215 protein-coding genes, 3 tRNA genes, 1 other RNA gene, 3 pseudogenes and 1 riboswitch (1 of these 223 only partly in view) are annotated in these 228,217 nt (G+C 72.4%); of the genes and pseudogenes, 97 read left to right on the top strand and 125 right to left on the bottom strand.

What is annotated here, in order from left to right; translation table 11 throughout:
- Positions 1-42: 42 nt before the first annotated feature.
- Together O7542_RS03530 and O7542_RS03525 are read left to right on the top strand one after the other, a co-directional pair.
- The gene (locus O7542_RS03530; protein WP_281605701.1) at positions 43-990 is read left to right on the top strand and encodes an LLM class flavin-dependent oxidoreductase; all 948 of its coding nucleotides are present in this window, start codon (positions 43-45) and stop codon (positions 988-990) included.
- Between the two features lie 11 nt (positions 991-1,001).
- Positions 1,002-2,012: an aldo/keto reductase gene (locus O7542_RS03525; protein ID WP_104114950.1), complete on the top strand. Its 1,011-nt coding sequence runs from the start codon at positions 1,002-1,004 to the stop codon at positions 2,010-2,012.
- A 29-nt stretch (positions 2,013-2,041) separates the two neighbouring features.
- On the opposite strand, the gene O7542_RS03520 is transcribed toward O7542_RS03525, so the two are convergent.
- The gene (locus tag O7542_RS03520) at positions 2,042-2,590 is read right to left on the bottom strand and encodes a PIN domain-containing protein (protein ID WP_043329330.1); all 549 of its coding nucleotides are present in this window, start codon (positions 2,588-2,590) and stop codon (positions 2,042-2,044) included.
- 11 nt (positions 2,591-2,601) lie between these two features.
- The gene (locus tag O7542_RS03515) at positions 2,602-3,072 is read right to left on the bottom strand and encodes a helix-turn-helix domain-containing protein (RefSeq protein ID WP_043331068.1); all 471 of its coding nucleotides are present in this window, start codon (positions 3,070-3,072) and stop codon (positions 2,602-2,604) included.
- A gap of 124 nt (positions 3,073-3,196) precedes the next feature.
- Between O7542_RS03515 and O7542_RS03510 the strand changes: the two genes are divergently transcribed.
- The gene (locus O7542_RS03510; protein ID WP_281605700.1) at positions 3,197-4,096 is read left to right on the top strand and encodes a TIGR01777 family oxidoreductase; all 900 of its coding nucleotides are present in this window, start codon (positions 3,197-3,199) and stop codon (positions 4,094-4,096) included.
- 28 nt (positions 4,097-4,124) lie between these two features.
- Here O7542_RS03510 and O7542_RS03505 read toward each other — a convergent pair whose 3' ends face one another.
- On the bottom strand, positions 4,125-5,360 hold the full coding sequence (locus O7542_RS03505; RefSeq protein WP_281605699.1) for a PHB depolymerase family esterase: 1,236 nt from the start codon (positions 5,358-5,360) through the stop codon (positions 4,125-4,127).
- A gap of 174 nt (positions 5,361-5,534) precedes the next feature.
- Here O7542_RS03505 and O7542_RS03500 point away from each other — a divergent pair, with 174 nt between their 5' ends.
- The 3 genes from O7542_RS03500 (at position 5,535) to O7542_RS03490 (ending at position 8,456) form a co-directional block, all read left to right on the top strand.
- The gene (locus tag O7542_RS03500; protein WP_281605698.1) at positions 5,535-7,346 is read left to right on the top strand and encodes a DUF2079 domain-containing protein; all 1,812 of its coding nucleotides are present in this window, start codon (positions 5,535-5,537) and stop codon (positions 7,344-7,346) included.
- Positions 7,347-7,416: 70 nt separating this feature from the next.
- Positions 7,417-8,058, top strand: a complete 642-nt coding sequence (gene lipB, locus O7542_RS03495) for a lipoyl(octanoyl) transferase LipB (RefSeq protein WP_043329324.1) — start codon at positions 7,417-7,419, stop codon at positions 8,056-8,058.
- A 5-nt stretch (positions 8,059-8,063) separates the two neighbouring features.
- A complete protein-coding gene (locus O7542_RS03490; RefSeq protein WP_043329322.1) occupies positions 8,064-8,456 on the top strand; it encodes a VOC family protein in 393 nt (130 codons plus the stop codon).
- 536 nt (positions 8,457-8,992) lie between these two features.
- Here the strand turns inward: O7542_RS03490 and aspS are convergent.
- Positions 8,993-10,279 (bottom strand): aspartate--tRNA(Asn) ligase, encoded by a 1,287-nt coding sequence (gene aspS / locus O7542_RS03485; RefSeq protein WP_281605697.1) that lies wholly within the window; start codon positions 10,277-10,279, stop codon positions 8,993-8,995.
- 357 nt (positions 10,280-10,636) lie between these two features.
- Between aspS and lipA the strand changes: the two genes are divergently transcribed.
- Positions 10,637-11,683 carry a lipoyl synthase gene (gene lipA / locus O7542_RS03480; RefSeq protein WP_166456624.1) on the top strand — a complete coding sequence of 349 codons (1,047 nt, stop codon included), beginning with the start codon at positions 10,637-10,639 and terminating at the stop codon, positions 11,681-11,683.
- A 60-nt stretch (positions 11,684-11,743) separates the two neighbouring features.
- Positions 11,744-13,384 (top strand): DUF423 domain-containing protein, encoded by a 1,641-nt coding sequence (locus tag O7542_RS03475; protein WP_281605696.1) that lies wholly within the window; start codon positions 11,744-11,746, stop codon positions 13,382-13,384.
- Here the strand turns inward: O7542_RS03475 and O7542_RS03470 are convergent.
- Positions 13,366-16,287, bottom strand: coding sequence for a helix-turn-helix transcriptional regulator (locus tag O7542_RS03470; protein WP_231915625.1), 2,922 nt, complete (start codon positions 16,285-16,287; stop codon positions 13,366-13,368). The two genes, O7542_RS03475 and O7542_RS03470, sit on opposite strands and share 19 nt — an antisense overlap.
- 113 nt (positions 16,288-16,400) lie before the next feature.
- Positions 16,401-16,571 (bottom strand): hypothetical protein, encoded by a 171-nt coding sequence (locus O7542_RS03465; protein ID WP_166456627.1) that lies wholly within the window; start codon positions 16,569-16,571, stop codon positions 16,401-16,403.
- Positions 16,572-16,786: 215 nt separating this feature from the next.
- On the opposite strand from O7542_RS03465, the gene O7542_RS03460 reads away from it, so the two are divergent.
- On the top strand, positions 16,787-17,476 hold the full coding sequence (locus tag O7542_RS03460) for a DUF4191 domain-containing protein (protein ID WP_043329318.1): 690 nt from the start codon (positions 16,787-16,789) through the stop codon (positions 17,474-17,476).
- A 60-nt stretch (positions 17,477-17,536) separates the two neighbouring features.
- Here O7542_RS03460 and O7542_RS03455 read toward each other — a convergent pair whose 3' ends face one another.
- The gene (locus O7542_RS03455) at positions 17,537-17,914 is read right to left on the bottom strand and encodes an RDD family protein (RefSeq protein WP_219996752.1); all 378 of its coding nucleotides are present in this window, start codon (positions 17,912-17,914) and stop codon (positions 17,537-17,539) included.
- 207 nt (positions 17,915-18,121) lie between these two features.
- On the opposite strand from O7542_RS03455, the gene glnA (O7542_RS03450) reads away from it, so the two are divergent.
- Positions 18,122-19,546, top strand: coding sequence for a type I glutamate--ammonia ligase (gene glnA / locus O7542_RS03450; protein WP_043329312.1), 1,425 nt, complete (start codon positions 18,122-18,124; stop codon positions 19,544-19,546).
- Between the two features lie 58 nt (positions 19,547-19,604).
- On the opposite strand, the gene mptB (O7542_RS03445) is transcribed toward glnA (O7542_RS03450), so the two are convergent.
- Positions 19,605-21,092 (bottom strand): polyprenol phosphomannose-dependent alpha 1,6 mannosyltransferase MptB, encoded by a 1,488-nt coding sequence (gene mptB / locus O7542_RS03445; RefSeq protein ID WP_281605695.1) that lies wholly within the window; start codon positions 21,090-21,092, stop codon positions 19,605-19,607.
- 11 nt (positions 21,093-21,103) lie between these two features.
- Positions 21,104-22,507 (bottom strand): polyprenol phosphomannose-dependent alpha 1,6 mannosyltransferase MptB, encoded by a 1,404-nt coding sequence (gene mptB / locus O7542_RS03440; RefSeq protein ID WP_181373801.1) that lies wholly within the window; start codon positions 22,505-22,507, stop codon positions 21,104-21,106.
- A gap of 45 nt (positions 22,508-22,552) precedes the next feature.
- Between mptB (O7542_RS03440) and O7542_RS03435 the strand changes: the two genes are divergently transcribed.
- Positions 22,553-24,223 carry a hypothetical protein gene (locus O7542_RS03435; RefSeq protein ID WP_281605694.1) on the top strand — a complete coding sequence of 557 codons (1,671 nt, stop codon included), beginning with the start codon at positions 22,553-22,555 and terminating at the stop codon, positions 24,221-24,223.
- Positions 24,224-24,589: 366 nt separating this feature from the next.
- On the opposite strand, the gene O7542_RS03430 is transcribed toward O7542_RS03435, so the two are convergent.
- Positions 24,590-27,613: a bifunctional [glutamine synthetase] adenylyltransferase/[glutamine synthetase]-adenylyl-L-tyrosine phosphorylase gene (locus O7542_RS03430; protein WP_281605693.1), complete on the bottom strand. Its 3,024-nt coding sequence runs from the start codon at positions 27,611-27,613 to the stop codon at positions 24,590-24,592.
- A 2-nt stretch (positions 27,614-27,615) separates the two neighbouring features.
- Entirely contained in the window at positions 27,616-28,383 is a 768-nt protein-coding gene (locus O7542_RS03425) for a type 1 glutamine amidotransferase (RefSeq protein WP_030504183.1), read from the bottom strand.
- A 59-nt stretch (positions 28,384-28,442) separates the two neighbouring features.
- On the opposite strand from O7542_RS03425, the gene O7542_RS03420 reads away from it, so the two are divergent.
- The gene (locus O7542_RS03420; RefSeq protein ID WP_187693103.1) at positions 28,443-29,372 is read left to right on the top strand and encodes an LD-carboxypeptidase; all 930 of its coding nucleotides are present in this window, start codon (positions 28,443-28,445) and stop codon (positions 29,370-29,372) included.
- Between the two features lie 108 nt (positions 29,373-29,480).
- Here O7542_RS03420 and O7542_RS03415 read toward each other — a convergent pair whose 3' ends face one another.
- The gene (locus O7542_RS03415; protein ID WP_281605692.1) at positions 29,481-30,377 is read right to left on the bottom strand and encodes a virginiamycin B lyase; all 897 of its coding nucleotides are present in this window, start codon (positions 30,375-30,377) and stop codon (positions 29,481-29,483) included.
- Positions 30,378-30,558: 181 nt separating this feature from the next.
- Here O7542_RS03415 and O7542_RS03410 point away from each other — a divergent pair, with 181 nt between their 5' ends.
- Positions 30,559-31,050, top strand: a complete 492-nt coding sequence (locus O7542_RS03410; RefSeq protein WP_043329298.1) for a hypothetical protein — start codon at positions 30,559-30,561, stop codon at positions 31,048-31,050.
- Positions 31,051-31,221: 171 nt separating this feature from the next.
- Here O7542_RS03410 and O7542_RS03405 read toward each other — a convergent pair whose 3' ends face one another.
- The 5 genes from O7542_RS03405 to glnA (O7542_RS03385) all read right to left on the bottom strand — a co-directional run bounded on the left by O7542_RS03405 (position 31,222) and on the right by glnA (O7542_RS03385) (position 35,874).
- A complete protein-coding gene (locus O7542_RS03405; protein WP_043329296.1) occupies positions 31,222-32,580 on the bottom strand; it encodes a M28 family peptidase in 1,359 nt (452 codons plus the stop codon).
- A 251-nt stretch (positions 32,581-32,831) separates the two neighbouring features.
- Positions 32,832-33,197 (bottom strand): VOC family protein, encoded by a 366-nt coding sequence (locus tag O7542_RS03400; protein WP_064448280.1) that lies wholly within the window; start codon positions 33,195-33,197, stop codon positions 32,832-32,834.
- 97 nt (positions 33,198-33,294) lie between these two features.
- Complete coding sequence (locus O7542_RS03395) at positions 33,295-33,987, bottom strand: WYL domain-containing protein (protein ID WP_113972568.1); 693 nt, start codon at positions 33,985-33,987, stop codon at positions 33,295-33,297.
- Positions 33,988-34,019: 32 nt separating this feature from the next.
- Positions 34,020-34,445 carry a DUF350 domain-containing protein gene (locus tag O7542_RS03390; RefSeq protein ID WP_043329290.1) on the bottom strand — a complete coding sequence of 142 codons (426 nt, stop codon included), beginning with the start codon at positions 34,443-34,445 and terminating at the stop codon, positions 34,020-34,022.
- 79 nt (positions 34,446-34,524) lie between these two features.
- Positions 34,525-35,874 carry a type I glutamate--ammonia ligase gene (gene glnA / locus O7542_RS03385; protein ID WP_036344036.1) on the bottom strand — a complete coding sequence of 450 codons (1,350 nt, stop codon included), beginning with the start codon at positions 35,872-35,874 and terminating at the stop codon, positions 34,525-34,527.
- Between the two features lie 206 nt (positions 35,875-36,080).
- Here glnA (O7542_RS03385) and O7542_RS03380 point away from each other — a divergent pair, with 206 nt between their 5' ends.
- The gene (locus O7542_RS03380; protein WP_281605691.1) at positions 36,081-37,841 is read left to right on the top strand and encodes an NAD+ synthase; all 1,761 of its coding nucleotides are present in this window, start codon (positions 36,081-36,083) and stop codon (positions 37,839-37,841) included.
- 117 nt (positions 37,842-37,958) lie between these two features.
- Positions 37,959-38,804 (top strand): 3-methyl-2-oxobutanoate hydroxymethyltransferase, encoded by an 846-nt coding sequence (gene panB / locus O7542_RS03375; protein ID WP_281605690.1) that lies wholly within the window; start codon positions 37,959-37,961, stop codon positions 38,802-38,804.
- 95 nt (positions 38,805-38,899) lie between these two features.
- On the opposite strand, the gene npdG is transcribed toward panB, so the two are convergent.
- From npdG to O7542_RS03355, 4 genes are all read right to left on the bottom strand, one after another.
- Positions 38,900-39,598 carry an NADPH-dependent F420 reductase gene (gene npdG / locus O7542_RS03370; RefSeq protein WP_069088968.1) on the bottom strand — a complete coding sequence of 233 codons (699 nt, stop codon included), beginning with the start codon at positions 39,596-39,598 and terminating at the stop codon, positions 38,900-38,902.
- Positions 39,599-39,662: 64 nt separating this feature from the next.
- Complete coding sequence (locus O7542_RS03365; RefSeq protein ID WP_274479136.1) at positions 39,663-41,099, bottom strand: RNB domain-containing ribonuclease; 1,437 nt, start codon at positions 41,097-41,099, stop codon at positions 39,663-39,665.
- 87 nt (positions 41,100-41,186) lie between these two features.
- The gene (locus O7542_RS03360) at positions 41,187-41,957 is read right to left on the bottom strand and encodes a histone (RefSeq protein WP_113972572.1); all 771 of its coding nucleotides are present in this window, start codon (positions 41,955-41,957) and stop codon (positions 41,187-41,189) included.
- Between the two features lie 78 nt (positions 41,958-42,035).
- Positions 42,036-42,239, bottom strand: a complete 204-nt coding sequence (locus tag O7542_RS03355) for a hypothetical protein (RefSeq protein ID WP_018787041.1) — start codon at positions 42,237-42,239, stop codon at positions 42,036-42,038.
- A gap of 178 nt (positions 42,240-42,417) precedes the next feature.
- Between O7542_RS03355 and O7542_RS03350 the strand changes: the two genes are divergently transcribed.
- A complete protein-coding gene (locus O7542_RS03350) occupies positions 42,418-43,194 on the top strand; it encodes a M48 family metallopeptidase (RefSeq protein WP_281605689.1) in 777 nt (258 codons plus the stop codon).
- Between the two features lie 93 nt (positions 43,195-43,287).
- On the opposite strand, the gene O7542_RS03345 is transcribed toward O7542_RS03350, so the two are convergent.
- Together O7542_RS03345 and O7542_RS03340 are read right to left on the bottom strand one after the other, a co-directional pair.
- Positions 43,288-44,034, bottom strand: coding sequence for a hypothetical protein (locus tag O7542_RS03345; RefSeq protein WP_274479139.1), 747 nt, complete (start codon positions 44,032-44,034; stop codon positions 43,288-43,290).
- Entirely contained in the window at positions 44,028-44,339 is a 312-nt protein-coding gene (locus tag O7542_RS03340) for a PadR family transcriptional regulator (protein WP_043329277.1), read from the bottom strand. The genes O7542_RS03345 and O7542_RS03340 overlap by 7 nt, the downstream gene beginning before the upstream one ends.
- A gap of 234 nt (positions 44,340-44,573) precedes the next feature.
- Between O7542_RS03340 and O7542_RS03335 the strand changes: the two genes are divergently transcribed.
- Both O7542_RS03335 and O7542_RS03330 read left to right on the top strand, forming a co-directional pair.
- Positions 44,574-44,945: a hypothetical protein gene (locus tag O7542_RS03335; RefSeq protein ID WP_013287772.1), complete on the top strand. Its 372-nt coding sequence runs from the start codon at positions 44,574-44,576 to the stop codon at positions 44,943-44,945.
- Complete coding sequence (locus tag O7542_RS03330; protein WP_043329275.1) at positions 44,942-45,427, top strand: roadblock/LC7 domain-containing protein; 486 nt, start codon at positions 44,942-44,944, stop codon at positions 45,425-45,427. Before O7542_RS03335 ends, O7542_RS03330 begins: the two co-directional genes overlap by 4 nt.
- Positions 45,428-45,558: 131 nt before the next feature.
- Here O7542_RS03330 and O7542_RS03325 read toward each other — a convergent pair whose 3' ends face one another.
- Positions 45,559-46,515 carry a threonine/serine dehydratase gene (locus tag O7542_RS03325; RefSeq protein ID WP_281605688.1) on the bottom strand — a complete coding sequence of 319 codons (957 nt, stop codon included), beginning with the start codon at positions 46,513-46,515 and terminating at the stop codon, positions 45,559-45,561.
- Between the two features lie 201 nt (positions 46,516-46,716).
- The gene (locus O7542_RS03320; RefSeq protein WP_043329273.1) at positions 46,717-47,112 is read right to left on the bottom strand and encodes a VOC family protein; all 396 of its coding nucleotides are present in this window, start codon (positions 47,110-47,112) and stop codon (positions 46,717-46,719) included.
- Positions 47,113-47,223: 111 nt separating this feature from the next.
- Between O7542_RS03320 and O7542_RS03315 the strand changes: the two genes are divergently transcribed.
- On the top strand, positions 47,224-47,691 hold the full coding sequence (locus O7542_RS03315; protein WP_043329270.1) for a DUF3592 domain-containing protein: 468 nt from the start codon (positions 47,224-47,226) through the stop codon (positions 47,689-47,691).
- A 64-nt stretch (positions 47,692-47,755) separates the two neighbouring features.
- Here O7542_RS03315 and O7542_RS03310 read toward each other — a convergent pair whose 3' ends face one another.
- Together O7542_RS03310 and O7542_RS03305 are read right to left on the bottom strand one after the other, a co-directional pair.
- Positions 47,756-48,190, bottom strand: a complete 435-nt coding sequence (locus O7542_RS03310; protein WP_124779027.1) for a hypothetical protein — start codon at positions 48,188-48,190, stop codon at positions 47,756-47,758.
- Positions 48,191-48,309: 119 nt separating this feature from the next.
- Positions 48,310-48,882 (bottom strand): hypothetical protein, encoded by a 573-nt coding sequence (locus tag O7542_RS03305; RefSeq protein WP_281605687.1) that lies wholly within the window; start codon positions 48,880-48,882, stop codon positions 48,310-48,312.
- A 269-nt stretch (positions 48,883-49,151) separates the two neighbouring features.
- Between O7542_RS03305 and O7542_RS03300 the strand changes: the two genes are divergently transcribed.
- Complete coding sequence (locus O7542_RS03300) at positions 49,152-49,928, top strand: transposase family protein (RefSeq protein WP_281605686.1); 777 nt, start codon at positions 49,152-49,154, stop codon at positions 49,926-49,928.
- 215 nt (positions 49,929-50,143) lie between these two features.
- Here the strand turns inward: O7542_RS03300 and O7542_RS03295 are convergent, their stop codons facing one another.
- The 4 genes from O7542_RS03295 to rnpB form a co-directional block, all read right to left on the bottom strand.
- Positions 50,144-50,692: an LAGLIDADG family homing endonuclease gene (locus O7542_RS03295; protein ID WP_281605685.1), complete on the bottom strand. Its 549-nt coding sequence runs from the start codon at positions 50,690-50,692 to the stop codon at positions 50,144-50,146.
- Between the two features lie 541 nt (positions 50,693-51,233).
- Complete coding sequence (locus O7542_RS03290) at positions 51,234-51,425, bottom strand: tyrosine-type recombinase/integrase (protein ID WP_210869242.1); 192 nt, start codon at positions 51,423-51,425, stop codon at positions 51,234-51,236.
- Between the two features lie 87 nt (positions 51,426-51,512).
- A complete protein-coding gene (locus O7542_RS03285) occupies positions 51,513-52,943 on the bottom strand; it encodes a hypothetical protein (RefSeq protein WP_281605684.1) in 1,431 nt (476 codons plus the stop codon).
- Between the two features lie 608 nt (positions 52,944-53,551).
- Positions 53,552-53,960, bottom strand: an RNA gene (rnpB, locus tag O7542_RS03280) — RNase P RNA component class A.
- A gap of 155 nt (positions 53,961-54,115) precedes the next feature.
- On the opposite strand from rnpB, the gene O7542_RS03275 reads away from it, so the two are divergent.
- Positions 54,116-54,877, top strand: a complete 762-nt coding sequence (locus O7542_RS03275; RefSeq protein WP_064448270.1) for a sulfite exporter TauE/SafE family protein — start codon at positions 54,116-54,118, stop codon at positions 54,875-54,877.
- Between the two features lie 24 nt (positions 54,878-54,901).
- Here the strand turns inward: O7542_RS03275 and O7542_RS03270 are convergent, their stop codons facing one another.
- Positions 54,902-56,125, bottom strand: coding sequence for an MFS transporter (locus tag O7542_RS03270; protein WP_069088950.1), 1,224 nt, complete (start codon positions 56,123-56,125; stop codon positions 54,902-54,904).
- A gap of 56 nt (positions 56,126-56,181) precedes the next feature.
- Here O7542_RS03270 and O7542_RS03265 point away from each other — a divergent pair, with 56 nt between their 5' ends.
- Complete coding sequence (locus O7542_RS03265; RefSeq protein WP_064448268.1) at positions 56,182-56,649, top strand: MarR family transcriptional regulator; 468 nt, start codon at positions 56,182-56,184, stop codon at positions 56,647-56,649.
- A 56-nt stretch (positions 56,650-56,705) separates the two neighbouring features.
- Here O7542_RS03265 and O7542_RS03260 read toward each other — a convergent pair whose 3' ends face one another.
- The 7 genes from O7542_RS03260 to O7542_RS03230 form a co-directional block, all read right to left on the bottom strand.
- Positions 56,706-58,349 (bottom strand): sodium:solute symporter, encoded by a 1,644-nt coding sequence (locus tag O7542_RS03260; protein WP_069088949.1) that lies wholly within the window; start codon positions 58,347-58,349, stop codon positions 56,706-56,708.
- Positions 58,349-58,591, bottom strand: a complete 243-nt coding sequence (locus O7542_RS03255; protein ID WP_030504212.1) for a DUF3311 domain-containing protein — start codon at positions 58,589-58,591, stop codon at positions 58,349-58,351. Before O7542_RS03255 ends, O7542_RS03260 begins: the two co-directional genes overlap by 1 nt.
- Before the next feature lie 126 nt (positions 58,592-58,717).
- Entirely contained in the window at positions 58,718-59,863 is a 1,146-nt protein-coding gene (locus tag O7542_RS03250; protein ID WP_281605683.1) for a bifunctional RNase H/acid phosphatase, read from the bottom strand.
- Between the two features lie 5 nt (positions 59,864-59,868).
- Complete coding sequence (locus O7542_RS03245) at positions 59,869-60,606, bottom strand: C4-type zinc ribbon domain-containing protein (protein WP_064448265.1); 738 nt, start codon at positions 60,604-60,606, stop codon at positions 59,869-59,871.
- A complete protein-coding gene (locus O7542_RS03240) occupies positions 60,596-61,432 on the bottom strand; it encodes a Nif3-like dinuclear metal center hexameric protein (protein WP_113972735.1) in 837 nt (278 codons plus the stop codon). Before O7542_RS03240 ends, O7542_RS03245 begins: the two co-directional genes overlap by 11 nt.
- A gap of 110 nt (positions 61,433-61,542) precedes the next feature.
- Positions 61,543-62,124 (bottom strand): flavoprotein, encoded by a 582-nt coding sequence (locus tag O7542_RS03235; protein ID WP_030504216.1) that lies wholly within the window; start codon positions 62,122-62,124, stop codon positions 61,543-61,545.
- Positions 62,121-63,350, bottom strand: a complete 1,230-nt coding sequence (locus O7542_RS03230) for a helix-turn-helix domain-containing protein (RefSeq protein WP_069088946.1) — start codon at positions 63,348-63,350, stop codon at positions 62,121-62,123. The genes O7542_RS03235 and O7542_RS03230 overlap by 4 nt, the downstream gene beginning before the upstream one ends.
- 217 nt (positions 63,351-63,567) lie before the next feature.
- Here O7542_RS03230 and O7542_RS03225 point away from each other — a divergent pair, with 217 nt between their 5' ends.
- Positions 63,568-64,239: a bifunctional DNA primase/polymerase gene (locus O7542_RS03225; protein ID WP_281605682.1), complete on the top strand. Its 672-nt coding sequence runs from the start codon at positions 63,568-63,570 to the stop codon at positions 64,237-64,239.
- Positions 64,240-64,588: 349 nt separating this feature from the next.
- Here O7542_RS03225 and O7542_RS03220 read toward each other — a convergent pair whose 3' ends face one another.
- The 5 genes from O7542_RS03220 to O7542_RS03200 are packed head-to-tail and all read right to left on the bottom strand — an operon-like array spanning position 64,589 to position 70,838.
- On the bottom strand, positions 64,589-65,326 hold the full coding sequence (locus O7542_RS03220) for an FAD:protein FMN transferase (RefSeq protein WP_281606441.1): 738 nt from the start codon (positions 65,324-65,326) through the stop codon (positions 64,589-64,591).
- Positions 65,327-65,361: 35 nt separating this feature from the next.
- On the bottom strand, positions 65,362-65,958 hold the full coding sequence (locus tag O7542_RS03215; RefSeq protein ID WP_064448262.1) for an FMN-binding protein: 597 nt from the start codon (positions 65,956-65,958) through the stop codon (positions 65,362-65,364).
- A 13-nt stretch (positions 65,959-65,971) separates the two neighbouring features.
- Positions 65,972-67,387 (bottom strand): ferredoxin reductase family protein, encoded by a 1,416-nt coding sequence (locus O7542_RS03210; RefSeq protein WP_281605681.1) that lies wholly within the window; start codon positions 67,385-67,387, stop codon positions 65,972-65,974.
- Entirely contained in the window at positions 67,384-68,757 is a 1,374-nt protein-coding gene (locus tag O7542_RS03205) for a DUF1501 domain-containing protein (RefSeq protein WP_223201459.1), read from the bottom strand. Before O7542_RS03205 ends, O7542_RS03210 begins: the two co-directional genes overlap by 4 nt.
- Positions 68,758-68,771: 14 nt before the next feature.
- Positions 68,772-70,838 (bottom strand): DUF1800 domain-containing protein, encoded by a 2,067-nt coding sequence (locus O7542_RS03200; RefSeq protein WP_166456650.1) that lies wholly within the window; start codon positions 70,836-70,838, stop codon positions 68,772-68,774.
- A gap of 446 nt (positions 70,839-71,284) precedes the next feature.
- Here O7542_RS03200 and O7542_RS03195 point away from each other — a divergent pair, with 446 nt between their 5' ends.
- Positions 71,285-71,542: a DUF3040 domain-containing protein gene (locus O7542_RS03195; protein ID WP_043329246.1), complete on the top strand. Its 258-nt coding sequence runs from the start codon at positions 71,285-71,287 to the stop codon at positions 71,540-71,542.
- A 51-nt stretch (positions 71,543-71,593) separates the two neighbouring features.
- On the opposite strand, the gene O7542_RS03190 is transcribed toward O7542_RS03195, so the two are convergent.
- Positions 71,594-72,538 (bottom strand): SWIM zinc finger family protein, encoded by a 945-nt coding sequence (locus tag O7542_RS03190; protein ID WP_210870291.1) that lies wholly within the window; start codon positions 72,536-72,538, stop codon positions 71,594-71,596.
- The gene (locus tag O7542_RS03185) at positions 72,535-75,876 is read right to left on the bottom strand and encodes a DEAD/DEAH box helicase (protein WP_281605680.1); all 3,342 of its coding nucleotides are present in this window, start codon (positions 75,874-75,876) and stop codon (positions 72,535-72,537) included. Before O7542_RS03185 ends, O7542_RS03190 begins: the two co-directional genes overlap by 4 nt.
- A gap of 81 nt (positions 75,877-75,957) precedes the next feature.
- Here O7542_RS03185 and O7542_RS03180 point away from each other — a divergent pair, with 81 nt between their 5' ends.
- Positions 75,958-76,818, top strand: coding sequence for a carbohydrate kinase family protein (locus tag O7542_RS03180; RefSeq protein ID WP_069088940.1), 861 nt, complete (start codon positions 75,958-75,960; stop codon positions 76,816-76,818).
- A gap of 4 nt (positions 76,819-76,822) precedes the next feature.
- On the opposite strand, the gene O7542_RS03175 is transcribed toward O7542_RS03180, so the two are convergent.
- Complete coding sequence (locus O7542_RS03175; protein ID WP_281605679.1) at positions 76,823-77,344, bottom strand: DinB family protein; 522 nt, start codon at positions 77,342-77,344, stop codon at positions 76,823-76,825.
- Between the two features lie 85 nt (positions 77,345-77,429).
- Between O7542_RS03175 and O7542_RS03170 the strand changes: the two genes are divergently transcribed.
- Positions 77,430-77,636 carry a hypothetical protein gene (locus O7542_RS03170; RefSeq protein WP_064448256.1) on the top strand — a complete coding sequence of 69 codons (207 nt, stop codon included), beginning with the start codon at positions 77,430-77,432 and terminating at the stop codon, positions 77,634-77,636.
- 9 nt (positions 77,637-77,645) lie between these two features.
- On the opposite strand, the gene O7542_RS03165 is transcribed toward O7542_RS03170, so the two are convergent.
- Entirely contained in the window at positions 77,646-78,791 is a 1,146-nt protein-coding gene (locus O7542_RS03165; protein WP_064448255.1) for a polysaccharide pyruvyl transferase family protein, read from the bottom strand.
- 74 nt (positions 78,792-78,865) lie between these two features.
- Positions 78,866-79,444: a TetR/AcrR family transcriptional regulator gene (locus tag O7542_RS03160; RefSeq protein WP_281605678.1), complete on the bottom strand. Its 579-nt coding sequence runs from the start codon at positions 79,442-79,444 to the stop codon at positions 78,866-78,868.
- A gap of 92 nt (positions 79,445-79,536) precedes the next feature.
- Between O7542_RS03160 and O7542_RS03155 the strand changes: the two genes are divergently transcribed.
- Positions 79,537-80,112 (top strand): dihydrofolate reductase family protein, encoded by a 576-nt coding sequence (locus O7542_RS03155; protein ID WP_281605677.1) that lies wholly within the window; start codon positions 79,537-79,539, stop codon positions 80,110-80,112.
- Positions 80,113-80,153: 41 nt separating this feature from the next.
- Entirely contained in the window at positions 80,154-81,086 is a 933-nt protein-coding gene (locus O7542_RS03150; RefSeq protein WP_281605676.1) for a phosphotransferase, read from the top strand.
- A gap of 91 nt (positions 81,087-81,177) precedes the next feature.
- Here O7542_RS03150 and O7542_RS03145 read toward each other — a convergent pair whose 3' ends face one another.
- The 4 genes from O7542_RS03145 to O7542_RS03130 form a co-directional block, all read right to left on the bottom strand.
- Positions 81,178-82,404 carry an ROK family transcriptional regulator gene (locus O7542_RS03145; protein WP_281605675.1) on the bottom strand — a complete coding sequence of 409 codons (1,227 nt, stop codon included), beginning with the start codon at positions 82,402-82,404 and terminating at the stop codon, positions 81,178-81,180.
- Positions 82,405-82,547: 143 nt separating this feature from the next.
- A complete protein-coding gene (locus O7542_RS03140) occupies positions 82,548-83,426 on the bottom strand; it encodes a hypothetical protein (RefSeq protein WP_166456659.1) in 879 nt (292 codons plus the stop codon).
- 14 nt (positions 83,427-83,440) lie between these two features.
- Positions 83,441-85,729: a hypothetical protein gene (locus tag O7542_RS03135; RefSeq protein WP_281605674.1), complete on the bottom strand. Its 2,289-nt coding sequence runs from the start codon at positions 85,727-85,729 to the stop codon at positions 83,441-83,443.
- Positions 85,726-86,526, bottom strand: coding sequence for a hypothetical protein (locus tag O7542_RS03130; RefSeq protein WP_274479149.1), 801 nt, complete (start codon positions 86,524-86,526; stop codon positions 85,726-85,728). The genes O7542_RS03135 and O7542_RS03130 overlap by 4 nt, the downstream gene beginning before the upstream one ends.
- 212 nt (positions 86,527-86,738) lie before the next feature.
- On the opposite strand from O7542_RS03130, the gene O7542_RS03125 reads away from it, so the two are divergent.
- Positions 86,739-87,203 (top strand): hypothetical protein, encoded by a 465-nt coding sequence (locus O7542_RS03125; RefSeq protein WP_274479150.1) that lies wholly within the window; start codon positions 86,739-86,741, stop codon positions 87,201-87,203.
- Positions 87,204-87,404: 201 nt separating this feature from the next.
- Positions 87,405-88,073, top strand: a complete 669-nt coding sequence (locus O7542_RS03120) for a Crp/Fnr family transcriptional regulator (protein WP_281605673.1) — start codon at positions 87,405-87,407, stop codon at positions 88,071-88,073.
- Between the two features lie 81 nt (positions 88,074-88,154).
- On the opposite strand, the gene O7542_RS03115 is transcribed toward O7542_RS03120, so the two are convergent.
- On the bottom strand, positions 88,155-89,024 hold the full coding sequence (locus tag O7542_RS03115) for a universal stress protein (RefSeq protein ID WP_199495990.1): 870 nt from the start codon (positions 89,022-89,024) through the stop codon (positions 88,155-88,157).
- 113 nt (positions 89,025-89,137) lie between these two features.
- On the opposite strand from O7542_RS03115, the gene O7542_RS03110 reads away from it, so the two are divergent.
- Positions 89,138-89,596 carry a MarR family transcriptional regulator gene (locus tag O7542_RS03110; protein WP_113972603.1) on the top strand — a complete coding sequence of 153 codons (459 nt, stop codon included), beginning with the start codon at positions 89,138-89,140 and terminating at the stop codon, positions 89,594-89,596.
- Between the two features lie 74 nt (positions 89,597-89,670).
- Positions 89,671-91,098 (top strand): MFS transporter, encoded by a 1,428-nt coding sequence (locus O7542_RS03105; protein ID WP_113972604.1) that lies wholly within the window; start codon positions 89,671-89,673, stop codon positions 91,096-91,098.
- A 1-nt stretch (position 91,099) separates the two neighbouring features.
- On the opposite strand, the gene O7542_RS03100 is transcribed toward O7542_RS03105, so the two are convergent.
- Together O7542_RS03100 and O7542_RS03095 are read right to left on the bottom strand one after the other, a co-directional pair.
- Positions 91,100-91,897, bottom strand: a complete 798-nt coding sequence (locus O7542_RS03100; RefSeq protein WP_281605672.1) for an alpha/beta fold hydrolase — start codon at positions 91,895-91,897, stop codon at positions 91,100-91,102.
- Between the two features lie 52 nt (positions 91,898-91,949).
- Positions 91,950-92,534 (bottom strand): XRE family transcriptional regulator, encoded by a 585-nt coding sequence (locus tag O7542_RS03095; RefSeq protein ID WP_281605671.1) that lies wholly within the window; start codon positions 92,532-92,534, stop codon positions 91,950-91,952.
- A 79-nt stretch (positions 92,535-92,613) separates the two neighbouring features.
- Here O7542_RS03095 and O7542_RS03090 point away from each other — a divergent pair, with 79 nt between their 5' ends.
- The 4 genes from O7542_RS03090 to O7542_RS03075 all read left to right on the top strand — a co-directional run bounded on the left by O7542_RS03090 (position 92,614) and on the right by O7542_RS03075 (position 98,064).
- Complete coding sequence (locus O7542_RS03090) at positions 92,614-93,594, top strand: NAD(P)/FAD-dependent oxidoreductase (RefSeq protein ID WP_281605670.1); 981 nt, start codon at positions 92,614-92,616, stop codon at positions 93,592-93,594.
- A 58-nt stretch (positions 93,595-93,652) separates the two neighbouring features.
- Positions 93,653-95,500, top strand: coding sequence for a glycoside hydrolase family 15 protein (locus O7542_RS03085; RefSeq protein ID WP_043329230.1), 1,848 nt, complete (start codon positions 93,653-93,655; stop codon positions 95,498-95,500).
- Positions 95,501-95,701: 201 nt separating this feature from the next.
- The gene (locus tag O7542_RS03080) at positions 95,702-97,417 is read left to right on the top strand and encodes an ABC-F family ATP-binding cassette domain-containing protein (RefSeq protein WP_281605669.1); all 1,716 of its coding nucleotides are present in this window, start codon (positions 95,702-95,704) and stop codon (positions 97,415-97,417) included.
- Positions 97,418-97,554: 137 nt separating this feature from the next.
- Entirely contained in the window at positions 97,555-98,064 is a 510-nt protein-coding gene (locus tag O7542_RS03075; protein WP_043329229.1) for a hypothetical protein, read from the top strand.
- Between the two features lie 25 nt (positions 98,065-98,089).
- Here the strand turns inward: O7542_RS03075 and O7542_RS30515 are convergent.
- Together O7542_RS30515 and O7542_RS30510 are read right to left on the bottom strand one after the other, a co-directional pair.
- Positions 98,090-98,308, bottom strand: a pseudogene (locus O7542_RS30515) (hypothetical protein); the annotation flags it as partial.
- Positions 98,305-98,652: pseudogene (locus tag O7542_RS30510) on the bottom strand (hypothetical protein); the annotation flags it as partial. The pseudogenes O7542_RS30515 and O7542_RS30510, both read right to left, overlap by 4 nt.
- A 468-nt stretch (positions 98,653-99,120) precedes the next feature.
- Here O7542_RS30510 and O7542_RS03065 point away from each other — a divergent pair.
- A complete protein-coding gene (locus O7542_RS03065) occupies positions 99,121-99,879 on the top strand; it encodes an XRE family transcriptional regulator (RefSeq protein ID WP_281605668.1) in 759 nt (252 codons plus the stop codon).
- 108 nt (positions 99,880-99,987) lie between these two features.
- Positions 99,988-100,545, top strand: a complete 558-nt coding sequence (locus O7542_RS03060) for a hypothetical protein (protein WP_281605667.1) — start codon at positions 99,988-99,990, stop codon at positions 100,543-100,545.
- Here O7542_RS03060 and O7542_RS03055 read toward each other — a convergent pair.
- Positions 100,465-101,292: a GNAT family N-acetyltransferase gene (locus O7542_RS03055; RefSeq protein ID WP_281605666.1), complete on the bottom strand. Its 828-nt coding sequence runs from the start codon at positions 101,290-101,292 to the stop codon at positions 100,465-100,467. The two genes, O7542_RS03060 and O7542_RS03055, sit on opposite strands and share 81 nt — an antisense overlap.
- Before the next feature lie 74 nt (positions 101,293-101,366).
- On the opposite strand from O7542_RS03055, the gene O7542_RS03050 reads away from it, so the two are divergent.
- The gene (locus tag O7542_RS03050; protein ID WP_281605665.1) at positions 101,367-101,825 is read left to right on the top strand and encodes a hypothetical protein; all 459 of its coding nucleotides are present in this window, start codon (positions 101,367-101,369) and stop codon (positions 101,823-101,825) included.
- A 28-nt stretch (positions 101,826-101,853) separates the two neighbouring features.
- Here the strand turns inward: O7542_RS03050 and O7542_RS03045 are convergent, their stop codons facing one another.
- Positions 101,854-102,072 (bottom strand): hypothetical protein, encoded by a 219-nt coding sequence (locus O7542_RS03045; protein ID WP_174534594.1) that lies wholly within the window; start codon positions 102,070-102,072, stop codon positions 101,854-101,856.
- 121 nt (positions 102,073-102,193) lie between these two features.
- Between O7542_RS03045 and O7542_RS03040 the strand changes: the two genes are divergently transcribed.
- The 6 genes from O7542_RS03040 (at position 102,194) to O7542_RS03020 (ending at position 108,041) form a co-directional block, all read left to right on the top strand.
- Entirely contained in the window at positions 102,194-102,400 is a 207-nt protein-coding gene (locus tag O7542_RS03040; RefSeq protein ID WP_073831958.1) for a hypothetical protein, read from the top strand.
- A gap of 593 nt (positions 102,401-102,993) precedes the next feature.
- On the top strand, positions 102,994-104,061 hold the full coding sequence (locus O7542_RS03035) for a hypothetical protein (protein ID WP_281605664.1): 1,068 nt from the start codon (positions 102,994-102,996) through the stop codon (positions 104,059-104,061).
- 88 nt (positions 104,062-104,149) lie between these two features.
- Positions 104,150-104,902 carry a hypothetical protein gene (locus O7542_RS03030; protein ID WP_281605663.1) on the top strand — a complete coding sequence of 251 codons (753 nt, stop codon included), beginning with the start codon at positions 104,150-104,152 and terminating at the stop codon, positions 104,900-104,902.
- Between the two features lie 1,375 nt (positions 104,903-106,277).
- Positions 106,278-106,727, top strand: coding sequence for an acyltransferase (locus tag O7542_RS30505; protein ID WP_348651587.1), 450 nt, complete (start codon positions 106,278-106,280; stop codon positions 106,725-106,727).
- A gap of 290 nt (positions 106,728-107,017) precedes the next feature.
- Positions 107,018-107,632, top strand: coding sequence for a hypothetical protein (locus O7542_RS03025; RefSeq protein WP_281605662.1), 615 nt, complete (start codon positions 107,018-107,020; stop codon positions 107,630-107,632).
- Between the two features lie 196 nt (positions 107,633-107,828).
- Entirely contained in the window at positions 107,829-108,041 is a 213-nt protein-coding gene (locus O7542_RS03020; RefSeq protein ID WP_281605661.1) for a hypothetical protein, read from the top strand.
- A 7-nt stretch (positions 108,042-108,048) separates the two neighbouring features.
- Here the strand turns inward: O7542_RS03020 and O7542_RS03015 are convergent.
- Positions 108,049-108,522 (bottom strand): annotated as a pseudogene (locus O7542_RS03015) (transposase family protein); the annotation flags it as partial.
- 93 nt (positions 108,523-108,615) lie between these two features.
- Between O7542_RS03015 and O7542_RS03010 the strand changes: the two are divergent.
- Positions 108,616-109,032 carry a hypothetical protein gene (locus O7542_RS03010; protein WP_281605660.1) on the top strand — a complete coding sequence of 139 codons (417 nt, stop codon included), beginning with the start codon at positions 108,616-108,618 and terminating at the stop codon, positions 109,030-109,032.
- On the opposite strand, the gene O7542_RS03005 is transcribed toward O7542_RS03010, so the two are convergent.
- Positions 108,992-109,690 carry a hypothetical protein gene (locus O7542_RS03005; RefSeq protein WP_281605659.1) on the bottom strand — a complete coding sequence of 233 codons (699 nt, stop codon included), beginning with the start codon at positions 109,688-109,690 and terminating at the stop codon, positions 108,992-108,994. The genes O7542_RS03010 and O7542_RS03005 overlap by 41 nt on opposite strands.
- 48 nt (positions 109,691-109,738) lie before the next feature.
- Here O7542_RS03005 and O7542_RS03000 point away from each other — a divergent pair, with 48 nt between their 5' ends.
- Complete coding sequence (locus tag O7542_RS03000; protein WP_241826511.1) at positions 109,739-109,903, top strand: hypothetical protein; 165 nt, start codon at positions 109,739-109,741, stop codon at positions 109,901-109,903.
- A 77-nt stretch (positions 109,904-109,980) separates the two neighbouring features.
- Here O7542_RS03000 and O7542_RS02995 read toward each other — a convergent pair.
- From O7542_RS02995 to O7542_RS02970, 6 genes are all read right to left on the bottom strand, one after another.
- Positions 109,981-110,052 (bottom strand) — tRNA-Val (locus tag O7542_RS02995).
- Between the two features lie 82 nt (positions 110,053-110,134).
- A complete protein-coding gene (locus tag O7542_RS02990; RefSeq protein ID WP_043329219.1) occupies positions 110,135-110,602 on the bottom strand; it encodes a peroxiredoxin in 468 nt (155 codons plus the stop codon).
- An 8-nt stretch (positions 110,603-110,610) separates the two neighbouring features.
- Positions 110,611-111,045, bottom strand: coding sequence for a DUF3052 domain-containing protein (locus O7542_RS02985; protein ID WP_013287823.1), 435 nt, complete (start codon positions 111,043-111,045; stop codon positions 110,611-110,613).
- Between the two features lie 110 nt (positions 111,046-111,155).
- Positions 111,156-114,023, bottom strand: coding sequence for a transketolase C-terminal domain-containing protein (locus O7542_RS02980; protein WP_281605658.1), 2,868 nt, complete (start codon positions 114,021-114,023; stop codon positions 111,156-111,158).
- 51 nt (positions 114,024-114,074) lie between these two features.
- Entirely contained in the window at positions 114,075-114,557 is a 483-nt protein-coding gene (locus O7542_RS02975; RefSeq protein ID WP_064448237.1) for a MarR family transcriptional regulator, read from the bottom strand.
- Between the two features lie 57 nt (positions 114,558-114,614).
- Positions 114,615-115,019 (bottom strand): secondary thiamine-phosphate synthase enzyme YjbQ, encoded by a 405-nt coding sequence (locus O7542_RS02970; protein WP_197494962.1) that lies wholly within the window; start codon positions 115,017-115,019, stop codon positions 114,615-114,617.
- 189 nt (positions 115,020-115,208) lie between these two features.
- On the opposite strand from O7542_RS02970, the gene aceE reads away from it, so the two are divergent.
- Complete coding sequence (aceE, locus tag O7542_RS02965) at positions 115,209-117,953, top strand: pyruvate dehydrogenase (acetyl-transferring), homodimeric type (protein WP_113972615.1); 2,745 nt, start codon at positions 115,209-115,211, stop codon at positions 117,951-117,953.
- 136 nt (positions 117,954-118,089) lie between these two features.
- Here the strand turns inward: aceE and O7542_RS02960 are convergent, their stop codons facing one another.
- Positions 118,090-118,536, bottom strand: coding sequence for an SRPBCC domain-containing protein (locus tag O7542_RS02960; RefSeq protein WP_030503643.1), 447 nt, complete (start codon positions 118,534-118,536; stop codon positions 118,090-118,092).
- 201 nt (positions 118,537-118,737) lie between these two features.
- Between O7542_RS02960 and O7542_RS02955 the strand changes: the two genes are divergently transcribed.
- The 3 genes from O7542_RS02955 (at position 118,738) to gltX (ending at position 122,840) form a co-directional block, all read left to right on the top strand.
- A complete protein-coding gene (locus tag O7542_RS02955; protein WP_064448235.1) occupies positions 118,738-120,051 on the top strand; it encodes a GH1 family beta-glucosidase in 1,314 nt (437 codons plus the stop codon).
- Positions 120,048-121,325 (top strand): MFS transporter, encoded by a 1,278-nt coding sequence (locus O7542_RS02950; RefSeq protein WP_113972616.1) that lies wholly within the window; start codon positions 120,048-120,050, stop codon positions 121,323-121,325. The genes O7542_RS02955 and O7542_RS02950 overlap by 4 nt, the downstream gene beginning before the upstream one ends.
- A gap of 105 nt (positions 121,326-121,430) precedes the next feature.
- A complete protein-coding gene (gene gltX, locus O7542_RS02945; RefSeq protein WP_082931128.1) occupies positions 121,431-122,840 on the top strand; it encodes a glutamate--tRNA ligase in 1,410 nt (469 codons plus the stop codon).
- A gap of 176 nt (positions 122,841-123,016) precedes the next feature.
- On the opposite strand, the gene O7542_RS02940 is transcribed toward gltX, so the two are convergent.
- The gene (locus tag O7542_RS02940; RefSeq protein ID WP_187693107.1) at positions 123,017-123,607 is read right to left on the bottom strand and encodes a copper resistance CopC family protein; all 591 of its coding nucleotides are present in this window, start codon (positions 123,605-123,607) and stop codon (positions 123,017-123,019) included.
- 191 nt (positions 123,608-123,798) lie between these two features.
- Between O7542_RS02940 and O7542_RS02935 the strand changes: the two genes are divergently transcribed.
- Positions 123,799-124,467: a hypothetical protein gene (locus tag O7542_RS02935; RefSeq protein WP_064448232.1), complete on the top strand. Its 669-nt coding sequence runs from the start codon at positions 123,799-123,801 to the stop codon at positions 124,465-124,467.
- Between the two features lie 44 nt (positions 124,468-124,511).
- Here O7542_RS02935 and O7542_RS02930 read toward each other — a convergent pair whose 3' ends face one another.
- Positions 124,512-124,841, bottom strand: coding sequence for a hypothetical protein (locus O7542_RS02930; RefSeq protein ID WP_043329196.1), 330 nt, complete (start codon positions 124,839-124,841; stop codon positions 124,512-124,514).
- Between the two features lie 100 nt (positions 124,842-124,941).
- Here O7542_RS02930 and O7542_RS02925 point away from each other — a divergent pair, with 100 nt between their 5' ends.
- From O7542_RS02925 to fabF, 5 genes are all read left to right on the top strand, one after another.
- Positions 124,942-126,216, top strand: a complete 1,275-nt coding sequence (locus tag O7542_RS02925) for a helix-turn-helix domain-containing protein (RefSeq protein WP_274479170.1) — start codon at positions 124,942-124,944, stop codon at positions 126,214-126,216.
- A 98-nt stretch (positions 126,217-126,314) separates the two neighbouring features.
- The gene (locus tag O7542_RS02920) at positions 126,315-127,481 is read left to right on the top strand and encodes an acyltransferase domain-containing protein (RefSeq protein WP_281605657.1); all 1,167 of its coding nucleotides are present in this window, start codon (positions 126,315-126,317) and stop codon (positions 127,479-127,481) included.
- Positions 127,482-128,426, top strand: a complete 945-nt coding sequence (locus O7542_RS02915; protein ID WP_043329189.1) for a beta-ketoacyl-ACP synthase III — start codon at positions 127,482-127,484, stop codon at positions 128,424-128,426.
- 83 nt (positions 128,427-128,509) lie between these two features.
- A complete protein-coding gene (locus O7542_RS02910; protein ID WP_007072348.1) occupies positions 128,510-128,749 on the top strand; it encodes an acyl carrier protein in 240 nt (79 codons plus the stop codon).
- 2 nt (positions 128,750-128,751) lie between these two features.
- On the top strand, positions 128,752-129,978 hold the full coding sequence (fabF, locus tag O7542_RS02905) for a beta-ketoacyl-ACP synthase II (protein ID WP_281605656.1): 1,227 nt from the start codon (positions 128,752-128,754) through the stop codon (positions 129,976-129,978).
- Positions 129,979-130,066: 88 nt separating this feature from the next.
- Here the strand turns inward: fabF and O7542_RS02900 are convergent, their stop codons facing one another.
- From O7542_RS02900 to O7542_RS02890, 3 genes are read right to left on the bottom strand one after another with little or no spacing between them, the layout of a single operon-like run.
- Positions 130,067-130,285, bottom strand: coding sequence for a hypothetical protein (locus O7542_RS02900; protein WP_104113058.1), 219 nt, complete (start codon positions 130,283-130,285; stop codon positions 130,067-130,069).
- 57 nt (positions 130,286-130,342) lie between these two features.
- Positions 130,343-132,067 (bottom strand): glycoside hydrolase family 3 protein, encoded by a 1,725-nt coding sequence (locus O7542_RS02895; RefSeq protein WP_043329186.1) that lies wholly within the window; start codon positions 132,065-132,067, stop codon positions 130,343-130,345.
- Between the two features lie 33 nt (positions 132,068-132,100).
- Positions 132,101-132,592, bottom strand: coding sequence for a DUF3145 domain-containing protein (locus tag O7542_RS02890; protein WP_013287841.1), 492 nt, complete (start codon positions 132,590-132,592; stop codon positions 132,101-132,103).
- Between the two features lie 331 nt (positions 132,593-132,923).
- On the opposite strand from O7542_RS02890, the gene O7542_RS02885 reads away from it, so the two are divergent.
- From O7542_RS02885 to O7542_RS02865, 5 genes are all read left to right on the top strand, one after another.
- Positions 132,924-133,253 carry a hypothetical protein gene (locus tag O7542_RS02885; protein WP_043329183.1) on the top strand — a complete coding sequence of 110 codons (330 nt, stop codon included), beginning with the start codon at positions 132,924-132,926 and terminating at the stop codon, positions 133,251-133,253.
- 248 nt (positions 133,254-133,501) lie between these two features.
- The gene (locus tag O7542_RS02880; protein ID WP_064448227.1) at positions 133,502-134,407 is read left to right on the top strand and encodes an alpha/beta hydrolase; all 906 of its coding nucleotides are present in this window, start codon (positions 133,502-133,504) and stop codon (positions 134,405-134,407) included.
- A 124-nt stretch (positions 134,408-134,531) separates the two neighbouring features.
- Positions 134,532-136,649 carry an AAA family ATPase gene (locus tag O7542_RS02875; RefSeq protein WP_064448226.1) on the top strand — a complete coding sequence of 706 codons (2,118 nt, stop codon included), beginning with the start codon at positions 134,532-134,534 and terminating at the stop codon, positions 136,647-136,649.
- Positions 136,650-136,743: 94 nt separating this feature from the next.
- Positions 136,744-137,658, top strand: a complete 915-nt coding sequence (locus O7542_RS02870) for a cation diffusion facilitator family transporter (RefSeq protein ID WP_043329179.1) — start codon at positions 136,744-136,746, stop codon at positions 137,656-137,658.
- 143 nt (positions 137,659-137,801) lie between these two features.
- Positions 137,802-137,933: riboswitch (cyclic di-AMP (ydaO/yuaA leader) on the top strand.
- 4 nt (positions 137,934-137,937) lie between these two features.
- Complete coding sequence (locus O7542_RS02865) at positions 137,938-139,014, top strand: hypothetical protein (protein ID WP_281605655.1); 1,077 nt, start codon at positions 137,938-137,940, stop codon at positions 139,012-139,014.
- Here O7542_RS02865 and O7542_RS02860 read toward each other — a convergent pair.
- Positions 139,011-139,547 (bottom strand): SRPBCC family protein, encoded by a 537-nt coding sequence (locus O7542_RS02860; RefSeq protein ID WP_231915621.1) that lies wholly within the window; start codon positions 139,545-139,547, stop codon positions 139,011-139,013. The two genes, O7542_RS02865 and O7542_RS02860, sit on opposite strands and share 4 nt — an antisense overlap.
- Before the next feature lie 41 nt (positions 139,548-139,588).
- A complete protein-coding gene (locus O7542_RS02855) occupies positions 139,589-139,948 on the bottom strand; it encodes an STAS domain-containing protein (protein ID WP_013287849.1) in 360 nt (119 codons plus the stop codon).
- Positions 139,949-140,369: 421 nt separating this feature from the next.
- Here O7542_RS02855 and O7542_RS02850 point away from each other — a divergent pair, with 421 nt between their 5' ends.
- The 4 genes from O7542_RS02850 (at position 140,370) to O7542_RS02835 (ending at position 142,724) form a co-directional block, all read left to right on the top strand.
- Positions 140,370-140,774 (top strand): hypothetical protein, encoded by a 405-nt coding sequence (locus tag O7542_RS02850; RefSeq protein WP_064448225.1) that lies wholly within the window; start codon positions 140,370-140,372, stop codon positions 140,772-140,774.
- Between the two features lie 170 nt (positions 140,775-140,944).
- A complete protein-coding gene (locus tag O7542_RS02845; protein ID WP_064448224.1) occupies positions 140,945-141,619 on the top strand; it encodes a BON domain-containing protein in 675 nt (224 codons plus the stop codon).
- Positions 141,620-141,678: 59 nt separating this feature from the next.
- On the top strand, positions 141,679-142,176 hold the full coding sequence (locus tag O7542_RS02840; protein ID WP_281605654.1) for a redoxin domain-containing protein: 498 nt from the start codon (positions 141,679-141,681) through the stop codon (positions 142,174-142,176).
- Positions 142,173-142,724, top strand: a complete 552-nt coding sequence (locus O7542_RS02835; protein WP_281605653.1) for a thioredoxin domain-containing protein — start codon at positions 142,173-142,175, stop codon at positions 142,722-142,724. The genes O7542_RS02840 and O7542_RS02835 overlap by 4 nt, the downstream gene beginning before the upstream one ends.
- A 1-nt stretch (position 142,725) precedes the next feature.
- Here O7542_RS02835 and O7542_RS02830 read toward each other — a convergent pair whose 3' ends face one another.
- On the bottom strand, positions 142,726-145,497 hold the full coding sequence (locus tag O7542_RS02830; RefSeq protein ID WP_281605652.1) for a LuxR C-terminal-related transcriptional regulator: 2,772 nt from the start codon (positions 145,495-145,497) through the stop codon (positions 142,726-142,728).
- Positions 145,498-145,696: 199 nt separating this feature from the next.
- Between O7542_RS02830 and O7542_RS02825 the strand changes: the two genes are divergently transcribed.
- The 5 genes from O7542_RS02825 (at position 145,697) to serS (ending at position 151,307) form a co-directional block, all read left to right on the top strand.
- Positions 145,697-146,083, top strand: coding sequence for a hypothetical protein (locus O7542_RS02825; protein ID WP_231915630.1), 387 nt, complete (start codon positions 145,697-145,699; stop codon positions 146,081-146,083).
- Positions 146,080-147,216: an alcohol dehydrogenase catalytic domain-containing protein gene (locus O7542_RS02820; protein ID WP_281605651.1), complete on the top strand. Its 1,137-nt coding sequence runs from the start codon at positions 146,080-146,082 to the stop codon at positions 147,214-147,216. The genes O7542_RS02825 and O7542_RS02820 overlap by 4 nt, the downstream gene beginning before the upstream one ends.
- Before the next feature lie 31 nt (positions 147,217-147,247).
- Positions 147,248-148,423: a saccharopine dehydrogenase NADP-binding domain-containing protein gene (locus tag O7542_RS02815; protein ID WP_210888207.1), complete on the top strand. Its 1,176-nt coding sequence runs from the start codon at positions 147,248-147,250 to the stop codon at positions 148,421-148,423.
- A gap of 31 nt (positions 148,424-148,454) precedes the next feature.
- A complete protein-coding gene (locus O7542_RS02810) occupies positions 148,455-149,567 on the top strand; it encodes a MerR family transcriptional regulator (protein WP_281605650.1) in 1,113 nt (370 codons plus the stop codon).
- Positions 149,568-150,023: 456 nt separating this feature from the next.
- A complete protein-coding gene (gene serS / locus O7542_RS02805) occupies positions 150,024-151,307 on the top strand; it encodes a serine--tRNA ligase (protein WP_043329159.1) in 1,284 nt (427 codons plus the stop codon).
- Here the strand turns inward: serS and O7542_RS02800 are convergent.
- Genes O7542_RS02800 through O7542_RS02785 form a run of 4 tightly spaced genes read right to left on the bottom strand, consistent with a single transcriptional unit; the run spans position 151,294 to position 156,059 of the window.
- On the bottom strand, positions 151,294-152,241 hold the full coding sequence (locus O7542_RS02800; RefSeq protein WP_281605649.1) for a cytochrome c biogenesis CcdA family protein: 948 nt from the start codon (positions 152,239-152,241) through the stop codon (positions 151,294-151,296). The two genes, serS and O7542_RS02800, sit on opposite strands and share 14 nt — an antisense overlap.
- The gene (locus O7542_RS02795) at positions 152,238-152,822 is read right to left on the bottom strand and encodes a redoxin family protein (RefSeq protein WP_069088906.1); all 585 of its coding nucleotides are present in this window, start codon (positions 152,820-152,822) and stop codon (positions 152,238-152,240) included. Before O7542_RS02795 ends, O7542_RS02800 begins: the two co-directional genes overlap by 4 nt.
- Before the next feature lie 16 nt (positions 152,823-152,838).
- Positions 152,839-154,308 (bottom strand): NADH-quinone oxidoreductase subunit NuoF family protein, encoded by a 1,470-nt coding sequence (locus tag O7542_RS02790; protein WP_104113021.1) that lies wholly within the window; start codon positions 154,306-154,308, stop codon positions 152,839-152,841.
- Complete coding sequence (locus O7542_RS02785) at positions 154,305-156,059, bottom strand: hypothetical protein (RefSeq protein WP_233607678.1); 1,755 nt, start codon at positions 156,057-156,059, stop codon at positions 154,305-154,307. Before O7542_RS02785 ends, O7542_RS02790 begins: the two co-directional genes overlap by 4 nt.
- Before the next feature lie 238 nt (positions 156,060-156,297).
- Between O7542_RS02785 and O7542_RS02780 the strand changes: the two genes are divergently transcribed.
- The gene (locus tag O7542_RS02780; RefSeq protein WP_281605648.1) at positions 156,298-157,743 is read left to right on the top strand and encodes an alpha-amylase family protein; all 1,446 of its coding nucleotides are present in this window, start codon (positions 156,298-156,300) and stop codon (positions 157,741-157,743) included.
- A 73-nt stretch (positions 157,744-157,816) separates the two neighbouring features.
- Positions 157,817-158,707, top strand: coding sequence for a L,D-transpeptidase (locus O7542_RS02775; RefSeq protein WP_281605647.1), 891 nt, complete (start codon positions 157,817-157,819; stop codon positions 158,705-158,707).
- A 6-nt stretch (positions 158,708-158,713) separates the two neighbouring features.
- Here O7542_RS02775 and O7542_RS02770 read toward each other — a convergent pair whose 3' ends face one another.
- The 5 genes from O7542_RS02770 to O7542_RS02750 all read right to left on the bottom strand — a co-directional run bounded on the left by O7542_RS02770 (position 158,714) and on the right by O7542_RS02750 (position 163,061).
- Entirely contained in the window at positions 158,714-159,334 is a 621-nt protein-coding gene (locus O7542_RS02770) for a response regulator transcription factor (protein WP_064448212.1), read from the bottom strand.
- Positions 159,331-160,488 carry a histidine kinase gene (locus tag O7542_RS02765; protein ID WP_281605646.1) on the bottom strand — a complete coding sequence of 386 codons (1,158 nt, stop codon included), beginning with the start codon at positions 160,486-160,488 and terminating at the stop codon, positions 159,331-159,333. The genes O7542_RS02770 and O7542_RS02765 overlap by 4 nt, the downstream gene beginning before the upstream one ends.
- A 21-nt stretch (positions 160,489-160,509) precedes the next feature.
- On the bottom strand, positions 160,510-161,307 hold the full coding sequence (locus O7542_RS02760; RefSeq protein ID WP_281605645.1) for an ABC transporter permease: 798 nt from the start codon (positions 161,305-161,307) through the stop codon (positions 160,510-160,512).
- A gap of 16 nt (positions 161,308-161,323) precedes the next feature.
- Complete coding sequence (locus tag O7542_RS02755; RefSeq protein WP_043329147.1) at positions 161,324-162,208, bottom strand: ABC transporter ATP-binding protein; 885 nt, start codon at positions 162,206-162,208, stop codon at positions 161,324-161,326.
- Positions 162,209-162,317: 109 nt separating this feature from the next.
- On the bottom strand, positions 162,318-163,061 hold the full coding sequence (locus tag O7542_RS02750) for an SDR family oxidoreductase (protein ID WP_166456689.1): 744 nt from the start codon (positions 163,059-163,061) through the stop codon (positions 162,318-162,320).
- A gap of 137 nt (positions 163,062-163,198) precedes the next feature.
- On the opposite strand from O7542_RS02750, the gene O7542_RS02745 reads away from it, so the two are divergent.
- The 3 genes from O7542_RS02745 to O7542_RS02735 all read left to right on the top strand — a co-directional run bounded on the left by O7542_RS02745 (position 163,199) and on the right by O7542_RS02735 (position 164,748).
- Positions 163,199-164,050 carry an alpha/beta fold hydrolase gene (locus O7542_RS02745; RefSeq protein ID WP_274479186.1) on the top strand — a complete coding sequence of 284 codons (852 nt, stop codon included), beginning with the start codon at positions 163,199-163,201 and terminating at the stop codon, positions 164,048-164,050.
- Between the two features lie 72 nt (positions 164,051-164,122).
- Complete coding sequence (locus O7542_RS02740; RefSeq protein ID WP_043329142.1) at positions 164,123-164,332, top strand: type II toxin-antitoxin system VapB family antitoxin; 210 nt, start codon at positions 164,123-164,125, stop codon at positions 164,330-164,332.
- On the top strand, positions 164,329-164,748 hold the full coding sequence (locus tag O7542_RS02735; protein WP_064448209.1) for a PIN domain nuclease: 420 nt from the start codon (positions 164,329-164,331) through the stop codon (positions 164,746-164,748). Before O7542_RS02740 ends, O7542_RS02735 begins: the two co-directional genes overlap by 4 nt.
- A 13-nt stretch (positions 164,749-164,761) precedes the next feature.
- Here the strand turns inward: O7542_RS02735 and O7542_RS02730 are convergent, their stop codons facing one another.
- From O7542_RS02730 to O7542_RS02715, 4 genes are all read right to left on the bottom strand, one after another.
- Complete coding sequence (locus O7542_RS02730) at positions 164,762-165,172, bottom strand: PIN domain-containing protein (protein WP_043329139.1); 411 nt, start codon at positions 165,170-165,172, stop codon at positions 164,762-164,764.
- A complete protein-coding gene (locus O7542_RS02725; RefSeq protein WP_121685563.1) occupies positions 165,169-165,453 on the bottom strand; it encodes a hypothetical protein in 285 nt (94 codons plus the stop codon). The genes O7542_RS02730 and O7542_RS02725 overlap by 4 nt, the downstream gene beginning before the upstream one ends.
- 65 nt (positions 165,454-165,518) lie before the next feature.
- Positions 165,519-165,773, bottom strand: coding sequence for a hypothetical protein (locus O7542_RS02720; RefSeq protein WP_069088895.1), 255 nt, complete (start codon positions 165,771-165,773; stop codon positions 165,519-165,521).
- The gene (locus O7542_RS02715) at positions 165,770-166,084 is read right to left on the bottom strand and encodes a DivIVA domain-containing protein (RefSeq protein WP_043329134.1); all 315 of its coding nucleotides are present in this window, start codon (positions 166,082-166,084) and stop codon (positions 165,770-165,772) included. The genes O7542_RS02720 and O7542_RS02715 overlap by 4 nt, the downstream gene beginning before the upstream one ends.
- 270 nt (positions 166,085-166,354) lie before the next feature.
- Here O7542_RS02715 and O7542_RS02710 point away from each other — a divergent pair, with 270 nt between their 5' ends.
- Both O7542_RS02710 and O7542_RS02705 read left to right on the top strand, forming a co-directional pair.
- Entirely contained in the window at positions 166,355-167,191 is an 837-nt protein-coding gene (locus tag O7542_RS02710; RefSeq protein ID WP_281605644.1) for a helix-turn-helix transcriptional regulator, read from the top strand.
- A gap of 13 nt (positions 167,192-167,204) precedes the next feature.
- Entirely contained in the window at positions 167,205-167,411 is a 207-nt protein-coding gene (locus tag O7542_RS02705; RefSeq protein ID WP_064448206.1) for a DUF397 domain-containing protein, read from the top strand.
- A gap of 31 nt (positions 167,412-167,442) precedes the next feature.
- Here O7542_RS02705 and O7542_RS02700 read toward each other — a convergent pair whose 3' ends face one another.
- Positions 167,443-168,057, bottom strand: a complete 615-nt coding sequence (locus O7542_RS02700; protein WP_281605643.1) for a DUF6082 family protein — start codon at positions 168,055-168,057, stop codon at positions 167,443-167,445.
- Positions 168,058-168,208: 151 nt separating this feature from the next.
- Here O7542_RS02700 and O7542_RS02695 point away from each other — a divergent pair, with 151 nt between their 5' ends.
- Positions 168,209-169,348 (top strand): site-2 protease family protein, encoded by a 1,140-nt coding sequence (locus O7542_RS02695; RefSeq protein ID WP_281605642.1) that lies wholly within the window; start codon positions 168,209-168,211, stop codon positions 169,346-169,348.
- A gap of 1 nt (position 169,349) precedes the next feature.
- Here the strand turns inward: O7542_RS02695 and O7542_RS02690 are convergent, their stop codons facing one another.
- Positions 169,350-170,576, bottom strand: coding sequence for an FAD-binding protein (locus tag O7542_RS02690; RefSeq protein ID WP_281605641.1), 1,227 nt, complete (start codon positions 170,574-170,576; stop codon positions 169,350-169,352).
- 67 nt (positions 170,577-170,643) lie between these two features.
- Between O7542_RS02690 and O7542_RS02685 the strand changes: the two genes are divergently transcribed.
- Positions 170,644-171,051, top strand: coding sequence for a hypothetical protein (locus O7542_RS02685; protein WP_281605640.1), 408 nt, complete (start codon positions 170,644-170,646; stop codon positions 171,049-171,051).
- Positions 171,052-171,353: 302 nt separating this feature from the next.
- Here O7542_RS02685 and O7542_RS02680 read toward each other — a convergent pair whose 3' ends face one another.
- Positions 171,354-172,283 (bottom strand): LLM class F420-dependent oxidoreductase, encoded by a 930-nt coding sequence (locus O7542_RS02680; RefSeq protein WP_166456698.1) that lies wholly within the window; start codon positions 172,281-172,283, stop codon positions 171,354-171,356.
- A gap of 87 nt (positions 172,284-172,370) precedes the next feature.
- On the opposite strand from O7542_RS02680, the gene O7542_RS02675 reads away from it, so the two are divergent.
- A complete protein-coding gene (locus O7542_RS02675; protein ID WP_104115004.1) occupies positions 172,371-172,679 on the top strand; it encodes a metalloregulator ArsR/SmtB family transcription factor in 309 nt (102 codons plus the stop codon).
- Between the two features lie 3 nt (positions 172,680-172,682).
- Positions 172,683-173,204 (top strand): SRPBCC family protein, encoded by a 522-nt coding sequence (locus O7542_RS02670; protein WP_281605639.1) that lies wholly within the window; start codon positions 172,683-172,685, stop codon positions 173,202-173,204.
- A gap of 9 nt (positions 173,205-173,213) precedes the next feature.
- Here the strand turns inward: O7542_RS02670 and O7542_RS02665 are convergent, their stop codons facing one another.
- Positions 173,214-173,597: a hypothetical protein gene (locus O7542_RS02665; protein ID WP_043329122.1), complete on the bottom strand. Its 384-nt coding sequence runs from the start codon at positions 173,595-173,597 to the stop codon at positions 173,214-173,216.
- Between the two features lie 126 nt (positions 173,598-173,723).
- On the opposite strand from O7542_RS02665, the gene O7542_RS02660 reads away from it, so the two are divergent.
- Complete coding sequence (locus O7542_RS02660) at positions 173,724-174,680, top strand: ATP-binding cassette domain-containing protein (protein WP_113972741.1); 957 nt, start codon at positions 173,724-173,726, stop codon at positions 174,678-174,680.
- Positions 174,677-175,501, top strand: coding sequence for an ABC transporter permease (locus tag O7542_RS02655; RefSeq protein ID WP_064448199.1), 825 nt, complete (start codon positions 174,677-174,679; stop codon positions 175,499-175,501). Before O7542_RS02660 ends, O7542_RS02655 begins: the two co-directional genes overlap by 4 nt.
- 7 nt (positions 175,502-175,508) lie before the next feature.
- On the opposite strand, the gene O7542_RS02650 is transcribed toward O7542_RS02655, so the two are convergent.
- Positions 175,509-178,646 carry a BTAD domain-containing putative transcriptional regulator gene (locus O7542_RS02650; RefSeq protein ID WP_281605638.1) on the bottom strand — a complete coding sequence of 1,046 codons (3,138 nt, stop codon included), beginning with the start codon at positions 178,644-178,646 and terminating at the stop codon, positions 175,509-175,511.
- 59 nt (positions 178,647-178,705) lie between these two features.
- Here O7542_RS02650 and O7542_RS02645 point away from each other — a divergent pair, with 59 nt between their 5' ends.
- Positions 178,706-179,389 carry a hypothetical protein gene (locus O7542_RS02645; RefSeq protein WP_064448198.1) on the top strand — a complete coding sequence of 228 codons (684 nt, stop codon included), beginning with the start codon at positions 178,706-178,708 and terminating at the stop codon, positions 179,387-179,389.
- Positions 179,390-179,404: 15 nt separating this feature from the next.
- Here the strand turns inward: O7542_RS02645 and O7542_RS02640 are convergent, their stop codons facing one another.
- Positions 179,405-180,175, bottom strand: coding sequence for a GNAT family N-acetyltransferase (locus tag O7542_RS02640; RefSeq protein ID WP_281605637.1), 771 nt, complete (start codon positions 180,173-180,175; stop codon positions 179,405-179,407).
- Positions 180,176-180,335: 160 nt separating this feature from the next.
- On the opposite strand from O7542_RS02640, the gene O7542_RS02635 reads away from it, so the two are divergent.
- Together O7542_RS02635 and O7542_RS02630 are read left to right on the top strand one after the other, a co-directional pair.
- On the top strand, positions 180,336-180,803 hold the full coding sequence (locus O7542_RS02635) for an SRPBCC family protein (RefSeq protein WP_281605636.1): 468 nt from the start codon (positions 180,336-180,338) through the stop codon (positions 180,801-180,803).
- Positions 180,804-180,853: 50 nt separating this feature from the next.
- On the top strand, positions 180,854-182,041 hold the full coding sequence (locus O7542_RS02630) for an FUSC family protein (RefSeq protein WP_281605635.1): 1,188 nt from the start codon (positions 180,854-180,856) through the stop codon (positions 182,039-182,041).
- 5 nt (positions 182,042-182,046) lie between these two features.
- On the opposite strand, the gene O7542_RS02625 is transcribed toward O7542_RS02630, so the two are convergent.
- Positions 182,047-182,631: a GNAT family N-acetyltransferase gene (locus O7542_RS02625; protein ID WP_281605634.1), complete on the bottom strand. Its 585-nt coding sequence runs from the start codon at positions 182,629-182,631 to the stop codon at positions 182,047-182,049.
- A 567-nt stretch (positions 182,632-183,198) separates the two neighbouring features.
- Here O7542_RS02625 and O7542_RS02620 point away from each other — a divergent pair.
- A complete protein-coding gene (locus tag O7542_RS02620) occupies positions 183,199-183,990 on the top strand; it encodes an AAC(3) family N-acetyltransferase (RefSeq protein WP_281605633.1) in 792 nt (263 codons plus the stop codon).
- Positions 183,991-184,040: 50 nt separating this feature from the next.
- On the opposite strand, the gene O7542_RS02615 is transcribed toward O7542_RS02620, so the two are convergent.
- The 5 genes from O7542_RS02615 to O7542_RS02595 all read right to left on the bottom strand — a co-directional run bounded on the left by O7542_RS02615 (position 184,041) and on the right by O7542_RS02595 (position 188,991).
- Positions 184,041-185,075, bottom strand: a complete 1,035-nt coding sequence (locus tag O7542_RS02615; protein ID WP_124778941.1) for a hypothetical protein — start codon at positions 185,073-185,075, stop codon at positions 184,041-184,043.
- Positions 185,075-186,139, bottom strand: coding sequence for a serine protease (locus tag O7542_RS02610; protein WP_210888150.1), 1,065 nt, complete (start codon positions 186,137-186,139; stop codon positions 185,075-185,077). The genes O7542_RS02615 and O7542_RS02610 overlap by 1 nt, the downstream gene beginning before the upstream one ends.
- Positions 186,136-186,477: a CU044_2847 family protein gene (locus tag O7542_RS02605; RefSeq protein ID WP_210870026.1), complete on the bottom strand. Its 342-nt coding sequence runs from the start codon at positions 186,475-186,477 to the stop codon at positions 186,136-186,138. Before O7542_RS02605 ends, O7542_RS02610 begins: the two co-directional genes overlap by 4 nt.
- Positions 186,478-186,767: 290 nt before the next feature.
- Entirely contained in the window at positions 186,768-187,163 is a 396-nt protein-coding gene (locus tag O7542_RS02600) for a hypothetical protein (protein ID WP_064448191.1), read from the bottom strand.
- A 907-nt stretch (positions 187,164-188,070) separates the two neighbouring features.
- Entirely contained in the window at positions 188,071-188,991 is a 921-nt protein-coding gene (locus O7542_RS02595) for an RNA polymerase subunit sigma-70 (protein ID WP_281605632.1), read from the bottom strand.
- Positions 188,992-189,135: 144 nt separating this feature from the next.
- On the opposite strand from O7542_RS02595, the gene O7542_RS02590 reads away from it, so the two are divergent.
- Positions 189,136-189,843, top strand: coding sequence for a DUF899 family protein (locus O7542_RS02590; RefSeq protein WP_209962865.1), 708 nt, complete (start codon positions 189,136-189,138; stop codon positions 189,841-189,843).
- 226 nt (positions 189,844-190,069) lie between these two features.
- On the opposite strand, the gene O7542_RS02585 is transcribed toward O7542_RS02590, so the two are convergent.
- On the bottom strand, positions 190,070-190,411 hold the full coding sequence (locus O7542_RS02585; RefSeq protein WP_281606440.1) for a hypothetical protein: 342 nt from the start codon (positions 190,409-190,411) through the stop codon (positions 190,070-190,072).
- 593 nt (positions 190,412-191,004) lie between these two features.
- Here O7542_RS02585 and O7542_RS02580 point away from each other — a divergent pair.
- Positions 191,005-191,544, top strand: a complete 540-nt coding sequence (locus O7542_RS02580) for an ATP-binding protein (RefSeq protein ID WP_069088881.1) — start codon at positions 191,005-191,007, stop codon at positions 191,542-191,544.
- A gap of 302 nt (positions 191,545-191,846) precedes the next feature.
- On the opposite strand, the gene O7542_RS02575 is transcribed toward O7542_RS02580, so the two are convergent.
- From O7542_RS02575 to O7542_RS02560, 4 genes are all read right to left on the bottom strand, one after another.
- Positions 191,847-191,923: transfer RNA gene (locus tag O7542_RS02575), tRNA-Ile, on the bottom strand.
- A gap of 125 nt (positions 191,924-192,048) precedes the next feature.
- Positions 192,049-193,284, bottom strand: coding sequence for an FAD-dependent oxidoreductase (locus tag O7542_RS02570; RefSeq protein ID WP_064448176.1), 1,236 nt, complete (start codon positions 193,282-193,284; stop codon positions 192,049-192,051).
- Positions 193,277-195,412 (bottom strand): MMPL family transporter, encoded by a 2,136-nt coding sequence (locus O7542_RS02565; RefSeq protein WP_113972651.1) that lies wholly within the window; start codon positions 195,410-195,412, stop codon positions 193,277-193,279. The genes O7542_RS02570 and O7542_RS02565 overlap by 8 nt, the downstream gene beginning before the upstream one ends.
- Positions 195,413-195,586: 174 nt before the next feature.
- Positions 195,587-195,659, bottom strand: a tRNA-Asn gene (locus O7542_RS02560).
- Positions 195,660-195,927: 268 nt separating this feature from the next.
- On the opposite strand from O7542_RS02560, the gene O7542_RS02555 reads away from it, so the two are divergent.
- Positions 195,928-196,323 carry a hypothetical protein gene (locus O7542_RS02555; protein WP_030503967.1) on the top strand — a complete coding sequence of 132 codons (396 nt, stop codon included), beginning with the start codon at positions 195,928-195,930 and terminating at the stop codon, positions 196,321-196,323.
- Between the two features lie 96 nt (positions 196,324-196,419).
- A complete protein-coding gene (locus O7542_RS02550) occupies positions 196,420-197,604 on the top strand; it encodes an ROK family transcriptional regulator (RefSeq protein ID WP_281605631.1) in 1,185 nt (394 codons plus the stop codon).
- 109 nt (positions 197,605-197,713) lie between these two features.
- Here the strand turns inward: O7542_RS02550 and O7542_RS02545 are convergent, their stop codons facing one another.
- The 17 genes from O7542_RS02545 to O7542_RS02465 form a co-directional block, all read right to left on the bottom strand.
- The gene (locus O7542_RS02545; RefSeq protein ID WP_281605630.1) at positions 197,714-198,721 is read right to left on the bottom strand and encodes a sugar phosphate isomerase/epimerase family protein; all 1,008 of its coding nucleotides are present in this window, start codon (positions 198,719-198,721) and stop codon (positions 197,714-197,716) included.
- Between the two features lie 174 nt (positions 198,722-198,895).
- Positions 198,896-200,992 (bottom strand): ThuA domain-containing protein, encoded by a 2,097-nt coding sequence (locus O7542_RS02540; RefSeq protein WP_281605629.1) that lies wholly within the window; start codon positions 200,990-200,992, stop codon positions 198,896-198,898.
- A gap of 20 nt (positions 200,993-201,012) precedes the next feature.
- A complete protein-coding gene (locus tag O7542_RS02535) occupies positions 201,013-203,847 on the bottom strand; it encodes an RICIN domain-containing protein (protein ID WP_281605628.1) in 2,835 nt (944 codons plus the stop codon).
- A gap of 222 nt (positions 203,848-204,069) precedes the next feature.
- Entirely contained in the window at positions 204,070-205,137 is a 1,068-nt protein-coding gene (locus tag O7542_RS02530) for a polyprenyl synthetase family protein (protein WP_281605627.1), read from the bottom strand.
- Positions 205,134-206,528 (bottom strand): nucleotide pyrophosphatase/phosphodiesterase family protein, encoded by a 1,395-nt coding sequence (locus O7542_RS02525; RefSeq protein WP_281605626.1) that lies wholly within the window; start codon positions 206,526-206,528, stop codon positions 205,134-205,136. The genes O7542_RS02530 and O7542_RS02525 overlap by 4 nt, the downstream gene beginning before the upstream one ends.
- A 58-nt stretch (positions 206,529-206,586) precedes the next feature.
- Complete coding sequence (eboE, locus tag O7542_RS02520) at positions 206,587-207,774, bottom strand: metabolite traffic protein EboE (RefSeq protein WP_281605625.1); 1,188 nt, start codon at positions 207,772-207,774, stop codon at positions 206,587-206,589.
- Complete coding sequence (locus O7542_RS02515) at positions 207,774-208,625, bottom strand: TatD family hydrolase (protein WP_104115026.1); 852 nt, start codon at positions 208,623-208,625, stop codon at positions 207,774-207,776. The genes eboE and O7542_RS02515 overlap by 1 nt, the downstream gene beginning before the upstream one ends.
- A 1-nt stretch (position 208,626) precedes the next feature.
- Positions 208,627-209,232, bottom strand: a complete 606-nt coding sequence (locus tag O7542_RS02510) for an EboA domain-containing protein (RefSeq protein WP_210887858.1) — start codon at positions 209,230-209,232, stop codon at positions 208,627-208,629.
- 34 nt (positions 209,233-209,266) lie between these two features.
- Positions 209,267-210,142 (bottom strand): sugar phosphate isomerase/epimerase family protein, encoded by an 876-nt coding sequence (locus O7542_RS02505; protein ID WP_281605624.1) that lies wholly within the window; start codon positions 210,140-210,142, stop codon positions 209,267-209,269.
- Positions 210,139-211,047, bottom strand: a complete 909-nt coding sequence (locus O7542_RS02500) for an SCO3242 family prenyltransferase (protein WP_281605623.1) — start codon at positions 211,045-211,047, stop codon at positions 210,139-210,141. The genes O7542_RS02505 and O7542_RS02500 overlap by 4 nt, the downstream gene beginning before the upstream one ends.
- A complete protein-coding gene (locus tag O7542_RS02495) occupies positions 211,044-212,192 on the bottom strand; it encodes an inositol-3-phosphate synthase (RefSeq protein WP_281605622.1) in 1,149 nt (382 codons plus the stop codon). Before O7542_RS02495 ends, O7542_RS02500 begins: the two co-directional genes overlap by 4 nt.
- Before the next feature lie 207 nt (positions 212,193-212,399).
- Positions 212,400-213,605 carry a Gfo/Idh/MocA family oxidoreductase gene (locus tag O7542_RS02490; protein WP_166456717.1) on the bottom strand — a complete coding sequence of 402 codons (1,206 nt, stop codon included), beginning with the start codon at positions 213,603-213,605 and terminating at the stop codon, positions 212,400-212,402.
- Between the two features lie 20 nt (positions 213,606-213,625).
- Entirely contained in the window at positions 213,626-214,678 is a 1,053-nt protein-coding gene (locus tag O7542_RS02485; RefSeq protein WP_043329088.1) for a substrate-binding domain-containing protein, read from the bottom strand.
- Positions 214,679-214,770: 92 nt separating this feature from the next.
- Positions 214,771-215,859, bottom strand: a complete 1,089-nt coding sequence (locus tag O7542_RS02480) for an ABC transporter permease (RefSeq protein ID WP_281605621.1) — start codon at positions 215,857-215,859, stop codon at positions 214,771-214,773.
- Complete coding sequence (locus O7542_RS02475; RefSeq protein ID WP_069088866.1) at positions 215,856-217,424, bottom strand: sugar ABC transporter ATP-binding protein; 1,569 nt, start codon at positions 217,422-217,424, stop codon at positions 215,856-215,858. Before O7542_RS02475 ends, O7542_RS02480 begins: the two co-directional genes overlap by 4 nt.
- On the bottom strand, positions 217,421-218,599 hold the full coding sequence (locus O7542_RS02470; protein ID WP_043329082.1) for an ROK family protein: 1,179 nt from the start codon (positions 218,597-218,599) through the stop codon (positions 217,421-217,423). Before O7542_RS02470 ends, O7542_RS02475 begins: the two co-directional genes overlap by 4 nt.
- 211 nt (positions 218,600-218,810) lie before the next feature.
- On the bottom strand, positions 218,811-219,827 hold the full coding sequence (locus O7542_RS02465; protein WP_043329080.1) for a YihY/virulence factor BrkB family protein: 1,017 nt from the start codon (positions 219,825-219,827) through the stop codon (positions 218,811-218,813).
- A gap of 897 nt (positions 219,828-220,724) precedes the next feature.
- Here O7542_RS02465 and O7542_RS02460 point away from each other — a divergent pair.
- The 5 genes from O7542_RS02460 (at position 220,725) to O7542_RS02440 (ending at position 227,745) form a co-directional block, all read left to right on the top strand.
- Positions 220,725-222,965 (top strand): TRAP transporter fused permease subunit, encoded by a 2,241-nt coding sequence (locus O7542_RS02460; protein WP_281605620.1) that lies wholly within the window; start codon positions 220,725-220,727, stop codon positions 222,963-222,965.
- On the top strand, positions 222,941-223,960 hold the full coding sequence (locus O7542_RS02455) for a TAXI family TRAP transporter solute-binding subunit (protein WP_104115035.1): 1,020 nt from the start codon (positions 222,941-222,943) through the stop codon (positions 223,958-223,960). Before O7542_RS02460 ends, O7542_RS02455 begins: the two co-directional genes overlap by 25 nt.
- Positions 223,961-224,024: 64 nt before the next feature.
- Positions 224,025-226,388 (top strand): nitrate- and nitrite sensing domain-containing protein, encoded by a 2,364-nt coding sequence (locus tag O7542_RS02450; RefSeq protein WP_209962885.1) that lies wholly within the window; start codon positions 224,025-224,027, stop codon positions 226,386-226,388.
- Positions 226,385-226,777 carry a roadblock/LC7 domain-containing protein gene (locus O7542_RS02445; protein WP_030503989.1) on the top strand — a complete coding sequence of 131 codons (393 nt, stop codon included), beginning with the start codon at positions 226,385-226,387 and terminating at the stop codon, positions 226,775-226,777. The genes O7542_RS02450 and O7542_RS02445 overlap by 4 nt, the downstream gene beginning before the upstream one ends.
- Positions 226,774-227,745 (top strand): TAXI family TRAP transporter solute-binding subunit, encoded by a 972-nt coding sequence (locus O7542_RS02440; RefSeq protein ID WP_064448158.1) that lies wholly within the window; start codon positions 226,774-226,776, stop codon positions 227,743-227,745. Before O7542_RS02445 ends, O7542_RS02440 begins: the two co-directional genes overlap by 4 nt.
- 16 nt (positions 227,746-227,761) lie before the next feature.
- Here O7542_RS02440 and O7542_RS02435 read toward each other — a convergent pair whose 3' ends face one another.
- Positions 227,762-228,217, bottom strand: partial view of a GNAT family protein gene (locus O7542_RS02435; protein ID WP_281605619.1) — the 3' portion only. The gene runs 84 nt beyond the window's last position; only the last 456 of its 540 coding nucleotides appear in the window; its start codon lies beyond the right edge, outside the window; its stop codon occupies positions 227,762-227,764.

Genomic DNA, 228,217 nt, shown 5'->3' with positions numbered 1-228,217 from the left:
CGCGGGGTGGCTCGCGGCCCGGCGCGCGCCGATGCTGAGGCGATGGCGACCTTCTCCGTACAGGCCCATCCCACCGACGCGGCGAGCTGGACCGAGCTGGCCCGCACCGTCGAGGCGGCCGGTTTCGACGCGCTGTTCGCCGCCGACCATCCGGGCGACTGCGCGTCGCCGTTCGTCGCGCTGGCCGCCGCGGGAGCCGTGACCAGCACGCTGGGCCTCGGCTCGTACGTCTCCAACGCCGCTGTCCGGGAACCGATCCTGCTCGCCGCCGACGTGGCCACGCTGGACGTGGTCTCCGGCGGGCGGGCCCGGCTCGGGCTCGGCGCCGGCCACACCCCGGCCGAGTGGCGGGCCGTCGGGCGCGAGCGGCCGAACGTCGCCGCCCGGGTCCGCCGCTGCGTCGCGGTGGCCGAGGCGGTACGGGCGCTGCTGGCCGGCGACGAGGTCACTGTGGACACCGAGGAGCTGACCGCGTATGCCGCCCGCCTCAAGGAGCCCCGGCCGGTCCAGGACCGGATCCCGCTGACCGTCGGCACGGCGAACTCGACGCTGCTGCGCTGGGCCGGGAAGCACGCCGACGTGGTCGGTCTGACCGGCTTCGGCCGCACCCTGGCCGACGGCCACCAGCACAGCGTCCGGTGGCGGGCCGACCAGATCGAGGCGCAGCTCGCCCGCGTCGCGGCCGGAGCGGCCGGCCGGGAGACGCCGCCGCTGCTGGAGGCGCTGGTCCAGCACGTCGCGGTCACCGACGACGCCGAGGCGGCCGCCGCCACAACTGCCGCCGAGACCGGGCTCACCCCGGCGGAGGTGCTGGCCACCCCGTTCGTGCTGGCCGGCACGCCCGACGAGATCGTCGCGGCGGTGGCCGGGCACGAGCGCCGCTGGGGCGTCACCCATTTCGCGGTACGCGCCGACGCGGTGGCGCCGCTCGCGCCGCTGCTGCCCCGGCTGGCGGGAAAAGCGCTGGACTTCGAGCACACTCGAAAGTGAACACTGGGCGCATGACGACGACACGACGGCTGGGCCGCAGCGGCATCGAGGTCAGCGCGATCGGCATGGGCTGCTGGGCGATCGGCGGTCCGCTCTGGGACGGCACCCAACCGCTGGGCTGGGGCGAGGTGGACGACGACGAGTCGGTGCGTACCGTCCACCGGGCCCTCGACCTGGGCGCGACGCTGTTCGACACCTCCAGCAACTACGGCGCCGGGCACAGCGAGCGGGTACTCGGGCGCGCGCTGGCGGGCCGCCGGGACCGCGCGGTCATCGCGACCAAGTTCGGCTATCCCACCGACGAGGAGACCCGCCAGGCGCTCGGCGAGGACGCCAGTCCCGAGTACGCGCGGCGCAGCCTGGAGGGTTCGCTGCGCCGGCTCGGCACCGACCACGTCGACCTCTACCAGCTCCACCTGGGCGGTCTGCCGGTGCCACGGGCGCTGGACCTCGTCGGCACGCTGGAGGACCTGGTCGCGGAGGGGAAGATTCGCGCGTACGGCTGGAGCACCGACGACCCCGCCTCGGCGCGCGCCTTCGCCGAGGCGGGACCGCACTGCGCGGCGATCCAGCACGACCAGTCGGTGCTGCGGGACAACGCCGCCATGCTCGCGGTGTGCGCGGAGTTCGACCTGGCGAGCCTCAATCGAGGGCCGCTGGCGATGGGCCTGCTCACCGCGAAGTACCAGGACGCGCCGACCGCCCGGGGCGGCGACGACGTCCGCGGTGTGGCACCGGAGTGGCTGGACTGGTTCACCGGCGGCGTACCGCGCGCCGAGTGGGCGCAGCGGGTGGCCCGGGTCCGTGCGGCGCTGACCGCCGACGGCCGCACGCTCGCCCAGGGCGCGCTGGGCTGGCTGCTCGCCCGCAGCCCGCACACGCTGCCGATCCCCGGCTGCCGGACCGTGGCGCAGGCCGAGGAGAACCTGGGAGCGCTGGCGTACGGGCCGCTGCCGCAGGCCGCGTTCGCCGAGGTGGAACGCCTGCTCGCCGACCTGCGCACCGCCCCGGCCGACGCCTGACCGCTCTGTCCCGCCGCGGGGGGGCCGCCTCAGAGGTGCCGGCGGACCTCCGCGGCGAACCGGGGCAGGCCGGTGCGTCCCAGCAGTACGAGCAGACCCGGTACGGTCGTCGGCTCCCTGCGGTAGGCGGCCGCCTGGCGGTGCAGGACGTCCAGTGTCTGCCCCGGGTAGAGGTCCAGCTGGTCGAGCAGGAAGTCGTCCGGGTGCATCGCCACGATGTCGAAGGACTTGAGCGACGCCTCGGGAAAATCACCGACGTTGAACGTGACCAGCACTTCCGCGTTCGCCCGGACGGCGGCAGCCAGCACGTGCCGGTCCTTGGGATCGTTGGACATGCCGTCGATGAGCGACTCGTACCCGCTGACCATGGCGTCCGGGAACGCCTCGGACATCTGGCCGATCCGGCGGTCGACCCGCTCCTCCGCGATGCCTCGTGCGATCAGGTTGCGTCGCAGCTCGTCAAGGACGTCCCTGGACCAGAGGGGCCGGTAGGCGGCGACCTCGGCCAGCCGCAGCAGGGTGTCGCAGAGATGCGCCGGGTAGAGGACGCAGGTGTCGAGAAAAGCCGGGAACGCCACTCAGGTCACGCTCATCTCGTCCTGCGCGGTGTGGCCGTCGCGTCGTACAGGCCGTCTTCCTCGGCTTCGGCGGTCATCCGGTCGAGCGTCCGGCGGCGTGCCTGCCGGGTCCGCTCCTGGTAGTCGAGAACGTCCCGGAGCATGACTCGCCGGTGACGGCCGCGCATCGTGTGCGGCATCTCGCCCTCGGACAGCAACCGGACCAGCGTGGGCCGGGAGATGTTGAGCAGGTCTGCCGCCTCCTGGGTCGTCAGCATCGTGTTGTGCGGTGCGATGGAGATCGCAAGCCCTTCGGACAGTGCCGTCACCACGTCCCGCAGCACTCCGTACAACTCGTCGGGGATCTCGATCTCGGACCCGTCCGGCCCGACCAGCCTGGCCCGCGCACGACCGCTGGCGCTCCGCAGTTCGTGCACGAACCGGGCCAGCTCAGCCGGGTCGTCCGGAGGAAGGACGGTACGTTCACGCAGCGCGCTGCTCATGACCACAAGGGTATCGCTATTCGAAAAAAACGCAACGCGTTCAGCGCGCGTGACGGGTGGGCGTGACGAGTGAGTGATTTCGCTCCACGCATCCGAATAGCGCCGCGTACTCGAAGATGTGAGCATGCGGATCCTCATGGCCGGCGTGTCCGGCTTCCTCGGCACCCGACTGGTCGACTGCCTCACCGCGGACGGCCACCAGGTCACCCGCCTGGTCCGCCGCCCACCACGCACACCCGCCGAGCGCCAGTGGAACCCGTCCGCCGCGCAACTGGACCCGCAGTGCGTCGCCGAGGCGGACGCGGTGGTGAACCTGGCCGGGGCCGGGGTGGGCGACAAGCGCTGGAACGACGAGTACCGGAAGCTGATCCGGACCAGCCGCGTGGACAGCACCACCACGCTCGCCATCACGATCGCCGGTCTGCCCGCCGCGGACCGGCCCGCGGTGCTGCTGAACTCCTCAGCGGTCGGCTGGTACGGCAACACCGGTGACCGCGCGGTCACCGAGGAGGCGCCGGCCGGTGAGGGGTTCCTCGCCGACGTCTGCCGGGTGTGGGAGGCCGCGACCCGGCCGGCCGAGGACGCGGGCGTACGGGTGGTGCGCCTGCGTACCGGACTGCCGCTGCACCGCGACGGCGGCCTGCTGAAGCCGCAGCTGCTGCCGTTCCGGCTCGGCGTCGGCGGCAAGCTGGGCAACGGGCGGCAGTGGCTGCCGTGGATCTCGATGCGGGACTGGCTGAACGCGGCGAAGTTCCTGCTCGACCGCGACGACGTGGCGGGCCCGGTCAACGTGGTCGGACCGGCGCCGGTCACCAACGCCGAGTTCACCCGGGAACTCGCCCGTCAGCTGCACCGCCCCGCGATCATGCCGATCCCGGCGGTGGCGCTGAAGGTGGTGCTGGGCGGCTTCTCGCAGGAGGCGCTCACCAGCACCCGGGTGCTGCCGGGCGTACTCGACAAGTCCGGCTTTCCCTGGACGCATCCGGACCTGCCGGGCGCGCTGCGCGCCGCCCTCACGGAGTGAGCCCGCGAGGGCGGCGCGGCGTGGCCGTTCAGCAGCCGATCACCCAGTACGCGGGCCCGGTCTGCTTGAGCGTGCTCGTGTAGAAGGTGTTGTAGAGGCCCATCCGCTGCCCGCTGCCCAGCGCGTAGGCGTACCCGCCGGACTGGTAGGCCCGCCCGGCCACCACGTGCGCGTAGTTGCTGGCGGTGACGCAGACCGGCGCGCCGGTCGGCGATGGCGTGGGCGAGGGCGACGCGGTGGGCGTGGGTGACGCGGTCGCCGTCGGGGTCGGGCTCGGCGAGGCGCCGCCACCGCCGAGCCCGAAGAAGACCGCGTCCCGGTACGTCGAACAGATGGTGTCCAGGAAGTACGCCCCGGCGGTGCCGCACTGGTCCGCGCCGGTACCCGGGTCGACGGGGGTGCCGTGGCCCATGCCGGAGACCCGGTAGAGGCGGACCTGGTCGTTGCCGTAGACCTCCAGGCTCGTGCCGGACGGCAGCGTGGACGTGCTGGTCGGGGTGGTCGACAGGCCCAGCACGTTCGTCCACTGGTCCCGGGACTCGGCGGCGTTCGCGGTCGCCACAGTGGTGTCGCTGGTGCCGTGCCAGATCGCCACCCGGGGCCGCTTGCCGGTGTAGCCGGCGTACGCGCCGCGGACCAGGTCGCCCCACTGGGCCGGGGTCTTGTCCACACCCGGGTTCATGCAGCTGAACGCCGTGACGGTGCTGGTCGCGCAGCGGTACGGGATGCCCGCGATGATCGAGCCGCCGGCGAAGACGTCGGGGTAGGCGGCGAGCATGGCCGCGCTCATCGCGCCGCCGGCGGAGAGGCCGCTGACGTACACGCGGGCGCCGTCGGTGCCGTAGGTGGTCCTGGCGTAGTCGACCATCTGCTTGATCGACAGCGCCTCGCCCTGGCCGCGCGCGGTGTCACCGGTCTCGAACCAGTTGAAGCAGGAGTTGGCGTTGTTGCCGCTGGGCTGCTGCGGCGCGATGAGCGTGAACTTCCACTGGTCGGCGTACTTCTGCCAGCCGGAGTTGGCGACGTAGGTCGAGGCGTTCTGCACGCACCCGTGCAGCAGCACCACGGCGGGCGCGCCGGCCGGCAGGCCGTCCGGGCGGTACGCGTACATGGTCAGGTTTCCGGGGTTGGAGCCGAAGCCGGTGACCTGGGTGAGCGAGGCGGCCTGGGCGGGAAGGGCGGCGACCAGCGCGGTGGCCGCGGCCAGCACGACCCCGGCCGCCGCCCCGGCGACGCGGGCGATGAGGGATGAGGAGCGGGGCACGGGAACCTCCCGATCGTGGAATGTGAACTGAGTCACCTCCGGGTTGCCGCGACGTTACGGCTGTGTTTCGTCACACCGGAATGGCCGCCGCTCACACATTCACGACCGCCGAAGTGTGCGGGTGAGTTTCGTGTCCGGGCGGTCTGCCCAGGTCCGGTTGGTAACGTCCGCTGCGTGCCGTCCTCCCCGTTCCTGGCCACCGGGCCGTCGACGACCCGCGTCCGTGACCGGCGGGCCGACCTGCTGGTGACGCTCGCCGCGCTGGCCCTGGCCTTCTGGGTCACCAGCGGCATGTGGCGTGATCCGAACAGCCGTGCCATCACCGTCAACTCCAGCGACCAGGCGCTGTTCGAGTGGCTGCTGGCGTTCGGCGGGCACGCGCTCACCCACGGGGAGAACCCGCTCTACACCACGCTGATCAACGTCCCGGACGGGGTGAACCTCGCGGTGAACACCTCGATCACCGTGTACGCGGCGGTCTTCGCGCCGCTGACGTACCTGATCGGGCCGCCCGCGACGTTCCTGGTGATCCTCACGCTCAACCTCGCCGCCACCGCGGTGGCCTGGTACTGGCTGCTGAGCCGGTACCTGGTGCGCAGCCGGCTGGCCGCCGGTGTGGGGGCGCTGTTCATCGCCTTCTGCCCGGCGATGGTGTCGCACGCCAACGCGCACCTGAACTGGACCGCCGGCTGGCTGGTGCCGCTGCTGATCTGGGGCGTGTTCCGGCTGCGCCGCCCCGGCCGCGCGGTCACCGGCGGGATCGTGCTCGGGCTGCTGGTGGCGGCCGCGTTCTCGATCGCCGCCGAAGGGCTGTTCTTCACCGCGCTGGCGCTCGGCGTGTTCCTCGCCGTCTGGGCGCTGCACCCGGCCCGGTGGCCGGAGGCACGCGCCGCGCTGCCCCGGATGGCGGCCGGGCTCGGAGTCACCGCGCTCGTCGCCGGAGCGCTGCTGGCGTACCCGCTCTGGCTGCACTTCCTCGGGCCGCAGCGGTTCCACGGCACCGGCTTCGATCCGCTGATCCACTCCGAGGACATCGCCGCGTACGGGTCGTACCCGCGCCGGTCGCTGGCCGGCTGGGCCGGGTGGGGCACCTCGCTGGCGCCCAACCCGACGGAGGAGAACTCGTTCTTCGGCGTACCGCTGCTCGTGCTCGGCCTGGCCTGCTTCGCGCTGCTGTGGTGGCGCGCGGACCGGGCGTTCCGGGCCACCCTCGCGGCGCTCGGGGTGACCGCGGTGGTCTTCGCGGTGCTGTCGTGGGGGCCGACGGTGAAGTGGAACGGCCGCCGTTTCGACCAGACGCTGCCGTTCGGGGTGCTGGACAACCTGCCGGTGATCAACGCGGCGCTGCCGTCGAGGCTGGCCCTTGTCGTCGCGCCGGTGATCGGCCTGCTGCTGGCGTACGCGATCGACTCGCTGCGCGCCCGGCCGCCCCGGCACCGCGCCGTCGGCGTGGCCTGGGCGCTCGGGTTCGTCGCCGCGCTGCTGCCGCTGGTGCCGACGCCACTGCTGACCAGCGTCCGCGAGCCGATCCCGGCGTTCATCACCAGTGGCGCCTGGCAGCGCTACGTCCCGCCCGACGGGGTGCTGACCCCGCTGCCGCTGACCGTCGACGTGTACCCGGACGGGCAGCGCTGGCAGGCGTACGCGCTGGCCCACCGGCAAAGTGAGTTCCGCATCCCGGCCGGGTTCTTCCTCGGCCCGGGCGGTCCGGAGGGCCGGGGCCGGATCGGGCCGGTGCCGCGCACCTTCGACTCACTGATGGACCAGGCCGGCCGGACCGGGCTGGTGCCGATCATCACCGACGGCAGCATCCGCGAGTCCCGGGCGGACCTGCGCCACTGGGGCGTGCGGGCGGTGGTGCTGCCGGACCGGGTGCACGGCGCGAAGTACGACGTCGACGAGGACGCGCTGCGGCGTACCGCCACCGCGCTGCTCGGCGAGCCGGAGCGGGTGGAGGACGTCTGGCTGTGGCGGGTGCCGGACTGACCGCCACCTCGGCCCGATGGCGACGAGGCTCACGGGTCCGGTTCCCGGGGGGCGGGACTAGGCTGGACGGGTGAGCGTGACGACTTCCGGGCTGACCGCCGTCCGCGCCGGCCTGCTCGACTACCAGGCCGCCTGGGACGAGCAGCGCCGGCTGCACGAGGCGGTGGTGGCCGGCGAGCAGGGCGACACGGTGCTGCTGCTGGAGCACCCCAGCGTCTACACCGCCGGCAAGCGCACCGAGCCGTGGGACCGCCCGATGGACGGCACCCCGGTGGTGGACGTGGACCGCGGCGGGAAGATCACCTGGCACGGTCCGGGGCAGCTCGTCGGCTACCCGATCGTCCGGCTGCCCGACCCGGTCGACGTGGTCGCGTACGTCCGCCGCACCGAGCAGCTGCTGATCGACGTGTGCGCCGAGTTCGGGCTGGCCGCCGGCCGAGTCGAGGGGCGCTCCGGCGTGTGGGTGCCGGAGGACGACAGGGGCCCGGCCCGCAAGGTGGCCGCCATCGGCATCCGGGTGGCCCGCGGCGTCACGCTGCACGGCTTCTCCGTCAACTGCGACTGCGACCTGGGCTTCTTCGACCGGATCGTGCCCTGCGGCATCCGCGACGCCGGGGTCACCTCGCTGACCGCCGAGCTGGGCCGGCCGATCACCGTCGCCGACGTGCTGCCGGTGGTCGAGCGACACCTGCCGACGCTGACGCAGGTCTGAGCCCCGTGCGGCTCGACCTGGTCACGCTCGTCGTCGCCGAGTACGACCCCGCGATCGCGTTCTTCACCGAGGTGCTCGGGTTCGAGCTGGCCGAGGACAAGCCCTCGCTGACGAACGACGGCCGGCCCAAGCGCTGGGTGGTGGTACGCCCGCCGGGCGGTGGCACCGGCCTGCTGCTGGCCCGCGCCGACGGTGAGCACCAGGCCGGTGCGGTGGGCGACCAGACCCACGGCCGGGTGGGTTTCTTCCTCCAGGTCGACGACTTCGAGGCGGTGTACCGCCGGATGGCCGACGCGGGGGTCGAGTTCGTCCGGCCGCCCCGCACCGAGCCGTACGGCCGGGTCGCGGTCTTCCGCGACATCGCCGGCAACCTCTGGGACCTGCTCGGCCCGGCCTGACCGCCCGGTCCGGCCGATCGGCCCGGCCCGACCGCTCGGCGGCGCGGTGGCCGACCGGTCCGGATCGCCGTCCGCCCAGAACCGCCGCTCGCCCAGCCCCACCCCGCCATCGGTCACGGTGAGTGACAACGCCGCGTCCGCGGCATGTGCCCTCCCGCCGACTTTGCTCTGCAGCCAGATCCGCAACGATCACGCCCGGTCAACCGTTGCGCTCGTGGCTGCAGAGCAAAGGGCGCAGACACCCTTCCCTCCCTCCGGACGGCAGTCGGCCATAACCCCAGCTCAGCGCAATCCGCCGACGCCGAGGGCCTCTCGAGCGCCCCGAAACAACCCTCACCGAGAGTGACTACTAGGCCGAGCGACCTCTCGTCACGCTCAGTGGCAGATCCGAACCGATTCCGGAGGTCGGCGGCGAGACCGCCGGCCCGATGCCGAGCCCGCGCCCGCCATCGGGGTCGGAACCGGGACCGGGACCGGCTAGGAGCGAGCCCGCCGCCGCGGACCGGCACGGAGCAAGCCGCGCGAGGGCGCAGCCGTCAGGGCGCGAGGCGGTGCAGGTCGCGCGGGAAGGCGGTCACCTCCCGGACGTTCGCCGCGCCCGTCAGCCGCGCGACGAACCGCTCCAGCCCGATCGCGAACCCGCCGTGCGGCGGCATGCCGTGCCGGAACGCGTCCACGTACCCGGCGTACGGCTCGACCGGCTCGCCCCGCGCCGCCAGCGCGGCCAGGTAGTCGGCGTGCCGGTGCAGCCGCTGCCCGCCGGTGACCAGCTCCACGCCGCGGAACAGCAGGTCGAAACCGTTCGAGTACGCGGGCCGCGCCGGGTCCGGGTGGGTGTAGAAGGGGCGCTTCGCCATCGGATAGCCGGTGACGAAGAGGAAGTCGCTGCCGTGCTCGCGGAGCGCCCACTCCCCCAGCGCCCGCTCGTGCGCCGGGGCCAGATCGGGTTCGGAAGGCGGCGCGCCGGCGATCGTCAACGCCTCGGTGAAGTGCACCGCTGGGATCTCGGCCGGCACCTCCGGCACCGTCACGCCGAGCGTGGCCAGCGCACCGTCCGCCCGGTCGGCGACTGTCGCCACCATCCCGGCCAGGGTGTCCCGCAGCACCGCCATCACGTCCCGGTGGTCGGCCACGAACCCCAGCTCGACGTCGAGCGACGTGTACTGGGCCAGGTGCCGCGCCGTGTCGTGCGGCTCGGCGCGGAACACCGGCCCGACCTCGTACACCCGCTCGAAGACGCCCACCATGAGCTGCTTGTAGAACTGCGGTGACTGGGCCAGGTAGGCGGGCCGCCCGAACCAGTCCAGCGTGAACACGTTCGCCCCGCTCTCGGTGGACGAGGCGACCACCTTCGGCGTGTGCACCTCGACGAAGCCCTGCCCGTCGAGCGTGGCCCGGAAGCCGGACACGGCCGCCGCCGAGATCCGCAGCGCGGCGGATCGGCTCGGGTGCCGCAGCGCGACCGGCGCGTGGTCGAGCTGGGTGGACAGGCCGGCCGTGAGCACCGGCCGGTACAGGTCGAACGGGGGCGGGACGGCGGGCGGCCCGAGCGGACGTACCGTCGGCTCGACGACCTCGACCCCGGCGGGCGCGGCCGGGTTCGCGACCACCGTGCCGACCACCTCGACGACCGTCTCCTCGGTGAGCGCCTCGACCTGCGCGCGCACGGCGGGCGCGGTGACCACCACCTGGGCGAGCCCGCCGCCGTCGCGGAGGACCAGGAAGGCCACCGACTTGAGCAGCCGGCGGCGGTGGACCCAGCCGGCGAGCCGCACGGTGGCGCCCACATGGGCGGGGAGTTGAGAGGACAGGATGCGTTGCACGACGACTACCTCCTTGACCAATCGCAACGCGATCCCCAGGGAGGTGTGGGCGAGCGGGAACCTCGCGGTGCCACCACACCTTCGCCCCCGCCGGGGCGGGAGCCTCGTTCGTCGCCTTTTCACCGGGGCCGGCCGGGCGGGCTCTACTGGGCGCACAGGCGCTGTTCTTCCCGCAGCTCGGGAGGGTCTTCACGGCCCGGCGCCAGACCGCCTCGCAGCAACCGGCGGCTCTCTCGACTGGCGGATCGGTCCGTTACTCGGCTCCGTCACAGCTCTGCCCGGCACGCTAGCACCGGGCGACTCGCGGTGTGACCGGGATTTTTGGCCCTTCGTGTCCGGTGTCACAGCGATTCCGGGGTGACGGCGGTCGCCCGCCGTTCATCGACCGGCGCCGACCGGCGTACGCTCGGTTTTGTGACGATCGAGCAATCCGCGCCGACGACTGAGCAGCCCGCGCGCCCCGCGACGGTCGCCCCGGAGGGGCGGCGCATGCTGCGGATCGAGGCACGCAACGCCGAGACGCCGATCGAGCGCAAGCCGCCGTGGATCAAGGTCAAGGCCAAGATGGGCCCGGAGTACACCCAGTTGCGCGGGCTCGTCTCGCGCGAAGGGCTGCACACCGTGTGCCAGGAGGCCGGCTGCCCCAACATCTACGAGTGCTGGGAGGACCGGGAGGCCACCTTCCTCATCGGTGGTGACCAGTGCACCCGGCGCTGCGACTTCTGTCAGATCGACACCGGAAAGCCGGCCGAGTTCGACGCCGACGAGCCGCGGCGCGTCGCCGAGTCGGTCGCCGCGATGGGTCTGCGTTACGCGACCATCACCGGTGTCGCCCGCGACGACCTGCCCGACGGTGGCGCCTGGCTCTACGCCGAGACGGTCCGGCAGATCCACGCGCTGCAGTCCGGCTGCGGTGTCGAGCTGCTGATCCCCGACTTCAACGCCGTGCCCGAGCAGCTCGCCGAGGTGTTCGGCTCGCGGCCGGAGGTGCTGGCCCACAACGTGGAGACGGTGCCGCGCATCTTCAAGCGGATCCGCCCGGCGTTCCGCTACGAGCGTTCGCTCGACGTGATCCGCCAGGCCCGCGCCGACGGCCTGGTCACCAAGAGCAACCTCATCCTGGGCATGGGCGAGGAGCGCGCCGAGGTGTCCCAGGCGCTGCGCGACCTGCACGAGGCGGGCTGCGAGCTGATCACCATCACGCAGTACCTGCGCCCCTCCCCCCGGCACCACCCGGTCACCCGCTGGGTCAAGCCGGAGGAGTTCGTCGAGCTGCGCGAGGAGGCCGAGGAGATCGGCTTCGCGGGCGTGATGAGCGGCCCGCTGGTCCGTTCGTCGTACCGCGCGGGCCGCCTCTACCAGCAGGCGCTCGACGCCCGCCGGGAGGTCGTCGCCGCCGGCTGAGGCCGGCCGTCGACCGCGTCACCCGCCGCCGGCCGCCCGCCGGATGCCATGATCACAGGCATGACCGCCGGGGTACGCGAGGAGCCACGCGAGACCGTGCGCTCCCGTACGCCCCGGCGGCTGCCGTTACCGACGCTGCTCGCCGTGCTCGTCGGGTTCGCCGCTGTGGGCTACCGGCTGGCGCTGCTGTTCGCCGACGTGCCACCCACCAACAGCGACGAGGCGACGATGGGGCTGGCCGCCCTGCACATCGCCCGCGGCGACGGCTTCCCGGTGTGGTTCTACGGCCAGGCGTACATGGGCACGCTGGAGGCGTACCTGGCCGCGCCGCTGATCGCGCTGGCCGGACCGTCGGTGCTCGTGCTGCGGCTGCCCACGCTGGCGTTGTACGCGTTGTTCCTGCTGCTGTCCTGGCGGCTGACCCGGCGGCTCGGCGGCGACCGCTGGTACGCCCTGTTGGTCGTCGCCGTGCTGGCGCTCGGCGCGGACCGGGTGGTGAAGAACCAGCTCATCGCCGGTGGCGGCTATCCGGAGCTGAACCCGGCCGGCGCGGCGCTGGCGCTGCTCACCGTCGGGCTCTGCGTGACCGGGGCGGGCGCGCGGCTGCCCCGCTGGGCGGCCTGGGGGCTGATCGCCGGGGTGCTGCTCTGGGTGGACCCGCTGATCCTGCCGTACGTGCTGACGCTCGGCGCGCTGCTGGTGGCGTGGCGGTGGCGGGAACTGGCCGGGCAGGCCGGTGTGGTGCTGGCCGGGGCGCTGCTGCTGGGTATGGCGCCGATGCTGGTGGACAGCCTCCGGCACGGCCGCAACCCGGTGGCCGCCGTGCTGGCGGCCGGTGGTACGGGCGCGTCGGCGGACTGGGCGGACCGGCTGTACGGCGGGCTGGTGCTCGGGCCGCCGCTGGCGATGGGCTTCTGCTCGCCCGGCCGGTGCGCCACCTGGCAGCTCTGGTGGGCGCTCGCGTTCCCGCTGCTGTTGCTGCTCGCCGCGTTCACCGCGTGGCACACCCTGCGACGAACCTGGGGCGGTCCACGCTCGGTGGAGCGGGTGTCGGCCGGGGTGCGGCTGGCGCTGCTCGGCGGCGCGGCCGGGGTCCTCGCCGCCTACGCGGTCAGCAACGCGGCCGGGCGGACGCCGATCGAGAGCAGCCGGTACCTGTCGTGCCTGGCGGTGGCGGCGCCCGCCCTGCTCTGGCCACTGTGGCAGGCCGTCCGCCCACTCGCCGAGGTGGAGTCGATCAAGGCGACCGGCGGGCGGGCGGCCGGGGCTAGGGCCCGGGTGGCGGGTGTCGGGGCGGTGGCGGTGCTCGCAGGTGTGCTCGGGACCGGCGCGGCGACCACAGTGGAGGTGATCCGGGCGGCCCCGGCCGTGCACGCCGAGGCGGACCGGCACCGCTCGCTCGTGGACACGCTCGGCGCGCTCGGCGTCCGGCACGTACGCGGCGGCTACTGGACGTGCAACCGGCTCACCTACGCCACCGGCGAGAACGTGCTCTGCGCCGTGGTCGAGGACGACCTGCGCCCCGGATTCGACCGGCTGCCCGCGTACCGGCGGGAGGTGGCCGCCGACCCGGACGCCGCCTGGGTGGCGCTCGCCGGCTCGCCGCTGGCCGCCCGGCTGGACGCGCGCCTCGGCCCCGAACCGGGCGCGCTCGACGTCGTCACGGTCGCCGGCTGGCGGATCTACCTGCCACGCCGCTGACGCAGGCCCGGTGGCGGGTCGAGCAGACCGAGGCGGTGGGCCAGCGCGGCGGCCTCCACCCGGTTGGTCACGTCCAGCTTGGCGATGATCCGGGACACGTGCACGCTCGCCGTCTTCGGCGAGATGAACAGCCGCTCGGCGATGCGGCTGTTGCTGTGCCCCTCGGCCACCAGCCGCAGCACCTCCCGTTCCCGGCTGGTCAGCAGGTCCGGCCCGGGTCGCCCGGTGCCGCGCAGCCCGACCCGGCGGGCCAGCGTCGCCGCCTGCTCGCCCAGCGGGGTGGCGCCGAGCCGGGCGGCCACCTCGACCGTCTCCCGTACCGCGGCGGCCACGTCGTCCCGCTCGCCCGCCGCGGCGGCCGCCTCGGCCAGCCCGAGCAGCGCCCGGCCCAGCGGGTACGGCTGCCCGGCCGTCCGCCACGCCGCCACCGCCGCCCGCCACTGCGCGAGCGCCCCGGCGGGACCGGTGGGCGCGAGCCCGGCCAGGACGGCGGTGACGTGCGCCGCGTACGCCTGTTCGGCCGGATGCCGGGCGGGCAGCGCGGCGGCCCTGGTGGACACGTCGGCGGCGAGCGTCGCGTCACCGGTCAGCGCGGCGGTACGCGCCACCGCGCCGAGCACCGGCCAGCCCTCGCGCGGCAGGTCGGCCAGGTGCGGGTCGGCCAGGGCGGCGCGCGCCGCGCGTACCGCTTCCAGCTTGTCGTCGGCGGCGAGCGCGGCCTCGACGCGCAGCTCGTGCAGCGGCAGCCGGTGGTTGGGCCACAGGTAGGGGCGGCTGAGGAACGCCAGCGCCCGCCCGACGACCTCGTCGGCGGCGGGGTGGGCGCGGGCCAGGTGCAGCCCGGCGCGCAGTTGCAGCCAGTGCAGCCCGGAGACGCCCGGCGGGTCGATGCGGGCCGCCTCGGCGCAGGTGGCGTCCGCCTCGTCCCAGCGGCCCAGCGCGATCAGCGCCTCGGCCCGGTTCGACAGCAGGTACGCCCCGATCGAGCGGCTGATGCCGACCCGGCGCGCCTCGGTCACCCCGGCCGCGGCCGCCTGCTCGGACTCGTCGTAGCGGCCCAGCTCGTAGAGCACGTCGGAGAGGAAGACCAGCGCGCTGACCAGGGCCCACGAGTCACCGGCGGCACGGGCCCGCGCCTCGACCCGGCGCAGCTCGGCCAGCCCGCGCTCCGGCGTGCCGTCGAGGCGGTGCAGCAGGGCGATCCGGGTGGGCAGCAGCACCAGGTCGGTGCCGACCTCGGACGCGCCGGCCGCGGCTTCGGCGGCCACCGTGGCGGCCTCGCGCGGGTCGACCTTCATCAGGTGCGACGCGATGTCGGCCAGCACGGCGAACCGTTCCGGGCCGTCGGGGGCGCCGGCCGCCAGCCGGTACGCCTCGCGCAGCTCGGCCGCGCCGTCGCTCTTGCCGAGCAGCGCGAACAGCCGGCCCCGGTGGTCGAGCAGGCGGGCGGCGCGCAGCGGTTCGGCGTCGGAGTCGACCTCGGCCAGCGCGGCCCGGGTGAGCGTGAGCGCCCGGCTGAGGTCACCGGCGGTGACCGCGGCGGTGAGCGTGTCCTCCAGTACCCGCAGGTGGTCCATGCCGAGCCGGTCGGCGGCGTCGGGCACCTGCTCCCACAGTTCGAGGACGCGCTCCAGCAGCCGGCTCTGCTCGGCGTACGCGTACCGTTCGGCGGCTGCCTCGGCGGCGACCCGGGCGGCGGTGAGCGCGCGCGGGTGGTCGTGCGCCGCGTACCAGTGGTGGGCGATCTCGGCCGGCGCGCGACCGGCGGCGACCAGGTGGGGTTGGGCCTCGATCGCGGCGGCGTACCGGGCGTGCAGCCGGGCGTGCTCGCCGGGCAGCAGGTCGTCGTGCACCGCCTCGCGGACCAGCGCGTGCCGGAACTCGTAGTCGCCGTCCGGGTCGGCCACCACGAGCTGACCGGCGACGGCGGCGCGCAGCGCGTCCTCCAGTTCGGCCTCGGGCAGGCCGGCCACCTCGGCGAGCAGCTGGTGGGCGAAGCGGGTGCCGCCGGCGGCGGCGATCCGCAGCACCCGCTGGGCCGGCTCGGGCAGCCGGTCGACGCGGGCCAGCAGCAGGTCGCGCAGCGTCTCCGGGATGGTGGCGCAGCCGACCGGGCCACCGGCGGCGGCCAGCTCCTCGATGAAGAACGGGTTGCCCTGGGTGCGTTCGTGCACGTCGTCCACGGTCCGGGCGAACTGCTCGACACCGAGCAGGTCGGCGAGCACGGCGGCGGTGCCGTCGCGGTCGAGGCGGCCCAGCTCGATCCGGTCCACGCCGCGGACCCGGTCCAGCTCGGCGAGGAACGGCCGCAGCGGGTGCCCGCGGTGCAGCTCGTCGGTGCGGTACGTGCAGACCACCAGCAGGCGGGTGGCGCGGGCGGCCCGCACCAGGAAGCCGATCAGGTCGCGGGTGGAGCGGTCGGCCCAGTGCAGGTCCTCGATCACCAGCACCAGCGGGCGTTCCTCGGCGATGCGCCGGAACAGGTCGGCGACCAGGTCGAACAGGTAGCCGCGCGGGGTGTCGGCGAGGGCCGGCCCGGCGGGCGCGGCGACGCCTGCGGGCATCCGGGCCAGCTCCGGCAGCAGCCGGGCGAACTCCGCCTCGTAGCCGGCGAACGCGGCCGGCCCGTCGTGGCGCAGCACGTCGCGCAGCGCGGCCGCGAACGGGGCGAACGGCAGGCCGGCCTCGCCCAGTTCCAGGCACTGGCCGACCAGCAGCCGCGCCCCGGCGGTGTGGACGTGCGTGCCGAACTCCTCCAGCAGCCGGGTCTTGCCGACCCCGGCCTCGCCGCCGACGAGCACGGTCGTCGGGTCGCCGGAGCGTGCCCGGGCCAGCGCGTCGCCGAGCACTGTCAGCTCGGGCCGGCGGCCGACGAGGACGGTGCTGGCGGCGCGTACTGTCACGCCGTCGAGCATGCCACGGCCCCCCGACGGCCTCGCCTGGCCGATCGGGCGGTCGGTGGCCGCCGGCCCGGCCGCCCCCGTGACGGCCGGACCGGCGACGACCGCCGGCGCGGTCACCGGCGGGCGTCGGTGATGCGGGCGTGGTGCTGTCGGCGGCTCAGCCAGCCGCGCGGGTGCCGTCGGGGCAGCGACCGGGCCAGCCGGTCCTGCGCCGCGTCGGCCTGCAGTTCAGAGGCGTGGCTGCGGTGGATGCTGAGGATGAACTCCGCGTCGTTGCCGAACATGTCGGATCTCCCTGTCGTGGGTCTGTCGTCGCTGTCGAGATCCACTTTTCGCGCGAAGGTGCCCCCGGCACATGGGTACGCCGCCTGATCTTTGCCCCCGCCGCCTCCTTACCTGAGGGCCGACGAGGGGCCGCGCGGCCGTAAGGTACTCAGCCCGCTCCGGAAGAGGCGGCCACGGATCAACGTGACGTGCGCCGACCACTAGACTCTGCGGCATGGCAAAGCCCCAGGAGAAGGTCTCGTTCGGCCAGCGGCTGAAGCAGATCGGGATGGTGTTCCGGTTCACCGCCAAGCAGGACAAGTGGTTCGCGCCGCTGACGGCGGCGGCGGTGCTGATCCCGCTCGCGCTCACCGTGGTCGCGGTGATCGCCTGGGGCTGGATCTGGTTGCCGATCGGCATCCTGCTCGCCCTGCTGGCCGTGCTGATCGTGCTCAACCTGCGCTCCAACAAGGCGATGATGAACGCCGCGGAGGGGCAGCCGGGCGCGGCGGCGCAGATCATGGAGAGCATGCGCGGCGACTGGCGGGTCACCCCGGCGGTCAGCTCCACCACGCAGATGGACATGGTGCACCTGGTGGTGGGCCGCCAGGGCGTGATCCTGCTGGCCGAGGGGAACCCGCAGCGTGTGCGTGGCCTGCTCGGCCAGGAGAAGCGCCGGCTGGCGAAGGTGATCGGCACGGCGCCGCTGCACGACTACGTGATCGGGCAGGGCGAGGGTGAGCTGCCGGTCCGCAAGCTGCGGATGACGCTGATGCGGCTGCCCCGCGCCCTGTCCCCGAAGGACGTCAACGCGCTCGACAAGCGGCTCAAGGCGCTGACCGCGCGGCCGCAGATGCCCAAGGGCGCGGTCCCGAAGAACATGCGGCCGCCGCGTGGCGCGTTCCGGCAGACCCGGGGTCGCTGACCTTCGGCGTACGCGAGAAGGAGCCGGTCCCGTGCGGGGCCGGCTCCTTTCTTGTGCGGGTCAGCGGCGCGGCGCGTCGGTGACGACGGCGCCGGCTAGCCGGTCGTGCAGGCCGCGCTTGTGCTCGTCCATGAGCAGGGCCGGCACGACGAGGGCCAGCAGGAGTCCGCGCAGCAGCCCGCGGAGCAGCCCGATCCGGCCGCCGTCGGCCCAGGCGACGCAGCGCAGCCGGGTCAGGTACATGCCGGGGGTCTGGGCGAACAGGCCGATGAAGAAGCCGTACTCCAGGATCAGCACCAGGACCGGCGGCCAGCCGTCGCGGACCGGGTCGGAGAAGGCCCGGGCGACCATCAGGCACAGCACCCAGTCGATGATCAGGGCACCGAAGCGGCGGCCGAGGCTGGGCGGAGTGAAGGCGGGGTCGGCGGCGGGCGGCACCGGTGTGGCGGCGGTATCGGTCACAGCGGCCAGGGTAGCGCCGCCGCAACCCCTGACGAAAAATCCGACATTCGCCACCAGAGCGTGCCGGAGTGACGCTCCGCAAGCGACGTAACACGGCGGAAACAGACGAGACACGGCCGGGCAACCCCCCGGCCATAGCGTCGCCAGTAGTTAGCTACCGGAGTGGACCTGCCAGGAGGACGTGTGTTCGCCAATTCCGAGGAACTCCTGCGATACCTCGCCAACGAGGACGTGAAGTTCGTCGACGTACGTTTCTGTGACCTGCCCGGCGTGATGCAGCACTTCAACCTGCCGGTCGAGTCGTTCGACGACAGCGTGTTCACCGACGGCCTCGCCTTCGACGGCTCCTCGATCCGCGGGTTCCAGGCCATCCACGAGTCCGACATGCTCCTGCTGCCGGACGTCGCCACCGCCTTCATCGACCCGTTCCGCACGCAGAAGACCCTCGCGCTGAACTTCTTCATCCACGACCCGTTCACCCGCGAGGCCTACTCCCGCGACCCCCGCAACGTCGCCAAGAAGGCCGAGGCCTACCTCGCCGCCAGCGGCATCGCCGACACCGCCTACTTCGGCGCCGAAGCCGAGTTCTACATCTTCGACTCCATCCGCCACGAAACCTCCGCCCACCAGTCGTTCTACTACATCGACTCGATCGAGGGCGCCTGGAACAGCGGCCGGATCGAAGAGGGCGGCAACCGCGGCTACAAGACCGCCTACAAGGGCGGCTACTTCCCGGTGCCGCCGGTCGACCACTACGCCGACCTGCGTGACCGGATCGTGCGGCGCCTCGTCGACGGTGGCTTCACCGTCGAGCGGTCGCACCACGAGGTCGGCACCGCCGGCCAGTCGGAGATCAACTACAAGTTCTCCACCCTGCTGCACGCCGCCGACCAGCTCCAGTTGTTCAAGTACATCGTCAAGAACGAGACCTGGGCCGCGGGCAAGACCGCCACGTTCATGCCCAAGCCGCTGTTCGGCGACAACGGTTCCGGCATGCACACCCACCAGAGCCTGTGGCGCGGCGGCGAGCCGCTGTTCTACGACGAGACCGGCTACGCCGGCCTGTCCGACACCGCCCGCTGGTACATCGGCGGCCTCCTGCACCACGCCCCCTCGCTGCTCGCCTTCACCAACCCGACGGTGAACTCCTACCGTCGTCTGGTGCCCGGCTTCGAGGCGCCGGTGAACCTGGTCTACTCGCAGCGCAACCGCTCCGCGTGCACCCGCATCCCGGTCACCGGCAGCAACCCGAAGGCCAAGCGCGTCGAGTTCCGGGTGCCGGACCCGTCCAGCAACCCGTACCTGGCGTTCTCGGCGATGATGATGGCCGGCCTGGACGGCATCAAGAACAAGATCGAGCCGCCGGCGCCGATCGACAAGGACCTGTACGACCTCCCGCCGGAGGAGTGGGGCGACGTCAAGCAGGTCCCGGGCTCGCTGCCGGAGGTGCTCACCGCGCTCGAGGCCGACCACGACTACCTGCTCGACGGCGGCGTGTTCACGCCGGACCTGATCTCGACCTGGGTCGAGTGGAAGCGGGCCAACGAGGTCGACCCGGTGCGCCTGCGCCCGACCCCGCACGAGTTCGCGATGTACTTCGACTGCTGAGCACGCTCGTCAGCACCGGCCGGGCCGGCTCCGCGATGGCGGAGCCGGCCCGGCCGTTTCACGCGGCTCGGCGGCGCAGTGCCGCCCGGACTCCGGCCACCGCGACGACCACCACCAGCACCGTCATCAGCACCGCGCCGGGCGCCTTGGTGAACCGGGCCAGGTTGGTGCCGTCGGGCAGCGTGAGCAGCGAGACCGCCGCGCAGGGGGCCACGAACCACACCTCCCGGGCCAGCGGCACCGCCGCGACCGCGAGCAGCGTCAGCGGCCAGATCGCGTACCAGGGGTGGAAGACCGGTGCGAGCAGCACGGTGGCGGCGAGCGCCAGTCCCGCGCCGAGCAGCGCCACCCGGGGCCGGGCCACTGTCAGCCGGGCCACCCGCTGCCGGCTGTCGTTGAGCCGCCGCAGCGCCGTCCACGCCCGCCACCAGAGCGCGACGAGGGTCCCGGCCAGCAACGCCAGCGCGACCGTCCGGACCACCGGCACGGCCGAGGGCCGCTGCCCGGCCAGTTCGCCGGCGTAGTCGATGACGAACCCGATCGCGGTGGGCGGTGAGGTCCACTGCTGCGAGTCGCCGCTGTGGCCGAGTCCGCCGATCCAGCCCAGCCCGAGGCCGGTGGCGAGTGAGACGACGAGCAGCGTGCCGAGCACCGACGCGGCCAGTTGCCCGCCGTCGCGCAGCAGCGCCCGCCAGGTGTAGCGGCCGAGCACGGCGGCGAGCGCCGCGAACGGCAGCGCCACGACCGCCACCGCCTTCACCGCCACGGCCAGGCCGAGCAGCACCCCGGCGACCAGCAGCGCGCGCGGCTTGCCCGGCAGGCGGACCAGCACCAGCAGGCCGAGCAGGAGCAGGCCGAGCGCGAGCGCGTCGTTGTGCGCGCCCGCCACCAGGTGGATCCCGACCAGCGGGCAGGCGAGCACCAGCCAGGCGGCCCGGCGGGTGGGCACGCCGGCGGCCCGGACCAGGCCGGGCAGGCAGAGCGCGGCCAGCAGCACCCCGGCCACCGCTACCAGCCGCAGCGCCACGACGGTCCCGATCAGGCCGCCGCCCGCGAGGACGGCGAGCCCGGCCAGCAGCACGAAGAACGGCCCGTACGGCGCCGGGGTGTCCCGCCAGATCGGCGACACCGAGTCGGTCCACGGGCAGCCAGCCGCCGCGACCCCCACCCGGTACGGGCTGAGGCCCTGCGTCCACGTCCAGCCCTGGCAGGCGTACGAGTAGACGTCGCGGCTGCCGATCGGCGGCGCGGCGAGCAGCGGCAGCGACCAGAGCCCGGCGGTCACGTACGCCCACCGGCCGGACGGCGCGCCCCACCGCAGCGACCACCAGGCGCCGACCAGCAGCAGCGTCCCGGCCAGCCAGCAGCCGAGCGTCAGCGGCCCGTTCGGGGCCGCCCAGATCGCGGCGAGCGTGCTGCGCGGGGGCGGGCCGGGCAGCGCGCCGCCGAGCCACCCGGCGACGGTGAGCAGCACCGCCCCGGCGAGACCGGCGTAGCGGGCGACGGCGGCGGCGATCGGCCGGACCGGTCCGTCGACCTCGCTCACCGGCACACTCCTCAGTCCGCGGGAACCGGCTGCCGGCCCTTGCGAGCCGACCGTACCAACCAGACGACCACGCCGATCACGAACAGCGTCATCAGCGGCGCACCGGGCATCTTGCTGTACCGGGCCAGCCCGGTTCCGTCGGCGAGCACCAGGAACGACGACACCACGGTGACGATCGAGAACCAGAGCGTGCGGTGCGCGGTGGCGGCCAGCACCGCCAGCGGCCACAGCCAGTACCAGGGGTGGAACAGCGGGGACAGCGCGACGGTGGCGGTGAGCGCCAGCGCGGCGTGCCAGAACGGCTCACCGCGACGCAACGAGCGGAACCACAGCCAGATCAGCACCCCGACCAGCACGACCATGCCGATCGCCCGGGTCACCGGCAGCGCGTCGACGTGCACCCCGAACGGCGCCAGCAGATAGCCGACGGTCTGCCCCACCGCTGTCGGCGGCGACGTCCAGGCCACCACCAGGCTGCCCTGCTCCAGCCCGCTGATGAACCCCAGCCCCAGGCCGGAGACGAGCGTCACCCCGGCCAGCGCCACGAGCGATCCACCGACCACCCACCCGCCGTCGCGGACCAGCGACCTGATCCGGTACGCCCCGACGATGGCGGCGAGCGCGGCGAACGGCATCACGACCAGCGCGGTGACCTTGACGGCGGCTGCCAGTCCGAGCAGCGCCCCACCGGCGAGCAGCGGCCAGGGCCGCCCCGGCCGGGCCGCCACCACTGCCAGCCCGGCCACGAGCAGGCCGATCATCAGCGCGTCGTTGTGCGCGCCGGATATCAGGTGCACGGGCACCAGCGGGCTGGCCAGCGCCAGCCACAGCGCCCGCCGCGGCGGCACCCCGCAGCGGCGGGCCAGCACCGGCAGCGCCCACGCGGTGAGCGCCACCCCGGCCACGGCGAGCAGCCGGAACAGCGCGACCGCGCCGAGCAGCGACCCGGTCGCCTCCACCACCGCACCGGCGAGCAGCACGAACAGCGGCCCGTACGGCGCCGGGGTGTCCCGCCAGATGTAGGAGATGGTGTCCAGCCAGGGGCAGGGCAGCGCCGACACGCCCTGCTCGTAGGGGTTGATCCCGGCCGAGAAACTGGCGCCCTGGCAGGCGTACGCGTACACGTCCCGGCTGCCCAGCGGCGGCGCGACGAGCATCGGCAGCAGCCACAGCGCCACTGTGACCAGCACCCAGCGCGACGACGGCACCCGGTCCCGCAAAGACCACCACGCCCACGCCAGCAGCCCGGTGCCGACCAGCCACAACCCGATGATCAGCGGCCCGTTCGGGCCCTGCCAGATGCTGACCGGGGTGGGACGCAACTCGCCGTCGGGCAGGGCGCCGCCGAGGAACGCGGCCACGGCGAGCAGCACCGAACCCGCCAGGCCGATCCAACGCGAGAGGTGGTGAGGCACGCCCGACATGCTGCCAGTACGGTGGTTCGCGATCAGGAGGTGGGCATGCGGGGCGGTCGGGTGGTGGCGGTGTCCGCCGCGTTCGCGCTCGTCCTCGCCGTGCTCCACCTCACCCTGCCGGTCACCGGCTCGGACCTGTCCGCCCAGGTCGCCCGCGCCGACTTCTTCGCCGCGCACCCGTCCGCCCTGGTCGACCTGCGCTGGTACGGCGGCGTGCACCCGTGGGGCTACAGCCTCGTCTCGCCGCCGCTGATGGCGCTGCTCGGCGTACGCGTCACCGGCGCGCTGGCCCTGCTCGCCTCCGCCACCGCGTTCGCCGCCCTGCTGGTGCGGACCCGGGTGCCCCGACCGCTGCTCGGCAGCCTGGTCGGCGTGGTCACGATCGCCGGCAACCTGGTCTCCGGCCGGGTCACGTACGCCCTCGGCATCGCGTTCGGCCTGGCCGCGCTGCTCGCGCTCACCGTGCCCGCCCGACGTGCTGCCGCCGTCGACGCCTCCGGCACCGGTGCCGGTGCGGCCGGTGCCGCTGCTGGTCCGGCCGGCCCCGGCGCGCCGGCCTCCCCCGTCGGCATCTGGGCGGGCCGGAGCGTCTGGGCGGCCGTCGCCGCCGTTGTCGCCGCGCTGCTCGCCTCCGCGGCCAGCCCGGTGGCCGGGCTGTTCGTCGGGCTCGCCGGCGTCGCGCTGCTGCTGAGCCGCCGGTACGCCGACGGCCTGCTGCTCGCCGTACCCGCGGCCGGACCGCTCGCCGTGACCGGGCTGCTGTTCGGCGAGGGTGGCTGGATGAACATCAGCCGCACCGACACCGTGCACGCCGTGGTGACGAGCCTGCTGGTCGCGGCGCTCGTGACGTACCGGCCGGTGCGGGTGGGCGCGCTGCTGTCCGCGGCCGGGGTGCTGGCGTCGGCGTTGCTGCCCACCCCGGTCGGGCTGAACGCCACCCGCCTGGTGGTGATGTTCGCGCTGCCGCTGCTGGCCGCCGCGGCGACGCCACCGGCGAGGCTGGGCATCCCCCGGTTGCCCCGGACCGCCGGTGCGGCCGGGCTGGCCGCGCTGCTCGCGGTCGTCTGCTGGTGGCAGCCGCCGGTGGTCACCGCCGACCTGCGCAGCGCCGACGATCCGACGGCCGAGCCGGCGTACTACGCGCCGCTGCGCGCGGAACTGGCCCGGCGCGGGCTCACCGGACGGGTGGAGGTGCCGCCGACCCGCAACTACTGGGAGGCGGCCCGGATGGGCGAGGTGCCACTGGCCCGGGGCTGGCTTCGCCAGGCCGACATCGACCGCAATCCGCTGTTCTTCACCACGGTGCCCGGCGCGGACGGCACCGGCATTCCGCTGACCCCCGTCACCTACCGGGACTGGCTGGCCGACAACGCGGTGCAGTACGTGGCAGTGCCCGACGCCGAGTTCTCCTGGGTGGGGCGATCCGAGGCGGAGCTGGTGGAGACGGGCCTGCCGTACCTGACCGAGGTCTGGTCGGACCGGCACTGGAAGCTGTACGCGGTGGCCGAGCCCACCCCGGTCGTCGGCGCGCCGGGTGAGCTGATCAGCCAGGACGGCGCCTCGATCACCTTCCGCGCCCCCGCCCCCGGCCCGATCCCGATCCGGGTCCGCCACGATCGCTGGCTGACCGCCTCAGGCGGCGCCGAAGTCACCCAAGACGGCAAGTGGACAACGGTGACGGTCCCCCGAGAGGGCACCTACACCCTCACAAGCTGATCCCGGCGGAGATCTTGGTACGAAATGGCCCCCATAGGGGCCGTTCCCTACCAAGATCTCTCGGCTTTCCTGAGATTCGGAAAGCATTTCTCGCGTGTCGGGACCAGCAGCGGCAGCGGAGGCGAGGGCGGCCATCGAGGTCCCGGCATCCCGTGGCACCGGGCTGGACCGCCTCGCCCTCTGACCGCCTCCCCGCTGCCGACGACAGGCGACGCAGCTAGGCATTACAGCTAGGGCCGCAAGTGCAAGATCGACGTTGGGACCGGGCGGGGCGAGGTCGAGGGCGGGACGGGGCACGGCCGACGTGAACAAGGCCGAGGGCCGGGCAGGCGCAGCCTAACCAAGAGGCGTGGGCGGGCGCAGGGCCTAGAGGGGGGACTCCAGGATGCGCTGGACGACCGTGCGGGAGTGGCGGCCGGTTCGCAGGTACTCGTCGAGGAACTCGCCCTGGTCCTCGCGCCCCAGCAGCCGCACCACCCCGGCCAGCTCCACCCCGTGCCGGGGCAACTGGTCCCCCGCCCGGCCGCGTACCAGCATCAACGCGTCGCGCACCTCGGCCGCGAGCGTCCAGCCGGCGGCCAGCTCGGCGGCGTCGGTGGCGTCGAGCAGGCCGGCGTCGCGGGCGGCGGTCAGGGCGTCGAGCGTACGGGTGCCGCGCAGCTCGGGGATCCGGCCGGCGTACCGGAGCTGAAGCAGCTGCACGGCCCACTCGACGTCGGCGAGCCCGCCCCGGCCCAGCTTGGTGTGGGTGGCCGGGTCGGCGCCCCGGGGCAGCCGCTCGGTTTCCACCCGCGCCTTGATCCGGCGGATCTCGATGACCTGCTCGCGGGTCAGCCCGTCGGCCGGGTAGCGCACCGGCTCGATCATCGCCTCGAACTCGGCGCCCAGGTCGGCGTCGCCGCAGACGAACCGGGCCCGCAGCAGCGCCTGCGCCTCCCACACCCGCGACCAGCGCGCGTAGTACTGCGCGTACGCGGCGAGGCTGCGTACCAGCGGGCCCTGCCGGCCCTCGGGGCGCAGGTCGGCGTCCACACCGAGCGGCGGGTCGGGGGCGGGCGCGGACAGCAGCCGGCGCAACTCCTCGGCGATGGCCTGCGCCGCCGCGCTCGCGGTGCTCTCGTCCACGCCGGGCGGCGGGTCGTAGACGAACAGCACGTCGGCGTCGGAGAGGTAGTTGGACTCGTACCCCCCGAGCCGGCCCATGCCGATCACCGCGAAGCGCAGGCCGGGCGGTCCGGGGTGGACGGTACGGGCGGCGCGCAGCGCGGCGGCCAGCGTGGCGTCGGTGACGTGGGACAGCGCGGTGCCCACCGCCGTCACGTCGACCACCGTGGGCCGCCGCTCGCCGCCGCCGACCGGGCGCGGGGTGAGCGGCGCGAGTGAGCCGGCGCGGCTGAGCACGTCGGCGGCGGCGATGCGGACCAGTTCCCGGCGGCGCAGCGCACGGACCGCCCGGATCGCCTCGACCGGGTCGTCGTGCCGGGCAGCGGCCGCGGCGAACCCGTCGACGAGCGTCTCGCGCGGGCGCGGGGTCAGTTCGCTGTCCTCGGCGAGCAGCCGCAGCGCCTCCGGCTCGCGGGACAGCATGTCGGCCGCGTACCGGGACGAGGAGAGCACCCGGGCCAGGCGGCGCGCCACCGGGCCGGAGTCGCGCAGCAGGCGCAGGTACCACGGGGTGCTGCCGAGCTTGTCGGACACCTGCCGGTAGTTGAGCAGACCTCGGTCCGGCTCGGGGGCGTCGGCGAACTCGTCCAGCAGCACCGGCAGCAGCGTGCGCTGGATCGCGGCGGTACGGCTGACGCCGCCGGTGAGCGCCTGCAGGTGCCGCAGCGCGCCGGCCGGGTCGGCGAAGCCGAGCACCTCCAGCCGGTGCCGGGCCGCCTCTGGCGTGAGCCGCAGCCCTTCGGCCGGGACCCGGGCGACCGATTCCAGCAGCGGCCGGTAGAGCAGTTTGGCGTGCAGCCGGCGTACCTCGGTGGCGTGGGTGACCCACTCGGCGCGGAACTCCTCGACGGCGCTGCGGCCCGGCGTGGCCGCGTAGCCGAGCGCGGCGGCGAGCCAGCGCAGCGCGGCCGGTTCGGTCGGCACGGTGTGGGTGCGGCGCAGGGCCTGGAGCTGGAGCCGGTGCTCGACGGCGCGCAGGAAGCGGTAGCCGCGCAGCAGCGCCTCCCCGTCGGCGCGGCCCACGTAGCCGCCGGCCACGAGCGCGCGCAGCGCCGGCACGGTGCCCGGCACCCGCAGCGACTCGTCGCCCCGGCCGTGCACGAGCTGGAGCAGCTGGACGGCGAACTCGATGTCGCGCAGCCCGCCCGGACCGCGCTTGATCTCGCGTTCCAGCTCCTTGGGCGGCACGTTGTCGAGGATCTTGCGGCGCATGGACCGGACGTCCTCGACCGCCTCGGGGCGTTCGGCGGCGGTCCAGACGAGCGGGGCTAGCGCCTCGATCCACTCCCGGGCCAGTTCCAGGTCACCGGCGGCCGGGCGGGCCTTGAGCAGCGCCTGGAACTCCCAGGTGCGGGCCCAGCGCTTGTAGTACGCGAGGTGGCTGGCGAGCGTGCGGACCAGCGGGCCCCGGTTGCCCTCGGGACGCAGCGCCGCGTCGACCGGCCAGGCCACCAGCCCGCAGATCTGGATCAGCCGGGTGGCGATCTGGGTGGCGGCGGGCAGGTCGTCGTCGGTGGCGGAGACGAAGATGACGTCGACGTCGGAGACGTAGTTCAGCTCGTCGCCACCGCACTTGCCCATCGCCACCACTGCCAGGCGAGGGCGCGGCGTGCCCTCGGGCAGCTCGTCGGCGGCGATGTCGTAGGCGGCGGCCAGCGTGGCGTCGGCCAGCCCGGACAGCGCCGCCATGGTCTGCTCCAGGCCGCGCCCGCCGGTCAGGTCGGCCGCCGCGATCCGCAACAGCGCGAGACGGTACGCCTGCCGCAGCAGCGGGACCGCGCCGGTCATGGTGGTGAGCCGGGCGGCCACGCTCAGGTCGAGCCGCCCGTCCGCGGTGGGGGCGAGCCCGTCCGGCTCGGTGGCCAGCACCGCCCACTGCCCCGGGTTGGCGACCAGGTGGTCGCCGAGCGCGGAGGAGGCGCCGAGCACCGCGATCAGGCGGCGGCGCAGCCCGGGGTCGGCGGCCAGCGCGTCGCGTACGGCCACCTCGTCGCCGGAGCGCCGCTCGGACTCGACCAGCCGGTGCAGCTGACGCAGCGCCAGGTCCGGGTCGGCGGCGCGGGACAGCGCGGCGAGCAGTTCGGCGGCGCGTTCGTCGGCCGGCTCCTGCGTCTCGGGCCGCCACAGGTCGAGCCCGTCCGGGCCGAGCAGGTCGGCGGCGCGCGTGGCGCCGTCCCCCTCGGCGAATCCGTAGCGGGCCAGGCGCCCGCGGGCCGGCCGGGTCACCGTCAGGCCCCGAGCAGCGGCAGGCTGCGGCGCGGGTTGTCGTCGCCCAGTTCGCCGAGCGCGAGCGCGGCGAACCGGATCGCGAACGGCTGCCACGCCTCCTCGACGTCGGCCATCACCCGGTCGCAGGCGGCCACCACCAGCTCCGGGTCGTAGTCCAGCTCGGCCAGCACCGCCGAGTCGCGGGACCACTCGGCGATCATGGCGGTGTCGCACTCGATGTGGAACTGCAGGCCCCAGGCCCGATCGCCGAGGCGGAACGCCTGGTGCGGGTAGCGGGTGGACGCGGCCAGCAGCGTCGCGCCGTGCGGCAGCTCGGTGATCTCGTCGGCGTGCCACTGGAGCACGTCGGGCATCAGCGGCACGTACCGGAACAGCGGATCGTCCTCGGCGGCGTCGCGCCGGCCCACCAGGGCCGGGCCGATCTCCGGCCCGGACGGGCTGCGCTCGACCAGGCCGGCGTGCGCGGTGGCGAGCAGTTGCGCGCCGAGACAGATCGCGAGCGTGGGCACCCGCTGGCGGACCGCCTTGCGCAGCAGCCCCTCCAGCGCCGGGAACCAGGGCGCGCCGGGGGCGCCGTCGGACCCCGGGTACGCCTGCTGGTCGCCGCCGAGCACCACCAGCGCGGCGTATCCCTCCAGGTCGGCGGGGAGCGCGTCACCGGCGTGCGGACGCAGCACGCGCAGTTCCAGGCCCCCTTCGGTGAGCCACTCCCCCAGGCGGCGGAGGTCGTCGGTCGGGTCGTTCTCGATCACCAGCGCGGTCGCCACGACGTCGAGGCTAACCGGTGCGGCCGACAGGGCACGGTCCGGCAGGCCCTAGGCTCGCGATCGTGCCCGACGACTGCCTGCGCCCACCGGCCCTGCGTCCCGGCGACGCGGTGATGCTGGTGTCCCCGTCCGGACCGACCCGTCCCGAGCGGGTGGCCCGTGGCATCGAACTGCTCACCGGCTGGGGGCTGCGTCCGGTGCCCGCGCCGAACGCGTACGCCCGGCGGGGTTACCTGGCCGGCGACGACGCGCTGCGGGCCGCGGACCTGAACGCGGCGTTCGCCGACCCGGAGATCCGTGGGGTGATCTGCACGCGGGGCGGCTACGGCGCGCAGCGGGTGGTGGACCTGATCGACATGGCGGCGGTACGCCGGGACCCGAAGGTGGTGGCCGGGTTCTCCGACATCACCGCGTTGCAGTTCGCGCTCTGGCGGGGTGCCCGCCTGGCCGGGGTGCACGGCCCGGGGGCGGCGTGGCGGGACGAGCGCACCCCGCTCCGCTCGGCGGAGTCGCTGCACGCCGCGCTGACCAGCGCCGAGCCGGTGACGGTGGCGGCGGTCGAGGCGGAGGAGACGTACCCGGTGCGGGTGCCCGGCCGGGCCGAGGGCCGGCTGATCGGCGGCAACCTGTGCCTGATCACCGCGTCGATCGGCACGCCGGACATGCCGGACCTGACCGGTGCGATCCTGCTGGTCGAGGAGGTGCAGGAGCCGCCGTACAAGATCGACCGGATGCTCACCCACCTGCGTCGCTGCGGCGCGCTGGACGGGATCGCCGGGGTGGCGGTGGGCCAGTTCACCGAGTGCGCGGACGGCTGGGACACCACTGTCGTGGACGTGCTCACCGACCGCCTGGGCGACCTGGGCGTGCCGGTGCTCGGCGGCCTGCCGATCGGCCACGGCCCCGACCAGCTCACCGTCCCGGTGAACACCCCCGCGGTCCTGGACGCCACCACAGGCACCCTGACGGTGACCTCCGCCGTCCGCTGAAGCCGAGCCCCGGCGCCGGCCCGGCCCCGGCCCCGGCCCCGGCCCCGGCCCCGGCGATCATGAAGTTAGCGGCAGTTCAGAGATCCACAACTGCCGCCAACCTCATGATCAACGCGGCGCGGGCGGGGTGAGGTGGGCTACCGCGCCGATCTCCAGGGCTGCCCAGACCGTGCCGTCGGGGGTGACCGTGAGGCCATGGGGCTCCGACGCGGGGGTGGGCAGATCGTGGGCGGTGATGTGGCCGTCGGGGTCGAGGTGGGCGATGCGGTTGGCGCCCCACTCGGTGAACCAGCAGCCGCCGGCCGGGTCGGCGACGATCGCGTGCGGGCGCGCCGCGCGGTCCGGCAGCGGGAACTCGTCGATCCGCCCGTCCGGCGTGATCCGGCCGACCTGCCCGGCGGCGATCTCGACGAACCAGAGCGCGCCGTCGACACCCCGGGTGATGCCGACCGGCCCGGCCGCCTCGGTGGGCAGCGGATGCAGCGTCACCGATCCGTCCAGGTCGATCCGGGCGATCGCGTTCGCCTGGTTGAGCGTGAGCCAGAGCGCGTCGTCCGGCCCGGCCGCGAGCATCGACGGGAAGCCCTTCTCCACCGGCAGCGGGACGGACGTCACCTCCCCGTCGACGCTCACCCGGCCGACCGTGTCGTCGCTCATGCCGGCGTACCAGAGCGCGCCGTCCGCGCCCACCGCCAGCCCGCACGGGCCGCAGCCGGGCGGCAGCGCCACCGAGCCGGTCTCACCGTCGACGGTGATCCGGCCGAGCCGGTCGTCGCCCGAGCGGGTGTACCAGAGTGCGCCGTCGGGGCCGCCGACGATGATCAGCGGTCGGCTGCCGGGTGGGTCGTCGCGGTAGGTCCGCACCTCACCGTCGGGGCCGAGCCGAGCGACGCCGCCGGAGCCGGCCAGCGCCAGCCAGAGCGCGCCGTCGGACCCGACCGTGATCGAGTACGGGCCGGAGCCCGGCCCGGTGAGCGGGATCTCGCGGATGGCAGGCTGTGTCATGGCGTGGCCTTTCGTCGGGTTTCGCCCAGCCTCGCGGGCACTCCGGCACACCGGCAACACGAATAAAACGGGCCTTCCGGACGGGATTGCCAGCCTGCTGACAGGTTCGCCACGGGTTGCCCTCAGTTCCGGGGCTCACTGTCGGTGACGTCATCGCACCACCACCGAACAGGAGAATCGCATGATCCGCACGATGTCGAAGAAGCACCTGCTGGCCGGCCTGGCCGCTGCCGGCGTGCTCGGCGTCGGGATCGCCGCCCCGACGGTGGCGCTCGCCGACGACAAGAACCCGAAGCCGTCCTCGAGCGCCAGCAGCACCGACCAGGGTGACGAACGCCGCCAGAAGCACGCCGACCGGCAGGCCGAGTTCGCCGAGGCGCTCGCCAAGGAGCTGGGCGTGTCGACCGACAAGGTCACCGCGGCGCTGGAGAAGCTGCACGAGCAGCGGCAGGGCGACCGCCCGGAGCGGCCGGAGCGGCCGTCGACCGAGGACCGGCAGGCCGCGCTGAAGGAGCGCCTGGACCAGGCCGTCACCGACGGCAAGCTCACCCAGGAGCAGGCCGACGCGGTGCTCAAGGCCGCCGAGGCGGGCGTGTTCCCGGGTGGCCCCGGCCACGACGGCAAGGGCGGCCCGCACGGCGAGCGCGGCAAGGGCGGCCCGGACGGCAAGTGACCGCACGGCCACGCCGTTTCCCGCCGGCCGGCCCTCCTCGTGACCGGCGCCGGCGAGGCCACCGCCTGACACCAGGCGGGCGGGACAGAGGCGCCGCACCGGGACTCCCCGGTGCGGCGCCGGTCGTCGTCCCCGTGACACCGCAGCCGGCGGCACGGGGACGGCAGTAAATCAGCGAGCGGTCGCGTACGCGGCGCAGCCGATCAGTTCGAGGGAGACCTGGAGTCGCTCGAGGCTGATGTTCTTGGCGATGGTGTCCTCCGGGGTGTGGTACGGCGGCTCCAGCAGCGCCGGGCTCGTCTCACCCCGCCAGGAGAAGTTGGCGCTGGCGATGCCGACCTCCTGGAAGGACTGGTGGTCGCTGGAGCCGCGCTGCGTCACCGGCGACATCCGCGGGTCGTAGCCGAGGCGTACACCGGCGGCGGCCACCTCGTCGGTGGCCCGGTTGGACTGGCCGGTGAAGGACAGCAGCCAGTAGAGGGTGGCCGGGTCCCAGCTCGTGGCGACCATGTCGTTCTGGTACACCGCCAGGAAGCGGTCCCGCTCGGCCTGCGGGAGCTGCCGGACGTGGTGACGCGAGCCGAGCAGGCCCTGCTCCTCCGAGCCCCACAGCGCGAACCGCAGGGTGGCGTCGACCGGGATCGCCTTCATCACCCGGGCCAGTTCGAGGCAGAGCACCGTGCCGGAACCGTCGTCGTTGGCGCCGGGGGCGCCGATGACAGTGTCGTAGTGGGCGCTGACCATGACGACCGGCCCGTTCGCGCCGGACCGCCCGACCCGCTCCGCGATGACGTTGTGGGACGTCAGGTTGCGGTGCGCGACGGTGGAGATCGTGAGCGTGAGCCGCCCGGCCGCGAGCAGGGCACGCAGCCGCTCCTTCTGCGCCTGCGCGACGCCGACCACCGGGATCGGCACCGGCGTGCCCGCCGAGCCCGGCAGGGTCGGCGAGAACGCGCTGCTGCGCCGGGGCGGCACCCCGTCGGCGGCGAGGAACACCACGGCGGCCGCGCCGCGCGCCACAGCGGTGGCGACCAACTGCTCGCGCCGGGCGGCCACGTAGTCGACGAGCACGATCTGGCCGGTGACGCTCGCCGGGTAGTTCTCTTCAGCACCCGCGCCCACGTCCACCACGTCACCCTGGACTGTGGTGTCCAGCGCGGCCTGCGGGGAGGCGCCGGCCTGCCAGTTCAGGTCGGTGGGCAGCCCGGCCGGCGAGGCGAGCTGGGCGAGGAACTTGTCCGCCACCGCGAACGGCTCCAGCCGAACCTGGTAGCCGAGGCGGTCGAGCTGCTTGGCGATGTAGTCGGCGGCACGCCGCTCCGAGGCGGTCCCGCCGATACGCGGCCCGATCTCCTCGCTGAGGACGCGCAGGTGCGCCAGCGCCCGCTCGGCCGAGACCTGGGCGATGATCTTGCGATCGTCCGACGTGAGCGCCGGCTTCCGGCTCGATCCGGGGCGCTTGTCGTCGGCCGCCCAGGCCGGCGCGGGCAGGGCCACGGTGGCGGCGCCACCGAGAGCGATGGTCAGCATGCGGCGTCGGTTCACAGTGGATCCGGTGATGTCCGTGGCGGGGGAAGAGGGGTGGCCGTCGTTGGTCATACGCTTCTCCTGACTGTGCGAGCCGGCCGGCGTTGGCCGTCCGACTCGGAGGATCTTGAACATAACCCGAGGTAGGGGGCGCATCCAAGATCCTCTCCGGCGATCACCGGACCCGACATCGACCGGTCTCTCGCCCGCCGTCGCTCCACGGTGGCCGGCCGCCACGGGTGGACGGACCGGGGTCAGCCGCCGGCCGGCGGGGTGAAGACGCCGAGCAGGTTGCCCGACGGGTCGCGCAACAGGGCCCGCACCAGACCGGCCGGCGTGGTCACCGGCCCCGTCACCACGACGCCGCCGGTCGCCTCGGCCCGGCGGCAGATCTCCGCGACGTCCGCCACCTCGGCGTAGAAGATCGCGTAGTTGCCGGCGTCGGTGCCCCGGATCGCGCCGCCGATCCCCCGCTCACCGCCGGCGGTCGTCTGCCGGTACGACCCGGCCGGGCCGCCCTGCTCCTCGAAACTCCAGCCGAACAGGTCGGCGTAGAACCGCTGCGCCTCGTCCGGGCGGTCGGAGCTGATCTCGAACCAGGTCACGGGCGTGCTGGACATGCTTCCTCCTGAGGTTCGCGCCGGCGGTCGGCCGGCGTCGTCAGGAATCAGCGTGGTGCCGGGACACGACAGCGTCCTGTCGGTGTTTCCACAGGGATCAGACCAGGGTGAGCGGGCGCACCCGGTCGACCGGCACGTCGAGGTCGTCAGCACACCACTCCCGGGTCACCGGCTCGGCGAGCGGGCGCACCGAGCGGATCCGGTCGGTGCGGAAGCAGCGCACACCGTCGCGCAGCCGGCACCAGGCGACCAGATACCAGTGCACCGAGTTGCCCAGGTAGGCCAGCGGCTCCACGTCACGTGCCGAATCGGCGCCGTCGCGGTCGGCGTACCGCAGGCGCAGCACCCGCCCGGCGGCGACCGCGTCGGCGACGACGGCCGGGACGGGCGTGCCCGGCCCGTCGCCGACCAGGTGCACCCGGCCGGCGAGCCGGTGCGCCTCGGCCACCGCGGCCGGTGGCATCACCGCGACCAGCTTGCGCAGCGCGGCGCCGGCCGCCGCGGCGAACGGGGAGCCGCCGAGCCGGTGCAGCGCGACGGCCATCGCCACGGCCTCGGCCGCCGTCAGGTTGACCGGCGGGAGCGTGCGCGCCCGGTCGACGACGTAGCCGCCGGTGCGGCCCGGCTCGGCCCAGATCGGCACGCCCGCGCCCTGCAACGCGGAGATGTCCCGCTCGACGGTGCGGGTGCTGACCTCGAAGCGGCGGGCCAGCCAGCTCGCGCTGCGCGGGCGCGGCGACACCGCCCGCAGCTCCTCGACCAGGGCGTAGAGGCGATCGGTGCGGTTCACCCCCGGACGCTAACCCGGGGGTACGACACCGCTCAGGCGATGCAGGCGCAGACGATCAGCGCGGCGCCGAAGTGGGTGGCGGCGCTGACTTTGGCGGCCGGGTGCGGCTCCTCGGCGGCGATCACGTCGCCCAGCCGGCCCGGGGTGAGCAGGTCCAGCACCAGGAACGCCAGCGCCATCACCAGCAGGCCGACCAGCCCGAAGACCACAGTGGAGGCGAGCCCCTTGGTGAACGAGCTGTAGCTGGTCAGCACGGCGGTGAAGACGATGCCGGCGATGCCGAGCTGGTTCGCGGCGAGCAGCAGCGCGGCGTTGCCGTTGCGGCGTACCCAGATCAGCTCCCGCAGCTTGCCCGGGGTGAGCACATCCACGAGCAGGAATCCGGCGGCCATCAGCGCCACCCCGACGATCCCGAACACGATGCTCTGCCACGCCCCGTCGAGCAGGTCTCCCAGCACCCAACGCCTCCCCGGCTCACCCGCCCGGCCAGGTGCCGGGACGGTGCCGCAGACGATAGCGGCACCGCGCCAGGATGATCTAGAGAGACAGGTAGCGCTGCCGCTCGTACGGGGTGACCTCGCGGCGGTACTGCTCCCACTCGGCCCGCTTGTTGCGCAGGAAGAAGTCGAAGACGTGCTCGCCGAGCACCTCGGCGACCAGTTCGGAGCCGGCCATCACGTCGATCGCCTCGGCCAGGTTCTCCGGCAGCGCCTCGTAGCCCATGGCGCGGCGCTCCGCGCTGCTCAGCGACCAGACGTCGTCCTCGGCGCCCGGCGGCAGCTCGTACCCCTCCTCGATGCCCTTGAGGCCGGCGCCGAGCATCACCGCGAACGCCAGGTAGGGATTGGTCGCGGAGTCCAGCGAGCGGACCTCGACCCGGGCCGAGTTCGGCTTGCCGTACGCGGGCACCCGCACCAGCGCGGACCGGTTCAGGTGACCCCAGCAGACGTACGCGGGGCTCTCGGTGATCCGGTCCGGCAGCGCCTGCGGGAACAGCCGCTTGTACGAGTTGACCCACTGGTTCGTCACCGCGGTGTACTCCCGCGCGTGGGTGAGCAGCCCGGCGATGAACGACTTGGCGACCTTCGACAGCTTCATCGGGTCACCGGCGTCGTGGAACGCGTTGCGCTCCCCCTCGAACAGCGACAGGTGGGTGTGCATGCCGTTGCCGGGCTGGTCGGTGAACGGCTTCGGCATGAAGCTGGCCTGCACGCCGGTGGAGAGCGCGACCTCCTTCACCACGTGCCGGAAGGTCATGATGTTGTCGGCGGTGGTGAGCGCGTCGGCGTAGCGCAGGTCGATCTCCTGCTGGCCGGGGGCGACCTCGTGGTGGCTGTACTCCACCGAGATGCCGATCCGCTCCAGCGCCAGCACCGCCTGGCGGCGGAAGTCCCGCGCGACGGCGTGCGTGGTGTGCTCGAAGTAGCCGCCGGTGTCCACCGGGATCGGCACCGAGCCGTCCTGCGGGCCGTTCTCCAACAGGAAGAACTCGATCTCCGGGTGGGTGTAGAACGTGAAGCCCTTGTCCGCGGCGCGGGAGAGCATGCGGCGCAGCACGTGCCTCGGGTCGGCCCAGGACGGGCTGCCGTCGGGCAGCGAGATGTCGCAGAACATCCGGGCGCTCTCGCCGCTGACGCCGCCCTCGAACGGGAAGACCTGGAACGTCGTCGGGTCCGGCATGGCGACCATGTCCGACTCGAAGACCCGGGCGAAGCCCTCGATCGCGGAGCCGTCGAAACCGATGCCCTCGTCGAAGGCCGCCTCCAGCTCCGCCGGGGCCACCGAGACGCTCTTGAGCGTGCCGAGCACATCGGTGAACCACAGCCGGACGAAACGGATGTCCCGCTCTTCCAGCGTACGGAGGACGAACTCCTGCTGACGGTCCACTTCCACCCCTCGTTACACGTACGTCCGCACCGGCGCCGGGCCGGCTCGGCCTGACCGCCCAGTCTCCACCGGGCTCGTTACGCCGACGTTACGCCCTCCCCGGCCGGCCGTCCCGCCGTGTCCGCCGCGCTGGGACGCGCGGGCCGGCACGCCTGTCTGCCCCAACCGGTCGGATTCGGCCGGGAGGGCTGGGGGAAGATGAGGACATGCCCACCCTGCGTCTCGCTCTGTGCCAGGTCAACCCGACGGTAGGCGACCTCGCCGGCAACGCCGGCCTGGTCCGCGAGTGGACCCGCCAGGCGGCCGGCTCCGGCGCCCAGCTCGTCCTGTTCCCCGAGCTGATGCTGACCGGCTACCCGGTCGAGGACCTGGTCTTCCGCCGCTCGTTCGTGGCCGCGTCCCGGGCCGCGCTGCACCGGCTCGCCGCCGACCTCGCCGCCGACGGCCACGGTGACCTGCCGGTCCTGGTCGGCTACCTGGACGCCGACGGCCCGCCGCAGGTCAGCTCCGACGCGGAGCCGGGCAGGGGCGCCCGCAACGCGGCGGCGCTGCTGCACCGGGGCGAGGTCGTCGCCACCTACTTCAAGCACCACCTGCCCAACTACGGCGTGTTCGACGAGGACCGCTACTTCGTCCCCGGTGACACGCTCACCGTGGTGCGCGTCGGCGGGGTGGACGTGGCGCTGACCATCTGCGAGGACCTGTGGCAGGCCGGCGGGCCGTTCGCGGCGGCGCGGCAGGCCGGCGTCGGGCTGGTGCTGAGCATCAACGGCTCGCCGTACGAGCTGAACAAGGACGACGTGCGGCTGCCGCTGGTGCGCCGGCGCGCCGCCGAGGCCGGGGCCGCCATCGCGTACGTGAACATGGTCGGCGGCCAGGACGAACTGGTCTACGACGGCGACTCGATGATCGTCGCCGCGGACGGCACGCTGCTGGCCCGGGCGCCGCAGTTCGTCGAGCACCTGCTGGTGCACGACCTGGAGCTGCCGGCGGCGGCCGGTGCGCCCGGCGAGGCCGGTGGGCTCAGTGACGGCATGCGGGTGGTCCGCGGCGAGGTGGCGACGATCCCGGCCGCGCCGCCCGGACCGGCTGCGGACGGCGGCATCATCGAGCCGGTCGCCGACGAGGCCGAGGTGTGGCACGCGCTGGTGCTGGGCCTGCGCGACTACGTCGACAAGAACCGCTTCCCGTCGGTGGTGCTCGGCCTGTCCGGCGGCATCGACTCGGCGGTGGCGGCGGCCATCGCCGTGGACGCGGTCGGCCCGGAGCGGGTCGTCGGCGTCTCGATGCCCAGCCAGCACTCCTCCGAGCACTCCCGCACCGACGCGGAGGACCTGGCCAAGCGCACCGGCCTGGACTACCGGGTCGAGCCGATCCAGCCGATGGTGGACACGTTCCTGGCGAACATGTCGCTGTCCGGGGTGGCGGTGGAGAACCTCCAGGCCCGGGTACGCGGCGTGATCCTCATGGCGCTGTCGAACCAGGAGGGCCACCTGGTGCTCACCACCGGCAACAAGAGCGAGCTGGCGGTGGGCTACTCGACGCTGTACGGCGACTCGGTGGGCGGCTACAACCCGGTCAAGGACGTCTGGAAGACGCTGGTGTGGCGGCTGGCGAAGTGGCGCAACGCCGACGCGGCACGGCGCGGGCAGACGCCGCCGATCCCGGAGAACTCGATCGGCAAGCCGCCGTCGGCCGAGCTGAGCCCCGGCCAGCTCGACAGCGACACGCTGCCCGACTACGACGTGCTCGACCCGATCCTCATCGGCTACGTCGACGGCGACCTGGGCCGCGACGGCCTGGTCGAGTCCGGCCACGACCCGGCCGTGGTGGACAAGGTGCTGCGGATGGTGGATACCGCCGAGTACAAGCGGCGGCAGTCCGCGCCGGGCACCAAGATCTCCATGAAGGCGTTCGGGCGGGACCGGCGGCTGCCGATCACCAACCGGTGGCGCGAGGACGGCTGACCGCTCCCGGCCGGGGAGTGACATCCTCCACTCCGATCTGCCCGCGGGCCGTCGCCCGGTGCGACGATCGCGGGGAACCCGGGGACCGCGTGCGCGGCCTCGAGGAAGGAGATTGTCATGGTGGAGTCCACCCCGGCCGAGGTGACGGCGCTCTACGGCGGCCCGGCGACCCGGCGGGTACGCACCCGCGACCTGATCGCCGCCAAGGAGCGCGGCGAGCGCTGGGCGATGCTCACCTCGTACGACCAGTACACCGCCTCGATCTTCGACCAGGCGGGCATCCCGGCGCTGCTGGTCGGCGACTCGGCGGCGAACAACGTGTTCGGCTACGAGACCACGCTGCCGGTGACTGCCGAGGAGCTGCTGCCGCTGGTCCGCGCCGTGGTACGGGCCACGAAGCAGTCGCTGATCGTCGGCGACCTGCCGTTCGGCTCGTACGAGGAGGGCCCGGCGCAGGCGCTGCGCACCGCGGTGCGGTTCATGAAGGAGGGCGGCTGCCACGCGGTGAAGCTGGAGGGCGGACGGCGCTGCGCGGCCCAGATCGAGGCCATCACCGGCGCCGGCATCCCGGTGATGGCGCACATCGGCTTCACCCCGCAGAGCGAGCACACGCTCGGCGGCTACCGGGTGCAGGGCCGGGGCGAGGCGGCCGAGGAGGTGCTCGCCGACGCGCGGGCGGTGGCCGAGGCGGGCGCGTTCGCGGTGGTGCTGGAGATGGTGCCGGGCGAGGTCGCCAAGCGGGTCACCGCCGAGCTGGCCATCCCCACCGTCGGCATCGGGGCCGGCCCGGACACCGACGGGCAGGTGCTGGTCTGGCAGGACATGGCCGGGCTGCGGACCGGCCGGGCGCCCCGCTTCGTGAAGCGCTACGCCGACCTGGCGGGCGCGCTCACCGACGCCACCCGCCGGTTCGCCGACGAGGTACGCGGCGGCGATTTCCCCGCGGCCGAGCACACCTTCTGAGGGTGTAAGGAAGGGCCCCTTCTTAACGCCTGGCGTAGAGGAGGGGCCCCTTCTTAACACGCGCGCGCGGCGCGCGGCGCGCGCCGCGCGGCAGTTCAGAGATCGGTGACGCGGATGCCGGCGTGCGCCTTGTAGCGCTTGTTGATCGCGATCAGGTTGGCGGTGAACGCCTCGATCTGGTGGGCGTTGCGCAGCCGGCCGGCGTAGATGCCCCGCATGCCGGGGATCCGCGCGGCCAGCGCGGCCACCACGCCGGCCACCTCCCGGTCCTCGGTGCAGATCAGCACGTCGAGGTCGATCCGGTCGATCTGCGGGTCGGCCAGCAGCGGCGCGCTGACGTGGTTGAACGCGGCGCACACCCGGGACTCGGGCAGCAGCCCGGCGGCCTGCTGCACCGCGCTGCCCTCTGGTACGTCGAGCGCGTACGGGCCCTGCTTGTCGAAGCCGAGCGGGTTGACGCAGTCCACCACGATCTTGCCGGCCAGCGGCTCGGCGAGCGCGGCGACGGTGACCGCGTGCCCGTCCCACGGCACCGCCACGATCACCACGTCGCTGCGCCGGGCCACGTCCTCGTTGTCGCCGCCGGACACGATGGCGCCGTCGGGCACCCCGGGCAGGGCGGCGATCTCGGCGGCGGCCTGGGAGGCCCGCTCCGCGGTGCGGGAGCCGATCAGCACGCTCTGCCCGGCGCGGGCGAACCGGTAGGCGAGACCTCGTCCCTGGTCGCCGGTGCCACCGATGATGCCGACGGTCAGCCCGGAGACGTCGGGCAGCGTGGTCGCGTCGTAAGCCATGCGCTCATCCTCGCAAAGCGAGGCGGCGTGCGGTGCATCCCGATGCTGTGACAATGGCCGCTGGTCAGGCCCGTTCGAAGGCGACCCGGCGCTGGGCCGGGTCGGCGACGGTGAGGCGTACCCGGACGCGCTCGCCCAGCGGCAGCTCGCCGGTGCAGCGGGCGCGGACCGGCGGCTCGTCCAGCGCGATCGTGCCGCCGGGCGGTCGGCCGGACCGGCCGTTGCCCGCCGGGCGCGGCTCGTCGACGTCGAGCACGGCCGCCTCGAACGTCTCCCCCACCCGGTGCGCGAGCAGCACCGCCTCGGCCAGTTCCACGGCGCCGCGGCTGGCCGCGCCGGCGGTCCGGTCGGTCGTGGCCATCACCTCGGGCAGCTTCGGCAGCGCGGCCCGCACCTGCTCGGGCACCTCCCGGCCCTCGTGCAGCGCCAGGCAGACCTCGGTGGCGTAGCGGTCGGCCAGCCGCCGCAGCGGCGCCGTGACGTGCGCGTACGCGGCCGCCACCCCGCCGTGCTCGGGCTGCTCGGGCAGCTCACCGTCGAACGCGGTGTACGCGGCGCCGCGCATCAGCTCGGCGGCCTGGTCGACGAAGGCGGCCACCCGGGGCTGGGAGGTGTCCAGCCCGTCGAGCACCTGACCGACGGGGGTGCCGTCCGGCCAGGGCACGCCGAGCGGTCCGGCGGCCAGCCGCAGCCGCTCGACCGCCTCCGCGCGGGGACGCGGCATGGTGCGCAGCAGCCCGATCCGGCCGGCCAGCATGATGTCGGCCGCCGCCATCCCGGTCAGCAGCGAGATCTGGGCGTTGTGCTCCTCCATCGGGCCGGGGCCGCGCAGCACCAGCCGCCACCCGTCGCCGTCGGGTTCGACGTCCTGCTCCGGCAGCGGCAGGTTGATCGCGCCCCGGCTCAGGCCACGGGCGGTGAGCAGCGCCCCGATCTCGGGCAGCAGGGCGATCGGCTCGGGCAGCCGGCCGGCGTCGGCGTCGCGCTGCACGCCGCCGTAGTCGAGCTTGGCCCGGCTGCGCACCAGCGCCCGCTCCAGCGTGACCGCGACGGTGGCGCCGTCGGCGTCCAGGTCGACGGTCCAGAGCACCGCGGCCCGGTCGGCGTCGGGCAGCAGGCTGGCCGCCCCTTCGCTGAGCGTGTGCGGGTGCAGCGGCACGTTGCCGTCGGGCAGGTAGACCGTCTGCCCCCGGCGCCACGTCTCGGCCTCCAGGTCACCGCCGAGGCGTACGTGGGTCAGCACGTCCGCGATCGCGTACCGGACGCGGTAGCCGCCGCCGGGACGGCGGGCGAGGTGCATGGCCTGGTCGAGGTCGCGCGAGGTCGCCGGGTCGACGGTGACGAACGGGACGTCGGTCCGGTCGGCGACGGCCGGTGGCGGCGCGGCTGCGGCCGCGTCGGCCTCGCGCTGCGCCGCGGCCGGGAAGCTCTCGGGCAGTCCCAGCTCGCGGCGCAGCGCGCCGAAGTCGATACGGGGCGCCAGTACGCGTCGGATCACCACGTGGTCAATCCTGACAGCGCCCCGCTCGTTCCGCCCTTCGGGGCGAGCGCCGTGTCCGTGCGGCGCCCCGCGGGAGGGCGGCGGGGGTCAGGCGCGGCGGGCCGGCGCCTTCCGGGCGGTGCTCTTGGCGGTGGTGGTCTTGCGGGCGGGCGCCTTCTTGGCCGCCGTGGTCTTCTTCGCCGTGGTGGTGGTCTTGCGCGCGGTGGTGGTCTTGCGCGCGGGCGCCTTCTTCGCCGCCGTCTTGCGCGCCGTGGGGCGGGTCGAGGCGGTGGCCTTCTTCGCCGGAGCCTTCTTCGCCGCTGTGGTCTTCTTGGCGGCGGTGGTCTTCTTCGCCGCCGCGGTGACCTTCCGCGCTCCGGTCGCCTTCGTCGCCGCCGCCGTCTTCTTCGCGGTCGTCTTGCGGGCCGGCGCCTTCTTCGCGGTGGTGCTCTTGCGCGCGGTGACAGTCGACTTCGCCGCCGTGCTCTTCCGGGCGGCGGTGGTCTTCTTCGCGGCCGTCGTCTTCTTCGCCGCGGTGGTCTTCTTCGCCGTCGTCTTCTTCGCGGTGGCCTTCTTGGCGGGCGCGCTCTTGGCGGTGGCCCGGCCGGCCGGCGCCGTCCGGGTACCAGCCTTCTTCGCGGCCGTCTTCTTGGCGGTCGTCCTGGTGGTGGCCTTCGTGGCCGGCGCCCCGCGGACCGCCGACACGACCTTCTTGGCGGCCGCCTTCTTCGCCACCGCCTTCTTCGCCGGCGTCCGTCCGGCGCCGGCGCCCGAGGCGTTCGGCGACGCCTTGGTGACCGTCGTCGACCTGCCCGCGGCGGTCCTCTTCGCGGTCGTCCGTTTCGCGGCCGGGCGGGTGGCCTGCTGTGCTTCGGCCATCTCGGTTCCCTTTCCTGGGGACGTGCTCCCGCCCTCGCGGGAGCACGGATCACCTCGACGCGGGCCCTCCCGCGCCGTCTAGCGGCCCTCCCCGGCCCAACGGGCGTCCTCGGCGTCCCACGCGTCGTTCCGCTCCCGCACCGTCTGCAGGGCGTTGTCCGCGTCGGCGGCTGAGGCGTACGGTCCGAGAACGTGCCGTGCGGGACACACGTCGGCATCGGTCTCGACCCGGTGGTGTCGCGTGCACCAGTAGTAGTGCCCACCACTTCCGTCGTCGCTCATGCGATCACTGTGCACTGGTAACCGCCCGTCCGCCACCGGAACGGCCCAAATAGTCACGCTTCTCCACATTAGACCTGGTCGGGACGGTTGCGGTGGGGAACCGCGCAAGCCCGTCCTCGTCCGAACGGCGGGTACCGCCAGTGGTGCGAACCGGACAGGATCGGCGCTCGTGATCACCATGACGACGGGCACGGGGGCCTGTCCGCGCTGCGGCACGACGCCGGTGTCGCTGGACGGGGCGTTGCCGTGGTGCCCCGGATGCGACTGGAACCTCGACACCTACGACGCGCGCCGCCAGGCGCCCGAGTTCGGCTGGTCGCCTGTCGACCGGCGGACCCACCGGCTCGCCGCGCGGCTCACCCGTCAGCAGTACGCCGCCCTGGTCGCCCGGTCGCTGAAGTCGACCGGGCCGGGGTTCGCCAGCCTCCTCGTCACCGGCATCTCGGTGCTGCTCCTGCTCGGTGTGGCCGGGCTCGCGGTGGCCGGCGTGTGGCTGCTGTTCGCGTACCCCTTCCCGAACCTCGCCGTGGTCGGCGGCGTGGCGCTGATCGCGCTGGCGGTGGCGCTGCGCCCGCGCTTCGGCCGGGTCGACGGCGACCTGGACGTGCTCACCGCGCAGGAGGCGCCGGAGCTGCACGCCCTGGTCCGCGAGGTGGCGTCCGCGGTGGGCGCGCCGATGCCGCACGTGATCGGCGTCGACGGCGGCATCAACGCGTACGCGACAGCGGTCGGGCTGCGCCGGCGGCGCGTGCTCGGCCTCGGGCTGCCGTTGTGGGGTGCCCTGGACGGGCCCGCGCGGGTGGCGCTGTTGGGGCACGAGCTGGGCCATTTCGTCAACGGCGACGTACGGCGCGGGCCGGTCACCCAGCCGGCGCTGACCATGCTGGGCAACGCCGCCGACCTGTTCCGGCCCCGGGGCGGCTCCGACGGCGGCGGGCTGCTGGTACGGCCGTGACGCTCACCGAGGAACGGGCCGCGCGGATCGACGCCGAGCTGGCACGGCACTACGAGCGGGCGGGCCGGGCGCTGAGCTGGAACTCCTGACCCTTCAGGCGAGAGCCGGGACGGGCGCGGCGGCCGCCGCCGGCCGGGCCGCCGCGATCGCGTACGCCAGGACGTAGGGCGTGCACGCCAGGTAGAACATCGGCTCGACGAGCACCCGGTCGGTGATGAGGAACCGTTCCCAGCCGGTCGGCCGGGGCAGCCCGAACGACGAGTCGGTCCAGCAGGTGAACAGCCACAGCGGCGCGGAGATCCGGTCCACCGAGTCCGGCGGCAGGCCGTCCGCCACGGGCGCGCCGGCCGGGATCGAGGTGACCACCGCGAGCACCACCGCCGCGTCGGCCGCCACCAGCGCGCCGAGCAGCCCGGCCAGCCACGCGGCCCGGACCCGGCCCCGGCGTGCCAGCGCCCCGGCGGCCCACAGCGCCGCGACCAGCAGCGCCAGCCAGAGCAGCACCCCGGGCACCTTCTCCCCCACCCGGCTCTCGCCCCGGGCGGCGAGCAGCGCCGACGTGGCGGTCACCGTCGCGGCGATCGGCAGCACCACGCCGAGCGCGGTGGGCAGCGCCCCCACGCGTACGGTCCGGCGCGCGGCCCGGGCGACGACGAGCGCGAGCGCCACGCCGAGCAGCGCGGTGAGCGCCGACCAGGCCGGCAGTTGCGCGGCGGCGCGCATCTCCAGCCACCCGTGCGCCAGGGCCATCGCCGCGGCCGCGGCCACGAGGACCGCGAGGCAGGCCGGCGGCGCGAACAGCAACACCCCGGCGGTACGCGCCACCCGCCGGGTCACCACGCCGGGTCCGCGCCGGCACGTTCGGCGGGTACGAGGGCACGCAGCTCGGCCAGCGCCAGCCGGGCCGAGCGGATGCCCTCCCCGGTGAGGCGGTAGTAGCGGCGGGCCGGGCGGCCGGCGGCGACCGGGTCGACGGCCTCCCAGTCGGCGGTGAGCCAGCCGGCCGCCTGGAGGCGGTGCAGCACCGGGTAGAGCGTCCCGCTGGGCAGGCCGGTGAGCCGCATCAGGTCGAGGCCGTAGCGCGGCGCCTCGGGTTCGGCGAGCAGCGCCGAGAGCACCTTCGCCACCGGGATGGTCAGTCGCACAGCGGCACTCTATCGGAACTCTACATAGCATGGATGCACCGTCTTGCCGGGACGGACGGCGATCGGCGATGGACGGCGTGGTCCCTCCCGCGGGACCGGTGGCCCGTCCGGAGGGCCCGCTCAGGTGGATCACCGGTGGTCCGTGTGCACCTCGCACCTCCATATGCGAGCCTCGACGGACGAATCCGCTGTCGCGCTTCCAGCGGACAGCGGCCCGAGTTGGGGAGAGAAATCGTGGGCAACCTTGACATCGCGCTGAAGAACGCGATGAACATCGACGGCGCGATCGGCGCCGCGCTCGTCGACTACACCAGTGGCATGACCCTCGGCGTCGCCGGTGGCACCGGCGAGATCGACCTGACCGTCGCCGCCGCCGGGAACACCGACGTCGTACGCGCCAAGCTGCGCACCATCGAGATGCTCAAGCTCGACGACGAGATCGAGGACATCCTGATCACGCTCGGCAGCCAGTACCACCTGATCCGCCCGCTGAGCAACCGCACCGGCAAGGGCCTGTTCCTCTACCTGATGGTCAGCAAGAGCCGGGCCAACCTCGCGATGGCGCGGCACCAACTGCGCACGATCGAGGAGAGCCTGGAACTGTGAGCCGGGTGGACGACCTCCCCCGCCGTACGCGCCCCCAGACCGGCACCCTGCCGCCACCACGCGCGCTTCCGCCCTCGCTGGCCGGCAACCCGACCCTGCCGTACCCGGCCATCGCCCAGGAACTGTCCGCGCTGCGGTTGCAGATCCCCGGCGTGCACGGGTGCGTCCTCGGCGGCGTCGACGGCCTGCTCGTCACGCACAACCTGCAGAACGGCGCCGACCCGGACGACCTGGCCGCGCTCGCCGCCACCACGTACGGGCTCGGCCGCCAGGTCGGGCTCCGGCTCGGACAGGGCGACTTCCAGCAGTCCACGGTCCGCAACGCGGGCGGCTACCTCAGCGTGTACGCGATCAACGGCCAGGCCCTGCTCGCCGTGGTCGGCACGGACAGCATCAACGTGGCGCGCCTGCACCTGCACGCCCCGACCACCGCGGCCAAGCTCGCCGAGCTGCTCGACGGGGTCAGTCCGACCACGTCCTGACGTACGCCGGCCGCTCGGTCCCACCCGTCCGAACCGAGCCGGCCGGCGTACCCCAGGTTCGGTAGCTTGTGCGCGGCGGTCGCCCGCTCCGGCGCGGCCGTCCCGTGCTCGGTGGTCCCGTGCCCGGCGGGTCAGACGCCGAAGCGGCCGGCCCACGTCGTCACGTCGGCCACCGTGGCGTTGCCGCCGCAGACCACCAGGCCCAGCCGGGCGTCACCGCCCACCCGCTCGACCACCCGGCGGGCGGCAGGAAGCAGACAACCGGCGGCCGGCTCGGCCCACACCTTGGCGTGCTCGGCCAACTCCAGCGTGCCCCGCACCGCCTCGGCGTCGGAGACCACGAGGACGTCGCTGACCAGCGCGGTCACGTGATCGTAGGTGAGCTGCGAGACGCTGGGCGCGCTGAGCGTGGTGACGATCGACGACAACGGCACCTCGACCGGGCCGCCCTTCGCCAGGGCCTGCGACATCGCCTGCGCGCCCTCGGTCTCCACGCCCCAGACGCGTACCCCCGGCCGGCGCGCCCGCAGCGCCGCCGCCACGCCCGAGATCAGCGCGCCCCCGCCGATGCTGACCAGCACGTCGGTCAGCTCACCGGCATCCTCGGCCAGCTCCAGCCCGACAGTGCCCTGCCCGGCCAGCACGATCGGGTCGTCGAACGGGTGCAGCAGCGTCACACCCTCGTCCCGCAGCCGGTTCATCAGCGCGAACGCGCCGGCCATGTCCTCGGTCAGCCGCACGTCCGCCCCGGCCCCGCGGGCAACCTCGACCGCGCGGGCGGGCGCGTTGCGCGGCATCACCACTGTCGCCGCCACCCCGAGCGCGCCGGCCATCACCGCGACCGCGATGCCGTGGTTGCCGCCGCTGACCGCCACCACCCCGGCCGCCCGTTCGGCGTCGTCGAGCGCGAGCAGCTTCGCCGCCGCGCCCCGGGCCTTGAACGATCCGGTACGTTGCAGCAGCTCCAGCTTGGCGGTCACAGGTACGCCGAGCAGCTCGGTCAGTCCCGGGCTGGGCAGGGTCGGCGTGTGCACCACGACGTCGGCGATCCGATCGGCGGCCGCCTGGATGTCCGCAAGCTCGATCACCACCGCAGCGTGCCACAAGCAACCCGCCGGCTTTCCCCCCGCCCTTGCCCGCTCTCCCCGCCCTCCCCGTCCCCCCACCTCTCGCTCTCCCCGTCGATCTTGGAGTTGTGGTGCCTGCCGAACTTCGCGAAACGGGGCGTTGTGGGCGCCACAACTCCAAGATCGGTGGGAGCCAGGTCGAGCACCTGGGCTCGATCACTGTCACGGGCGGGTGGCGGCCACCTCGGCGTCGCTGCGCAGGATGCAGAACTCGTTGCCCTCCGGGTCGGCGAGCACCACCCAGCCGGTGCCGTCGGTCTCCCGCCGGTCGGCCACCACCGCCGCACCCAGCCCGGTCAGCCGGGCCAGTTCCTCGTCGCGCGTCCCATCGACCGGGCGCAGGTCGAGGTGGATGCGGTTCTTGACCTGCTTCGCGTCCGGCACCTCGATGAACAGCAGGCGGTGCCGCCCGCCCCGCGAGTAGATCATGCACTCCTCGTGGCCCGGCTCGTTCGGGTCGTCCGGGTCCTCGCGGTAGTCCAGAACCGATGCCCACCAGCGGGACAGGGCGTAGGCGTCGGCACAGTCCACGGTGGTGTGGGACACGTAGGAGGTCACACCTGATCATCGCAGAGTGGCACGGGTTGCAGCACTGGCGGCCATGGCGGTTGGCGACGAGCGAGGACGTGCTACAACGCACTCATCCCGAGGATGCTGGGAGGACCGGCAATGGCGAGCCCGTTCGGCCGACGGGAACTCAAGTTGGTCCTGGCGGTTGTCCTGGGCACCCTTCTGGTCGGCGGCGGGATGCTGCTCCACGATCGGCTGAGCACGGCGATCGACGAGCGGGTACTCGCCGGCGCCGAGACGACCGGCCAGGTGGTTCACGTCGAACGGTTCAAGATCAGCCGATCGTTCGCCGCCACGAGGCTGACCGTGGACTACACGTTCGACGGCATACGGCACCGGAAGCGGTTCTCCAGCGAACTCGACGAGAGTGAGTTCCACGTCGGGGACGTACTCGATGTACGCGTCGACCGGACGGATCCGACCAGGGCTGCCACGCCTGACGGGTACGCGACGGAGGATCTTCTCCTGCAGGCGCCGACCGTGCTGGCAGGCCTGGGCCTCGCCGTGATCGCGATCTCGCTCGCGCTGCTCAGAAGAGATCCCCCACCCCACGAATATCCTCGCTGAGCACGGATCCCGATGGGCGGAACCGGAACTACTACCAGCACAAACGCCCCGAAGCACGCTCCCGCTACAGCTCGCCCGCTGCGGCTACCAGGACCACCGGGCCGTGGGTGTCCGACACCCCGACGCCGACACAGATGCTCCGATCTGCAAAGCGCCACACAGCCACATCCGACATGACGCCGAGAAGGAACCCGGGAAGTTCCGGAACGCTCTCTCCCCGCACCATGAGATCCATGTACGGCCGTAGGTCCACGCTCTCGGCTGGTCCCCACAGCCGGCTCAACGCCTCTTCGAGAGAGGCGCAGTCCTGTTCGAAGCGCTCCAGGACCTCAAGAACCTGCACGTTGTCGTCGAACTCTTCGGTGACACTCAGATACAGAGCCAGGAAGTCGTATCCCACCACGGGTAGAGCAGCGGGCCCGGGACTGGGTGGAGGTTGCGTTGCGAGGTCGAGCGTCCGCAGTTCGAGCACACGCCCCACGCAGTCAGCGAGATCCACAGCCGGCACTGTAGGCGAGAACTTCAGGGGCGGTGAGGGGCAGTAGCGGAGTGCGCAGCGGGCACGAGGGGCAGCCGCGCAGAGATCCGCTTCAGCGCTTGGCCTTGGTTCGTTACGCGTCAGCCCACCGTGCCTATGCGTGAACACTTGCTCAGAGCCTCGCGCTCCCAGTCGCTTCCTACGAGAGCGACGGGGTAGCTGACCCTTCTGCCTTGCTTGTCATCGGTCTCGACCGACAACCCTAGCGGCAGCGGCTCTCGCTGGAGGCGTGCGACCGAGCAATCGAACCACAGCTCGACCGCGAGCTGACCGGTGCTGCCAGGCGGTAACAACCGGGGCGATCCGATGCTGTGTATCACGACGCCCGGCCTCTTTGCGTGAACCCGACGAACGGTGATCGGCCCGGGGCCGGCGTTGGCCAACGCCAAATACCCGGACAGTCGGACGGGTCCCGCGGAGGCCGCGCTTCCAGAGTCGGCCGATTGAGGGAAGGCCACGAATGCGACCACGGCGTTCCGCTCCCGCTGATCACGCGAGTCCCGCAGTTGGCTGACACCGAAGCCGCCAAGCACAACGCCGACCACGAAAACGGCGACGAGCCGCAGGGTCATCTTCTGTCTGACCACGAGACGGTCGTGGACGGTGGTACCCGACTCCGCCGACTGGTGATTGTGCTCGTCCAGGTCGATCACTGCATGCTCCGCGACATGGACGTCAGCCTAGGTCTCCTCACGCCAGCAGGTCGCCCGGCCGCAGAGCCGCCCTAGAGCCAAGGCCATCCGCAGACGTCAATCAAGCCCGACAACGACGGACAGACTGACATCGCGGGACCAGTGAGCCATTTTCATCGTGATCAAGGGGCCTGAGCAGGTAGGCAGGGGCGTGTCGATGCTCCAGATAGGACGAAGCTCCCGGTAGGACAGCAGTCGACCAAGACGCACTGCCCAGCACAGGAGCTTCGTTGCTGACCTATCCTGCCAGCATCCCGCTGTCCACGCGTAGCCTGACCCGCCTGACCGAGCTGATCCGTGATCGGCGCCGCACGCTCGGCGGCCGCTGGCGCCGGCTGCCTGCGCAGCAGCAGGCGCTGATGGCTCTGGCCCACCTGCGCAACGGCGACACCCTCACCCGGCTGGCCGCCGGCTTCGCCGTGTCGGTGGCCACCGTATGGCGTTACCTGCGCGAGGCCGTCGACCTGCTCGCCGGCTGCGCCGACGACCTCACCGCGGCGATGCGTCGAGTCACCCGGTTGGCGTACGCGATCCTCGACGGCACGCTGATCCCGATCGACCGGGTCGCCGACCAGCGGCCCTACTACTCCGGCAAGCACAAGCGACACGGCGTGAACGTGCAGGTCCTGGCCGACCCGGCCGGGCGGCTGGTCTGGGCCTCACCCGCCCTGCCCGGCGCCGTCCACGACCTGACCGCCGCCCGCACGCACGGCCTGATCGACGCCCTGACCAGCACCAACGTGCTGACCTTCGCGGACAAGGGCTATCAAGGCGCCCGCGGCGCCATCTGGACCCCGTTCAAACGCCGCCGCACCCGACTGTCCCGCCGGCAGAAGTCCGTCAACCGGCACCACGCCAAGATCCGAGCCCTCGGCGAACGCGCCGTCTCCACGCTCAAGACGTGGAAGATCCTGACCAAACTCCGCTGCTGCCCACGCCGCGCCACCCCAATCGTCCAGGCCATCCTCGTCCTCCAAGCCGCCGAGGACGCCCGCTACCCACGATGAAAATGGCTCAATGACAATCACCAACACCGATCGATATCCGGCATACGCCGAGGTCGCAGCCTTAATCGAAGCTGCGAACTGGTGGGCGACGGACGAGTCGACCTGTACGCCGGATTGTGAAGGGTACACGCACCCTGAGCAGGCGTTTTACCCTCCTGACACCCTCTCAGGGCGTCGCCAGGGCGTCGCGCGCTACCACGACTCTAAAATCGCACTCAGGTTGAAGCCCGGTCGACCGCGCAACGCGTGGACTCAACAGGAATCATCCCCTCGCCAGCCAGGTAGAGCCGGCTCGGAGAATCCACCTCGATGCCAAAGACTGGCCCTGGATCAACCAGAGCGATGCCGACGATCGTTCGAACCCGGGAGTACGGGACGATCAAACCCTTGGCGCCTAGGCGCCCGAGCTTGCGAGGAAGACGAGACACAGCGTCGTCCAGATATGCGGTGAAGTTAATCCTGTGTCGGAGACCAACCCTCCGCCCTTTAAGGACTGCATCTACCGAGCTCATCCGCGGATACAGCCCTAGCGTCCTGATCAGTTGGACCGTGTCTTGCGCTAGACGCGCCGCAGTGAAGCAAATTTCTACCCGGTTCGTCTTCTTTTCGATGTATCCGTCACTGTCCACCAGCCCTTGCAAAACTTCCAGGCGCTGCCGCTTAGAAGCCCGAAAGACTTGTGAAGGGATGTGCTTATTCGCCAACACGCCCAGCTCGCGCAGCGCTCGGATGCCCGTGCCGTAGCCACCTAGGTCGAAGCGCACCCTGAGAGTTCTCCCATGAGTCCTCTGCCGGGAGATGACCCTCGCACCCTCTAGTTCGAGCTGACGCTCAAGGTCAGGAAAGTCATCCTCGGATACGGTGATTCGAGGTCCATCACTGTCACCGTCACCCAGCCAGTAACCAAGAACATACGGCGACAAGGGGAGCGGGCAATGATCGACGCTAAGAGCCGGGGTTGCAAGAGTCCGCCAACGGGCCACACCACCCCGGGACGCCTTCGTCTTTCCTGACGTCAGACGTCGTTCGAAATCGATTCCCGCCGTAAAAACGTCCGCTGTTGTCACTGAACGATCTGCATAGCTGCCTGAAAACTCGCGTAGCGGCCAAACTTGAGCTGCGCTAGCGATAATTGACGTTCCATCACGGAAAGCTAAGCGATATCGCGGCCCACCCTCCGCCATAATGGACGTGCGCCTCACTCTCGCGACACGACCCCTCTCATCGAAGACCTCGTCACCAATTACCAACTCTCTAGCGCTCGCCCACCCAGTCGCAGTTGGGACGATGGCATCGATCGCCACGTTACCTCCACGTATCGCCTCGAAAGAGATTATCGATGGCCTTACGGGTGCGTTCCTCGCTGGCCGGCATCAGGTGCGTGTAGACCCGGAGCGTGAAGCCCGGATCGGCGTGACCGAGGTACGACGCCAGGGCCTTGATGCTCTCCCCCGCGTCGAGCAGCGACGAGGCGTAGAAGTGGCGCAGCGCGTGCATGCCGGTGGCCCGGGTCGGCGTGATGCGTAGATTCGCCTTCGGAACGCCCGCACCCCACAAGAGCGCCGCAAACAGGCAAGAGGAAAGTTACTTAAAAATTAGTTTAGTCAATCCTGAAAAATCCCCGCCGTTGACGGCGCCATATAGGGCCAGAGTAAAGGCACCCATTGCAGCGGCCGCATTGAACGCTTTGGTTGGCCCGTCAACTAGGTCCAATACCGCAACAAGCCGATTCATCGACCAACCTTTCCGGCTTGATGCTGGCAATTCTTCCCCGGCGACTTCCGGCGCAAGTTTTTCTACCGCCAATCCCGCTGCGTGCAAAAGTCCCGGATCTCTAGGTTCGGCAAGACAACTGACTACAAGCTCCAGAGTGCCACGAATTTCCTTTACGGGAACAGCGTCAGGCGTTACGGGGTTAACCAAAGTGCGGCGAATGGCGACATCAAGGCCATCCAATACGCGCGACAATGGATGCGGCACCAACAACTGGCGCAATTCAGGAGCGATGAAAATCGCAGAAGAGCGCATTTGCTGGGCAAGCAATGCCAGACCATGGCGCCAGTGTCCCAATGGATCAGGTATGGGAGAGTACTTACCGTACGACGCCTCACCCTCGTCCTGTTGGGAAGTTTGATCAAGTAATGCCATCAGGGCCCGAGTGGGTTCCATTTGGCGTCGCACTGCTCGGACCTTGCGCCTAACCACGAGGAAGTACGCCACAACGCCAGATGCAACAAAAAAACCAGAAACCAGCAGAGGGAGATCTCCTAAAAGGTCAGCCTTGATTTTATCGAGACTTCTGCTCTCGGTTGAAATAATCAAAAATGATGTAGCGAATAAGTAAGTTAGGAAAAACGGAGCCAAGCGAAGCAGAGAGTAGGAGTAGAGCGCCATTGAAGACTCCAAGAATGACCTATTGCTAATCATCCCACTCGACTTGGAGATTCTTCTTAGCTCCACTGAATGCGGGGACTTGGCGATCTTGCTGGCACCAGAAGCAACGATAGAAAAGCCGTAAATCGCCGCCATAAATACCGTAGTAATGAGGCTAGCCGCCATTCCCTGAACATAGTCTTGCTGATTCGCGGCAGCCGCCATCCGCACGAGCAAATAACCAATTCCACAAGGAACACCAATAGCGATTGTCGCGAGGAATGAACCGATCAAGCCGAGCCAAAAAAAGCGACCAAGGTTGGCCCAAACCGCAACCATTGGAGGGCCTTGGTTAGCCGCTCGCCACGAGTTGGACTTTCGGATAATGGCTCTGTTGAAGCGGTCGATTAGCAAGGATGTACCGCGATGCGCACTAACCCTACCCAAGAGCCAACCGAGGAAAGTTCTAACCACGGGGCGAATTGGGTTAAGGCGGTAGGGCTGCGATGCAAGGAACGGAAGCCGAGGAGATAGTTTTGCGGAAATCGACACGCGAAGCGCCATCATGAAGGAACACGCCCAGCGAATCGTGAGGTATGGAGCAACGAGACTTAGAAAAAGCCCACTCAGCAACCACAACATGGAACGGCTCCTACACCTGATCGGCCCCGTTCAATCTTGCAGAGGCTGTCAAGTCAAGTCGCGTGGCTGCTGAATCGTTCTGTACTAGATCAAGGCACCGCGCTCCGCGCGGTGCGGGGCGGCAAGCCCGGCCGGCGGCAAGCCGCCCCGGCCGCCTACGGCGCCGGGGCGGTGAGCCACCGACAGCCGCCGGGACACCGCCCCCACGGGAAGAAGAACCAGCCTCAGCAAGGCCGTGACGGAAGCCTGCAAGTCGACCTGGCCGTGTGGTCCGGGCTTCCGGCTGCCGCGCCAGTCCAACCCCGGGACTGGCTTGCCACCGAGTCACCGGGTCGCGGCACCAGCTCCACCGCCAGGACGCGACCGACCTTCCCACAGCCGCCGGCTCCGCTCCGAAACCATCGAGCGGCGGCCCCTCAGACGGCCCACAGCGGCACAGCCGGCCTTGCCCGAGAAGAGGTCAACTGAGCCGGCGCTCAGGGCGTCTCCAGGGCGTCAGGGCGTCGTCAGGGCGTCAAACGCCGGCCAAAGTTGACCAAGAACGACCATCGACGCCCGGACATAGAACCAGCTCAGAGCCATGATCACGGCTCTGAGCTGGTGGGCGACGGACGAGTCGACCTGTACGCCGGATTCTGTGCCCGGTACGCCTGTAGGCGCACCGGCGGCGGCCATCCATCTCGGCCTGCCGTTGCCGGCAGGCTCCAGCGGCCTACCCGCAGACATCGGGCGGGCAGCCCTCAAGCGTCTGCGCGGGTCGTCATCTTGCGGTGACGGCCCTTTCTTGGCCTTGCTCCGGGTGGGGTTTACCGAGCCACCCCGGTCACCCGGGGTGCTGGTGGGCTCTTACCCCACCGTTTCACCCTTACCGTCCCGTTACGGGCCGGCGGTCTGTTTTCTGTGGCACTGTCCCGCGGGTCACCCCGGGTTGCCGTTAGCAACCACCCTGCCCTGTGGAGTCCGGACGTTCCTCGGCGACGGGCCGGAGCCCGTCGACGCGACCGCCCGGTCGACTCGTCCGTCGCGCTCTCATCCTAACGACGCACCCGCCGCGCCCATTTCCCGCCCACCACCTCGGGGAGGTGGCGGCATCAACCGGCTCTCGATACAGCCACCTCCCCGAACCGGCGCGATACGCGTTCGCCCGCCCGACCGACTAGCCTCGGGGGACCATGGATCTCTCCGACGCCGCGCTCCTGCTCGCCGCCGGTCTCGCCGCGGGCACAGTCAACGCGGTGGCCGGAGGTGGCTCGCTGATCACGTTCCCGGCGATGATCGCCACCGGTCTGCCGCCGGTGGCGGCGAACGTCTCCAACTCGGTGTCGGTCTTTCCCGGGTACGTGGCGAGCGTGGCCGGCAGCCGGATGGACCTGCCGCGCGGGCGGCAGTTGTGGTCGCTGCTGCCCACCGCCGTGCTCGGCACGATCGCCGGGTGCGCGCTGCTGCTGGCCACCCCGGCTCGGGCGTTCGAGCTGGTGGTGCCGTTCCTGGTGCTCGGCGCTACCGCCGTACTCGCGTTCCAGGGTCCGCTGCGCCGGCTGGTCGGCCATCCGGAACGGCTGGGCGCGCGCCGCCGTACCGTCACGGTGCAGACCATGGTCGCGCTCGGCACTGTGTACGGAGGCTACTTCGGCGCGGCCCTCGGGGTGATGCTGGTGGCCGGGCTGGCGCTGGTGCTGGACGCGACGCTGGCCCGGGTGTCGGCGGTGAAGAACCTGCTCTCGGCCGTGGTGGGGTTGACCACGCTGGTGGTGTTCGCCCTGTTCGGCCCGGTGAACTGGGCGGCGGTCGCGGTGGTTGCGCCGGCCACGCTGTTCGGCGGGTACGCGGGCGCGCGGCTGGCCCGCCGGCTTCCGCAGGTGGTGTTGAAGACGGTGATCGTGGTGTTCGGCACGGCCATCGGGTGCTACCTGCTGTGGCGCGCGTTGACCTGACGCCGCCCGGGCAAGACCGGAGCGTCAGTACGCCTCCCCCACCGGCTCCTCCGGGGCGTGCTCGGCACGGCGGGCGGCCCGGTTCCAGATGACCCGTTCGCCGTAGCCGGCCGCCATCAGGTGACCGAACGCCAGGTAGACCAGCACACCGGCGGCGAGCACCGCGAAGCCGACCCAGAACGGCAGCGCCAGGCCGTGTTCGGCAAGCTTGCCGGAGATGATCGGCGCGGGCGCGGCGGCGCCCCAGCGGACCAGGTTGAATGCCCCCGTGGCGACGCGCCGGTCGGCGGAGCCGAGCCCGAGTGCCAGGTCGGTCAGGTTGGCGTTGGCGAGGCCCATGAACAGGCCGGCGACGACGAGTACGACGAGCGACATGGCGGTGCCGGTGGAGGTGGCAAACGCGACCATGCAGGCCAGCAGGCCGAGCAGGGCGACGCCGACGGTCTGCACCGCGCCGATGCGGTGGGCCAGCCGGTGCCCGATGAGCAGGATGCCGGCGGCGAGGCCGAGGCCCCAGCCGGTGAACGCCAGGCCGAGCGGGATGACGTCGAGGCGCAGGAACAGCGGCGTGTAGCCGAGTACGACGAAGAAGACGAAGTTGTACGCGGCGGTGACCACGCACAGCGTCACGAACGCGGGTTTGCGGTAGGTGGCGAAGATCTGGCCGAGGCGTACCGGCTGTTGCTTGCGTGCCGGTTCGCGCAGCTTGCGGGCGGCGACGCCGAGCGCGAGCACCATGAACACGCCGCAGACGAAGAACGGCAGCCGCCAGCTGACCTCGCCGAGCAGGCCGCCGATGAGCGGGCCGACGGCGAAGCCGAGCCCGAGGGCGGTCTCGAACAGGCCGACCACCCATTCCCTGTCGTTGGCGAGGTTGACCAGCACCACCATGGCGGTGGCGAAGAACATCGCGTTGCCCAGGCCCCAGACGCCCCGCAGCACTGAGAGCTGCACGATGTCGTTGCTGAACGAGGCGAGGATCGCGGCGAGGCCGACGACGGAGACGCCGGTGACGAGCACCGGTTTGAAACCGAACCGCCCGCTGGCCAGCGTCGCCGGGATCATGCCGACGGCCATGACCGCGATGTACGCGGTGAAGAGCAGCTCGACCTGCCAGGCGGTGACGCCGATCGCCTCGCCGATGGCGGGCAGGATCGGGTCGACGACGGCGATGCCGGCAATGGCGAGGAACGCGACGAGCGTGGTGGCGTAGATGGCACTGCGGTTGGGCTCGGATCGGCGATCCACTCCGCAACCTCCCAGATAGCTGTATCGTACAGGTAATTTTCTTGTATCATACAGCTATGAGCGAGGACGTCCACGGCACCGAAGTCACCCTCGGCCGGATCGAAACCGAGGTCGCGTTGCTGATGCGGCTCGGCGAGGCCACCCGCCGGGGCACCGGCACGATGGAGCACCGGCTGCTCGACCGCGCCGCGTACGTGATCCTGCGCCACCTGGACGCGGCCGGCCCGCAGAACGTCTCGGCGCTCGCCGCACGGCTGAGCCTGGACGGCTCCACAGTCACCCGGCAGGTCTCCGCGCTCCAGCGCGACGGCCTGATCTCGCGTACCCCCGACCCGGCCGACGGGCGCGGCACGGTGATCTCCGCGACGGCGGCCGGGCTCCAGCGGATGGCCGCCGTCCGGGCGGCCCGCACCCGGCTGTACGGCGACATCCTCGCCGCCTGGCCCGAGGCGGACCGGGAGACGCTCGCGGACATGTTGCACCGCCTCAACGAGGCGCTCGACGCGCGCACCCGCCGCCGCTGAGGGTGTTAGGAAGGGCCCCTTTCAATGCACGAGGCGTTAATAAGGGGCCCTTCCTTTCATGCCACGGGCTCGCGGGCTGCGTCGGCGGAGGGCGTCACGCGCGGGTCGTCCTCGTCGGCGAAGTAGTCGTCCGGCGTGGTGTGGTCGGGGCCGTCGGCCACCTTCGCGGCGCGCAGCACCAGCGTGAGCAGCGCGGCCACCACCAGGTTCACCAGCACCGCGACGATGCCCACGTAGATGGTCTTCGGCGTGTCGAAGCCGAACTTCTCCAGCGGGAACGCCGACCCGGCGAAGTGCTTCTTGCCGGTCGCCGGGTTGCCGATCTGGTAGAGCATCCACATGCCCAGGCCCATGCCGGCGGCCCAGCCGGCGATCAGCGCGCCCCTGTGGAACCAGCGGGTGTAGAGGCCCAGCGCCACCGCCGGCAGCGTCTGGAGGATGATCACGCCGCCGATGAGCTGCAGGTCGATGGAGAACTGCGGGTCGAGGAAGACGATGCAGGCCACCGCGCCGACCTTCACCACCAGCGAGGTGATCTTCGAGACGTTCGCCTCCTGCGCCGGGGTGGCGTCGCGCTTCAGGTACTCCTTGTAGATGTTGCGGGTGAACAGGTTCGCCGCCGCGATCGACATGATCGCCGCCGGGACCAGCGCGCCGATGCCGATGGCGGCGTACGCCACCCCGGCGAACCAGTCCGGGAACTGCTGGTCGAACAGCAGCGGCACGACTGTGTTGCCGTCGGTGGTGCCCTCCTTCGCGCCCGGCAGCGGCTTCACGTTCGCCGCGATGGCCATGTAGCCGAGTAGCGCGATCAACCCCAGCAGCAGGCTGTACGCGGGCAGCGCGGACATGTTCCGCTTGATCACGTCGCGGTTCCGGCTGGCCAGGACACCGGTGATGCTGTGCGGGTAGAGGAACAGCGCCAGCGCCGAGCCGAACGCCAGCGTCACGTACTGGATCTGGTTGTTCTGGTTGAGCAGGATGCCGTCGCCGGGCGCTGGTGACGCCTGGAACTTCGCGTCGGCGGCGTCGAAGATGGCGCCCCAGCCGCCGAGCTTGTACGGCAGCCAGATCACCGCGACCAGGATCACGATGTAGATCAGCGAGTCCTTGACGAACGCGATCAGCGCCGGCGCGCGCAGCCCCGACTGGTACGTGTACGCGGCCAGGATCGCGAACGCGATGATGATCGGCAGGTGCCGGGCCAGCGCGCTGTCCCCGGTCACGCCCATGGTCTTGAGCACCGCCTCGATGCCCACCAGTTGCAGCGCGATGTACGGCATGGTGGCGACGATGCCGGTGATCGCGACCAGCAGCGCCAGGATCGGCGAGCCGAACCGGTTGCGGACGAAGTCGGCGGGGGTGACGAAGCCGTGCCGGTGTGAGACCGACCAGAGCCGGCACAGCACCAGGAACACCAGCGGGTAGATGACGATCGTGTAGGGCACCGCGAAGAAGCCGGCCGCGCCGGCCCCGAAGATCAGCGCCGGGACGGCGACGAACGTGTACGCGGTGTAGAGGTCACCGCCGACCAGGAACCAGGTGATCCAGCCGCCGAAGCTGCGCCCGCCCAGCCCCCATTCGTCCAGGTGGGCCATGTCGGTCGGTCTGCGCCACCGGGCCGCCACGAAACCCATGGCGCTGACCAGCAGGAACAGAAGCGTGAAGACGATGATCTCGGTGAGGTGGTCCCGCCACATCAGTGGTCACCCCGCTTCTTGGTCATCTGGTAGACCAGCGTGGTGGTGCCGACGCCCAGCAGGATCCAGGCCAGTTGCAGCCAGTAGAACCGCGGGAACCCGAACAGCCGGGGTGAGTCGGCGTTGAACAGCGCCGGGATCAGCGGCACCACGATCGGGATGAAGAGCAACCAGTTCCAGGGACTCTTGTCCTTCGCCCTGGATCGCGCCGTGTCCGGCGCCTCGGATTCCGGTGCGGCCATGTGACACCCTCCGGGCATTCGTAGCGGGCCATGTGACGGCCGGAGGCTACGACCCTGTGACGGGGGTCACGTCCGATCGGGTGATGTCGATGCGCCAAACGGCCGCCGGCATGCGCCGAACGGCCGTCAGGCGTCCGTGAGGTGCGAGGTGTCGTTCACCGAGCGGACCGCGACGCCGCCGTCCGGGTACAGGTCCAGCACCGAGATGCCCGCCGTGTCCAGGTAGAGCCGGTGCAGGAACGCGTCGCCGGCGGCGAGCGCGTCGCGCAGCACCAGCTTGATCGGCGAGACGTGGGAGACCACCACCACCGTCTCCCCCGGGTACGCCGACCGCAGCCGGTCGACGGCCCGCCCGGTCCGCTCGGCGACCGCCACGAACGACTCGCCCTGCGGCGGGGCGACCCGGGTGGAGGCGAGCCAGGCGTCCAGTTCCGCCGCCCAGCGCTCGCGTACCTCGGCGAACGTGTGCCCCTCCCAGACGCCGAAGTCGCACTCGATCAGGTCGTCGTCGGTGCGTACCGGCGGGTTGCCGACCCGCGCGGCGATCGCCTCGGCGGTGGCCGTACACCTCGACAGCGGGGAACTGACCACCGCCGCGACGGACGGCGCCAGCGCGGCCACCCGGGCTGCGGTGGCCCGGGCCTGGGCCCGGCCCCGCTCGGTCAGCGGCACGTCGCCCCGGCCGGAGTAGTGCTTGCGCACGGTGCGCTCGGTCTCGCCGTGCCGGACCAGGATCAGCCGGGTGGCCTCCTCGGTCGGGCGCGGCTCCCAGGAGGCGGGCGTGGTGGCCGGGTCGGTGCCGGTGGCCCGGACGACGGCCGCCTCCCGCGCCTCGGCCGCCGCCTCCGGCGCGGCGCCGGACGCGGCGGCGTCCATCGCCGCGTTGGCGAGCGCGTCGGCGTGCCGGTTGCGCTCCCGGGGGATCCAGGTGAAGCGTACGGCGGTGAACCGGCCGACCAGCCCGGCGGCCTGGGCGGCGAGCGGGCGCAGCCCGGGGTGCTTGATCTGCCAGCGGCCGCACATCTGCTCGACCACCAGCTTGGAGTCCATCCGCGCCTCGACCTCGGCCGCGCCCAGTTCGGCGGCGGCCTCCAGCCCGGCGATCAGGCCCCGGTACTCGGCCACGTTGTTCGTGGCGGTGCCGATCGACTCGGACCGCTCGGCCAGCACCTCGCCGGTCTCCGGGTCCCGGACCACGGCGCCGTAACCGGCCGGGCCCGGGTTGCCCCGGGAGCCGCCGTCGGCCTCGATCACTACCGCGCGCACCGCCACAGCGGCTACAGCCCCGACTCGTTGGTCCGGACCATGATCCGCCGGCAGTCCTCGCAGCGGACCACGTCGTCCGGGTCGGCCTTGCGGATGCGAGCCAGGTCGGCGCCGGACAGGTCCAGCCGGCAGCCGCCGCAGCGGCCCCCGGTCAGCAGCGCGGCGCCCAGCCCGGTGTCCTCACGGATCTTGTCGTAGAGGCCGACCAGGTCCGCCGGGAGGTCACCGGCGAGCGGCTGGCGGGCGGTGCGCTTGAACTCCTCCTCCTTGGCGATCTCGGCCAGGGCCTCGTCGCGGCGCTGCTCGGTCGCGGCGCGGCGCTCGCGGGCCTCGGCGAGCCGGCTCTCGATGCCGTCGAGCACGCCCTGCGCGGTCTCCCGCTGCTCCATCAGCTCCAGCTCGGCGTCCTCCAGGTCGCTCTGCCGGCGGTTCAGCGAGACCAGCTCGTGCTGGAGGGCCTCCAGCTCGCGGGCCGGGCCGCTGCCCGAGGCCAGCCGGGCCTCGTCCTTGCTCTTGCGCGCCCGTACCTGGTCGACGTCCTTCTCGATCCGGGCGATGTCCCGGTCCAGGTCGTCGACCGCCACCTGGGCGCGGACCCGCTCGTCCTCCAGCGCGGACAGCTCACGCGCCAGGGCCTCCAGCTCGGCGCGTTCCGGCAGGCTGCGGCGGCGGTGCGCGAGCTGCGCCAGCGCGGTGTCGATCGCCTGGAGGTCGAGCAGGCGGCGCTGCACCTTCGGGTCAGCCTTCACGTCGGGGCTCCTTGTCGTCCGGCCGGGGCGCGGCGGCGTGCACGGTCCACGGGTCGGTGTCCAGGTCGGACACCACGGTCTCGACGCCCAGCGCGCCGGCCAGGTGGGCGGCCAGGTCGTCCAGCCAGGGTCGCTCCGTCGCCCAGTGGGCGGCGTCCAGCAGCGCCGGGCCGCCCGCGGCGAGGTGTTCCCCGGCCGGGTGGTGACGCAGGTCCGCGGTGAGGAACGCGTCCACCCCGGCCGCGGTCGCCTCGGCGAGGAAGCCGTCCCCCGAGCCGCCGCTGACGGCGAGGGTACGAACCATACGCCCGGGATCCCCGGCGGCGCGAACTCCCCAGGCGGTGAACGGGAGCACGGCGGCGGCCAGCCGGGTCAGCTCGGCGAGCGTCATCGGGCTGGGCAGCTCGCCGATGCGGCCGATGCCCCGGCCGGGCCCGGCGGCGGGCGAGCCGGGGCGGGGCGCGTGCAACGGGCGCAGCCCGGTCAGCCCGAACCGGGCGGCGAGCGCGTCGGACACGCCGGGATCGGCCACGTCGGCGTTCGTGTGCGCCACGTACAGCGCGACGTCCGCCTTGATCAACCGGTGCACGATCCGGCCCTTGTACGTGGTGGCGGCCACCGAGGAGACGCCCCGCAGCAGCAGCGGGTGGTGCGCGACGATCATGTCCGCGCCGGCTTCGAGGGCCTCGTCCACGGTCTCCGGGACCACGTCCACCACGCAGGCGATCCGGTGTACCGGGTGGTCGGGCTCACCCACCACCAGGCCGACCCGGTCCCACTCCTCGGCCCAGGCGGGCGGGTAACGGCGGTCCAGGGCGGCCACCACGTCGGCGACGGTTGTGCTCACGGGCGGCCAGCTTACCGGCGTCCGGGCCGCTACACGCCGACCGCCGTCGGGCGTGGCTCCCGGGCGCGCCGGGAGCCACGCTCACACCGTCAGCCGACCGGGGCGACCGGCCGGTCCGCGCCGCGCAGGGCGGCCAGGCCGGCGTCCCAGGGGAAGGCGTCCGCGCGCCGCTCCCCCGTGCCGGGCGGATGCAGGCGTACGACGTGGTCGCCGAAGACCACCCGGACGCCCCACCCGGCCAGCCGGTCGAGGCTGGCCCGGAACGCCGGGTGCCCGGCCATCGCCTCGTTCGTGTACGGGACGGCAGCGATCGGCACCCCCATCCCCTGCGCCTCGACCAGCAGGCCGAGCGCGAGGGTGTCGGTGATGCCGACCGCCCACTTGTTGATCGTGTTGACCGTCGCCGGGCACACCAGCATGGCGTCCGCCGGTGGCAGCACGTCCAGGTCACCCGGGTTCTTGTAGTGCGTACGGACCGGGTGGCCGGTCTGCCGGGCCAGGGCCGCCCGGTCGACGAACTTCGCGCCGTCGGGCGTGGTGACCACGCAGACCGTCCACTCCTCCCGCTGGGCGAGGTCGACCAGCCGGCCGACGTGACGGGCCAGCGGCGAACCGCAGGCGATGACGTAGAGCACCCGCCGGTGCTCGCTCGCGGTCTCCGGACCGCTCATACTCCGACTCCCATGTGCTCAGCCAACTCCGCGATCGGCTGAGGCGGCGCACCACGTGTGCGACGGAGAATCTCGGACATCAATTCGTGCGCTATCGGCCGGCACCGGATCTCGGACGGCGCGAGCCGGTCGCCGCGCAGCAACATGTCCCCCGCGCTCGCCACGTCGCCGATCTGCGAGTAGCCCCGGGCCAGGTCGAGCAGGTGGTGCGCGCGCCGCTCCGGCAGCAGCGCGTTGAACGCGGGCTCGGACAGCCGCAGGTGCGTCTCCACCGCCCGGCCGCCGTCACCCAGCTCGACGGCCGCGGCGGCGCGGTGCAGCTCCAGGTTGGTCGGGCCGAAGGAGGTCCAGTAGTGGTTGTGGTCGCCGCCGAGCAGCTTGGCCGCCTCGTCGGCGCCGGCGAGCAGGTCGTCCACCGTCGCCGAGTCGCCGATCCGGGCGGCCGCCATCGCGCCCTGCAGCAGCAGCATGCCGTAGACGGAGAGCCGTTCGGGCCGGACGTCGTTGTCGCCGCCGGGCGCGAGCCGGCCGGCGATGCGCACGTTGAGCTCCAGCGCGGGGCGGGGACGGCCCATCGCGACGAGCGCGTTGCAGACCCTCGTGGTGGCGATCCCGGCCAGCAGCGGGTCGTCGGCCCGCTGGGCCACCGCCATCGACCGGTCGGCGGCCAGCCAGGCGAGGTCGCACTCGCCGAGCTTGCGCAGCACCGAGGAGGCGATCTGGTAGACCTGCCCGAGCAGGTGGGCGGCCTCGCGTACCTGCTCGTCGGCGGCGTAGCCGGCGTCCGCCGCCTGGGCGTCGCGCAGCAGCTTCGGCAGCGCGCGGGTGAGCATGCCGTACCGGCCGTACTGGTAGGTCAGCCAGGCGTGGTTGACGGCCTTGCGCATGTCGGCCAGCGGCGGCGGGAAGGGCGCCGCGTCGAAGTAGGCGCTCATCGAGTCGTACCGCTCCAGGGCGGTGCGGATCTCCTCCACCTCGACCTGGTCGATGCAGTTGAGCGCGTCGGTGCGCCGCTCCGGGTCCTTGCCGTGCAGCAGTTGCACGTCGATCTGGAGGATGTCGGCGATCTCGTAGAGGACGGAGAACTTGTCCAGCCGGCGGACGCCACGCTCCACCTTGTCCACCCAGCTCTTGGACTTGCCGAGCCGGTCGGCGAAGACCTGCTGGGACATCTTGCGCCGGCTCCGCCAGTACGCCACCCGCCGGCCTATGGGCAGTTCGTCCATCCCTGCTCCCTCCCCCTCACGGCGCCGGCCGGTCCCCCCACGTCCCCCAGGCTTGCCCCGATCGCACAGGTTGTGCGTCCACCGACCAGCCAGTTCTCGTAGTTTTCGTGCAAGTTGCACCGACCGTTAGTCACCACAACGAGCGTGAGTTTCGGCAGTGACGGCTTTCGACGTGTGGCATGTGGACGGTTTCGCGGGACGAGAGGGGATGTCAGACATGTGGAGGAATGTCCGGCCGCGCGTCGCTAATCTGTCCCCGCTGGAACGGGTCCGCCTGCGCCGCGTCGCGGTGCGGTACGCGCTGCACGGCTGGCCGGTCACGCCCGGCGCCTGCCTGGCCAACAGCCGCTTCGTCTGCGGCCGGGCCGGCTGCCCCACGGTGGGCTGCCACCCCGCCCTGGAGGACTGGGAGCACGCCGCCAGCACCGACCCGGCCCGGGTGGCCACCTGGTGGCGCAGCCGCCCGCACGGCGTCCTGCTGCCCACCGGCCGCGCGTTCGACGTCCTCGAGGTCGCCGCCCACCTGGGCCGGCAGGTGCTGGACGCGGTCGCCACCCATCCCGCCGGGCCCGGCGTACGCGGCCCGGCGCTGGTCACCCCGACCGGCCGCTGGATGTTCCTGGTCCGCCCCGGCGACCCGCTGCGCCCGGAACTGGAGCACTGCTTCCACGTGGTGCGGCACGGGCCCGGCTCGTGGATCCCGGCCCCGCCGACCCGGCTGCCCGAGGGGACGGTGCGCTGGGCGGTCGCCCCGGAGCAGGCCCGCTGGCAACTGCCCGACTCGTACCTGGTGCAGAACGCGCTGATCGCCGCGTTACACGCGGCCGGCGTGACGCTCGGCGCGGACCTGTTCCCCGGCCACCTCCCGTTGCCCCGGCGGGGCCGCTGACCCACCCGTCCGCCCCGGACGGGTGGCCGACAGCGACCTCCCCGGCACCGGAATCGTTGAACCTGGCGAGGGCGCGTGCGCGCCGGAGCGGGGGTTTGAGGATGTCCAGGGACGACGCGGCCCGCCACACCGGCGGCACCGAGCCGGCGCGGCCCCGCCGCCGTGTGCACCCGTGGGCCTTCACCCGTCCCCTGGGCGTCCGCCCCGGCCGCCCCCGCCCGACGGGTTCCCGCCCAGCCATCCTCCACCGCCCCCTCCGCTGACCCCCCTCACCCCTCACCCCCGCCGATGCCGTTGATCAAGGAGTTTGTGTCCTCCAGCGCGGGCTAAACGGACACAAACTCCTTGATCACCGCGCTGGGGTGGGGATGGTGGGGAGGGTTCGGGAGTGGTGTTGGTGGGCTTCGTCCGTTACCACGGCGTGCTGCCAGGGGGACGGCAGGCGGTCGAGCCAGGCGAGGCCCGGCTCACCCATGGCCACCGCGGCTGTCGCGTACGCGTCCGCCACGCCCAGGTCCGGGCCCGCCACCGTGACCGAGCGCAGGCCCTTCGCCGGTACGCCTCGACGCGGGTCGAGCACGTGGTGCCCGCGCTCGTACACGCCGGAGGTGGCGACCGCCAGGTCGGTGCCGGTCAGCACCAGGCAGGTCGCCGCCGCGTCGAACGGATGCCGCACCCCGATCCGCCACGGCTGTCCGGCCGCGTCGTGGCCGCGTACCCGCACGTCGCCGCCCGCGTTCACGCAGTGGTTCGGCGAGCCGGCGGCGACCAGCCGGTCCGAGGCGACCTGCGCCGCCCAGCCCTTGACGTAGCCGGACGGGTCGAGCCGCCCGGTCGCGTACACGTCGAAGAACCCGTCGGTGGCGGTCCACAGGTCGGCGCAGGCCGCCAGCACGGCGCGCAGGTCGGCGGAGGCGTCGGCGGGCCGCAACTCGCCCCGGTCGATCCGGCACACCTCGCTGTCGTCCCGGTACGTGCTGAACCGCGCGTCCACCTCGCGCAGCCAGCCGAACGTGTCCTCGGCCAGCTCGTGCAGGGTCCCCGGGGGCAGGTCGTCGGCCAGGTCCAGGCTGATCGCCGTACCCATGACGTGCTCGACCCGGCGCAGGCCGGAACGAACCGTCACGCCTTGTCCAGCGCGGCCTGCAACGACTGCTTGTACGCGGTGCTGGTGTACGTGGCCCCGGAGACGGTGCTCAGGTTGGCGCTCTGCCGGGCCACCACCTCACCGGACGTGCCGCTGTAGCGGGCCTGCACGTCGTCGCTGCGCTGCCCGGACTGCCCGCCCAGCGGCAGTCCGATCGCCGTCGCGTCGACGACCCGGCTGCCGCTGAGCGTGATCCGCACCTGCAGTGAGCCGTACTCGTAGGTGACCGACGGCCCGGTCACCGTGCGGGTGGTGACCTTCGGCGCGCTGGTGGTGGTCCGCGGCGCGGCGGGTGCGGTGCTGGTACGGGTGCCGCCCCGGCTGGCCGGGCTGCGGTCGGCGGACGCCTTCGGGGTGGGCTTCGCCGAGGCGCGCGACGACGGCGTGGCGCTGCCGGACGCGGCGGCGGTGGGCGACGGCGGCTCGGGCGCGGCCGAGCCGCCCGGGGCGACCGGAGCCAGCGCCACCGGCGCGTCCGGCAGGGTCTGCCCACTGCCCGGCGCGCCCTTGAGCACCACGAGCGCGGTGGTGCCGGCGGCCAGTCCGGTGATCGCGAGGAGCGCGCGACGCATGGTGGTGCCTTTCCTACAGCTCGAACGCGGTCAGGTGGATCTGGCGGCGGGGCACGCCGGCCGCGCGCAGCGCGGCGACCGCCTCGTCGACCAGGCCGCCCGGGCCGCACAGGTAGACGTCGCGCCGGGTCAGGTCGGGCACCAGGCGGCGCAGCCCCTCCGGGTTCATCACCTGGCGGGGGCCGGGGTCGTCACGGCGGCCGACGACGTACCAGACGGAGGTCTGCCGGGCCTGCGCGAGCCAGTCCAGCTCCTGGTGCAGCAGCACGTCGGCCGGGGTGCTCGCGCGGTAGATCAGCGCCGCGCCGGGCGGCAGCTCCTCCAGCATGGCCCGCAGCGGGGCGATGCCGCTGCCGCCGGCGATGAGCAGCGTCCGCTCCCGGGTGCGGTGCGCGGCCGTGAACGTGCCGGAGGGGCCCTGCGCCCAGACCCGGGTGCCCGGCGTCAGGTCGCGCAGCTCGGCGGTGTACCCGCCGACGACCTTCACCGTGATCCGCAGCCACCTGTCGTTGCCGGCGGCGGAGACGGAGAACGGGTGCGACTGCCACCAGCAGCCGGGGTTGAGGAACCGCCAGCGGAAGAACTGCCCGCCGAGCAGGTCGATCTGGTTGAGCCGCTGCCCGGTCAGGTATACCGACACGGTGTCCTGGCTCTCCGCCACGACGTCGGCGACGCGCAGCCGGTGCCGCAGGTTGAACGCCAGCGGCGCGAGCACCCGGCCCCACACCAGCGCGGCCACCACCAGCACGTATCCGGCGATCCAGCCGGTACGCACCAGGCCCGGCTGGTGCAGCTGCGCGCCGTTGCTGAACTGGTGCGCGTAGCCGAGCAGCAGCGTGAGGTAGCTGGCCGCGTGCAGCAGGTGCCACAGCTCGTACGGCAGGCGGCGGCGCACCGCGCGTACCGCGGTGACCGCGACGGTGACCAGCACGCCGGCCGCGGCGAACGCGGTGATCATGTCCTCGTAGTCGGTCAGCAGCACGCCGACCTCGGCGAGCACCGAGTTGCGCTCCTGCCGGGAGTAGCCGACCACCAGCAGCGACATGTGCGTGAGCACCGCCACCAGCAGCGTCGCGCCGAGGTCCCGGTGCAGCCGGGAGATCCGCTCGCCGCCGAGCGCGCGTTCCAGCACGCCGAGCCGGCTCATCATCAGCACCTGGACCAGCAGCAGGTAGCCGGCGATCAGGCCGGTGATCCGGCCGCCCGCGGTGAGCAGGTCGGCGGTGTCGGTGAGCGACCCGGCCGGGGTGTTCAGCCACCACGGCACCACCGCGGCGACCAGACCGAGCCAGAAGAGCGCGGCGAGCGCCCGCCGGGCGCCGGGTCCGCGGCGCGGACGAGCCGGGGGTACGGGAGCAGCCGGACGGCCGCCGTACGGGGCGGAGTGCCCGGTACGACGGCCGGCGGCGCGGGTATCCTGGTACGTCACGCGTAGATCTTGACCGGGGTGAACTTCTGCCGGGGGAAGATCTTGTCCACCTCGGCGTTTGTCAGGCCGAAGCGGCCCTGCGCGACCGATCCGTAGACGTTGAACATGTTGTTGTACTCCGGCACGTCGCCGCTGTCCAACTTGTCCAGCCCGTTCCAGGTGCCGAGCAGCGAGCTGGCCAGCTTGCGGCCGGACAGCACGGTGACCACGCCGCCGTGGCCGTGGTCGGTGCCGCCGCCGTTCGAGGCGACCCGGCGGCCGAACTCGCTGGACACCATGATCGTCACGTCCGCCGCCTGGTCGCCCAGGTCGGTGAAGAACGCGGCCATCGCGGCGGCCAGCTCGTTGAGCCGCCGCCAGAGCTGGCCGCCCTCGCGGGTGCCCTGGTTCTCGTGGGTGTCGTAGCCGCCCATGCCGACGGTGGCCACCCGTACGTTCGCGCCGCCCTTGATGAGCTGGGCGAGCTGCTTGAACGAGTTGCCGACGCCCCGGTACTCGACGCCCTCGGCGGCGGCGTACGGCTTGGCAGCGAGCTTCTGGGCGGTGGCGAGCGCGCCCATGCCCTCGATGACCGCTTCCTCCACCGGGTGGTTGATGCCGGTGAACAGGCCGCGGATCGCCTTCTCGGTGGCCGCGCGGAACTTGTCGTCGCCGTTGAGCCGCAGGTCGCCGACGCTGTTGAGGGAGATCGCGCCGTTCACGCCGACGAGCGAGCGCGGCAGCGTGCTGCCGATGCCGACGCTGCGGAACGCGGTGCCCTTGCCGAGCGCGTCGACCAGGCTGTCCAGCCAGCCCCGGCCGCCGGTCTCGCCGGGCAGGCCGCCCAGGTTGCAGGCGTCGGCGGCCTGGAAGTGGCTGCGGGACAGCCGCGGGTCGGACGCGGCCGGCACGAAGCCGAGCTGACCGGCCTTGAGCCACTTCTCCAGCGGCGCGAACGCGCTGGTCAGCTTGAAGCCGCGGGCCAGCGCCAGCGAGTCCTCGCCGAGCAGCAGGTCCGGGCGGGCCTTGGTGAGCACCGGGTCGCTCGCCGGGGCGACCAGGCTCAGCCCGTCCAGCCCGCCGTAGAGGAAGACGTGGATCAGCGTGCCGGTCTTGGTCGCGGCGAACGACGCCGACGTGGTGACGAACTGGGCCGTCGCCAGCGCGGTCGCGGTGGCCGCGGCGCCCGCGACGAAGGTACGGCGGGTGACGCCCCGGCCGTCCTGCTGTGCCTCCTCGATCTCCTCCAGCCGGCGGTACCGGTCGGCCTCGGCCGCGCTCTCGGCCGCGACGATGTCCGCCTCCGCGCGCAGCAGCGCCTCGGCCGGGTTGTCGGCCAGCCGCCGCAGGTCGGGGCATTCGGGGTGCAGGGGGTACGGGTTCACGGTCATCTCCATCGAATGCCTCACCGGAGGTGGTGCTGGGGGGACGCGAGGATCGTCCGCGCGACAGCGGCGATGGCCCCGTTGAAGGTGGCGTCGACCTTGGCGCTCTCGGCGACCCCGGCCACGGCGAGCACGAGCTTCTTCTCCTTGGCGCTGAGCTTCTGGTGCACCAGCCGCTGGGCCAGCGCGTCCACGTACGCCCCGGCGGTGGTCGGCGGCTTCGCCACCAGCTTCTCCGGCTTGGCGAAGGTGAACTGCTTGCGGTAGCCGGCGATCAGGTCGCCCGCCTCGTTCCAGCCGTCGATCATCGTGCCGGCCGAGGTCCAGGCCAGGTAGACGTCGGCGTAGCCGTCCGGGGTGGGCTTGCCCATCGGGTACTGGCCGAGTTCGCGCATCTTGTCCTGGATCTGCCGCAGGCCCTGCGCGAACGGGGTCCGCCGATTGTCGCCGGAGTAGCCGGGGGCCGCGTCCGGCGAGACGCCGAGCGCCCGGTACGTGGCGACCAGGTACTCCATCGGGCGGCGTACCTTCTGGCCGACCGCGGCCCAGAACTCCGAGGAGCTGAACAGCGTCGCCAGCACCGGGCGGATCTGCCCCTTGTTCGTGGTGTACGCCTTGGCGAGCCGGTCCACCACGGACTTCGGCGGGGTGTCGGAGACGAACCGGGTGGCGAGGTTCTGCGCCACGTACCGGGCGGTCGACGGGTGCGTCGCGATGTAACGGATGTACGAGTCGATGACCTTGTCGGCGGCCACCGGATCGTCGGAGTTGTTGGCGTGGCTGAACCCGAGGATCTTCACCTTGCCGAGGTAGTGCCGCTCGGCGAAGAACTTGTACTTGCCGTCGGCGACACCGCGTCCGGTCTGCAGCAGCGCGGCCTGGCGTACGTCCTTCTCGGTGTAGCCACCGTCGACGCCGACGGAGTACAGCTCCAGGTTCTCCCGGGCCAGGTTCTCGTTGACCGCGTCCTTGCGCGAGTCGACCTGGTTCAGGTAGAGCAGCAGCGCCGGGTGCTTGTTCGCGGCGACGAGCATCTCCGGGTAGCTGCCGAGCGCGTGCTTGCGGATGACGTCCCGGTCGAACGCGTTGCGGTAGTTCTCCCCGCCGTCGAAGTCGGCGGCGACGTGCAGGAAGTCGTTCCAGAAGTCGACCATCACCTCGAACAGCTGCCGGTCCGACCAGATCTGCCGGGCGATGGTGGCGTCCACCGTCTCCCGGGCCGGGTCGACGCCCTTCTCGTTGAGCTGCTCGCGCTGGTCGCGCAGCTGCGTCGGGCTGAGCTTGAGTGACTGCAGCTCGGCCAGCTTCAGCTCCGCCTTGGTCGGGGCGATCTTCTCCGGTTCGAGCTGCTGGCGCAGCCAGTCGTCGATGCCGAGCCGCTTGATGTCGGCGAGCATCTTCGGGGTCGCGCCGAACGTGGTGCGGGTGGCGAGGTGCCGGATCGGATCCTTGGCGAGCACCGTCTTCACAGTCACCTTGGTCGCCTCGGCGGCGGCGGCCGGGCTGCCGTAGAGCCGGCCGCCGGTGGGCGCGTTGCGCTTGAGCGCCTCGCCCGCCCGGGAGCCCATGTAGCTCTCGTTCTGCTCGGTGTAGGTCCGCACGGTGCTGGGCTGCTGGCCGCTCGGCCGCGCCGCGTTGCCGTCGGTGGTGACGGTGCCGGTGGCGTCACCGGCCGCTGCGTCACCGGTGAACAGTCCGCGTACCTGCGGAGACAGCGCGAAGGCGGCGCCACCGGCGACCACCGCGGCCCCACCGAGGGTGGCCAGCGCGCGGCGGCGACCCCGGTTCGGCGGCTCGTCGCCGTCGTCGTCCAGCGTGGGCAGTCCCGGGCCGGGCGGCGGGCCGTACCCGCCGGCGGGCTGGGCGTAGCCGCCCTGCTGGGGGAAGCCGCCCTGCGGCGGGTAGCCACCGGCGGCGGGGGCGAAGCCGTCCGGTCCGACCCACTGCGGGCCCGGCGCGGCGGCGGGGTGAGCGCCGGCGTACGGCGCGGCGTGCGGGTCGCGGTACCCGTCCGGATGGGGGTGCTGGTATCCGTCCCAGCCGCGGTCGTCCCGGGGTCGACGCGGTGGCACGTTCAGGTCGGCCATGTACCTATCCCGTTTTCTTCGAGTGCCGGCACGCCTGCCACCCGGGGGGTCGGGTGGCGCAGGGGCGGCGACGGTTGCCGGAGAAGTTGCCTACGGGAAAGTAGCCAGGCCGTCCCGGCCGCTCAAGGCACGCCGGACGCGCCCGTGAGCGCACTTAAGACGGTGCTCAGGCCCGCCGCGGAGGACCCGGCGGGGCGGCGAGTGCGCGGCGACCTCCGGAGCAGGGCCGATCCGGTCACGCACCGCCCGAACGCGAGGTTTCGCAGCCCGGCGAGGCCGCCGGGGGCGTTCACCGCCTCACCGAAACTTAAGGTACGGATAAGCCTGCGCTGAGAACCTCGTTCCGCCTGTCCGGTCCGGCGAAACAGCAGCAGCGGCGGCGCGTGACCGCCCTCCGATCCGGGTATGCCGCCGAACCGCTGAAGCCGTGAGGGGAAGGCACCGCCATGCTCAGCCAAGAGGATCAGCGCAGGTTCGAACAGATCACCCGCCGTCTGCGGGAGAGCGACCCTCGGTTCTTCGCCCGGTTGGACAGCCGGATAAAGGGACGCCGGGGCCGGTACATGATGCTGCTGACGATCGTGCTGTGGGCCTCGCTACCGGCGATGACAGTACTGGTCGGACGGCTGGCCGGGGCGATCTGCGCGGTGGTGCTGGTCGCCAACGCCGCCGTGATGTGGCGTTTCCGCCGCCGATTGCTGTAGGCGTAAGGAAGGGCCCCTTCTTAACGCCTCCGGTAGAGGAAGGGCCCCTTCTTAACGCGCGCCTTCGGCGCGACCGAACTCCGTGGGCGACGCGCCCTCGGTGCTGCCGAACTCCCGGTACGCCCGGCGCAGCCGCTCGGCCAGGCCAGGCCCGCCGATCGCGGCACCGGGCGACCCGAGCTGGCGCAGCAGCAGCTCCGGGCCGGTGGCGAGCGTGGGCGGCCGGTCCGGCAGCGCCACCGGCGCCAGCCAGAACCGGTCCAGCTCCTCGTCCGGCTCGACCGCCGGCAGCCCGGCCAGGGCCCGCGCCGCGCCGACCACCGGCACACCCGTCGTCGCCGCCGGGTCCGGTCCGGCGCCCGGGACCGATGCCGCGCCCGCGCCGAGCACACCGCCGTCCGCCACGGCGCCGCGCAGCGTACGCAGCCGGTCGAGCAGTTCGGCGCGGGACCGGCCACGCCAGTGCAGCAGGTGGAACGGGTCGGCGTCGAACGCCTCGGCGAGCAGGTAGAACGTGGCCGCCAGGTGTTTGCACGGCACCGCGAAGTCGGGGCAGCCGCAGCTCTGGTCCAGCTCGTCGATCTCGGCCGGGAACAGCGGCGCGCCCGCCTCGGCGAACAGCTCCTCCAGTTCGGCCGGCAGGTCACCGGCGAGCAGCCGGGCGCTGAAGAACGCCTGCCCGGCCAGCTCCGACTCCAGCCGCCGCCACACCTTCTCCGGATACGCGGCCAGCCCGATCCGCACCGGGTAGGGGCGCGGCCGGGAGCCCTGCACCTCGGCGGTGACCTTGCCGGGCGACACGTCCAGCCGGAGCACCTGCCCCCGGCGCGCGTACGCCCGGCCGCGGGTGAGCCGGGAGCCGAGCGCGAACGACTCCAGCACCTCCACGAACCGCCGGGACCACCAGGACTGCCCGATCGCGCCTCTGGTGCTGCGCGCCCGCAGGCCACCCTCGACCCGCAGCGGCGGCCGGTAGTCGTCAAAGCGGGGGCTCACTCGACCACCGCCCCGGACTCCAACGTGAACAGGTCCCGCAGCGTGTCGGTGGACAGCTCGGTGATCCACTGCTCGCCGCTGCCCACCACGGACCGGGCCAGGCTGCGCTTGTCCGCGATCATCGCGGCCACCTTCTCCTCGACGGTGCCGGCGCAGACGAACTTGCGTACCTGCACGCGGCGGCGCTGTCCGATGCGGAACGCCCGGTCGGTGGCCTGGTCCTCGACGGCCGGGTTCCACCACCGGTCCACGTGCACCACGTGGTTGGCGGCGGTCAGCGTGAGACCGGTGCCGCCGGCCTTGAGCGACAGCACGAACAGCGGCGGCCCCTGCGGCGCCTGGAAGCGGGTCACCATGGCGTCCCGGTCGGCCTTGCCGACGCCGCCGTGCAGCAGCAGCACCTCCCGACCGGTACGCGCCGACAGGTGCCCGCGCAGCATGCCGCCGAACTCGGCGTACTGGGTGAACAGCAGCGCCTTCTCCTCCGCGGCGAGCACCTCGTCGACGATCTCGTCGAGGCGTTCCAGCTTGCCGGAGCGGCCGTCCAGCGCGGAGCCGTCGTGCAGCAGCTGGGCGGGGTGGTTGCAGACCTGCTTGAGCCGGGTCATGGTGGCCAGCACCAGCCCGCGTCGTTCGATGCCGTCGCTGGACTCGATCTTCGCCATCATGTCGTCCACCACGGCCTGGTAGAGGGCTGCCTGCTCGGCGGTGAGGTTGCAGACCACCTCCATCTCCAGCTTCTCCGGCAGGTCGGTGATGATCGTCGGGTCGGTCTTGAGGCGGCGCAGCACGAACGGGCCGGTGATCCGGCGCAGCCGCTCGGCGACCTCGGCGTCGCCGTGCCGCTCGATCGGTTCGGCGAAGCGCTTGCGGAACGTCGCGGCCGGGCCGAGCAGCCCCGGATTCGCGAACTGCATGATCGACCAGAGGTCGGCGAGCCGGTTCTCCACCGGCGTACCGGTGACCGCGACCCGGTGCCGCGCGGGCAGTGACCGGACCGCCTCGGCCTGCCGGGTGGCGGCGTTCTTGATCGCCTGCGCCTCGTCCACCACCACCCGGTGCCAGTCGACACCGGCCAGCTCGAACGCGTCCCGGGCAGCCACCGAGTACGTGGTGAGCACCAGGTCCGCCTCGCCCACCGCGGTGGCGAAGCCCTCGCCCCGGGCGCGCTCGGCGCCGTGGTGCACGTGTACGCGCAGGCCGGGTGCGAACTTCGCCGCCTCCCGCTGCCAGTTGCCGACGAGCGACATCGGGCAGACCAGCAGCGTGGGCCCGGCCTCCGGCGGGTCACCGGCGAGCAGCGCGAGCAGTTGGACGGTCTTGCCCAGCCCCATGTCGTCGGCGAGGATGCCGCCGAGCCCGAGCGACTGGAGGAACGCCAGCCAGGCCAGCCCGCGCCGCTGGTACGGCCGCAGCGTCCCGGCGAAACCCGGCGGCGGGTCGGCCGGGGTGAGCCGCCGTTCCGCCTCACCGGCGAGCAGTTCGCCGAGCGCGCCGTCGGCGACCACGTCCAGCACCGGCAGCTCACCGGCACTGTCGTCACCGGACAGTCCCATCCGCAGCAGGTCGGCCACCGTCAGCTCGCCGGAGGAGCGCAGCAGCTTCAGCCCGGCCTCCAGCCGCTGCGGGTCCAGCTCGACCCACCGGCCGCGCAGCCGGACCAGCGGCGACTTCAGGTCGGCCAGCGACGCCAGTTCCTCGGCGGTCAGCGGCTGGTCGCCGAGCGCCAGCTCCCAGCGGTAGTCGACGAGTGCGTCCAGCCCCAGCTTCCCGGCGCTTGTGGCCACCGCTCCCGGCGCGCTCCGGCTGCGCGCCCGCAGCCGCGCGCCGAGCCGCGACGAGGAACGCCGCCACCACGACGGCAGCAGCACCCCGAACCCGGCCGCGTGCAGCACCGGCGCGCCCTCACGCAGGAACCGGTGCGCGCCGTCGGCGTCCAGTTCCATGCCTTCCGGCGCGGCGGTACGCAACGCGGCGTCCACCTCGGGCCACAGCCGGCTGGCCCGGCCCAGCTCGGCCAGGAGCGTCTCCTGCGGCTCCACGCCCCGGGCGGCCAGCGCCGGCGCGGGCCGCTGCCAGATGTGCGCGGCGTCCACCACGAGCCCCGGCTCGTCGGCCGGGTGCAGGCCGAACTCGACCCGCCAGACGGCGTCCTCGACCAGCTCGGCGACCGGGTCGACGTCCGGCTCGACCAGGCGGAACGTGGCCCGTACCGCGCCGCCCGCGGCGTCGCGCTGCCAGGCGTCCAGTTCGTCGCGAAGCGTCGCCAGCGCGTCCGGCTCGGCGGGGAACGCCCGCTCCGGGCCGGTCAGCGCGGCCAGCCAGCGCGGCACCGCGCCGACCGGGCGCATTCCCCGGTGCAGCCGGGTGTCGGCCAGCGCCACCCGGGCGGCGGCGTCGACCAGCGCGTCCAGCGCCTCGGCGACCAGCGCACCGGCCCCGATGTCGCCGGATCGCCCGGCCCACGCGCCGCCCGTCGGTCCGCCCGCCCGGCTGCTGTCCCGGACGGACCCGCTCGGCGAGCGCCCGCCCGGCATGGGCCCGGCGGCGTCCGTCCGCACATCCGCCGACGCCGGGGCGGCGGCCCCGCCAGGGCCTTCGCCCGCACCGACCGACGCCGCTGCCGGGCCCCACGGCTCGGGCCGCCATTCCCGGGCGGCACGGGCCGCCGGTGGCAACGCCGTCGCCAGGTCGCGCGCCCAGCCCGCGTCGGTGCCGGTGAGCAGCGGCCGCCAGAGGGCCCACCCGGTCGCCACGTCGTCCGCCCCGACGGCCCGCAACCGCCGCCCGGCCCTCGCGCCCGAGGCCGCCGGTGACCGCCGCGCCGAGGCACGCCGGCCGGTCGCGGCCGGCCCGCCGTCGGGTCCACCACCACCGGGGTACGCGTCGAGCGCGACGGGCAGCAGCCGGCCGCGTGCGACCAGGTCGGTGGCGAAGTCGGCCAGCTCGCACAGGTGACGCAGGCTCGCCCCGACCGGTCCCGGCGCCGGCGCGCGCAGCAGCTCGTACGCGGCGTCCGGGGCGTACCCCAGGGCCGGGACCCGCCATCCGGCGCGGGTGACCGGGCCGCGGACCGGTTCCCCGACGGTGGCCCGGATCAGTTCCGGCGAGTCCACCGGCGAGCCGGCGCGGGTCGGCAGGTCCAGCAGGACGGAGATCGGCTCGCCCGGCATGCCGTCGAGCGCGGCGGCGAGCGTGGCGTGGTCGGCGGCGAACGGGTGCGGGCGCTCGCGCGGGACGCGGCCGGGCCGGCGGGGCGCGCGCGCCGGGCGCGTGCTGTCCTCGGCCCACAGGGCGAGCCCGCTACCGGGCAGCCACAGCCCGTGGATGACCAGCACTGCTCCCCCTCGCCGACGCCGGGGCCGGAAGACGGCCCGGGGAGTCAGGATAGGCCGCCGGGCGTCGCTATCGTCGGCGCCATGGTCGACCTTCTCGTGCTCGGCGGGCTCGGTGTGGACGTCCGCGTCCAGGTGCCCGCGCTGCCGCCGCCCGTCGCCGACTCGCTGCTGGTGCCGCCGATCGACATGCGGATCGGCAACACCGGCGCCGGGGTGGCGCTGGCCGCGCACGCGCTCGGCCTGCGGGTGGCGCTCGTCGACGTGCTGGGCGCCGACCCGGCAGGTGACGTGGTGCGGGCGGCGCTGGCGCGTACCTCGGTGCGGACCACGCTCGCGGACGCGCCGGCCGGCACCCGCCGCTCGGTGAACCTGGTCGACCCGGCCGGGCGGCGGATGTCGCTGCACGACCCGCGCCCGTGGTCGGGGCCGGCGCCGTTCGCCGACGCGGAGCTGGCCGCGCTCGTGGCCGAAGCGACCCACGTCCACCTGTCGATCATGGATTGGGCCCGGGACTCGCTGCCGGTGCTGCGCGCCGCCACGTCGGTCTCCACCGACCTGCACGACTGGGACGGCGAGAACGACTACCACCGTCCGTTCGCCCGGATCGCGGACCTGGTCTTCGTCAGCGACACCCGGCTCGGCGAGCGGGCCGCGAAGGAGGCGGCCGAGCTGGCGCCGCGCACGGTGCTGGTCACCGGCGGCGCGGCCGGCGCGACGCTGCACACCCCCGGCGCGCCGCCCGCACACGTGCCCGCCGCCACCCCGCCGGGGCCGGTGGTGGACACCAACGGCGCCGGGGACGCGTTCGCGGCCGGGGTGATCGCCGCCCGGCTGCGCGGCGCGGACGTGCTCGACGCGGCCCGGTACGCCGCCCGGGTGGCCGCCGCGGCCTGTACGCACGACGGGATGGAGTATCCGGACGGGCTGCTGCCCCGGGCCTGAGGCGTCAGATCGCGCCGGTCTCGCCGTCGGTCAGCTCGCGCAGGATGTCCGCGTGCCCGGCGTGCCGGGCGGTCTCCTCGATCAGGTGCACCAGCACCCAGCGCAGCGACACCTCGCCGAGCTGCGGGTGCGGCACCACGTGATCGAGGTCGAACCGCGCGGCGACCCGCCGGGATTCCTCGCAGGCCGCCTCGTACGCGGCGGCGAGCGTCTCGACCGTGTCGCCGGGGCGCAGCGCGAAGCTGGCGTCGGCGTCGGCCTGGGAGGTGAGGTAGACGTCGCCCGGCTCGGGGGCGAACAGGCGGCGGAACCAGTTCCCCTCGACCACCGTCAGGTGCTTGAGCAGCCCGGCCAGGGTGGTCAGCGAGGGCACCAGACGCCGGCTGGCGTCGGCGTCGGTCAGGCCGCGCACCTTGCGCAGCACGGTGCTCCGGTGGAAGTCGAGGAACGCGTCGAGGATCGCCCGTTCGCCGCCCGTACGGGCGAGGACCGGACCGAGAGTCGGATCGATCGTCGGGTGCGCCATCCCCGGACCCTAGTACGCACGGTGCCCGGTTCGCTGCCCCGCGTGATCCCCTGCGCGGGCGGGCCGGCCGGGGCAGGATGGGCGCATGGCTTCCACGGTGCAGATCCCCCTGGTGGGCGGCGCGGCCGACGGCGAGACCGTCACCGTCGAGCTGGACAGCAACGGCCGTCCCCCGCTGACCCATCACCACCTCGGGTCCAACGGGCTCGCGGAGGCGCAGATCTACGAGCTGGAGTCGGACGCCCAGCCGGGCCGGGAGTGGGTCTACGCCTGGCGTGGCCCGGCGGTCTGACGACCCGGCTCACACCGCCGGGGTCAGTGACCGGGCCCGGATGCTGTCCAGCACGCTGCGGGTCACCTGCGAGGTGCCGCGCGCCTGCTCGCAGACCTCCGCCACCCGGCGCGCGGTCTCGTCGGCCCGCGCCGCCCGCTCGTCCCACAGCCGGTCCACCTCGGCCAGCAGCGGGCCCTCGACCTCCCGTTCCACGCCGCGCAGCGCCGGCACTCCGAGCCGCTGGGCCAGGTCGAAGACCTTTCCGGCGTACGGCAGCGGCAGGAACGGCGTGCCCATCATGGCCGCGAAGATCAGGAAGTGCAGGCGCATGCCGACCGCGAGGTCGAAGTGGCGCATCAGGCCGAGGATCTGCGCCGGACGGTAGTCGCCGTGCAGGATCCGGCCCCGATCGGCGGCGGTCATGTGCGACAGCACGCCGTGCGAGTGCCGGATGTCGTCGCGTTCCATCGGCACGAACAGCACGTGCGCGTCGATCCGGTGCACCAGGAAGTCACCGATCTGGGCGAGCAGGCGGTGGTAGCCGTCCACGTCGAGCCGTTCGGCCGCCCGGCCCGGCTCGCGCACGCTCAGCCCGACCAGCCGGGAGTTGGCCGGCACGCCCTCCTCACGCAGCCACTGCTCGGGGAACTCCTCCGGTTCCAGCAGGAACGCCGGGTCGGCGGTGACGGTGATGGGATTGATCAGACCGGCCTCCTCCAGCACCATCCGCGACTCCTGGTCCCGGACGGTCACCTCGACCGCCTGCGCGAGCGTCTCGCGCACCATGCCGCTGTCGAGCGTGTCGCTGAGCGGGCCGACACCCACCGCGTACGTGAGCAGCGGCAGCCCGCGTTCCTGGGCGACCCGGACCACCCGCAGGTAGCGCCGGGCCTCCTTGTCGTAGAGGATCCCGCCGCCGCCGAGGATGAGCAGGTCGAGCTGGTTGAGCACCGGGGACGAGTCGACGCGGCTGACGCCCTCCCACGGCACCGCCTCGACCTCGGGGTGGGCCAGCGCGGTGTGCGCGGGGTTGCGGGAGAAGACGATGATCCGGGCGTTCGGCTCGTGTCGGCGCAGATCGTCCAGGAGACCCGTGAGGATCGCCTCGTCGCCGAGGTTGCGACCGCCGTAGGAGCCGAGCACGCCGATGGTCAGTCCGGTGCGTTCCCTCATCCGTTGCTCCTTCCCAGGGGTGTCCGCGCCAGCGTTCCCGCTGGCCGCCCCGGGTTAACGCACGGCGAGGAGACTCAACCGGTGGCGTCGCCGACCAGACGGGAGACGAGGTCGGAGACCACCTGATCGGTGTCGAACCCGGCGTCGATCGAGGTGGTGAGCAGGTCGAGCAGGAGCCCGTCGACGGCGTAGTGCAGCAGCGCCACCTCGTACGCCCCGCCCGGTAGTCCGGCGGCGAGGTGGTGGGCGACGTCGTCGGCGTACCCCTGGCGCAGCACGCCGCCGAGCGCGGACCGCAACTCGGGGCGGCGGGCGGCCTCCAGCCGCAGTTCGAACAGCGCCCGGGTGAGGCCCGGCTCGCGGGTGGTGCGGGCGACGATGTCGCGCAGGTAGTCGGTCATCAGCGCGAGCGACGGCTCGCGGCGGCCGAGGTCGGCCAGCACGGCCGGGTCGGGCGCGATCCGGTCGAAGATCCGTTCGGCCAGGCCGGCGAGCAGCGCCGCGCGGGACGGGAAGTAGTTCGAGGTGGTGCCGGTGGGCACGCCCGCCTCGGCGTCGACCGCCCGGTGGGTCAGCCCGCGCGCGCCGGCGTCGGCGAGCACCCGCAGACCGGCGTCGGCGAGCAGGGTACGGCGTTCCGGGTTCCTGGCCACGCGAACACAGTAGCAACAACCACGACAGGTGTTGTAGATTCGCCACTGAACCACGACAGCCGTCGTGGATCACCTCGGACATCGGAGCCGGTTTGCGCAAGCTCGTGTATTTCGTCGCCAGCACCCTCGACGGCTTCATCGCCGCGCCCGACGGGTCGTTCGACTTCCTCCCGCTGACGCCCGACCTGGCGCCCCACCTGGTGGCCGAGTGGCCCCAGACGCTGCCCACGTTCGCCCACGCCCAGCTCGGCATCGACTCCCCGCCCGCCGGCCGCTTCGACACCGTGCTGATGGGCCGGGCCAGCTACGAGCCCGGCCTGAAGATGGGCGTGACAAGCCCGTACGCCCACCTGAAGCAGTACGTGTTCAGCCGCTCCCTGCCCCCTGCCGACTACCCGGACGTGAACGTCGTCGCCGGTGACCCGGTGGCCATCGTCCGCGAGCTGAAGACACAACCCGGGCGCGACATCTGGCTCTGCGGCGGCGGGCAGCTCGCCGGTCAGCTCCTCGACGAGATCGACGAGCTGGTGGTCAAGCTCAACCCGGTGGTCGTCGGCAGCGGCATCAAGCTCGTCGACAGCGGCTTCGACCCGCGCCGACTCACGCTCACCTCGGCGCGCCCGTTCGACGCCGGCGTGGTCGTCCTGCACTACACGCGCAACGATTAACCCGGTTGCCCCGGACGGCGGGCGGCACGCACCGTGGAACGGTGACGAAGACTCGGCTGCACTGGCACGAACTGCCCGGGCACGTACGCGACGGCGTCGAGGGCGTCCTCGGCGACCGGGTGGTGGCGGCGCACTCGCAGCCGGGCGGCTTCTCCCCCGGCACCGCCGACCGCGTCCGTACCGCAGGCGGTGGCCGGGCCTTCGTCAAGGCGGTCAGCCCGGCGCAGAACGACCGCAGTCCCCACCTGCACCGCGCCGAGGCCCGGATCGCCGCCGCCCTGCCCCCGGACGCGCCCGCGCCCCGGCTGCTCGGCAGCTACGACGACGGCCACTGGATCGCGCTCGTCTTCACCGACGTCGAGGGCCGGCATCCGGCCACGCCGTGGCGTACCGGTGAGCTGACCGCCGTGCTGTCCACGCTGGAGGCGATGGCGGCGACGCTCACCCCGGCGCCCGCCGCCGCCGGAACCACCACCGCCGCCGAACACCTCGCGTACGACTTCGGCGGCTGGCGGCGCCTCGCCGCCGACCCGCCGGCCGACCTCGACCCGTGGGCCCGGTCCCACCTGCCCGAGCTGTGCGCCGCCGCCGACCGGGGCCTGGCCGCGCTCGCCGGTGACACGCTCTGCCACGTCGACGTCCGCGCGGACAACCTGCTGCTCGGCCCGGACGGATCGGTCACCGTGGTCGACTGGCCGTGGGCCTGTCGCGGGCCGGCCTGGCTGGACACCCTGTTCACCGTCGTCAACGTCCAGGTGTACGGCGGACACGACCCGGACGCGCTGCTCGCCGCCCGACCGCTGACCGCGAATGTCGACCCGACCGACCTGACGGGTGTGCTGGCCGGCCTCACGGGGTTCTTCCTGGACGGCGCCCGCCAGCCCCCACCCCCCGGCATCCCCACGGTCCGAGCGTTCCAGCGCCAACAGGGCGAGGCTCTCCTCCCTTGGCTGACCCACCGCCTGACCTCCTGACCGCCCCGCGCGGAGTGCCGCCGTCGATCTTGGAGTTGTGGCGCCTCACAAGGCTCACCAAAGCGACATCCCAGGCGCCACAACTCCAAGATCAGCGAAGCGCCGAGGCGCGGGTGAGGGTGCCGAGGGGGTCGGCGAACAACGGGGTGAAGCCCCGTTCGGCGGCGCCGATCAAGGTGGCGTCGTAGCCGAGCGCGGACACCCGCAGGCGGGCCTTGTCGCGGGAGATGGGCAGCACGTTGGCGGCGATCCGGCTGCGGACGTGGTCGGCGCAGACCGGAAAGACCTCGCTGAGCGTGCCCCCGAAGATCACCACGCCGGGGTTGAACAGATTGATCACGTTCGCCACGCCGATGCCCAGCCAGTCACCGATGTGCCGCACCGCGTCCCGGGCCGCCGGCTCGCCCCGCGCGGCGGCGGCCACCACGGCCCGTACCGCCTCGCGCCCCTTCTCCCCCGCCGGGCGGCCGGCGGCGTCGAGCAGTGCCCGCTCGCCGACCTCGGCCTCCAGGCACCCGCGCGAGCCGCAGCCGCAGGGCCGCCCCTGGTACGGGTTCACGAGCATGTGCCCGACCTCGGAGGCGTACCCGCCGTCGCCGTCGAGCAGCTCACCGCCGACGATGATCCCGCCGCCGACGCCCACGTCACCGTGCAGGTAGACGACGTTCTGCACGCCGACTCCGGCGCCCCGCTGGTGCTCCGCCAGCGCGCCCAGGTGCGCCTCGTTGCCGACCAGGACCGGCAGGCCCAGGTCGAGCCGCCGGGCCAGCTCGGCACCGAACGCCTGGTCGACCCAGCCCATGTCCGGTCCGAAGCGGACCATGCCGTCGCCGGGCCGGATCATCCCGCAGTACGACGCGCCGACGCCCACGCACACCGATCCGGCCGGCGCGGCATGGTGCAGCGCCCGCCCGAAGTCGGCGAGCACCGAGACCACCGAGTCGAGGTCGGCCCCGGCCCGTGGCCGTTCCGCCTCCAGGCGGGCCGACACCACGCCGCCGAGCCCGACGCGGGCGGCCACGAGCCGGTCCACGGCGATGTCGAAGGCGAGCACGTAGAAGGTGTCCGAGGCCGGGCGGACCACAAGCGAGGGTCGCCCCGCCCGTCCGCTGCCGCCGGCCGCCACCTCCCGGACCAGACCGGCCGACGCCAGTTCCGCGGTGAGCGCCATGACCGTGCTGCGGTTGACGCCCATCCACTCGGCCAGCTCGACGCGGGTGACCGGGCCGGCCAGGTGGACGCGCCGGAGCAACGCGCCGAGGTTGGCTCTGCGGCCGTCCCCCTGCGCATGCCGGACCGTGGCCACATCCCTCAACATCGACTACTCCGTCGGCTGGCGGCAGGCTTGTGCCCCCAGGGTAGTTGCCATCTATCGACCGCTGCCAGCGACGACATCGCGACGGCTGGCGCCTTGGCCCGCACTTCCCGCCTTTAGCTCGAGCGGACGGGCTGCCGCTGAGCTCATTGCGACTTGGCGCCGTTCGGGGTCGGGCGATAGGTGGCTGACAGAAGGTCGGGCATATCGGTGAGGACATCGTTGAGCATTTTGATGACTTCGTCAGCTTCGTGCGCCTCCAAGGGCTGCCCGACCCTCCCGCTACGTCGGAGCACCTCGTCCAGGCGGCTGGCGAGAAGGTCGAGCTTTGACTTCTCGTCCGCCGCGATGTAGTGCTCGATGACTTCGGCAAGGTGCTTGTCGGTCAGGTGAGCTGCAGCATGGGCAAGAGGACTGCGGCGCAGCCGGTCTATTACCGCAATCCAGCGTTGAGTCAACTGGTCGGTCCGCTGGGCTCGACGGAGGCGCAGTTCGTGTTCGCCTTCCTCCTGTATCCGCTGCAAGTGGACCGCACGGAGTTGTTGGCGGACCTCCGGGTCGAGGCGGACCCTGACCTCGGGTCGACAGTGGAGCGCAACGCCGCGCCTTTCATAGGTGCGGTGGTTTCTCGAAAGTTCACGGTTCAGGCGGTACTCGAACTCGCCGGCCTGCTGAGGGTAAAAATTCCGTGCAAGCTCAACGCAGTGGCGTTCTACATCCCTTCGCGCAATATCTGCGAATTGCAGTGACCAGGCACCGAGCAGTTCCTCGCTGAGCTGTCTTGCCCGCCAGTTCAGCAGCACATCGATTTCGAAAGTGAAAACGGAGCCACGAGCCGACACGACGATGGGCCGGGACAGTCGGCGACGCTGACTGACACTCTCCGGAACGGGCTCTTGAGCGGACAGCGCTGTTCCGACGAAAGCGCGGCGCGCTGCTGTCCAGAGCCGGATCAGCCACGCCTGAAGTATCCTCCAGCCGCGGGTCGGGGTCTCCGTGAGAGCAGCCGCGTTAGGTGCGTTCATGAGCACTCCTGATCTCAAGCAGCCGACGTAGAAGACGATGACGCACGCGACAGCCAGTACGTAAACCTCGGCCGCACGCTCGGATCCAGGACGAGTTTCCGGAGCATCGTCTGAAAGGCCTCGGCGGTCGGCGCGTAGGCCCGGAAGGATCGAAGCCAGTGGCCCAGTTGGCGCCAGCCGTTCTCGGCATGGTCAGGATCCAACAGGACCAAGCGCCAGAGAGTGACAACGTCTTCCAAAGCGTGCGGCGACACCCCAGCCAGGGAGAGCAGGGGAAACTGGCCCGGGAGAGGGAGCTCCGACATGATCAGTCGGCTGAACGCGCGGCTGGCTGCGAGCTCCAGGGCGCGATCCTCACTCAGCGCCCACCTCTTTAGCAGCACCAATATCGGAGCATGGCCGATGTCTCCGGCAAGGCCTGCAACGGCACCGGTGATCTCATAGCCGAGGTAGCCATGGGCGTTCCGCGCCACGTGCGTCAGTTCTTGCAGCAAGCGGTTGTGGTTCGCGGGCCGGAAGCCCATCGACCAAGCCTTTGCGGCTGTGTCGCGCTCAAATGCGGCGCCGGACCGGGCGAGGGAGGAGATCTCCGCGCTCACGCGGCTGCTGATCCGATGGCCAGCCAGCCTGTCGGGAGGCCCCGAGTCGGCAAGGTTGGCCACGGCCACCAGTGCAGCCGCGGCAGCTCGACGAAGAGGCGGCCTCCGGTCCTTCGCCCAGTTGCCGATCACACTGTCGTAGACTTGCTCGAAGTCGTGACGGGCGAATCCGGCGGCAGCGACCGCCGCGCAGTGTTTGAAATCCTCAGCCGGATGAGCTGCCAGAGCGTTCAGCCACCCGATGAGCGCACTTCGGCTGTTGTCGAATTCGTTCCAAGCGACGTCCAGAAGCGCCCGGACCATGTCCGGCTCGACCTGTGCCTTGCGGGTTGCCAGACCAGATTTGAAACTACCTATTGCCTTTTCCTCACTGTCCCAGTGCTGAGCAAGATCGTCGCCGAGCAGCTCGGGGAAGCTGTATACCAGCGCAGGCCGACCGATTGCGGAATGAGCGAAGAGTCCATCAAGCCCTTCCAACAACAGCCCGGCGGCGTCCGTCACGTGTGCAATCGGATGGCCGGAGAACACTGCATAGGTCACTCGCAGGGCACGGCGGTGCTGGAGGTGGCGATGTTGATAGCTGCTGTCGACAGGTGGCGTCTCCAGGATGGCGCGCGCACGCACACGTCGCCGAATTTCCCCGGACGGAAGCAGCGCAGCTATTTGTTCGTCGCTTTGCGGAAGTCGGGTCGCTATCATCTCCGCCTGCTGCGCGCACTCACGAGGACGATGAAGAAGCGTTACACCACGGCGAACAAATTTTTTCTCCAGCAGACGGCGCGCATAGCGGGTCCCGCACCGCCGGTCACCGCATCTGTCGCTATGGACGCAGCGGCCGTGGAGATTGTAAACGAGATGCCGACGGAACACCGCTATCGGATCGATGCTGAGGTGGTGAAACACCTCCGCGTGATGGAGCGCGCCGCCTGGCGTGTCCAGATCGCGGACCATGATGGCACTTGATTCGCGTTGCTCAAATGTTCGCTCCAAGGCCCGGATGAGCCCGGCGGTGGCGTTGGGGCCGAGCCGGATGATATACCCGTGTCCCTTTTGCAGCAGATCGGGATGATCTCGAACTTGCAAGGGGTCACTGGATTCGGTGAGCATGATCTCTCGAACGTTCTCCCCGCCGTAGCGAGCCGCGAGCACAGCGCAGGCTGTGGTTAATCTCCCGGTGCCGGACGGGCCCGCGAGGCCAACTACCGGGCTCCGATCAAGGCGTTGGGTCAAATCCTTGAAGCATGCAGGCTTGACCAAGGTCGCCACCTTGAGCTTGATCCGGCTGACGGGGTCGATGCTGAGCCGAACGCGGTCGTCCTGCGCCACGTTGATGACGCTTCCGATAACGTGCGCGTAATCGCCATATACCGCTGGCCCATCGTTCCGAACGTCGTCAAAACGAATATGGTTGCCCTGCCCTGGCACCCAGGCTCGAAGCGTCGGGTTGGCCTGGACGAAGTCGGCCGAGTCGCCAGACTCATCGCCCTCCGCTTGGGCGTCCGACCGCCCTTCATCCTCTTTGTTCTCTTCACGTTTCTTGCTGTCTTGCAACTGTGCGCCCGCAGCGCCCTCGTCACCCTCCGGCCCTGCCGCCGCAGTCGGCTTCTTCGAGTCGTCTACCTCCTGACCCACCCCTTCCGGTGGCGCGTCAGGCCCTCCATCAGCGGGTGCCGGCTCGTCCGTAGAGGGACGCTGGGGAATCACGACCCGTCCTCCTCGTCCTCCTCTTCGCGCCACGCCGCATGCGAGCCGTAGGCGCGACCGTTGTCGCCGTACACAGTGGGCCCGTTGTTGGTCACCGTGCCGAAGTCGAACCTGCTCCCACTGGTCCGACCTGCCGGCGGCTGCTTGGCCTTCTCCGCACGACGGCGAGCACCACTGCGACGATCGGCAGGGGGATCCATGGGAGTGCAGTTGACGTTCTCATCCGGCACGAATATCCACGCCTCATCTACGAAGGACTTCACCTCGACGCGCACTCGGCGGAAGCGGTCTGGCCGGATACCGCTGTAGGACTGGGAGACGACGTCGCGGTGGATCGTGTCCGACACGATCAACGCCACTGCGGCGTCAGGGAACGAGCCCAGCGCGTCGCGCAACGGCTCGGCGTTGACGAGCCTGGCGGCCGTTACGACTGCCTTGCCGGCGAAGCCGTTCTCGGCCAGAGCCACCAATCCTTGATGCATGGCGACGCGCATTCGGATACGAGCGTGATCTGAGGCTTGACGGTTGTGGTCACGCAAGACCCGTTCCATGGCCGGGACGAGTTCGGCAACAATCCTCGGCTCCGAGGTCCCAGGCGGAAAGATGGCGAATTCACCGTCTCCTGTCGCCTGGACCGTCCAACCACTCCGATCCAGTCCACAGAGATCCGCGGCTTCGCGCATAATCTTTCGGAAGTTTTTCTGCGCATGGAACTGTCCGACGTCGTCGTTCCTACTGTAGCTCTCCATATCCACGAACATGATCAGCCGCCGCTGCGACTGGACAACCGATGCCATCTCACCCTCCTCGTGCCCCGCCCTGCTTGCGAGACAATGTCACTTATAGCGAGGCGTGACCGTGGGAATGCCATCAAAATACGGGTTTCGGTTATAGGGCTGTTGTCGCATTCACGTCAATCCCTACTTCAAAGGGGCCAGGCGAGGGCAGCCCAGACTTGACTTGCGCCATGAGCACCCCTCAGACTCCAGCTTCCTTCAGCACTTCAGACGTGGAACGCGCGTTGGCAACCGCCCGAATGCATCAAGACTCGATCCAGCATGCCGACGCCAAGATCGCCCGACTGGCCGGCTTGTACGGTGCGCTGGTAAGCCTCACCGCCAGCAGCATGCCCGCACCATCCGACATAACAGCCAATCCAGTTCTCGGCCTGCCCCTCGGCCTGGCCTGTGCTGTCTTCCTGTGCTGCTCGGCCTTGGGCACTCGGCACCTGGCACTCGGCTTCCGGCCGGTGGTGACCGGACCGAAGGGAGCGAACCGGTTCGGCTTCATCGAGCCTCGATCAGCACCACTTGCGCTGGATGCGGGACAGGAAATCACCGAGGCGTGGCAGCTTGTGATGCTGCTCGGTCAGATCGCACGTAGCAAGCATCATCGGGTCCGCTCAGCACTCCCGTGGACCTTCGTTGCAGCCGCCTCTGCAACGGCTTGGCTGATCCTTGCCTCCTTCGTGTAGCTGGGCACCCTGCCGCTTGGACACCTTCTGCAGGCCGACTGCATCGACCACAATGGTTCCTGTGCTGATGCAGCCGCAACCAGGCCGAGCATCGTCATGTCTCACGGCGAACGGGGTGCTGACATGCGACAACACCAGGAACGAGCGCAGACCTCGCCAGAGTGGCCTCCAGGTTCACTCCTCAACTGCTTGGCTCCGTCCGTGCGCGCCGCCTTCCTCTCCATCGGTACAGCCATCGAGGTGGAACCCGGAGACCGCATTCTCCGCGAAGGTGATGAGGGCAGCCATATGCTGCTACTTCGGCACGCATTGACTAAGGTAACCGTCAACCTGGCCGATGGCCGTCAGGCCCTGCTGGCGATCAGGGTTTCGGGCGACGTCGTAGGTGAGATATCAGCGCTGGCCGGCACACCGCGCACCGCTACCGTCACGAGCTGCAGCAACGGGATGATCAACATCATTCATCGACGTGACTGGTACCCCTTCTTGCAGAATCACCCAGAGGCGGCGCTTGCGTTGGCGGGAACCACTGCAGCCCGTTTTCGCTGGGCCAATCAGCGGAGGGTCGAGTTCGCCTCCTACCCGGCGAAGGTTCGACTGGCTCGGGTTCTGGCCGAGCTTTCAGCCGCTCACGGCGAGCCGGTGCCAGGCGGCAGAACTCTTGGAGTGACGCTCACTCAGACCGAGTTGGCAACGCTGAGTGGTGCGGCGGAGCCGACCGTAGAGAAGGCGCTTCGCGAGCTTCGGCAGGCCGGGGCTCTTGAGACGGGGTACCGCCAAATCACCATCCGGGACCTTGCAGCCCTTCGACAGATCGGGCGCTTACCGAACGTACGACAAGAGTGGCGCGCAGGGAGGAGCGAGCGGTAAGCGTACGGCTGGGGTGGAACGCCGCGGGTGCCTCCCCGGCCGGGGAGGCACCCGTGATGCTTCTGTCGTCGCGGCCGACTTCTACTCCGCTTCGCGGACCGGGCTCTGCGGCACCACCATCACCGGCCGGTGCGCGCGGTGCAGGGTGGCCATGGCGACACTGCCGAGCAGGATCTTGCGCATCGCCGTCCGTCCGCGCGAGCCGACCACCACCGCGCTCGCCTTGTGCTCGGTGGCGACGGCGGAGAGCGCCTCGGCCACCGCGCGTCCCTGGGCGCCGCGTCCGGCGCTGACCCGCACGACGGTGACCGAACCGCCGGCCGTCTCCGGGGTGGGCGTCTCCCCCTCGTCGCCGTCGACGGCGACCAGGACGACGTCCCGTTCGGGGAAGAGGCGCCGGGTGGAGTCGAGCGCCGCCTCGGCGCCGGCGGAGGCGTCCCAGCCGACCACCACCGGGCCGGCGGCGAGCGCGTCGTGCTCGTCGGTGAGCAGCGGGTGCGGCACCACCAGGACGGGCCGCGGGCTGTAGTGCACGGCCATGTCCGAGACGCTGCCGAGCACGGCCCGGGCGCCGCCCAGACCGCGCGAGCCGAGCAGCAGCACGTCGGCCTGCTTCTCGTCGGCCAGCTCGGCGAGCCGGAGCCCCTCACCGCCGTAGCTGCGGCACACGAGCGGCTCGGCGTCCCAGCCGGCCGCGCGGGCCAGCATCACGCCGACGGAGGTGAGCCGGTCGGCCTCCCGGCCGCCCTCGCGCTCGATCGCCTCCACGAACGCGTTGATGTTGCGCTTGCCGGTCCAGAGCCGCTTGCGCAGTTCCTCGCTGGCGAACGGAGGCGTCCACAGATGCCCGATCCACGCGTGCGCGCCGGGGAACAGCAACGCGCCCGCCTCGATGGCGGCGCTCGCGGCCGGAGACCCGTCGTAACCCACCATCACTTGCCTGCCGTGCACGTCGCTCACCGCACCGAACCTCTCCTGCCGACGACATCTCACAAGATCGTATCCGCGGTCCGACCGGGTCCGCGCCGGATCATCCGCCACGAACCCATCGGTACGCTGGGCGGATGAGCACCCCGGACCTGTCGTACCTGCTCGACCACACCAGTCACGTGCTGCGCACCCGGGTGGCGGCGGCCCTGGCCGAGATCGGGCTGACCGCGCGGATGCACTGCGTGCTCGCGCACGCGCTGCCCGAGGAGCGTACGCAGATCCAGCTCGCCGAGATGGGCGACATGGACAAGACGACGATGGTGGTGACGGTGGACGCGCTGGAGCAGGCCGGGCTGGCCGAGCGGCGGCCGTCGCGTACCGACCGGCGGGCCCGGATCATCGCGGTCACCGAGGAGGGCGCCCGGGTGGCCGCGCGCAGCCAGGAGATCGTCGACCGGGTGCACGCCGAGGCGCTGGCGAGCCTGCCGGAGGACGAGCGGGCGGTCTTCCTGCGCGCGCTGGAGCGCCTGGCCGCCGGCCACCTGGCCACGCCGGTACAGAGCCCGAAACCGGCCCGCCGAGCTCGCCAATAGTCCCTCAATAGATTGTCCGTAACGGAACTATCCGCTACGGTCCCTCCTGTCGCACCTCTCGACAGGAGGACTCCATGTCCGCTCCCCGCTCGCGGCGGCTCGCCCTCGGCGTGCTCGCCACCAGCGCCCTGATGACCATCCTCGACGGCAGCATCGTCACCGTGGCGATGCCGGCCATCCAGCGCGACCTGCGCTTCTCCCCGGCCGGCCTGAGCTGGGTGGTGAACGCGTACCTGATCGCGTTCGGCAGCCTGCTCCTGCTCGCCGGCCGCCTGGGCGACCTGGTCGGACGCCGGGCGATGTTCCTCGGCGGCACCGCGCTGTTCACCGCCGCCTCGGTGCTGGCCGGGGTGGCGGCGAACAGCGCCACGCTCGTCGCGGCCCGCTTCCTCCAGGGTGTCGGCAGCGCGGCGGCGGTCGCGGTGAGCCTCGGCATCCTGGTCACGCTCTTTCCCGACGCCGCCGAGCGGGGCCGGGCGATCGCCGTGTTCGCCTTCACCGGCGCGGCCGGGGCGGCCATCGGCCAGGTCGCCGGCGGCCTGCTCACCGACGCGCTGGGCTGGCACTGGATCTTCCTGATCAACCTGCCGATCGGCCTGGCCACGATCGCGCTCGCGGTCCGTACGCTGCCCGCCGACCGGGGCCTCGGCCTGGCCGCCGGGGCCGACGTGGCGGGCGCGCTGCTGGTCACCGCCGGACTGGTGCTCGGCATCTACACGGTGGTCACGATCGAGCGGTACGGGGCGACGTCGGCGCGCACGCTCGGCCTCGGCGCGCTCGCCGTCGCGCTGGTCGCCGGGTTCGTCGTCCGGCAGGCGACCGCACGCCGCCCGCTCATGCCGCTGCGGATCCTGCGCTCGCGCGGCGTGGCGGTGGCGAACGTGGTCCAGATCCTCACCGTGGCGTCGACGTTCGCGTTCCAGGTGCTCGTCACGCTCTACCTCCAGCAGGTGCTCGGCTACGACGCCACAGGCACCGGGCTGGCCCTGCTCCCGGCGGCAGTCGTCATCGGCGCGGTGTCGCTGGGCGTCTCCGCCCGGCTCAACGCCCGGTTCGGCGAGCGGGCGGTGCTGCTGGCCGGGCTCGTCCTGCTCGTCGCCATGTTCGTGCTGCTGGCCCGCGTACCGGTGGACGGCCGCTACCTGCCCGACGTGCTCCCGGTGATGCTGCTCGCCGGCGGGTTCGGGCTGGTGCTGCCGGCGCTGACCGCGCTCGGCATGTCCGCCGCCCGCCCCGACGACGCCGGTCTCGCCTCCGGGCTGTTCAACACCACCCAGCAGCTCGGCATGGCGTTCGGCGTAGCGGTGCTGTCCACGCTGGCCGCCGCCCGTACCGCGGACCGCCTCGCGCTCGGCGACGACCGGGCCGCCGCGCTGACCAGCGGATTCCACCTGGCGTTCGCGATCGGCGCGGGGCTGCTCGTGGTCGCCGTCGGGCTCGCGTACGCGCTGCTGCGCCCGCGCACGACGGCGGGCGCGGACGCTCCGGCGCTGGTGGGCTGAGTCAGCCCGGGGCGCGCGCCGGATGGGTGAGGAACGGCAGCACCGCCGCCGGCAGCGCGGGCGAGGTCAGCACGTCGTAGTGGGTCAGCCCGGGCAGCACCGCCAGCCGGGACGCGGGGCGGCCGGTTCCGTCGCCGCCCGCGTCCCGGCGGCCGCCGCCGAGCAGGCCGAAGAACTCCGCCGCGTGGCTCACCGGGATCTCGTCCGCGTCGGCGAAGACCAGCAGCACCGGCATCGGCAGCGCGGCCACCTCGGCGGACCAGTCGTATTCCCGCCGCAGCAGCTCGCCGCCGCGGGCCCAGAGCGCCTGCCAGTCCTGCGGGCGGGGCGCCACCCGCGCGTACCGCTCGTGGAGCGGGGTGCCGCGCATCCGTTGCGCGACGCGCTCGTCGTGGGCGGACATCGCGGCGAGCGTCTCCGGGTACCAGCCGCGCCGCCGGAACGGCGTGGAGACCAGCACCAGGCGCCGGACCAGGTCGGGGTGCTGGATCGCGGTACGCAGGGCCACCCCGCCGCCGAGGGAGTAACCGAGCACGTCGGCCCGGGGCAGGCCGAGGTGCCGCAGCAGCCCGGCGACGTCGTCGGCCATCGACTCGTACCGCAGCGGCCGGTCCACGTCGGCGGTGCGGCCGTGGCCCTGCAGGTCGACGGCGATCAGCCGCCGGCGCGTGGCCAGCGCCGGGCGGACCGGCGCGAACGCCTCCGTCGAGCCGTACTCGCCGTGCAGCAGGACCAGCGGTTTGCCGGCCCCGTGCTCCTCGGACCAGATCCGCAGCCCGCCGACGTCCGCATAGCTCACCCGCCGATCGTCGCGCCGCCGATGCCGCGGCGGGCGTGTTTACCGTCGCCGCTCAGCTCGACGCGCGTGGGCGGGCCCGCAGGTGGGCGCGTTCGCCCTGGCTGCCGAAGAGGCTGAGGAACTCCACCCCCTCGCTGTCGGCACGCCCGAACCAGTGCGGTACGCGGGTGTCGAACTCGGCCGCCTCACCGGGGACCATCACCAGGTCGTGCTCGCCGAGCACGAGCCGCAGCCGCCCGTTGAGCACGTAGACCCACTCGTACCCCTCGTGGGTCTTCGGCTCGGGCTCGGACCGGCCGCCGGCCGGGATGATCAGCTTGTACGCCTGGATGCCGCCGGCGCGGCGGGTGAGCGGCAGCATGGTCATCCCGAACGCGGCGACCGGCCGCAGGTGGATGCGCGGGTCGCCGGTGGGCGGGGCACCGACCAGCTCGTCGAGCGTCACGCCGTGCGCGCGGGCGAGCGGGAGCAGCAGTTCGAGGGTGGGCTTGCGGCCGCCCGACTCCAGGCGGGACAGCGTGCTCACCGAGATGCCGGTGGCGGCGGAGAGGTCGGTGAGCGTGGTCTCCCGCTCACGCCGCAGCGCGCGCAGCCGGGGACCGACCGCGTCGAGGGCCTGGTCGAGGTCGACGTCCATGCCCCCAGTTTGCCACATCAGCAAGAGAGTTTGCGGTTCTGCGCTTCCCCGCCGCAGTCTGGTCGCGGAGGTGGTCACGATGACCGAGCTACGTGAGGACTACGAGGTACTGGTGATCGGCGGCGGCGCGGCCGGGCTGAGCGGCGCGCTGATGCTGGCCCGGGCACGCCGGTCGGTGCTCGTGGTGGACGGCGGCGAACCGCGCAACGCGCCCGCCGACGGCGTGCACGCGCTGCTGGGCCACGACGGCGTACCGCCGGCCGAACTGCTGGCACGCGGTCGGGACGAGGTCCACCGCTACGGCGGGCACCTGACCGAGGGCCGGGTCGAGTCGGTGAGCCGCGACGGCGACGGCTTCGAGGTGACGCTCGCCGACGGCCGGCGGGTACGCGCCGGTCATGTGCTCGTCGCCACCGGCCTGGTCGACGAACTGCCCGAGGTGCCGGGCCTGCGCGAGCGCTGGGGCCGGGACCTGGTGCACTGCCCGTACTGCCACGGCTGGGAGGTGCGGGACCGGCCGATCGGGGTGATCGGCAGCGGCCCGATGTCGGTGCACCAGACGCTGCTGTTCCGGCAGTGGAGCGACGACGTGGTCTACCTGCGGCACACCGCGCCGCCGCTGACCGACGAGCAGGCCGAGCAGCTCGCCGCCCGCGGTGTGCCGGTGGTCGAGGGCGAGGTCGCGGCCGTCGAGACGGCCGGGGACCGGGTGACCGGGGTACGCCTGCGCGACGGCCGCACCGTCGACCGGGAGGTGCTCACCGTCGCGCCCCGGATGGTCGCGCGCACCGGGTTCCTGGCCGGACTGGGCCTGCGCCCGCAACCGCACCCCAGCGGGATGGGCGAGTACCTGCCGGCCGACGAGTCGGGGCGTACCGAGGTGCCCGGGGTGTGGGTCGCGGGCAACGTGACCGACCTGTCGGCGCAGGTCGGGGCCGCTGCCGCGGCTGGTGCCCGGACCGCGGCGATGATCAACGCGGAACTGGTGAACGAGGAGACCCGCCGGGCGGTCGAGGCGCGGCGTGACGCGCGAGGGTGGGTGACCACGAATCCCCTCTAACCTGACAATTCTTCCCCTAGGTTGAGTCGGAGAGGGCAGTCGGAACCTGGGGGGCGACGTGAAGAGCTATCCGGCGATCGAGGATCACGGGCTCATCGGCGACCTTCAGACCGCGGCGCTGGTGACCTGTGACGGGACGATCGACTGGTTCTGCGCGCCGCGCTTCGACTCGCCCAGCGTCTTCTGCGCGTTGCTGGACAAGGACAAGGGCGGCTTCTTCCAGATCGCCCCGCACGACGTCCGGTACGTCACGAAGCAGCTCTACCTCCCCGGCACGCCGATCCTGATCACCCGGTTCATCAGCGCGGACGGCGTCGCCGAGGTGATGGACTTCATGCCGGTGACCGGCGAGCGGGTCACCGACTCGCACCGCATCGTGCGCATGGTCAACATGGTGCGCGGCAGCATGCGGTTCCGGGTGGAGTGCCGGCCGCGCTTCGACTTCGCCCGGGAGAGCCACGAGCTGGAGCGGCACCGCAACGGTTACCTGTTCCGGAGCCGGTCGGCGACGCTCGCCTTCAACCCGATCGATCCGGTGCGGCAGCTCTGGGCCAAGACCGGCGAGATCCGCATGGAGGACGGCGACCTGATCGCCTACGGCACGTTGCAGGAGGGCGACACCGGCGGGGTGGTCCTGGAGACCGGCATCGACGAGCCCAGGATCATTCCGCCGGAAGAGGTCCAGGGCATGTTCGAGTGGACCCGGGACTACTGGCGGCGCTGGGTCGAGCGCTCCCGCTACACCGGGCGCTGGCGGGAGATGGTCGAGCGCTCGGCCATCACGCTCAAGCTCATGACGTACGCGCCGACCGGCGCGATGATCGCCGCGCCGACCGCCGCGCTGCCCGAGTTGGTCGGCGGCTCCCGCAACTGGGACTACCGCTACACCTGGGTACGCGACACCTCGTTCTCCGTGCACGCGCTGCTCGGCCTCGGGTTCACCGAGGAGGTCAGCCGGTACATGGACTGGCTGGACGAGCGCATCCGCGAGGCCGGCGACCACCAGGACCCACTGAAGATCATGTACCGGGTGGACGGGTCCTCGGACCTGCACGAGGAGGTGCTCGACCACCTGGAGGGCTACCGCGGCTCCCGTCCGGTGCGGATCGGCAACGGCGCCGCCGACCAGCTCCAGCTCGACATCCACGGCGAGGCGCTCTACGCCATGCACCTCGCCGACGAGCAGGGCATCCGGGTGTCGCACCAGGTGTGGAAGAGCACCGTGCGGCTGATCGACTGGCTCTGCCACAACTGGGACCAGCGCGACGCCGGCATCTGGGAGAGCCGCCACCACCCCCGCAACTACACGTTCGGCCGGGTGATGTCGTGGGTGGCGCTGGACCGCGCCATCCGGCTGGCCACCCGCACCGGCCGGCCCGGCGATATGCACTGCTGGACCGAACAACGCAACCGGATCTACAACCAGGTCATGGCCCGCGGTTTCCACCGGGAACGCGGCAGCTTCGTGCAGGCGTACGACGAGAACGTGCTCGACGCCGCCCTCCTCTACATGCCGGCGGTCGGCTTCGTCACGCCCACCGACCCGCTGTGGCTGTCCACCCTCGAGTCGATCGAGCGGGACCTGGTCTCGGACAGCCTGGTCCACCGGTACGACCCGGTCCACTCCCCCGACGGGCTCCCCGGTCACGAGGGCACGTTCAACATGTGCACGTTCTGGTACGTCGAGGCGCTGGCCCGCTCCGGCCGGCTGGACGACGCCCGGCTCACCCTGGAGAAGATGTTCACCTTCAGCAACCACCTCGGGCTATACGCCGAGGAGATCGCCTCCACCGGTGAGCAGATCGGCAACTATCCGCAGGCGTTCAGCCACCTCGCCCTGATCAACTCGGCGTTGGCGGTGAACGACCTGCTCGACGCCGAGGCCTCCGCCCGCCTCCGCCGGTAACTCCGGTGATCTCCGGCCCGGAGCCGGGTACTGTTTACCGCATGAGGTTCTTCGCCGCTGTCATGAAGCCCTGGTCCCTCCGCTGACGGCGGCAGGGTGACCGGCTTCTTCTGACGTACCAGCTCTGCTCCGCCGTCCCGGCGTTCCCGCCGGGCGGTGTCCTCGCGCTGCCCGGCTCCATGACGAGCCGAAGAGCGGACTGTGCACAACCTCGACAACATTCCTTCCTTCCCATCCACCTCGGGCGGTTCGCTGCCCGCCGGGCACCGGGCGCACGTGCGGGCCGACGGCGTCCGCGTCGTACTCGGCGGCCGGGTCGTGCTGTCCGACGTCAGCGTGACCGTCTCCGCCGGTTCCCGCCTGACGGTCGTCGGCGAGAACGGCCGCGGCAAGACCACGCTGCTGCACGTGCTGGCCGGCCTCATCGCTCCCGACCAGGGCGTGGTGGAACGGCTGGGCACGATCGGCGTCGCCCGGCAGAACCTGGAGTCGCGCCACGGCGAGACCGTGGGCACGCTCGTCCGGGAGGCGATCCGGGAGTCCGAACGCGCGCTGCGGGCGTTCGACGAGGCCGCGATCGCGCTCACCGAGGGCCGGGCGGGCGCGGACGACGCGTACGCCGCCGCCCTGGACGCGGCGACCCGGCTGGACGCCTGGGACGCGCAGCGGCGCGTCGACGTGGCGCTGGCCGGCCTCGACGCCTGCCCGGACCGGGACCGGGAACTGGCCACGCTGTCCGTCGGCCAGCGCTACCGGGTCCGGCTGGCATGCCTGCTGGGAGCGCGGGTGGACCTGCTGATGCTGGACGAGCCGACCAACCACCTCGACGCGGACAGCCTGGCCTTCCTCACCGCCCGGCTACGCGACCACCCGGGCGGCATCGTGCTGGTGACCCACGACCGCGCCCTGCTGCGGGACGTCGCCACGGAGTTCCTGGACCTCGACCCCAGCGCGGACGGGCGCCCGCGCCGCTACGCCGGGGACTACGCCGCCTGGCAGGACGGGCGCCGCCGCGACTTCGCGCACTGGGTACGCGACCACGAGGCGCAGCAGGCCGAGCACCAGCGGCTGGCCGACGGGGTACGGGAGGCGCGGGACCGCCTCAGCACCGGCTGGCGGCCGGAGAAGGGACACGGCAAGCACCAGCGCCAGTCCCGCGCGCCCGGACTGGTCCAGGCGCTGCGCCGCCGGCAGGAGGCGCTCGACGCGCACCGCGTCACCGTGCCGCAGCCACCGCAGCCGCTGCGCTGGCCACCGCTGGACACCCGTCCCGGACTGCCGATCCTGCGCTGCCACGACGTGACGGTGGCCGGGCGCCTGCGTACCCCGGTCACGCTCACGCTCGACGGCGGGGACCGCCTGCTGGTGACCGGACCCAACGGCGCGGGCAAGTCGACGCTGCTCTCCGTGCTGGCCGGTGACCTCATGCCGTCGACCGGGGAGGTCCGGCACCTGTCCGGGGCGCGCGTCGCGTACCTCGGTCAGGAGGTGCCCGACTGGCCACCGGCGCTGCTCGCCCACGACCTGTACGAGCAGCACGTGGGCCGGTTGCGCTCCGCCGGGCGCGTCGGCTCCGGCACGGCCCTGCCGCTGAGCGCGACGAACCTGCTCGACGCCGAGGCCCGGCGTACCCCCGTCGGCCGGATGTCGCACGGACAGCAACGGCGGCTGAACCTGGCGCTGCGCCTGGCCGAACGTCCCGACCTGCTGATCCTCGACGAACCCACCAACCACCTGTCCGCGCCGCTGGTCGACGACCTCACCGCCGCCCTGCTGACGACGAGGGCCGCGGTGGTGGTCGCCACCCACGACCGGCAGATGCTCCACGACCTGGCGGCGTGGCCCACGCTGTCGCTCACCGCCCCGGCGGCGCCAGGCCGTTCTGTCACGGAGGGTGATGCCCGGCCGGAAGACTGAGTGCTTCGAGCGATATGACTGAGAGGTATATTTATTTATGCCTCTCAGTCATATCGACTTCTCGTCACCTATACCCCACCGGGCTGGGCGCGCTGGCTACCGTGGATGTCCGGGGCAGTCGGCGAAGGAGCGGCGGGATGTCTGTCGACGGAGCGGGCGCCGGCCCCGTCAGCCGCCCCTCGCGCTACGAGGAGGTCGTCCTCGGCCTGCTACGGGGCGAGGGGGCGACCGTGCTGACAGCCGGTCTCTGGCTGCTCGTCACGTCCCTGTTCACCGCGCTGTTCCTGACCTTCGCCGGGTGGCAGGTGTGGGAGAACCGCATGCTGGAGACCAGAGGCCGGATCGGCGACGCCCAGGTGGTGCGCGCCAACTACGAAGGGCCCGGCAAGTCCCTGAACGTCGTCTACCTGTCAGGGCCGGTGGGCGCGACGGCGATCCTGGAGAACCCGGTGCACCGGCCGGCCGCGGGCGACGTGATAGCGGTCCGGTACGACCCCCGGCACCCCACCCACCTGAGGGAAGCGGACGCGCCCATCTGGCGGTGGCCGGACTTCCTGGTGACCGTGCCGCCCGCGGTGGCGGGCTGCCTCGTCGTACCGGCCGAGTGGATGCGGTTCCGGCGGCGGCTGCGGGAGCGACGACTCTGAGCAGTCACCGCCCCTGCGGACCCGCCTCCCGGGTCCACCCGACGAAGCGGCGGTGCAGCGCACCGGCAGGCGCCCAGGGCATGTCCTCGGAGGCTTGCACGAGATAGGCGCCGAGATACAGAGCCAGTGACACCGGCGCGCCGGCGTACTCCGCCCGCAGCTCACGCCTGCGAGTGGGGCACGGCCACGGCAGGTCGCAGCCGCCGCAGCTCCAGACCGGCATGACCGGACCGTGGGTGGTCACCGCGCACCCTCCAGGAACCGCGCGGTGATCGCCCGCGCCTGCCGACTCGTCGCCCATTCCGCCTGCCAGCACGGGTACGGCGTGAGCCGTGCCCACCACGCCCGGCGCCCGGCACACATGCCGTCGAGTCCCCGCACGTGTACCGCGAGGATCATCTCCTCCGGCCCGGCGATCACTTGTCGCTCGCCTGTGGCCAGTGACCACGATTGATCGGAAGCCGATGCCGCGAATGACAGGGCAGCTCGGCTCCGCACCAGCAAACCCGTCTCCACCGCCGCCAGCACCACACCGGCCGATGCCGCCGGGCGAACGTCAACGCGGCGGCCGACAGGTACGTGTCGTACGAGACGCGGCGTTCCCGCGAGGCGTCGCCGTCCGGGGACCGTTGCCCGCCTCGCGCCTGGTCCAGCAAACGGCGTCTGGCGATCTCCTGCTCCATCGCCTGGATGCGCTCACCGATGCCGGAAACCGCCGACGGCGACAGGCACCGACCGACGCGCCGCCGCAGGAGCATCAGGATCTCGAACCGGGACAGTGCGGTGCCGAGCCAACCGACACCTTCGCCGCAAGCCGCCTCAGCAGTGGTCAGAGGTCGCCTCTTTGTCGCCCGTCGGCCCACCGCGCGGATCTGTTCGCTCCGGCTCACCGACGGTTCGTCGCCAGTGCTCGGCATCTTCACCTCCGCCAGGGAAAACGCGGCGGCCTCTGCCGTCGCCTGTCCACAGTGACGTCCGGGTGTCACCGATCGCGACGGCACAAGAGCCGACAATCCGACCACATAGGTGGCGACATTGAGGCGACACAGCACTATCGTGGAGGGCATGACCGCCCCCAACACGGTTCTCCGCGGCGTCCGTACCGGGATGCGCATGAGCCAGGACGACTTCGCCCGCGCGCTCCAAGCCGCGGGCCACCGCGTCGGCGAGCCCAACGACGCCAACAAGCGACTCGTCCAGCGATGGGAGTCCGGTGCGATCGCCGCACCGCGCCCCGTCTACGCCCGCGCGCTGGAAGTCGTCACCGGCCTGCCCATCTCACTGCTCGGCTTCGCCGCGGTGCCCGGTGGGCACGTGGCCGACGACCAGCAGGGTGGCCACGACCTGACCTCACCCGTATCGAACCTGGCCACGCCGACGCCGGCTGCCAAGCCCAGCACGGCGCACAGGTCGTACGAGGGCGTGTGGCTCAGCCGCTACCAGTACTACTCCAGCGGCCGGGAGGAATCCTTCGCCGGACAGCACTTCGTCGTCCTGCTGCAGCACGGTGACAGGCTGACCGCCCGCAGCCTGCCCGGATCGGCGTCCTCATCTCTGTCGCTGGACCTGACCGTGGACGGTGCCGTCGTCACCGGCACCTGGGTGGAGCAGACCGACCCGGCCGGCTACTACCGAGGCGCCCGCTATCACGGAGCGATCCAACTCCTGGCCGAGCCGACGGGCCGGCGGATGGCCGGAAAGTGGGTCGGGTTCGGCAAGGACATGGACGTGAACACCGGCCCGTGGGAGCTTGTCTTCCGCGACGCCTCGACCTCCAAGGCGACGCTGGACCGGTACAACACCTCAGCGACATAGCGCCGTGGCCTTGTTCTGGCGCCGACTACTCTGCACTCGGGGTACAACACGGCACGGCGTCCGGATCCAGCGAAACGCCCGGTGCCCCCGACACAACAGGAGAGCGCTGTGACAGTCCGCGCCACGGGCCACCCACTGACCCGACTGGAAGCCGCCCAGGCGCAGGCGGAGCACGTACTCGGCCCCCGGAAGGCAAAGCGGATCGCGACGTTCGGCAACGGCGGCCTGTACGTCCGGGCCGGCACCGGGGCACAGATCATGGCCTGGCTCGTCGACTTCACGGTGTTCCTGTTCGGTGTCGGGGCGGGCGTCGTCGCCCTGGCCCTGGTGGACCGCGCGGTCACCCTGTCCGACAACTTCGCCGCCGGGGCGAGCCTCTCGTTGCTCGTGGTGGTGCCGCTGCTCTACGGCCTCTGCTACGGCAACGGCCGCGCGCTCGGCGCGCTGCTCACCGGCACCCAGCTCGTACGGGCCAGGGACGGCAGCCGGATCGGCCTGAAGGCGTGCTGGGCCATGCTGGTTCGGACGCTGTTGATGCCGGTGCTGGTCGTCGTGCTGCTGGTGGCCGCGTTCAGCACCGGATCGTCAGACGCGCCCGGTTCGCTCGTGCGGACCAGCATCGACCCCGACGCCACCCGGCGGCTCCACGAGGCGGGCATCCGCTGACCCGTCGGGTGGCCGCGTCCCGAGGGCGGACGCCGCCAGCCTGATGCTCACCTGGGCTCCGAGTTCGCGGAAGCCGAGCCGGCGAGCGACCCGTCGTGAGGGCTCGGGGCGTGCGCGCCACTGCGGCAGCAGCCGGTTCGCAAGCGCCTCCGCGACCGCGGCGGACGCCACCGCACGGGCCAGCCCGCGGCCCCGGAAGCGAGAGCTGGTCAGCACGCAGAGATGAGCGACCGCGTGTGGCCAGTTGTGGTACCCCGCCGCCGCCACCACTCGTACGCCGTCCCGGACGACGAACACCGGAGAGGTGATCTCACCGATCCCGCTCTCCGCGAGGTCATCCGCGGAAACGTCCGCGACCAGCCGATCGAGGTCCGGGTGCCCCGGCGACAACCGGGCCACCTCAGCGGTCGCCGTCTCCGGCCGGAACTCACGCTCGTCGAGGTACGCCAGCGAGGCGGGACCGAGCACGTCCATCACGCCGTGCTCCCCGTCCCACCGCCCGTCCTCGACGGCCGACCGGAGTGGCCGTCCCATGAGCGATTCGCGTAGGAACCGGGCGGCGGCAGCGTCCGGCGCGGTGGCGATCCCTGATCCTCCCAGCACCACGATGCCGGCCCAGGCCGGCGGGCACAGCCGCGACCCGGCGGAGACGACCACCCGCACGCCGTCCGCCGGGAAGCTGGTGGCGACACCGGCGAGGCCGGCCCAGAGATCCTGTACGCGGTGCGACACATCCGATCGAGCCATCGACGCATTGTCCCGGGCTGCCGCCTCGACCGCTGTCCGGCTGCACGCCCCGCGCACCGCCTAGCCTCTCGGGGATGGAGCGACTGCGCGACCTTGCCGTCCGGCTGGCGATGGACGAGCCGGTCGGCGACGACCTGGCGATGGCAGCCGCGCACGCTCTGGCCCGTGGTGTCGACTCGCCGAGCCTGCGGGAGCTCGCCGGTCTGTCGAAGGGCCAGTCCCGGGAAGCCGTCGACCTGTTCCGGCAGGCGATGGAGGAACTCGGCTCGCCGGTCCCTGACGAGAGCGGCGCCCGGCTGCACCTCATGCGGGCGGCAGCGGCGAGCATCATCGACGGAGAGGGCGATCCCGAGGACCTGGCGCACGAGATCTACTGGCAGTCGTCCTACTCTCCCTCGGAAAAGCTGCGCGAGGTGGGCTACCGCTTCCTCCACCTGTACGCCGATTGCGGCGCAGCGCCGGATCAGACGGAGGAGGCGGTGGCGGCCATGAAGGATGCGGCGCGGTCGTTCCTGCACGATCATCCCGCCTGACCGCACCGTCGCTGTCGTGGCGCAGTGCTCAGAGGGCAAACGGCTCGTACGCGAGGGCTTCCGCCACCACCTCCTCATCGGTCAACTCGGGCTGATTGAAGAACATCAGGGTGATGACGTGCGGGCAGCGCACGATCCGCTCCAGCTCATCGAGCTTCGCCCCCGTCTCCTCGTCAGGAGTGGCCGGGTCGCGCAGTTCTCGAACGAGGGCCAGCGCCCTGCCCCGCGATGCGTCGTCCAGTTCCACAGCCCCGGAGGGTACGGCTCCGGGCCTGATCTGCGGCAACTCGTTCACGTCGCGGCGACCTGGGACCACCCTTGACCGGCTGCGCACACTGAGGGCAGGCATCTCACCCAGGGAGGTCCAAGTGCGCTGGCTCATCGTCCTGATCATCATCGCGGCGGCCGTGGCCGCGGTCGCACTGTGGCGCCGTACCCGGCAGACACCAGTCGACGGCGGCCAGGTGCGTGACCTCCAGGCATCCGCGGAGGCCCGCCGCAGGCTCGACGACCATCGGAACCGGACGGACGGCGGCAACACCGGCAGCGGTGGCGTAGGTGGCTGGAGCGCCTGACATCACCGGCAGGTCAGCTTATTTGATGGTGGGCGCGGCAGGTTTCGAACCTGCGACCCCTCGCTTGTAAGTTCTGGGCGGCGTGGCGACCGCGTCCATCTCTGGCCGGTCCGTCTCCCTTCGACCCGCCAGTAGCACGTGGTCGTGCGCCTTCGACCGTCATCGTTGCTACGGGCGTTGCTACACCCTGCATCCGTCGGGCCATTAGATTAAGAGGACTCCCTCTCGGTCATGGTGGGGTCCTCTGACCTCTCAGGGGCATGCTGGCCTGCCGTGCCGGTCGTGCTCGGCTTGCAGCCGGTTGGGGTCGCCCTGGGGTCAACTTCGGGCGGCCCGGTGCGGCCGAACAGGGCGCGCCGGCCGCCCCCGTCGGGTGAGTGAGGCCACCTGTCGGCGGCCCTCCCGCGTCGGGCGACCGGTCGTCTCCCGCCTGCCCTCACATGATCCGGCCCAAGCGTGGATTCGCCATGTGCACTCCGCGGCTCCCGCCCTGCATTGATTTGGCTTATTTGTCTACATTCGATCCCGGATGAATCTGAGTCCGGCGCAACCACGGCTAGCCTGCGCCAGACCGTAGCCGCTACATTGCTACAGTGCGCCATCCCGCCATCACCGGGGACTACATTTCGTCCGCAGCGACCCGGTTTGCCGAGGAACGGCTCTACACCTTCCTCCGGCGACTCGACTACGTCTGCAACCCATCGGGCGCAAACCATTCCGCCGCAACAACTTGGTTCCATGCGATGCCCGACTTCTCGCCTTCGCTCAACGAGGCGCGCATACGGGAAGGGCTTCCGGTTGGAGGCATTCTTGGCTGGGGAACCCCCGATACACATTTTATGCCTGGCATACTTCCGTCGAACGGCTGCGGGATCCTCGTCGCAAAGGTTAGGGCCCTTCCTCGCATCCAGGAACTAGTAGAGTCAGTGGCAGGCCTCGCCGAGAAACCACCATTAGTGGACTCACGGCCAGTCATCTGGGACGCGGGCCGGAAAAACCATTTTTTGAATTTCTATCGTGACGATGAAGGAACCTACTACATCGTTCTACATTGCTCCGCTCCTGAGCTGCGAGATACCCTACAGTCGCTTACCAAGACGTCCTACGACACGCCACACGGCTCGATTTCACTATTCGAGGACGGAAGTGCAGAAGGCTTTCGGAAGTTTGCAAAGCAGGCCGAAGAATTCGGAAACAAAAAGCGAGAAATAATCTGTATGGCAATCGCGTCAGACGCTAACATCATATTCAACCGGCCCCATATGGAGTTGATCAGCGACCGTTGTTTTGCGATTGGATGCTACGCCTCAAGTTTGCCGATTGCCGATGTGCCGATCATGGTTGCGCCCGGACAGCCGGCTCTCCTGGTGGACTGCTCAAATGTGATTGAAACACCACAAGGGCCAATCTATGCGGTACCGCATGGAACCGGTAATGCAATGACGCGACCCGGCAGGATCTCGTATGTCGAGCGACATTCGACCTTCGTGGTAGAAAGACGGGAGACTGCCGTGTATGACGTCGCAAGTCAAGTCTTTGACAGCTTTCCAACGCTTGACCAAGTCGGCTCGCATTTCGCTAAGTGGACTGATTCTCCCGACGCCCGACTGCGCCAGCTTCAACCAATCATCGAATTGAAGCTCCAGAAGGGGAAATTCTGAAGTGAAGAATCGGCGATATAATGCACTCCTTGCGATTGGAGCTACCGCGCTAGCATCCTTCGGCGCCCTTTGGACTCTGCTAGAGCCCTTGGATGCGTTCAAGATTGCCGTCGAAAACTCCTCCAAGCGGCTTCTAACCTATATCGTTTTAGTCTTGGCGAGCATTACGATTGGGGCGTTTGTCGGTCTCTGGCGGGCAATCGCTCTCGAAGGGTATGGCGATGGGCGGAAAGTCTCTTCCTCGCGGCTTGAGTTGAACGTCGTGCAGGAGTTAAGTAGGGCCACGAGACGCATCCTTGTTGTTGGACTCAGCATTCCCAGTTTTTCAAGCGAGCAGGCCTTGCGCACCTATGACGCGATACTGGGCAGAGGTGTGCAGATCGATTTAGTCCTCGTGAATCCCCTGTCGCCTTCCCTGCTCCAGCGTCCGCGGAGGTTGTATTCCTCTTTGCCCCATCCGTCACTAACGGCGGCTCGAACGCTGAACACGCTGACGCATTATGCCGCCGGCCTATCGGAACACCAACGTGCACGCTTCAGAGTACACATCGCGAACTCGTTGCCCACAGCGGGCATCGTGATCGTAGACAGCGAATGTATCTGGCACCCCTATCTCAATCAAGCAACCGGCGTAGCCTCTCCGTACATACGTGAAAGTACCGACTCCGGTTATGGCATTCATATTGCGCGATATGCGGAATCGCTTGCAGGACCCCCCAGCTCGTTTGCCGCTACGCGTGACCCGGACAGGCTTGCGAGGGAGTTAGAAGAGGACCCAGAAATATCCTTTGCTTATACGGAGCGTGAAGTCGGCGCGACTAGGAAGGCACTTGCCGAATGAGTCCATTCGTTGAAGGATGTAAGTACTGTGAGCGAGATAGTGATAGGACCCTTCTTACCGTCGGCGCCGTTCGCGTTGTCGCGCCCGAGCGCCCTCACGTTCCGGGATCTGAGGGGGGCCATCTAGTCGTCGTTCCGCTTCGACACGTCTCTGACCGTCGTGGTCTCGACCTAGAGGAAAGCGTCGCAGTTCAACTGTGCTCGATGCTCGCCGCGGATGCTATGCAAGAGGTTTTCGCGGCTGAGTGGCAGAACTATCAGGAGAACGGGAACTGGGCTCTGGCGACTCCGCAGGGTCCCCATATGCACGTTCACATTTACGGTAGATCAAGGCGATCCAGCACCCAGCCATTTGGAGAGGCTCTACGATTTCCCCATTCGACCGAGGTTACCGCCTGGGTGGTCGAGGCGCCCACGCCGGCCCAGCTTGACGAGGTTACGGCCCGGCTGACTGAGCTGTTGGCAACGCGCTACCTCCAGTACAGCGCGTTCGTAAAGGACTCGGCATCCGCTAGGAACCTCGATGGATGACGCGACGGTTCGGTTAGCCGACACGATAGCGCTGCTTCGCGAGGAGGGCCTTCTTGACTGGACGGGTGGGGCAGTGTCCATTCGGTCAGGAGATGCGAAGTTCCTGGTTTCGCCCGGTGGAAGCGCCCGGCGTCTTTGGCGAATCGGAGCAACCGACGCAGTTCCCGTCGACGTTGACGACCGTTCGCTGCACCACAAGCAACGCGCGCCCATCGGCATTTCTCTCCACCAAGAAATATACCGTCTTGTACCTGGCGTAAACGCCATCGTGCACACGCATGCCAAGGCATCGTTTCAGGTCTCATGCCTGATCGATAGTTTCTTGCCGGTGTTGCCTCCCACAGCTCCGTTGGGTCAGATACCAGTGCTAGGACTAGGCGGTTCCGCTACTGCGTCCGAGGACGCTCGTTCATGGGTTTCCGGCCGCCTCGTCGGCGAGATACAGCAGCTTGCCCCGGTATGGCGACGGTCGCTTGAAACCCGGGGTGCCGCATTCTTTGAGGCCGGGCATGGCTTGTATGTGCTCGGAAGATCGGCGGAGGCCGCCCTCGTTGACCTAGCCCGTATCGAGGCTGCATGCGCTCTATGGTTGACGCTCACGGTTTCACCCTCCCTAAACTCTTTCCAGCGGCCTTCACTGGAATATTGAGTTGCGCAAGGAAATCGAGGCCTACTATTCGTCGTCCTCCGCGCTTAATCGGCTGGCCGCAAGGGCCACTGGTTCCCTCACGCGGGTCAGGGTCAATCTGGTGAGGCGGTTGTGGTACTCCACGCTGCGAGTGGGATCACCTCGATGGCATAGGACGCAGTATCGATTGTCTATCAAAAGTGCTGTCGAGCCCCATATGGCTCTTCGCCAGGCATTCTACGAGGAGACGCTTAGCCTTCTGGGCGGCCGCCGGCGATTTTACCCCCTCGTAGCGATTCACTACCCATGGAACGTTGAAATTGGTCAAGGCGTCGTACTCAATCGGGGCACCTTCATTACTGCACCCGGAGCCGTGACCATCGAACCAGACGTCCTGATCGGGCCTTATGTTGTCATCAACTCAGGAGATCACAGGTTCGATGATCCCGAACGGCCGGTTCGTGGCCAAGGGCATGCGATTGCACCCATACGGATCGGCGAGGGCTCATGGCTTGGAGCTCATGTCGTGGTCTTGAAGGGCGTTTCCATTGGCCGAGGGGCTGTAGTCGGTGCTGGATCGGTGGTGAACCGCTCGATCCCCGATATGTCCATTGCGGCAGGAGTACCGGCCAGGGTAATTGGCAGCAGGCTCGATCGTCGCGACTAGCTCGGCGGTACGGCGATCCGAGCCAGGAACAGAACCCTCGATCTCGGAAGCTGCACAGGCCGGGACTGGTACCGCCCGGGGCGCCACCACCCTGCGCCCCCTCTCGCAGGGCATCGCCGGCGACGGAGCCTTCCGCTACTTCACCACCACCGCGAATGCCACAGTCGACCTCCACACCCCCTGTCCGCCATCAGCACGGCATACCGGGACATGGCCGACGCCGTCTGGTCCGCCGGTGAAGACCTCGGCGGTGTCGTCAAGAGCTTCATCGACGCCAGCATCATCGCCGGGTGGCTGCCGCCGCCGGCACCGTCACGTCCGAAACCGGCGTCGGGGCGCTCGTCGGCTACGGCGTCGCCGCCGCCGAAGCCGCCAACATGTTCCGGCTCTGGGGCGAAGCGACCAAGCTCTGCCAACAGATCGCCGCCACCGTCCTCATCTGCCGGACCGCCCTCACCCGCGAACTCAGCGACCTCGACACCGTCGCCCTCCCCTCCCTTCCCGACGGCGGTCACTACGACCACCCCCTCGCCGGGCAGCGGCGTTATGGTTATGGACGACCTGGACGACATCACGGGCGGCGACGAGAAGCGCAGCCAAGCTCTGCGCCACGTCCTGGACCAGCTCGCCCGCGGCACCGACCCGCTACTCCGCGAGTGGCCACCGCAGTCCAGGAAGGCCAGCTCACCCTCCGCCAGGAAGCCACCAGCGACACCTACGGCACCACGCTGACAGCACCCTTGCAGGCCTTCTGGACCGCATACCAAGAGATGACCCCCGAGGAGCGCGAGGACCTCGCGGCCAACCTCTTACCGCCAGGACGACCTCTCGCTTACAAGTTCTGGGCGCTTGGTCCGACGGCGTCCGTCCCGCCGTCCATGACCTCGGTCGGCTGTTCGTGCTGAACCGCTGGCCGCTGTCCTCGTCCTGACCACCCGTTGCTGTCGATAGTCAGCCGCGCGCTCCGTCGCCCGCCATACCTACCCATGAGCGTCATGACGGGGCCTTAGCGGATCAGGGCGAGGCTGCGGCGCCAAACTTGAGCGCCTCCTCAACTGCGGGGTAGGGCAGAACCGCTGGCCTAGAACGCTCACGGATCTGATGTTCTACACCTGGTCCGATCACCGGAATGCGTCGAAGAACTATGCGGGGTCCGTCATTAGGCAGAGCGGCGACCGCCGCTACATTGCGGATCGCGTTCCCGCCGTAGTTGGCGATGGTGAGGACTACTTCGTCGATGTACTGGTCGCCGGGATGTCCGTGACCGCCGAAGCCAGCCGGGGACACGACCACTGCGCGGGGCACGTTCAATGAGCCGTTTTCATCCTGAGTAGCGGCTGGTCTCGGCGCGGTGCAGGACGAGGATGGCCTTCACGATCGCCGTAGCGCGGCGGGGACAGCAACGCAGCTTGGTCAGGATCTTCCAGGTCTTCAGCGTGGCGATGGCTCGTTCGCCGCGGGCGCGGAGCCGGGCATGACCACGGTTGACGGCCCGCTGGCGACGGGACAGCTTCGGTCGGTATCGGTGGCGCTTGAACGGCGTGCGCACGCTTCCGCCGGCTCCCTGATAGCCCTTGTCCGCGAAGGTCAGCACGTTTGCGCTGGTCAGCGCGTCGATCAGTCCGTGGGCGCGGGCGGCGGTGAGGTCGTGGACCGCGCCGGGCAGCGCGGCCGACGCCCAGACCAACCGCCCGGCCGGATCGGCCAGGACCTGCACGTTCACCCCGTGGCGCTTGTGCTTACCGGAGTAGTAGGGCCGCTGGTCAGCGACCCGGTCGATGGGAATCAGCGTGCCGCCGACCGGCAAGGATGCCCGCCCCGTACCGTGCGTCTGTGATCCGACCTCGACCTCATGACACAAGTCGCTCGCTTGGGACTCGGGGGCGCCGTGGATGAGGCGGAGGAGGTTTGGAGGCCCGCCGGACTGGATGTACTACAGATCATCTGGAACGATGCCGCTGACTACGGCGCTGACGGCGAGGCTCCCGAAGGTATTCCGCGAGGCATCGTGCAGCTTTCGTACCTGCTGCGTGTCTACAACTCAGCGATGAGCGGTGGCTTGGGCTTCGCTGTCGAGGTGAACGAGCCCTTCCGTCTGAAACGCGCCATGGACGCGATGCAGTACTTCGGATTGGCGGACCTCGCCGAGCTGGTAGCAGACCTCATTGAGCACGACTTGGAGATTTACCACGCCGGGTCCAGGCACGATGATCTGGAAACTCTCCTGGGCCCTCAGGGCGGGGCCCTGACGAGGGCGTTCAGAGTCAAAGCTGCCGAAAGGCCCGCCGACTTCGGCTTGGAGTGACGGCGGCCGTCCTGTCACACCTCACCCGGCGGAGCTGCGTCGCCAGTTCCTTAGAGCACATCAGCAGCGATGGCAAGGACTTGCGATCTCCCTCCAAGGCCCTGCGACCGTAGGACACCGCCTGGTCGAGGTCCCCGCTGCGCGCCGCCACGACGCCGAGCGTGATCCGGGCTTCGGCGTTGCGCATGGGCTTGCGCTCGGTCCCGTCCGGGTCCGTAGACGAACGGATGACCTCACGGGCGTACATCTCCGCGAGACGGTCCTCACCGGCGATGCGGTAGCAGTCCATCGCGTAGAAGTCGAACTTCGCCGGGTCCACCACGAAGTGATGATCGGTGTCCTCCGGGTACGGCAGCGACTCCAGCAATGATCGGCCCTTGTCCAGCGCCGCTTCGACCTGCCGCCTGTCGCCGAGCCGCGCCCAAGCCTTGGCGCGCTGCGCCGTCAACTGGACCGCCGCCCCGTCGTGCGCTGCTACTGCTTCGCCGGCCTCGGCGGCTGCAATCACGCCTCGATAATCGCCCTGAGTGAGCGCGTACCACGCCCGCATCTCGTACGCCCAGCCAGAGATGGCGGCGTTCCCCGCTTCGTCGCCCAGCGTCAAGGCAGCCTTGCGGGTGCCTTCAGCGATTCGGCGTAGCCCCACGTCGTACTCCACGCAGCCAACGACAAGCGCGACCCATCCTGCGAGGCTCAACACCTCCTGATGCTGGGCAAGAGTCAGCCGACGGTCCATCAGGGCGTCCCGCCGCACGTCGTCCAGGCCATCGCCCGGCACGCCGACGTGAAGATCACGCTGAAGGTCTACTCGCATGCCAACCTCGACGCGATGCGTCAGGCGCTCGGCAAGCTCGATGGACGGCTGTCATAGACCCTGTTGCTGTCAGCGTTGCTGTCACCGCCCCGAGGAACGATCTTCTCGGGGCGGTTTCTGCTGGTGGTGAAGGGTGGGCGCGGCAGGTTTCGAACCTGCGACCCCTCGCTTGTAAGGCGAGTGCTCTCCCACTGAGCTACGCGCCCGGAACGCCCGTACGGCGGGCCGGAGCGGCCAGCTTACCTGCCCGCCTCCGGCCCGGTCGAACGACGTACCTGGGTGTGGGACTCAGGCAGCGGCGGCCTCGGCCAGCGCCTTGCGCCAGCCCTGCTGATCGCGCGCCTCGCCGGGCATGTTCATCTCCGCGAAGCGGACCACGCCGGCCTTGTCGATGACGAAGGTGCCCCGGTTGGCGATGCCCGCGACGTCGTTGAAGACGCCGTACGCCTGGGCCACCGCGCCGTGCGGCCAGAAGTCGGCGAGCAGCGGGAACTGGAAGCCCTCCTGCTCGGCCCAGATCTTGTGGGCGTACACGGAGTCGACGCTGACGGTCAGCACCTGGACGTCGTCGTTGGCGTACTCGTCGAGGTTGTCCCGCACCTCGGACAGCTCGCCCTGGCAGACGCCGGTGAACGCGAGCGGGTAGAAGACGAGCAGCACGGTCTTGCGGCCACGGAAGTCGGCGAGCCGTACCTCCTGGTTGTTCTGGTCCTTGAGCAGGAAGTCGGGCGCTTCGGCGCCAACCTCGACGGGCATGTGCGCTCCTACTTCTTGCTCTTGGAGCCGCGCCGCATGACCAGGCGGGCTCCGCTCCAGTCGCGGCCGGCGTTGATGGTGGAGGTCTGCTGGAGGCCGGCGGTCTGCGCGCTCTCCGCGACCTCGCTCGGCTCGACGTGGCCGTCGCGGCCGGCCTTCGGGGTCAGGAGCCAGACCACGCCGTTGTCGGCGAGCGGCCCGAGGGCGTCCACGAGGAGCTCGAAGAGGTCACCGTCGCCGTCGCGGTGCCAGACCAGAACCGCGTCGACCACCTCGTCGGTGTCCTCGTCGACGAGTTCCCCACAGCGGTCGGTCAGGGCGTCCCGGAGATCGGTGTCGACGTCGTCGTCGTAGCCCATCTCCATGACGACCATGCCCGGCTCGATACCGAACCGGTCCGCCAGGCTGCGTACCCCGTCGGCCTGGCCAGCGGTCGCGCTCACTGTCGCGTGCCTCCTCATCTATCCCTGCTCGTGGCGTCGGGTGACACCGTCGGGCCCAGTCCACACAGTTGCGGCTCGCCGCGCAAGTGGCGCACCGGGTGGAACGGAATTTACCGTGCCAGCAGCGTACGGGCACCCTGGGTGATGGCTTCCTCGGAGACCAGAACCTGACGAGCGGCCGGACCTAATGGTACAAACGAGTCAAGTCCGGCCACACGGCGCGCGGCGCCGACGTACCCGGTGTCGACGAGCGCGGACACCACGCCCTCGCCCACCCCGCCGGAGCGTCGCGTCTCGTCCACCACCAGCACCCGGCCGGTCGCCGAGGCCTCCCGGATGATGTCGGCCACCGGCAGCGGGGCCAGCCAGCGCAGATCCACCACCCGGCTGCCCACGCCCTCCGCGGCGAGGGTGGCCGCCGCGCGCAGCGACATCCGCACTCCGCTACCGAAGGTGATGATGGTGAGGTCCTCGGCCGAGCCGATCCCGTAGACGCGGGCCCGCCCGATCGGCACGTGCCGGTCCGCCCAGGCGCCCGGCTCGGCGTACTCGGCCGTCCACTCGCCGTCGCCGTCGGCGTAGAGGTCACGGGCGTCATAGAGCGCGGCCGGCTCCAGGAAGACGCAGACGCTGCCGTCCACCCGGGCCGCGGCCAGGCACGTACGCAGCATCGGCGCGGCGTCGTCCGGCCGCGCCGGCACGGCGACCACGAGCCCCGGCACGTCCCGCAGCACCGCCACCGAGTTGTCGTTGCGCGCGTGGCCGCCGAGCCCGTCCTCACCCGCCAGGGCGGCCACCCGCACCACCATCGGGTTGCGGAACGCGCCCCGGGAGAAGAACCGCATGGTGGCCGCCTCGCCGCGCAGCTGATCCTCGGCGCTGTGCAGATACGCCAGGTACCGGATCTCCGGCACCGGCAGCATCCCGGCCAGGCCGGCACCCAGCCCGAGCCCGAGGATCGAGGTCTCGTCCCGTGGCGTGTCGAACACCCGGGCCGCCCCGAACCGGTCCCGCAGCCCCTCGGTCACCCCGTGCGCCCCGCCGCCGGCGGCCACGTCCCGGCCGAACACCGCCATCCGAGGGTGGTCGAGCATGCCGTCGGCGAGCGCCGCGTTGATGCTCTGCGCCAGCGTCAGCGGCCCGGTCAGCTCCGGCGGTTTGCCGCCGAACGCCTCCGCCCGCGCCCCGGCGCCCGGCCCGGCCGCCCGCTCCGCCGCCTCGGCCACCGCCCGGGCCACCCGGACCGGCCGCCGCGGCGCCAGCTCCCGCACGACGTCGACAGCGGACGCCAGTTTCGGCTCGTCCAACGCCTCCTCGGCGATGCGGCGCAGCTGCCAGCCCCGCTCGTCGTACCGGCTGAGCAGCTCCTCGCCCCCGGCGTACCCGGAGGTGACCAGCAGCCGCGCGGTGGCCAGCAGCGGGTCGCGGGCCGCGTCGCCCTGGCCCATCAGCCGGACCGCGCCCAGGTGCAGCACGGCGGGCCGGCGGTGCCGGCGCACCCAGGCCGCCGCCTCCGCCGCCACCCGGTAGCTCTCGGCCACGTCCGTGCCGTCGGCCGCGAAGTAGCGGATGCCGGGCCGGGACCGCAGCGTCGTCGCCACCCACCCGTCGGCGGAGCCACCGCTGTCCTCGCAGACGAACAGCACCGGGATACGCAGGCCGGTGTGGTCGTACCAGCCGGCCGTGTTGAGCGCGGCGGTCACCGTGGCGTGGTTGACCGAGGCGTCGCCGAAGGAGCAGACCACCACGGAGTCCGCGGGCCAGGCCGCCGCTTCCGGCTCGCCGTCCGCGGGCCGGGCGCCCCGGCGCAGCCGCTCCAGCGCCAGCCCCAGACCGACCGCGCGGGGCAGGTGCGAGCCGGCGTTCGCGGCGGTCGGCACGACCGCGAGGTCGGCGCGGCCGAAGAGCTTCTGCCGGCCGCCGGCGGCCGGTTCCTCCACGGACGCGACAATGCCGCGCAGCACGTCGCGCGCCGCCGCCGCGAACGCGTCGTCGGGCGCGGGCTGTGGCAGATCGGGTACGCCGACAGTCGCGTCACCGTCCGCGTCCACCACGATCGCGGCTCCCGCGGGAAGGCTGCCCGCCTCGCCTCCCGCCCCCGGCCGTTCGAGATCTTGGTACGAAACGGCCCCTATAGGGGCACTTTCGTTCCAAGATCTCTCCGGTTCCCGGAGGGTGGAACGTTGCTCCTGGGAGGTGGGATTGATGTGCGCATCCTGGCCGGTGCCGCGCCGGGCGGGCAGGTCGTGCGATTCGGGCACGGCGGCCGGCAGGGCCGGGGCGGCCGCCGGGTCCGGGATGACAGCAGACGGTGCGGGGGCGACAGCCGAGGAGGCGGGGGTGGCCCGCTGCGCGGAGGATGCGGCCGGCTCGTCGGGCGAGACACCGCTCGAGGTGCCGGGGACGGCACCGGGCGAGCCGTGGACCTCGGCGCGGGCAGCGGTGCCGGGCGAGCCGTCGGCGGCGGGCGAGCCGTCAACGGCGCTGCCGGGCGAGCCGGCGGCAGCACTGGGCGAGCCGTCGACGACGGTGCCGGGACCAGCATCGGGCGAGGCGTCCACGGCGGCGTCGGGATCGGCCTCCGGGGCGGGTGTCGGCGGGACGGCCGGCGGCGGGGCGGTGGGGAAGGCGCTGGCGGCCTGGGCGGCGCGCAGGCAGTAGAACGCCCCGGAGCGGTGGTGCAGCAGCGCGGGGTCGGTCGGCCGCAGCGCGGCGGCCACGGCGGCGTTGCCCTCGTGCCCCGCCGACTCGATGGTGTGGTACCCCTCACCGAAGCCGTGCAGCCACTGCCCGGCCAGGTCGAGCAGCCGGCTGGTCAGTTGCGCGTCGAACAGGGCCAGCGCTTGCGCCCCGGTCAGCGGCCCGCCGTCGGGCAGTCGCTCGCCCAGGTCGCGCCGCTTCTCGGGCGCCCCGAGCGCGGCCAGTTCGGCCCGGAGCCGGTCGTCGAGATCGTGCGGGGTGGTCACGTCGGACAGCATTACCGACTCGGGCCCGCCGCGCCCAGTCGGACACGTTCCGCCCGGCGTGGCTCAGACCTCGCCGCACTCCTCCGGGCAGCCGCCGTCGGAGACCTTGAAGACGAGTTCACGTAGCGCGGCCAGTTCGGCGGTGCTCAGGTCGTCGAGCAGCCGGGGGTCGGACATGACGTGGGCGACCCGCTCGCGGACCTCCCGGCCGCGCTCGGTGACCACGAGCGCCTTCTGCCGCCGGTCGGCCGGGTCGGTGCGTCGTTCCACCAGCCCGGCCCGCTCCAGCCGGTCGGCCAGGCCGGTGACGTTCGACCTGTCGCAGCCGAGCTGCTCGGCGAGGTCGCGGGCCGGCAGCGGGCGGTCCGGGTCCAGTTGGTGCAGCGCGCGGGCGGCCGCCGGAGTGAGCCCCAGGTCGGCGAACGCCTCGTCCTGGTGGTGGCGCAGCGCGGCGGCGACGTGCAGGATCCGGCGCACGGTGTCCCCGGCCAGGCCCGGCCGGTCACCCGGGCCGGGCTGCTCAGCGGAGACAGTGGAGTGCGCCATCAGTGGATTGTACGTGACCAGTCAACAATTGACGTACTCCACTATCTGCGCCGCCGGTCAGCCGGGCAGGAACGAGAAGCGCACCTGGCGGTCGGGGTTGTCGCCGTTGGTGTCGACCAGGCAGATCGACTGCCAGGTGCCGAGCTGGATCCGCCCGTCGAGCACCGGCAGCGTCGCGTACGGCGGCACGAACGCCGGCAGCACGTGGTCGCGTCCGTGCCCGGGCGAGCCGTGCCGGTGCCGCCACCTGTCGTCGGTGGGAAGCAGGTCGTCCAGGGCCCGCAGCAGGTCGTCGTCGGATCCGGCGCCGGTCTCGATGATCGCCAGCCCGGCGGTGGCGTGCGGGACGAAGACGTGCAGCAGGCCGTCGCCGGCGCCGGACACGAACCGTTCGGCCTCGCTCGTGATGTCCCGGACGGTCGGCCGGGAGCCGGTCCGGACGGTGATCACCTCACTGCGCATACGGCGCATTCTGCCGCAGTGCCCGGTTCCCCGCCGCGCCCGCCGATAGCGCATCCGGTGATCGCGCAAAGTTACTGATGGGTACCTGTGTTCAGCGTCGCGTCTGAGGGTGGGAGAGGTGACGGCACGCGCCACCAGGGGGCAGGATGGCGCTAGAGACCTATCCCACACGAAACCGAGGGAACGCCTGTGGCTACGGAACGCAAGCGCCCGGTGATCACCGCTGGTCTGCCGAGCCAGCTTCCGGACATCGACCCTGAAGAGACCAGCGAATGGGTCGAGTCGCTCGACGGTGTCATCGACGAGCGCGGGACAAAGCGAGCCCGGTACGTCATGCTGCGCCTGCTGGAGCGGGCCCGCGAGCGGCAGGTCGGGGTGCCGTCCCTGACCACCACCGACTACATCAACACGATCCCGCCGGAGCGCGAACCGTGGTTCCCGGGTGACGAGCACGTCGAGCGGCGGCTGCGGGCGTACATCAGGTGGAACGCCGCGATGCTGGTGCACCGGGCGCAGCGCCCGGAGATCGGCGTCGGTGGCCACATCTCCACGTTCGCCAGCTCCGCGTCGCTCTACGAGGTGGGCTTCAACCACTTCTTCCGGGGCAAGAACCACCCGGGCGGCGGCGACCAGATCTTCTACCAGGGCCACGCCTCCCCCGGCATGTACGCGCGGGCGTTCCTGGAGGGCCGGCTCAGCGAGAACCAGCTCGACGGGTTCCGGCAGGAGCTGTCGCACCCCGGTGGCGGGCTGCCGTCGTACCCGCACCCGCGGCTGATGCCGGACTTCTGGGAGTTCCCGACCGTCTCCATGGGTCTCGGGCCGCTGAACGCCATCTACCAGGCGCGGTTCAACCGCTACCTGCAGCACCGGGGCATCAAGGACACCTCCCAGCAGCACGTCTGGGCGTTCCTCGGCGACGGCGAGATGGACGAGGTCGAGTCGCTCGGCGCGATCGGCGTGGCCGCCCGCGAGGAGCTGGACAACCTCACCTTCGTGATCAACTGCAACCTGCAGCGCCTGGACGGACCGGTCCGCGGCAACGGCAAGATCATGCAGGAGCTGGAGGCGTTCTTCCGGGGCGCCGGCTGGAACGTCATCAAGGTCGTCTGGGGCCGGGAGTGGGACCCGCTGCTCGCCGCGGACACCGACGGCGCGCTGGTCAACCTGATGAACACCACGCCCGACGGCGACTACCAGACCTACAAGGCGGAGTCCGGGGCGTACGTGCGGGAGCACTTCTTCGGCCGCGACCCGCGGACCCGCAAGATGGTCGAGCACCTGTCCGACGACGAGATCTGGAACCTCAAGCGGGGTGGCCACGACTACCGCAAGCTCTACGCGGCCTACAAGGCGGCGATGGAGCACACCGGCCAGCCGACGGTGATCCTCGCCAAGACGATCAAGGGCTGGACGCTCGGCTCGCACTTCGAGGGCCGCAACGCCACGCACCAGATGAAGAAGCTGACGCTGGAGGACCTGAAGCTCTTCCGCGACCGCCTCTACCTGGACATCCCGGACAAGTCTCTGGAGGAGAACCCGTACCTCCCGCCGTACTACACGCCGGGCGAGAAGTCGGACGAGATCACCTACCTGAAGGACCGGCGTCAGCAGCTCGGCGGCTACCTGCCCACGCGCAGCACCGCCCGCAAGACGCTGGCCATCCCGGGCAGCGAGCGGTTCTCCGACGTCAAGCGCGGGTCGGGCAAGCAGAAGGTCGCCACCACGATGGCGTTCGTCCGCCTGCTCAAGGACATCATGAAGGACAAGGAGTTCGGCAAGCGCTGGGTGCCGATCATCCCGGACGAGGCCCGTACGTTCGGTATGGACTCGCTGTTCCCGACGCAGAAGATCTACTCGCCGCACGGCCAGCGCTACACCGCGGTCGACCGGGACCTGTTCCTGTCCTACAAGGAGTCGACCACCGGCCAGATCCTGCACGAGGGGATCAACGAGGCCGGTTCGGTGGCCTCGTTCACCGCTGCCGGCACGGCGTACGCGACGCACGGCGAGCCGATGATCCCGCTGTACATCTTCTACTCGATGTTCGGCTTCCAGCGCACCGGCGACGGGTTCTGGGCGGCGGCGGACCAGATGGCGCGGGGCTTCGTGCTCGGCGCGACCGCCGGCCGGACCACGCTCAACGGTGAGGGCCTGCAGCACGAGGACGGCCACTCGCTGCTGCTCGCCGCCACCAACCCGGCGGTGGTCTCCTACGACGCGGCGTTCGCCTTCGAGCTGGCGCACATCGTGGAGAACGGCCTGCACCGGATGTACGGCGAGGCGCAGGAGAACATCTTCTACTACCTCACCGTCTACAACGAGCCGATCTTCCAGCCGGCCGAGCCGGAGGGCGTGGACGTCGAGGGCATCGTCAAGGGCATCCACCGCTACTCCCCCGCGCCGCAGGTCGGCGACGACGCGCCGAAGGCGAACATCCTCGCGTCCGGCACCGGCATGCAGTGGGCGCTCAAGGCCCAGCAGCTGCTCGCCGAGGACTGGGGCGTCTCGGCCGACGTGTGGTCGGTGACGTCCTGGACCGAGCTGCGCCGCGACGCGGTCCAGTGCGAGGAGCACAACCTGCTCAACCCGGGCGAGGAGCCACGGGTGCCGTACATCGCGCGGAAGCTGGCCGACGCCGACGGGCCGAAGGTCGCGGTCAGCGACTGGATGCGCGCGGTACCGGACCTGATCGCCCGCTGGGTACCCGGCGACTACACCTCGCTCGGCACCGACGGGTTCGGCATGTCGGACACCCGGCACGCGCTGCGCCGCCACTTCCACGTGGACGCCGAGTCGGTGGCGGTGGCCACGCTGCGCCAGCTCGCGCTGCGCGGTGTGGTGCCGGCGCACGTGCCGGCCGACGCGGCCCGCAAGTACGCGCTGGACGACGTCAACGCCGCCCCGGTCGGCGAGACCGGCGGCGACAGCTGAAAGGAAGGGCCCCTTCTTAACGCCTCCGGTAGAGGAGGGGCCCCTTCTTAACAACCTCGGGTAGAACGACGGCCCGGCGTCCCTGGCGGGAACGCCGGGCCGTCACCATCGCGGGCGACGCCGGGACTGGGCTCGGTCAGCCGACGGCGGCCAGGTCGGTCAGCCGGGCCAGCGAGTCCTCCAGGTCGGCGCCGACCCGGCGCAGGCCGAGCCGGAGCAGGGCCGCCTTGACGGGTCCGGCGGGCCACCGCACGACGATCAGCCGTACGACGGTGCCGCCGGCCTCCTCGTCCGGGGTCAGCTGGACGTAGATCTCGGTGCGCGCCTCGGCTCGGGCGCCGGCACCCTTCGCGCGTTCGCGCCAGCCGATCAGGGTCGGCTCCTGGAAGGCGATCACCTCGGCCTCGTGCGCGGCGCCGCGTCCGGCCTGGACCAGCTGCCGCCGCCCGAATCCCTCCCCGGACAGGACCTCGGCCGCGCGGACTCCCGCCAGCCAGGCCGGCAGCTGCTCGGCGCGCTGCACCACGTCCCAGACCACATCCACCGGCGCCGCCACGTGCGCGCTTCGTTCCACGAGGATCATGAGTATCTTTCCCCCACTTAAATCACATCCGCGATATTTGGCACTCTATGTGTAAATCGGACTTAAGCGGACGGGTTCGGAAAAGACACGCCGAACTCCCTTGCGCCACCCAGTCATCTCGGCCTATGGCGCGGCGGTCCGCCGAGCCCTAGAGTCGCGAGCACGCTTCATGTCTTGGAGGGTGCCTTGACGACCGCGCCGATGCCCGAGTTCCCCGCCGGCTTCCGCTGGGGGGTCTCCACCTCCGCGTACCAGATCGAGGGCGCGACCACTGCCGACGGTCGCGGTCCGTCCATCTGGGACACGTTCGCGCACGAGCCGGGCCGGGTCGCCGACGCCAGCACCGGCGACCGGGCCTGCGACCACTTCCACAGGTACGCCGAGGACACCGCGCTGCTGGCCGGGCTGGGGGTGTCCGCGTACCGGTTCTCGCTCGCCTGGCCCCGGATCCAGCCGGACGGCACGGGCCCGGCCAATGCCGCCGGGCTGGACTTCTACGACCGGCTGGTGGACGGCCTGCTCGCCGCCGGGGTGGACCCGGTCGCCACGCTGTTCCACTGGGACCTGCCGCAGCCGCTGGAGGACGCCGGCGGCTGGCTGAACCGGGACACCGCCGCGCGCTTCGCCGAGTACGCCGACCTGGCCGCCGCCCGGCTCGGCGACCGGGTGAAGCTCTGGATCACGCTCAACGAGCCGTTCATCCACATGAGCATGGGCTACGGCATGGGCGTGCACGCCCCCGGCCGGATGCTGCTGTTCGACGCCTTCCCGGTGGCCCACCACCAGCTTCTCGGGCACGGTCTGGCGGTCTCCGCGCTGCGCGCCCGCACCACGTCCCCGGTGGCGATCGCCAACAACTACTCCCCGGTGCGGGTCGCCGGCGACACCGACGCGGACCGGGCCGCCGCCGCGGCGTACGACGCGCTGCACAACCTCCTGTTCACCGATCCGCTGCTCGGGCGCGGCTACCCGGACGCTCCCGGCCTCGACCCGGCGGTGATCCGGGACGGCGACCTGGACGTGCTGGCCGCGCCGATCGACGTGCTGGGGGTCAACTACTACAACCCGACCGCCATCCGGGCGCCCGAGGCGGGCTCGCCGCTGCCGTTCGACATCGTGCCGCTGGAGGGCTACCCGCGTACCGCGTTCGACTGGCCGGTGGCGCCGGACGGCCTGCGCGACCTGCTGCTCCAACTGCACCGGCGGTACGGCGACGCGCTGCCGCCGATCCAGATCACCGAGAGCGGCTGCGCGTACGACGACGCGCCGGACGCCGACGGCCGGGTGCACGACCCGGAGCGGATCGCGTACCTGGACGGGCACGTGCGCGCGGTGCGCGGGGCGATGGCCGAGGGCGTGCCGGTGACCGGGTACTTCGTCTGGTCGCTGCTGGACAACTGGGAGTGGGCCGAGGGCTTCACCAAGCGGTTCGGCCTGGTGCACGTCGACTTCGACACGCAGCGGCGGACGCCGAAGTCGTCGTACGCCTGGTTCCGGGACCTGGTCCGGCGGTGACCACTGTGAACCCGACGCCGGCCTCGCTGCCGGCGGCGCTCGCCGAACCGACGGTGCCGGTACGGCGGAGCTGGATCGCGCTGATCTTCGCGGCCAACCTGGGCGTCTGGATGGCGTTCTTCACCCCGATCCAGGTGCTGTTGCCGCAGCAGGTGGAACGGATCGCGCCGGCCGACAAGGAGGCGATGCTGGCGGTGGTCACCGGCATCGGCGCGCTCGCCGCGGTGCTGGCGAACCCGCTCGCCGGCGCGCTGTCCGACCGCACCTCGCTGCGGCTGGCCAACCGCCACTTCGGCCGCCGGCACGTCTGGACCGCGTTCGGCGCGGTGATCGGCGCGCTCGCCCTGGTGCTGCTGGCCCGGCAGAACACGATCGCCGGGGTGGCGGTGGCCTGGGTGGCCGCGCAGGTCTGCTTCAACGCGATGCTGGCCAGCCTCACCGCGGCGATCCCCGATCGGGTGCCGGTGGCGCAGCGTGGCGGCGTGTCCGGCTGGGTGGGCATCCCGCAGGCGCTGGGCCTGGTGCTGGGCGCGGTGCTGGTGACGGCCGTGGTGACCGGCAACGCCGCCGGGTACGCCGCGATCGCGCTCGCCGTGCTGCTGCTGTCGCTGCCGTTCGCGCTGCTGACCCAGGACGACCACCTGCCCCGGGAGCACCGCTCGCCGCTGCGGCTGCGCTCGCTGTTCTCCTCGATGTGGATCAGCCCGCGCCGCCACCCCGACTTCGCCTGGGCGTGGTTCACCAGGTTCCTGGTGCAGACCGGCAACGCGCTGGGCACGCTCTACCTGCTCTACTTCCTCACCGACGGGGTACGGGTGGCCGACCCCGAGGGCTCGCTGCTGATCCTGATCCTGCTCTACACGGTCGGCATGATGCTGACCGCCGTGACCGCCGGGCGCATGTCCGACCGCTCCGGCCGGCGCAAGGTCTTCGTGATCGCCTCCGGGCTGATCATGGCGGTGGCGGCGACGCTACTGGCGGTGGCACCCACCTGGCCGATGGCGATCGTCGCGGCGCTGCTGCTCGGCGCCGGGTACGGCGTCTACCTGGCGGTGGACGCCGCGCTGATCACGCAGGTGCTGCCCGCCGCCACCGACCGGGCCAAGGACCTCGGCGTGATCAACATCGCCAACTCGGCGCCGCAGGTGCTCGGCCCGGCGCTGTCCGCGCCGATCGTGGTGCACCTCGGCGGCTACCCGACGCTGTACGCGGTGACCGCGGCGGTCACGCTGCTCGGCAGCGCCCTGGTCGTGAAGATCCGCTCCGTGCCGTGACGCCCGCCGGCTGCCGCGCTTGTTAAGAAGGGGCCCCTTCACCTCCGGAGGCGTTAAGAAGGGGCCCTTCCTTTCTCGGTGGCGGCCCGCCGTAGGCTGGGGGACGTGACGGTACGTGTACGCTTCGCCCCCTCCCCGACCGGTATGTTCCACGTCGGCGGCGCCCGCTCGGCGCTGCAGAACTGGATCTTCGCCAAGCAGCAGGGCGGGGTGTTCGTGCTGCGCATCGAGGACACCGACGCGGCCCGCAACAAGCCCGAGTGGACCGAGGGCATCCTGTCCGCGCTGGAGTGGATCGGCATCGCGCGGGGAAGCTACGAGGGTCCGTACTTCCAGTCCTCGTACGCCGGCGAGCACCGGGCCGCCGCGCAGCGGCTGTACGAGGGCGGCCGGGCCTACTACTGCGACTGCACCCGCGAGGACGTGCAGGCGCGTACCGGGCCGCAGCAGCGCGGCTACGACGGCTTCTGCCGCGACCGCGGACTGGGGCCGGGCGAGGGCCGGGCGCTGCGCTTCCGTACGCCGGACGAGGGCGAGACCGTGGTGGTCGACCTGGTGCGCGGCGAGCCGACGTTCGAGAACAAGCTGATCGAGGACTTCGTCATCGCCCGCGGCGACGGCTCCCCGGTGTTCCTGCTGGCCAACGTCGTGGACGACATGTCGATGGGGATCACCCACGTGATCCGGGCCGAGGAGCACCTGCCGAACACCCCGAAGCAGCAGCTGCTGTGGGACGCGCTCGGGGTCAAGCCGCCGATCTGGGCGCACGTGCCGGTGGTGGTGAACGAGAAGCGGCAGAAGCTGTCCAAGCGGCGGGACAAGGTCGCGCTGGAGGCGTACCGGGACGAGGGCTACCTCGCCGACGCGATGCGCAACTACCTGATGCTGCTGGGCTGGGCGCCGTCGGGCGACCGGGAGATCGTGCCCTGGTCGGTGATCGAGGAGGAGTTCCGGCTGGACGAGGTCAACCCGTCCCCGGCGTTCTTCGACGAGAAGAAGCTGCGCGCGTTCAACGGCGACTACATCCGGGCGCTGCCGGTGGAGGACTTCGTCGCCGCCTGCCAGCCGTGGCTCACCGGCACCGACACCATCGCCCCGCCGCCGTGGCAGCCCGAGGAGTTCGACCCGGCCGCGTTCGCGGCGGTGGCTCCGCTGGCGCAGACCCGGATCGCGGTGCTCAGCGAGATCGTGCCGAACGTCGACTTCCTCTTCCTGGCCGACCCGCTGATCGACGAGGCGGCGTGGGCGAAGGCGATGAAGGAGGGCGCGGCCGACCTGCTGGACGCGGCGATCGTCGCGTTCGAGGCGCTGGAGTCCTGGGACGCGGAGTCGCTGAAGGCCACGCTGGAGGCGGTCGGCGCGGAGCGCGGGCTGAAGCTCGGCAAGGCGCAGGCGCCGGTACGGGTCGCGGTCACCGGCCGCACCGTCGGGCTGCCGCTGTTCGAGTCGCTGGAGGTGCTCGGCCGCGACCGTACGCTGACCCGGCTGCGCGCCGCCCGCGTACGCCTGGTCTGAGCGGCAGGCCCGCCGACGGCCCGGGCGTGTCGTGGCCGGGAGAAGGTGACCCTGTCGAGCGATATGCCTCTGAGTCATGATTATGACTCAGAGGCATATGCGTTTTCGGCGATCGTTGCGCCGGCCGCGTCACGCGGAGTGTTCCCCGCGAGCCGGCTCCCGCTGACCGGCCGGCGTCAGCGGCGGGCGGCCCGGCGGCGCAGCAGCAGCCCGCCGCCCAGAGCGGCCAGCACCACCACCGCGCCGGCCGCCCACAGCCAGCCCGTACCCCCGTCGTCGTCCGCCTCGGCGGCGGCCGGGGTCGGGCTCGGCGCCGCGCTGGTAGGCGCGGCGGGGGCGGCACTCGTGGGCGACGCGCTCGCCGACGGCGCCTCGGCGGGGGTGCCGGTGGTCAGGGTGAACCGGATCTCCCCCTTGATCGGATGGCCGTCGTCGGAGGCCAGCCGGTAGGTGACGATGTAGAGCCCGGCCGCGCCCGGCCGGAACGGCACGGTCACCCGCTTGCCGGAGAAGGTCGGCGCGCCGCCGGCAGCGGCCACGTTGTCCGGCCCGGTGACGGTGACCTCGGTCGTGGCTTCCTTCGGCGTGGCCAGGAACCGCAGCTCGATCCGCTCCGGCGCGGCGGCCAGCCGGGCCCCGTCGCGCGGATCGCTGCCGGTCAGCGAGTTGTGCGCGGCGGCCGGCGCGGCCGGCAGCAGCGCGAACGCCGCCACCACCCCGAGCACCACCAGCCAGGTACGCGCCGTACGGGCGACCCTGCCCCCCATGGTTCCCTCCGTCCGGGTAAGATCCGGCCGATGATCATCGACCGCTCGTTGGTCGGTCTCAGCTCGCAAATAGTTCCAAATACTCTTCCACCTGCTGCAACCGAGCGCCGTTCTGCGGAGTCTTTGTGGTGGACACCGGTCCAGTGTGACTGCAGCGGAAGCCAGCCATCGAACGGGGCGAGGAGGCGGCGATGATCCGGAAGGTGAGACGGCTGCTGATCGCCGTGACCGGGACGATGGCGGCCCTCGCGTGCACACTGGCTCTGACCGGCGCGACGGCGGCCCACGCCGCCCCGAAACCGACGCCCGCGCCCGCCCCGACCGGCGTCGACATCACCGGCGACAAGCTCGACGAGCCGCTGCGGCTGCGCACCGACAGCCGGTCGGCCGACGTCCACCTGGTGATCGACCAGGTCAAGTGGCTGGGCGCGACCGGCCAGCTGCGCGGCCCGGCCGCCGCGGACCTCGGTCCGAAGTACACGGTGGTGGTGCACGTCGCCGCCGGTCCGCAGCGCACCTACGACCTCTTTCCCCTGGCCAAGGGCGGCCCGCGGGTCTACCGGCCGGCGAAGCAGCCGGACAGGAGCAACCTCCGCGCGGGCTGGTTCCTCGGGCGGCTCAACATGCCGGAGACGCTGCGCTCGGTAGGCGTGCCGTTGCCGGCGCAGTTCGACACGCTCGCCGGTGGCATCGGCGGCGGCGAGCGGGTACTGCCGGAGGAGGCGCTCGACCCGGTGGGCGAACTCGACACCGCCCTCGGCGAACTCCAGCGGCTGCTGCTGCTCAACGTGGGCGTCGTGCTGGTCATCACCGCCGGGCTCGCCGGCATCGCGCTGCTGGTGCGCCGCCGCACCCGCTGAGCCCGGCCCGACACCGCGTCGGCGTCAACCCGCCCGGCTCCGCGTCAGCACCAGCGACGCGGCGGGCGCTCGCGGCGGACCGTACGGTTGCGCGGGCGTACCGCGCCGTGGCGGTGGGCGCCCGCCCAGCCCGCCAGGTCGCTGCGACAACCCTGCTCCGGCGACGCCTCGTCCGCGAGATGCGCCGGCTCGACGGCCCGCTGACGGGGCACCGCCGGCTCGTCCTCGGCGCGCTCCGCGGCCCGGCCGACGGCCTGCTCGCCCTGGTGGTGCAGGCACGGCCGACGCGGGTGCGTGGCCGTGACCGGCTGGTCGTGGCCACGCCGGCACGGCTCGCCCTGGGCGCAACCGTGCTCGGCCTCCCCCTGCGCCATCCCGGCCTCCTCACCGTCGCCCTCGCGCGCCCGCCGGAACAGCCCGGGCGCGCCCTGACACCGTACTGGCCCACCCGGACAAGATCGCCAGCGCGTACCGGTGGAGATCGTCACGCCACGGCGAAGCCGCCACCTCGGAGTGGAACCGCTGCTCAGCGCATGTCAGGCTGGTGCGGTGAGCGAACCGGGCGGCACGGAGACGTCGGCGACGCTGCGGCGTATCGAACGGGCGGCGGGCGGCCTGGCCACCGCCAGCGTGGCCCGGATGGACGAGACACTGCCCTGGTTCCGCGACCTGCCCGCCGACCAGCGCTCCTGGGTCATGCTCGTGGCCCAGGCCGGCGTGCGGTCACTGGTGCAGTGGCTGCGCCAGGGTGGCGGGGCCACCGACCGCACCCAGGAGGTGTCGGACGAGGTCTTCGCCGCCGCGCCGCAGGCGCTGGCCCGCTCGATCAGCCTCCAGCAGACCGTGGCGCTGATCAAGGTGACCATCGACGTGGTCGAGGAGCAGGTGTCGGAGCTGGCCGTGCCGGGCGAGGAGCAGTCGCTGCGGGAGGCGGTGCTGCGCTTCTCCCGGGAGATCGCGTTCGCCGCCGCGCGGGTCTACGCCCGGGCCGCCGAGAGCCGCGGCTCCTGGGACGCCCGGTTGCAGGCGCTGCTGGTCGACGCGTTGCTGCGCGGCGACTCCCCGGACGTGCTGGCCAGCCGGGCCGCCGCGCTCGGCTGGACGGACGCCCCACCGGTCGCGGTGGCGGTGGGCCGGTCCCCCGGCGGCGAGGTGGCCGCCGTGCTGCACACCGTCTACCGGCAGGCCCGGCGGATCGGCGTCGAGGTGATCGGCGGCGTGCACGGCGACCGGCTGGTCATCGTGCTGGGCGGGGCGGCCGACCCGGTGGCGGCCACGGAGAAGCTGCGTACCGCCTTCGGTGAGGGGCCGGTGGTGGTCGGCCCGGCGGTGCCCAGCCTGGACGAGGCCACCGAGTCGGCGCGGGCCGCGCTGGCCGGCTTCCGGGCCGCGCCGGCCTGGCCGACCGCGCCGTGCCCGGTCGCCGCGGACGAGTTGCTGCCGGAACGGGCGCTGGCCGGCGACACCGAGGCCCGCCGCCGGTTGCGCCACGACGTGTACGCGGCACTGGCCCGCTCCGGCGGCGAGCTGCTGGAGACGCTGGACGCGTTCTTCGCCGCCGGTGGCACGCTGGAGAGCGCCGCCCGGGCGCTCTTCGTGCACCCGAACACCGTGCGCTACCGCCTGAAGCGGATCGCCGAGGTGACCGCCTTCTCGCCGCTGGCCCCGCGCGACGCCTTCGCGCTGCAGGTGGCGCTGACTGTGGGTAGGCTCGACCCGGTGGTACCGGGGGTCTCCGACCGGCGATGACCGCCCACCGATTTTTGTAGGTTTCCTCCAAAGGTTCTAGTGCGGTTTCGTGCCGTGCGTTACAGCGCGACCCGCGAGTATCCGTCAGAGTCGTACACGTGCTCGCCGTACTCTCTCCGGGACAGGGTTCGCAGAAGCCCGGCTTCCTCGCTCCGTGGCTCGACCTCGACGGTGTCGAGGCGCGCCTGCGCTGGTGGTCGGCCCTGGCCGGGGTGGACCTGATCCATTTGGGCACCCGGGCGGACGCGGACGAGATCAAGGACACCGCCCGTACCCAGCCGCTGCTGGTCGCCGCCGCGCTGCTCGCCGCCGAGCACCTGCCGATGCACGACGTCGCGCTGGTCGCCGGGCACAGCGTGGGTGAGCTGGGCGCCGCCGCCCTGGCCGGGGTACTGCCGGCCGAGGCCGCCGTGACGCTCGCCGGCGTACGCGGACACGAGATGGCCGCGGCCTGCGCGCTGGAACCGACCGGGATGGCCGCGGTGCTCGGCGGTGACCCGGACGAGGTGCTCGCCGCGCTCCAGTCCCACGGGCTGCACCCGGCCAACCGCAACGGCGCCGGTCAGATCGTGGCCGCCGGCGCGATCGACGGGCTGGACAAGCTCGCCGCCGAACCGCCGGCCCGCACCCGGATCATCCGGCTCCAGGTGGCCGGCGCGTTCCACACGCCGTACATGGCGCCGGCCGAGGCCGCGCTGGCCGCCGTCGCCGCCGGTGTCACCGCCTCCGCCCCGGCCCGGATCCTGCTGTCCAACCTCGACGGCGCGCCGGTCGGGCACGGCCCGGAGACGCTGCAGCGGCTGGTCCGGCAGGTCACCGCCCCGGTCCGCTGGGACCTGTGCATGCGTACGCTGGCCGACCTCGGGGTCACCGGCGTGATCGAGCTGCCGCCCGCCGGCACCCTCGCCGGACTGGTCAAGCGGGAACTCAAGGGCGAGGGCGCGCCCGAGATCGTCACTCTGAACACCCCCGCCGACCTGCCCGCCGCGCGGCGGCTGATCGCCCGGCACGCCGGTCCCGCCCGCCCGTACACGCCGTGGTTCCGGGTGGTCGTCTCCCCCGCCGCCGGCCGCCTCGCCCGGGCGGCCGAGGCGACGGTGGGCGCCGAGGTACGCGCCGGCCAGGTCCTCGGCCACGTCACCGGAGCGCAGGGGCCGGTCGAGGTGACCGCACACGACAACGGGCTGCTCACCGAGTGGCTCGCGCACCACGACGACCCGGTCGCCCCGGGCCAGCCCCTCGTCCGCATCGGAGGAACGCACTAAATGGCCGGCAGCCGGATCGTCGCGATGGGGCACTACCAGCCCTCCCGCGTCGTCACGAACGACGAGATCGCGCAGATGGTGGACACCAGCGACGAATGGATCCGGGACCGGGTCGGCATCGCCACCCGGCGGATCGCGGGCGACGAGACGGTCGCCGACATGGCCACCGCCGCCGCCGGCAAGGCGCTCGCCAACTCCGGCCTCACCGCCGCCGACATCGACATGGTCGTGGTGGCCACCTGCTCGTCGGTGGACCGCAGTCCCAACGTGGCCTGCCGGGTCGCGGCGAAGCTCGGCGTCACCGCGCCCGCCGCGTACGACCTCAACACCGCCTGCTCCGGCTTCGCGTACGGGCTGGGCACCGTGGACCACGCGATCCGGGCCGGCGCGGCGCGCAACGCGATCGTCGTCGGCGCCGAGAAGCTCTCCGACTTCACCGACTGGACCGACCGCTCGACCTGCATCATCTTCGCCGACGGCGCCGGGGCGGCCGTGGTGACCGCGACCGCCGACGACGAGCCGGCCGGGATCGGGCCGGTGGTCTGGGGCTCCGCGCCGGAGAAGAGCGACGCGGTACGCATCGAGGGCTGGCAGCCGTACATCGCGCAGGAGGGGCAGTCGGTGTTCCGCTGGGCCACCACCGCGCTGGCCCCGCTCGCGCTGCAGGCCTGCGAGCGGGCCGGCGTGGCCCCGTCGGAGCTGGCCGCGTTCGTGCCGCACCAGGCCAACGGCCGGATCATCGACGGCATCGCGAAGCGGCTGAACATTCCGGACGCGATCATCGCCAAGGACATCGTCGAGTCCGGCAACACGTCGGCGGCGAGCATCCCGCTGGCCCTGTCGAAGCTGGTCGAGCGGCGCGAGGTGCCCTCGGGCGCCCCGGTCCTGCTGTTCGGCTTCGGCGGCGGCCTGACCTACGCCGGTCAGGTCGTGCGCTGCCCCTGAGACCCCCTCGGGCGCGAACGCGCCGAGGCGCGTGACCGGCGACGCCGGTCACCGGTAACCCCCGATGAGAGGAACCAACCGCAATGACCCGTGACGAGATCACCGCCGGCCTCGCCGAGATCCTCGAAGAGGTTGCCGGGGTGAACCCGGACGACGTGGCCGAGGGGAAGTCCTTCACCGACGACCTCGACGTCGACTCGCTCTCCATGGTGGAGGTCGTGGTGGCGGCCGAGGAGAAGTTCGGCGTCAAGATCCCGGACAACGAGGTGCAGAACCTCAAGACGGTCGGTGACGCGGTCAGCTACATCGAGGCGCAGTCCTGATCATGAGTCGTCCCGACGTCGTCGTCACCGGGCTCGGCGCGACGACCCCGCTCGGCGGGGACGTCGCGTCGACCTGGGACGCCATGCTCGCCGGCCGCTCCGGGGTGAGTGCGCTCACCCAGGAGTGGGCGGCGGACCTGCCCGTCCGGATCGCCGCCCAGCTGGCGGTGGACCCGTCCGAGGTGCTGGACCGGGTGAAGCTGCGCCGGCTGGACCGCTCGGAGGCCATCGCCATCATCGCCGCCCGGCAGGCGTGGGCCGACGCCGGGCTGGCCGAGGCCGGGCCGGACCCGGAGCGCCTGGCGGTCAGCGTCGGCTCGGGCATCGGCGGCGCCACCACCCTGCTCGCCCAGGACGACATCCTGGAGAAGTCGGGCCCGCGGCGGGTCTCCCCGCACACCATCCCGATGCTGATGCCGAACGGTCCGGCCGCCTGGGTCGGACTGGAGCTGGGCGCCAAGGCCGGCGTGCACACCGTGGCCAGCGCCTGCGCGACCGGCGCGGAGGCGATCGCGCTGGGTCTGGACATCATCCGCGCCGGCCGGGCCGACGTGGTGGTGGCCGGCGGCACCGAGGCGGTCATCCACCCGCTGCCGATCGCCGGCTTCAGCTCGATGCGGGCCATGTCGACCCGCAACGACGAGCCGGAGCGGGCCTCCCGGCCGTGGGACTCCGGTCGCGACGGCTTCGTCCTCGGTGAGGGCGCGGGCGTGGTGATCCTGGAGCGCGCCGACCACGCCGCCGCCCGGGGCGCCCGGGTGTACGCGCGCCTGGCCGGCGCGGGGATCACCTCGGACGCGTACGACATCGTGCAGCCGCACGCCGAGGGCGAGGGCGCGATCCGGGCCATCGCCCGGGCGGTCGCCGACGCGGACGTGGCCCGTACCGACATCGTGCACGTCAACGCGCACGCCACCTCGACCCCGGTCGGGGACATGCTGGAGATCGGCGCGCTGCGCCAGGCGGTCGGCGACCACCCGGTGCTCACCGCCACCAAGTCGATGACCGGGCACCTGCTCGGCGCGGCCGGCGCGCTGGAGTCGATCGCCACCATCCTGGCCATCCGGGACGGCGTGATCCCGCCGACGATCAACCTGGACGACCCGGACGAGGGCCTCACCCTGGACGTCGCCGCGCACAAGGCGCGGCACATGGAGGTCCCGGCGGCGCTGAACAACGCGTTCGGCTTCGGCGGACACAACGTGGCGCTGGTCTTCACCCGCCCCTGACGTAAGGAAGGGCCCCTTCTTAACAGCGACTGTTAAGAAGGGGCCCTTCCTCTACCGCAGGCGTTAACAGGGGGCCCTTCCTTACACCTCAGCGGTTGCGGGGGTGTAGGCGGGCGGTGCGCTCGTTGCCCCGCCGGTAGTTGCCGGTCCACCGGGCCATGGCCAGCTGCGGATCGTCGTCGACCTCGGCCAGGAACTGCGCCGCCCGGCCGCCGCGAAGCGTGCTCGCGACCCGGCCGTGATGCGTGATCACCACCGTGCCGTCGGCGCGCTCGACGTACCGGAATCCCTGTGCTGCCTCTCCCATGGCGCCACCCTGCCAGCCGGCCGCCCCGGGCCGCACCCGAGTTACCGGCGGCGGCGGTCAGGTGCGGCAGGTGGTGGCGGGCAGGCCGGAGACCGGCACCGGGGAGCGGCCGCCCGGGCGGGCCTTGCCGGCGAGCACCGCGGCGAGGCCGTTCATCGAGGCCCGGGTGGACGAGTAGGTCGCCATCAGCGTCGGGGACTTCGCCCCGGACAGCACGTACGGCGTGTCCATCGCCACCGTCACGGCGGCGTCGGCGCGCAGGTCCTTCGCGCCGTCGCCGTACCCGACCAGGTGCACCACCGTGCCGCCGGAGGGCACCACCTTGACGCCGGCCGCGGTGAGCGCCTCGGTCAGCAGCTTGCGGGTGCGCTCCCGGCCACCGGAGGAGGTCACGCTGACCGGTCCGGTCACCGCGCCGCCGCACTTGCCGCGCAGCACCGTCACCGCGGCGGTGGCGAGGTCGTCGGCGGCCTTGCGGTGTGCCGCGCCGTCGAGCGTGGACAGCGCTGGCGTGTCCCGCCCGGCCAGCCGGAACTTCATGGTGAGCACCCGGGTGACCGCCTCGACCAGGCGGGCGCGGGGCAGCGAGCCGTCCTTGAGCGCGGCGCGCAGCCCGTCGTACGCCTGGGTGACGTTCGGCGTCATCAGGATGAGGTCGTTGCCGGCGTTGAGCGCGCGCACGGCCGCCTCACCGGGTGACCACTTCTTGGCCGGGGCCATGTTCATCCCGTCGGTGATCACCACGCCCTGGAAGCCGAGCTGGCCGCGCAGCACGTCGGTGAGCAGCTTGCGGGAGAACGTGGCGGGGGTGCCCGGGTCGACCGCCTTGACGTCCAGGTGGGCCGACATCACCGCCATGGCCCCGGCGCCGATCCCGGCCCGGAACGGCGGGAACGCGATCCGGTCCAGGTCGGCGCGGGACTGCTTGATCACGGGCAGCTCGGTGTGCGAGTCCTCGGCGCTCAGGCCGTGCCCGGGGAAGTGCTTGACCGCCGCGCCGACGCCCTCGGCCTGCAGGCCGCGTACCGCGCCGGCCACCTGGGGGGACGCGGTCGCCGGGTCCGCGCCGAAGGACCGGGAGCCGATCACCGTGCTGCGGGTGACGAGCACGTCGGCGACCGGGGCGAAGTCGAGGTTGATGCCCATCGCGGCCAGCTCGGCCCCGGCGGCCCGCCAGGCGGCCTCGGTCAGCGCCGGGTTCCCGGCGGCGCCGGCCGCGAGCGGGCTGGGCAGCAGCGTCACGCCGTCGGTGATCCGGGTGACCACGCCGTACTCCTGGTCGGTGCCGATCAGGAACGGCGCGGCGCCGGCGGGCAGCTTGCCGGCGGCGGCGCGCAGCCCGTCGGTGAGCGCCCGGACCTGCTTCGGGTTGTCGACGTTCGTGGTGGCCTGGTTGCCGGAGGTGGGGTCGTCGGCGCTGAAGCCGACCAGGATGACGCCGCCGAGCCGGTACTTCGCCACCATCTCGGCGGGGGTGTCGACGCCGGCCAGCGCGCGGTTGCCGGCCGCCGAGCCGGCCGAGACCTCGGTGGCCGAGCTGCCGTAGGCGTACGGCATCAGCACCTGCCCGACCAGGTCCTCGTCGCTCAGCGTGCCGACCAGCGCGGCGGCGCGGGCGGCCGGGTCAGCGGCCGGCGACTCGCTCGGCGCGGGCGCGGCCGACGACGGCGCCGGACTCGTCGGGGTGGGACGGGGCCGGTCCGGCCCGTCCGAGCACCCGGAGACGAGAAGCGCGGTCAGTGCGGCGAGCGCGACGGCGGAGCGCCGCGGGGAAATCGACACGCGGCCCACCGTATCGGGGCAACTCGGCCGCCGTCACCCGACCCGGGTGAGCAGCGTCACCGGGGCGCCGTCGCCGGCGTAACGGTAGGGCTCCAGTTCGGCGTCCCAGGCGGTGCCCAGCGCCTTGTCCAGCGCGTGGGCGAGCGCCTCCGGGCTGCGCGCGGCGGCCATCAGGCTGCGCAGCCGGTCCTCGCCGAGCTGGATGTCACCGGCCGCGCCGACGGCGGCCCGGAACAGGCCCCGGCCCGGTACGTACATGAAACGCTCGCCGTCGACGCCGGGACTGGGTTCCTCGGTGACCTCGAAACGGATCATGGGCCACTGCCGGAGGGCAGCGGCCAGCTCCGCGCCGGTCCCCGGGCTGCCGGTCCAGCCGCACTCGGCGCGACGAGCGCCCGGATCGGCGGGCTGCGCCGTCCAGTGCAGGTTGACCGGCGCGGCGAGGACGCGCGCGATCGCCCACTCGACGTGCGAGCACACGGCGAGCGGGGTCGAGTGGACGTATACGACGCCACGCGTTGGCACGGTGACCTCCCGGTGAGCCGAGGTGCGTCTTCCCCTACGACCTCGTCCTACCGAGTGGTACCTGGACACACATGATGACCCGTGTGACTGGTGGTGCGCCAGCGAATCGGAAAATTCGCCGGTCCCAGCCGGCGGGAAATACCCGGGAGGTGGAGCCGGTTGTGCCCTCTGACGCCGCGACGACCAGCCAGGTGTCGCGGTCGTGTACAGTTCTCTGGGCGGTTCTGTGTGCCGCCGTACATCTTCGCGGGCAGGCGCTCAACCCGGGCGTCACTCGCACAGCCCCCGGACGGCTTTCCGTCCCCACCGTACGTCTGCAAGGAGTACCTCCGTGGCGAGCAACACCTCTAAGACCGCGCGCGCGTCAGTCCGGGCCGGCCAGGCTGGCCAGGGTGGCGCCCTCAGCGTGCTGGGCGAGTTCAAGTACCTGATCCCGCTCAACGGCGGCAAGCACGCCTACGTGCGCAACCTGACCAACGGCAAGACCGCGCACCTGCGCACCGACTCCGAGGCCTTCGTCGAGGAGATCCGGGTGCTGGCCGCCGCCGGCCACGCCGCCAAGATCCGGGCTGAGATCAACGGCCTCGCCGCCGCCCACCCGGACCACGGCTGGGAGGCCACCGAGAAGCGCCTGGTCGAGGCCGGCGTCTTCGAGGGCTGAGCACCCTTCACCCGCACCACCGCGACCGCCCGCCGGGATCACCCGGCGGGCGGTTTCGCGTCTGCTCCTGCGGCAGCAGCGTCACCTCACCGGTGGCGGATCGCCGGCGGATGCGCGTCCGGCTCGTCCACGGGTCGGGACGCGAATCTTCTCCCCGCCCCGGTTGCCGTGGTGTCATGACGGGTAACGCCGGTGTCACCGCCGGGACACCCGGTGGACGCAAACCGGACGGGCTCGGGGGTGGCGACATGGAACTGCGGCTTCCGGACGGCGTACGCCTGCACGTGACGGTCACCGGGCCGGTCGACGCCGAGGTCACCGTGCTGATGCTGCACGGCTGGACGCTCGACGGCCGCAGCTGGCACCGTCAGGTCGCCGAGCTGCGGGAACGGTTCGGCGACCGGGTCCGCCTGGTCACCTACGACGCGCGCGGCCACGGCCGGTCGAGCTGCCTGGCGCTGCGCGACGCCACGCTCGCCCAGCTCGGCGACGACCTCGCCACCGTGGTCGACGAGATCGCCCCGTCCGGGCCGATCGTGCTGGTCGGGCACTCGATGGGCGGAATGACGGTGATGGAGTACGCCCACCGCCACGCCGACCGGTTCGCGGCGCGTACCGCCGGGCTGGTCTTCGTCTCGACCACCGCCGAGGGGCACACGCACACCGTCTACGGCCTGTCCCCCCGCATCACGAGGTTGATCCGGCTCGCCGAGACCACCGGCGCCGGGGTGCTGGCCCGGTGCGGCGGCTGGCGGCCACCGCACGCGCTGCTGCGCGCGCTGCGCCCGAGCATCCGCTGGATGCTGTTCGGCGACCGCTGCGACCCGGCGGACATCCGGCTGGTCACCTCGGCGGTGGCCCGGGCCACGCTGCGCTCGATCGGCGGGTTCCGCGCCTCGATCGGGGCGCAGCACCGGCTGGAGACGCTCGCCGCGCTGGGCGGGCTGCCGGCCGCCGCGCTGGTCGGGGACCGGGACCGGCTCACCCCGCCGCCGTGCGCCGAGTCGATCGCGGCGGCGCTGCCCACCACGGAGCTGACCGTCTGCCCGGGCGCCGGTCACATGCTGATGATGGAGCGCCCGGACCAGGTGAACGACGCCGTGGCCGGGGTGCTGGACCGGGTGCTGACCGGCCGTCCGGCGGCCCGCCTCTGAGCGTCTCCCGCTCCGGAACGGCACTGACGTACGCCACGCGGACGGCATGCCCCGGCGCTGCGGTTGCCGGGGGCCCGTACCCTCATTCAGCCCGTCGTGCCGTCCGACCACAGGAGCATCCGCGTTGACCGACCAGACCACGCTGGACCGGGAGATCGCCGCCGAGCAGCGCCACCTCGACCGGGTGTACGCCCGGCTGGCCGAACTGCGCCGGTCGGCGGCCGACGCCGAGCGGGAGGGCTACCGGCTGGCCCGGGTCGGCAACTTCGGCGCGCTGGTCGAGCGGGATGCGATGGTCTTCCACGCCGCCCAGCGCCGGCACGTGCTGGACGCCGAGCACGAGGGGCTGGTGTTCGGGCGGCTGGACCTGCGTACCGGGCAGGTGCTGCACGTCGGCCGCCTGGGCGTGCGGGGCGTGGACGCGGAGACGCTGGTGGTGGACTGGCGGGCCCCAGCCGCCGCCGCGTTCTACCAGGCCACGCCCGCCGAGCCGCGCGGCGTGGTACGCCGGCGCACGATCCAGTCGGCCTCGGAGAAGGTCACCCGGATCGAGGACGACCTGCTGGACCCGGAGGCCGCGCCGCCGGACATGGCGGTGGTCGGTGACGGAGCGCTGCTGGCCACGTTGTCCCGGGCCACCGGCCGGGGCATGCGCGACATCGTCGCCACCATCCAGCGCGAGCAGGACGAGGCGATCCGCTCCCCCGGCAACGGCGTCACGATCGTCTCCGGCGGCCCGGGGACCGGCAAGACGGCGGTGGCGTTGCACCGGGCCGCGTACCTGCTCTACTCCGACCGGGCCCGGTACGCCGGCGGCGGCATCCTGGTGGTCGGCCCGTCCGGCGTGTTCGTCGAGTACATCGCCTCGGTGCTGCCCTCACTGGGCGAGGAGACCGCCACGCTGCACTCGCTCGGCTCGCTCTTCCCCGGCCTGTCCGCGTCGCGGACTGACCCGCCGGACGTGGCGGCGGTGAAGGGCTCGCTGCGGATGCGCCGGGTGCTGGAACGCGCGGTCCGCGACGCGGTGCCGGACTCCCCCGCCGAGCTGCGCCTGCTGTACCGGGGTGAGCTGCTGCGCCTGGAGCGCCCCGCGCTGGACGCGATCCGGGACCGGACGCTGGCCCGGGGCGCGCGCCGCAACGAGGTACGCCGGGCGGCGTTCGACGCGGTGCTCGCCGCGCTCTACGCGCAGGCCCGCACGCTGCGGGTGGGCCGGCTGCCGGAGCAGCCCGCGTTCGAGGACGAGATCATCGAGCGGCCGGAGTTCCGCGAGTTCCTCAAGGCGTGGTGGCCCCGGCTGCACCCCCGGCACGTGCTGGACTGGCTGGCCCGCCCGGACCGGCTGCGCCGCTACGCCGGGGGGATCCTCTCCTCGGCCGAGATCCGGTTGCTCGGGCAGGCGTACCGCACGCTCGCGACCGACGGGCTGACGGTGGCGGACATCGCGCTGCTGGACGAGCTGGACGCGCTGCTGGGCAAGCCGGTGCAGCGGGCCCGGCCCAAGCGCGACCCGTACCAGCTCGCCGGTGGCGTGCGCGAGCTGAGCACGTACGCCGATCGGCAGCGCGCCGCCCGCGCGGCGGCCCGGGAGCGTCCGGCCGACTACCGCGACTACGCGCACGTGGTGGTGGACGAGTCGCAGGACGTCTCGCCGATGCAGTGGCGGATGATCGGCCGGCGCGGGCGGCTGGCGTCCTGGACGGTGGTCGGCGACCCGGCGCAGACCGCCTGGACCGGCGACCCGCAGGAGCTGGACCGGGCCCGGGACCAGGCGCTGGGCCGGCGCAAGCGGCACCGCTACGAGCTGACCACCAACTACCGCAACTCGGCGGAGATCTTCGCGGTGGCGGCGGCGGAGATCCGCCGGCTCTACCCGGATCTGCCGCTGCCCGACGCGGTCCGGTCCACAGGCGTTCCGCCGGTGGAACGCACGGTGCCCGCCGCCGAGCTGCCGGCGGCCACCGTCGAGGCGGCCGAGGCGCTGCTCGGCCAGGTGGAGGGCACCGTCGGCGTGATCACGCCGGTGCCGCGCCGGGACGAGGTGGCCGGCTGGCTGGGCGCGCTCGGCGCGGGCCGGCTCCAGGTGGTGACCAGCCTCCAGGCCAAGGGCATGGAGTACGACGGCGTGGTGCTGGTGGCGCCGAGCGAGATCCGGGCCGATCCGGGCTCGGGCGTGCGCACGCTCTACGTGGCGCTGTCCCGGGCGACCCAGCGCCTCACCACGCTCGACCCGGTGGGGTGAGGGGCCACGCCCGCGCCACCCACAGTTCACTTGCATACATAGCGATGTGAGCATACATTGGGCCCGGCCGGTACGCGGCAGGGAGGGTGTTGGCGTGGGCGCAGGTCATGACCACAGCAGCGCGGTGGCCAACGCGGCACACCGCCACGCAGGCCGGCTCTGGGCCGCGTTCGCGCTGCTCGCCGTCCTGATGGTGGTCGAGGCGGTGGCCGCCTTCACCACCGGCTCGCTCGCCCTGCTCTCCGACGCCGGGCACATGTTCACCGACGTGCTCGGCATCGGCATGGCCCTCGCGGCGATCACCGCCACCCGGCGCGCCGGCACCGACCCGCAGCGCACGTTCGGCCTCTACCGGCTGGAGGTGCTCGCCGCCCTCGCCAACGCCGTGCTGCTCGGCGCCGTCGCGGTCTACGTCCTGATCGAGGCGGTACGCCGCTTCGGCGAGCCGCCGGAGGTGCTGGCCGGCCCGATGCTCGTGGTGGCGGTGCTCGGCCTGCTCGCCAACATCGTCGCCTTCGCGCTGCTGCGCGCCGGGGCGAAGGAGAGCATCAACCTGCGCGGCGCGTACCTGGAGGTGCTCGGCGACCTGCTCGGCTCGCTCGGCGTGATCGCCGCGGCGCTGGTCATCGCGGTGACCGACTGGTGGTGGGCGGACCCACTGGTCGCCGTCGGGATCGGCCTGTTCATCCTGCCGCGCACCTGGCGGCTCGGCCGGGCCGCGGTGCGCATCCTGGTGCAGGCGGCGCCGGAGCACCTCCAGGTGACCGCCGTGCACGACCGACTGGCCGCGGTCCCCGGCGTGGCCGAGGTGCACGACCTGCACGTCTGGACGCTCACCTCGGGCATGGAGGTGGCCTCGGCGCACCTGACCACCGACCCGGGCGTGGACCCGGCCGGGGTGCTGGCCGCCGCGCGGACGGCGCTGCACGAGGACTTCTCCATCGATCACGCCACGTTGCAGGTCGAACCCGGAGCGTCAGCCGGAGTGTGCGGAAAGACCGAGTGGTGATTAGGGCAGACTTAAATCACCGTGACTGCTGTACACTTATGTCGGTTTTGCCCCACCATGCGGCACTGCGCAACGGAGCCACGCCCGGGCCGCGCCGGTAGGCTCGGTCGCGGCCGCAGCCACCGGCGTCACGGGCGCAGGTGGGGTGGCCGTCGCCTAATCGCCCGAAGGGGCGAGCCGGGGAACCACGTACGTGGGGTGCATCCGCGTCAGCGGTAGGGATCTTCCGTCCCGAACCCGTCAGCTAACCCGGTCGGCGGTTGACGGAAGGACATGTGAATGCCCCCAGTGGCACCTGTACGACGGACGGCCGCCCGGTTGGCGGCCCTGCTCGTCGCGACGCTGACTGTCGGCGTCGCGACCGTTCCGGCCTCCCCCGCCTCGGCGGCGCCCCGGACCGCCCTGCTCGCCGCCGCGCCCGGCGACGACGAGGGCGGCACGCCCGAGCTGCGCGCCCAACTCGACGCGGCCAGCAAGGGCTGGCTGGAGGCGAAGGCCGCGCTGAACCGGTCGGTGGACCGCCAGAAGCAGCTCAACGACCAGCTCGCGAAGGTCGGCGCCGAGCTGGCCGTACGTGACGCCAAGGTCGGTGAGATCGCCGGGGTGGCGTACCGCGCCGGGCGGCTCGGCACCGCCGCCGCGCTGCTCGACAGCAGCAGCCCGGCGGGCTTCATGGACCGGGCCGCCACGCTGGAACAGGTCGCCGCGCACGAGGACCGCACGGTGCGCGAGCTGATCACCACCCGGGACGAGGCCACCCGCACCCGGGCCGCGCTCGACACCGAGATCCGCGAGCAACGCAAGCAGGTCGAGGTGATGGGCAAGCGCAAGGAGCAGGCCGAGCGCGCGCTCGAAGTGGCGAACGAACGTTCCGCCCGCAACAACAGCAGCGGCGGCGGCAGCGTCCAGGGCACCTCAAGCAAGAACGCGAAGCCCGCACCACGCAACTCGGACGGCTCGTGGCCGTCGGAGTCGTGCAGCGTCAACGACCCGACCCCGGCCAACGGCTGCATCACCCCGCGGACGCTGCACGCGCTGCAGCAGGCCAAGGCGGCCGGTTTCACCAGGTACGTCTCGTGCCACCGGCCCAGCGGCTCGGGCGAGCACCCGAAGGGGCGGGCCTGCGACTTCGCCGCCCAGAAGAACGGCTTCGGCGGCGTGGCCAGCGGCGGTGACCGGACGTACGGCAACAACCTGGCCGCGTACTTCGTGCGCAACGCCGACCCGCTCGCCGTGCTCTACGTGATCTGGTTCAAGCAGATCTGGCTGCCCAGCAGCGGGTGGAAGTCGTACAGCGGCGGCAACGGAGACCCGTCCAGCGACCACACCAACCACGTGCACCTGTCGGTGTACTAGCGCGCTCCCGGGGGGCCGGCCGGATCGGGCCGGCCCTCCAGCGTCGCGCCGAGACGGGCCGCCAGGCTCAGGTGAGCCGCCCGGGCCTGGCGGAACGCGTACCCGAACAGCGGCGCCGGCGCGGTGAGCGTGATCTCCACGTCGATGCGCACGGTGCCGTCGGGCTCGTCGCGCAGCCGGGTGTGGTTGCGCACCGTCGTCGCCGGCTGCTGCCGGGCCACAGTGACCACCTCGTCCTCGCTCGCGACCAGCACGTCCGCCTGGTACGTGACCGGGAAGTGCAGCGGGCCCAGTTGCAGCCGGTCGGTGATCGCGTAGCTGGCCAGCGCGCCCGGCCGGGCCGGCAGCTGCCGGACCCGGACGATCAGCGGATGCAGCTCGCCCTGGCGACTCAGGTCACCCAGCAGTGCCACCGCGTCGGCCCGGCTGCACCGGGCCTGCACGGTGTAGCTGAAGCTGTCGCTGCTCTGCAAGCGGGCCCCCTCGCCGTCGTACGTCGCGACGATCGTCCCGTACCGACGCCGGGCTGGCAACGGGTAGAAGGTCCCCTGGCCGCAGGGGGTGCGAACGGCGCTCAGGCGCCGGGCAGCACCTCGGGGGTGTCGTCGGCGAACCACGGCTCGGGAGCGCCGAAGAGGCCGAGCAGGCCGGTCACCCAGAGCTGCCGGTGCACGAACCGGCTCGGCTCGGTGACCACGAGCTTGACGCCACTGACCTCGCAGGTCTGGAAGCCGGCCACCATGGCGCTGATGCCGACCGAGTCGATGAACGTGACGAGCCGCATGTTCAGCTCGATGCGCGAGGGACGGCCCTTCGCGAGCACCTCGGCGATCGCTTCCCGCACCTCGTACGCGGTGTCGACGTCGATCTCCCCACGGGGCGCGATCTGGACGACACCACCCGGCCGCACCGACTTCACGATCGACAGGCTCACGCGAGCACCTCCACTCGCCCTTGACGGGCGCCTCATCAGTACGCGGGCCGCGACCGAGAGTATTCCTCCAACGGCCCGGTCGCCACCCCCCGGGATGAGCAATTCGCGAACTGGGCACACCTGGGCGCTCCCAATCCGGACCTCCGGGTTCCAGTTTCCCCTTCGACGCGGGCCGCGGCCAGCCGTACGGCCGGTCGGACCCGTCGATCCGCCGACCAGGGTAGCGGGCGCGCGCACGTCCCGTCGGCACCGGTCCCGGCGCGTTCGGGTGGTTCGTCCCGTTCGCTGCTCACGAGCCGGGCACCACCGCGAGGGTTTGCCGCGTGCGCCGGTGGGGCACTGCCCCGAGACAGTGAACGCGCCGGATGGACACCGGAGTCCGAAGTGGCCGCCGGCCTTCGGCACCCGAGGAGGTAGAACGATGTTCGGATCCAACCTGCTGGACCGCCGGGGCAAGGCCGAGCGGGTCGCCGACCAGGCGTGGCAGCACCTGCTCTCCGCGGCCGGCTCCGCCGGTGACAGCGTGCGCGACGCCACCCGCAGCGCCCGCCGCAACTCCTCCGGCTTCGCCGACGACGCCACCGACCTGGTCGGCTCCGCCGCCGAGGAGGCGCGCCGGCGGGCCACGCTCGCCTTCGACGCGCTGGCCGGACGCCGGCCCGCCCTGCCCTGGACGCTGCTGATCGCGGCGGCGCTCGCGGGCGCGGCGATCGGCTGGGCCGCCGGCACCGCCGCGCGCGCCGCGGGCAGCCGCGACCGCGCCGCGGACGAGATCGAGTTCGTGGACGTGGACCGCCCGAACTCCCCGGCCGGCCTGGACGGCTGAACCCCACCCGACCGGCACGGTGGCCGCTCCCGGCACTCCCGGGGGCGGCCACCGTGCCGCGTGGTGCTCTCCCCCACCCGGACCGGGTGAGGGCCGGTCACCCGGGACACGCGCAGGATCGCGGGTGCGGGACCGCGTGCCCGCGCCGCCATCGACGGAGGGAGAGCCGGATGGCCACCGACACGATCACGCGCACCGACCGGGACATCCAGTCCGCGGTGCTCGACGAACTGACCTGGGAGCCCCGGGTCGGCCCGGACGAGATCGGCGTAACCGTCACCGAGGGCGTGGTGACGCTGACCGGCCGGGTGGACAGCTACGCCAAGAAGTGGGCTGCCGAGCGGGCCGCGCACCGGGCCGCCCGGGTCCGCGCGGTCGCCAACGACCTCGCCGTCCAGATCGCCACCGCGGCCGGCCGGGAGGACCCGGAGATCGCCGTCGCGGCCGTACGGGCGCTGGAATGGGACGCGTTCGTGCCGGTCGAGACGCTGCAGGTGACGGTCTCCGACGGCTGGGTCACGCTGCACGGCGACGTCGAGTGGGAGTACCAGCGGCGGGCCGCCGAACGGTCGGTCGCCCGGCTCACCGGCGTACGCGGAGTGAGCAACGGGATCGCCGTGCGCCCGGCGGTCCGCGCCGACGGCCACGACCTGGCCGAACGGATCGTGGACGCGCTCGCGCGCAACGCCGCCACCGAGGCCGAGAGCGTCGACGTCCGGGTGCACGGCGACACCGTCGTGCTCGGCGGGCAGGTCCACTCGCCCGGCGAGCGCGCGGAGATCGAGCGGGTGGTGTGGAACGCCCCCGGCATCCGGGAGGTGCACAACCACCTGGTCGTGCGCTGAGCCGAACCACCCCGCCCGGGTGAGCCCGCCTCACCCGGGCACCCGCCATGGTGGGAGGCATGAGTGATCCGAACGGGCTGATCACACCCGGGCGGGCCGCCCCCGGGTTCACGCTGCCGACGGCGCCGGACGGGCGACAGGTGGGTCCCGGGCAGTTCCGGGGCCGTCCGGTGGTGCTGGCCTTCTATCCCGCCGACTGGTCACCGGTCTGCGGCGAGCAGATGGCCCTCTACCAGGCGGCCCTGCCCGAACTGGAGCGGTACGACGCGGTGCTGCTGGGCATCTCGGTGGACAGCGTCGACTCGCACCGGGCGTTCGCCGAGAGCCAGGGCATCCGGTTCCCGCTGCTCGCCGACTTCGAGCCCAAGGGCGAGGTGTCGCGCCGGTACGGCGCGTACGCGCCGCGTGGGCAGTCCGACCGGGCGCTCGTGGTGATCGACCCGGACGGCCGGGTGGCCTGGAGCCACCTGTCGCCGCCCGAGGTGAACCCGGGCGTGGACGGCATCCTCGACGCGCTGGAGCGGCTGGACGCGGATCGGCGGGTGAGCGCCCGATGACCACGCCACTTCAGGTCACCACCGCGCGGCTGCGGACCCCGGTGACCGAACACGACCATGTCCGCGGGCCGGCGGACGCGCCGGTCACGATCGTCGAGTACGGCGACTTCCAGTGCCGGTTCTGCGGCGCCGCGTACCCGAACCTGACCGAGGTGCTGCGCCAGCGGGCCGACGTGGTGCGGCTGGCGTACCGGCACTTCCCGATCGCCAACATCCACCCGTACGCGGAGAGCGCGGCGGAGACCGCCGAGGCGGCCGCCGCCCGGGGCCGGTTCTGGGAGATGTACGACTGGCTCTTCCAGCACCAGGACCAGCTCGACCCGGTGCACCTGTCGCTCGGCGTCGAGCAGATCGGACTGTCGCCGGACGAGATCGCCGCGGAGGTCGGCCGCCAGGAGTACGCCGACCGGGTGCGGCAGGACTTCGTCGACGGCATCCGCAGCGGCGTCAACGGCACCCCGACGCTGTTCGTCAACGGCGTCCGCCACGACGGCGGCTACGACCTGGCCGAACTGCTGACAGTGGTGGACGCCGCGGCCGACGCCTGAGTCAGATCAACCGCAGCTCGCGCGCCCGCCGGACGGCGTCCCGCCGGCGGGTCGCGTCGAGCTTGCGGTAGATGTTGCGCACGTGCGTCTTGACGGTGTTCACCGACAGCGACAGCTCGGCGGCGATCTCCACGTTGGACAGGATGCTCTGCAGGTACCGCAGGATGGTCAGCTCCCGTTCGGTGAGCGGCTCGTCCAGCCCGCGCGCCGGGCCGTCCGCCGGCCCGGTGACCGGCTGCGCGTCCGCGCCCCGGACCAGTTCGCTCACCGTGGCCCAGTACGCGGTTCCGGAGTCCAGGTGCGCGGCCAGCAGGTCCCGTACCCCCGGGTCGGTCCGGGTGAAGACGCGCCGGTAGCCGTCCGGCTCGGCGAGCGCCAGCACCTCCTCCAGCGCCCGCCCGGCCCGCCGGGCGTCCCCGGACCCCCCGGCCAGCACCGCGTCGAGCAGCCCGGCGCCCAGCCGCACCGGCAGCGGCCAGTCCGCCGCGCCGGGCCCGGCCCAGTCGGGCAGCGTCCGCTCGGCCGCGCGGGCGTCACCGGCGCGCAGCAGCAACCGGGCGGACGCCAGCGCCGGCGCCGGCCCGTCACCAGTGGCGTCGAGCAGCGCCCGGGCGCCGTCGGCGTCACCGGCCGCCGCGCGTACCTGCGCCTCCTCGGCGGCCAGCCACCCGCCCAGCTCCGCGCCGGGCGCGACCGCCCGCGCGCCGGCGAGTGTGCGCAGCGCGCCCGCCGGGTCGTCGCCGTCGGCCAGCAGCCCGGCCCGGCAGAGCGCGGCCAGCGCCGCTCCCCCCGGCTCCGCGGTGGCCGGACCGGCCAGCGCCAGGTGGGCCACGGCCTCCGCGGGCCGGTCCCGGTGCCAGGCCACGAGCGCCAGCGCCAGGTACGCGTAGCCGCAGTCCGCCCGCGCCGACCAGCCCTGGCAGGCCGGCATCGCCAGCGCCTCCCCGGCGAGTTCCTCGGCCGCCCGCAACGCGCCCCGGGCCGCCTCCAGCGCCGCCGACCGGCTGACGCAGAGCAGCTCGGTCCGCGGCCGCCCGGCCCGGCGCGCCGCCTCCCGCGCCTCGGCGAACCGGGTACGGGCTGCCGGCAGTTCCCCCTCGGCCAGCGCGACCAGCCCGTGCGCGGCGCCCGCCACCGCGCGTACATCGTCGCGCTCGGCCGACCCGGCACGCGGATCGGCCCCGGCGTCGGCAGCCGGGCCGGAAGCGGTGGCGAGCAGGCGGTCGGCGGCCTCGCGTACCCCCTGGTGGTTCCCGCCGAGCCGGGCCAGGCTCAGCTCCACGGCGGCGGCCAGCCGGCGGAACCGGTCGCGGCGCGGCGCGGGCAGGTCGTCGGCGTGGGCCAGCGCCCGCCGCAGCTGCCCGTCGGCGGCGGCCGGATCACCGGCGTACGCCCGCTCGGCGGCGGCGGCCAGCGCCAGCTCGGGATCCCGGCGGACCTGGTGCGCGGGCGGCTCCGGCGGGGCCGGCGCGGCGGCCGGCTCGTCCGGGGCCAGCTCGGGCCAGCGGCTGACCAGCAGCTCGGCGGCGGCGGTCCACTCACCGGCGGTCAGCGCGTGCCGTACCGCCTCGGCCGGCCGGTCATGGGCGGCGTACCAGTCCGCCGCCCGCCGGTGCAGCTCGCGCACCTCGTCGGCGGGCAGCCGGCCCAGTTCGTCCCGCAGCACGTCGGCCAGGAGCGGATGCGGCCGGTACCACTGCGGGTTGCCGCCGTCCTGGAGGAGGAAGCCGCCGTCCCGGGCCGCCTCGGCGAGCACCTGCCCGGCGTCGGCCCGCCCGGTCAGCGCGGCGGCGAGGTCGGCGCGGACCGCGACGGCCACCGCCACGCGGCGCAGGACGTCGCGGGTCGCCGGGCCCAGCGGGGCGAGCACCTCGTCCCGCAGGTACGCGGCGACGTCCGGCTGGTCACCGGCGAACCGGTCCACCGCGCGGGCCGGGTCGGTCCCGTCGGCCAGCGCGAGCGCGGCGAAGCGCAGCCCGGCGGGCCAGCCGGCGGTGCGCTCGGCCAGCCGGGGCACCGCCGGGGCGGGCACCGGCACGCCGTGCGCGACCAGCAGGTCGGCGACCTCGTCGGTGGTGAACGCCAGCTCGTCCGGGCCGATCAGCGTCAGTTCGCCGGCCAGCCGCCAGCGGTGCAGCGCCAGCGGCGGCTCGCGCCGCGCGCCGGCCACCAGCCGCAGCCGCCCGTCGGTGTGCTGGAGCAGGAACTCCAGCCCGGACAGCGCCGCCGGGTCGGTGACCCGGTGCAGGTCGTCGAGGACCAGCAGCACCGGCCGTTCCCGTCCGGCCAGCGCGGCGGCCAGCGACTCCAGTTGCTCCGGCCGGGGCGGGCCGTCCGGCACCGGTGGCGGTGGTCCCTCGTCCGGGTCGTCGACCGCGGCCGTCCGCAGGGCCGCCGCCAGGTAGCCCCAGAGCCGCCGTGCCGTGTCGCCCTCACCCACCGTCACCCAGGCCGGCGCCGGGCCGTCCCGCTCCGCCCGCGCCCAGGTGGACAACACAGCCGTCTTGCCCCAGCCGGCCGGCGCGAGCAGGAGCGTCACCGGCCCGCTCGCGCCCCGCTCCACCCGCTCCACCAGCCGGGGCCGCAGCAGACCCGGCTCGGGTGGCGGCGGCGGCGTCAACCGGGACGCCAGCAGCGGCGGGCCGCCCGGCAGCGGGCCACCGGCCAGGTCGGGCGAATCGATGCCGGCGGTACGCAGATCGGACGTACCGGTGATCTCGCTGGTGTCGTGCGGCGCGGCCACGAACCGGACCTGGTCGGCCTCCTCCGGCATGCATCCCTCCCCCTGTCGACGCGGGCAGCGGTTACCCGAACCGGGCCGGTTCACCCCTTCGGGGCGAACCCGGCTCACCCGCCCCTCGCCCACCCTGGAGGCACGCGGGCGGCCGGCCGGGCAGCGCCGGCCGCCCGAGGCCGGGACCTCGGGAGGTCAGGTGGCGCGGATCAGACGGCTGGCGGCGGGCGCGCTGGCGCTGGCGGCCGGCGGTGCGCGGAGGCTGGCCGATCGCCTGCCGCAGCGGGCCGCAACCGATCCACGGCCGGGGCGCTGGCAGAAGGTGACGGTGGCCGCCGAGCCCGAGCGGGTGCTCCCGGCCGGGCGGTGGCCCGAGCCGCTGCGCCGTCTCGACGGGGCGGTCGAGGTGTGGGCCCGCCCCGCGCCGGGCGGTCGCGGCACGGAGCTGGCGATCCGTCCGCTGGGCGGGGAGTGCACGTTGCCGGGGTTCGCCGCGCACCTGGTCGGTGACGACCCGGGCCGGTACCTGCGCCACGTGCTGCGGCAGACCAAGCAGCTCCTGGAGACCGGCGAGGTGCTGCGGGCGGACCGTTCGCCGCTGGAGCGGCCGGGGCCGGTGCGATGAGGGCGCTGTGCTGGGCCGGAGCCGACGCGGTGGAGGTACGCCGCGTCCCGGACCCGGAGCTGCGCAACGCCCAGGACATGATCGTGCGGGTGCGGCGCAGCATCACCTGCGGCGCGGACCTGCCGCTCCTGGACGGGCGGGTGCCCGAGGCGTCCGCCGGGGAGGTGCTCGGACGCGAGTTCCTCGGCGAGGTGGTCGAGGTCGGTACGGAGGTACGCCGGCACCGGGTCGCCGACCGGGTGGTGGTGGGCGCCGCGGTGGCCTGCGGGGCGTGCTGGTTCTGCCGGCAGGGGCTGCTCGCCTGCTGCGACAACGGCACGAGCGGCGTGACCGCCGAGCCGGAGTGGGGCCAGCCGTCAGCGGGCGGTTTCGGCCGGCCGGCCCGGCTGGGCGGGTTCGCCGGTGGCCACGCCGAGTTCGTCCGGGTGCCGTACGCGGACGTGGGCGCGTTCGCCGTACCGGAGTCGGTGAGCGACGACCGCGCGGTGTTCGCCGCCGACGCCGCGCCGGCCGGCTGGTACGGCGCGGAGCTGGGCGAGGTCGCCCCGGGCGACGTGGTGGCGGTGTGGGGCGCGGGCGCGGTCGGCCAGCTCACCGCCGGGGCGGCGGTGGCCCGGGGCGCGGACCGGGTGATCGTGGTCGACGACCGGGACGACCGGCTGAGCATGGTCGCCCGGCACGCCGAGGTGGAGGCGCTCAACCACAGGTACGTGGACGTGCTCGCCGAGCTGCGGGAGCGCAGCGGCGGCCGGGGCCCGGACGTCTGCGTCGACGCCTCCGGGGTGCCGGCCGAGCCGAACCGGTGGCCGCTGACCGAGGCGGTCGGCGGGGCGGCGCTGCGCGAGGCGGTGCACGCGTGCCGCAAGGGCGGCGTCGTGGTGGTGCTCGACGCCCGGCCCGGGGTGGTGGACCGGTTCCCGCTCGGCGCGCTCGCGGACAAGGGCCTCGCCGTCCGCGCGGCCCGGCGGCGGGGCGCGACGGCGATCCCGGAGCTGCTGGCCCGGATGGCCCGCGACGAGCTGGTCACCGAGCATCTGGCCACGCACCGGATGCCGCTGGAGCGCGGCGCCGACGGGTACGCGTTGTTCCGCGACCGGGCCGACGGATGCGTCCGGGTGGTCTTCACGCCGTGAAGGTGAACGCCGTGGATGGCACACTCGGCGGATGCGCGCAGACCGTCGGTACGACCTCGTCCTGTTCGGCGCCACCGGCTTCACCGGCGGGCTGACCGCCGAGTACCTGGCCCGGCACGCGCCGGAGCGGCTGCGCTGGGCGCTGGCCGGGCGTAACCCGGACAAGCTGGCCGCGGTGCGGGAGCGGCTCGCCGCGATCGACCCGGCCCTGGCCGAGCTGCCGCTGCTCACCGCCGACGTGACCGACCCGGCGTCGCTGCGCGCGGTGGCGGAGTGCGCCCGGGTGGTGGCCAGCACCGTCGGGCCGTACGTGCACCACGGCGAGCCGCTTGTGGCCGCGTGCGCCGCGGCCGGCACCGACTACCTCGACATCACCGGTGAGCCGGAGTTCGTGGACCGGATGTACGTGCGGCACCACGCCGAGGCGGTACGCACCGGGGCCCGCCTGGTGCACGCCTGCGGCTTCGACTCGATCCCGCACGACCTGGGCGTCTGGTACACGGTCAAGCAACTGCCCGCAGACGGGCCGATCGCCGTGGACGGGTACGTGCGGGCCGGTGGCCGGTTCTCCGCCGGCACGTACCACTCGGCGCTCACCGCGTTCTCCCGTACCGGTGAGACGAGCCGCGCGGCGCGGGCGCGGCGGGCGATGGAGCCGAAGCCCGACGGGCGCCGGGTCCGCGCGGTGCCGGGCAAGGTCGGCCGGGTACGCGAGTTCGGCCAGTGGGCGGTGCCCCTGCCCACCATCGACCCGCAGGTGGTCCGCCGGTCCGCGGCGGCCCGCCCGGAGTACGGCCCGGACTTCCGCTACCGGCACTTCGCCGCGCTGAAGCGGCTGCCTACGGTGCTCGTCGCAGGTGTCGGGCTGGCCGGTGTGATGGGGCTGGTGAAGGTGGCGCCGACGCGGCGCTGGCTGCTCGGACGGCTCGCCTCCGGGCAGGGCCCGACCGCCGAGCAGCGGGCCAAGTCGTGGTTCCGGGTGCGGTTCGTGGGCACCGGTGGCGACCGCCGGGTGGTGACCGAGGTGGCCGGCGGCGACCCGGGCTACGACGAGACGGCCAAGATGCTCGCCGAGTCGGCGCTCTGCCTGGCCTTCGACGACCTGCCGGAGACCGCCGGGCAGGTCACGCCGGTCGCGGCGATGGGCGACGCGCTGCTGGACCGGCTGGTACGCGCGGGCATCACGTTCCGCACGCTGCCGGCGTGAGGTTGACCCTCGACCCGCTTGAGGTCACAGGATGACGGCCGTGGAGAGCGAGCTTCGCAGCATCGGCGAGCTGGCCCGGGCCAGTGGCCTGACGGTCAGCGCGCTGCGGTTCTACGACCGTTCCGGGGTGCTGGCCCCGGCCCGGGTGGACCCGGTGACCGGCTACCGCTGGTACACCGAGGAGCAGGTGGACCCGGCCCGGCTGGTGGCCGGGCTGCGCCGGGTCGGGATGCCGCTGGCCGGCATCGCCGAGGCGCTGCGGAACCGGCACCGGCCGGCCGAGGTGCACCGGCTGCTGGACGCGCACCTGCGCCGCCTGGAGGACGGCCTGGCCGACGCGCGTCGCGAGCTCTCCCGGATCCGTTGCCTGATCGACCCGGAGGAGCCCACAGTGACCACCCGCCTCGCGCTGGCCCGCACCGACCTGGCCGCCGCCGTGGACGCCGTACGCTTCGCCGTCGGCGCCGACCCCGAGCTGCCGGTCCTGTCCGGCGTGCTGCTGGAGGTCGCCCTCGACGGGGTGCACCTGATCGCCACCGACCGGCACCGGCTCGCCGTGGCCCGGGTCGCCGGCACCGTCGACGGCCCGCCGGTGAGCGTGCTGCTGCCGGTGGCCGCCGTCGACGAGCTGCGGGCGCTGCTGGACGCTGCCGGCTCGGTGTCGGGCCCCGACGGCTCGGACGTCGCCGAGGTCGTCGTCGCTCCCGGCCGGGTGACCGTCACGGTGGCGGGCCGGCCGCTGACCGCCGTACCGCTGCCGTACGACTTCCCGGACTACCGCCGGCTGCTGCGCGCGCAGCTCGGTGACGTACCCGCGTACCGGATCCCGGTCGACGGCGCGGCGCTGCGCGCGGCGCTCACCGCCGACGGCGTCCCGGTCTGCCACCGCGCGCACGAGGGCGTCGAGCACGAGGTGGTGGCGCTCGGCCTGGACGGCCGCGGCGAGTTGCGCCTTGTCGACCCGGCCGGCGCGGCCGGCGCTGACGCGCTTCGGGTTGGGGTGAACCGGGAGTACCTGCTGGACGCGCTGGGGTCCGGCGACGGCCAGCTCGTGCTGGAGCTGGACGGCCCGATCACTCCGCTGGCCGTGCGACGGACCGACGACGCGCACGCCTTCTCGGTCCTGATGCCGGTACGCCTCTGACGCTCAGCGCTCCCGGGCCTCCGTCACCCGGCCTCCGCCACCCGGGCTCCGCCAGGCCCCGACGGAAGACGTCAGTGACTGTGCGTGATGCGAACGCTCCCCCGGGATGTTTGCCCTTCGCGGACTTTGCTCTGCAACCATCCGCGCGACGCTGACGCTGCGTCGAACGCCGCGTCGGTGGCTGCAGAGCAAAGTCGCCGAAGGGGCACACCCGCCCGAAGGCGAATCCGTCAGATTGACCAGGTCAGCACGCCGACCAGCGGACGCGGGTCGGAGCGGGCACCAGCGCACCGTCACGGACTGTGAGTACACCCCTCCGACAGCACCACCGTCACGCGCCGTCACCGAAACGGGCCCCGTGGCGGCGGGCTGTGCGGGCCGGGCCGGGGCGACGGGGGCGCGACGGTAGCATCTGGAGGTCCCACCTGACTGCCTGGACGGAGGCGTACGAGCAGCATGCTCGACATGGAGTTGATCCGGAAGGATCGCGAGGCGGTGGCGACCGCGCTGGCGAAGCGTCTGGATCCTGCCGAGGTCACCCGGACGCTGGACGACATCCAGCGGCTCGACCAGGAACGACGCGCCCTGATCACGGAGATCGACGCCGAGCGGCAGCGCCGCAAGGCCGAGGCGCGGGCGTACGCGGAGGCGAAACGGTCCGGCGGCACGCCGCAGCCGGTCGCCCCGGAGGCCGAGCGCAAGCAGCTCGCGGAGCTGGAGTCCCAGCTCGACGAGGTGCAGTCCCGGCTCCGCGCGGTGATGAGCGAGCTGCCGAACCTGCCCGCCGACGACGTGGTCGCCGGGGGCAAGGAGGCCAACCGGGTGGTGCGGACGTTCGGCGAGGCGCCGGCCATCGAGAAGGTACGCGACCACGTGGAGCTGAGCCGCGCGCTCGGCCTGGTCGACCACGAGCGGGGCGTGAAGCTCGGCGGCTCGGGCTTCTGGATGTACACCGGTCTGGGCGCCCGGCTGGAGTGGGCGCTGGTGAACTGGCTGATCGAGCAGAACATCCAGGCCGGCTACGAGTTCCTGCTCCCGCCGCACCTGCTGCTGGACAGCGCCGGTTACGCGGCCGGGCAGTTCCCGAAGTTCCACGACGACGTCTACCACATCGACAAGCAGTCGTCCTCGCGCGGCCAGTTCCTGCTGCCCACGGCGGAGACGGCGATCCTCGGCGCGTACCAGGACGAGATCCTGGAGACGCCGAAGCTGCCGCTGAAGGCGTTCGCGTACACGCCCTGCTACCGGCGCGAGGCGGCCGGTTCGCACTCCGACGAGCGCGGCACGGTGCGCGGCCACCAGTTCAACAAGGTGGAGATCTTCCAGTTCACGCTGCCGGAGCAGGCGGGCGCGGCGCTGGAGGCGATGGTCGGGCACGTCGAGGGCCTGGTCGGCAAGCTGGGTCTGCACTTCCAGACCAGCCTGCTGGCCGCCGGTGACGCCAGCGCCTCGATGAAGAAGACGCTCGACGTCGAGGTGTGGATGCCGAGCACCGGCAAGTACAAGGAGGTGTCGTCGGTCTCCTGGGCCGGTGACTACCAGGCGCGCCGGGCGGCGATCCGCTACCGCGAGCCGGGCGCGAAGCAGACCCGTTTCGTGCACACGCTCAACGGCTCGGCGCTGGCCACCAGCCGCCTGTTCCCGGCCATCCTGGAGCAGCACCAGCAGCCCGACGGCTCGGTGGTGGTCCCGGAGGTCCTGCGCGACAAGCTCGGCACCGACCGCCTCACCCCGCGCTGACCCGCTCCCCCGCCGCCGTCCCCGCCCCTTCCCCGCGATCTTGCACTTCCGGCCCGCGAGAAGTCCGCTTCACCCCTTCCGCCCGGGCCCCAACCGCAAGATCGCGGGAGAGAGAGCGGGGACGGCGGCGGGTGAGGAGCACGGCGGCCAGGAGCAAGGCCGCGAGGACCGCGGGGCCCAGAGTGTCGACGGCGTTCACCAGGGTCTGCTGAAGACCAGCCGCGGCGCGGATCACCGGGTCGGTGAAGGCGTCGTACCGGCCCTCGGCGAGGCGCACCTCGTACCAGCCGTACCAGGCGACGTAGCCGCCCGCGACCACGAGCACCAGGCCGCTCAGACGCGGCGCCCAGGCGCCCGCGCCGCGTAGTCGCGCCACGACCCGGCCGCGCAGCAGCGCCACGGCGAGCGCGGCCACCCCGACCACGAGCGCCATGCCCAGCGCGTACGCGCCGAACAGCGCCAGCCCGCGCAGCGGCGACCCGGCCCGCATGCTGGTCACCACGATCGCCAGGAACGGCGCTATCGCGCAGCTCAGCGACGTGAGCGCGTACGCCGCGCCGAACAGCACCATGGACGGCCAGGTGCGGGTGAGCCGGGGCGCGACGCGCAGCGGGCGCGGGGCGGGCAGCCGCTTGCCGGCGAGCAGCCAGCACCCGGCCAGCGCCAGCAGCACGCCGAGCGTCACCGTCAGCCACGGCAGCCGAGGGCGCAACCAGTCGGCGGCCGGTGCCACGGCCAGCCCGAACGCGCCGAACACCAGCACGTACCCGAGCGTGAGCGCGGCCGTCGCGGTGAGCGCGCGGCCGACCGCGCCGCGCCCGGCGTCGGGCCCGGCGACGAGCAGTGACAGGTACGCGGGCAGCATCGCGAAGCCGCACGGGTTGACCGCGCCGAGCATGCCCGCGGTCAGGGCGAGCAGCAGCGCGCCGGTCATCCCCGGGCCAGCGTCTCGACCTGCCGGGTGAGCGCCTCACCGTCCAGGAATCCCTGGTGGACGACCCGGCCGGTCCGGTCCAGGACGACGAACGTGCTCTGCTCGGTCACCTTGAAACGGCGCCACAGCGCGCCGTTGCGGTCGTCGATCTGGGTCGTGTCGCCCAGGTCGAACTCGGTGACGAAGTCCTTCATCGCCTTCTGCTCGCCGAGCCCGGCGACGCCGACGATCGGGACCGTGTCCCGGTAGGCGGGGGCGATCTCGGCGACCGTCCACGCCTGGCTGGCGCAGGTGGCGCACCAGGGCGCCCAGAACCAGAGCAGCACCGGCCGCCCGGCCAGGGCGGCGGCGGAGAACGCCGTACCGTCGAGGGTCTTGCCGGTGAACGTCAGCGTGGCCGGCACCGCGGCCGGTGGCGCGGACGTCGGCCCGCCCGGCGTCGCGGCGGGGGACGCGACGTCCGGGGGCGCGGCGGCGGGGGCCGCGGGTGCCACCGCCCCGGCCTCGGGCCCGGCCGCGCAGCCGGTGGCGAGCGTGGCGGCGAGTACGACGGCGGCGGTCACACGAACGGCGGTACGCATCGGCGGCTCCTGGGTTCTACTCGGCCCGGACCAGGCGAAGCGCGAGTTCGGGACAGACCTTTACCGCCTTGAGCGCGCCTTCGCGCAGCCACGTCGGCACCGGGGTGGGCGGGAACGCCGGGTAGCCGTTGCCGTCGAGCCGGATGAAGTCCGGCACCACGTGCGCGCAGAGCCCGTGGCCGTCGCAGCGGGACCAGTCGAGCGTGAGCTTCTGCGGGTTGGCGTCGGGCGCGCCGGGCAGGCCCATCATGCCCTTGACCCGCTTGCCGCAGCCCTCGCCGGTGGCGTGCAGCCGCAGGTCGTCGGCGAACACCTCCATGGCGGACAGCGCGAACCGGGCGGTGCCGTCCGGGTGGCTGCACGCGCCGCGTCCCTTGACGTCCCCGGCCGCGGCGCGGACCAGCTCGACCGGGGCGCTGCCGGAGACCGCGAGGTCGACCGAGCGGGCCAGGTCGGGCAGGCCCATCTTGCACGGGCCGCACTGCCCGGCGGACTCACCGGCCAGGTACCGCACGACCTGGGCGGCCTCGCCGAGCGGGCAGGTGTCGGCGCCGAGCGGCACGATGATGCCGGCGCCGAGCGTGCCGCCGACGGCGGTGAGCCCCTTGCGGGACACCTCGGCCCGGTCCGCCGCCGCCGCAGTGATCCACTTGCCGTGGTAGCCGCCCATCAGGATGCCCGGGCCGGGCGGCACCTCGCACAGGTCGAGGATCTCGCGCAGCGGGGTGCCCGCGGCGCACTCCACCACGGCGGGCCGCTTCGCCGACCCGGTGACGGTGAGCAGCACGGTGCCGGGCTCGTCGTCGGTGCCGAGCGCGGCGTACTCGTACGGGCCGATCCGGGCGGCGACGGCGAGCTGGGAGTACGTCTCGGCGTTCGACAGCAGGGTGGGCAGCCCGCCGACGCCGGAGTCGCTGGAGCGCTTCTTGGTGCCGGGCGGGATGTGCGGCAGGCCGTTGATGCCGTTGACAAGCGCGCCGCCCTCGCCGGAGATGAACCGGTGCGGCACCGTGACGATAGTGGTGGGCACCGGCATCCGGCGTTCCTGCAGCGCCTCGGCCAGCGAGGGCCGGCCCACGTCGTCGTCGGCGACGCCGATGACGATCTCCTCCGCGTCCAGCGCGAACGCGGCCAGCGCGGCGCCGTCCAGGATCAGGTGCGGGGCGCGGGTGAGCAGCACCTTGTCCTTCCAGCTCGCCGGTTCCCCCTCGGTGGCGTTGACGACGACCACGGCGGAGAGGTCCTGCCGCTCGCAGGACTCCAGCACCGCGCGCAGCTTGCGGGCGAACGGGAAGCCCGCGCCGCCCTTGCCCTTGAGGTCGATGGCTTCGGCGAGCCGCAGCAGCGCCGCCGGTTCCATCGGGCCGATCGGGCCGTGCACCTCCTCGTGGGCGAGCAGGTCGAGCCGGCCGAACTCGGCGAACCCGGCGGTCAGGCGGGGCTCGCCGACGCAGGCGACCGGTGGGACCGTGGTCTGCCGCGTCACCGGGCCTCACCCCGCAGCCCGGCCCAGTACGCCCCGTCGACCGCGTCCGCGTCGGCCCGCTTGCGCCGGCCGGACCGGCTGTCCTTGCCGGCCCGCATGGCGCGACGGGAGGCGAGGTCGACGAGCGTCGGGGTGTCGTCCACGAACGCCTCGTCGGCGTCGTAGCGGGCCGGCGGGCGCCAGTAGTCCGGCTCCTCCGGCACGTCCTCCTCGTCCCGGTAGCGCCGGCCGGATCCGCTGAGCGGCTGCGCCGACATCGGGCTGCCGGAGATCGGCCCGGCCGAGATCGGCTCACCGGAGACCGGGCGGGTCTCCCAGCGGCGCGGGCTGTCCCACGGCTCCTCCGGCTCGCTGCCGGCACGCGGCGGCGCGGAGTAGCGGGCCACCTCGGCCGGGGTGGCGTACCGGCTGCTGTCCGGCGGGGCGGAGTGGCGGCCACCGGTGTCCGGGGGCGCGGAGTGGCGGCCACCGCTCTCCGGCGGGGCCGAGTACCGGGCGGCGACGTCCTCGTCGGCCCGGGAGCGGCGACCGACCCGTTCCTCGTCGGTCCGGGACCGGCGGCTCACCCGCTCCTCGTCGGTGCGGGACCGGCGGCCCGCCGGCTCCTCCTCGGACCGGCGACGACGGCGGGAGCGTTCACTGTCGGACCGGCGTGCCGGCACCAGTTCCTCGTCCCGGTCGAAGAGGACCGGCTCGCGCTCCTCCTCGCGTACCCGGGTGGCGACCCGCTCCTCGTCGCGGCGGCGGGCGGACGCGCGGACCGGTTCCCGCAGCGACCCGGGTTCCGGCACCACGGGTACGGCGAACCGCTCGGGGTCGCGCCGCCGGGCGGTGCCGGCCGGCGCGGTCCAGGTGGCGGTGGCCTCGGCCCAGCGGCCCCGGCCGGCGCCGCTGTCCTCCTTGGCGGTGTCCTTCTTGCGGGTGAGCACGGCGAACACGCCGGTCCGCTCCTCGGCCTTGCCGGCCATGGCCTTGTTGAGCGCGGCGGCCTGGTGCTGTTCCCGGCTGCGCTTGCCCAGGTGGACGGAGAGCCGCACCATCAGCGCCAGCACCACGGCCAGCACGCAGGCGAGGTAGCTGAGCAGCACCCAGGTCGCCGCGGGACGGCCGGCGTTGAGGCCGTGCACCAGCGCGAACGGCCAGGACACGTAGGCCATCGAGTGCAGCGCCCGCCAGAACCACTTGGGACCGACGCCGGCGAACCGGACCCGGACGATTCCGGTCCAGAGCACGCCCACCATCAGCAGCGCGGCGACGGTGCCCAGTCCGACGTAGAGGCCGGCGCCGCCGATGAACGGCACCACCGCGTCGGTGGGGCCGGCCCGGCCGATCGCCACCTTGGTGATGACGTGGAAGACCAGTCCGGCCACGCCGAGCACGCCGGTGGCGCGGTGCGCGGACTGGAGCAGCACGCGGTGCCGGATGAGCAGCACGAGGCGGTCGGTGGCGAGCAGGCCCAGCATGACGGTGATGCTGAGCGCGACCAGGGCGACCACCCCGGCGAAGAACTCGGTGAAGAAGAATCCGTACGAGTACATGAGCCCGCCGGCGCCGGCCAGCTCCACTCCGGCCCACGCGAGGCCGAGTGCGGAAGCGGTCAGCGCCGCGATCGCGGACTTCGACATGGTCCGGGCACCACGGCTGCTGGTGGTGGTCCGGACGGTCGTCGTCTTCTCGTTCTGCTGTGCCCGGGCCATCTGCTCCTCGATCGTCTCGCGGCGGCGCCCCCACCGGCCGACCCTGCTCCCCACTCAGGTACGGAGCGACGGCGCGGACGGATCACCTCCGGTGGCGAATTTCTCGGCCGGTTTTTCGAACCGTCCGGTCCGGACGCGCGTGTAGCGCCTGACGCAACGACGAATGCCCATACGTTGACAGTCCTTGCAACATTCTCGTAACCTTGCCGCAAAATTTCAGCGCGGGCTGCAAGAAGCCAGCACTGAGACAGGCTCCACTCCCCCGCATCCCCCGCACCCCGCAGGAGTCCTGATGCATCGACGCCGATTCCGCGCCGCGGCGCTCGCCCTGGGCCTGGCCGCCAGCCTGCTCGTCCCGATCACGGCGGCGGCTCCCCCGGCCACCGCCGCCACCCCGGGCGCCAAGAAGGTCATCGTCCAGCTCTTCGAGTGGAACTGGACGTCGGTGGCCGCCGAGTGCACCAGCACGCTGGGCCCGAAGGGCTACGGCTACGTGCAGGTGTCCCCGCCCCAGGAGCACGTCAACAGCAACCAGTGGTGGGTGTCGTACCAGCCGGTCAGCTACCGGATCGAGTCCCGCAAGGGCACGCGCGCGCAGTTCCAGTCCATGGTGAACACGTGCCATGCGGCGGGCGTGAAGGTGATCGTCGACGCCGTGGTCAACCACATGTCCGGGCAGGAGAACGGCGGCACCGGCTGGGCCGGCTCGTCGTACGGCCACTACAACTATCCCGGCATCTACTCGGCGCAGGACTTCCACTACTGCGGGCGCAACGGCAACAACGACATCGCCAACTACAACGACCGGTACGAGGTGCAGAACTGCGAGCTGGTCAACCTCGCCGACCTCAAGACCGAGTCGGAGTACGTGCGCGGCCGGCTCGCCGCGTACCTCAACGACCTGCTCTCCCTCGGCGTCGACGGGTTCCGCCTGGACGGCAGCAAGCACATGCCGGCCGCCGACATCGCCGCGATCAAGGCCAAGCTGAACCGCAGCGCGTACCTGGTGCAGGAGGTCATCTACGGCGCGGGCGAGCCGATCCAGCCGGCCGAGTACACCGGCAACGGTGACGTGCACGAGTTCCGGTACGGCAAGGACCTGGCCCGGATGTTCAACAACGAGCGGCTGGCGTACCTGAAGAACTTCGGTGAGTCCTGGGGCTACCTGTCGAGCGCGAAGGCGGTGGTCTTCACCGACAACCACGACACCCAGCGCGAGGGCGGCGTGCTCACCTACCGCGACCGCGGCACGTACGCGCTGGCCAACGCGTTCATGCTGGCCTGGCCGTACGGCACCCCGGCGGTGATGTCGAGCTTCACCTACAGCGGCCGGGACCAGGGCCCGCCCGCCGACGGCAGCAACCGGATCACCAACGTCACCTGCTACTCGGGCTGGGAGTGCGAGCACCGCTGGCCGGTCATCGCCAACATGGTCGGCTTCCGCAACGCCACCGAGGGCGCCGGGGTCTCCAACTGGTACGACAACGGCTACCAGCACATCGCGTTCAGCCGTACCGGCAAGGGCTACCTGACGATCAACGACGAGGGCAGCGCGGTGAACGGCCGCTCGTACTACACCGGGTTGCCGGCCGGCCGCTACTGCGACGTCGTCCACGGCACGTTCAGCAACGGCTCGTGCAGCGGTCCGGTGATCACGGTGGACTCGTCCGGCTGGTTCGCCGCGAACGTCCCCGCGCACGACGCGATCGCCATCCACATCGGCGCGAAGCTCAGCTGAGCCACCCGGGCCGCGAAGCCCCCGTACCCGTAGTACCGGGTACGGGGGCTTCCGGTCGGTTACAGTCAGTTTCGTGCTGTTCGACCGGTTTGCCGCGCGCCGACCTCCCGGTTGGCTGATCGCCGCGCTCGCCGTACCGCTGCTGCTCGTCACCGCGCTGCTGGTCGGCCGCGCGCTCACCGCCACGCCCGCGCAGCCGTCCGCGCCGGTCGTCGCCGCGCCCACTACCACGACCGCCGCGCCGAGCCCGTCGCCGTACGAGTCGGTGCCGCCCGCCGCGCCCCCGCCGGACGACCTGCCGGTGGTCACCTACGATCCGGCGCCGCGCGGCTTCCCGCCCGACCCGGATCCGGCCGACACCCGCCCGCTGAGCGAAGGGCTGCGCCCGAACCGGAACGTGGCCGCGTACGACGCGCCGGGCGGCCGTCCGCTGGCCTTCCTCGCGCCGACCATCAACGGCGTACGGCTCACCGTGCCGATCGTCGAACGCCGCTCCGGCTGGACCGCGGTGCTGCTCCCGTCGGCCAACCGCACCATCGCCTGGCTGCCCTCGGGCGGCTGGACCACCGTGGCGTTGCGCGACCAGATCGTGGTGGAACGGCGCACCCACCGGCTCACCTGGAGCCGGGACGGGCGCGCGATGCGCACCTGGCCGGTCAGCCTCGGCATGTCCGGGCAGCTCACCCCGCTGGGCCGCACGTTCGTGCTGGGCCGCACCCCGCCTCCGGAGGCCGTCTACGGCGGCGTCGACATATTCGCCCTCGGCGCGATCCCGGACGACCCGGGTGCGGTGCCGACCGGGCTGCGCGGCGCCCACATCGGACTGCACAGCTGGTACAACGACGACACGCTCGGCAAGAACGTCACGAACGGCTGCATCCGGCTGACCCGCAGCGCCCAGCGCCTGCTGCTGACCGAGGTCGAGCCGGGCACCGCCTTCGTCGTGGTGGACCGCCTGCCCTGACCGGGCTCAGCCCAGCAGCCAGCCGTTGGCCTCGGCCACCCGCACCGCGTCGGCCCGGTTGCGGGCGCCGGTCTTGCCGATGGCTGCGGAAAGATGATTGCGTACGGTCCCCTCGGACAGGTGCAACGTCGCCGCCAGCTCCGCCACCGTGCCGCCGCCGCGCGCCGTACGCAGCACCTCGGTCTCCCGCTCGGTGAGCGGGCTCGGCCCGGTGGCGAGCGTCTCGGCGGCGAGCGCCGGGTCGACCACCCGCAGCCCGGCGTGCACCCGGCGGACCGCGTCGGCGAGCTGCCGGGCCGGGGTGTCCTTGACCACGAAGCCGTTCGCGCCCGCCTCCATCGCCCGGCGCAGGTAGCCGGGCCGCCCGAACGTGGTCACCACGAGCACCCGGCAGGACGGCAGCGCGGCCCGCAGCGCGGCGGTCGCGGCCACCCCGTCCAGGCCCGGCATCTCCACGTCGAGCAGCGCCACGTCCGGGCCGGCGCGCAGCGCCTCCGGCACCACCTCGTCGCCGCGGCTCACCTCGGCCACCACAGTCAGGTCCGGCTCCAGCGACAGCAGCGCTGCGAGCGCGCCCCGGACCAGCGCCTGGTCGTCGGCGAGCAGCAGCCTGATCGGCTCGGTCACGGGCGCGTCCCTCCGTCCGGATCCGCCGCGGGCACCGTCACCCGGAGCAGGAAGCCACGCCCGTCGTCCGGCCGCGCCACCGTCACCGTCACCGTCGCGTCCAGCCGCCGGGCCCGCTCCCGCAGCCCGGCCAGCCCGTGCCCGGCCGGGCCATGCTGGTCCGCCGGGCCCCGGCCGTCGTCGCGTACCTCCACCGCCAACGGTTCCACCCGGATGACGCAGTGGCGGGCGTCGCTGTGCCGCACCACGTTCGTCACCCCCTCGCGGACCGCCCAGCCGAACAGCTCGTCGCGGTCCGCCGGCAGCGGCGGCACCGACTCCGGCAGCTCCGCGACGACGCCCGCGGCGGTCAGCGCCGACCGCGCGCCGGCCAGTTCGGAGGCCAGATCCACCCCGCGGTACGCCCCGACGGTGCTCCGCACGTCCGCCAGCGCCTCCCGGGCCAGCCGCTCGATGTCGGCGACCTCGGTGGCGGCGCGGGCCGGGTCCAGCTCCAGCAGCCGGCCGGCCAGTTCGGCCTTGACCGCCACCACGGTGAGCGAGTGCCCGAGGATGTCGTGCAGGTCCCGGGCGGCGCGGGCGCGTTCCTCGGCCACCGCCAGCCGGCGGATCTCCTGCTGCGCGGCCTGGAGTTCGCCGTTGCGCTGGGCCAGCCGGCTCACCCCGAACATCGCGAACGAGGCGAGCAGCACCGCGAAGACGAGCGTGCTCTCGTGCTCCCAGCCGGGCACCAGACGCGCGGTCACCGGCGGCGCCGCCGCGGCCAGCACCACCACCACCAGCGCCTCTGCCGACGGCAGCAGGAACACCGCGGCTGCCCCGACGAAGACCAGTGTGGTCAGCCAGTCGCCGCCGGTGCCGGGGATCCCGGCCAGCCCGAGCGCGAGCAGCACGGCGATCAGCAGCCGGGCCCGGCCGGGCGGCACCGGCCGATGGCGCTGCCGTCGGCCCCGGGCCCATTCGAAGATCAACACGTACGCCACGGCGAACGCGACGAGCGCGCCGATCCCGACCAGCCGCCGCCACAGTTGCGGCTGGTGCAGTGCGGTGCCGAGCGGGATGTTGAGGAAGAACAGCCAGACCGCCGCCAGCAGCCAGCCGGTGAACCGCCAGTGGCGGTTCACCGGCCGGGCCGGACCGGGCGGCGACGTCACGCCGACCACGCTAGACCCCGCTCAGACACGGGTGGTGTCCCGGCGGAACAGCCGGGCCGCGCCGAGGCCGAAGAACACGGTCCAGGCGGTCACGTTCGCCACCGCCGCCCAGTCCACCCCGGTGCCGGTCAGCGGCGCGCGGGCGAGCTGACCGACCCCGTACACCGGGGTGAACTTGGCGATCTGCCGCATCACGTCGGGCAGCAGCTCCAGCGGGACGAACAGGCCGCCCAGCATGGCCAGGATCGCCAGCGCCGGGCCCATGAACTGCATGACGTTCTCGGCCGGGGCGAGGTAGCCGACGAACAGCCCGAACGCGGCGAACACGAGCGCGCCGACCCAGGCGGTCAGGCCGGACTCGACCCAGACGTGGGCCGGCAGCCGCACTCCGGAGGCCGCGCCGACGGCGAACTCCACGAGTACGCCGAGCAGGCCGAGCACCATCGCGGTGGCCACCTTCGTCGCCACGTACGCGGCGGGGCGCAGCGGAGTGAGCCGCAGTTGCCGGCTCCAGCCCAGCGCGCGTTCGGTGGCGACGGCCGCGCCGGCGCTGGTGGTGGCGACCATCGCCGCGTACACGGCCAGGCTGATCATGATCCAGCCGGTGACCGGCAGCCCGTTGTCCAGCTTCTCCCCGCGCGTGGGCAGCCCGAACAGCAGGAAGAACACGGCCGGCATGACGAGGATGAACAGCAGCGTACGGCGGTTGCGCAGCACCCGGCGTATCTCGATGGCGAGCACCGGCGCGCAGAACCCGCCGAGCATGGGCGGCCGGCGGTCGACGGCGCGGGCGGTGGTGGACGAGGTCGTGGCGGTCATGGCGAGGCTCCCCGGTTCAGGCGGTCAGGGTGAGGAAGGCGTCCTCGAGGTTGCGTGAGGTGATCTCCAGGTCCCGGGCGTCCGTGCGGGTCAGCAGGTGCCGGGCGACCACATCGGAGTCCCCGGTGTGCACGAGGACCGCGTCGCCGCGTACCTCGACCGAGCGGACGCCCGGCAGCGCGGCGAGCGCGGCCTGGTCGGCGCCGGGCAGCGTCGCCCGCACCACCCGCCCGGCGGCAAGGTTCTTGATCTCGGCGGTGGTGCCGTCGGCGACCACGCGGCCCTGGCGGATCAGCACGATCCGGTCCGCGTACGCGTCGGCTTCGTCCAGGTAGTGGGTGGCGAACAGGACGGTCCGGCCGGAGCGGGCGTCGGCCCGGATCGCCTGCCAGAAGTCGCGCCGGCCCTCGACGTCCATGCCGGTGGTCGGCTCGTCCAGCACCATCAGGTCCGGGTCGGGCAGCAGCGCGAGCGCGAACCGCAGGCGCTGCTGCTGACCGCCCGAGCACTTGCCCACCGCCCGGTCGGCGATCCCGGCGATGCCGGCGCGCTCCAGCACCTCCGCCACCGGCCGGGTGTGGCCGTAGAAGTGCGCGGTCATCCGTACCGTCTCGGCGACGGTGAGGTCCTTGAGCAGGCCGCCGGTCTGCATCACGGCGGCGACCCGGCCGTGCCGGACGGCGTCGGCCGGCTCGCCGCCGAAGAGGCGGACCGTGCCGGCGTCCGGGCGGGCCAGCCCGAGCAGCATGTCGACGGTGGTGGTCTTGCCGGCGCCGTTGGGGCCGAGGAACGCCACCACCTCACCGGCGGCGATCCGCAGGTCGAGCCCGTCGACGGCGGTCACCGGGCCGAAGGTCTTGGTGAGTCCGGCCAGGTCCACGGCCGGTGCGGAATCGGTCATGTCCCGATGCTCCGGCGTGCGGTGTCCGGTTCCCCGGAGCGGCAGTCACCTTCCGGCCGTGACATTTGTCAGGCGGTCACGCCGCCGACGCCGGACGCTCTGGGGCCGATCAGGCCGTCGCGCCGCCGTCGATCGCGATCGACGCGCCGGTGACGTGCCGTCCGCCGGGGCCTACCAGGTGACTGACAGTCGCCGCCACGTCGTCCGGGGTCGCGTACCGGCCGAGGGCGATGTGCGACCGCTGCCCGTCCGCGCCCGCGCTGTCCGCCGGGTTCATGTCGGTGTCGGTCGAGCCGGGCAGGATCAGGTTGACGGTGATCCCACGCGGACCGAGTTCGCGGGCGAGCGCCCGGGTCAGCCCGTTCACGGCGCTCTTGGTCATCGCGTACGCGCTCACCCCCGGTGCCGGGACGCGGCTGGCGAAGCTGCTGCCGATGTTGACGATCCGCCCGCCCGCGCCCATGTGGCGTACCGCCGCCTGGGTGGCGAGGTAGACCCCGCGCACGTTCACCGCGATCGCCCGGTCCAGGGCGTCGAGGCTGACCGACTCGATCGGCCCACCCGCGAACACGCCGGCGTTGTTGACCAGGATGTCCAGCCGCCCCAACTCGGCGACGGTCCGGTCCACTGCGCCGATCACGGCCGTCGCGTCGGCGCTGTCCGCGTTGATCGCCAGGCCGGTCCGCCCGTACGCCTCGATCTCGGCCACCACGGACTTCGCGCTGTCCTGCGCGGTGCGGTAGGTGAACGCGACGTGGATGCCGTCCTCGGCCAGCCGGCGCACGACGGCGGCGCCGATACCCCGGCTCCCGCCCGTCACCAGGGCAACCCTGTCGGCAAGTCTGACCGTCATGTCGTCATCCTGACAGTCGACTCAGGACGCTGATCATCCGGGTCAGCCGTCAATTCCTGTCCGGCCGGTCAGGCAGGATTGCCGGCGCCCAGTCCGGGTACGCGCGGGCCGTCCAGCGGCGAAACGGGGAGGCGGACATGAGCGCACCGACGGGACGGGTCGACACGATCGTGCTCATCCACGGGCTCTGGATGACCTCGCGGAGCTGGGAGCACTGGGCGCAGCGGTACTCAGCGCGCGGCTTCCAGGTGCTCACGCCCGCCTGGCCCGGGATGGACCGCGAGGTGGAGGAGCTGCGGGCCGACCCGGCCCCGATCGCCGCGCAGCGCATCGCCGACATCGCCGACCACTACGCGGCGATCGTCAGGGACCTGCCGCGCCCGCCGATCATCATGGGCCACTCGTTCGGCGGCCTGATCGCCCAGTTGCTGGCGGACCGCCGCCTCGGCGCCGCGGTGGTCGCCGTGCACCCCGCGCCGGTACGGGGTGTGCTCAAGCTGCCGCCCAGCACGCTGCGGTCCGGATATTCGATCCTGCACAACCCGGCCAACCGGCACCGCGCCGTGCCGTTCACGCCGGAGGACTTCCGGTACGCCTTCGGCAACACCATCAGCCAGCAGGAGTCCGACGCCGCCTGGGAGCGGTACGCCGTACCGGGCGCTGGGCACGTGCTGTTCGAGGCCGCGTTCGCCAACCTGGACCCGAACTCCGCCACCGAGATCGACAAGAAGCGCAGCGACCGCGCCCCGCTGCTGATCACCGCGGGCGGCGAGGACCACGTGGTGCCCGCAACCTTGGCCAGCTCGATCGCCAACCTCTACCGGAGTTCGACGGCGCTCACCGGCTACCGGGAGTTCCCCGGCCGGTCGCACTTCGTCGGCGGCGAACCGGGCTGGGAGGAGGAGGCGGACTACGCGCTGGAGTGGGCGGTCGAGGCGGCGAACGAGTATTCCCCGACAGTGGTCGCCGAGGCCCCGCGACGGCGTTGACCCACGGAGATATCAAGATCAGCGAAAATTGATATCATCACCTCGTTCGAGTGCTCGGACGAGGAGGCGCACGTGTCCCGGACCATCCTTGACGTCGACGACGACCTCCTGGCCGAGGCCGCCGAGATCCTCGGTACCGGCACCAAGAAGGCCACCGTCAACGCCGCGCTGCAGGAAGTGGTCAACCGGGAGAAGCGCCGGGAGTTCGCCGACTGGCTCAAGAGCGGCGGCCTGCCGGACCTCACCGACCCGCAGCAGGCGTCGAAGCCCGAAGCGGCATGACGCGGGAGCGCTACCTTCTCGACAAGTCGGCGCTCGCCAGGTGGCCGAAGCCCGCCGTGGCACCCGTCCTGGACGAGTTGTCCGAGCGCGGTCTGCTGGCGGTCTGCGGGGCGGTCGAGATCGAGGTGGTGCACAGCGCCCGCTCGGCCAAGGACGCGCAGCGCGCTCGATGGCTGCTTCGCGGCTTCGACTGGCTCGCCATGCCGGACGACATCTGGGATCGTGCGATCGACGTCCAGGTGCAGGCGCTGCACAAGGGCAACCACCGCGCGCTTTCGATGGCCGATCTGCTGATCGCCGCCACCGCCGAACGGCATGGCGTGACCGTTCTGCACTACGACGGCGACTTCGACCTGATCACCGCGATCACCGGCCAGCCGACGACGTGGGTCGTCCCGGCCGGAAAGGCCGACTGACCGACTACGGTCCTCATTCCCAGGAGTCGGAGATGTCGAGGACCTCGAGGTCGGGCGGGGCCGCCGCCGCTACCGTCCCGACGTCCCGTGTGACCAGGTAGCACCGGTAGAGCACGGCGGTGGCGATCGCGTGGGCCACGTCGAGCGGCACCTTGCGGCTCGCCGCGATCCGGGCCACCCGCCGGCTGGTCGGACCGTCGTATACCGCGATCCGGATGTCCCGGTCCGTGTCGAGGAGCAGGTCGAGCAGATCGGCGGCCGGAGTACCCGCTACCTGAAGCTGCGCCTGCCCCAGGCAGAGCGCCGGGATCCACACCTCCTGCTCGGGATCCTCCTGCGCGAGGGTCAGCAGCGCACCCGGCTCGACGCTGTCCCCAGCGGCGTACGCGAGCAGTGCGGACGTGTCCAGGACGAGCCCGTTCACGCGGCAGCCGCCCCGTCACCGTCCCCGAACTGGCGTAGCCACTCCATGTTCCGATCGTGTTGCTCGTCGGTGATCGGCGGCTGTTGTGCCAGCCTCCGGCGAGCCCGCTCGACGTCCTCGTCGGTCACCACATAGCCGTGCTCAGCCCATCGGGCACGCAGACCGTCCGCTCGCATCTTCCGCCGGAGCACGTCGGCGATGAAGCCGGACGTCGTGCCCTGCGACCGCTCGACGTACTCGGCCACGTCGTCGGGCAGGCTGATCGTGATGCGCCGCGTCATACTCTCACCATAGCTCGTGCATACTCCGCTTTCGGTGCGGCACGCGGTGCCGGTCGAGCGGGTGCTCATCGCGGCCGGAACCGCCGGGAGCACTCACCGTCGTGTCCGGGCCGGAGCAGACACCGCTGCCCACCGGGCAGCAACCGGTCGCAGAACACCCAGTGGCGGACGTTCTGGTCGTCCTCCGCCGAGACCGTGGTGCCGCCGGGCTCGGTCTGCGGCAGGACGTGCGACCAGTGCGCCACCACCCGGGCCAGCCGCTGAGCGGAGAGCAGGTCGTTGACGACGACCGGCAGGTGGATCACCCATCGCTCGGTCACCTGTCGTACCCCCGTTCGTTGCGGGCCCGGGCCTGCTCCGACTGCCAGCGACGCAGCGCGTTCTTGATCCGGTCTGTCTCCCGGCGGCTCTGCGCCAGCGCGTCGTAGACGACGGCCAGGTCACCGGCGACGCGGTCGAGGAACTCCCGCACCTCCTGCGGATCGAGCCCACGCCGGCCCAGCTGGGTCGTCCGGAAGCTCCGCTCACGGACCTGCCACGGACGCAGGGGCTGGTAGGTGGACGAGCGGTAGCAGGTCGATCCGAGGACCGACCGCCGGCGACGCCGGACACGCCGGAGGAAGACGCGCATGACAGGACCTGCCCCTCACCGTCGAGATCGAACTGTGGAAGGGCGGGCCCACCGGCCCGCCCCGCACCGGCGGACCCACCCCGGCACCTGCCACCGCAGCCTTCGACCAGCAGTACGTCAGCAGGGCACAACGCGTGGCCCAGGTCGACACCCGATGACCCAGCCGATCCGGCCACTCACTCATCGTGCAGTGGACCGCACCCTTTGCGCAACTCCCGATTCGGGATGATGTCATTGCGAAGCTCGTCCGCTTCCGCCACACTGACCGGCATGACTGGAAGCCCGACCGTCCGACGTCGACGCCTGGCCGCTGCCCTCCGTCGCCTCCGTGAGCAGACCGGCATGACCGCCGACCAGGCCGCCAAGGAGGTGGGGATCTCGAAGTCGGCGATCAGCCGCATCGAGAACGCCCAGGTGTCCGTCATGCCGCCGGTCGCCCGTGGACTTCTTGAGCTGTACGGGGTGGAAGGCGACGAGGTGGACGCACTCGTCCAGGTCGCCCGCGATGCCCGCAAGCGCGGCTGGTGGCAGGCGTACGACGACGTGCTGCCGGACTGGTTCGAGGTCTACGTCGGGCTGGAGGCCGAGGCCTCCGAGATCCGCGCGTTCGAGCCGCAACTGGTTCCGGGTCTACTCCAGACCGCCGACTACGCCCGCGCGGTCATCCGCGCCGAGCACCCGGACGCCCCGAACGACGAGGTGGACCGGCGGGTGGAGTTGCGCATGCGGCGACAGGACACCGAGACTCCGCCGAAGCTCTGGGTGGTACTGGACGAAGCCGCACTACGGCGGCCGGTCGGCGGCGCGGAGCTGTTCGCGGCGCAGTTGCGGCGACTGGCCGAGGAGGCCGACCGACCTGGCCGCACCATTCAGATCCTGACCTTCGGCGCGGGCGAGTACGGGTCGATGGGCAGTGCCTTCAGCGTGCTGGCCTTCCCCGAGCCGGCCGATCCGGGGGTCGTCTACGTCGAGACCCGCGCGGGTAGCCTCTACCTCGAAGGCCAACAGGTCAGGGAGTACAGCCGCGTCTTCGAGCACCTGGTCGCCACGGCGGCCGGCGCCCGCGAGTCGCACGACCTGATCCTGGGGGCGATCGACGAGCTATGAGAGGACGGCGCGGGTGGAAGAGGCCAACCAGGCGGCGGTGACCTGGCGCAAGAGCACCCGCAGCAACGGCTCCGGAAACTGCGTCGAGGTCGCCGACAACCTGCCCGGCGTGGTCGGGCTACGCGACAGCAAGGACCCGCGAGGTCCTATCCTCGCCTTCGACCCGGCAGCCTGGTCGACCTTCGTCGCGGGCGTCAAGCACGAGACGTTCCGGAACTGAACGCGGCAGGCATCGCCCGCGCACCCTGACCCTACGATCCAATGCCCGAAGCCTCCGTGCTTCGTAGCTTCGCCAAGGCGCGCAGGTACTCGTCCTCTACAATCCGGTCGAACGCTGCTGGCTGCGCCCCCGCGTGCACGATCTTCCGCGTAAGCCGCGCCTGCTCCCAGAACCTCAAGCCGATCTCGGTGGCGAAGATGTCAGCCGCCAGCAGTCCTCGCAACTGGCTCTCAGGCATCCCGCCCAGTTGCCAGGTCGTGGCCCAGAAGTTGAGGATCAGATTGATGTAGGCCCGCTGCCTCCGCCGTTCAGGGGCAGGGTCCTGGGTCAGCGACCCCCAGCACTCCATCAGCACGGCATCATCTATGGCCATCTTGAGCAACAAGGCGTGCTGGTCACGTTGCGCGTATTCCAATGCGATGCGGGCCTGCCTGTTTTGACTGATGGTGGTGGCGACCACACCCACGAGAGCCAGCGCGGACAGAAGCATGGAGACCGAGCCGTAGGCTTGGCCGATATTCGCCAAGCGCTCCCAGTCGGTACTCGGATCGAAGGCGTAGTCGATCAGGGGCGGGGAGAGCAGCAGCGCAAGCCCTCCCAAGAAGACCAACAACGCCCAGACGGCTACGCCGCGAACACTCCTCATCTACGCAAGGCTAGTTCTCCCATCAAAGTTGATCAATCGAACGCGCCGCCACCTGGCACCCCGATCCTCCTGGCTCTGCACCCACCGCAGAACCGGCACGCCGTGCGGCAGGTTCTGGTGTGCGGGTGGGTCCGCCGGGTATGACGGAAACATGAGGGCGAGTTTCCGTCTGGGTCGGATCGCCGGCGTACCGGTCGGCGTCAACTGGAGTGTCCTGGTCATCTTCGTGCTGATCGCGTGGGCGCTGTCGGCGAGCCTGTTCCCCGCCTCGTACCCCGGTCACTCCCCCGTCGCCTACTTCGCGGCCGGCCTGGCCGCCGCCGTGGTCTTCTTCGTCGGTCTACTCGCCCACGAGGTGGCGCACGCGGTGGTCGCCAAGCGCAACGGCATCGAGGTCGAGGGCATCACGCTCTGGCTGTTCGGCGGTGTCGCCGAGCTGAAGGGCGAGGCGAAGGACCCGGGCGCCGAGCTGCGGATCGCCGGGGTCGGGCCGCTGGTCAGCCTGATCATCGGCGTGTTCTTCGCGGCGATCGCGGTGGCTGTGGCCGCCGCGGGCGGGCACGGGCTGCTGCTCGGCGCGCTGGCCTGGCTGGCGGGCATCAACGTACTGCTGGCGATCTTCAACGTGCTGCCCGCCGCCCCGCTCGACGGCGGGCGGCTGCTGCGCGCGGCGGTCTGGAAGGTCACCGGCGATCGAACCAAGGCGTCGGTGGTGGCGGCCCGCGCGGGCTGGGTGCTCGGCGTCGCGCTGATCGGGCTCGGGCTGTGGCGGTTCTTCACCGGCGCCGGGTTCGGCGGGCTCTGGCTGGCGTTGATCGGCTGGTTCCTGCTCGGTGCCGCCGGCCAGGAGGAACGCGCCGCCCGGATGGGCGACGCGCTGCGCGGCATCCGGGTCGGCGACGTGATGACGCCGCAGCCGCAGACCGCGTCCGGCGACCTCACAGTGGCCGACTTCGTCGACCACTACCTTTTCGCGTACCGGCACTCCGCGCTCCCACTGACCGTCGACGGCAGGCCGGTCGGTCTGGTCACGCTCGATCGGGTACGCGGCATCGCGGCCGACCGCCGTGCGTCGACCACCCTGGCCGAGGTGTCCTGCCGGGCCGACGAGCTGGTGCTCGCCCGCCCGGACGAGCAGCTCACCGACCTGCTGCCCCGGCTCAACGAGTGCACCGACGGCCGCGCCCTCGTGGTGGTCGACAACCAGCTTGTCGGCATCGTCTCACCCAGCGACATCAGCCGCGCGGTGCAGCGCGGCAGCCTGCGCCAGCAGATGCCGGCCGGACGCTGAGTCAGTCCCGGGGGAAGTAACGGTCCATCTCGGCGGTGCGGAACTTCCCCTTCGGGTCGAACTCGCGCAGCAGCGCGGCGAAGTCGGCGTGCCGGGGGTACGCGGCGGCGGGGTCGCGCTCGAACAGCTTGCCCCAGTGCGGGCGCGGCGCGAACGGGGCGAGCCGTTCCTCCACCTCGGCCAGCACCGGCGCGACAGCGACCGGATCGCCGATCCAGGTGAAGTGCAGCGCCAGCGAGTCGCGCCGGAAGTTCGGGCTCAGCCACAGCTCGTCGGCGGCGACCGTACGCAGCTCGCAGATCTGGAGCACGGCGGCGATGCGGTCGGCGACCGGGTCGAGCGCGGCGAGCGCCGCCGTCGCGTCGGCCCGGGCCACGTGCCACTCCGACTGCAGCTCGTCGCCGCTACTGGGGGTGAAGCCGAGCCGGAAGTGCGGCAGCCGCTCGTGCCACGGCCCCGGCTCGCCGAGCTGAGCGGTGCAGTGCTCCGGCGACATGCCGGGCACCGGGTGCCGGGGCGAGTCGGCGGCCACCGTGTCCAGCCAGTCGGCGGGCGGCGGGGCCTCGTCGGCGTACTGCTTGACCCACACCTGGTCGAAGCGCTCCGAGCGCCACGAGGTGAAGACGCTGACGCTGTACGCGGCGTCGAGCGCCTCGTCCAGCACGGCGCGGGGCAGGCCCAGACGGACGTGCTGCCGGATCTCGTACGTAGGCACCACGTCGAGCGTGAGCCGGGTGACCACGCCCAGCGCGCCCAGGTTCACCACCAGCCCGGCGAAGCGCGGATCGGTCCGGTCGACGGTGACCAGATCGCCGTCGGCGGTGACCAGTTCCAGCGCGGCGACGGCGGCAGCGAGGTTGCGGTTCCGCGCGCCGGAGCCGTGGGTGGCGGTGGCGACCGAGCCGGCCACCGAGATGTGCGGCAGCGACGCGAGGTTCGCCAGCGCGTACCCCTGGGCCTGGAGCGCGGTGGCCAGGTCGCCGTAGCGGACGCCCGCCGCGACGGTGACGGCGCCGCGGTCGGGGTCGAGCGCGACGGCGGGTGGCAAGCCGTCCAGCGCGATCTGGGTGCCGGTGGTGTCGCCGAGCCGGTTGAACGAGTGGCCGGTGCCCACGGCCCGGACCAGGTCGGCCTCCGCGACCAGCCGCCGCAGTTCGTCGGTCGAGGTCGGCCGCGATCGGGTACGCGCCGACCAGCTGACGTTTCCGGCCCAGTTCGTGTCCGTCATGCGCGCCATCATCCGCCATCATGCGCCGACAGGGTTGCCCCGGCCACTCGGCGGGAATCCTGGCGGGATGAGCAGCTACCGCGACCCGAGCCTCCGCGGCGACGTGTACCCGTCGGAGGAGGAGATCGACCCGACCGGCGTGGACCCCGACGCTGCGGAGATGCCGCCCGCCGGTGCGGGACCCGCCGGTGTGGGTGTGACGCCCGCCGCGACCGCGCCGGTGCCGGGGCCCACGCCGGAGCCCGAGCCCGCGCCGGTGCCCCACCCGGGGCCGCCGCCGCGCCAGGGGGCGGGCCGGTCGATCGTGACCCGGCACCTGGACGGTTCCGTCGAGGTGGTCACGGATCTGGACGGCGACGGTGTGGCCGACGTGGTGCAGATCGACCTGGACGGCGACGGCGTACCCGACGTGACGTACCTGGACAGCGACCGCGACGGCCGCCTCGACACGGTCCGCCGCGCCACAACAAGCTGACCCACCCGCCGCCCACGCGACTCGGCGACGATCTTGGAGTTCTGGCGTCCACACCGCCGTTGATCATGCAGTTGCCGCCCCGACAAGAGCCGTAAATCCGGCACCGGAAGGGCCGCAACCGCAAGATCGCGGGGTTTGTGGGGGGCGGCGCGGGAGTGCCTCCCGTAACGCGAGATTGTTGTTCCGCAAGGTGGGACCGCTGGAGATCTTGGTACGGAAGGGCCCCTTTAGGGGCCGTTCCGTACCAAGATCTCGACGGGAGGCGGAGGCGGGAGGCGGGACGGGCGGCAGACAGGGCCGGGTCAGATGTGGGGCATCACCTCGGCGGCTACCAGCTCCAGGTGGTCCAGGTCGGTCAGGTCCAGCACCTGGAGGTAGGCCCGGGAACTGCCCGCCTCGGCGTACCGGCCGAGCGTCTCGACCACCTCGGCGGGCGTGCCGGCGGCGCCGTTGGCGCGCAACTCGTCCGGGTCACGGCCGATCGCCTCGGCGCGCCGCTTCACCTCGGCCTCGTTGCGGCCGCAGCACAGCACGAGCGCGTTGGACCAGGCCATCGTGGACGGATCGCGGTCGATCTCGGCACAGGCGTCGCGTACCCGCTGGAACTGCGTGACGGTGTCCTCGACCGAGACGAACGGCAGGTTGAACTCGTCGGCGTACCGGGCGGCCAGGCGGGGCGTGCGCTTCGGTCCCATGCCGCCGAGCAGGATCGGCGGGCGGGGGCGCTGCACCGGCTTGGGCAGCGCCGGCGAGTCGCTGACCGGGTAGTACGTGCCGGGGAAGTCGAACGTGGAGCCCGCCGGGGTGGACCAGAGCCCGGTGATCACCGCGAGCTGCTCCTCCAGCCGGTCGAACCGCTCCCCCAGCGGCGGGAACGGGATGCCGTACGCGGTGTGTTCCTCGGCGTACCAGCCGGTGCCGATGCCCAGCTCGACCCGGCCGCCGCTCATCTGGTCGACCTGCGCCACCGTGATCGCCAGCGGGCCGGGGAGCCGGAACGTGGCGGCGGTCATCAGCGTGCCGAGCCGGATCCGGGTGGTGTCGCGGGCCAGCCCGGCGAGCGTGGTCCAGGCGTCGGTCGGGCCGGGGTCACCGCTCACCGAGCCCATCTTCAGGTAGTGGTCGGAGCGGAAGAACGCGGCGAAGCCGGTCTCCTCCGCACGCCGGGCCACGGCGAGGAGCTGGTCGTACGTGGCGCCCTGCTGGGGTTCGGTGAAGATCCGCAGTTCCATGCCCCGAGCATATGGAGCCGGCCGGCGCGGGGCAGCGCGACCTGTCATTCCTTGCCAGGCATATAACCGATGAGGCATATTGAAGGCGTGACAGTCGACGCCTTCGCCGTGCTGGCCGAGCCCTCCCGGCGCCGCATCCTGGACCGGCTGCGCCGGACCGAGAGCAGCGTCGGCGAGCTGGTGGACGCGCTGGGCATGAGCCAGCCGGCCGTCTCCAAGCACCTGCGCGTGCTCCGCGACGCCGGACTGGTCACCTGCCGTACTGCCGCGCAGCGGCGGATCTACCGGGTCGACACCGCGCCGCTACGAGCAGTCGACGACTGGCTCGAGCCGTACCGGTCGATGTGGACCACGCATCTCGACGCCCTGGAACGCCATCTCGACAGTCAGGAGTGACAGATGGACCGCGCCACGTTCCGCCCCGGCCCACTCGCCCGGGTCAAGCTGACACCCGAAAACGAACTGGTCTTCGTCCGCGACCTGCGGCACCCGCCGGAAACCGTGTGGGCCGCGCTCACCGACCCGGATCGGCTCGCCGAGTGGGCGCCGTTCCTGGCCGACCGTGACCTGGGCCGCCCCGGCGACGCCGTACTCAGCGCCGTCGACGGCGACCAGAGCTACCCGGCGCCGGCCCGGGTGCTGCGCGCCGACCGGCCGCACCTGCTGGAGTACACCTGGGGCGACGACCTGCTGCGCTGGGAGCTGGCCGCCAACGGCGACGGCACCACGCTGACGCTGCGGCACCGGGTCGGCGGTCCCGACCTCGCCGCGATGACTGCCGCCGGCTGGCACATCTGCCTCGACGTCGCCGCGCATCTGCTCGACGACGACCCGGTCGGCCCGATCCGGGGCGCGGAGGCGAAGGACTTCGGCTGGGCGGACCTGCGCGACGCGTACGCCGAACGCCTGAACCGCGACTGACGACTGCGGTCACCCGGTCCGGCGGCGCAGCCACCCGGCGGCGCCGCCGACAAGCGTCGTTCCGATGGTGGTGCCGATCGCCACCAGCGCCGCCCCGACCGCCCACAGGCCGGTGTCGTCGGTCGAGGCGGCGTGCACCGCCCACGGAACTGTGAACGCCACTGTCATCACGGTCGCCACCAGCCAGATGTTCAGCCACCAGCCGGCGACGGCGGCCAGCGCGCCCAGGGTCAGCACCGCGGCGGCGACCTGCCAGACCGCGTACGGCCCGCTCATGTCACCGGTCTGCGGGTCCACGGTCCAGCCGGACTCCCAGCTCAGCCAGGCCACCCACGCGCCGGCCGTGGCCAGCGCCAGGAACAGACCGCCGAGCAGCGTACGTCTCGTCGTCACGCCTTCGATCCTGCCCGGCCGGCGGGGCTGGCGAATGAGCACGCGTACTCGATTTCGCCGCCGCGCACACGGCGGTGTGCGCGGCGTGTGCGCCCGGTGCCAGCGGCCCCGGCCATCGTCGGCGTCATGAGTTACGCATTCGAAGCGGAGGGCCTGGTCAAGCGGTTCGGTACGACCACCGCGCTGGCCGGGATCGACCTCGCCGCACGCCGGGGGACCGTGCTGGGGGTGTTGGGGCCCAACGGCGCCGGCAAGACCACTGCGGTACGGATCCTCGCCACGCTGTTGCGCCCGGACGGGGGGCGCGCGACTGTCGGCGGCTACGACGTGGTCACCGACGCCGCCCGGGTACGGCGGCTGATCGGGCTGACCGGCCAGTACGCCTCGGTGGACGAGGACCTGACCGGCACCCAGAACCTGGTGCTGATCGGCCGGCTGCTCGACCTGAGCCGCCACGAGGCGCGGGCGCGGGCGGCGGAGCTGCTCGCCTGGTTCGGCCTGACCGACGCGGCCGGACGCCCGGCCAAGACGTACTCCGGTGGCATGCGCCGCCGCCTGGACCTGGCCGCGAGCCTGGTCGGCCGGCCGGAGGTGATCTACCTGGACGAGCCGACGACCGGGCTGGACCCGGCGAAGCGGGAGGAGATGTGGGGTGTGGTCCGCTCGCTCGTCGACGACGGGTCGACGGTGCTGCTGACCACGCAGTACCTGGACGAGGCCGACGCGCTCGCCGACGAGATCTCGGTGATCGACCACGGCCGGGTGATCGCGCACGGTACGCCGGGCGAGCTGAAGCGGATCGCCGGCAGCCAGACGATCGTGGTCCGGCCGACCGATCCGGGCCGGATCGGCGCGGTCGCCGAGATCCTGCGCGCCGCCACCGGGGCCGATCCCGAGCTGCCCCGGCCGGGCGTGCTGACCGTGCCGGTGGACGACGACGCCCCGTTCACCGCTGTGGTCCGCCGGCTCGACGACGCCGGCATCGGAGTGGTCGAGCTGGCGTTGCGGCTGCCCAGCCTCGACGAGGTGTTCTTCACGTTGACCGGCCACGGCGCCGAGGAGCAGGCGGAGGTGGCGGCATGACCACGACGACCCGTACGGCGACGCCGCCGCCCCGGACCGGCACGCCCCGCGCCTCCGCCCGTCCGTTCGGGCTGGTCCGGCACAGTCTCGCGCTGGCCGGCCGCAGCCTGGTCAAGACGATCCGGACCCCGGAACAACTGCTCGACGTCACGCTCCAGCCGGTCGTCTTCGTGCTGATCTTCGTCTACCTGCTCGGCGGCGCGGTCGCCGGCTCGCAGCACGAGTACCTGCAGTTCCTGCTGCCCGCGATCATGGTGCAGACCGTGCTGTTCGCGTCCATCGCGACCGGCGTCAGCCTCAACACCGACGTGGAGAAGGGCGTCTTCGACAGGTTCCGCAGCCTGCCGATCGCCCGGTCCGCGCCGCTCGTCGGCTCGGTGGTCGGCGACCTGGTCCGGTTCGTGGTCTCCATCGCGGTGCTGCTGGGGTTCGGCTACGCGCTCGGCTTCCGGATCGGCACCGATCCGCTGTCCGCGCTCGCCGCCTGCCTGCTGACCATCGCGTTCGCGTTCGCGGTCAGCTGGATCGGCGTGCTGCTCGGGGTGCTGATGCGCAGCCCGGGCGCGGTGCAGGGCACGGCGTTCCTGCTGCTGTTCCCGCTGACCTTCGGCACCAACATGATGGTGCCGACGGACACGCTGCCCGGCTGGTTGCAGTGGTGGGTCGGGGTCAACCCGGTGGCCGACGTGATGGAGGCGGCCCGGGGTCTGATGATCGGCGGCCCGGTGGCCGGGCCGGTGACCCGGTCGCTGCTCTGGACCGTGGCGATCATCGCGGTGTTCGCGCCGCTCGCCGTCCGCGCCTACCGCCGCCGCGCCTGAGGGCGCCTCATCCAGCCGGGTCGCCGCCCACGAACGCGAGGGCGTCGGCCCGGCTGCGGCCGTGGCCCCGGGCGTACGCGGCGGCGTATCCGTCCTCGCCCAGCTCGGCGCGCAGCCGCTCGGCGAGCCGCTGCGCGTCGGGATTGGAGCGGTCCGGCCGCCCGCGCAGCGAGTCGGAGACGCCGAGCAGTTCGGCGGCGCGCTCGTACCGGCCCTCGGCCACCGCCAACGCCACCCAGCCGACAGTGACGATCGCGACCACCGGCATGTCCCGGGCGGCGAGGCTGCGCGTGGTCGCATCGTCGAGACAGCGACGCGCACCCGGAAGGTCACCGCGGGCCAGCGCCAGATGGCCCGTCTCGGTCAGCAGCAGGGCACGGAACTGCGGGGCGGCCAACGGCGTCTCGTCCTGGCGGCGCGTCGCCTCGGCGAGGCACTCCTGCGCCTCGTCCAGCGACCCCTCGGAGCGGGCGATGCTGCCGAGCATCATCAGCCCGAACGCGCCGTCCCGGCCGTCCCGGTCGGTCACGAACCGGCGCAGTTCGGCCTTGGCGCCGGCCACGTCGCCGGAGCGGGCCCGGATGGCGGCGAGCCAGATCAGCTGGAAGCCGGGCTCGGAGGCCGGGTTGAGTTCCCGGGCCAGCCGCACCGACTCCTCCAGCGCCGCGGTCGCCGCCTCGAAGTCGCCGCGTTTGGTGAGCGCGTCGGCGTACTCGCTGAGCACGTGCGACAGGCTCATCCGCTCGCCGACCGCGCGCAGCTCCGCGGCGGCGTCGGTCAGGTCACGCAGCATGCCCTCGGCGTCGCCGTCGTTCTCCTTGAACTTGCCGCGTACCCCCAGCAGCGTGCCGTCGGTCCACGGGTCGGGATGCCCGCGCGCACGGTCGATCGCCGCGATCCCGGCCGCCGTGTCGTCGTCGAAGATCGACAGCATCGGCGCGAGCAGCCCCACGATCGGATGCTTGGTCCCCTCCACCGCCCGCAGGGTCGTGGTCAGCTCGGCGATCTGCTCCGGCGTCGGCCCCCGCTCGCCGCCTGCCAGCTCCGAACCGATGCGGATGGCGAGCACAACCGCCCGCTCCTCCGCCGGGGCCGGGCCGGGCAGCGCCAGCGCGCGGGCCAGCACGTCACCGCCGATGCCGCCGTCGCCCCAGATCACCAGCGGCAACGCCAGCCCCGCGCCGATGCGCAGCGCGGTGTCGGCGTCACCGGCGTCGCAGGCGTAGTGCAGCGCGCCGACTATGTTCTCCCGTTCCGCCTCCAGCAGCCGCAGCCACGGCAGCTGACCGGCCGTGCGCAGGTGCGGCTCCGCGGTCCGGACCAGCTCCCGGAAGTACGCCGCGTGCGCGGCGCGCGCCCCGGCCGACGCCCCGGCGGCGGCGAGCCGTTCCAGCCCGTACTCCCGGATGGTCTCCAGCATCCGGAACCGCCCGTCGCCGACCACCTGGAGCAGCGACTTGTCCACGAGCGCGTCGAGCAGCGCGACGGCGGCCGGGCCGGCGACGCCGGCCGCCGAGTCGGCGGTGACCGACGCCGGGAAGACCGCGAGCCGTTCGGCGAGCTGCCGCTCGTCGTCGGTGAGCAGCCCCCAGCTCCAGTCCACCACCGCCCGCAGCGTGCGGTGCCGGGGCAGCGCGGTGCGGCTGCCGCCGGTCAGCAGCCGGAACCGGTCGTCCAGACCGGCCGCGACCTGCCGCGGCGACAGCGTCCGCAGGCGCGCCGCCGCGAGTTCGATGGCCAGCGGCAGGCCGTCGAGCCGCCGGCAGATCTCCACCACTGCCGCCACGTTCTCGCCGGTCACCGCGAACCCGGGCCGCACGGCGGCGGCCCGGTCGCGCAGCAACTGCACCGACGGATACGCGAGCGCGTCGCCCGGCGTGGCGTCCGCCGGTGGCAGCCGCAACGGGGGTACGGGTTCCAGCACCTCGCCGACGATGCCGAGCGGCTCCCGGGACGTGGCCAGCACGCGCAGCCCCGGACAGTGGCCGAGCAGGTCCTCGGCGAGCCGGGCGGCGGCCTCGACGACGTGTTCGCAGTTGTCCAGCACGATCAGCGTCTCGTCGGTGGCGATCGTGTCCACCAGGCGGCCGAGCGTGTCGCGGGCCGGCTGGCGTACCGGTTCCAGCTTCCGGTCCCGCCGCCCGAGCGTGTCGAGCACGGCCCGTGGCACGTCCGCCGGGTCGGTGATCGGCGCCAGCTCGACCAGCCACGCCCCGCCGGGTACGCCGTCGGCGAGCCGGCCCGCCGCCACGCTCGCCAGCCGCGTCTTGCCGGCTCCGCCCGGCCCGAGCAGGGTGACCAGCCGGTTGCCGGCGAGCAGCCCGGTGAGCCGGCGCAGGTCCTCGTCGCGCCCGACGAAGGTGGTGAGCGCGGCCCGCAGGTTGCCCCGCGTCACGGCCGTCGGCTGCGGCGGGGCCGCCTCGCCGCGCAGCAGCTCCAGGTGCGCGGCCCGCAACTGCGGTGACGGGTCGACGCCCAGCTCGTCGGCGAGCCGCTGCCGGATCCGCTCGTACGCGGCGAGCGCCTCGGCGGGCCGCCCGGCGGCGGCGAGCGTACGCAGGTGCAGTTCGGCCAGCCGCTCCCGCAGCGGATGCGCGGCGGTCAGCTCCTCCAGCTCGGCGACCAGCAGTTCCGGCCGCCCGGCGCGCAGCTCCGCCTCGATCCGGTCCTCCTGCGCGGTGAGCCGCAGTTCCGCCAGCCGCGCCACCGCTGCCGCCGCGTACGGCGCGTCGGCGACCTCGGCCAGCGCCGGCCCCCGCCACAGCGCGAGCGCGTCGCGCAACATCGTCCGCGCCGTCGCCGGGTCCCCGTCGCGAAGCGCCGCCCGCCCCTGCCGGGTCAGCCGCTCGAACCGCCCCGCGTCCACGTCGTCCGGGTCCAGGTCGAGCCGGTAGCCCGCGGGGCTGCTGCGTACCCCGAGCCCGGGCACCGCCCGGCGCAGCCGGGACACGAGCGTCTGCACCGCGTTGGCGGTGTCGGTGGGCGGCTCGTCCGCCCAGAGCGCCTCGGCCAGCGCGGGCACGCTCACCGGCCGGCCCGGGTCCAGCGCGAGGCGGATCAGCAGCGCCCGCAGCCGCGCCCCGGCGACGTCGAGCGGCCGGTCGCCGTCGCGGACCTCAAGCGGCCCGAGGATCCCCACCCGCACCATGTCACTCTCTCACCCGCTGGCGAACCGATGGTGGCAAGATCGCGGGCGTGACGAGTGTGTCCCGCCCGCTGCCACGGCTCGTGGGGCCGGAGGCGTTCGCGGACGTCCCCGCCGACCGGCTCCTGGCGGTGCTGGAGGCGGTCACGATGGTCCTCACGCTCCCCCACCGCGCCGCCGAGCGGGTGGACGCGCTGGTGGTGGCCACCGGCCAGGGCGAGGACTGGCGTCTCACCGACGCGATCCGCGCCTGGGAGACCGGCCCGGCGCTGCGGCACCTGCTGGTGGCGAACACCGACTCGGCCGAGCGGACGTACCGCCCGCTCACGCTGGACCGGCTGCGCGGACTCGGTCTGCGCCGGGTCGACGGGGTCGTGCTCCAGGCCGAGCCGGTCACCGGCACCGGCCGGCAGGCCACCTGGGTCGTGGAGCAGGTACGGGCGCTGGGCATCGGCAGCGTCGCGCTCGTCGTCTCGCCGTACCACCTGGTCCGGGTCTACCTCACCGTGCTGCGGGCCTGCGACGACGCCGGCCTGCGGATCCCGATGGTGCCGCTACCAGTGGCTGTCGCACCGGACGCCCCGGTGCCGGAGACCGGCGCGGCCGGGTACGACCTGGTGGCCGGCGAGGTCAGCCGGCTGCTCCGCTATCCCGGCCAGGGGTGGATCGCCACCCCGGAACGGCTACGCGACTACCTGCGCTGGCTCTGGTCCGAGCACCACCCTCTGCTCACCGGCGCCTGAAGGTTCCCCGGCGGGCTACGCGTCGGGGATCCGGACGGTGAGCACCCGGGTGAGGACGCGGAAACCGGCCGCGTCGTACATCCTGCGGGCCGGGTTGCCGTCGACCACCGACAGGCCGACGGACGGCAGTCCCGCCTCCCGCGCGCCGCGCAGCGCGTGGACGAGCAGCGCCCGCCCGAATCCGCGCCGCTGCGCCCGGGGCGCGACACCGAGGTTGAGGATCCAGACGCAGTCGTCGTCGGTCCACGGCACCGGCCCGGCGCACAGCACGTGCCCGGCGCTGCGGCCGTCCGGGTCGATCAGCAGGGCCGAGGCGGGCACCAGGGGCGGCACCGGCTCACCGGTGTCGAACATCGCCCGCACCTGTTCGGTGTCGCTGGGCTGCCAGCGGCCGTCCGGGTGGTCCGGGCCGTACGCCGCGTCCAGCCCTGCGGCGAGGTCGTCGTCCCAGCCGGGGGCGCCGAGCGACCAGCCGTCCGGCAGCGCCACCGGCGCGGGCACGTCGGTCAGGTCGTGCCGCATGTCAGTGGCGGCCCGGCTCAGCTTCAGCCCGTCGGCCACCAGCGCCGCCGCCAGCGCCTCGTCCGGCGTCTCCAGCCGATGCCCGGCGAGGTCACGCCGCACCTGCGCGACGAGCCGGGTGAACGGCGCCCCGGCCAGCGGCCTCACGCCGGCCGCGACCCGCGTGCCGTCGTCGTCCCGCAGCCGCATCCGGGCCAGCGGCACGTCGTCGGCATCGAACAGCAGCGAGTCGTCAGGGGCGTCGGGGTGCGGTAGTACCGGCATTCGCGGCAGCGTACCCGGCGCGCCCCGCCCCCGCTTCCCCGCCGATCTTGGAGTTGTGGTGCCTGAATCGCCCTACTCGGTGACATTTGTCAACCGCCACAACTCCAAGATCGGCGTCGGGCGGGACCGGCGAGCGGTGGGAGGCGCCTAGGGTTGGGGGGTGAGCAGGGTCGATCGGGGCAGCAGGACGATCGGGGCCGCGCCGGCGGCCGTCTACGACGCGCTCGTGGACCGGGCGGCCCTGGAGGCTTGGTTGCCGCCGGACGGGATGCGCGGGCGGATCGAGCGGTGGGATCCCCGGCCCGGGGGCGGGTTCCGGATGGTGCTCACCTATCTCGATCCGGCGGGCAGCCCGGGCAAGACGTCGGACGCCACCGACGTGGTCGACGTCGGGTTCGCCGAACTCGTACCGGCGCGCCGGGTCGTGCAGACCGCCGTGTTCCAGGCCGACGACCCCGCGTACGCGGGCACCATGACCATGACCTGGCACCTCGCGGCGGCCGGCGACGGCACCGAGGTGACGGTCACGGCCACCGGCGTACCGCCGGGCATCGACCAGGCGGTGCACGAGGAGGGCATCGCGTCCTCGCTGGCGCACCTGGCCGCGTACCTCGAATCGGGCGGCTGACCTCGGCGGACGCCGGGATTGGCGGCGGTTTTTGCGGGTAGCCGCCCGCGGTGACCGGGCAGCGGGAGGGGCGCGACGGCCGGCGGGGGTCGTCGCGGCGCGCCGGCCTGGACGCGGAACGGTTCGACGAGGCGTGGGAGCGCGTGAACGAGCGCGGCCGGGCCGCCGGGCGAGACCGGATGCAGCAGCTGCGGGTCAAGTCCGTACTCGCCGTGCAGGCCGGTCTGGCGGCGGCGCTGGCCTGGGCCGTCGCGCGCTGGATCACCGGCATGCCGAGCCCGATCTTCGCCCCGGCGGCCGCGGTCGCGGTGATCACCTCGTCGTTCGGACGGCGCCTCTCCAACACCGTCGAGCTGCTCGCCGGGGTGACGCTCGGCATCATCGTGTCGGACCTGCTGATCGGTGCCGTCGGCGCCGGGGTGTGGCAGACCGGCGTGATCGTCGCGGCGTCCGTCCTGGTCGCGCTGGCCTTGAGTACGCGGGGCGGGATCGTGGGCAACGCCAGCGGTACGGCGGTGCTGCTCGGCGCGCTCTCCTCGTCCCGGCAGACGCTGGAGTTCCCCCGCTTCGTGGACGCGCTGATCGGCGGCGGCGTGGGACTGGTGGTGACACTGCTGCTGGTGCCGATCAACCCGCTGCGGGTCATGCGGCGGGTGGCCGCGCCGACGTTGCGGCAGCTCGCCGACCAGCTCGCGGCGACCGCCACCGCGCTGCGGCGGCGCGACCACGAGCTGGCCGACCGGGCGCTGAGCCGGTCGCAGGCGATCGGCACGGACCTGGGCCGGTTCTGGGACGTCTTCGGCGGCGCGAAGGAAACCGTCGACCTCGCCCCGGCCCGGTGGCCGAGGCGGCGATCCGTTCAGCATTACCAGCTCGGCGCGCCGGACGTGGACCAGGCGGTCTGGAACACCCGCGTGCTGGCCCGGCGGGCCGTGGTGCTGATCGAGGACGGGGAGCCGATCCCGGAGAGCCTGCCGGACGCCGTGGAGGCGCTCGGCGCGGCGGTGCACGCCGTACAGGAGGAGGTTCTCGCGGACCAGGGTCCGGAGGACGCCCGCCGGCACGCGCTGAACGCGGTGGCGGCCGCGACGCGCGCGGAGCTGGCCGGGACCGGGCTGTCCGGCACGGTGATCGTGGGGCAGGTCCGGACCGCCGCGAGCGACATCCTCCAGGCGACCGGGATGGACCGGGCGGAGGCGCTGCGGCGCATCCGGGAGGTGGCCGCCGCGCAGTCGTGACCCGGTCAGTCGTCCCCGCGGACGCGGGCGTGCAGGTGCATGTCGTGCCGTCCGTCGTCGTGCACGGCCGCGCTGCGCTTGGTGCCCTCCAGCCGGAACCCGGCCTTGACCGCCACCCGGCACGACGCGACGTTGCCGGTCGAGTGGTCCAGCCAGAGCCGGTGCAGCCGGCCGTCCGCGAGCGCCCACGCGCTCAGCGCCTGCAGCGCGCCGGAGGCCACGCCGGTGCCGCGGGCGGCCGGAACCACCCAGTACGCGCACGCGGCCTCGCCGTCGTCGAGGTTGACGCCGCCCAACGTCATGCGGCCCACCACCTCGTCGCCCCGGGTCACCGCCCAGCTCGCGCCCGTCTCCTCCTGCCACGATCGACGGGAGTGGGCGAACCACTGGAGGACCTGCTCCGGCGACGCGGGCCGGCGGGTGTGCCAGCGGCGGATCTCCGGATCCTGGTACGCGGCCAGGACGGTCGGCGCGTCCCCGTCCGCCCAGGGGCGCAGGACCAGGCCGCCCTCGGCGGGCAACGTCGGTTGCGGGCCGGCGGCCAACGTACCGGCGGGAACGGCGGGCGGTGTGGACACCTGAAAGCGCATGCCCGACTCTCCCCCGCCGACCACCCCACATGTCAATCGGGTTCAGATCGGCACGTGTGAGGGTCCACGCGTCACGTGGCCGCTCGGCTAGGGTGCGCTGGTGGCAGTGACGGCAGCGGGCGTCTTCCGGCGTACGCCGCGGGAACGGCCTGGGTGTGCCGGGACACCTACCCGGACCGGCCGATCGGCCTCGCGGGGTTGCGGTTCGCGGGCGAGCGCCAGGTCTTCCACGTGTACGCGACCTGGGCGGACTGGGCGTTCGACCACGCCGGGTGGAACCGGGAGGCGGACCTGCTCGCCATCACCGCATGCCGCACCAGTACTGGGGTGATCCGCTCCCCCGCGCCCGCGACTACGTGAACCGGCATCCCCCGCCGGTGAGCAGGTAGGCGACCCGTATCAGCGCCGGCGCACGGCTCGCCACGAACTCGGCCAGCACCGCCCGTTCGTCCTCGTCCACCGCACCGCCCTCGTCTCCTCGTTCACCAGTGACAGACGCGCGGGGACGCCGCCGCTATCCCGGAATCGGCGAGAATCCTGCTCAGGGCCCCGCCTACACTGCGCCGCGTGGACCAGGCCGCACCGCACACCGTCGCCTCGATCGCGCACGACCTGCGCACGCTCGGCGTCACCAAGGGCGACGTCCTGCTGCTGCACTCGTCGTACCGGAGTCTCGGGTTCGTCGCCGGGGGCACCCACGCGGTGGTGCTGGCGCTGCTGGAGGCGCTCGGTTCGGAGGGCACCCTCGTGGTGCCGACGCACACGCCGGACAACACGGATCCGGCCGGGTGGCGGCATCCGCCCGTACCGGAGGCGTGGTGGCCCGTCATCCGCGAGCACACCCCGGGCTTCGACCCGGCGCGCACGCCGAGCCGGTGGATGGGCGCCGTCGCCGAGACGGTACGCACCTGGCCGGGCGCCCGCCGCAGCGACCATCCGCAGGTGTCGTTCGCCGCGCTCGGCGCGCACGCCGCCGATGTCGTGGACGGACACCGCCTCGACGACGCGCTGGGCGAGGGCTCACCGCTGGGCGCGGTCTACCGGCTCGGCGGCAAGGTGCTGCTGCTCGGCTGCGAACACAGCTCCAACACCTCGCTGCACCTGGCGGAATGGCGGCAGGCGTCGCCGCCGCGGGCGGTGACGGGCTCGGCGGTACGGCTGCCGGACGGAACGAGCCGGTGGACCACGTGGACCGACGTCGTCACCGACGAGGACGACTTCGACCGGCTGGGCGCCGACTTCGAGGCCACCGGCGGCGCGACGGTCGGCCGGGTCGGCAGCGCGACGGCCAGGCTGATGCGCCAACGCGCCCTGGTCGACTTCGCGACCGCGTGGATGGCCACCAACCGCACGGGCTGATCGCCGTCCCCGTCCGCCGCCCGGACTCGCACGACGGACGGGCGCTCGACTCACGCGGGGCGTTGTTCGTTCTCCTCGCCAGGAGGACGCTGGCGGAGCGGCTCGGTCGTGTGACCTTCGGACGGCGGCGGCATCAACAGGGCGGTCGGGTCCGCACCCGACGGCACAGCGGGTCCACTCAACGCCGCGGGCGCGTCGGGATACGCGGCGCCGCTGTGTTCCCGCAGGTGCTCGCGGAGTTGGGAGATCATCCTGTCCACGGAGGACGGCTCCGTCACACCCTGGATACCCATCGCCTCGTTGGGCGCGATCCCCAGCCAGAGGTCGACAGCCACCCGGCCGGAGACGAGCAGTTTGATGATCTGGCGCTGCGTGTAGTGCCCGAACTGTGCACCCATGTTCGGCCCGTTGCCGATGGCTCCCGAGAAGACCCCGCCGCTGTTGCCGTCGGAGCCGGGTTTCCACTGCTCGTTGAAGACGCTCACCCGGTCCGCGGACGTCTCCATCCCGTCCACGTTGCCGAGCGCGTACTCCTTCGTGGAGTCGCGGATCGTGAACCCGGTGGCGATGTCGAGCACGCACTCGTACACCGGCAGGCGCCAGTTCGACATGTAGACGATCATGATCTTGTACGCGGAGTAGCGGAGTTTGCCGTCCCGTCCCCTGTTCCAGTGGAACGGGAGAACCGAGAACAGTTCGGGGATTCCGTAGAAGACCAGATAGGGCTGCCTGCCCTGGGAAAGCTCGGTGGGGTGGATGTTCAGCCGCCGGTAGCCCATCTGCGCGATGGCTTCCTCGGCCCCGTACAGCCAGGCGTCCATCTCCTGATCGGTCGCCCGGGGATAGGCGCGCCGGCGCGCCTCCGCATAGTTCAAGAGCCCGATGAGCCCCAGGACGACGAGCACCGCGCCGCCGACCCCACAGAGGAATCCGAGACAGATCGCCGCGTCGCCGACGGCGAACATCACCAGGGCCATCAGCAGGAGTCCGCCACCGAATGCCAGCTTGACGTACTGGGCTACCGGAGTGGACGGTTCGGGCGCGAAATACTTGCCGGCTCGCTCTGCGCGTTGTTCAGGATGCATCAGATCCCCTGGTTTCGGCTGAGCCCCTGCCAGGTCGGGCACTCGACAGCAGGAACGTGGTTGATGATCTCGCGGGCGCGATCACTGCCGACGCCCGACAGCGCCGCCTGAAGGCCGCGCAGCCTGGAGCGGTCGGTCGGAATGCCACGGATTTCGTAGTAGTCCTCGATGATCAGCGCCCAGAGGGCTCGCAAATGGTTGCTCGTACGGCCGGGCTCGATCTGAATGCCGATCTGCAGCAGATTCTCCATCGCCCGGATCACCTCGTACCGGTACCCGCCGGGGCGTCGGCCGCCGAGAGCGGCCAGCACCCGGTAGTAGTAGACATCGACTTCGCGTGGATACATGTTCACGAGCGTGTTGAAGCGCTCCAGGGCCCGCGCGTACGCCCCATTGTTGAGAGCAGCGACCGCCTCGACGAATTCCGGGTCGACGCGGATCTGCTCCGGGAGCAGGTCCGCCAACGGCGGCCAGGCCTCAGCCAGCGTGGCGAGCGGGATGATCCACGAGATCCGCAGCCTCTTGTCCATGTCGGCGGTCGAAACCATGCCGACGACGCGGCCCGACGTGACGTCGACAACGGGGCCGCCGCTGTATCCGCGCTGGATCTGGCCGTCGAATCCGGGCAGACCGTTCACCTGGATGAGCTTCCCGGTCTCATCAGGCCCGATGACCTGGACCCGGGTCCGCTGACCGCGGTCGTCCGCCGCCGAATACTGTTCCGGAAAGCCGAGCGCGTCGAGCGGCGTCTCCGGCCGCGGCGGCGCACTAGGCCCGAGCGGCGCCGTAGGCCAGCTCTCCGGCACGTCGACGACTGCCACGTCGGTCCCGTCGTACCGGCCCGGACTCCAGCCCGGCACCGCGTAGCGGGTGGAACAGACCTGGCCCGAGCCCCAGCCCCCCGGCGCCTCCGCCCAGCACCGGACCCGGCCCTCGACCACGTGAGCGCACGTGAGGGCCACGCCCGGCGCCACGACGAATGCGGTTCCCAGCACCTCCGACGGAGCACCATCATTCGTCGTGGCTCGGATCCGCAGCCGCCAGGGTTCAGAGGAGGTGATCATTTCGGTGCGGAGTCTTCCCGTCGCCAGACCAGTTCGACACCGAGGTTTCCTTCGTATGCGGTCTTCGCGATGACGGCGTTCATCTCAGCCGTCATCTTCACCGCGAAGGTGAGCTTGACCTCGCTCGGCCCCAGGTCCTCGCGGAACACACGCATGGCCTCGAGAGCCGCCGCGCGGACGCTCCGAAGGGACTCCTCGAAGGATCTCGGTTCGGTACGACCGCTGCGGCCCACCGGTCCGATGCCGGCGCTCCCGCCACGAATATCCAGGTCCTGGCCATCGACCTCGATGAGAACCGGATCCGCTCCATGCACCGCGAATTGCCTGGTAACTGGCACAGCACTCCTTCGGACGGAAGGAAAAAGAGGTCAGCGGGACAATGCAGACGACGCGACAATGCGTCGAGGATCGACCGGCAGCACACCCGCAACTCGCGAGGATCGTTCAACCGGCTTGAAATCGATCCTGGCGTTCGCGCACTGATGCCAGGATCAGGCATTCGGCCGGTTCGATTGTCAGCAACACGACTTCTGGTCGAATATCGCGCTCTACTGAGGACTGGGCCGATGCCTTACGGCATCTCGCATCGATCACTACTCCTGGTGGACCCCTGCGGACTGGACGCGGACTAGCAGGCAGACTTCTGGACGAAGGTCTCGCGTTCCCCGGTGTCCGGGTCGTCGGCCCAGTGCCACAGGCTCACATTCCCTCGCCAACTGCGCCGCGTATCCAGCTCAAGGCTTACCTTGGCATCCTTCATCGTCAGGATTAGATGGCCGTCCGCTGCCAGGTCACCCGGGCGCAGCTGGCCGCTCCCGGAAACCGTGTCGTTCGGACCGAACACGGCCGCAGAGACCGTGAAGGAACGGTCTGGCTCGATCTTGACGACCCCACCCTGCCGGGACTGGAAAACGCCGCACAGAGCGTCGATGCGGACCGGCCACAGTGACCTCCAGGCCAGGGCACACGGCAGCAGCGCGATCAGTAGGCCGACGGCCACAAGCAAGACCTTTCGCCTGCTCACGCCCGTCTCCTGTCGATGTCCGCCGTCGGCATGGCCGGCGCCGCTTCCGCCTTCATCCCGGCAGCGTAGGCGGTGATGCCGCCAACCATTCCTCGCCTCAGCTCATCTCCGCGGTGGGTCCGCACATCGCGGAACTGGCCCGCGTCTAGCTGGTCGGGCTGCCGCAGGCTCAGATGGGCGGCATCGAACGCACCCGCCCTCGGGTACGGTGACGCTTCACGAGTCGTGCCCTTACCGGTGATGGCCTCGCCGTTCAGGAGGTGACGCGCGTGAGAAGGACCAGCCGCATGGTGTGGTGGGCGCTCAGCATCTTCCTGATGGCGGCGCCGGCAGCTTGTACGTCCTCAAGCGGTACCGGCCAGGGTGAGGCCAGACCACCCGCGCCAACTGCGTCTCTGGGCACCGACCCCAGCGCGACCCCGTCAGCTGACGTGGGCGCCGGGCAGGAGTCGTGCACCAAATCGGTCGATACGATCACGGAACCGCCGGCGGGTTATCGGCTCGTGGGAGAGGACGTCGCGGTACCTGCCCGGCCGGTGCTTCAAGTAGCGGAATCGGGGCAACCGGACCCGGCAGCCCGACTGTTCGCCAAATGGGGCTTGGTCGTACGCGGCGGCGCAGTGGTCGACCTTCGGGTGGCAGCCGGCTGGGAGGACAAGGCGCGTCTCGGATGGGGCTCGTCAGTGGTGCCGGCCGTGAGCGCCCACGTGCGCGCCTGCGCACCTGTCGATGACCGACCTCAGTGGCTGGCCTTCGTCGGCGGCACCTGGGTTGCGCGGCCGGCCTGCCTACTGCTCACCATCACGTCGCGGGGGCAGACGGCGCACGTACAACTAGGTGTCGGTGTCCCCTGCGACGGAACCACGCCGCCGAGTTCGTAGGAATCCTGAGCTTGAGGCTTACTTGTCTAGGCCTCGAGCGTGGTGGGCATGCCGAAGGCGGCGACGTGACGGGCACCGATGAAGGCGTTGCTTTCTACGATCTTCCCGTTCTCGATCCGGAGTACGTCGACGACCAACGCCTCGTAGTGCCGGCTGCCGGGCCGGCGGAGATAGTTGATCAGTGCCGGGCGCCCGTTGGCCGAGGTGGGGAACGTACGCCAGTCGAGCGGTCGGCCGAGGAACTCCGCGGCCGCGTCGATCCCGACGACCGGCGGCTCGGGCGGCATCGTGATCCGTACGTCCTCGGCGAGCAGTTCCCGTATCGTCTCCGGGTCCTTCGCGTCGGCGTAGCGGCGCAGGATCTCTTCGTCCTCACTGGTGAGCTGCGGGCGGCGCCATTCCTTCGGGTCCGACGGAGCGCGCCCCCGGAGGGTGTGGCGGGCCCGCTGGAGGAGGCTGTTGACGGCCGCTACGGCGGTGTCGAGCGCGACGGCGATCTCCTGCGGCGTCCAGCCGTGGACGTCGCGCAGCACGAAGGCCGCCCGCTGCCGCGGCGGCAGGTACATGAGCGCCGCGATCACGGCCAGCTCGACGGTCTCCCGAGCGGCGAGACCGGCCTGCGGATCGTCGGCCAGCAGGGCATCGGGATAGGGACCGAGCTCGGTGGACCACTCCAGCGGATCACCGTACGGCACCGCCCGTCGACCGGCCGCCTTGCGGCTGTCGAGGAAGACGTTCGTGGCGATCCGATACAACCAGGTACGCGCCGACGCCCGGCCCTCGAAGCGGTCGCGAGCCCGCCAGGCACGCAGGAAGGTCTCCTGCACCAGGTCGTCCGCGTCGGTGACGTTCCCGGCGAGGCGGTAGCAGTGGACGTGTAGCTCACGCCGGTGCTCGTCGAAGGCGCGCCGCAGCCAGATCGCCTGCTCGTCAGGCGAGTCGGGCATGTGATTTCCCCGGGGCTGAATGGTGCTCACAACCGTACTGACGACCGCGGACCGCATCCGTCATCGGTCATCGGTCACCGATGACACTCGCAGACTCGGTCGTCTGTACCTGTGACCGATCCCCACTCCACGAAGGAGACAGCCATGACGGCAACCCCCGCGTCCAGCGCCGCCGCGCCCCCGGTCGTCGACCGGGAGACCTGGCTGCGCAAGCGCGACGAACTGCTCGTACGGGAGAAGGCCCACACCCGCGAAGGAGACGCGATCGCAGCCGCTCGTCGTCAGCTACCGATGACCTTGATGCCGACGGTGACGGTGCGGGGCCCGGGCGGGGACACCCCACTGGTGGAGGTGTTCGAGGGCCGCCGGATGCTCATCGCCTACTTCCATATGTGGCACGACGGCAATCCGTACGAGGATCAGTGTGAGGGGTGCACCTTCTCGACCTGTCACATGCAGACGCTGGACTACCTGCATGCTCGGGACGTCACCTACGCCGTCTTCTGCGAGGGTCCCTACGACGAAAGCGCCCCGTTCGCGGAGTTCATGGGCTACCGGTTCCCCTGGTATTCGGCGAAGGACTCCGACCCGGCTCTGGCCGACGGTCGTCACTTCGGGTTCATCGCGTGCTACCTGCGCGACGGCGACAAGGTCTACGAGACCTACTGGACCACCGGGCGGGGCGTGGAGGCGTTGATGACCACCTACCACGCTCTGGATCTCACGGTGTACGGCCGGCAGGAGAACTGGGAGAACTCGCCTGAAGGCTGGCCGCGGGTCACCGGGCACCCGTGGCGTCTCGACGGCCGCCCCACCGCGCAATGGTCGCGCCCCGGCGTTGCACCGCGATGACGTCCTGATCGTAGTTGAGCTGGGAAAACGGCTGGTGGGGCGGGCGGGGTTCGACCCCGCCACCGAGGGAATCATGAGATCAAGATGGGCGACCCAGCGACCTGCCTGAATGGGCTCTCACCAGCGGAAACACCTCTCGATATCTCTCACCACTCCCCCAGCGGCGGTCGGCCTCTTGCGGACTGGGTGCGAACTGCCCGCAAGCCTCTCGTCCCGCAAGAGGCGGCTACCCATCGAGCGCCTTCTGCCACGCCGACAGCTCCTGTCGAAGCCGTCCCACCTCATCAGGTGAGGCGTCCGTGAATCTGGGCACTGCTTCAGCGATTCCCTCCACCGCCTCCTCACCGATCACCTGACTGATGGCATCCCATAGGACCCTTCGCGCCCGAGACGCTTGAGGGCCGATCAGCCACTCGTCGATGAAGCGGTCGACGGTCCCGGCGTCTGCATGGCCGCCTGCCATCCTTGAACCGATCCGGTCAATCGAGCGGGTGAGGCACTCAAGGAAGCGAGCTACCTCGATCGCCCGGTCAAGTGGGACGGTCACCGTTGATTCGTCGCGGTTCACATCCAAGGCTGCCCCTCTGGATCAAGATGCCGTCGCAGACCGTCCAGATCCTCGACGGATAGCCGCCAGTCTGCCCCCGTCCCCCGGATAGGTGCCAAAAACTGCGGTGCCCGGTTGGGGTCAAGGATGGCTGTAGGCCATCGGCATACCGACGCGCAGCGCCCTTGACGCCGGGCGGGTGGCGTAGAGGATCGGGCACCCGGGGACGGTTCACGCCCTGGCCCTCATCGTCGTCAAACCGCATTCGGCGACCTACGAGAGGCCGGGGGCAAGCAGTTCCGCTGCGCGGCAGCCGATCGCCCCAACCTCAACTGGGAGCGACGCCTACGCCGATCGTCCCGCCTCACAGCCCTTCAAGCCCTTGGTAGGCCCCGTCAGCGTGGCCGGCCGGCCCGGCCGATGCCGGCGCTTGCGCCGCCAGCAGGCCGCCTTGATCCTAAAGAGGCCAATTCGGCAGTTCGCGGTGTAGAACTCTTGTCTTCCGTCGGCTGATGCGCGACACCCGTCCGCCAACTGATCGGCGACACCTACGCGCTGGTCGCGGCATGAGCGAGCGTCAGCGATGATGGCGCGACCGTTCAGATGGGGAAACGATGACGACACGACCGACTCTGTTCCTGACGGTAGGACTGCCAGGCACCGGGAAGACCACAGAAGCGCGGCGCATAGAAGTCGAGGAGCAGGCTCTTCGCCTCACGAAGGACGAGTGGGTAAAGGCCCTGTACGGCCTCGCGAACCCGCCGTCGGCCTCGGACGTGATCGAAGGACGGCTCATCGAGATTGGGCTGCGCGCCCTCAATCTCGGCATCAACGTCGTCATCGACTTCGGCCTCTGGGGTCGAGATGAGCGCTCCGCGCTACGGCAGGCAGCTGCCGACCTCGGCGCGGCGGTGGAGATGCGCTACTTCGAACTCCCACCGGCCGAGCAACGGAGACGACTCGACCAACGCCAAGCCGAAGAGCCGCACACGACGTGGCACATGTCCGACGAGGAACTCGACAGGTGGGCTGCCCTCATCAGCATCCCGACCGAAGGGGAACTCGACGGCAGTGAACCCGTCGACTGCCCGCCGGCAGAATTCGCGACGTGGGAGGACTGGCGCAGGCATCGCTGGCCTCCGTCGGTCCCCTGACACCAAGGATTCCGAACCAACCACCCATCGGCAGACCGCACGTCCCGACGCCCACTGATGTGCCCCGGTGACGAGCTGGTGTTCACATCCCCAACGGGCGAGGTGTTGCGTAACAACAACTTCCGTCGCCGGGTCTTCGACCGGGCTTCGGCGTCGATCGAGCTTGCGAACCGGACGCCGCACGAGCTGCGGCACAACGGCGGCCAGTGTCGCGGTGGCGGAGGGGCCAATGTGAAGGCGGCCATGACCTCGACGCAGTGCACCCGAGCCGTCGGCACCATGGCTGAGCTGGAGAAACGGCTTGGTGGGGCGGGCGGGGTTCGAACCCGCGACCGAGGGATTATGAGTCCCCTGCTCTAACCGGCTGAGCTACCGCCCCGTCACCGCGCCGGATCGTAACCCGCCGATCGTTTCGCGGACCACCACCGGCCGGGCGGAAAGACTACCGCGACAGCACGATGGGCTACGCGAGGATAACAACGCGCAACCCACCGGCCAACGGCTCTACGCGCGCCGGAGATCGGCGATGACGGCGCCGACCGTGCGCCAGCCGCTGGCGAGCGCGCCCTGGATGGACGGGCTGTCCCGGTGGTCCCCGGCCACGTACAGGCCGCCGCCCAGCGCGACCGGCTTGCGCAGGCGGCCCTGCGGCGGCGGGGCGGCGGGCAGCGCGTCCGGCACGGTGATGGTGGTGAGGTGGGTCCAGTCGGCGGTGGAGCGGCCGTAGAGGCGGTCCAGTTCGCGGCGGATCACCGGTTCGGGTGGGGTCTGCGGGCCGACCACCGAGGTGGCGACCAGGTGCTGGCCATCCGGGGCGTACGTGGGCGCGGCCCGGCTCACCACCACCGTGTTGGCGATCGTTTCCCGCCGGTCGCCGTCGAGCAGCAGGATCGGCTCGTCCAGTGGCGCCGTGCCGGTGCGGTGGTAGTAGGTGGTGTAGGCGTGCATGCGTACCCTCGGCAGCCCGGGCAGCAGCGTGGCCGCCGCCGGCGGGTCGGCCGCGACCACGACGGCGCGGCAGGTGATCTCGCCGGACGGGGTGCGGACGCGGCCGGGCGCGACCTCGGTGACCGGGGTGTTCAGGTCGATCAGCTCGGCGGGCAGCGGCGCGGCGAGCGCCCGGGGCAGCGCCGCCATGCCGTCCGCGGGCAGGCCGATGCGGCCCCGGGCGAAGGAGCGCATGATGACCGCGAGGACGTGGCTGGAGGTGGCCAGCTCGCGGTCGAGCAGCACGCCGGACAGGAACGGCCGGAGCAGTTCCTCGATGATCGTGTCGGAGAGCCCGGCCCGGCGCAGCGCCTTCTCGGCGCTGGTCTCGGGTGTGTTGAGCAGCCGCCCGACCGGCAGCGTCGCGTAGCCGGCGGCGAGCGCGCCGAAGCGCAGCCGGTCGGTCAGTGTCCCGATGCCGGCGGTGAGCGTGGCGGGCGCGCCGGCGGGCTCGCGCAGCGGGTTGACGAGTCGTTCCAGCCGGTCGCCGCGGCGCACCAGGACGCCGGGTGTGAACCAGCCTATTCCGAGGGCGCCGACGTCGACCAGGCCGGCCAGCCGTGGGTACGCGGTGTTCAGCACCTGGAAGCCGCGGTCCAGCAGGAACCCGTCGACGCGGTCGGTGGCGACCCGCCCGCCGAGCCGGTCGCTCGCCTCCAGCAGCCGCCAGGGCACGCCGGCCCGGTGCAGCCGCCGCGCGGCGGCGAGACCGGCCAGGCCGCCGCCGACGACCACCACGTCGGTGTCAGGCACGGTCCACCCCCGCGCCGGCCCGGTCGCCCTCGCGGTGCGACCGCGACAACCGGCCCGGCCACCAGACCTTCGGCCCGATGTCGTACGCGAGCGCGGGCACCAGCAGCGAGCGGACCACTATGGTGTCGAGCAGGACGCCGACGGCGACGGCCACGCCCAGCTCGACGAGCACGACGAGCGGCAGTACGGCGAGCGCGGAGAACGTGGCGGCGAGCACGATACCGGCGGAGGTGATCACGCCGCCGGTGACGGCCAGGCCGACGAGCACACCGGCGCGGGTGCCGCGGCGTACCGATTCCTCCCGGACCCGGCTCATCAGGAAGATGTTGTAGTCGATGCCGAGCGCGACCAGGAAGACGAACGCGAACAGCGGGAACGACTGGTCGACGCCGGGGAAGTCGAACACGTACTTGAACAGCAGCGCGCAGAGGCCGAGCGTGGCCAGGAACGACAGCACCACCGTGGCGATCAGCAGCACCGGGGCGACCAGGGCGCGCAGCAGCACGGCCAGGATGACCGCGATGACCAGCAGCACCACCGGGATGATCACGTTGCGGTCGCGGACGGAGGCGTCGGCGGTGTCCACGTTGATCGCGGTGAAGCCGCCGACCACGGCGTCCGCGCCGGGCACCCGGTGCACCGCCTCGCGCAGGTCGCGGATGGTCCGCTCGGCGCCGTTGCTGTCCGGCGCGTCGGCGAGCGTGACGTTGAGCTGCACCCGCCCGTCGACCACCTTGGGGGGCGCGTTCGGGTCGGGCGGCGCGTTCTCGCCGCGCTGGCCGAGTGGCAGCACCGAGGCGACTCCCGGTACGCCCTGCGCCACCTGGGCGACCTGCCGCGCGGTGTCCTGGGTGGTGAAGATGGTGGCGGGGCTGCCGGTGCCGGCCGGGAAGTGCCTGTCGATGACCTCCTGACCGGCCACCGAGTCGGTGCGCTGGGTGAACAGCTGGGACTGGCCGAGCGTGGTGGCGCCGAGCTGGGTCACCCCGATCGCGAGCACGGCGAGCGCCACGGCGGTGACGACCCAGACCGTACGGGAGCGGTGCGCCACGAAGCCGGCGATCCGCGCCCAGATGCCGTGCTCGGCGCGCGGGTCGGCCTCGTCGTGCCGGGGCCGCCGGGGCCAGAACGCCCACCTGCCGCCGAGGACCAGCAGCGCGGGCAGGAACGTGAGCATCACCAGCAGCGTGGCGGCGATGCCGACGGCGCTGACCGGGCCGAGCGCCCGGTTGGAGTTGAGACTGGACAGCAGCAGGCAGAGCAGGCTGACGATGACTGTGGCGCCGGAGGCGACGATGGCCGGCGCGGCGCCCTTCCAGGCGGTCTTCATCGCGTCCCAGGGCCGCTCGTGCCGGTGCAGTTCCTCCCGGTAGCGGGCGATGAGCAGCAGCGCGTAGTCGGTGCCGGCGCCGAACACGAGCACGGTGAGGATGCCCTGCGCCTGCCCGTTGAGCTTGACGATGTCGTGGTCGGCGAGCAGGTAGACGAAGACGGCCGCCAGCGAGTACGACATCCCGGCGGCCAGCAGCGGGAAGATCCACAGCACCGGGCTGCGGTAGACGACGAGGAGGATGACCAGGACCACGGTGAGGGTGACGAGCAGCAGCGGGCCGTCGATCGCGCCGAACACCTCGATCAGGTCGCCGAGCAGCCCGGCGGGTCCGGCGACGTCGACGGTGAGCCCGTCGCGGTCCGGGCCGGCGATGTCGCGCAGGCGTTCCACCACCGCGCGGATCTGTTCGCCCTCGCCGCTGTCGATCGGCACGATCACCTGGGCGGCCTGCCGGTCCTGGCTGACGACCGGTGGCGGCAGCGGGCCGACCACGCCCGGTACGTCGGCGAAGCGGGCCGCGTCGGCCTGGATCCGTTGCTGGTCGGCCGGGGTGAGGCCGCCGGCGCGTTCGTAGACCACGAGCGCCGGCGTGGTCTCCCGGTCGACGAATCCGGCGGCCAGGTCCTGCGCGCGGGTGGCCTCGGCGTCGGCCGGCAGGAAGGAGGCGTTGTCGTTGGTGGAGACCTCGCCGAGCTTGCCCGAGTACGGCCCGGCGACGCCGCCGATGATCAGCCAGCCGAGCACCACGGCTACCGCGATCAGCGTCGCGGTCCAGCGGCTGCGTCCTGCGGCCATCTCCACCGTCCTCGAATCGACGCAACAATCGACGCAGCGGGAGTCTAGGTCGACGCCGACCATCCTGCCGGGCGAGTGACGACTCGCGGGCGGAAACCGGGCAGCCGGGACACGCGAGGGGCCGGAACGGGAAACGCCCGCCGGCAGGGCCGACGGGCGTGACGTGGAGCGAAGCTCCCCCGATTGGACTCGAACCAATAACCTGCCGGTTAACAGCCGGCTGCTCTGCCAATTGAGCTACAGGGGACCGTGCACCGCTCGGATCGGATCTCTCCGCTCCGTGCGACGGGGACAAGAGTACAGGACATCGGGGGGTTGTGCGCCAGGGGGTTACCGGAGGAGGACCGGACCGGCGGACGCGCCAGGATTACGGACAAATCGTCATCTCGGCACAGGGAGGCATGAGCGGAGAGCAGGATGGGTAGTTAGCCGTCGACAGAGAACGCAGGCGCAAGATGGTCGTTCCGCCGAGCCGGCGGAAATCGGCAAGAGCGTCAGGTACGGAAGGAGCCGCCATGCGCGGAAAGATCATGTTTCTTGGCGGGCTGGCTGCGGGATTCGTCCTGGGCGCCCGTGCCGGCCGGGAGAAGTACGAGGAGCTGGTGGTCCGGGGGCGCAAGGTGCTCGACCACCCGACCGTCCAGGAGGCGGCCGGGGTCGCGCAGGCCCAGGCGACCCGGCTCTACTCCGAGGGCAAGGACAAGCTGGGGCAGACCAAGCTGGGTGAGAAGCTCGCCACCGGCAACGGTGGCAAGCCGGGCATGACCGAGGCCGACAAGCCGTTCGCGGGCACGCCGGCCGCGGTCGGCAGCCGCAGCGCCAACGGCACGGGCTCGACCAGTTCGACCAGCGCGTCCGGCTCGACCACGACCGGCACGAGCACCAAGCCGTCCACCGGCAACACGCTCTGACGCAAGCGGACAGCGGGCCGGTCACCTCCGGGTGACCGGCCCGCTCCCGTGTGCTCGGGCGCCGATGTGGCACATTCTCCGTGGGGAGGTGACCACATGCCGATGGTCGGACCGGAAACGGCGGATCAGGCGCGGCTGCTGCGCCTGCTGCGCGACGACGGCCCGCGGTCCCGGGTCGAGCTGACCGACCTCCTCGGCCTGCCGCGGGCCCGGTTCGCCGCCGAGGTGGACCGGTTGACCGCGCTGGGCCTGGTGGAGAGCGCCGGCCCGGCAGCCTCGCGGGGCGGGCGACGGTCGTCGCTGCTGCGCATCGGCGCGCAGGTCCGGTTCGGCGCGGTGCTCGTCGGCGGCGGCACGCTACGGGTCGCGCTCACCGACGGCGAGCTGAACCCGCTGGCCCGGCACGACGAGCCGGTGGACGTCCGGCTCGGCCCGGACGTGGTGGTCGGACGCATGGTCGAGCTGCTCGGCAAGCTGCGCGTCGAGGCGGGGCTGACGTCGCTGACCGGCGTCGGTGTCGCGCTGCCCGCGCCGGTCGAGGTCCGCGACGGCACGCCGGTCTCCCCGCCGGCCCTGCCCGGCTGGCACCGCTTCCCGGTACGCGACACGCTCGCCGCCGAGCTGGGCTGCCCGGTGCAGGTCGACAACGACGCCAACGCGATGGCCCTCGGTGAACGGCACGCCGGCACCGGCCGCCCGTTCGACGACTTCCTCGCCGTCAAGCTGGGCGACGCGGTCGGCTGCGGGCTGGTGCTCGCCGGCTCGCTCTACCGGGGCGCGGCCAGCGGGGCCGGCGACATCGGCCACCTCCAGCTCAGCGAGGACGGGCCGCTCTGCGGCTGCGGCAACAACGGGTGCGTCGAGGCGTACTGCGGGGATGCCGCGCTGGTGCGGGAGGCGGTGACGGCCGCGCGGGCCGGGCGCTCGACGGTGCTCGCGGACCGGCTGGCCACGGCCGGGACGCTGGCGGTGGACGACGTGGCGGCGGCGGCCACCGAGGGCGACCCGGCGGCGCAGACCATCGTCCGCGACGCCGCCCGCCGGCTCGGGCAGGTGCTGGTCGGGCTGGTCAGCTTCGTCAACCCGGCCATCGTCATCATCGGGGGCGCGCCGGCCGGGATCGGGCCGGTCCTGCTCGCCGAGATCCGGGGCGTGGTCTACCGGCGCTCCACGCCGCTGGCCACCGGCAGCCTGCCGATCGTCCTGTCCGACCTCGGCGACACCGCCGCCCTGATCGGCGCGGCCCACCTGGTCAGCACCCAGACCTACGCCGCCCGCTGACCCCCGCCCTCACCTCACCCCGTCGATCTTGCACTTGCGGCCCTCCCGAAACGGGCATAAGCGGCATCACGTGGGCCGCAAGTGCAAGATCGCGAGCGCAGGAGGAGGGTCAGTCGCGGCTGCTGAAGGCGGCGTCGAAGGCGGCGCTCGGGGCGTCGAAGGCCAGGCGGCGGACGAACTGGAGCGCCTCCGGCGCGCCGACCAGGCGGTCCATGCCGGCGTCCTCCCACTCGACCGAGATCGGGCCGTCGTAGCCGATCGCGTTCAGCGCCCGGAAGCAGTCTTCCCACGGCACGTCACCGTGGCCGGTGGAGACGAAGTCCCAGCCGCGCCGCAGGTCGGCCCAGGGCAGGTGGGAGGAGAGCCGGCCACGCCGCCCGTCCCCGGTACGGACCTTCGCGTCCTTGCAGTCGACGTGGTAGATCCGGTCGGCGAAGTCGAAGATGAAGTTCACCGGGTCCAGCTCCTGCCAGACGAAGTGCGACGGGTCCCAGTTGAGCCCGAACGCCTCCCGGTGCCCGATCGCCTCCAGCGTCCGCTTGGTGGTCCAGTAGTCGTACGCGATCTCGCTGGGGTGCACCTCGTGCGCGAACTGCACGCCCACCTCGTCGAACACGTCCAGGATCGGGTTCCACCTGTCGGCGAAGTCCTGGTAGCCGCGCTCGATCATGGCCGGTGGCACCGGCGGGAACATGGCCACCGTGTGCCAGATGGACGAGCCGGTGAAGCCGACGACGGTGCGTACGCCGAGTTTCGCCGCCGCCCGCGCGGTGTCCTTGATCTCCTCGGCGGCCCGCTGCCGCACCCCTTCCGGCTCGCCGTCGCCCCAGATCCGGGCCGGCAGGATGTCCTGGTGCCGCTCGTCGATCGGGTGGTCGCAGACGGCCTGCCCGACCAGGTGGTTGGAGATGGCGAACACCTGAAGGTTGTGCTTGGCCAGGGTGGCCCGCTTGCGCTCGACGTACGAGTCGTCGGCGAGCGCCTTGTCCACCTCGAAGTGGTCGCCCCAGCAGGCGATCTCCAGCCCGTCGTAGCCCCACTCGGCGGCGAGCCGGCAGACCTCGTCGAACGGAAGGTCGGCCCACTGGCCGGTGAAGAGCGTGATGGGTCGCGCCATTGTCCTTCTCCCCTGTGGTGATGGGGGATTCCGTCGCGGACCGGGGCGAGGACGACCGGAGGCGGCGGCCTGAGGGCACCGGTGGACGCCGGAGCGTCTGCCTCCCGGGCGGGTTGCGCCTCCCGCCGGGTCACCGGCCACCTCGCGGTCGCCGCCTCCACTCTATGGCCTACCTCAGGGCAGGGTCCAGCGCTGGTTCGCCGCGCCCGTGCACGTCCACAGGTGCACCGCCGTGCCGTCGGCCGAGTTGTTGCCGGACACGTCCAGGCACTTGCCCGACGACGGGTTGCGCAGCGTCCCGTCCGCCTGCGCCGACCAGGTCTGCGCGCCGGTGCCGTTGCACGACCACAACTGGATCTTCGTGCCGTTCGCGTTGCCGCCGCCGGAGACGTCCAGGCACTTGCCCAGCGCCTTCACCGGCCCGTTCGGCGTCACCGTCCACGTCTGCGCCGTCGAGCCGTTGCAGGTGTAGAGCTGGATCTGGGTGCCGTCGGCCGACGAGGCGTTCCGCACGTCCAGGCACTTGCCGGCCAGCCCCTTGATCGGGCCGGTGCCGCCGCTTGCGGTGCCGCGGACCAGCGTGAAGTCGTCCACGTCGAACAGGCCGGTGCCGCTGCCGGCGAACGTCAGGTGCACGGTCTGCGTACCGGAGGGCACGCCGGTGAGCGCGGTGGACACGTCGGCGAACGTGGTCCAGCTGCCGGTGTTCGGCACCGCCACCTGGCCGAGCACCGGCCCGGTCGGCGAGCCGGTCCGCACCTGGAGCGTGCCGCCGGGCCCGCCGGAGACCACCCGGGCGCGCAGCGACGTCACACCGGTCAGGTCCAGCCCCGGGTACGCGGCCCAGTCGCCCGGATCCACGTACCCCAGGGTCTGGCCGCCGTTGGCGCCGGCCTTGGGGTACGCGCTGACGCCGCTGGCCGAACCGAACGCCTCGGCCTGGACCGTGGTGTTGCCGGTCGGCGGCGGCGTCCCGCCCAGTTCCTTGATCCGGATGTTGCGGAACGACACGTCGTCGCCGGTGCCGTGGTTCTGGATGCCGACGTGCCCGGCGAGCGACCGCACCGGATCGGTGTTTGTGAAGTCGTTGATGCGTACGCCGTTGAGGAACACCTGCAGCCGTTCCCCTTCGACCAGGATCTCGTAGGTGTTCCACTCCCCCGCCGGGTTCAGCGCCGCGTCCCGGGCCGCCAGGTCGGCGGACTTGAAGCCGTAGATCGCGCCGGTGGTCCGGTCGGCGGCGTCGGTGGGGTCGATCTGGATCTCGTAGCCGTTGTCCACCGCCGAGTTCGGGTCGCTCGACGGCGGGAAGCCGACGAACACGCCCGAGTTGTCGTCACCGGCCAGCCGCCAGTCCAGCTTCAGCGAGTAGTTGGTGAACTGCTTCGCGCTGTACCAGTACAGGCCCATGCCGCCGACCGAGGTGAGCGTGGCGTCGGTGTTGGTGAAGCTGCCCGGCCCGGCCTGCGACCAGCCGGTGGTGCCGCCGTTGTAGAGCGCGGTGTAGCCGGTCTCCGGCCGGCAGTCGGCCTTCGTGCGCCCGGCCGCGTAGCGGATGCCGCCGAGCAGGTGGTTGCGGAACGCCGCGTCGGCGTAGGAGGCCTGGGTGTGGCCGCCGCCGGTGTAGAAGGACCGGCCACCGCTGTACGTCTTGCACCAGGCGTGCGGGTGGTCGCCGCCCATCGAGCCTCCCGAGTACGAGGACTCGTCGAGACTGGCCAGGACGTGCGCGGTGGAGCGGGCGTTGGAGCGGTAGTCGTACCACTCGTCGGTGCGGTTCCACTGCTGCGGCAGGTGCGCGGTGGCCGCGTGCGCCCGGTCCTCCACCTTGACGGTGGCCGGCTGGATGGCCGGGTGGGACGCGAACCACGCGCCGACGAGGTTGCCGTAGAACGGCCAGTCGTACTCGGTGTCGGCGGCGGAGTGCACGCCGACGTACCCGCCCCCGGCGCCGATGTACGCCTCGAACGCCGACTGCTGGGTGGCGTTCAGGACGTCCCCGGTGGTGTTGAGGAAGATCACCGCCTCGAAACGGGCCAGGTTGGCGGTGGTGAACTGGGCGGCGTCCTCGGTCGCGGTGACGGTGAAGTTGTTCGCCGCGCCAAGCTCCCGCACGGCCTGCGTGCCGACCGCGATGGAGTCGTGGCGGAAGCCGGCGGTCTTGGAGAAGACGAGCACGTCGTAGGGGGCGTCGGCGGCGCTCGCCGGGGTGCCGGCGCTGGTGGCGGCCACGGCGGTCACCGCGACCAGCGCGATACGGAGGAGTCTCATCGGCGTTCTTCCTTCCCACCTCACGGCAGCGTCCACTTCTGGTTGGCCGCACCCGTGCAGGTCCACAGGTGCACCGCCGTGCCGTCGGCCGAGTTGTTGCCGGACACGTCCAGGCACTTGCCCGACTGCGGGTTGCGCAGCGTCCCGTCGGCCTGCGCGGACCAGTTCTGCGCGCCGGTGCCGTTGCACGCGTAGAGCTGGATCTTCGTGCCGTCCGCGCTGGCCCCGCCGGACACGTCCAGGCACTTGCCGAGCGCCTTCACCGTGGCGTTCGGCGTCACGGTCCACGACTGCGCCGTCGTGCCGTTGCAGGTGTAGAGCTGGATCTGGGTGCCGTCGGCGGTGGCGGCGTTGCGCACGTCCAGGCACTTGCCGGCCAGGCCCTTCACCGGGCCGGTGCGCACAGCCGACGTGGTGAGCGTGAACGCGTCCAGGTCGTAGAGCGCCCCGGTGCCACCGGCGAACGTCAGATAGAGCGTGGTGGTGCCGGCCGGCGGATTGGCGATCGTGCCGGTGACTGTGGTGAACGTGTCCCAGGCGCCGGTGACCGGGACGGTGGCCGAGCCGAGCACGGCGCCGGTGGCCGAGCCGGCCCGTACCTGGAGCGTGCCGCCGGCCCCGGCGGACGACACCCGGGCGGTGAACCCGGTGGCGTCGGCGAGCAGGTACGGCTGGAACGCGATCCAGTCCCCGTTGTGGATGTCGCCGACGGTCTTGCCGCCCTCGGCGGTGGCCTTGTCGAACGTGTTGATTCCGGACGAGGTCTTGAAGTGCTCGGCCTGCCGGTGCCGGGGCTGGAGCGTGTGCTGGGTGTGCGTGGTGAGGCCGCCGGAGTCGGTGTACTCGGCGTCGAAGACCGCGAAGATGTTCGCCGCGTCGTCGTGCTCACCGTCGACGGGTACGGCGATCGAGCCGGTGCAGCCGGTCGCCGAGGTGATCTGGTGGCCGTGCTGGTCGTGGCCGAGCACGTAAGTCATCTTGACCTTCGTGCAGTCGATGGTCGCGTCCTCCGGGTCGGTGACGGTGATCCGGAACGGCACGGTGTCGCCGAAGGAGAACAGCTTGCCGTTGCCGGGTGTCTCGATGACCACAGTCGGGGCGGTGTTGCCGACGGTGATCGTCACGCTGGCGGTGCCGGTGGCGCCCTGCGGGTCGCGCACGGTGAGCGTGGCGGTGTACCTGCCGTTGGCGGTGTAGGTGTGCGAGGGGTTCGCCGCGGTGGAGGTGCCGCCGTCGCCGAACGTCCAGGCGTACGTCAGCGCGCCGCCCTCCGGGTCGGACGAGCCGGCCGAGGAGAAGGCCACCGCGAGCGGCGCGGCGCCGGAGGTCCGGTCGGCGGCGGCGCGGGCCACCGGGGCGCGGTTGGCGCCGCCCAGGTAGTCGAAGCGGTACAGCGCCGAGTTGGCGTCGCCGTTGAAGTAGCCGGTGCCGTAGTCGAGCACGTAGTACGCCCCGTCCGGGCCGAACGCGGAGTCCATCACCTGCTTGCCGGTCCACGGGAAGCTGTCGATGGTGCCGGGTGAGCCGTCCGCGTTGACGTGGATCGGCTTGATCCAGCCCCGGCCGAACTCGGTGGCGAAGAACTGCCCGTCGAACGACTGCGGGAACTTGGTGGTGGACGGGTTCGCCGCGTCGTACCGGTAGACCGGACCGCCCATCGGCGACTCGGAGCCGCCGCCGAACTCGGGCGGGCTGCCCGCGTCACCGGCGTAGCGGATCCAGGACGGCTTCGCCGCCGGCAGCGTGGTCAGGCCGGTGTTGCGGAACGAGTTGTTCGTCGGCCCGCCCGTGCAGTTGAACTTCGGGCCGGCGGCGCCGGTGGCGAAGTCCCATTCGGCGTACGTCTCGGCGGCCGTGTTGGTGCCGGTGCAGTACGGCCAGCCGTAGTTGCCGGGCCCGGTGACCCGGTTGAACTCGACCTGCCCGGACGGGCCGCGCGCGGTGGTGGTGCCGGCGTCCGGCCCGTAGTCGCCCACGTAGACGATGCCGGTGGCCTTGTCGACGCTGATCCGGAACGGGTTGCGGAAGCCCATCGCGTAGATCTCCGGGCGGGTCCGCGCGGTGCCGGGCGCGAAGAGGTTGCCGGCCGGGATCGAGTACGTGCCGTTGGCGTTCACCTTGATCCGCAGGATCTTGCCCCGCAGGTCGTTGGTGTTGCCGGCGCTGCGCTGCGCGTCGTACCCGGGGTTGCGGTTGGTGCGCTCGTCGATCGGCGCGTATCCGGCCGAGTCGAACGGGTTGGTGTCGTCGCCGGTGGACAGGTAGAGGTTGCCGGCGGCGTCGAAGTCGATGTCACCGCCGACGTGGCAGCACAGCCCCCGGTCGGCCGGTACGTCGAGCACGTCGACCTTGCTGGCCTGGTTGAGCGTGAAGTCGGCGTTGAGCGTGAACCGGGACAGCCGGTTGACGCCCTGCCAGGCGGAGAAGTCGGTGCCGGTGGCGGGCGCGTCGCCGGCGGGGGTGGACAGCGGCGGCGCGTAGTAGAGGTAGATGTGCCGGTTGGAGGCGAAGCCGGGGTCGACGCCGACGCCCTGGAGCCCCTCCTCGTCGTGGGTGTAGACCGGCAGGGTGCCGATGACTGTGGTGGCGCCGGCCGCGTCGGTGCGGCGCAGCGTGCCGTTGCGGGCGGTGTGCAGGACCGACCGGTCGGGCAGCACCGCCAGGGACATCGGTTCGCCGGTCTCGGCGACGCCGCGGGCGAGTTCGACCTGCTGGAAGTCGCTCGCCGTGATCGGGTGGGCGGACGCCGGGACGGGCGCCGCGGCCGCTGTGACGGTGCCGGCGGTGGCCGCGAGCAGCAGCGCTGCGGCAGCGGCGAACGGTCGTCGGGCACGGGGGTGGTGGTGGCTGGACATGCTGTGCTGTCCCTTCCTGACGCGCGCAGCCAGGACCGGGCGCGCGTCGCGCCGGATGCCGAGCGGGGGATGCTGCGCCTCGGCGAGGCGGGCGGTACGGGGGCGGATCGCCTCGTCGGGTCAGCTAGGTACTGTGCACGACATTAAAACCTTTCGATCAGCCTGTCCATAGCTTCTGATCGATCGGCTTACACTTTCGCCGCCACGCGACAAAAGTAGGTGTCACTCGCGGCGGTCGACAGCCCGCTCCACGAGCGCGGCGAGCACCCGCCGGGCCGGCTCCGCGAGCCCCACCGCGTCCAGCGCGACCACTGCCGCGTCGGCCCGGGTACGGATCATCCGCTCCACCGCCTCCCGGGCGCCGGACTCCTCGACGATGCCCCGCACCTCGGCGGCGCCCGCCTGATCCAGCGCCGGATCGCCGACCAGCTCGCGCAGCCGGGCCACCCCGGCCGGGGAGGCGGACGCCCGGGCCAGCGCCAGCAGCACCGTCGGCTTGCCCTCGCGCAGGTCGTCCAGATTGGACTTTCCGGTCACCGCCGGATCGCCGAAGACGCCGAGGACGTCGTCGCGGAGCTGGAACGCGTCCCCGAGCGGATCGCCGAACCCGGCCAGCGCCGCCACCTCCGCCGGCGTCGCGCCGGCCAGCGCGGCGCCGATCTGCACCGGACGGGTCACCGTGTAACGGGCCGTCTTCAGCCGCACCACGGCGAGCGCGCTCGCCACCGAACCGTCCCCGGCCGCCGCGACCACGTCCAGGTACTCCCCCGCGATCACCTCCGAGCGCATCCGGGCCAGCAGGACCTGCCCGCCGCGCAGCCGCTCGGGCGGCAACCCGCAGCCGTGGAACATCTGCGCCGACCAGGTGGCGCAGAGGTCCCCGCAGAGCACCGCCGCCTGCCGGCCGTACGCCGCCGGGTCGCCGCGCCAGCCGGACCGCTCGTGCAGGTCGGCGAAGAAGCGGTGCAGCGTGGGCCCTCCCCGGCGGCGGTCACTGCGGTCCACGATGTCGTCGTGGATCAGCGCGAACGCGTGGAACAGCTCCAGCGACGCCGCGGCCACCACGATCGGCCGCTCGTCCGGGCCGCCGAAGCCCCGCCAGCCCCAGTAGCAGAACAGCGGTCGCAGCCGCTTCCCGCCCGCCAGCACGAACCGGCGCAAAGCGGAGTGAACAGTCCCCGTACCGTCGTCCGGCCGACCCGGCCCTCTCGCGTCCAGGAACGCGGCGAGCTCGGCGTCGAAACGGCCCCGAAGCAGGGCCGGGTCGGTCGGTGCGACGGTCACGGTCATGGTGCCTCCCAGGCCAATCCGGCGAGTTCCAGCAACAACGCCTTCACATCGGTCGCCTCCACCCGGGGCCGGATCGCGGCCGGGTCGGAGCAGAGCAGCACCGGGCCGTCCGCCGGATCGGCCGGCAGGCGCCCGTGCGAACCACGCACCGCCCGCGCCCCGGCGTCCAGCCCGACCACGTTCGTCAGATAGCGCAGACCGAGCTTCTTGCGCGCCAGCGCCACCGCCGCACGACGTTTCGCCGCGCCCGGAGCGGCCGGATCGAAGAACAGCTCGGCCGGGTCGTAGCCCGGCTTACGGTGGATCTCCACCAGCCGCGCGAAGTCGGGTGCCCGCGCGTCGTCCAGCCAGTAGTAGTAGGTGAACCAGGAGTCCGGCTCGGCCACCAGCACCAACTCGCCCGAGCGGGGATGGTCCAGGCCGTACCCGCCCTGCCCGGCGGCGTCCAGCACCTCGGCCACGCCGGGCAGCGCCGCGCAGAGCTTCGCCACCGCCGGCACGTCCGCCGGATCCCGGACGTAGACGTGCGCCACCTGGTGGTCGGCCACCGCGAACGCCCGTGACGTCCACGGGTCGAGGTATTCCATCCCGGCCTGGGTGTAGACCCGCAGCAATCCTTCGGCGCGCAGCAGCCGGTTCACGTCCACCGGGCGGGACACGTCGGTGATGCCGTACTCGGACAACGCCACCACAGTAGCGTCCCGATCACGGGCCGCGTCCAGCAGCGGGCCGAGCACGGTGTCCAGCTCCGCCGCCGCGGCGGCGGCCTCCGGCCCGGACGGACCGAAGCGTTGCAGGTCGTAGTCCAGATGCGGCAGGTAGACAAGGGTCAGGTCGGGGGCGTGGTCGGCCAGGATCCGCTGCGCGGCCCGGCTGATCCACGCCGAGGACGGCAGCCCCGCGCCCGGGCCCCAGTAGCTGAACAGCGGGAACGTGCCGAGCGCGTCGGTGAGCGTGTCCCGCAGCCGCGGCGGGTCGGTCCAGCAGTCCGGCTCCTTGCGCCCGTCGGCGTGGTAGACCGGGCGCGGCGTGACGGTCCAGTCCACGTCCGCGCCCATCGCGTACCACCAGCAGACGTTCGCGACCCGGTAGCCCGGCTCGACGCGGCGGGCCGCCTGCCACACCTTCTCGCCGCCGACCAGCGCGTTGTGCTGCCGCCAGAGCAGCACCTCGCCCAGGTCGCGGAAGTACCAGCCGTTGCCCACCACGCCGTGCCCGGCGGGCAGCTCGCCGGTGAGGAACGTGGACTGCGCCGAGCAGGTCACCGCCGGCAGCACGGTGCCCAGCTCGGCGGCGAACCCGGCCTCGGCCACCGCGCGCAGCCGGGGCATGTGCGCCAGCAGCCGCGGGGTCAGCCCGACCACGTCGAGCACCACCAGCCGCCGGCTCATGCGGTGCCGGCCTTCGTTCGCGACTGCGGGGCTCGCAGGACCGGCTCACTCCTCGCGCTCACGAGGACATCACCGCCGTCGGCGCCAGCCCGAGCGCGGTCAGCTCGTCGCGGGCGAAGGCCAGCTCGGCGGCGATGCCGGCGGCCAGCTCCGCGTCGCCGCGCGGCCGCCGCGCCTCCGGCAGCACCCCCCAGGTGTACGTCTCGACGTCGAGGTGGTCGCAGCCGGCGGCCGGACCGGCGAACAGCGCGGCGAGCGCCTCCCGCAGCACCGGCACCGTGGAGCGCAGCGGCGGCTCGGGCGGGGCGTGCAGCGGCACGTGGTAGTGCACCCGCCAGGCACCGGGCAGCCGCGCGTCGAGCGCGGCGTCGAGGTCGTCGGCCGCGTACGCCGGGTCGGCCGGATCGGCGGCGCCGGCGCAACCGGCGGCGCGGGTCTGGTGCAGGAACCTCGGTTCGACGAAGCGGCGCAACGCCGCGCCCGCCCCGACCGGATCGGGCGCCTCGACGGCGGCGGACACCTGGACCTTCACCACGGGGAGACCGGCGGCACGCAGCCCGGCCAGGGCATCCGCCGGCTGCTCCCAGGCGCACGCCAGGTGTGCGAGGTCCAGGCAGATCCCGAGCCGGTCGGTATCCATGGCTGAGAATACCTCGCGTGCTTGTCCCGTCGACTCCACCAGGCAGCCGGGTTCCGGCTCGAAGCCGACCCGGATCACCCGGCCGGTCTCCCGCTGCACCGCGGCCAGCCCGTCGGCCAGCGCGTCGAGCCGGCGCCGGGCGGTCGCGGCGCGCGCGGTGTCCCACGGCGTACGCCAGGCCAGCGGCAGCGTCGAGACCGACCCGTGGACCGCGTCGTCGGGCAGCAGGTCGGCCAGCACCCGGGCCAGGTCCAGCGTGTACGCCGAGCGCTGCGGCGTGGTCCAGTCCGGGTGGTACACCGCGCCCTTGACCACCGGGGCCTGGAACGCGGCGTACGGGAAGCCGTTGAGCGTGACCACCTCCAGGCCCCGTACCGTCAGCTCGTGACGCAGCCGGCGGCGGGCCGCCGGGTCGGCGGCGAGCGCGGCGGCCACCGGCGCGGCCAGCCAGAGCCCGAGCCCGAGCAGGTCGGCGCCGAGCGCCCGGCGCACCGCTACCGCGTACGTGTCGAGCTGGGCGACGATGCCGGGCAGGTCCTCGGCCGGGTGGACGTTCGTGCAGTAGCCGAGATGGACGGTCGTGCCGTCGGCGTGGCGCAGCCGCATCATTCGCCTCCGCGCAGGATCGAGTTGCCGGCGAAGGTGGGGTCGCTCGCCTCCAGGGCGGTCAGGTCGAGCCGGCCGGACTGGCCGTAGAACTCGACCGGGTTGCGCCACAGCACCCGGTCCACGTCGTCGGCGCTGAACCCGGCCAGCTGCATCGCTTCCCCGGTGGCCCGGGTCAGCAGCGGGTCCGACCGCCCCCAGTCGGCGGCCGAGTTGACCAGCATCCGCTCGGTCCCGTACCGCTTCAGCAGCTCGACCATGCGCGGCGGCGACATCTTCGTCTCCGGGTAGATGGAGAAGCCCAGCCAGCAGCCGGTGTCCCGGACCAGCCCCACAGTCACCTCGTTGAGGTGGTCGACGAGCACCCGTTCCGGCGCGATGTCCGACTCGGCGACCACGTCGAGCGTGCGCCGTACGCCGCGTGCCTTGTCCCGGTGCGGCGTATGCACCAGCGCGGGCAGGTCGTACGCGACGGCCAGGGCGAGCTGCCCGGCCAGCGCGGCGTCCTCGGCCGGCGTCATCGCGTCGTAGCCGATCTCGCCGACGGCCACCACGCCGTCCTTGTCCAGGTAGCGGGGCAGCAGGTCGAGCACCGGGCGGCAGCGCGGGTCGTTCGCCTCCTTCGGGTTCAGCGCCACTGTGGCGTGGTGCCGGATGCCGAACTGCCCGGCCCGGAACGGCTCCCAGCCGATCAGCGAGTCGAAGTAGTCCACGAAGCTGTCCACGCTGGTGCGCGGCTGGCCCAGCCAGAACGCCGGTTCGACCAGCGCGCGGACCCCGGCGGCGGCCATCCGCTCGTAGTCGTCGGTGGTGCGGGACGTCATGTGGATGTGCGGGTCGAAGATGCGCATGTCACGCCTCCGGGGTGGGGATGGTCAGCCGGCGCAGCAGGTCGGCCGCGTCGTCGGGCATGGTCCGGCCGGCGGCGTGCCGCTCGGCGGCGTACGCGGCGAGCATCCGGGCCAGCTCGCCGTCGGCCCGCTCCGGCAGGTCGTCGACCACCGCCAGGGGCACGCCGGTGAACACGCACTTGAGCACCGCCTGCCGCCAGACCGGCTGCTCCAGGTGCCGGGCGTACGGGCCGAGCGCGGCGGCGACCAGCCGGGTGTCGTTTGTGCGGATCGCGTCGTGCAGCAGCGGCACGCACTCCGCGCCGATGGGCAGCAGCGGCAGCGCGCGCAGCACGGCGCGTTTCTCGGCGGCGTCGCCCTGCCGGTAGAGCGTCTCGGCCGCGGCGGCGTGGCCGTTCGGCAGCGTGGTCAGCAGCAGCGCGCGGGCCGCCTCGTCGGCCGTCCAGCCGGGCGGGTCGGGCAGCGGCCCGCGACCGCACCGCCGGGCGGCGGTGGCGAAGAACCGTTCGATCGCCGTGGGTTCGGTCGCGACGCGGCGCAGCGCCGCGTCCAGCCACTGCGGATCGGGTACGCCCCGAAGCGCGGCGCGCAGTCGGTCGGGTGTCATGCCGTCTCCCCTCTGCCGGGTGGAAGGTGGTGGGTCACCGCCCCTCGCCGCGCGAGGCGGCGGCGCGCAGGAAGTCCAGTGAGCGGGCGGCGACGGCCGGTGCCGCGTGCGAGTGCCGGGGCAGCTCCACCGCCACCAGCCCGCGGTAGCCGGCGTCGGCCAGGGCACGCAGCACCGGCGGGAAGTCGATCTCGCCGGCGCCGAACTCCAGGTGTTCGTGCACGCCTCGGCGCATGTCGTCGATCTGCACGTTGACCAGGTGCGCGGCGACCTCGGACACGCACCGCGGCACCGGCAGCGGCTCCAGGCACCGGCAGTGCCCGATGTCGAGCGTGATGCCGAAGCCGGGCGGCGCGCCGAGCGCCTCGCGCAGCCGCCGCCACCCGGCGACGTCCTCGACGAACATGCCCGGCTCCGGTTCGAAGCCCAGCGGCACGCCCGCCTCCGCCGCCTCGGCGCAGACCACCGCGCAGCCCGCTACGAGGCGGTCGGCGGCGACGTCGGGCGGTACGCCGGGCGGGCGTACGCCGGCCCAGAAGGAGACCGCCTCCGCGCCCAGGTCGGCGCCGATCCGCACGGCCCGGCGCAGGAACTCCACCCGCCGGGCCGGGTCGTCGTGCAGCAGCGTCGGCGCGTGCTTGTGCCAGGGGTCGAGCAGGTAGCGGGCGCCGGTCTCGACCACCACCGCCAGCCCGAGCGCGTCCAGCCGGCGGCGCACGGCGGCCACCCGGCGGACCAGGCCGGGGGCGAACGGGTCCAGGTGGTCGTGGTCCAGGGTGAGCGCGACGCCCTGGTAGCCGAGGTCGGCGAGAACGGCGAGCGCGTCACCGAGGCGGTGGTTGGCGAAGCCGTTGGTGCCGTACCCGAAACGCAGCGCGCCCGGGCCGGGCAGCGGGTCGGCGGCGGTCATGTCGGGGAGATCAGTCGGGCCAGGCGGCGGCCGAGCGGGGCGGCGCCGGCCACGGCGAGGCCGAGCAGCCGCGCCCCGGCGCGGGCGGTGAGCGAACCCTGCAAGGCGGGCAGCCCGGTGATCCCGGCCCCGACGGCGGCGCGCACCCGGGCCGGTGACGGATCGGCGAGTACCCGGGCCTGCGCCCGGCCGTACCGGACGGCGTACCCGGCCGCGAGCACCGCCGGCACCAGCTCCCCGAGCCGAAGGAAGGGCCCCCTCTTAACGCATCCGGTAGAGGAGGGGGCCCCGCTTAACACGGTGGGCCGGGCCGGGGTGGTGAACGCGATCAGCGCGGTGCCGGCCAGCGTGAGACCCGGCAGACGCCGGTCCGCGCCGGTCACCTCGCGGCGGGACAGCGCGGTCACCGTCCAGGTGTGCGCGGCGACGGTCAGCGCTGCGGGCAGCGCCCGGACCACCCGGCCGCCGGACGCGCCGAGCAGCACGTCCAGCCCTCGGCACGCGGCCATCACCGCCGGGCCGGCGGCGGTGTTCTTCGCGCGCAGGTCGTACCCCCAGATCGTGGCCGCGAGTGGCAGCGCGACCGCCGCCGCCCGGCGGCCCCCGGCGGCGGTGGCGACCGCGAGCCCGGCGGCGGTGAGGCCGGACGCGACGCCGAGCGCCACGGACGGGCGCACCCGCCCGGACGGGATCGGCCGCTCCGGCCGTTCGACCGCGTCCAGCCGCCGGTCCGCCCAGTCGTTGGCGGCCATCCCGGCCCAGTAGAGCAGCACCGACGCGCCGGCCAGGGCGGGCGTCCGGCGGTCCAGCGCCCCGGCCGCGGCGGCGCCGGACAGCACGTCCCCGGGTACGGAGAGCGCGGCCGGCGCCCGGACCAGTTCGGCCAGGTCGGCCAGGCGGGTCACGACGTCGCCCGGGCGTGCAGGTCGGCGGCGAAGTCCCGCAGCACCGTCCACTGCTCGCCGAGCGCGTGGCCGGTCGCGCCGAGCGGGTCCTTGAAGAAGAACGCCAGTTCGGTCAGCGGGCCGTGGCGGCCGGCGGCGTGCGCGGCGGCGGTGAGCCGGGCCAGGTCCAGCACGAGCGGCGCGGCGAGCGCCGAGTCGCAGCCGTGCCAGGTGAACTCCATCCGCATGCCGGTGCCGAGGAAACCGGCGAACGTGATCAGGTCCCAGGCGGTCTTGAAGTCGCCCAGTTCCTCGACGTACTCGATCCGGGTGCCACCCTGGGGCAGGTAGCCCAGCGTCTCGGCGAGCACCCGCTGCTTGCTGCCGACCTTGGCGGCGTTGGCGGCCGGGTCGGCGAGCGTGGCGCCGTCGCCGCCGCCGAGCAGGTTCGTGCCGGACCAGGAGCGCACGGCCAGGTGCCGCATCGCGAACATCGGCGCGAGCACCGACTTGAGCAGCGTCTCGCCGGTCTTGCCGTCGTGCCCGGCGTACGGCAGCCCGCGTTCGGCGGCGAGCGCGGCCAGGGCCGGCAGGCGGGCGCCGGTCGACGGGGTGAAGTCCACGTACGGGCAGCCGGCGGTGAACGCCGCGTACGCGTAGGCGGAGCTGGGCGGCAGCACGTCGGCCGGGCCGGTCAGCGCGTCGCGCAGCGTGGCCAGGTCGCTGTGGGCCGGGTGCGGTGCGGGCGCCGGTTCGGTGGCGGCGACGTTCACCACGACCACCCGGTCCAGTCCGTGCCGGGACCGGAACTCGGTCAGGTCGCGCACCACGGCGGCGATCCGTTCGCCCTGGTCTCCGTCGGCCGGAGCGGGCCGCAGCGCCGCCTCGACGGTGGCCAGGTCCGGCGCGACGGCGTCGGCCAGCCGGGCGGGCAGCACGCCTGCGGCGGCGAGCGCCTCGGCGCGTTTGGTCAGCGGGGTGGCGACCACGTCGTGGCCGCCGAAGACGAGATCGGCGAAGCCCGGCAGGGCGGGCCCGCGCAGGTCGGGCAGCTCGGTCACGCATCCGGTCGGCGCGGTGAGCCCGGCCCGCAGGGCCAGCCCGCCGACCACGGCTGTGGTGGCGACCGAGCCGCGCGCGCCCACCAGCCACACACCCGTACGCATTCGCGCTACCTCCCCAGGTAAGGCCGGTCCACCGGTGCGGCCGGGGAATCCCGGTCCGGCCGCACCGGAGGGCCGTGCTGGTCGTGCCGGCGGACACCGGCGGCACGCTCCCCGGAGCCGGCCTCGTCCCCGCCGCGGGGCGCAACCGCGGGCGGGCCCTCGCCGGCCGGCGCCGGTGAGTGTCGGGCGGGCCTGGCCCGCCTCGGATCAGGCGGAAGCTTCGGCCAGCGCGGGCTCCACCTCCGTCCAGGCGGCCCGCTCGGCCGAGCGGGTCACCGCGTCGAGCACGAGCTGGACCTGCAGCGCGTCGGCGAACGACGGGGCCGGGTCGGCGCCGGTGGCGACCGCCTCGACGAAGTCGCGCGCCTGGTGGGTGAAGGAGTGCTCGTAGCCGATGATGTGGCCGGGCGGCCACCACGCACCCAGGTACGGGTGGTCCGGCTCGGTCACCAGGATCCGGCTGAAGCCCTGCTCGGCGGCGGGCCGGGTGGCGTCCAGGAACTCCAGCTCGTTGAGGCGTTCCAGGTCGAACACGACGCTGCCGCGCGAGCCGTTGATCTCGACGCGCAGGGCGTTCTTGCGGCCGGTGGCGAACCGGGTCGCCTCGTACGTGGCGAGCGCTCCCCCGTCGAGCCGGGCCACGAACACCGCCGCGTCGTCCACTGTCACCTGGCCCATGGCGCTGCCGTTGCCGTCGGCCTGCGCGGCCAGGCCGCTCGACCCGGCGACGAGTGGCCGCTGGCGGACGAACGTCTCGGTCAGCGCGCTGACCCCGCTGATGAGCTGACCTGTCACGTACTGGGTCAGGTCGATGATGTGCGCGCCGATGTCGCCGAGCGCGCCGGAGCCCGCCCTGTCCTTCTGCAACCGCCACACCAGCGGGAACTGCGGGTCGACGATCCAGTCCTGGAGGTAGACCGCCCGGACGTGCCGGATCTCGCCGATCCGCCCGTCGGCCACCAGCTGCCGCATCAGGGCGACAGCGGGCACCCGCCGGTAGTTGAAGCCGCACATCGCGCGTACCCCGGACTCGCGGGCCCGGGCCGCGGCCCCGGTCATCTCGCGGGCCTCGGCGACGCTGTTCGCCAGCGGCTTCTCGCACAGCACGTGCTTGCCCGCGGCGAGCGCGGCGAGCGCGATCTCGCGGTGGCTGTCCCCCGGCGTGCAGATGTCGACCACGTCGATCTCGTCGGACTCGACGAGCCGCCGCCAGTCGGTGGTGTAGCCGTCCCAGCCGAGCCGGTCGGCGGCCTCGGCCACCTTCGGCTCGTCCCGGCCGCAGACGAGCGCCATCCGTACCCGGGACGGCAGGTCGAACACCCGGTTCACGGTGCGCCACGCCTGGGAGTGCGCGGCGCCCATGAACGCGTAGCCGACCATGCCGACCCGCAGGATGCTGTCGTGACTGGACAAGGTGGGTCTCCCCCCGTGTGTCAGAACCCGAGCTTCAGGTAGTCGCTCGCGTTCTCCTTGGTGATCGTCTCGGAGGCGAGCACGATCTCCTTCGGTACCTGGAGTTCGACCAGGTCGGACATGCCCTTGCCCTGGCCGATCAGGCGGGCCAGGGAGATGGCCGAGGAGGCCATCGACGGGCTGTAGGTGACTGTGGCCTTGAGGACCGTGTTGTCGGCGGCGATGTCCTCCATGGCCTTCTTGGAGCCGGCGCCGCCGACCATGATGAATTCCTTGCGGTTGGCCTGGTTGACCGCCGCGAGCACGCCGATGCCCTGGTCGTCGTCGTGGTTCCAGACCGCGTCGATCTTCGGCAGTGCCTGGAACAGGCCGGTGGCGGCCTGCTGCCCGGAGTCGACTGTGAACTCGGCGGGGCGCCGGTTGGCGACCTTGAACCCGTACGAGGCGAGCGTGTCGGCGAACCCCTTCGACCGTTCCTGGGTCAGCTCCAGCGACTCGATGCCGGGGATCTCGCCGATCACCGGGTTGCTCACGCCCTTGGTCTTGAGCTGCTCGGCGATGTACGTGGCGGCGGCCACCCCCATGCCGTAGTTGTCGCCCTTGATCTGGCACCGGTAGGCGCGCGCGTCCGGGAAGGCCCGGTCCAGGTTCACCACCGGGATGCCGGCCTTCATCGCCTCCAGGCCGAACGCGTTGAGTTCCTTGCCGTCGTGCGGCAGCAGCACGATCACGTCGGGCTTCTGCGAGATCAGCGTGGACAGCGCCGCCCGCTGGGCCGCCGCGTCCGCGCCGGCCTCGACCGACTTCAGCTCCACGTCCTGGTACGCCCCGGCCTGCGCCTTGGCGTTGTTCGTGATGGCGGCGATCCAGCCGTGGTCGGCGGCCGGGGCGGAGAAGCCGATGGTCACCTTCTTGCCCGGCTCGGTGTTGGCGCCGGAACCGGCCGCCTTGGTCTGTGCCTCGGTCGGGCTCTGCTCGTTGCTGGTGCAACCGGCGAGCAGCACCCCGGCGGAGACCGCGGCCCCGCCGAAGAGCAGCCGGCGGCGGGACAGGTCATGGCGCGGTGTTCTCATGACGCCTCCTGGGATGAGGTGGTGGGGTGGTTTCGGGTGTGGCGGGCCGGACCGCAGTCGGTACGACTGCAGCCTGGTGTGCGCGGGTGGGGTCAGGTGGTGGTGGCCCGGTTGCGGGCGAGGAACTGGGTGAGGCTGCCGAACTGCACCTGCTGGACCAGGACGGCGGCGACGATGATGCCGCCCTTGACCATGTTCTGGGCCTCGGCGGAGAGGTTGTTGATGGCGAACAGGTTGGTGATCGTGGAGAAGATGATCACCCCGAGCAGGGAGCCGATGATCGTGCCCCGCCCGCCGCTGAGCAGCGTGCCGCCGATGATCGCGGCGGCGATCGCGTCCAGCTCGTAGAGGTTGGCCATCGCCGCCTGTGCGGAGGTGGCCTGCGCGGTCAGCATGACCGCGGCGATGCCGCAGCACAGGCCGGACAGCGCGTAGAGGAGCACGGTGTGCCGGCGCACGTTGATGCCGGCGAGCCGGGCCGCCTCCGGGTTGCCGCCGACCGCCACCGTACGGCGGCCGAACGTGGTCCGGTTCAACAGCACCCAGCCGGCCGCCACCACCGCCACCAGGATGTAGACCAGCAGCGGGATGCCGAGCAAGTTCGTGCTGGCGATGCCGTTGATGAACGTGTTGCCCGACACCTGGGTCTGCTTGTCGGAGATCTCCGCCGCCAGCCCCCGGGCGGCGACGAGCATCGCCAGCGTGGCGATGAACGGCACCAGCCGCCCGTACGACACGAGCAGCCCGTTCACCACGCCGACGGCGAGCCCGACGGTCAGCGCGGTGAAGATCATGCCGCCCGCGCCGTAGCTCTGCGTGGCGACAGTGGTGCACCAGACCCCGGCCAGCGCGACGATCGCGCCGACCGACAGGTCGATGCCGCCGCCGATGATCACGAAGGTCATGCCGACGGTGACCACGCCGACCACCGAGGCGAGCTTGAGAATGGTGAGCGTGTTGCCCCACACCCAGTTCGGGTCGCCGTAGAGGTCGGGGCGGGTCAGGATGCCGATGACCACCAGCACGACGAGCGTGGCGAGCAGGCCGAGGTTGCGCTTGACGCCCTCCCCGCCGTCGCCGCGCCACCAGGAGAGCTTCGCCGGCGCGTCGACCTTGGCGGTCTCCGCCCGCTCCACCGGCGGCGACTGCGCGGGCAGGGCGGATTCGGTTACATCGCTCATGCCGGTGCGCCTTCCATGAGGGACCCCGCCATGACGAGGTCGAGCACGGTGTTCTCGTCCAGTTCGCCGGCCGGCGCCTCGCGGACCACCCGGCCCTCCCGCATCACCAGCACCCGGTCGGCCAGGCCCAGCACCTCGGGCACCTCGCTGGAGACCAGCAGCACCCCGACGCCCCGGGCGGCCAGATCGCGGATCACCTGGTACAGCTCGGCGCGGGCGCCCACGTCCACGCCCCGGGTCGGCTCGTCGAGCAGCAGCAGCCGGGTGTCACCGAGCAGCCACCGGCCGACCACCACCTTCTGCTGGTTGCCGCCGGACAGCGTGCGCACCGGCCGCCGCACGTCGCGGGGCCGCAGCTCCAGCGACTCGGCGATCCGGTCCGCCTCGGCGCGTTCCCGCCCGGCGTCGGTGAACCCGAGGCGGGCGTACCTGCCGAACGTGGCGAGCGTGACGTTGCGGTAGATCGGTTCACCCAGCAGCAGCGCCTGGCTCTTGCGCTCCTCCGGCGCCATGCCCATCCCGGCCCGTACCGCCGCGCCCACACTGCCGGGACGCAGCGTCCGGCCGTTCACCCGGACCGTCCCGGCGTGCGCCCGGCGCGCGCCGAAGATGGTCTCCAGCAGCTCCGACCGGCCCGAGCCGACCAGCCCGGCGATGCCGACGATCTCTCCCGCCCGGACCCGGAGCGAGACGTCGGCGAACTCGCCGGGCCGGGTCAGCCCGTCCACCCGCAGCAGCTCCGCGCCACCCCCGTGGTCGGCCGGGCGCTGCGGGAAGACGTACTCGATGGTCCGGCCCGTCATCCGGGCGACCAGGTCGCGGGTCGGCGTCTCGCGGGCCGGCAGGCTCGCCGCCGTGGTCCGGCCGTCCTTGAGTACGGTGACCCGGTCGCCGATCTCGCGGATCTCCTCCAGCCGGTGCGAGATGTAGATGACAGCGATGCCCTGCGCGGTGAGTTCCCGGATGATCCGGAACAGGTTCGCCACCTCGTCGTGGGCCAGCACCGCGCTCGGCTCGTCCATGATGATCAGCCGGGCCTCGTGGGAGAGCGCCCGCGCCATGCTGACGATCTGCTTGCCGGCGGCGGGCAGGTGCCGCACCAGCCGCCCCGGCGGGATCTCCGGGTGGCCGAGCCGGGCCAGGATCTGCCGGGTACGCCGGGCCATGTGCCCCCGCCGGACGAAGCCGAACCGGCGCGGCTCGTGGCCGAGGAACGCGTTCTCCGCCACCGACAGGTCGTCGACCAGGTCGAGTTCCTGGTAGATCGTGGCGATGCCGGCGCGCATGGCGGCCTGCGGGTTGGCGAACGACGCCGGCTCGCCCCGCCACACGACCTCGCCGGAGTCCGGCCGGTGCACCCCGGCCAGCACCTTGATCAGCGTGGACTTGCCGGCGCCGTTCTGCCCCAGCAGGCAGTGCACCTCGCCGGCGCGCACCTCCAGTTGCACGCCGTCGAGCGCGCGTACCCCCGGGAACGTCTTGACGACGTCGGTGAGGCGCAGGACCACCTCGCCCGCGACGGCGTCCGCGGGCGCCTCGACCAGTGGTTTCCCGGTGTCGCTCATGCTGCTTCTCCGAACGCGAGGTCGCTGGCGAGCACGGCCGCGCCGGCGACGCCGGCGCGCGGGCCCAGTTCGGACAGGACGACCGGCAGGTTGCCGGTGGCCAGCGGCAGCGAACGGCGGTAGACCACGCTGCGGATCTCGGCGAGCAGGATGTGGCCGAGCTGGGCCAGTCCGCCGCCGATCACGATCATCGACGGGTTGGTGAAGCTGACCAGCCCGGCCAGCACGCTGCCGACCCGCCGGCCGCCGTCCCGGATGAGCTGGATGCAGGAGACGTCCCCCTCGATCGCCCCCTGCGCCACGTCCAGCGCGGTCACCACACCCCGGGCGGCGAACCGCTCGGCCAGCGCCGGGGAGACCTCGGTGCGGGCCGCGACAGTCGCCTCGCGGGCCAGCGCGGCGCCGCTGAACACCGCCTCCAGACAGCCGACGTTGCCGCAGGAACACATCGGACCGTTCGGGTCGACCTGGATGTGGCCGATGTCCCCGGCACAGCCGTCGGTGCCCCGGTAGACCTCGCCGTGCAGGTAGATGCCACAGCCGATGCCGGTGCCGATCTTGATGAACAGGAAGTCGTCGACCGAGTGGGCCACGCCGCCGTGCCGCTCCCCGATCGCCATGATGTTGACGTCGTTGTCCACCACCGCCGGGCAGCCGTGCTCCCGGGTCAGCAGCTCGCGGACCGGGAACCGGTCCCACCCCGGCATGATCGGCGGGGAGACCGGGACGCCGTCACGGAAGCTCACCGGCCCCGGCACGCCGATGCCGACCGCGTCGAGCCGCTCGTACGCGCCGTCCACCTTGGCCTTGTGCAGCAGCTCGTTGACGCGCTGGAGCGTCACCTTCGGGCCGGAGCGGATGTCGGCGGTCTCGGTGTAGGCGGCCACCGGCTCCAGCCGGCCGTTGACCACCTCCACGTCGATCGAGCTGGCGCCCAGGTCGACGGCGGCGAACCGCAGGTGCGGGCTCAGCTCGACCAGGGTGGAGCGCCGCCCGCCCCGGGAGGCGGCCAGCCCGGCCTCGGCCACGTACCCGAGGGAGACGAGCCGTTCCAGCTCGGCGAGCAGGCGCGGGCGGGGCATCTGGAGGCGGTCGCCGAGTTCGGCGCGGGACACCGCGCCCTCGTCCCGGAGCAGCCGCAGGAGCCGTACGTGCAGGGGGTCGACCGTCCGCACCGGCAGTCACCTCCGCATCGGAAGTCCGTCACATCGACCATGGCGATGTGTGTTGTGTCCGACACAGTAGGAGCCTTCCGGGTCGCATGTCCATAGCTTCGGCACGCCTGATGCAAACTTTTGTCCATACGAACAAAAGAGGTGCCGGGCCAGAAAAACGCGCCGCCCCGCCCGGGCGCGTCCGGGCGGGGCGGCGAGGTGCGGTCAGCGGTCAGTGGTGGGAGGAGGCGTTGCCCTTCTTGCGCAGCTTGCGGTCGTCGCGCAACTCCACGTAGGGCTCCTCGTCGGCCGGGTGCCCGGCCGCGATGGCCCGGCTGCGCTCCAGCTCGGCGTCGAACTCCGCGCCGAGCAGGATGGCCACGTTGCTCAGCCAGAGCCAGACCAGGAAGATGATCACGCCGGCCACCGCGCCGTACGTCTTGTTGTACGAGCCGAAGTTGCTGACGTAGAGCGCGAAGAGGCCGGACACCACGAGCCAGAGCACCACCGCGAGCACGCCGCCGGGGCTGACCCAGCGGAAGCCGCCGTGCCGGGCGTTCGGCGAAGCCCAGTAGAGGATCGCGAACATCAGGCTCACCAGCACCAGCAACACCGGCCACTTGGCGATGTTCCACACCGTGACGGCGGTCGAGCCGAGCCCGATCGCGTTTCCGGCCTGCTCGGCCAGGCCGCCGGTGAACACCACGATCACAGCGCTGATCAGCAGCATCACGCCGATCACCGCGGTCACGCCGAGGCGTACCGGCAGCGTCTTCCAGATCGGCCGCCCCTCCGGCACGTCGTAGATGCTGTTCGAGGCGCGCATGAACGCGGCGATGTAGCCGGAGGCGGACCAGAAGGCCGCGACCAGACCGATGACGGCCGCGATGCTGGCCAGCCCGCCGGACTGGCCGGCCTGGTCGATCGCGCTCTCGATGATCTTGCGGATGTTCTCCTCCGGCACCGCCTGGCCGACGGTGTCCCGGACCCCCTCCGTGGCCCGGTCACCGAGCAGGCCGAGCAGCGAGATCAGCACCAGCACGCCGGGGAAGATGGAGAGCACGCCGTAGTAGGTGAGCGCGGCGGCCCAGTCGGTCAGGCTGTCGTCCTGGAACTCCCGGACGGTCCGCTTGAGCGTCGCCATCCAGCCCGTCGCGGTCAGGTCGGTCGGGCTGTCCGGACCGTCGTCCGGGCCCACCGGCTCCGTGCGGTCGCGCCCGTCACGGGCGGGAGCCTCGTCGGCGGCCATGGCACCTCCTCGTCGTCGCGTCGTCAGACGACATGCCCTGACGACGGCGGCCATAACCACCACCCGCGAAAACGGCAGACCCGCCCGACGCCCCTGCCCCCGAGGCGGCCACTCACGCCCATCGCGGCCGTCCGCGTTTCCCGCCGCCTCGCTCTGCATCCATCGGCGCACACGGTTACGCAGCGTGGCTGCCGCGCGGGTGGCTGCAGAGCAAAGCCCGCCGGCGCCGCACCCCGTCACGACAGCGCGACGCACTCGACCGGAGATCTCGGCGCCCGCCGCCCGGAGCGGACAACAACTCGCCCAAGATCTCGACAACCGTCACGACGGGTGGAACGTCATGGGTGCCAAACGGGGGCGGAGACACCCACGGCGCTCCACCCGTCCGATCCGCCGGCGGCGCGTGCGCGGTGGAATCGGCGGCGGCACCCGGCACAGCCACTGTGCCGCAGTGGCGGCGTCGTCATGACGAAGGAGCCCGCGACCTCGGCGGAATGAATTCGATCATGGGCTTCCGGGCACCGGAGCACGTACTGCCGACGCCGGTCGGCGCCGGCACCGCCGAGGGCCGACAGGGCCTGCGACAGCAGTCGGTCGCGCTGCACTATCCGTAACCGCCACCGGCTCCCGTGACTCGCCATTCATCGTTGGAAAGGCGCCCGGTCGACCACCGGAAGGCATTGCCGAAGTCCTTGATCGCGCAATTACGAAAGAGATTCAAGAAGCGTCCGCCGGAGCGCGTCACCCCAATTACCGTCACTCATTGCAATCACGTTAAGCAATGTTCCCAACGCGCGCGCAATTCGCGTATCGTGCCCCCTCGTGCCGCCCGTTCGCCCCTCCGACGCGACTCCCCCGAAACCCCGGCCGCCGTCCGGCGGACGACCGGGGTCCGATGTGGACGCCGAGGTGGTGCCGCTCCCGCCGGACCAGGGCGTCGTCGCCGGTCCGGAGTGGTCCGACGACGGGCCGGGCGAGACGCACCACCACAGCCGGGCCGTGCCGCACCACGCCGAGGACCACACTCCGGCCGAGACGCAGGACGCCCCGGATCAGGCCCAGCAGGACGCCCGGGAACTGGCCGCCCGGTTCGAGGAGGAGAAGCCGGGACGGGTCCTCGCCGGCGGAGTCGGCTTCCTGTTCACCGGCGTCACCGTCGCGGTCGGGCTGCTGACGCTCTGGCAGGTGTTCTTCCCGCTGGCCCAGGGCAGCAAGTACTACCTCATCTTCTTCCTCGCCGGCGTCCTGCCGATGGTGTTCCTCGCGTACCCCTCGGGGGTGCGGCTGCGACGCACCGAGGCCGACGCGGTCGACGTGGACGACCGGCGCGGACCCACGCCCGTGGACTGGCTGCTGGCGCTCGCGGCGCTCGTGGTCTGCCTCTACCCGGTGCTGCCGGTCGCCGTCGGTGCGGGCGGCGGCGGGTACGACGCCTTCCTGGACCGGCAGGGCCTGCTGGATCCGCTGGACGTGGCGTTCGGCACCGGGCTGCTGCTCCTGCTGTTGGAGGCGTGCCGGCGTACCACCGGGTGGATCCTGCCGGCGGTCTGCGTGCTGTTCCTCGGGTACGGCTACTACGGCGGGCTGCTGCCGCAGTCCTGGCCGGTGGCGCACGCGGGGCTCGACTTCGCGCAGCTGGTCGACGCGTTCTACAACTCCGACAGCGGCTTCTACGGCACGCCGCTGGACGTCGCCGCCTCCTACATCGTGCTGTTCACCATCTACGGCGCGGTGCTCGACCTGTCCGGCGCGGGCCGGTTCTTCGTGGAGCTGTCCGCCGCCGCGTTCCGCCGCTCCCGTACCGCCGCCGGGCGCACCGCCGTCGCCTCGGGTTTCCTGCTCGGCACGGTCTCCGGCTCCGGCGCCGCCACCACCGTCAGCATCGGCGCGGTGACCTGGCCGATCCTGCGCCGCGCCGGCTACCCGGCCGAGCGCGCGGGCGGCATGCTGGCCGCCGCCGGTGTCGGGGCGATCCTGTCCCCGCCCACGCTCGGCGCGGCGGCGTTCATCATCGCCGAGTACCTGGGCGTGTCCTACCTGCAGGTGCTCGGCTGGGCCACGGTGCCCACGATCCTCTACTACCTGGGCATCCTGTTCTCGGTCGAGATCGACGCGCGACGTTCCGGGGTCCGTCCGGTGGTCATCGACAGCGGCTCGGCCTGGCGGCTGCTGGCCCGTTTCGGCTACCACTTCCTCTCGCTCCTCGTGATCATCGTGGTCCTGGCGCTCGGCGCGTCGGCGATGCGGGCGGTGGTCATCGCCACCGTGATCGCGGCGGCGCTGTCCTTCCTGGACCGGCGGCACCGCCTCACGCCGGCCCGGCTCGTGGCGGCGCTGCGCGACGGCGTACGCGGGGTGCTCGCGGTGAGCGCCGTGTGCGCCGCGGCCGGCATCATCACCGCCACCACCACGAAGACCGGGCTCGGGCCGCAGGCCGCCTCGCTGCTGATCAGCGGCGCGCAGGCGGTCAGCTCGGAGCCCGCCGTGGTGCTGGCGCTGACCGCGGTGCTCGCCGCCGTCGCGCTCAGCCTGCTGGGCCTCGCCGTGCCGGTCACCGCGTCCTTCGTCATCGGCTGGGTGATCATCGGCCCGGCGCTGCTGAACCTGGGTGTCGAGGCGCCCGCCGCGGCCATGTTCGTCTTCTACTTCGCGGTGCTGTCCGAGGTCTCGCCGCCGACCGCGCTCGCCGCGGTCGCCGCCGCCGCGGTCACCGGCGGCCGCCTGGTGCCGACCATGTGGCAGACCCTGCGGTACGCGCTGCCGGCGTACCTGATCCCGCTGGCCTTCGTGATCACGCCGACCGGCCTCGGACTGCTCGGCATCGGCGGGCCCGGGCGGATCGTGACGGCCGGCCTGGTCTCCGCGCTCGGCGTGGCGGTGCTGGCGGTCGCGGCCGGCGGCTGGCTGCCGGGCGTGGGCCCGGCCGGCGCGCCGGAGCGGATCCTCGGCGCGATCGCCGGGCTGGTCCTGCTCTGGCTGGAACCGCTGCCCATGGCGATCGGCGCGGCGCTCGCCGCGCTCACGGTCGCGGGCGTGTACGTCCGACGTGGCGCCGCCGGGCACCCCGGCCGCCCGGCGGTCGAAGAATCCGTGGATCTTGGGGAGGAGAGAGAGTGGGACGGATCGACGCGAGGATAGTGGCGGGTGTCGGGGCGTTTGTCCTGGTCGCCGCCGGTGCCGCCGGCTGCGGGGGCCGTCAGGACGGCGCGGCGAAGGACGACGCCGCCCGCGAGGTCAGCTGCAAGGTCACCAAGGACACCCGGGTCGGTATCGCCACCGGCAACGCCACCGGCGTCTACTACGTGGTCGGCAACGCGCTCGCCGGTGAGCTGAGCAAGACCACCGACGGCAAGCTCACCGGGACGGCCGCCGAGACCGGCGCCTCGGTGCAGAACGTCGAACAGCTCGTCGCCGGCCAGTACGACGTGGCGTTCTCCCTGTTCGACACCGCTGTCAACGCGGTGCAGGGCAAGGGGAGCTTCACCGCGCCGCAGCCGGTCAAGGCGCTGGCCCGGATCTACGACAACTACACCCAGGTGGTCGTACGGGCCGACGCGGGCATCACGTCGGTGGCCGACATGAAGGGCAAGAAGATCTCCACCGGCTCACCGAAGTCCGGCACCGAGGTCATCGCCAACCGGCTGCTCACCGCCGCCGGGCTGGACCCGGCGAAGGACGTCCAGGCGCAGCGGCTGGACCTCACCAAGACCGTCGACGGCATGAAGGACGGCAGCATCGACGGCTTCTTCTGGTCCGGCGGCGTGCCGACCGGCGGCGTCACCGACCTGTTCACCACGTCCGGCGACAAGGTGAAGTTCGTCGACATCACTCCGCTGCTGCCGAAGATGGCCGAGCTGAACCCGGCGTACCAGGCGGGCACCATCGGCAAGGACATCTACCGGACCCCGGCCGACGTGCCCACCATCGTGGTGCCGAACGTGCTGCTGGTGCGGGACAACCTCGACGCCGACGTGGCCTGCGCGATCACCCGGACGGTGTTCGAGTCCAAGGACGCCCTGGCCCAGGCGAATCCGGCGGCGAAGGGCATCGAGCTGGGCAACGCCCGCAAGACCGACCCGGTGCCGCTGCACCGCGGCGCGGAGCGGGCACTGAGCGACCTCGGCGCGAGCTGACCTGAACGGGCCGGGTCCGGACGCGCGTCCGGGCCCGGCCCGCCCGACCCGACCGGAGACCACCGTGCCGCTGCCCCACCCGGCTCGCGTACGCCGGCACCACCGCTCCGCGGACCGCACCGGACGCCTGCGCTCGGTCCGCGTCCAACTGCTGGCCCCGATCCTGGTCGCCACGGCCGGGCTGGTCGTGCTGGGGGCGGCGCAGACCGACGCCGCGCTGGACGCGTCCGCCGACGCCGACCGGGCGCGCGTGCTGGCCGGCACCGCCACCGCGACCGTACGTCTGGTGCACGAGCTGGAACGCGAACTGGGCGAGACGGCCGCGTTGCGCCAGCGCGGCGGTACGTCCGGCCGCCCGCTCGTGGACGCGCAGCGCCGCCGGGTCGACACGGCCGTGGAGCGCTACCGCTCGGCGCAGGGTGACGCGCGCCGGGCCGCCCCGGACCTGGCGGGGGTGCTGGACGACGCGCGCGGGCGCTTGGAGCAACTCGCGCCGACCCGGGACCTGGCGCTGGCCGGTGAGCGCGGCGACCCGGCGTACGTGTCGCTCGTGGAGTCGCTGCTCGCGGTCGCGGACGCGCTGCCCAGTCAACTCCGGGACGCCGACCTGGCCAACCAGGCCCGTGAGGTGGCCTCGGTGGCCGCCCAGGAGCACCTGTCCGCGCTGGAGCGCGACCTGCTGCGGGCGGTGTTCGTCAGAGGCGGACTGGAACGCGGCGAGCTGGCCCGGCTGGGCCGGCTGCGGGGCGCCCGGGAGCAGCGGCAGGCCGAGTTCCTGCGGATCGCCTCCGCCCCGGCGAACGCTGCCTGGTACCGGCTGGTCGACGGCGCCGACGTGACCACGGCCCGGCGGATGCGCGACGCGATGCTCGACACCGACGGCGCGCCGGACGCGCTGAAGACCGACGGCGACGCCTGGTACGTGGCGCAGAGCGGCGCGATCCGCCGGTACAACCTGCTCGGCCGGGACCTGTCCGACGGGCTGGACCGGGACGCGGCCGACCTGGCCGCCGCGGCCCGGCTGCGCGCGGTGCTGACCGCCGGGGCGACGAGCACCGTCGCGCTCGGCTCGCTCGTCACCGCCGTGCTGCTGGCGGTACGGACCAGCCGCCGGTTGCGCCGGCTGCGGGTGGCCGCGCTGACCATGGCGAACCGGGAGCTGCCGGAGCGGATCACCGCGATCGCGGCGGGCGAACGGGCGCCCGCGGAGGGTCCGGCGACCCGGATGACGGACGGGATCCGGCGCGGTCGGGACGAGGTGGCGCAGGTCGCCGAGGCGTTCGACACGGTGAACCGGGCCGCGCTGCGGCTCGCCGGGCAGCAGGCGGAGTTGCGGCTGGACGTGACCCGGATGGCGGAGGCGCTGGCCCGGCGCATCCGGACGCTGATCACCCGGCAGTTGCGGCTGCTCGACGACTTCGAACGCGAGGAGACCGATCCGGACGCGCTGGCCCGGCTCTTCGCGCTGGACCACCTGGCCGCCCGGCTGCGGCGCAACGGGGAGAACCTGCTGGTCCTCGCCGGTGGCGAGCCGGGCCGGGGGCACGAGGGCGCGTTGCTGCTGGACGACGTGGCACGGGCGGCGGCCTCCGAGATCGAGGACTATCCGCGGGTGGAGATCGACGTGCCGACCGCGGCGGTGCACGGCGCTGCGGCCGGCAACCTGGTGCATCTGCTGGCCGAGTTGCTGGAGAACGCCACCGTCTACTCGCCGCCGGAGGCCCGGGTGCTGGTGGACGGCCGGCGCACCGTCGACGGGCTGGTGCTGCGCGTGCACGACCAGGGCATCGGCATCAGCGAGAGCCGGCTGGCCGAGATCAACGAACGGCTCGCCGCGCCGGCCACCCTGTCCAGCGCCGCCGCCGGCAGCATGGGCCTGCACGTGGTGGCCCACCTGGCCGCCCGGCACGGGATCCGGGTGCAGTTGCACAACCCCGGCACCGGCACGGTGGCGCAGGTGGACGTACCGGAGTCGGTGCTGACCCGGGTCGAGTCGGTGGCGTCCCGGCCGCCGGCCGAGCGGCGCCCGCACGGGCGCGGCGCGCCGTGGTTCAAGAACGCGCCCGTCCTGCGGCCGCAGGGCGGTTCCCGCGACCTGGTCACCAGCGCCCCGACGGCCGGCGGGCCGGCGCGCGGCGTGGCCACGGTCCGGGCGCCGGGTGGCGCGCTGCTGGCGCCGAGCGCGGCGCGGATCCGGCCGGTGAGCGTGCCACCGGCGCCGGTGTCGACCACCGCCGCCGGGCTGCCCCGGCGGCCGGTGGGCGGGCATCTGCCGGGACCGATGCCCGCCGTCACCGCGCCGCCGCCCGCGACCGACCTGCTCGACCCCGAAGTGGTACGCGCCCGGCTGTCCGCCCTCGCCGAGGGGGTGGCCAGCGCGACGCGCCGTGCCCCGAACACCACACCACCCAACGGGAGAAGACCATGAATCCACCCGCTTCCACCGGGCTCGACTGGCTGCTGGCGAACTTCGCCGAGCAGGTGCCGGACGTCTCGCACGCGCTCGCGGTCTCCGAGGACGGACTGCGGCTGGCGTCCTCGCCGGATCTCTCCCCGGACCAGGTCGACCAGCTCTCAGCGGTGATCAGCGGCTTGGCGAGCCTTACCGTGGGCGCGGCCCGGCTGATGTCCGCCGGCCGGGTACGCCAGCAGATCGTCGACATGGACGGCGGTGTGATGCTGGTGATGGCGGTCGGGGAACGGGCGCTGCTCGGCGTGCTGGCCGCGCCCGGCTGCGACCTGGGCCAGATCGGTTACGAGACGGCGACGCTGGTGCAGCGGGTGGCGGAGGCGCTGGAACCGGCGGTCCGCCGGTGAGCGGCCGCCCGGCGCGGCTGGTGGCGGCGCTGCTGGCGACGGTGCTGGTGGCCGGTTGCGGCGCCGAGGACACCACTGGGCAGGCGTGGCACGGCGGGCGGATCTTCCTGGCCACCGGCAACACCACAGGCGTCTACTACCAGCTCGGCGGCGGGTACGCCGATCTGATCACCCGGCACGTGCCCGGGTACGAGGCGCGCGCGGAGCCGACCGGCGCGTCGGTGGAGAACATCACCCGGGTGGCCGGCGGCGACATGGAGATCGCGTTCAGCCTGGCCGACACGGCGGCGGACGCGGTCGACGGCCGCGGGGCGTTCGACAAGCAACCGCAGCCGGTACGTGCGCTGGCCCGCGTCTACAGCAACTACACGCACGTGATCGTCCGCAGCGACGGCAAGATCAACAGCTTCGCCGACCTGCGCGGCAAGCGCGTCTCGACCGGTTCGCCGAAGTCCGGGACCGACATCATCGCCGGGCGTCTGCTCACCGCCGGCGGCATCGACCCGAACGCCGGCATCCAGCGGCTCAACCTGTCGTTGCCGGAGACGGTCAAGCGGATGCGGGCGAACACGCTGGACGCCATGTTCTTCTCCGGCGGCCTGCCCACGCCCGGCGTGAAGGACCTGCTCTCCTCCGCGCCCGGGAAGTTCCGGCTGCTGCCGCTGAACGACCTGATCGAGCCGTTGAGCGCCCGGTTCGGCGGCGTCTACACCACCGCCACGCTGCCGAAGGAGGTCTACGGCACGGCCGAGCCGACGCCCACCATCACGGTGGCGAACGTGATCCTGGTGGCGGCGGACATGCCGGAGCAACTCGCGTACGACCTGACCCGGGTGCTCTTCACCTGGCAGGGCGATCTGATCCAGGTGCACCCGGAGGCGGCGAACTTCAACCGGGCCAGCGCGGCCGCGACCGGCCCGATCCCGCTGCACCCGGGCGCGGCCCGGTTCTACCGCGACGGCGGCTGAGCGCGGCGCGGCCCCGCTACGGCGTCCAGTCGCTCCGCAGCAGACCGTAGAGCGCCATGTCGGCGAAGCCGTCGCCGTCGTACTCGCGGTCGCGCTGGGTGCCCTCGTGGACGAAGCCGCACCGCTCGGCGGTACGCCGCATCGCCGTGTTGCCGGCCAGCGTCTCGATCTCCAGGCGCCGCAGGTTGCGGTTGCGGAAGCCGTACCGGCAGAGCAGCCGGATCACCTCGGTGCCGTAGCCCTGGCCGCGCGCCTCGGGCAGCAGCGTGATGCCGAGGTGGGCGTACCCGTTGAAGGTGTTGATCCCCCACAGCACGCCGGTGCCGAGGAACGTGCCGTCGGCGACGGTCTCGGCCAGCAGTGACACCGGAGCGCCGGCTTCCGGCTGCTCGGCGGCGCGCTTCTCCAGCCGGGCCCGGACCTGCCCGACGTGGTGCGGCAGGAACGGCTCGTCGTCGGTGATCAGGTGCAG

It is taken from the genome of Micromonospora sp. WMMC264 (assembly GCF_027497275.1).
Taxonomy (GTDB): domain Bacteria; phylum Actinomycetota; class Actinomycetes; order Mycobacteriales; family Micromonosporaceae; genus Micromonospora; species Micromonospora chalcea.
Note: the sequence above shows the minus strand (reverse complement) of the source record. Positions and strands in the feature narration are given on the sequence as shown.

Excerpts from the sequence above, each read along its gene's own strand:
- O7542_RS03530 (WP_281605701.1), top strand. The coding sequence starts at position 43 with ATGGCGACCTTCTCCGTACAGGCCCATCCCACCGACGCGGCGAGCTGG.
- O7542_RS03525 (WP_104114950.1), top strand. The coding sequence starts at position 1,002 with ATGACGACGACACGACGGCTGGGCCGCAGCGGCATCGAGGTCAGCGCG.
- O7542_RS03515 (WP_043331068.1), bottom strand. The coding sequence starts at position 3,072 with ATGAGCAGCGCGCTGCGTGAACGTACCGTCCTTCCTCCGGACGACCCG.
- O7542_RS03510 (WP_281605700.1), top strand. The coding sequence starts at position 3,197 with ATGCGGATCCTCATGGCCGGCGTGTCCGGCTTCCTCGGCACCCGACTG.
- O7542_RS03475 (WP_281605696.1), top strand. The coding sequence starts at position 11,744 with ATGACCGCCGGGGTACGCGAGGAGCCACGCGAGACCGTGCGCTCCCGT.
- O7542_RS03465 (WP_166456627.1), bottom strand. The coding sequence starts at position 16,571 with ATGTTCGGCAACGACGCGGAGTTCATCCTCAGCATCCACCGCAGCCAC.
- O7542_RS03460 (WP_043329318.1), top strand. The coding sequence starts at position 16,787 with ATGGCAAAGCCCCAGGAGAAGGTCTCGTTCGGCCAGCGGCTGAAGCAG.
- O7542_RS03435 (WP_281605694.1), top strand. The coding sequence starts at position 22,553 with ATGCGGGGCGGTCGGGTGGTGGCGGTGTCCGCCGCGTTCGCGCTCGTC.
- O7542_RS03415 (WP_281605692.1), bottom strand. The coding sequence starts at position 30,377 with ATGACACAGCCTGCCATCCGCGAGATCCCGCTCACCGGGCCGGGCTCC.
- O7542_RS03410 (WP_043329298.1), top strand. The coding sequence starts at position 30,559 with ATGATCCGCACGATGTCGAAGAAGCACCTGCTGGCCGGCCTGGCCGCT.
- O7542_RS03405 (WP_043329296.1), bottom strand. The coding sequence starts at position 32,580 with ATGCTGACCATCGCTCTCGGTGGCGCCGCCACCGTGGCCCTGCCCGCG.
- O7542_RS03400 (WP_064448280.1), bottom strand. The coding sequence starts at position 33,197 with ATGTCCAGCACGCCCGTGACCTGGTTCGAGATCAGCTCCGACCGCCCG.
- O7542_RS03380 (WP_281605691.1), top strand. The coding sequence starts at position 36,081 with ATGCCCACCCTGCGTCTCGCTCTGTGCCAGGTCAACCCGACGGTAGGC.
- panB (WP_281605690.1), top strand. The coding sequence starts at position 37,959 with ATGGTGGAGTCCACCCCGGCCGAGGTGACGGCGCTCTACGGCGGCCCG.
- npdG (WP_069088968.1), bottom strand. The coding sequence starts at position 39,598 with ATGGCTTACGACGCGACCACGCTGCCCGACGTCTCCGGGCTGACCGTC.
- O7542_RS03360 (WP_113972572.1), bottom strand. The coding sequence starts at position 41,957 with ATGGCCGAAGCACAGCAGGCCACCCGCCCGGCCGCGAAACGGACGACC.
- O7542_RS03355 (WP_018787041.1), bottom strand. The coding sequence starts at position 42,239 with ATGAGCGACGACGGAAGTGGTGGGCACTACTACTGGTGCACGCGACAC.
- O7542_RS03350 (WP_281605689.1), top strand. The coding sequence starts at position 42,418 with ATGACGACGGGCACGGGGGCCTGTCCGCGCTGCGGCACGACGCCGGTG.
- O7542_RS03315 (WP_043329270.1), top strand. The coding sequence starts at position 47,224 with ATGGCGAGCCCGTTCGGCCGACGGGAACTCAAGTTGGTCCTGGCGGTT.
- O7542_RS03290 (WP_210869242.1), bottom strand. The coding sequence starts at position 51,425 with ATGCACGCGCTGCGCCACTTCTACGCCTCGTCGCTGCTCGACGCGGGG.
- O7542_RS03285 (WP_281605684.1), bottom strand. The coding sequence starts at position 52,943 with ATGTTGTGGTTGCTGAGTGGGCTTTTTCTAAGTCTCGTTGCTCCATAC.
- O7542_RS03275 (WP_064448270.1), top strand. The coding sequence starts at position 54,116 with ATGGATCTCTCCGACGCCGCGCTCCTGCTCGCCGCCGGTCTCGCCGCG.
- O7542_RS03265 (WP_064448268.1), top strand. The coding sequence starts at position 56,182 with ATGAGCGAGGACGTCCACGGCACCGAAGTCACCCTCGGCCGGATCGAA.
- O7542_RS03260 (WP_069088949.1), bottom strand. The coding sequence starts at position 58,349 with ATGTGGCGGGACCACCTCACCGAGATCATCGTCTTCACGCTTCTGTTC.
- O7542_RS03255 (WP_030504212.1), bottom strand. The coding sequence starts at position 58,591 with ATGGCCGCACCGGAATCCGAGGCGCCGGACACGGCGCGATCCAGGGCG.
- O7542_RS03235 (WP_030504216.1), bottom strand. The coding sequence starts at position 62,124 with ATGAGCGGTCCGGAGACCGCGAGCGAGCACCGGCGGGTGCTCTACGTC.
- O7542_RS03230 (WP_069088946.1), bottom strand. The coding sequence starts at position 63,350 with ATGGACGAACTGCCCATAGGCCGGCGGGTGGCGTACTGGCGGAGCCGG.
- O7542_RS03225 (WP_281605682.1), top strand. The coding sequence starts at position 63,568 with ATGTGGAGGAATGTCCGGCCGCGCGTCGCTAATCTGTCCCCGCTGGAA.
- O7542_RS03220 (WP_281606441.1), bottom strand. The coding sequence starts at position 65,326 with ATGGGTACGGCGATCAGCCTGGACCTGGCCGACGACCTGCCCCCGGGG.
- O7542_RS03215 (WP_064448262.1), bottom strand. The coding sequence starts at position 65,958 with ATGCGTCGCGCGCTCCTCGCGATCACCGGACTGGCCGCCGGCACCACC.
- O7542_RS03205 (WP_223201459.1), bottom strand. The coding sequence starts at position 68,757 with ATGACCGTGAACCCGTACCCCCTGCACCCCGAATGCCCCGACCTGCGG.
- O7542_RS03200 (WP_166456650.1), bottom strand. The coding sequence starts at position 70,838 with ATGGCCGACCTGAACGTGCCACCGCGTCGACCCCGGGACGACCGCGGC.
- O7542_RS03195 (WP_043329246.1), top strand. The coding sequence starts at position 71,285 with ATGCTCAGCCAAGAGGATCAGCGCAGGTTCGAACAGATCACCCGCCGT.
- O7542_RS03180 (WP_069088940.1), top strand. The coding sequence starts at position 75,958 with ATGGTCGACCTTCTCGTGCTCGGCGGGCTCGGTGTGGACGTCCGCGTC.
- O7542_RS03175 (WP_281605679.1), bottom strand. The coding sequence starts at position 77,344 with ATGGCGCACCCGACGATCGATCCGACTCTCGGTCCGGTCCTCGCCCGT.
- O7542_RS03170 (WP_064448256.1), top strand. The coding sequence starts at position 77,430 with ATGGCTTCCACGGTGCAGATCCCCCTGGTGGGCGGCGCGGCCGACGGC.
- O7542_RS03165 (WP_064448255.1), bottom strand. The coding sequence starts at position 78,791 with ATGAGGGAACGCACCGGACTGACCATCGGCGTGCTCGGCTCCTACGGC.
- O7542_RS03145 (WP_281605675.1), bottom strand. The coding sequence starts at position 82,404 with ATGTTGAGGGATGTGGCCACGGTCCGGCATGCGCAGGGGGACGGCCGC.
- O7542_RS03140 (WP_166456659.1), bottom strand. The coding sequence starts at position 83,426 with ATGAACGCACCTAACGCGGCTGCTCTCACGGAGACCCCGACCCGCGGC.
- O7542_RS03130 (WP_274479149.1), bottom strand. The coding sequence starts at position 86,526 with ATGGCATCGGTTGTCCAGTCGCAGCGGCGGCTGATCATGTTCGTGGAT.
- O7542_RS03110 (WP_113972603.1), top strand. The coding sequence starts at position 89,138 with ATGAGCACCCCGGACCTGTCGTACCTGCTCGACCACACCAGTCACGTG.
- O7542_RS03105 (WP_113972604.1), top strand. The coding sequence starts at position 89,671 with ATGTCCGCTCCCCGCTCGCGGCGGCTCGCCCTCGGCGTGCTCGCCACC.
- O7542_RS03095 (WP_281605671.1), bottom strand. The coding sequence starts at position 92,534 with ATGGACGTCGACCTCGACCAGGCCCTCGACGCGGTCGGTCCCCGGCTG.
- O7542_RS03090 (WP_281605670.1), top strand. The coding sequence starts at position 92,614 with ATGACCGAGCTACGTGAGGACTACGAGGTACTGGTGATCGGCGGCGGC.
- O7542_RS03075 (WP_043329229.1), top strand. The coding sequence starts at position 97,555 with ATGTCTGTCGACGGAGCGGGCGCCGGCCCCGTCAGCCGCCCCTCGCGC.
- O7542_RS03055 (WP_281605666.1), bottom strand. The coding sequence starts at position 101,292 with ATGGCTCGATCGGATGTGTCGCACCGCGTACAGGATCTCTGGGCCGGC.
- O7542_RS03050 (WP_281605665.1), top strand. The coding sequence starts at position 101,367 with ATGGAGCGACTGCGCGACCTTGCCGTCCGGCTGGCGATGGACGAGCCG.
- O7542_RS30505 (WP_348651587.1), top strand. The coding sequence starts at position 106,278 with ATGGCTCTTCGCCAGGCATTCTACGAGGAGACGCTTAGCCTTCTGGGC.
- O7542_RS03020 (WP_281605661.1), top strand. The coding sequence starts at position 107,829 with ATGTTCTACACCTGGTCCGATCACCGGAATGCGTCGAAGAACTATGCG.
- O7542_RS03000 (WP_241826511.1), top strand. The coding sequence starts at position 109,739 with ATGCTGGGCAAGAGTCAGCCGACGGTCCATCAGGGCGTCCCGCCGCAC.
- O7542_RS02990 (WP_043329219.1), bottom strand. The coding sequence starts at position 110,602 with ATGCCCGTCGAGGTTGGCGCCGAAGCGCCCGACTTCCTGCTCAAGGAC.
- O7542_RS02980 (WP_281605658.1), bottom strand. The coding sequence starts at position 114,023 with ATGCTGTCCGACGTGACCACCCCGCACGATCTCGACGACCGGCTCCGG.
- O7542_RS02975 (WP_064448237.1), bottom strand. The coding sequence starts at position 114,557 with ATGGCGCACTCCACTGTCTCCGCTGAGCAGCCCGGCCCGGGTGACCGG.
- O7542_RS02970 (WP_197494962.1), bottom strand. The coding sequence starts at position 115,019 with ATGCGCAGTGAGGTGATCACCGTCCGGACCGGCTCCCGGCCGACCGTC.
- O7542_RS02960 (WP_030503643.1), bottom strand. The coding sequence starts at position 118,536 with ATGATCCTCGTGGAACGAAGCGCGCACGTGGCGGCGCCGGTGGATGTG.
- O7542_RS02955 (WP_064448235.1), top strand. The coding sequence starts at position 118,738 with ATGCCCGAGTTCCCCGCCGGCTTCCGCTGGGGGGTCTCCACCTCCGCG.
- O7542_RS02940 (WP_187693107.1), bottom strand. The coding sequence starts at position 123,607 with ATGGGGGGCAGGGTCGCCCGTACGGCGCGTACCTGGCTGGTGGTGCTC.
- O7542_RS02935 (WP_064448232.1), top strand. The coding sequence starts at position 123,799 with ATGATCCGGAAGGTGAGACGGCTGCTGATCGCCGTGACCGGGACGATG.
- O7542_RS02930 (WP_043329196.1), bottom strand. The coding sequence starts at position 124,841 with ATGGCGCAGGGGGAGGCCGAGCACGGTTGCGCCCAGGGCGAGCCGTGC.
- O7542_RS02915 (WP_043329189.1), top strand. The coding sequence starts at position 127,482 with ATGGCCGGCAGCCGGATCGTCGCGATGGGGCACTACCAGCCCTCCCGC.
- O7542_RS02910 (WP_007072348.1), top strand. The coding sequence starts at position 128,510 with ATGACCCGTGACGAGATCACCGCCGGCCTCGCCGAGATCCTCGAAGAG.
- fabF (WP_281605656.1), top strand. The coding sequence starts at position 128,752 with ATGAGTCGTCCCGACGTCGTCGTCACCGGGCTCGGCGCGACGACCCCG.
- O7542_RS02900 (WP_104113058.1), bottom strand. The coding sequence starts at position 130,285 with ATGGGAGAGGCAGCACAGGGATTCCGGTACGTCGAGCGCGCCGACGGC.
- O7542_RS02880 (WP_064448227.1), top strand. The coding sequence starts at position 133,502 with ATGGAACTGCGGCTTCCGGACGGCGTACGCCTGCACGTGACGGTCACC.
- O7542_RS02865 (WP_281605655.1), top strand. The coding sequence starts at position 137,938 with ATGCCCCCAGTGGCACCTGTACGACGGACGGCCGCCCGGTTGGCGGCC.
- O7542_RS02850 (WP_064448225.1), top strand. The coding sequence starts at position 140,370 with ATGTTCGGATCCAACCTGCTGGACCGCCGGGGCAAGGCCGAGCGGGTC.
- O7542_RS02845 (WP_064448224.1), top strand. The coding sequence starts at position 140,945 with ATGGCCACCGACACGATCACGCGCACCGACCGGGACATCCAGTCCGCG.
- O7542_RS02840 (WP_281605654.1), top strand. The coding sequence starts at position 141,679 with ATGAGTGATCCGAACGGGCTGATCACACCCGGGCGGGCCGCCCCCGGG.
- O7542_RS02835 (WP_281605653.1), top strand. The coding sequence starts at position 142,173 with ATGACCACGCCACTTCAGGTCACCACCGCGCGGCTGCGGACCCCGGTG.
- O7542_RS02830 (WP_281605652.1), bottom strand. The coding sequence starts at position 145,497 with ATGCCGGAGGAGGCCGACCAGGTCCGGTTCGTGGCCGCGCCGCACGAC.
- O7542_RS02820 (WP_281605651.1), top strand. The coding sequence starts at position 146,080 with ATGAGGGCGCTGTGCTGGGCCGGAGCCGACGCGGTGGAGGTACGCCGC.
- O7542_RS02815 (WP_210888207.1), top strand. The coding sequence starts at position 147,248 with ATGCGCGCAGACCGTCGGTACGACCTCGTCCTGTTCGGCGCCACCGGC.
- O7542_RS02810 (WP_281605650.1), top strand. The coding sequence starts at position 148,455 with ATGACGGCCGTGGAGAGCGAGCTTCGCAGCATCGGCGAGCTGGCCCGG.
- serS (WP_043329159.1), top strand. The coding sequence starts at position 150,024 with ATGCTCGACATGGAGTTGATCCGGAAGGATCGCGAGGCGGTGGCGACC.
- O7542_RS02800 (WP_281605649.1), bottom strand. The coding sequence starts at position 152,241 with ATGACCGGCGCGCTGCTGCTCGCCCTGACCGCGGGCATGCTCGGCGCG.
- O7542_RS02795 (WP_069088906.1), bottom strand. The coding sequence starts at position 152,822 with ATGCGTACCGCCGTTCGTGTGACCGCCGCCGTCGTACTCGCCGCCACG.
- O7542_RS02780 (WP_281605648.1), top strand. The coding sequence starts at position 156,298 with ATGCATCGACGCCGATTCCGCGCCGCGGCGCTCGCCCTGGGCCTGGCC.
- O7542_RS02760 (WP_281605645.1), bottom strand. The coding sequence starts at position 161,307 with ATGACCGCCACGACCTCGTCCACCACCGCCCGCGCCGTCGACCGCCGG.
- O7542_RS02755 (WP_043329147.1), bottom strand. The coding sequence starts at position 162,208 with ATGACCGATTCCGCACCGGCCGTGGACCTGGCCGGACTCACCAAGACC.
- O7542_RS02750 (WP_166456689.1), bottom strand. The coding sequence starts at position 163,061 with ATGACGGTCAGACTTGCCGACAGGGTTGCCCTGGTGACGGGCGGGAGC.
- O7542_RS02745 (WP_274479186.1), top strand. The coding sequence starts at position 163,199 with ATGAGCGCACCGACGGGACGGGTCGACACGATCGTGCTCATCCACGGG.
- O7542_RS02735 (WP_064448209.1), top strand. The coding sequence starts at position 164,329 with ATGACGCGGGAGCGCTACCTTCTCGACAAGTCGGCGCTCGCCAGGTGG.
- O7542_RS02725 (WP_121685563.1), bottom strand. The coding sequence starts at position 165,453 with ATGACGCGGCGCATCACGATCAGCCTGCCCGACGACGTGGCCGAGTAC.
- O7542_RS02715 (WP_043329134.1), bottom strand. The coding sequence starts at position 166,084 with ATGCGCGTCTTCCTCCGGCGTGTCCGGCGTCGCCGGCGGTCGGTCCTC.
- O7542_RS02710 (WP_281605644.1), top strand. The coding sequence starts at position 166,355 with ATGACTGGAAGCCCGACCGTCCGACGTCGACGCCTGGCCGCTGCCCTC.
- O7542_RS02700 (WP_281605643.1), bottom strand. The coding sequence starts at position 168,057 with ATGAGGAGTGTTCGCGGCGTAGCCGTCTGGGCGTTGTTGGTCTTCTTG.
- O7542_RS02695 (WP_281605642.1), top strand. The coding sequence starts at position 168,209 with ATGAGGGCGAGTTTCCGTCTGGGTCGGATCGCCGGCGTACCGGTCGGC.
- O7542_RS02690 (WP_281605641.1), bottom strand. The coding sequence starts at position 170,576 with ATGACGGACACGAACTGGGCCGGAAACGTCAGCTGGTCGGCGCGTACC.
- O7542_RS02685 (WP_281605640.1), top strand. The coding sequence starts at position 170,644 with ATGAGCAGCTACCGCGACCCGAGCCTCCGCGGCGACGTGTACCCGTCG.
- O7542_RS02680 (WP_166456698.1), bottom strand. The coding sequence starts at position 172,283 with ATGGAACTGCGGATCTTCACCGAACCCCAGCAGGGCGCCACGTACGAC.
- O7542_RS02670 (WP_281605639.1), top strand. The coding sequence starts at position 172,683 with ATGGACCGCGCCACGTTCCGCCCCGGCCCACTCGCCCGGGTCAAGCTG.
- O7542_RS02660 (WP_113972741.1), top strand. The coding sequence starts at position 173,724 with ATGAGTTACGCATTCGAAGCGGAGGGCCTGGTCAAGCGGTTCGGTACG.
- O7542_RS02655 (WP_064448199.1), top strand. The coding sequence starts at position 174,677 with ATGACCACGACGACCCGTACGGCGACGCCGCCGCCCCGGACCGGCACG.
- O7542_RS02640 (WP_281605637.1), bottom strand. The coding sequence starts at position 180,175 with ATGCCGGTACTACCGCACCCCGACGCCCCTGACGACTCGCTGCTGTTC.
- O7542_RS02625 (WP_281605634.1), bottom strand. The coding sequence starts at position 182,631 with ATGCGCTTTCAGGTGTCCACACCGCCCGCCGTTCCCGCCGGTACGTTG.
- O7542_RS02615 (WP_124778941.1), bottom strand. The coding sequence starts at position 185,075 with ATGCATCCTGAACAACGCGCAGAGCGAGCCGGCAAGTATTTCGCGCCC.
- O7542_RS02610 (WP_210888150.1), bottom strand. The coding sequence starts at position 186,139 with ATGATCACCTCCTCTGAACCCTGGCGGCTGCGGATCCGAGCCACGACG.
- O7542_RS02595 (WP_281605632.1), bottom strand. The coding sequence starts at position 188,991 with ATGCCCGACTCGCCTGACGAGCAGGCGATCTGGCTGCGGCGCGCCTTC.
- O7542_RS02590 (WP_209962865.1), top strand. The coding sequence starts at position 189,136 with ATGACGGCAACCCCCGCGTCCAGCGCCGCCGCGCCCCCGGTCGTCGAC.
- O7542_RS02580 (WP_069088881.1), top strand. The coding sequence starts at position 191,005 with ATGACGACACGACCGACTCTGTTCCTGACGGTAGGACTGCCAGGCACC.
- O7542_RS02565 (WP_113972651.1), bottom strand. The coding sequence starts at position 195,412 with ATGGCCGCAGGACGCAGCCGCTGGACCGCGACGCTGATCGCGGTAGCC.
- O7542_RS02555 (WP_030503967.1), top strand. The coding sequence starts at position 195,928 with ATGCGCGGAAAGATCATGTTTCTTGGCGGGCTGGCTGCGGGATTCGTC.
- O7542_RS02550 (WP_281605631.1), top strand. The coding sequence starts at position 196,420 with ATGCCGATGGTCGGACCGGAAACGGCGGATCAGGCGCGGCTGCTGCGC.
- O7542_RS02545 (WP_281605630.1), bottom strand. The coding sequence starts at position 198,721 with ATGGCGCGACCCATCACGCTCTTCACCGGCCAGTGGGCCGACCTTCCG.
- O7542_RS02540 (WP_281605629.1), bottom strand. The coding sequence starts at position 200,992 with ATGAGACTCCTCCGTATCGCGCTGGTCGCGGTGACCGCCGTGGCCGCC.
- O7542_RS02535 (WP_281605628.1), bottom strand. The coding sequence starts at position 203,847 with ATGTCCAGCCACCACCACCCCCGTGCCCGACGACCGTTCGCCGCTGCC.
- O7542_RS02530 (WP_281605627.1), bottom strand. The coding sequence starts at position 205,137 with ATGACCGTGACCGTCGCACCGACCGACCCGGCCCTGCTTCGGGGCCGT.
- O7542_RS02525 (WP_281605626.1), bottom strand. The coding sequence starts at position 206,528 with ATGAGCCGGCGGCTGGTGGTGCTCGACGTGGTCGGGCTGACCCCGCGG.
- eboE (WP_281605625.1), bottom strand. The coding sequence starts at position 207,774 with ATGCGGCTGCGCCACGCCGACGGCACGACCGTCCATCTCGGCTACTGC.
- O7542_RS02515 (WP_104115026.1), bottom strand. The coding sequence starts at position 208,625 with ATGCGCATCTTCGACCCGCACATCCACATGACGTCCCGCACCACCGAC.
- O7542_RS02510 (WP_210887858.1), bottom strand. The coding sequence starts at position 209,232 with ATGACACCCGACCGACTGCGCGCCGCGCTTCGGGGCGTACCCGATCCG.
- O7542_RS02505 (WP_281605624.1), bottom strand. The coding sequence starts at position 210,142 with ATGACCGCCGCCGACCCGCTGCCCGGCCCGGGCGCGCTGCGTTTCGGG.
- O7542_RS02495 (WP_281605622.1), bottom strand. The coding sequence starts at position 212,192 with ATGCGTACGGGTGTGTGGCTGGTGGGCGCGCGCGGCTCGGTCGCCACC.
- O7542_RS02485 (WP_043329088.1), bottom strand. The coding sequence starts at position 214,678 with ATGAGAACACCGCGCCATGACCTGTCCCGCCGCCGGCTGCTCTTCGGC.
- O7542_RS02480 (WP_281605621.1), bottom strand. The coding sequence starts at position 215,859 with ATGAGCGATGTAACCGAATCCGCCCTGCCCGCGCAGTCGCCGCCGGTG.
- O7542_RS02475 (WP_069088866.1), bottom strand. The coding sequence starts at position 217,424 with ATGAGCGACACCGGGAAACCACTGGTCGAGGCGCCCGCGGACGCCGTC.
- O7542_RS02465 (WP_043329080.1), bottom strand. The coding sequence starts at position 219,827 with ATGGCCGCCGACGAGGCTCCCGCCCGTGACGGGCGCGACCGCACGGAG.
- O7542_RS02445 (WP_030503989.1), top strand. The coding sequence starts at position 226,385 with ATGAATCCACCCGCTTCCACCGGGCTCGACTGGCTGCTGGCGAACTTC.